The organism is Bradyrhizobium manausense (assembly GCF_018131105.1).
GTDB lineage: Bacteria > Pseudomonadota > Alphaproteobacteria > Rhizobiales > Xanthobacteraceae > Bradyrhizobium > Bradyrhizobium manausense_B.
On the sequence record NZ_JAFCJI010000001.1, the window covers coordinates 2,034,778 to 2,263,593 of the forward strand.

Genomic DNA, 228,816 nt, shown 5'->3' on the forward strand with positions numbered 1-228,816 from the left:
AGGCCGCCGAGCACGGTGACATCGACATGGCCGCCGCGGATCAGCCCGAACGACATCGCGCTGTCGAAGGTCGCCGCCCCCGGAAGCGCGCTGATCGGCCGGCCGCCGGCATCGGTCAGCAGCGGATGCGCCATGCCTTGCTCGGGAATCGGCCCTGTGCCGATCAGCCCGTTCTCGGACTGGAAAAAGACCTTGAGGTCCGATGGCACGTAGTTCGCGACCAGCGTCGGGATGCCGATGCCGAGATTGACGAGGTTGCCGCTCTTCAGTTCCTTGGCGACGCGCCGGGCGATGATGATCTGGGGATCCATGGTTCACCCGTTCGTAATGAGGTAGTCGACGAGCGGCGCCGGCGTCACGACGTGGTCGGGCCCGATGACGCCGACCGGAACGATATTCTCCGCGGTGACGATGACCGTGTCGGCCGCCATCGCCATGATCGGATTGAAATTGCGGGAGGTCAGCGCGTAGGCGAGGTTGCCGAGGTAGTCGGCGAGGAAGGCATGGACAAGTGCGTACTGCGCTCGCAACGCGGTCTCCAGCAGGAATGGCTTGCCGTCCACCTCGATCTGGCGCTTGCCCTCGGCGACGAGCGTGCCGACACCGGTCGGCGTCAGCACGCCGCCGAGGCCGCAGCCGCCGGCCCGGATGCGCTCGACGAAAGTGCCCTGAGGCACCAGGTCGACCGCAAGCTGGTTGCCCAGCATCTGCTGCTGCGCCTTCGGATTGAGCCCGATATGGGTAGCGGTCAGCTTCGAGACCTGCCCGGCATCGAACAGCTTGCCGACACCCTTGCCCGGCGTGGCGGCGTCATTGCAGATCAGGGACAGGCCGGTCTTGTTCTGCCTGACGAGTTCGTCGAGCAGACGCTCGGGCGTGCCGACGCCCATGAATCCGCCGACCATGACGCTGGCGCCGGCCGGGATCATCGCAACGGCTTCTTCGACGGAAACGGCCTTCATGGACGGAACTCCGGTCGGCAGGCTTGAGAGACGGATGGATGTTGGAGGTGGGCGGTCTTGCAGCGTTGATCTGCGTCAAGGCCGCTGGTTCATTCGCGCACGACGACATCGATGCTTGCGAGAACTTCGCGCCAAAGCCGGCGGACCTCGCCATGCCGCCGTTCGAGCGCTGCGCTGACGGCGTCCCGGAAGGGAATCAGGTCGGGTCCTTTCAGAAACAGGATCTGCGCCTGGAGCAGCCGGCTGCTCTCGAACTCGATCCGGCGCAGCGCGAACACGAATGGATCATTCGCGCCGGCCTCCGTCGGCAGCAGCGCGGCCGGCCGGATGCCGGCGTGCACGGCATGGGCGAGCGTCGCAAGGTGGATCGCCTGCGCACGGGCGTGATCGGTGATACCTTCGATCGGAGCGGGCAGCCATGCCATCTCCCAGGACGCGGCCATGGGGCCGAGAGCGAGGTCCGGGGCCCACGCGGTTGCGCGCATGAGCAGCGAGACCATCTCGCTCTCGCGATAGAACTGTGCGTTCAACTCAGTCTGCCAGGCCGCATCGAATTTCGCAGGGAGGGCGAGCCCAAATTGCCGCGCCAGCGCGCCATGGGCCGAGACGAGGAACGCAGCGACCCGCGTCTGCTGGCGCGGCGGTACCCGACCATCGGCTTCCAGCGGTCCGAGAAAAGCACTCATGTCGTCGTCCTCTGCACCGGGATCGCGCGCAGATGGTCATAACCCTCGGGGAAGGGCGTAAAAGCTCCGCCGGGAGTTTCCGGCGCGATCAGCACCTGCTTGTTGCCCTGCCAGCGGCCGGCCATCACGTCCTCGGCGAAGCGGGCCAGGAGGTCGGCGGTCAGCGCGGCCTTCTCCAGCGTGAAGGCGTGATAGGCCCGGGGGACGATGACGAGCGCGCTATCGGGAATTTCGACGCGCAGGGTCTCGTGCAGGGCGCGCGGTGTGAGGAAGTCGAACTCACCGTTCAGGATCATGGTCGGCATGGCGATGGATGAAAGCTGCGACGTCAGCGGCTTGAAGTCGAGAAAGGACTCCATCAGGTTCTGCAGCGCGTAGACGTCGTTGACCAGCCAGCCCTGCCGCTTGACGCTGTCGAGCTTGTCCAGCAGCGGCTGCAGCCACTGATCGGACAGGTTCATCGGCAGCAAAAGGTCCTGGAGATATCCGGTGCCTCCGAGGATAAGCCCGGTGCGCAGGGCGTTGCCGATCAGCAGCAGTTGCGGCGACAGCTCCGCAAAGCAGCTCATGGGCACGAGCCCGGACAGCCGGCCACCGTGTTCGATCGCATAGCGCAGTGCGATCAGGCCGCCAAAGCTGATGCCGCTGAGGAAGATTGGTCCATCACCGAGCTCGCCGATCAGGCGATGCAGCACGGCGATGTGGTCATCCTGGTTGATGAACAGCGCAGGTTTGTCGGAAATGCCCTGGCCGAGCAGGTCGAATGTCGCCACCCGGAAGTGCCGCGCCATCAGCGCATCGCGATAGGCCCCCCATAGCTCCGAATATTGCGTGAGACCGTTGACGAGCACATAGGCGGGCGCGCCCGCAGGGCCGTCGAGCTCATAGCGGATTCGGTACGAGCCATGACTGAGGAAAGGCATTGCGAGGGACCGGCGTGATGATGGCAGGGATCCTCAACACCGACGTGAACGATCCATTGAGCTAAATCAAACCTCGGTTTGAAGCCCCGCCTAGCCTTCGCGCAAAACATCGCCAGGAGGGTTTCGTCATGACCGGGAGAAGCGCACTCAAGCGTTGCTTCGTCAGCCTGATCTTGTTGCTGGTCGGCACCGCACTCGCGGTGGCGCAGCCGTTCACGCGCCGCTCGTCGCAGGTGCAGCATGACGGGCTCAAGAAATCCTACGAGATCGCGAACTTCCGCCTCGGCGGCAAGTACGACCTTTCCGATCCGTCGAAATGGGAGAACGGCGGCGAGGGCGGTGTGACGCTGGAATCGCTCGGCGCCGGCAAGCTGCGGACCGCCTACATCGCGATCGGCAACGCCCGGCGCAATGCGGCTGGGGAGATCACCAATGCGGTCGTGATCAACTCCTATTATTCCGGCGACTCCACCGACATGTATGAGCAGTGGGTCAAAGGCGCAGCCCTGTCGGGCGGCGTTCCCATCATCGGACCCGGCCGGCCGATCGACACCGACCGCTACTATGTCATCATGGTCGATCCGCTCGGCACCTGGGGCGCCAGCAAGCCGTCGGACGGTCTCGGCATCAAGTTTCCGCAGTACAGCTACTACGACATGGTGCAGGCAAATTATCGCCTGCTGCGTGACGAGCTGAAGGTTGCGCGCGTCGCGCTGGTCACCGGCGTCTCCATGGGCGGTACCCAGACCTATGTCTGGGGCGTGATGCATCCGGAATATATCAACGCGCTGATGCCGATCGGCGGTACGACGCAGTCGGATGGCGACGATCCTGTCGGCAATTGGACCTTCCAGATGATGACGGCCGCGATCCAGGGCGATCCGGTCTGGCAAGCGACCAAGGGCGACTATTACAAGCTGCCAAAGGAGCAGCATCCGGTGCCTGGCGTAGCCTTCGGCTGGTCGATCCTGGGTATGACCGGCTACGACTTCACTTTCCGCACCAGCCAGAATTGGGGCGCAGTGCAGCCCGAAATCTTCTATTGGGATCCGCCGAACGAGAAGGCGGGCCTGAACGTCATCAACCGCGCCAAGCTCTATGACGCGGTCGACCTCGTCTGGCGCAACCGTGTCGGCGAAACCCACAACATCAATCCTTATCTCGGCCGCATCCAGGCGCGCACGCTGGTGATGCACATCACCAACGACCTCTGGCTCAACTTCAAGCTGGCACAGCAGGCGGTCGAACGCGTGCCGGGCGCGGACCTGATCGCACAGGAAAGCCCGGTCGCCCATTACGGCGTGTTTCCGATCATCAACCAGCGCAAGAACGATCCGAAGTTCGTCGCGTTCATGGACGACGTGGCCAGCCTCGATCGCGCGCAGAAATTCGTCGACAAGAACTATCGCGTGCCTGGTGTCGCCGACGACATCGATCCCAAGAAGTCATTCTGGAAAGACTCTGTGACCTACCCGTATCCGGTCAAGTACGCCAACGCCAAAGAGAAGGACGGCAACTCGTGGCAGATCGGCTACATGGATGAGTACAACGGCACCGACAAGGATCCGAAGGTGCTCGTCATCATCCACGGCAAGGGCGCGTTCGGCGGGCATTACGGCAACATCATGCAGTATGCCTTGCGCAGCGGCTTGCGCGTGATCGTACCCGACCTGCCGCATTACGGCATGTCCGGGCCCGGCAATCTCGACAAGAGCCCCGCGCGCACCATGCAGGACATGCGCGAGGTGATCTACGATCTCGTCGTCAACCAGCTCGGTGTGAAGAAAGCCTATTATCTCGGCCATTCGCTCGGCGGCCAGTTCGTGATGGGTTATGCGCTGACCTGGCCGGATGCGGTGCAGGGGCTCGCACTCGAGGCGCCGTCGGGTCTCGAGGAGTATCCGCGCGAGATCACCATCGCCAAGGACAAGAAGGCAAAACTGTTCGACCCGACCTTCGACCACGACTTCGACAAGTGGAAGGCGACCTGGGACCAGACTGGCATTCTGGCCGCGGAGAAGGCGCGGGATGAGCAGAGCGTCCGGGACTTCTTCTACTTCAAGAAGCGCGATCCGAACACGGGGGCGGTGGCAGCATCGAAGAGCGGCTACTTCTTCAGTGATAGCGAATATGCCCGCTTCCATACGGACCAACGCGTTGGGCTCATCAAGGGTAACCCCAGGGAGCTCGATCAATGGTGCAACGTCTTCATCTACGACATCTACACCATCGGAGCAGAGCTTCAGCAGGACGATCCGAAGAACCTCTATGAGCGGCTCACGCAGATCAAGGCGCCGATCTTCCTGGCGTTCGGCGACAAGGAGCCGTTCATCCCGACGCCGGCGTTCAATGGGCTGACGGATCTCGGTCGAGACGTGATCTCGCCGTTCATGACGCGGATGACGAATGCCGGCAACCGGCCGATGCTCAAGATCTATCCCGAGACTGGCCACTTCATCCACACCGACAATCCGGTCGAGTATTCGACCGATGTCGTGGATTTCGTGACGAGAGGGACCGTCGACACGTCATCGCCGCAAGGCATCGACCGCATGATCAAGGGGGCCGTGGTTTCCGCCCTGCCGGTGGCGCCGACACCGCCGGGAGCCGCACCCACGGCTGGCCTCAACAAATAGGACCGCGCATGGCGAGGGTGCAGGCGGGTGAGGTCCAGCTGGGCTGGCGCAGTTGGGGAGAGGGCGACGTCACCATCGTCTTCATCCACGGCAATCTCGCCAGCAAGGACTGGATCGAACTCGCGGCACCCTTGTTTCCGTCGGGCCTCCGCGTCATCGGCATCGATTGGCGCGGCTGCGGCGACAGCGATCGGCCGAAGCCGACTGCCGACTATTCGAACTACTCCATGCAGCAGCACGCCGACGATATGCTGGCGGCGCTCGATACTCTGGGTATCGGTTACTGCCACCTCGCCACGCATTCGACCGGTGGCATCATCGCTGCTCGCATGCTGCTTGCGCAGCCGCAGCGGTTCGGCCGTGTATTCGCGCTCGATCCGGTGACGCCACTTGGCATGGCTTTCAATGCCGACCAGATCGGCCTGTTCCGCGCGATGATGGCGAGCAAGGAGCTGACGCGAACAATCATGGCGACGGCGGCTTCGTCGCTGTTCGTGCCCGACAGCATGGCGCCGAACGCGGTTCCTCGCTTCCGCGAAGGCTTGGGAGAAATCCAGTCCTTGTTCGAACGCATCATCGATCAGACGTTTGGCGTCTCCGAGGGGATCTGGATCGGCACGCCCGTCAACTTGACGCGAGAAAGAGAAAGCCGCGTGCTTGAGCACCGCATGAAGGAGCTGCGGCATCCGCATCTGGTGCTGTGGGGCGAATGGGATGGCTGGATTCCGCCAGCCGATCTGCGCGCCATGGCGGAAGCGATGCCGGACTGCCGGCTCGTGATCGTGCCCCGCATCGGACACTCGATGAATCTCGAAATGCCGGCGCTCTATGCAGGCTATTTCGGTGCCTGGTTTGGAGGACTCCCCGCGTAACCGCCAACTTCGCAAGGAAAAACGCAATGGCAGATATCAATCCGTCGACCGAGAACGTTCGCGCGATGCTGACCGAGGCGCTGGCCCGCCTGCGCAAGGCCAATGCCGGCTATTTCGAGTTGCTGGAAAAGAGCCTGGGCTCGTCGCCATTGCCGATTGCGAGTCAGGCCAAGGAGTTTTGCGGCTTCATGGAGCGCAACGTCACGGCGACCTTCGATCTCGGCGACAGGCTGATCAACGCCAAGGATATGCAGGATGCGCTGAAGCTTCAGGCCGAATTTTTCCAGGACCAGATGCGAACGTTGACCGATCAGGCCAGAACAGCCGGCGAGGCCGCAATGAAATCGGCGGGCGGCATGTTCATTCCGAAGTCCTGACTGCCGTCGTACAGTGGGCGGGACACCACGTTCTTAGAAGGAGGACGCGTCATGTTCAGATATTTGCTGGCGGCTTTCGCCATCCTCGTTCTGCTCGGCGCAACGCTAATGCCTGACGATGCTTTCGCCCGCAGGGGCGGTGGCGGAGGTGGCCGCGGTGGCGGCGGCTTCCATGGCGGCGGCGGGCGCGCGCATGTTTCGGGCGGCGTTGGGCGCTATCATGGAGGCGGCGGACGTCACTATGCAGGACGGCCGCGGCCCAGCCATCCCATCGCCGGTCGTCCGGGACGTCCAAGCCATCCGATCGCAGGTCGCCCAGGACGGCCGGGGTATCCGATCGCGGGCCGGCCGGGTTATCCCGGCTATGGCGGTCGCTATCCCTATTATCCACGTCGTGGCCTCGCCTACGGTGCCGCGGCCGGAGCTGCTGCCGCTGGCGCCTATTACGGCAGCGGTTACTACAACCAGGGTTGCTACTACGACACCTACGGCAATTGGATCTGTCCACAACAAGATCCCTATTACTCCGGCTATTGACGAGCGTGAGGGCGCGCTCCGTACCTTGCTCCGCCATGTGCCACTGAGGTCTGGTTGATCCTATGCTGCTGCAATTGACGGTCGGCGCGCTGGTCAGCGCGATCAATATCGGAATCCACGCGCTGGTCACCGTCGTTGCGATTGCGATCGCCCGAAGCATAGGCCTTCGCAAAACCGAGCGACCCAGATTGCAACTGATGGGTGTGATGATTGCGGCGGCCGCAGCCCTGAAGGTCGCGCACATGCTCGAAATCGTGGTGTGGGCCTGGACGTATCATATCGTCCAGGCCGCCGATCCCGGTAGCGATCTGCTCTATTTTGCCTTCGTCAATTACACCACGCTCGGCTATGGCGATATCGTGCCTGTGCAGGCATGGCGCCTCATCGGTCCGCTGACGGCCATGAACGGTGTCCTGCTGTTCGGCTGGTCGGCCGCCGTCCTGTTCGAGGTTTTGCGCAAGACGCTCGACCATCTCGCCGATGTCAAGGCGCCCGGATTCTCGTGGTCGTAGTCCGAACAGCAGGGTGCGCGTGGCATGGGTGATATCGCAACATCGGGGCTATTCGCCGATTTTCTGTTTGGCTTCGGCGCGCTGTTCGCGATCATCAATCCTTACGGGCTTGCTTTCATTTTCCTGGACAAGACGAGGGGCCTGTCCGAGGAGGAGCGCGCGAGCCTTGCGCTGCGCGTTGCCGGATATGCCTTCGTGGTCCTGCTGGTGTCGCAGTTTCTCGGCAGCCAGATCCTCAACTTTTTCGGCGTCACCATGCCGGCGCTCCGGATCGCCGGCGGCCTCGTGGTCGCCGCGACCGGCTGGTCCATGCTGCACGCCCCGTTGGGGCCGGCTGGACCTCACGAGGCTTCAACTTCCGATCTTGCGACCATGAAGCGAATGGCTTTCTTTCCGCTTACGATCCCGTTGACGACCGGGCCGGGCACGATCGCGACAGCCATCGCAATCGGGATCAGCCGAAGGGACAGCCTCGACGCGATGTTCGGATCGTCGGTTGTGTCCCTTGTCGTCGCGATCGCTGTGACTGCGGCGATTTACCACGCTTACCGGAAATCGAGCGCGATGGCGCGCATGTTCGGCGAGGAAGGCACCAGCGTCGTCACAAAACTGTCAGCATTCCTGCTGCTCTGCATCGGGGTGCAGATTATCATCACAGGGGTATCGGACGTCGCGCGGTCGATTCTTGAAGGCCTATCGCGCACCGTGCAGTAGATGTTTCCGGCCGGATCAGGACTGGAGGTCCAGACTTGCGAGCTGGTCCCGGTCCAGCAGCACGATCTGGCGCTGGGTGTTGCCGATGAAGCCGAGAATGCCGAGCTCGTGCAGCCGCGACAACGCGCGTGAGACAGTTTCCAGCGTCAGGCCGAGATAATCGGCGATGTCGCGCCGGGACATCGGTAGCGCCATGACGCCGGCGGCCGTCAGGCGCTTGTCCATCTCGAGCAAGAAGGCTGCGACCCGCTCCAGTGAGGTCTTGCGGCCGAGCAGCAGCATATGGTCTTCGGCGTGCTGGAGATTGTTGGTGGTCATGCTGAGCAGATTCTTGGCGACCATGGCGTCGCTTTCGGCCACGATTTCGAGGCTCTGCCGCTTGACGAGGCGTACATGGGTATCGACGATCGCTTCCGCCGTGAAGCGGTGCTCGCCACCGTTCTCCAGGCCGAAGATGTCGCCGGCCAGATGAAACGCGCCGATCTGCCGGCGGCCGTCCGAGAGCAGCTTGTAGCTTCGTACCGCTCCCGACTTGACTTGATAGACGTAGTCGGCGGGTTCTTTCTCGCCGTAGATTTCGGTGCCCTTCTTGTAGGAAAATTCGCTTAAACTGACGAGCGGATTTGAATCGCTGGTCATTCCGAGGTCACGGAGGGAATTGGGGCGCAGTGCGGAATCTGTCGATGTGCGAACAAACATGGCCAACTCCTCAGCTCATCGCCGAATTGGTCTGTCAGACTGGACTTTTGCAGGGAATGCGCCGCGCTGATCCCACTCCCGCTGAGGTTGATTTACGACCAAGGCTGTATTTCAATCCATTGTCCTAAGGTGCATGGTACCAAGGGACATCGGTTGTGTTTGTTGCGCGGGATGAGAAGACGGTTGCAGTCGCCGTGAGCGCATCCCGTTTCGAAGCACATGCGACCATTGTCGAGCTGTTTGACAAGACGTTCAAAACGTAGAGGACTTCATTGCATCTTGATGGATCTGGCGAGAGGTAAAGGTGCCCGGTCTGGTACATGTGGTCGACGACGACGCTTCATTCCGGACGGCGATCGAGCGCCGGCTGAAGCTTGCGGGCTATGAGGTCGTGACCTACGCGACGGCTGAGGATTTGCTCAGTGCCGATCCCGACGACACGCAACCGGGATGCATCCTTCTCGACGTGCGGATTCCCGGGCTGAGCGGGCCGGACCTGCAGGGGCGACTGATCGCCCAGGGGTCGACGCTGCCGATCATCTTTCTAACCGGGCATGCCGACACGCCGACCACGGTGCGGGCCATCAAGGCCGGAGCAGAGGATTTTCTGACCAAGCCGGTGTCCTCGGAGCAGTTGCTTGACGCGATCGAGCGCGCGCTGGCGCGGCAGAACGCCGCGCATGCGCAGCGCGGCAGGCTCGAGACGTTCCGTACACGCCTCGCGACGTTGACCCAACGCGAACGGCAGGTGTTCGATCTCATCGTGCGCGGCCGGATCAACAAGCAGGTCGCGCATGCACTTGGAACGACCGAGCGCACCGTGAAGGCGCACCGTCACCAGGTGATGGAAAAGATGCAGGTGCAATCGCTCGCCGAACTCGTGTCGCTCGCGGAGCGACTCGGAATGATCGATGCGAACAGCCAGTAGCTGATCGGGCAAAACGCGACGCGATTCCAGGTCACGGTCGAGGGTTGTTCATTCGTCGACATACTGCTCCAGCGTCTTTGCCGGCGCGCCCTCGTAGACGGACGCGAACTGCGCAAGCGGTATCGATGTCGTCAACGCAAGCAGATTGGCATCGACAACTTCTAACGCCAGTACTTTGCCGGACTCCATCTCCTTGATCATGGCTGGGTCGGCCACGTCAGCTGCGATGCACGTATTGGTGGCGCACCAATTATAGGGGACCCGACGAGCCGAGCCCTGATCGACCGTCACCTTTGCCGGCTGTTGTAGATACATGCCGACAGGCATGAACAGTTGCAGGCGCACCGTCGGCGAGTCTTCGCGCTCGATTAGGTCTACGCGAAGTGCCGTTTGCCCTGTCGGAAATTTTCCGGTGATCGATGTTCGACAGAGCTTGGGCGCGCCGCCCGCCTTGAAGCAGATCTTCTGCCAGTCACCAAATGTGACGTCCTTGGCTTGGCGCTGGCCTCGCGTTGCAACCTCGGCAGGCTTGTCGGCCTGCGCCATCACCTTCTGCGCGGCGAGGCTGACGACAGCGAGGACCAGGAAACCGGAAAGATAATGAAGAGGGTGAGGCATCGTCGCGACTCCTGAGTTCAGGCTCATTTTTGCGCGTCGAGAAATTTGCTCACGATTGGCGACCAGATCGGGATCGCGTCCGGTGAGCCGATAAAATAGTGACCCTCGTTGCCGAACGGCGGCATCAAATGGTACTCCGCCTTGCCGCCGGCGGCCGTGAAGGCCGCGTGCATGCGCTTCGACAACTCGGGGCCGAAGAACGTGTCGTTCTCGATGTAGATCCACAGCATCGGTATCCGCGAGGTACGGCCGAAAATCCCCGTCGCCTCGACGAGCTTGTCGGGCGCGCAATTGTTGTTCGGCTTGCCATCAACACGGCCGCCACGTCCGGCGGCGAAAGTGATGATGGCTTTCACTTCCGGCGGGTTCACGCTTGATAATGCTATGGACGCCCAGCCACCGGCGGATTGACCGACGACGATGATGTCCTTTGGAATGATGCGTTTCTCGGCGGTCAGATAGTCGATGATCCAGCGATCGACCTGCGCGACCGCGAGGCCGGCATCGGGGAAATTGGGGTGATCACACTTGCCAATCTTGGAGAAGAACGGACCGTACAGCCCGCGTTCCGGAATATCGATCGCAGCCGCGCCATAACCGGTGCCAACGGGCGCGACCACGAGATAGCCGCGCTTTGCAAACCACTTGGCGGCGTCGCGAAACTCCACCATCGGGAAGAAGCTGCGGTCAGCCATGTTGAGAGAAACGCCGTGGTTCATGATGACGAGCGGGAAGGGGCCGTCGCCGACTGGACGCACGAGATAAGCGAACATCGGCAAGGGCAAGGTCAGCGCCCAGAGTTCTTCCTGGATGCGGATCTCGTCCTCGGCGCGCGCGGGAGCGGCGATGGCGAGGAAGACAAGGATCGCTCCCACGAGCGCGCGGAGGACTACGGACAGGGGACGCATTACGATCTCCGTCATCCCGAATAGGTAGCCGCGACCACGATCGGGCCGAGCACGGTCAGCACGACGTTTCCGACCGCATAAGGCACGGCGACGCCGAGCACCGGCGTCTGGCTCTCGGCAATGTCGCAGGCGCCGGTCACGGCGGCGTCGACTGTCATGGCGCCCGCCAGCGCGCCGCAGGTCACCACGGGGTTCATCCGCAGGACGTAGTATGCGACCAGCGTTCCGACTGTGAGCGGGACCAGTGTGACAACGATGCCCATGCCGACGAGCAGCAGGCCATGGGCCTGGATCGCGGACCATGCTGCAAGGCCATTGCCGAGCCCGATCGCGGCGATGAAGCCGCCGAGGCCTAGATCGCTCAGGGTCTGCTGCGCTGCCGGCGGCATTGCGCCGAAGGTGGGATTGCGCGAGCGAATCCAGCCGCAGACGAGGCCGGCAACGAGCGCGCCGCCTCCGCCGCCGAGCGTCAGCGCAACGCCGCCGACCTTGAAGCTGGCGAGACCGGCCAGAAGGCCGACAGCGATGCCGGCGGCGACGAACGCGATATCGGTACGATCGCTGGTGTTCAGGGCGTGACCGACTTGCGCTGTCGCGCGCGCGATATTGCTGCTGCTGCCGACCAGCGTCATGACGTCGCCGACATAGACGCGCGTGTCGGGGCTGAGTGGCACTTCGCGGCCCATCCGGGTCAGCGCGCGCAGGAAGACGCCACGCGCATCGGCGCCGACGATGTCGGCAACCTCGCGGATCGACCGGCCATGCAGCTTGCGATTTTCCACGAGCACGTCGATGACGTTGCCAGGGAGGCCGCGCAGCAGCTGGTCGGCGTCGATTTCGGCACCGATGATCGGCTTTGCCGCGACGATCGACGCGGTTGGGCCGGTGAGGACGATGTCGTCACCATTTTCAAGAATGGCGTCGGGCTGGGGAGTGATGTCGGCGCCACCACGGACGATCCGCTCGACGACCGTGCGGCTGCCAACCTCGGCCTCGATGGCCAGGACGGTGCGACCGGCGGCAGTCGAGACCCGATAGGCCCGCGCCTGGAATTTGCGATAGGACAGGTTCTCCGCCTTCGCGGGTGAGCCGCCGGCAAGCTCCGCTTCCAGTTTCGCCGCCTCTGACTTGAGGTTAATTCCCATCAGCCGCGGCGCGACGAAGGGCACGAACAGCAGCGTGAGGATGTAGCCAAGCACGTAAGTCACGGCATAGCCGGCGGCGATATTGGCTTCCTGTTGCTTCAGGACGTCGGCGGCGAGGCCGAGCTGCGCCATCGCGCCCGATGCGGTGCCGATGACGGAGGATTGGGTCAGCGCACCGGCGGTGAGGCCTGCGGCCGTGCCGGTATCAAGCTTGAACAGATGGGCGAAGATCAGCACGAGCACGAGGCCCGTGCCGCCGATCACCAGCGCCAGCACAACTTGCGCCAGTGTTCGGATGCTCAGGGAGGCGAAGAACTCTGGCCCCGACCGGTAGCCGATCGTGAAGACGAACAGGCTGAACAGGATCGCGCGGAGGATCGGCGGGAAGGAAAAGCTGCCGAGCTGCCCGATCAGGACGGCCACGATCAGGATGCAGGCGGTGGTGCCGATCGAGAAGCCGCTGATCTTGATGCGGCCGAGAGTGGTGCCGATCGCAATTGCCAGCAACAGGAAAATTTCCGGAGCGGTGGAGATCATCCACCTGACGGTTTCCATGGTCGAACTCCCCTGGGGGCGCTTTCGCGCGATTTGATTTGTGGCGTGGGAAGTTTGCTTGATCCAGATCAAGCTCTGGCGGTGACGCGACGACGCCTATGGCGGCATGAAGAGCGTGTGTCCGGTATTGCCGACATGAGTACCCTCGACGTCGCTGCCGGCGCGATCCGCCGCCATGAGACCGTCGAGGTTGTTTTGCTGCTGGCATTCGCCGGCGGTTTTATCGATGCGTATACCTGGATCATCCACGGGGTGCTGGCCAACGCTCAGACCGCCAATGTGGTCTTTCTCTGGGTTTATGCGATGTCCGGAGACTGGGCGCAGGCATTTCATTTCGTGCCGCCGATTCTGGCCTTCACAGTCGGCATCGTGATTGCGGCCTGGCTGCGCCACATCGCCGGCGATCGCGCCAGCACGCTCAGCGTTCTGCTCGAGATTGTTTTTCTGATCGTGATCGGAATCCTCCACAACCGGCTGCCGGAGCTTGCCGGAACCTTTGGCATTTCGATGGTTGCAGCGATACAGGCGGCAATTTTTGTCAAGGTTGAGGGTACGGTTTGCAGCACGGTGATGATCACGGGTAACATGCGTCAGATTGTCGAAAGCATCTTCGCTGTCGTCTATGGAAGTGCGCGATCCGGCACGCTGCGGAAAGCGGCCGTCTATTTTGGGCTATGCGCGGTGTTTGGTTGCGGTGCCGCCGTCGGCGCGTTTGCTACCAAGACCATTCCCGATCTCGCGCTCGGTATTCCCGTGATAGCGCTGCTCTTCGTCCTGTTGCGCTGCGAAACGGCACCACGCGAGGCGCCCAAATGAACTCGCCTTCTGAACCGAACTGGACGCGTTTCTTTCCACCGGCCGGCTGGCTCGCGACCTATCGGCGCGAATGGTTGCCATCCGACGCCGTCGCCGGCGTCACGCTTGCGGCCTATGCCATTCCAGTCTCGCTGGCCTATGCGGCGCTTGCCGGCTTGCAGCCGCAGATCGGTGTCTACGGCTACATGCTCGGCGGCATTGGCTATGCCCTGCTTGGTGCGTCACGGCAGCTGGCGATCGGTCCGACCTCGGCGATCTCGCTGATGATCGCCGCGACCGTCGGCGCGCTGGCCGGCGGCGATGCCGTGAAGTATGCACAGATCGCCAGTCTCGCGGCCTTCAGCGTTGCCGTGCTGTGCTTCATCGCCTGGCTGTTCAGGCTCAGCGTGCTCGTCCGCCTCGTCAGCGACAGCATTCTGGTTGGCTTCAAGGCCGGCGCGGGACTCACCATCATCATGAGCCAGTTGCCGAGCCTGTTCGGCGTCGCCGGCGGCGGTCACAATTTTTTTGACCGCGCCTTCAGGCTGATCGGACAACTCGGCCATCTCGATCCGCTCGTTCTGGCGATCGGCGCGGTCGCGCTGTTGCTGCTCCTGCTCGGCGAACGGCGGCTGCCCGGCAAACCGGTCGGCATCAGCATCGTGGCACTGGCGATCGTGGTGGCGACGGTCTTCGGCTTCCCCGGTCTCGGTGTGCCCGTTACCGGGAAGATACCAGAGGGGTTGCCGGCGCTTGGGATGCCGACCTTCGGGCTGCTGGAGTTCGACGACCTGTTTCCGCTCGCCGCCGGCTGCGTGCTGCTGGCTTATATCGAAGGCGTCTCGGCGGCCCGGAGCTTTGCCGCCAAGCACGGCTATCCTCTCGACGTCCGGCAGGAGTTTTTGGGGTTGGGTGCCGCGAATCTCGCCGCAGCCTTCGGCCACGGCTATCCCGTCGCCGGCGGCCTGTCGCAATCCGCCGTCAATGACAGCGCTGGTGCGCGAACACCTCTGGCGCTGGTGATCTGTTCGGTGACGCTCGGGCTTTGTCTTCTGTTCTTCACGGGGCTACTCACCAATCTGCCCAAGGCCGTGCTGGCGGCGATCGTCTTTGCCGCCGTCTACAAGCTGGTCGATATCCGCGCGCTGGTGCGGATGTGGCAGGTCAGCCGGATCGATTTCTACGCAGCCTCGATCGCCCTGATCTCCGTGTTGCTGCTCGGCATCCTCCAGGGCGTCCTGCTGGCATCGATCGCATCGATCTTCCTGCTGCTGGCGCGGGCGTCGCGGCCGAACGTCGCGTTCCTCGGCCGCTTGCCCGGCAGCGGCCGCTATTCCGACAGCGCGCGGCACGCGGACGTCGAGCCGCTGGTCGGAATCATCGCGTTCCGCCCCGAAGCCTCGCTGCTCTACATCAATGCCGAGACGATTCTGGATGCGGTCCTGACCGTGCTCAGGAACTCGCCGGGTATCCATCTGGTCGCCTGCGACCTCTCGGCGTCGCCTTATATCGATCTCGCGGGCGCGCGCATGCTGCACGACCTCCATGACGAACTGGCGTCGCGCCGGGTCACCCTCTGCATCGTTGGCGCACATGCACAACTCCGTGACCTCCTGCGCGCCGAGGGGCTCGGGGAGAAGACCGACAGCGGCCAATGGCTGCGCTCGCTCGACAGCGTTCTCGGTGACGACAAGGCCGATCCGGCTCAGCGAACGGCCTGACCTGATGTGTTGCGATGCGAATAGCGACGCTCGGCGCTCCAGAATGCGCGCGACCGTTGACTTGGATCAATGGAGCGATCGGCGCTGAAAGCACCATCCCGCATCACTTTTCGCCCCAAGGATCGGGAGAGACGCATGGCCAAGGATACCAAGACCGCACAGAAGCGCATCGACCAGTTCTTTTCCGGGCCAGGCGCGCGCGCCGACGACTGGCGTGATCTGGTCGAGGCCGGAAAGGTGTGGGCCCGCGGCGGCAATCGGGCGGCCTATGACGCGGCGCTGGCCAGCCTATCGGTCACTGAAGAATTCCACGGTTATCCCGGTCTGCAGTTGATGGCGGCGCTGCGTGAAGCAGCCTCAAGCGGCGATGCGGCCGCCTCGCTGTCGCTTGCGACTCGCATCACCCAGGCGCTGGCGACGCGATCCTTCCGTCAGCATGCCGGCGACTGGAGTGCAAAGGACGATGGCAATGGCGACACGCCCGAACTGGTGTCGCCCACCTTTACCGGGCAAAAGGGACGTCGGCCCTATTTCGAGACCCTGATCGTCACTGGCGTGTCATCCAGCCAGTGGCCGGCGCTGGCGGCCGAATGGCGCAAGCTGCGACGCCCCGAAGATGGCTTCATCTATGAGCCCGTTATCGTCGGCAGTCTCGAGGACGCGTTCTGCGCGACCATGCTCAATCCCAACCTCGGGGCCGTCGTGATCAACGAGGGCTTTGGCCTCCGTTCGCGGCACGATGCGCCGGTTCTTCGTTCGATGACGGCAGCAGCCGGCCTCAAGGACGAATCCGACGCTTCCGCGCTGCGGCTTGCTCAGATCATCAAGCGCGTCAGGCCTGAGCTCGATCTCTACATGATCTCGAACCGCGACGTCGAGGACCTGGCCGGCAATCCCGAGGCCAACGTCGTTCGCCGCATCTTCTACTCGGTGGAAGAGCTGCTGGAGCTGCATCTGTCGATCCTCGAAGGCATTCAGGATCGCTACGATACGCCGTTCTTCGACAATCTGAAGAAATACGCGCAGCGTCCGATCGGGACGTTCCACGCGCTGCCGATCGCCCGCGGCAAGTCGATCTTCAAGTCCGACTGGATCCGCGACATGGGCGAGTTCTACGGCCCGAACCTGTTCTTGGCCGAGAGCAGCGCCACCACCGGCGGTCTCGACAGCATGCTGGAGCCGACCGGAAACATCAAGAAGGCGCAGGAGAAGGCGGCGAGGGCGCTCGGTGCGGATCGCGTGTTCTTCGTCACGAACGGCACCTCGACCTCGAACAAGATGGCGGTGCAGGCGCTGCTTGCGCCTGGCGATATCGCGATCGTCGATCGCAACTGCCACAAGTCGCACCATTACGGCATGGTGCTCGCCGGCGCGCAGCCGCTCTACGTCGAAGCCTTCCCGATGACGGAATATTCGATGTACGGCGCGGTGCCGCTGAAGACGATCAAGCAGGCGCTGCTCAATGCCAAGGCCGAGGGCCGGCTCGATCGCGTCAAGATGCTGGACCTGACCAACTGCACCTTCGACGGCCACATCTACAACACCCGCCGGGTGATGGAGGAATGCCTGGCCATCAAGCCGGACCTGATCTTCCTGTGGGATGAGGCCTGGTTCGGCTTCGCGCGCTTCTCGCCGTTCCTGCGTCGCCGTACGGGCCTCGGTGCTGCCAACGAGATCGAAGCGTGGATGCATGACCCGAAGTCGGTCGAGGCCTATGAGAAGCAACAGGCTCAGCTCGGCAAGGAGCCATCGAACGAGACATTGCTCAACACGAGGCTGATCCCCGATCCCCGCAAGATTCGTCTGCGCGTCTACCAGACGAACTCGACCCACAAGTCGATGTCGGCGATCCGGCAGGGCTCGATGCTGTCGGTCAAGGATGTCGAATTCCACACGGTTGAGCAGCAGTTCAAGGAGGCCGTGTTCACCCACGCCTCCACCAGCCCGAACCAGCAGCTCATCGCCAGCCTCGATATTTCGCGGCGGCAGATGGAGCTGGAGGGCTATGGCCTCGTCGCCAACGCGATCGAGATCGCCTTCGCGATACGTCAGGCGATCAACAATAATCCGCTGCTGTCGAAATATTTCCGTGTCCTGGGTGCCGACGTGATGGTGCCCGCCCAATATCGCCAGAGCGGATTCACCGACTATCTGGCCGATGGGGTGAACTGGGCGACTACGCTGAAGAGCCTCGACGATGACGAGTTCTGCCTCGATCCGACCCGCATGACGCTGGTGTGCGGCATGGCCGGCTTCGACGGTACGCAGTTCAAGGGCATTCTGGCCAACGAGTACAATATCCAGGTCAACAAGACTTCGCGTAACTCGGTCCTGGTCCAGTCCAACATCAACAACACCCGCAGCGACGTCGCGCACCTTCTCCGCGTCCTGGCCGAGATCGCGGGCGAAATCGATCGCGGGCTGACCCAGGGCGGCGAAAATGCGCGCAAGACGTTCGCGGCACGGGTCAAGAGCCTGATGACGGACGTGCCTGATCTGCCGAACTTCTCGCATTTCCATCCGGCGTTCCGCAGCGATTCCGGTGACAAGACCAACGAGGGCGACATCCGCACCGGCTTCTATGCCGCCTATGACGTGGCGGGCTGCGAGCACCTCCGGCTCAACGATCCCGAGATCGACCGACGGCTGAAGGCTGGGCCCGAGCTGGTCTCGGCGAACTTCGTGATCCCGTATCCGCCTGGCTTCCCGATCATGGTGCCGGGCCAGGTCATTACCCAGGAAACCATCGACTTCATGCGCAAGCTCGATGTGAAGGAAATCCATGGCTACGACGCGAAGGAAGGGCTGAAGCTCGTGCGCACCGAAGCCCTGGCGAAGCTCGGCCGGCCGAAGCCCGGTGCGTCGCCGAAGCTCAAGGCCGCGTCATAGGTTGAAGGGGGACCAACATGCAGGCGTTTTTCACATTTCTGCAGCAAAATCCGTATCTGCTGCTGTTCTTCGTCGTCGGTCTCGCCGTCTATATCGGCCGGGCCAGCATCAAGGGCTATGGCCTCGGCATGGTTGCCGGCGCCATCGTGGTCGGCGCAGGCCTGTCGGTCTGGTCATCGACCTACGGCGTGAAGCTTGAGCTGAACAATTTTGCCAAGAGCCTGTTCTACTATCTCTTCATGTACGGTGTCGGACTGCGCGTCGGGCCGTCCTTCATCAACAGCCTGAAGGGGGACGGCCTCAAGTTCTGCGTGCTTGCGTTGGTGTCGAGCATCATCGGCCTTGCTCTCGTTGTCCTTGGCGCCAAGATCTTCGATCTGCCCGTCGGCGCTGCCGGCGGCATGCTCGCGGGTTCGCAGACCATGTCGGCGGCGATCGGTTCGGCCGAGCAGGCGATCACCTCCGGTGTCGTCAAGCTCCCGGAGGGGATGAAGCCCGAGCAGGCTTCCGGCATGATCGCGCTGTCCTACGGCATCACCTACATCTGGGGTACCGTCGGCATCATCCTGATCTGCAAATATCTGCCGCGCTGGTGGGGTGTCGACGCCAAGGCGGCCGCGAAGCAGTATGAGCAGGAATTCGGCGTCAAGGATCTCGAGGGCGGTGGCCTGACCGGCTATCGTCAGTTTGGACTTCGCGCCTACCGGCTGGAAAACCCGGCAATGGCCGGTGTCAGCATTGCGAAATTCCGCGCAATGAATCCGGAATACCGGATCGTCAATGTTGGGCGCAATGGTGAGCCGCAAGGAGCCGATCCGGATTTCGTGCTGCAAAAGGGCGATGTCGTCGCGCTGGGCGGCTCGACGGAGAGCCTGACCGACAAGATGGGCCTGATCGGCCCGGAGGTCGCGGATGCCAAGACGCTGGGCATTCCCATGGACCAGGCGGACATCCTCATCACCAACAAGGAAATGGTGGGGAGGACGTTCGAGTCCTTCCGCGACACCGCGATCGCCGGCCAGTTGCAGGTCACCAAGGTCGAGCGCGGCGGCGTGCAGATTCCGGCCGGCCTCAAGACCAAGCTGGAACGGATGGACATCGTGTCCGTGGTCGGCCTCAAGGGCGCGGTCAACGAACTCGGCGAGATGTGGGGCCGCATTGCGCGGACCAATACCTCGACCGATCTTCTGACGCTCGCGGTCGGCATGATACTCGGCTTCCTGATCGGCATGATCGACTTCCCGGCCTTCGGCGCCAGGGTTGGCCTCGGCAATGCCGGCGGTCTGCTGTTATCGGGCGTGATCGTCTCGTCGATCGTGTCGCGGCTCCGCTTTTTCGGCAATACGCCGAACGCGGCCCGCAACGTGCTCGAGGATCTCGGTCTTGTCGTGTTCGTTGCCATCGTCGGCGTCAATGCGGGTGCGGGCCTGCTGTCGCAGCTCACGGGTGCGATTGCGCTGAAGATCTTCATCGTCGGCTTCATCGCCTGCACGATCCCGCCGTTCATCGTCTGGGCGATCGGCTTCCACGTCTTCAAGATCAACCCGGCCGTGCTGATGGGTGGCGTCGCCGGTGCGCGGTCGCACTCCGGCCCGTGCCGTGAGGCCGCGGTCGAGATCCAGAGCTCGGTGCCCTGGATCGGATTCCCGGTCGGCTACGCCGTCTCGGGCATCCTGTTGACGATCTTCGGCTACTTCGCAATGCTGCTGGCGCAGTAAACAAAGGGGAAGAACGCTATGAGGAAATTGACTATCGCCGCCGCAACTGTCGCCTTGCTTGCTACTGTCGCCGGTTTCAGTGCGCCGTCGCGTGCTGACACCGGCCAGGTCGCCATCGTCTTCACCAAGGGCGGCTTCATCGTCGGCGTCGGCGGTGGGGAGGGCGTTCTGCTCTACCGGGGCCACAAATATCCCTTCACCGTTTCCGGGATGAGCGTCGGCTTCACGATCGGTGCCTCGACCACCAAGCTGACAGGCCGCGCACTCAATCTCAACGGACCGCAATCGCTTGAAGGGTCTTACGCTGCAGGTGGCGCAGGTGCGGCGGTTGCCGCGGGCGCCGGCGCCGTTCAATTGCAGAACGGCAATGGCGTGATCCTTCAACTCAGCGGAGCGAAGGTCGGAGCGGAAGTGTCTGCTGCTGTTGGTGGCGTCACAATCCGGCTGAAATAGAACAGGGAACGAGACTCACAAAAACGGGCTGCGTCACCGCAGCCCGTTTTTCATTTGAAAATTCCGAGATTCAGTATCGCTCTTCGACAAACTTCAGTCCGCGCAGGCTTGCCTGGTCGTTGTAGCGTCCCTTGTGCGTCCGCTTCGGCAGCAGGACCTTCTCCCGCTTGACCTTCTTGTAGGGGATTCTCTGCAGGATGTGCGAGATGATGTTCAGCCGTGCACGCCGCTTGTCGTCGGAACGGATCAGCCGCCACGGCGCATGCTTTGTGTCCGTCGCTTCGAACATCATGTCGCGCGCACGGGAGTAATCGTACCAGCGTCCAAAGGACTCGGTATCCATCGGGCTCAGCTTCCACTGGCGCAGCGGATCCTCGATGCGTGCCTTGAAGCGGAGCTCCTGCTCTTCCATCCCGACCTCGAGCCACAGCTTGATCAGGATGATACCGGCGTCGACGGCGAATTTCTCGACCAACGGACAGAGCTCGAGGAAGCGCTTGTGTTCGTTCGGCGAGCAGAAGCCCATGACATATTCCACGCCGGCACGGTTGTACCAGCTGCGATCGAAGATCACGATCTCACCGCCGGCCGGGTATTGCTCGATATAGCGCTGCAGGAATAGCTGGGACTTTTGCCGGTCGGAGGGGGCGGGCAGGGCGCAGACACGGAAGACGCGCGGGCTGACCTTCTCGGTCAATGCCTTGATCGTCCCACCCTTGCCGGCGGCGTCGCGCCCCTCGAAGATGATGATCACCTTCAATTTCTGCGCCTTGACCCACTCCTGGAGGTGGCACAGCTCGACCTGGAGCTTTCTAAGCTCCTTCTCGTAGTCCTTGCGCTTCATCTTCTCCGCGGGCTCGTCCTTGGCCATGCCGGTCCTTTCACCGTTGCGCTCGTCACTCGTGTTAAATTCACTCGTCCCAGGAAATGGTCACACCGATGTCGCCGGGCATGCCACCGGGGAAATCGATGATCTGGTAGGCGATGCGATATCCTCGCGGCTGGAGGTAGTCCGCCCAGAGCTGGAAGATCTCCTTGGGGATTCCGGTCAGTGTGGTCTCCCAGCCCTTTTCCATCTGGTTGATGGCGCGCCCCTTGTCGGTGCAGAGCGAATTGGGGAAACGATAGACCATCACTTCGGTCAGTCCGTTTCGCACGGCGCGCTGGATGATGGTCGCTGCAAGCTTGATCTTCTCGTCCTCGCTCTTGCCGGAAGGCTTGCTCAGCCGCTCGATCAGCGCGCGTTTTTCGGCCTCGGCTGCCGCGGCGAGACGAACATATTCCTCGGCCTTCTCCGCCTCCTTGAGCGCAGCTTCCTTCCGGATCTGGGTGGCGTTGGGAATGAGATTATCGAGGCCGGACATGGCAGCGGCTCCCTGTGAATATTTCATGCAGCGTTCATAAAACGCTAGGTCTGTCTGGGCCCATTCCCTTGATTCAAATCAAGCAAATTGGGATGGTGGCTGAACACAGTGCGTGCGAGCCCTTTGCCTGGGAGAGACCTTTGAGCGATCAACTAAATCCGATGGCGCCTCACCATCTGCCGTTCTATCTCGCGCCAGGAAACGGTACCGATACGCTGATGGTGGTGATGGGGATCTTCCTGATCGGGACCATCCTCTGGGTTGGCACGCTCTATTGGCGGCTGCACAGCCTCCCGGAGCGGATGGCGCATAAATCACAGAAGCTGCAATTCGAGATCGTGGCGGTGCTCGGTCTGATCTCGTTGTTCACGCATCTGCACATCTTCTGGGTCGCCGGCCTTCTGCTTGCGCTGATCGACATCCCCGATTTTGGAACGCCGCTGCGCAGCATCGCCGATTCCGTCGAGAAGATTGCGGACTCAACGCCCGGACAGGATGACGGGTCGATAGAGACCGGTCCTGCGCCGGCTCCTGCGGACGCTCCGGATGCCGCCAAGAAGGAGCGCACTCATGCTTGAGCTCATGATCTGCTCCCTGGTGACGATCCTGCCGGACTATCTCTACCGGCGTTATGCCCAGGGTAAGCGCTTCGGCAAGGAGATCACCTTCTTCTCGGTCTGGTATGAACTGCGCTGGGGCATCACCGGCTGCCTCATGCTGACGATTTCGCTGATCACCATGATCTTCTATTTCCATCCGGCGACGAACGCAGCGACGCTCTATTATCGAACGGTACCAATCGCGCCCGTCGGCGTGGCTGGCCGCGTAGCCGAGGTGAATGTCGGCTTCAGCGCGGCAGTGAAGAAGGGAGACGTGCTGTTCAAGCTTGACAGCGCGAAGCAGGAATCAGCGCTCGAAACCGCCAAGCGCAAGGTCGCCGAAATCGACGCCAGCTTGCAGACCGCGCAGGCCGACGTAGCCAAGGCGGAAGCGCAAATTGGCGAGGCGAAAGCCAATCTTCAGCAGGCCAAGGATGAACTCGACGTCAAGAGCGAGCTACAGCGCCGCAATCCGGGCATCGTTCCGCAACGCGACATCGAGAAGCTGCAGGTGTTGGTCGATCAGCGTCAATCTGGCGTCGATGCCGCGACCGCCGCGAAACAGTCCGCGAGCCTGCAGGTCTCAACTCTGCTGCCGGCGCAGAAAGCCAGCGCCGAGGCCGCCGTGGCGGAGGCGCAGGTGCTGCTGGACCAGACGATCATCCGGGCCGGCGTCGATGGCAGGGTCGAACAGTTCCTGCTTCGTCCCGGTGACGTGGTCAATCAATTGTTGCGGCCCGCTGGTGTGCTCATTCCGGAGGGCGCCGGCCGCAATGTGCTGCAAGCCGGCTATGGGCAGATTGAGGCAGGCGTCTTGAAGCCTGGAATGGTGGCGGAGGCCGCCTGCATCTCCAAACCCTGGGTGATCATCCCGATGGTGATCACGACCGTGCAGGACTACATCGCGGCCGGACAGTTTCAGGGTGGCCAGCAACTGATTGAGGCGGAGAATGCGCCCAAACCCGGCTCCATTCTGGTGTTCCTCGAGCCACTCTACAAGAACGGTCTCGAGGGCGTGACGCCAGGAAGCAGCTGCATCGTCAACGCCTACACCAGCAATCACGAGGAAATTTCCGCGGAACATACCAGCACCGGCCGGGCGATTGCGCTCCACGTCGTTGACGGCGTCGGCCTCGTGCACGCTCTGCTGCTGCGCATCCAGGCCTTGCTGTTGCCCATCAAGACTCTTGTGCTGAGCGGTCATTGACCGCGCGAAGGGATACGAAATGAATTTGAGACGAACGATTGCGGTGGGCGGGTTGATGTTCGCTTCACTTCTTGTCACCGGTAATCGGGCCGATGCCCTCGATCTCAACGGCCCGTGGGCGACCGACGCAAACAACTGTCCGAAAGTCTTCGAGCGCAAGGGCAGCCAGCTCGGATTCACCGACATGTCGGATGTATTTGGCGGCGGTTTCATCGTTGACGGCGACCAGATCATCGGCAAATTCGCACGCTGCCGGATCAAGGCGCGGAAGGACAACGGGCCTGACGTCAATCTGATCGCATCCTGTGCCACCGACATGATGCTCTCCAGCGTCCAGTTCAGCCTGAGGGAGTTGGATTCCGACAGTCTCGTCCGCTTGTTCCCGGGCATGGAAGACATGGAGATCCGCTATCACCGCTGCCCGGCAAACCCGGGATAATAGTGCCTTCGCTGCAGACTATTGGACCCTCGCAATTCCCGCTAGAATTGCCCCGGAGAGCGGCCGTTTGAAGCCGCCCAGGAGGTGAATGAGTGGGCGCCTGACCATTGGATCGGTGAAACCGTGGCTGGTCTCGGCTGCGCCGCGTCGTTACGCCCTGCTGCTTGCCCTGCTGCTTGCCCTGCTGCTCGCCGCGTGCGTCTTTTCCGCGTCTGTCCGGGCCGACGAGCCGGATTTCACCCCGCGCCGGGAAGCCAAGCGCGTGCTGATACTGCATTCCTTCGGGCGGGAATTCCGACCCTGGAGTGAATATGCGCGCAGCATCAAGGCCGAGCTCGAGCGGCAATCGCCTTGGCCCCTCGACATCCAGGAGCATACGCTGCTGACGGCGCGCTTCAACAACCCTGGCCCGGAAGCCCCCTTCATCGAATATCTCGCTTCACTCTATCAGGGCACGCTGCCCGATATCGTCATCAGCATCGGTGCTCCGGCGGCGCGGTTCGTGCAACGATACCGGAGCAAGCTGTTTCCCGGCACGCCGACGGTGCTGACGGTGGTCGAGCAGCGGCTGGTGAACCGTTTCGACCTCACCGAGGACGACGTCGTTGTGTCGGTTCGCAACGATTTCATGGCGGCCTTCAAAAACATCGTTCAAGTGATGCCGGATACCAGGACGGTCGCCGTGGTGATCGGCGCGTCGCCATTGGAGAAGTACTGGATCGATGAAGTGGCACACGAGCTGAAGCCGCTCGGCGATCGGCTCGCCATCGTCTGGTATTCGGACCTGTCGTTCGAGGAGATCCTGAAGCGGGCGGCGAAGCTTCCGCCGCATACCGTATTGTTCTGGGGCCTGATGTCGGTTGATGCCGCGGGGATCGTCCATGAGGGCGACATCGCACTGCGCAGCCTGCATGCGGTGGCGAACGCGCCGATCTTTTCCTATCAGGAGGCGTTCTTCGGCGGCAGCACGGTCGGCGGCCCGATGCATGCGACCGAGGAGACGACCCGCAAGACCGTCGATGCTGCGATCCGCCTCCTCGGCGGTGAGAAGCCATCCAGTATCAAATACGAGCCGATCGGGTTCGCCGCGCCGAAATACGATTGGCGGGAGCTGCAGCGCTGGGGCATCAGCGAAAGCAATCTGCCCGCCGGAAGCGAGATTGTGTTTCGCGAGCCGACCGTGTGGGAGAGTTATCGCTGGCAGATGCTGCTGATCGCCGCGATCATCCTGGTGCAGGCCGGCCTGATCAGCGGCTTGCTCAGCGAGCGTCATCGACGTCAGGTTGCCGAGGTCGAGTCACGCCAGCGCCTGGCCGAGCTCGCGCACGCCAATCGCTATTCTGCCGTGGGCGAACTGACGACGTCGATCGCCCACGAACTAAACCAGCCGCTCGGCTCCATCCTGACCAATACCGAAACGGCGGAGCTCATGCTCAATGCTGCCACGCCCGATCTCGCCGAAGTCAGGCACATCCTCGCCGACATCAGGCGCGACGACCAGCGCGCAAGCGAGGTGATCCGCCGCCTGCGCAGCGTCCTGAGGAAGAGCCCGTTCGAAATCAGGAATCTCGAGCTCAACGGCACGGTGTTGGAAGCGATCGGGCTGGCGGCTGCAGTTGCCGAGGGACGCGGCATCGCGCTGAGCTATGTGCCTGCCATCTCCGACCTGCCCGTCAAGGGCGATCCGGTTCAGCTCCAGCAGGTCATTCTCAACCTCATCATCAACGCGATGGACGCAATCGCCGATGCGGAGATGAAGAAACGTGAGGTGAGTGTGACGACGTTCCGCGTCGGCAACCAGGCCGAGATCAGGATTTCGGATACCGGCCCCGGCATCGCCGCCGGGGATATCGCAAACGTCTTCAATCCCTTCTTTACGACCAAGCCCGAGGGCATGGGGATGGGGCTCGCAATCGCCAAGACGATTGTCGAGGCCCATCACGGCACGATGGCGGCCGAGAACCTGACGGCGGGCGGGGCGCTGTTCACGGTGAGGCTGCCGATCGTCCGCTAGCAGCCGGAAGCTTGATCTCGAAGCTTGGAATCGGCGTCGCCATTTCTCTTCGCAGTTGCGTCGTGACCGGGACGGACGCGCGGACAGTCGGGTGTGGTGAGTGCGATGAGACGCCGCGAGTTCATATCGCTGATCGCGCAGCGCCAGTGCGCTCGGGCTCACGGTGCCCGGCCGGCTTCTGATGGAGGCCGAACGGATCGAACAGGTCGTCGCGTCGCAACAGCGCGGCGGTGCGATTTCGTTGATCTCGATCAAACAAATCCCTGTTGCCCAGCCCGATGGTCGCGGACGGAAAGCTTTGTGGAGGTCATGATGTTTCGCTGCGGCAAGATCCTGATGGCGCTTGCGCTGGTGGTGACGGTCCCCGCCACTGCGATGGCTCAGGCCACCACACCGGCGGCTCCGGCGACGCCGGCCGCCCCAACGACGCAGGCGCAGCCCGCAGCGCCACCGGCCCCTGCCGCAGAACTCTTGAAGCCGGAGCAGCTCGAGGCTCTGGTCGCGCCGATCGCGCTCTATCCCGACGAACTCCTTGCGAACGTGCTGGCGGCTTCGACCTATCCGCTCGAAGTGGTGCAGGCCGACCGTTGGCTGAAGGAGCGCAAGAGCCTCAAGGGCGATGCGCTGAAGACCGAAGTCGACAAGCAGGCCTGGGACGACAGCATCAAGGCGCTGGCCAGCACGGCCTCCGTTTTGACCATGATGAGCGACCAGCTCGAATGGACCCAAAAGCTCGGTGATGCCTTTCTCGCGCAGCAGCCCGACGTGATGGACGCGATCCAGCGCCTGCGCAACAAGGCCTATGACAACAAGAAGCTGGCCACCACCAAGCAGCAAAAGGTCAGCGTGCAGTCGCAGGAAGGCAAGCAGGTCGTCGTGATCCAGCAGGCCGATCCCGCTGAGATGTATGTGCCGTATTACGATCCGGCGACGGTCTATGGCAGCTGGCCCTATGCGGAGTATCCGCCGTATTATTGGGGGTATCCGTCCTACATCGGCGCGGGCATGGTCGCGGCCGGCATCGCCTTCGGCACGGCTTGGGCGATCGGGCGCTGGGGCAACTACTGGGGCGGCGGCTGCAACTGGGGCAATCGCAACGTCTACGTCAATCACCGCACCACCAACATCAGTGGCGGCTGGCAGCACAATCCGGCGCATCGTGGCGGCGTGCGCTACAACAATGTCAACGTGAACAACCGCTTCGGCAACAACAACGTCAGGGCCGGCGCGTCCGACCGGATGGATTTCCGCGGCCGTGACGGCAACCAGGTGCTGCGCCCGAGCCAGGGTGGCCCAGGAGATCGAGCGGGAGATCGAGCAGGGGATCGCGCCGGCGATCGTGGCGGCCCCGGTGATCGCGGCGGTGCGGGTGATCGTCCAAGTGCAGGGACGCGCGACCGGCCCGGCGGCGGTGATCGTGCTGGAGCCGGCGACCGTGCCAAGGGCGGTGGTGACCGGGCCAAGGGCGGCGGAGATCGTGCCAAGGCCGCAAACCGAGCCGGCGGCGGCGCTGCCGCCAACCGTGGGGGAGGCGGCAATCGCGGCGGCGCCATGAACGTCTCCTCCGGAAGGTCAGCGGCCGCGGCGTCGGCGCGCGGACGGTCGAGCATGGCGAGCATGCCGCGCGGCGGCGGCGGCGGACCGAGCATGGCCGGGCGCGGCGGCGGTGGCGGCATGGCAGCACGCGGCGGCGGCGGTGGCTTCGGGGGCGGTGGAGGTCGCGGTGGTGGTGGCGGCGGTGGCCGGCGCTCCGATATCACGCTGAAGCACGACATCGTCCTGCTCGGCCATCTCTCCAACGGTCTCGGCTACTATCGCTTCGCCTACATTGGCAGCAGCAAGGCCTATGTCGGCGTGATGGCGCAGGAGGTCGAGCAGGTGATGCCCGACGCAGTGACCCGCGACAGCGATGGTTACCTGCGCGTCTACTATGAAAAGCTCGGGCTGACATTCCGCACCTACCGCGACTGGCTCGCCGGCGGCGCGAAGATTCCTGCGGAGGTGATGCCATGATCGGCCTGAAATCGTTCCATCGGGCGATCCTGCCCGGCATCATGACGCTCGCGCTGTCCGGCTTGCCGTCGCTCGCGCAGGAGTCCTACAAATCGCCGGAGGACGCGGCCGCCGCGCTCGCTGCCGCGGTCAAGAGCGGCCCGAAAGACATCCTGAAAGTGCTCGGCAGGGCCGCCGAGGACATCGTCTCCTCGGGCGACGAGGTCGCCGACAACGACATCCGCGCACGCTTCACGTCGATGTACGAAGCCAAGCACGGCATCAAGGCAGAGGGCAACAAGACCGCGATCTTGATGCTGGGACCGGAGGATTTCCCGTTCCCGATTCCGCTGCTCAACACCAAGACTGGCTGGGAGTTCGACACCGCTGAGGGACGGATCGAGGTGCTTCGCCGCCGCATCGGCCGCAACGAGCTCGATGCGATCCAGACCGCGCTCGCTTATGTCGATGCCCAGAACGAATATGCCGACAAGGACCGCGGCGAGGGCGCCGGCGTCTATGCCCAGCGCATCGTCTCGTCAGCCGGCAAGAAGGATGGCCTGTTCTGGCGCGACGACAAGGATCCGAGCCCGCTCGGCGAACTCGCGGCCGAGGCGTCGAGGGAAGGCTACCGCGCCGGCGATGTCGGGCCCGCGCCCTATCACGGCTACTACTTCCACATCCTCAAGGGGCAGGGCCGCGACGCGCCGGGTGGCGCGCTCAACTATATCGTGAAAGGCAAGATGATCGGCGGCTTCGCCATGATCGCCTGGCCGGCGGAGTACGGCAATTCCGGCATCATGACCTTCATGGTCAATCATGCCGGCACCGTCTACCAGAAGGACCTCGGCAAGCGCACCGAGTTCATCGCCGAGCGCACCACGCTGTTCGACCCTGATGAGACCTGGAAGAAGGTCGATGCCGCAAAACCCTGATAGGCGGGTGCGCCTGCTCCGTCTGATCGCAACGCTGCTGCTGGCGCTTGGGCTTGCGGCACCTGCGACACCATCCTTCGCGCAGGCGGCAGGTCATGTCAGGATCAAGATCATCAAGGCCGGCCTTCTGGTCGGCGGCGGCGCTGGCAGCGGAACGCTGGTCTATCGCGGCAAGACCTATCCGATCAAGGTCACCGGTCTGAGCTTCGGCATTACGGCCGGCGCCACGATCGGCCGTCTCGACGGCTGGGCCTCTGATATCCGCGACGTCGGTGACTTCGCCGGCACCTACAGCTCCGTCGGCGGCGGTTTTGCGCTGGTCGGCGGCGTCAACGGCGTCCACCTCCGCAACGAGAAGGGCGTCACGATCGTGCTCCAGGGCCCGAAGGCGGGACTGGAATTGGCAGCCAATCTCAGCACCATCGTGATCTCGTTGAAGTAGCGGGATGCCCCGTAATCGGCCGGGGCCTCTAATCATGGCCGAGGCCCACGTCGCTAACGTGGAATTAATCCGAAAAGCCCACAATTTTAGGCAGTTGTGTAAGTGAGTGCTGCGTAAGGGAGGCGTCGCGAGGACGTTCCGGCGACGGCCTCCTTTTGCTCGCTCATGAGGTCCGCATGACCACGACATCCGAAACGCTGGGCTTCGCCGAGCACCTCGACGCTGCCGCACTTGCAGCCGCAGCATCCGAACCCCATGACGAGCTCGAAGCCTTGGAAACGCCGGCGCCCGGCAAGCGCTCCAGCCGGAAGTCGGTTGTGGCGTTTGCAGTGTGTGCCTTGGCGATCAATGGCGCAGCGGCCATCTATACTTTGCCGTTCGATCTTCCGTCGCCTGATATCAGCAGCCTGGCCGCACTGCTTCCGAGCCGGGAAGCCGTCGCGCCAAAGCCGGATCCGGTTGTCGCTGCGTTGAAGGAAATCCAGTCGGCCCAGCAGCAGCAGGCTGCCGCGCTGCAGGAGATCAATTCCTCCTTGCAGCAAAACACCGCTCTGCGGCAGCAGGACTCGACGGTCCTCGTGTCTCTCCGACAGAGCATCACGGACGAGAGGGGCGACGTGAAGAAGATATCGCCACAGCTTTCAACGCTGATCGCGAAGATCGACTCGCTGCAAAACACGATGACCTCTGAGGTCACTTCGTCCATTCGAAGGGCGCATGCTCGCTACGGATTGCCCGCAGCGGTGCGCAAGCGGATGCTGCGCGAGTCGAAATCTATCGTGCCCGTATCGATCGGACCCGTGTCTGTTGGGGGCGCTCCGCTGACTGCGCCGGCTACGGTCGCGGCGCCGGAAAGCTGAAAGCATGCGCAGTTAAGGGAGATTTGGTGAGCGCGCTGGGGCTCGAACCCAGGACCCCGTGATTAAAAGTCACGTGCTCTACCGGCTGAGCTACGCGCTCCCATGGCCGCTGATGGCTTGAACTCGCTCGCCATCGTCTTCGGACATTCGAGAAGCATGTCTTGCCGCGACGCTTAGGCCTGCGTCGTGGGGAAAACCGGCTGCTTCCGGATCATGCTTTCGGCCCGCGCTGTGTAGGTGGATGGGGCGCGGAGGTCAATAGCGGGAATAGCTGCCAAATCAAGCGGCGGCAGCGAGGATTTTCTTGCCGATTCCAGCGCTTAGGCCAAGGTTTTCATCCTGATTGGCGAAGTGTCATCCACCTCCAAGACCCCACGACCTTTTAATCACGGGGTCCGAGTGTCCAAATCAGCCCCGTCAGTTCGCCTCCCGCCGCACCTCACTCGGCACCGGCTGGGCATTGCCTGGTGTCGGCAGGGAGACGGGGCGCAAGCCGATCAGCTCGGCAGTGCGGATCGCGCTGTCGCGCCAGAACTGGAACGAGTTGATGCGGCTGAGCTCGAGGATCGCAATCGCAACCGCCGCCAGGAACGGCAAGCTTTGCAGCACCAGGACGCCGGCGAAGATGTAGATCTCGGTGATCTGTCGAAAGCTGTTGGAGGCCACCAGCACGCCGGCACCAACCAGGAGCAGCGTGCCGATCACGGCCTCCCAGAACGCCTGGAACTCGATCGACATCCTGGACAGGCCACCCTTCGAGGTGCGCGCGAACGCGATGTGCTCGGTGATCAGGCCTTGGGCGACCGCGCGCGACACCGTCCATTGCACGCTCATCGCCGCGATCATGGCACCCAGCATCTGGCCGGGTTTGATCGCCACGCGCGCGCGGTACATCGACAGGAAGTGGGCGAGCGAGACGATGAAGGCGCCGATGATCGGCAGCGTCAAAATCTTGTCCGGGATGGCAATGTCGGCGAACGCAACGATCGGCACCCAGACGAGGTTGAGCAGGGCCACGACGACGCCGAGGCTTTCGGCCCCGAGCCAGTTCAGCCAGCCGAGGCCATATTCGCGCTTCTGGTCGGGTGTCAGCCGGCTCCGCCCCGGGAGGAAATGCCGCCAGTGCTTCTTGACGATCTGAAGGCCGCCATAGGCCCAACGGTGACGCTGCTTCTTGAAGGCCTCGTAGGTGTCGGGAAGCAGTCCCTTGCCGTAGCGGTAGCGCGTGTAGTGGGTGGTCCAGCCGAGCTCCTGGATCGCAAGGCCGAGATCCGAGTCCTCGCAGATCGTGTCGGATGACCAGCCGCCGGCCATGTCCATCGCGGCGCGGCGGATCAGGCACATCGTGCCGTGCACGATGACTGCATTGAGCTCGTTGCGCTGAACCATGCCGATGTCGAAGAAGCCGGCATATTCGCCGTTCATGATGTAGTGCATGATCGAGAGGTCGCCGTCGCGGTGCTCCTGCGGCGCCTGGACGAGACCGACGCCGGGATCAGCGAAAGCCGGCACGAGGTCCTTCAGCCAGTCGGGTTCGACGACATAGTCGGCATCGAGGATGCCGATGATCTCAGCATCGGCGGCGGTGCGGTCCATCGCGATGCGCAGCGCGCCTGCCTTGAAACCCTGCACCTTCTCGGCGTTGATGAACTTGAAGCGTTCACCGAGCGCACGGCAGTGATCCTGGATCGGCTGCCAGAACGCGGGGTCGGGCGTGTTGTTGATGATGACGACGCATTCGTAGTTCGGATAATCGAGCCGCGACAGCGCATCGAGCGTCTGCTTCAGCATGTCGACCGGCTCGAAATACGCGGGGATGTGGATCGAGACCTTCGGGTAGTAGTTCTCGGCCGCGTTCTCGATCGGCTTGCCCTTGGCGAGCAATCGCTGCGGCGGCCGGCCGAAGGCCACGGCCGCGATCTCGTCGATGCGCGCCATCGCGATGAGGACAAGAGGCACAAGCAGAATCATGCCGAGCGTCAGCGCGAAGGCCGAGCCGAAGATGAAATAGTGTCCGTTCCAGAACGCGAACACGGTCGCGGCCCAGGCGCCGACACCGTTAGCGGCAGCCGACAGCAAGAACACCTGTTTTGCAGTCGGTTGCTCCAGTCGGAGGATCGGCAGTGACAAGAGGATGCCGACCAGCAGCGCGATCGTCATCAGCTTCCAATAATCGGGATTTTCGACCGGGCCGGTCCAGGCGAATTTCGGCTCGCGGTTGGCGTTGAGGATGCCCCAGTAGGGACCGACGCCGCCCTCAAAATACTTCCAGGGCTGATCGATCGCTTCGACGATGTTGTAGTCCATGCCAAGCGCTTCGGCGCGCGTGACGAAGTTGCGTAAGGTGAGGGCCTGCTGGAACGGGCCGGGGTCTGCGTTGCGCAGATTATATCCGGCGCTCGGCCAGCCGAACTCGGCGATGACGATCCGCTTGCCCGGGAACTGATTGCGCAAAAGGTTGTAGCGGTCGACGGCCTGGTCGACCGCCTGGTCCGAGCGGAAATTTTCCCAGTAGGGCAGGACGTGCGCGGCGATGAAATCGACGTTGGAGCCGAGGTCGGGATTGTCGCGCCAGATGTTCCAGATCTCGCCGGTGGTGACGGGCACGCGCACCGCGCTCTTCACCCGCTTGATCATCTCGATAAGGTCTTCGACCTTCTGCTCGCCGCGGTAGATCACCTCGTTGCCGACGACGACACCGTTGACGTTGCTGTTCTTGCGGGCGAGCTCGATCGCGGCCTTGATCTCGCGCTCGTTACGGTCGGGGTCCTTGTCGATCCAGGCGCCGACCGTGACCTTCAGGCCGAACTCGGCTGCGATCGGGGGCACCAGTTCCACGCCACCGGTCGACGAATAGAGGCGGATCGCGCGCGTCATGGTCGACAGCGTCTTCAGGTCGGCGCGGATTTTCTCGACGGTCGGGATGTTGTCGATGTCAGGGTGGGCCGAGCCTTCGAAAGGCGCGTAGGAAACACTCGGCAACAGGCCCTTGAAATCGGGCGCCGGTTCCTTGTCGCGCAGGACTCCCCAAAGGCCGGCGTGGAGCACGGACACAAGCAACAGAACGGCGGCGACAACGCGCATCGCGGCTAAACCAAAAGGGGCTGAGGGAGCAGGGAAGCGGACCCGACCCCGAGATCCGACCAAGTCCGCGGCAACTGGAGCATACCTCTGCCGCGCGGTTTCACAACTGTCATGACCTCATGTCCTTATGAGGGCATGGCAATTTTTGGAAGCGTGGCAGTGCCAACCGCCTCTATCGCCGACCGTTCCTGAACGGAGGCTGAAGCCGGCCTGCGGCTATTTGGACGGGGCCGGCGTCGGACTGGCTGCGGGCGAGGGGCTCGCCGCCGGCTGCGGCTGTGCGGCGCCGGCGGCCGGTGCGGGCGACGGGGCAGCGGCGGTTGTCTGCTGCGGCTGCGCAGCAGGGTTGATCCAGCAGGCCTGGGTCAGATTATTCAGGCTGTTCGGAACCTTGTCGTCGATCTGGGTGAGGAAGCGGGTCAGGCATCGGAACGCGGCCTGGATGTGACCGCCGGGGCAGCCGAAGCGGTCGTAAAGATCGATGTGGCGGAAGGCGGTATCGAGGTCGTCCCTATACATCAGCTGAACCGCGCGACGGCCGAGCCAGACGCATTCAGGGTTGCCGGCCGGACCATTAACGGCGCGGGCAGCTTCGGCGAACTCGTCGATCCGCTTTTGGTTCTGGTTCTGATTGGCTTCCTTGGCGGCATCGGCGGGCTGGGCGGCGGCCTTGCCCTGTTCAGGTGCTGGTGAGCCGCTCTGGGCGGAGGCGCCCCCAAGGCTGACCAGGAGGACAAGGGAGGAGACGGCCAAACTGGCGGCGAACTGCCGCAGGACCGCATTTCTTAACTCGAACACCCGTCGCCGCATGAATTCCCCAATATCTCAGCCGTCCGTCCGCGGGGGAGGACCTCGCGAACGCCGCCGTGATGGCGTCCAAATGGGTCTCCAATGCGGCGGAAAAGTCCCGCAAAATCCATTGACCTGTATTTGGATTTTTGTCCAGCAAAGTCACGATCCTAGGGCCCGGTCGAACGGCCGCAGCCCAATTCGTCGGGGAGAGGTGCGGCCAAGGCGCGTCACCCCCTTGGCAGATGGCGTGCTAGCAGGTAATCGACGGACCCTTCGCGGAGGACGGAACCAATTTCTCTTCGTACGCCACTGGCGCTCCTGCTCGTTTCCCTGGGTGCGATTGCTGCCGTGTGGTGGTGGCTTGCCACGCCGATCGTGCTCGCGCGCGCTCCCATCGATCCCAATGACAAGGTCCAATGCGTCTCCTACGCCCCGTTCCGCGGTGAGCAGACGCCGTTGAACGCCTGGACCCATATCGAAGCGGACCAGATCGAGCAGGACCTGCGCCAGCTCAAGCAGATCACCGACTGTGTCCGCACTTATTCGATCGAGAACGGGCTCGATCAGGTGCCTTCGGTCGCGGCCAAGGTCGGCGGGCTGAAGGTGATCCAGGGTATCTGGCTCGGCAGCAATCGCGCCAAGAACTTTGAGCAAGTGTCGACCGCTGTCCGCCTGACCAAGGAATTTCCCGACACCATCTCCGCTCTCGTCGTCGGCAACGAGGTGCTTCTGCGCGGAGAGATGACGACGCAGGATCTCACCGCGATCATCCGTTCGGTGAAGGCGCAGGTCAGCGTGCCCGTGACCTATGCCGACGTCTGGGAATACTGGCTGAAGAACCGCGAGGTCTATGACGCCGTCGACTTTGTCACGATTCACATCTTGCCGTATTGGGAGGATATGCCGGTGAAGGCGAAATTCGCCTCTGCCCATGTCGAGGCGATCCGCGAGCGGATGGCGGTGGCATTCCCCGGCAAGGAGATACTGATCGGCGAGACCGGCTGGCCGAGCGAGGGTCGTATGCGCGAAGGCGCGCTGCCGTCACGGGCCAACCAGGCCCGCGTCGTCTCGGAAATCCTGGCACTGGCGAAGTCGCAGAAGTTTCGCGTCAATCTGATCGAGGCCTATGACCAACCGTGGAAGCGGCGGCTCGAAGGCACCGTCGGTGGCTATTGGGGCCTGATCGATTCCGTGCGGCGTCAGCTGAAATATCCGCCGGGCGAGCCGATCAGCAATTTCCCGTTCTGGAAATGGTACATGGGCGCCGGCATGGTCCTCAGCGTGCTGGTGTTCGCGGTCGCCGGCATCACCCTGCGCCGCCGGCCCTGGACGCCGCGCGTCTCGGCCTGGCTCGGCGTCGGCATCTCCGCGACATCGGCGGGCATCCTGCTCGGGATCGCCGCCGACAAGATGTATTACGAAAGCTATGGCTGGGGTGGTTGGCTGCAATGGGGCCTGCTGCTGCTCGCCGGCATCTTGTCGCCGATCTTCTGCGCGCAGGCGCTCGTCATCGGCCGCAGTCTGCCGACCTTCCTCGACCTGCTCGGTCCGCGCGAAGGCCGGAAATGGTCAAAGCTCTCCGCCGTGCTTTGCCTGACCCTCGCCGTGACGGCGGTGATCGCCGCCGAGACCGCGCTCGGCTTCGTGTTCGATCCGCGCTATCGCGACTTTCCCTATGCCTCGCTGACGATGGCGGTGGTGCCGTTCGCGCTGTTGATGCTGAACCGGCCGCAGATCGGCGTGCGTCCGATCGCGGAGGCCGTGTTCGGAGGATTGTTGGCGCTGTCGGCGGCCTACATCCTTCTGAACGAAGGCCGCGTCAACTGGCAGGCGATGTGGACTTGCGCAATCTATCTGTTGTTTGCGCTCACGCTGTGGCGGGCGCGGGCCGAGCAAAGCCAAGGATGAGCAGGCCGATCGCAAGGCCCGCCAGCGCGATGTTGTAGAGGACGATGCCGAGGCCGGCTGCGACCACGCCGAGCGTGAGCAGGACGATCGAAGGCCGCATCAGGTTCAGCGCTGCGATCACCAGTGCGACGATGCCGAACACCGAGTTCTTGAACAGCGACGTCGACACCGAGCGCGCTTTGCAGATCATGGTCTGCAAGCCGGCATCGCATGCGAGCGCCACCTGCGAGAACTCGACCGCGAAATAGCGCACATAAAGCGCCCAGCCGACGGTCACAAAACCAACGACGATGAGGAACTGAACCTGATAGGGCGTGAGACGAAACGGCTTCTTTGTCATGCCGGCAATATGGTCGGGATGGCGGAAGGGAGCAACAGGGGCGGAGCATTTTTACACGGGAGCCCCCGCGTGACTCGTTGCACTCCTTGACCGCAGGCCGTGTGCTCCGGAACCGTCTGCACTGCCATCCAGCTCAGCCAGTTGCCTACAGCTTCTTGAGGAGCGCGCTTCAGGCGAGACGCCCGACTTTTCCAGCAAACCCTCTGATTGCCCTATCGTCTGAAGAACGACGATATCGTCGAACTTGCCGACGCCGTCTCAGGCTTGGCCTGAGCAGCCGGTTGAGGCGGGGGTGCAGGTGCCGGCTCCTCGCGCCTTGACGAGCGCCTGGAGTAGCTGCGGCGATGCTTCTCGGGCTTGGCGACGGGCGCGGGCGCAGGGGTGGCTTCAGCTTGCGGTACCGCGTCCTGGGTCTTTTCCGGGTTCGTGTCCTGGTGCTTGTCCTGGTTCTTGTCCGAATGCTTGTCCTGGGCCTTCTCCGAGCCGCCACGCATCGACAGGCGCTGGCCGTCGAACACCGTTGTCTCGCAATGGCGGTCGTTCTCGGCAAGGCCTGCGCAGAGCTTTGCAGCGGCCGCGGCATTGATCAGGGGGCCGGCCCCCAGGCGGAGCTGCATGCCGAGGCCGTTATTGCCTTCCTTGATCATGATGATCGGCCGTAGCGCGCCGACCTCCGGATGGGACTTGCTCAGGCCGCGCCAGAGCGCACGCAGGCCGTCGACCGAGTTCGCACTGCCGAGATCGATGGCAAAGCGCGTCTGCTGGACTGCGATTGCGGGAGACTCGGGTTCGGTCGCCTCGGGCGGCTTGGCTGGTGCTGCGGCGACTTCGGTGAGCGCAGGCGTCGCGTCGGGCTTCGTCTCGGCAGCCTTCTCAGTCGATTCCGGCTGGATCAGTTTCGACGCGGCCGGATCCGGCGGCGCCATGATGGATTTCGGTGGCACCAGCGGAAGGATCGGGATCGCCGAGGTCGTCGCTGGCGACTGTGGAACGAGCGAGGCGGCAGAGGCCATTTGCGGCGCGCTCGATTGATCTTTCGCGGACTCTTTCGAGCTGTCCTTGGTGTCCTTGCCGGCATTTCCGCGCGGCTTGTCGACCAGCGAAGCGGCAGTCGATGCGACCGGTGCGACCTCCGGTGCCGGCGTCGAGGGCTGTGCGGCAGCGACGGGCACGTCCTGCGGCTTCGAGGCCGGCGTTTGCTGCGATGTCGCGTTCTGCTTGGCGATGGCGCCGGTGACGGAATCGAGCCCCTGTTCGAGCACCGTGACGCGCGAATAGAGCCTGTCGCGATCGGTGTTCAGCGTGTCGATGGCGGAGGCGAGGCGACGGGATTCGAGCTGGCTTTCCTTGGTCAGTACCTGGAGCTGGTCGGATTGGCGGGCGAGATCGGCGGAGGCGACCTGGTCGCGCCGCCAGCCGAGCTGGGCCTGGTTGGCCATCACGGCAACCACGACGGCGCCGACGGCGGTCACGCCCCAGGTGCCCAGGCGCCAAAGCATGCGGCGATCGAACGCGCTTTCCTCGGCCAAAAGTCCGGAGAACAGCCCCCCGGTCTCCTTGTCGCCGAACGCATCCGCCAGTGGGTCGGAATCCTTTGCCATGAACGTCGACTGCCCAGCCCTGTCTGGCTTCCCCGAATCAATCAAGGAACATTAACAGGAAAACCCACGCGCACTTGAATTCCGGGCGTTTGCGGGGGTAGCAAGGCGACACCCGCTCGCCGAGCGTTGGTGCAACGAACGATTCGGCCGTATTTGACAGGATTGCGATGACCGCCCGCTCAAGCCTCACGATCGTGCTCGCCGCAGGCGAAGGCACGCGCATGCGATCGAGCCTGCCGAAGGTGCTGCATCCCGTGGCTTCCCAGACGTTGCTGGCCCATGTGCTCGGCGCCGCACCGCAGGGAACCGGCACCGCGCTCGCGGTGGTGATCGGTCCCGATCACCAGGCCGTCGCCGACGAGGCGAAGCGTATCCGCTCCGATGCGCTCATCTTCGTGCAGGCCGAGCGGCTCGGCACGGCACATGCGGTGCTGGCGGCGCGGGAGGCGATCGCGCGCGGCGTCGACGATGTCCTGATCGCGTTCGGCGATACGCCGCTGATCTCGGCTGAGACTTTATCGCGGCTCCGTACGCCGCTTGCGAACGGCGCCGCGATTGCCGCGCTCGGCTTCCGTGCGGCGGACCCGACCGGCTATGGCCGCTTCATCGTCGAGGGCGACCGCCTCGTCGCGATCCGCGAGCACGCCGATGCCAGCGCAGACGAACGCAAGATCGATTTGTGCAATGCCGGCGTGATGGCGCTCGACGGGCGCCGCGCGCTCGCAATCCTGGACAAGATCGGCAACGCGAATTCCAAGGGCGAGTACTATCTGACCGATGCGGTCGGCATTGCCGGCGACAATGGATGGGAGTCCGTCGTGATCGAGACCAGCGAGGACGAAGTGCGCGGCATCAACACCAAGGCGCAGCTTGCGGAAGCAGAAGCCGTGATGCAAACGCGGCTGCGCAAGGCCGCAATGGAGGCTGGCGTCACGCTGATCGCCCCTGAGACGGTCTTTCTCGCCGCCGACACTATCTTTGGCAAGGACGTCACCATCGAGCCGTTCGTGGTGATCGGCCCCGGCGTGTCGATTGCCGATGGCGCGGTGATCCATTCCTTCTCGCACATCGTCGAGACCACACTCGGCAAGAAGGTGTCGATCGGCCCCTATGCGCGCCTCCGTCCCGGCACTTCGCTCGGCGACGGCGCGCGGATCGGCAATTTCGTGGAGACCAAGGCCGCGACGCTGGAGGCCGGCGTCAAGGTCAACCATCTCTCCTACATTGGCGATGCCACCGTTGGCGCCAATTCCAACATCGGCGCCGGCACCATCACCTGCAACTACGACGGCTTCAAGAAGCACAAGACGTTGATCGGGCAGGGCGCGTTCGTCGGCACCAACTCCTCGCTGGTCGCACCCGTCAAGATCGGCAACGGCGCCTACATCGGTTCCGGCTCGGTGATCACGCGCGATGTGCCTGACGATGCGATGGCGCTGGAGCGCAATCAGCAGACCATCCGCGAGGGCGGAGCAGCGCGCTATCGCGAGATGAAGACAAGCGGCAAGAAAACGGAAAAGCAGACTGAAAAATAAGCGCCGCTATTCGTCGTCGGCGAATTCGGAGAAGATCGCCCGCGTCAGGCGCCAGCCCCGCGGCTTGGCGCGCTTCGCGGGCTCACCTTGCGGATGCTTGATGAAGACGGGCTTGCTTTCCCTGCCGCGCTGGGGCGGCGGCCAATGCGCAAGGTGCGTGCCGGAGGTTTCGCTGGCGCGCAGATACATCGAAGACAGACCTTTGCGGTCGGACGTGGCTTTCATGGCCTTGATCTCCCGGGCTCGAATCGTTGGCCAAATTTGTTGACAACGAGTTAATGCGCGCGGTTAAAGGCCGGCCACATCGACGCAGCATCTGGGATCGCCGTCGGCGGTCGCTGTCGCAATCGGTCATAATTATTGAGTATCTGGTTCCTTAGGAACTTCGCTAAAAACCGGGCGCGTCGTTTAGGCGATTTTTCGACGATTTGGGGGATATTGATCCGCATGTGCGGGATTGTCGGCATTCTCGGGCGCGAGCCGGTTGCAGAGCAATTGGTGGATTCGCTCAAACGTCTCGAATATCGCGGCTACGATTCCGCGGGCGTCGCCACGCTCGAAGGCAAGCATCTCGAGCGCCGTCGCGCCGAGGGCAAGCTGAAGAATCTGGAGAAGCGGCTTGAGGCCGAGCCGCTGAAAGGCACCACCGGCATCGGTCACACCCGCTGGGCCACCCATGGCAAGCCGACCGTCAATAACGCGCATCCGCATGCGACCGAGCGCGTTGCTGTGGTCCACAACGGCATCATCGAGAATTTCCGCGAGCTGCGCGAGGAGCTCGAAAAGAAGGGCACGGTGTTTCACACCGAGACCGACACCGAGGTCGTGCTGCATCTCGTCGACGATCTCCTGACGCGCGGCAACAAGCCGGTGGAAGCAGTCAAGCTGACGCTGGCGCGCCTGCGCGGCGCCTTCGCGCTCGGCTTCATCTTCGCCGGCGATGACGATCTCTTGATCGGCGCGCGCAACGGCCCGCCGCTGGCGATCGGCTACGGCGACGGCGAGATGTATCTCGGCTCGGACGCGATCGCGCTCGGCCCGTTCACCGACACGATCAGCTATCTCGAAGACGGCGATTGGGTCGTGCTGACCCGCAAGAGCGCAACGATCTTCGACAAGGACGGCCACGCCGTCACGCGCGATAAGGTCAAGCACGCCGCCTCGACCTCGCTGGTCGACAAGGCCAATTACCGCCACTTCATGGCGAAGGAAATCCACGAGCAGCCGGAAGTGGTCGGCCATACGCTCGCGCGCTATGTCGACATGGCGACCGAGCGCGTCTCGCTGCCGGTCAAGCTGCCCTTCGACTTCAACGACATCCAGCGCATCAACATCACGGCGTGCGGCACCGCGAGCTATGCCGGCATCGTCGCGAAATACTGGTTCGAGCGCTTTGCGCGCTTGCCGGTCGAGGTCGATGTCGCCTCCGAATTCCGCTATCGCGAAGCGCCGCTGCGCAAGGGCGACCTCGCCATCTTCATCTCGCAGTCCGGCGAGACAGCCGATACGCTGGCCGCATTGCGCTATGCCAAGGCCGAGGGCGCGCATACCATTGCCGTCGTCAATGTGCCGACCTCGACCATCGCGCGCGAGAGCGAGACCGTGCTGCAGACGCTGGCTGGCCCCGAGATCGGCGTCGCCTCGACCAAGGCCTTCACCTGCCAGCTCATGGTGCTGGCGAACCTCGCGATTGCGGCCGGCAAGGCCAGAGGCGAATTGTCCGGGGAGGATGAGACCAAACTCGTCCACGGCCTCGTCGAAATCCCGCGTCTGATGTCGGCTGCGCTCACCAACGAACTTCAGATCGAGAAGCTCGCGCACCGGATCGCAAAATCCCGCGACGTGCTCTATCTCGGCCGCGGCACCAGCTTCCCGCTGGCGCTCGAAGGCGCACTGAAGCTGAAGGAAATCTCCTATATCCATGCCGAGGGCTATGCCGCCGGAGAACTCAAGCACGGCCCGATCGCGCTGATCGACGAGACCATGCCTGTTGTCGTCATCGCGCCCCACGACCGCGTGTTCGAGAAGACCGTCTCCAACATGCAGGAGGTCGCCGCGCGCGGCGGCAACATCATCCTGATGACAGACGCCAGGGGTGCGGCAGAGGCGACGGTGGATTCGCTCGTCACCATCGTCATGCCTGACATGGCCGCGGCCTTCACGCCGATGGTCTATGCCGTCCCCGTGCAGCTGCTCGCCTATCATACGGCTGTCGTGATGGGCACGGACGTTGACCAGCCGCGCAATCTCGCAAAATCGGTGACGGTGGAATAGGCAAAGGGAATCCGGTCGGACCGCTTCGTGGTCTTCCAAAACCTGCTAGAAGACCCTAGCTTGACCGAAGCGACCGACCTGGAACCCGAATGACCGCCCGCGACGACGCGCCTGCGCCTCTTGATCCTGCCCCGGAACCTCATACCGGCCTGATGGGCCGTTTCCGCAATTATTTCCTGACCGGACTGATCGTCACCGGTCCGATCGCGATCACGTTGTATCTGGTCTGGTGGTTCGTCACCTGGGTCGACGGCGTGGTGCGGCCATTTGTGCCGCTGGCCTACCGGCCGGAAACCTATTTGCCTTACGGTGTTCCCGGCTGGGGACTGATTGTCGCATTCTTCACGCTGACGCTGGTCGGCTTCCTCGCGGCGAACCTGATCGGCCGCACCCTGGTGGATGTCGGCGAGACTTTCCTCGGCCGGATCCCGGCCGTGCGCGCAATCTATCGCGGCCTGAAGCAGGTGTTCGAGACGCTGTTCTCGGGCAAGGGCTCGAGCTTCCGCAAGGTCGGCCTCGTCGAGTTTCCATCGCCGGGCATGTGGTCGATCGTGCTTATCTCGCAATCGCCGAGCGAGGACGTCGCGCGAAGCCTGCCGGGTCAGGAGGAACATGTCTCGGTGTTCCTGCCGTGCTCGCCGAACCCGACCACCGGGTTCTTCTTCTATGTCCCGAAGAGCAAGATCATCGAGGTCGACCTCAGCGCGGAGGATGCCGCAACGCTGATCATGTCGGCCGGTGTGGTGCAGCCCGGCTCGGCACCCGACCCGAAGAAAGCGGCCGCGCTCGCCGGCATGGCCAATGCCGCGCGCATTGCCAACGCCTCCGCGCTCCAGCCCGAACCTGCGAAGGTGGAGTAGGGCTATTCCCCTGCGGGATAGCCTGAGGTCACGCGGACGTTCGCGTCCTCTGCTAGAGTTCCGGTCGAACCGAGCGTAGCGCTCGTCGAACTGGAGTGCCCTGATGTCCAAAACCATCGCGATCCTCGCACCCGGCGCCATGGGCAGCGCGGTGGCCCGTCGTCTGAGCGAGAACGGCGCGCGCGTGCTGACGTCGTTGAAGGGACGCAGCGAGGCGACGCTGAAGCGGGCGGCGGATGCCGGCATGATCGGCGCTGAGGACGATGCGATCGCGGACAGCGACATCATCCTTTCGATCGTGCCGCCGGGCGAGGCGGTGGCGCTGGCCGAGCGACTTGCCGCCTTGATCGTCAAGCGTAACAAGAAGCCGGTCGTGGTCGACTGCAACGCCGTCAATGTCGATACGGTGAAGCGGATCGAGGAGATCATCGGGTCGGCGCAAGCGCCCTTCGTCGACGGCGGGATCATCGGATTTCCACCGCAGCCCGGCGGCAAGAGTCCGGCCTTCTACATGTCCGGCGAGCACGCGAGGGACGTCGCGGTGCTGAAGGAGCTCGGGCTCGACATGCGTATCGTCGAAGGCCCGGTCGGCGCGGCCTCCGCGCTCAAGATGTCCTATGCTGGCATCGTCAAGGGTCTCGCCGGGATCGGTTCGGCCATGGTGGTGGCCGCGACAAAGGCGGGGGCTGCGGATGCGCTTCGCGACGAACTCGCGCTCAGCCAGCCCGCGACGCTGGCACGGCTCGAGGTCGCGCTGCCGGACATGCTCCCGAAGGCCTATCGCTGGGTCGCGGAGATGCGGGAGATTTCCGGCTTCCTCGGACCAGACCATCCGGCAAGCCAGATCTACGAAGGTTTTGCCAAATGGTTCGAGCATCTGGCCACAGACGCCAAGGGCGAGGCGGTCGATGCGTCGCTGCTGAAGGCGTTCGCTGCCAGCGTGAAGAAAGAGGCCTGATGTCAGGCATTTCGGGATCAGCGGCGATGGCTTGATATCGCCAACATGACGCAGGAGTTGGAATGAGAGTGCTGGTGATCGGCGCAGGCGCGCTCGGAGGCTACTACGGAGCTCGCCTGGTCCGGGCCGGTGTCGATGTGACCTTTCTGGTGCGGGCCGGGCGCGCGGAGCAATTGCGTCGGAATGGATTGCAGGTCGTAAGCCCGAACGGCGACTTCGCCGTGCAGCCGAAGGTGCTCCTGGCCAACGAGCTCAGGGAGTCCTTTGACGTCGTGCTCGTTGGTGTGAAGGCCTATTCGCTTGACGACGCGATGGCCCAGTTTGCCCCAGCCGTTGGTGCGAGCACGATGGTTCTGCCGGTACTCAACGGGTTGAAGCATATCGACGCCCTGACGGCGCGGTTCGGCGCCGGTTGCATCCTCGGTGGGTTGGCGAACGTCAGTGCCGGGCTCGATGCGGATGGCCGTGTCGTTCAGTTCATGGCCAATCAGACCATCGTCTTCGGCGAGATCACGGGCTTGCTCAGCGAACGTGCGCTTGCCCTGGAGACACTGCTCCATGTCCCCGGTATCGACGTGCGAGCCAGCGAAGCGATCATGCAGGACATGTGGGAGAAGTTCGTCCAGCTCAGCACGCTGGCCGGCATCACCTGCCTGATGCGCGCAAGTGTCGGAGACATCCTGGCAGTGCCGAACGGCGAGGCATCGATCTTCCGTCTGTTCGCGGAATGCTGTGCCATTGCAACGGCCTCGGGATTCGCGCCGCGCGCGGCGTTCATCGAGTTCGACCGGAAGCTGTTCACGACAGCTGGCTCGCCGCTCAAGGCCTCGATGCTGCGCGACGTCGAGCGCGGCTCGATCACCGAGGCCGAGCACATCCTTGGCGACATGGCCAATCGGGCCCGCAGGCTGAATATCGACACACCGCTGCTGGATCTTGCCCGGGCGCACCTGGCCGTATACGAGGTCGGGCGGCGACGAGGTTCGTCTGCGCAATAAGGTGGACGCAACCTGGCTTGATCAGTGAGACGCGCCGGGGTCAGCCTTGTCAGGCGAGAGCTAGCTCGCTTCCATCAACGTCGCATCTTCGCTGGTCTGATCGCGGGACCAGAACTGCATGAGGCAGCGAAGTCCGCCCGGATTGAAGTCCAGGCTCACCGACCAGCCGGCCTCGCCGGCGAACATGCCGGTGATCATCTTCGTTCCAAAGCCGCGACGCGTGGGCCTGTGAACCAGCGGGCCATCTCGCTCGGCCCAGGACAAGCGCACCAAGCCGGTCTCGTCGATGCTCCAGGATACTTGTAACTTGCCGGATGCCACCGAGAACGCGCCGTATTTGGCCGCGTTCGTGCTGAGCTCCTGGAGCGCAGCCGAAATCGCCAGGGTGAGTTTGGGCGGCAACAGGATATCGCGGCCGTCAATTTCAAGACGTTCAGGACCGGCGTAGGGGGCCAAGGTCTGTTTGACGATGGATACCAGGCTGACGCCGACCCAGTTGTTTTCGGTGAGGAGATTGTAGGCCTGCGAGAGAGCCAGGAGGCGGCCCTCGAAGGCGGCAGCGAATTCGTTGAGGTCGTTTGAACTGGCGCGCGACAGGCGCGCGATCGACTGCACGGTGCCGAGCGTATTCTTCACCCGGTGATTGATCTCATCCAGGAGTGCCTTCTGCTGCTTCAGGGCGTCGGCGAGTTCGCTTCCGACCTGATGCAGCACCTTCTTCATCCGGTTGACTTCGCTGATCGTTCCCCGCTTCGGCTCGATCGCGACGGAGCGCAATCCGGCGACGTATTGTTCGAGATCGGAGAATTCGGCGAGGAACCGCTGGGAGATCATGCGGGCGAGCGCCAATCCCAGAACAAGCGTGAAAGCCGTCAGCGCAACGATCCATTCGGCCGTCCGGTGCAGCGGACCGTCAATGACGTCGCGGGGAACAGCAAGGTTGATCGACCAGGTGCTCTGATTGGATCGCAACAGCGACGCGTAGGTGGGAACGCCTTTCCGCGAGATTGCTTCGATCCACCAGGCGAATGGCTGCCCGAGATGGGCCATGATCTCAGGAATGGTCGGGTGGCCTACCAGATCGTCGCCATCGAGCAATGGCCGCCTTGCCAGAAGCAGTCCGTTCGCATCGACGATGCTGCCCACCATTCCGGCCGAGACATATTCGTCCATCATCGACGAAAGATAGCTCGTCGACAGTCCGATGTTGAGCGCGTAGCGGATTTGACCGTGGATCGAGACGGGAACGGCAATCGTGACGATCGGTTGACCGTCGACGACGGCGCGTTGAAGCCCGGAGACCTGAGGCCGGCCGGTTTCGATCGCGCGCCGCTCGACGTCGAACGCAGTGCGTTTGGGCAAGGGACGATCGAGATCGAGGCGTGTGTTCACGATCTGCTGGCCGTCTGGGGCGTAGAGGACGATCGCGACGCCGCCGATCAGCTTCACCGCCTGCACGGCATGATCTCTGAATTCCGCAAATCGTTCCTGCGACAGCGATGGCGAGAGTGCAAGGACGCGCAGATCGTCGATGATGTTTGCGACCCGCAGGTCGGCAGCGTTGCGCATGAGACGCAACCTGTCTTCATACTCAGCCTTGGTCAATTGGGAGGATTCAGCCACGAAATGGTAGGCGAGAAATGCCGCACATGCCGTGACCGGGACCGCGGTCGTGAGGGCGAGCAGCAATAGATAGGCTGAGACCGGCCAGGTGCGAAGCGACCGCCGGAACCAAACCCCCCATCGACGCGGCAAAGCACCCACCTGTCACTCACCCCTCGACGAGGTCTTTCTCGCAAGCTGATTCCCCAAGGGTAGCGGCTCGGCCGGCGCTAGCAACATGGGACTTGGTCGAAGGAGTTGATGGAACCATTGTTCCAACGGCGTGAGATCAGCCGGCGCCGATCAGCGGGATCGCCTCGTCGCGTTCGTAGAGATACAGCAGGCAGCGCAGCGCCTCGCCGCGCTCGCCCTTCAGCTTCGGATCGTCCTTCATGATTCGCAGCGCCTCGTCACGGGCCTGCGTGATGAGCTGGCCATGAACCTCCGAGCGCGCGATGCGGTAGCCGGGCAGGCCGCTCTGGCGCACACCGAGCACGTCGCCTTCGCCGCGCAACTTCAGGTCCTCCTCTGCGATGCGAAAACCGTCGGTGGTTTCGCGGATCACCTTGAGCCGCGCCTTCGACATTTCGCCGAGCGGCTCGCTGTAGAGCAGAATGCAGGTCGACGCCTCCGAGCCGCGGCCGATGCGGCCGCGCAGCTGGTGCAACTGGGCGAGGCCGAAGCGCTCGGCATTCTCGATCACCATGATGGTGGCGGCCGGCACGTCGACGCCGACCTCGACTACAGTGGTCGCGACCAGAAGGCCGATCTCGTGGGCTGCGAACTGGCCCATGACGCTGTCCTTCTCCGTGCCCTTCATCTGCCCGTGGACGAGGCCAACGCGGTCGCCGAAGCGCTTTTGCAGACTCTCGAAACGTTTGGTCGCGTTGGTGAGATGCTCGGTGCCCTCAGCCTCAGACTCCTCGACCAGCGGACAGATCCAGTAGACCAGCTTGCCGGACTCCAGCGCACGGCCGACACCGTCCATGACCTCACCGAGCCGGCTCATGGCGACGGCACGGGTATCGATCGGCTGGCGGCCGGCCGGCTTTTCGCGCAGCTCCGAGATGTCCATATCGCCGAAATAAGTCAGCACCAGTGTGCGCGGGATCGGTGTGGCGCTGAGCACGAGAACGTCGACGGCTTCACCCTTCGAGGTCAGCGCGAGGCGCTCGCGCACGCCAAAGCGGTGCTGCTCGTCGACAACAGCGAGCGCGAGATCCCTGAAGACGACGTCGTCCTGGATCAGCGCGTGGGTGCCGACTAGCAAATCAATCTCGCCCTCGGCAAGCCGAGCGATAATCTCGCGCCGCTCCTTGCCTTTTTCGCGGCCGGTCAGGATCGCAACCCGCATGCCGGCGTGCTCGGCGAGGGGGGCGATGGTCTTGATGTGCTGGCGTGCCAGGATTTCGGTCGGGGCCATCAGTGCCGCTTGCTTGCCGACCTCGGCAACCGCGGCCGCGGCCATCAGCGCCACCACGGTCTTGCCAGAGCCGACGTCGCCCTGGAGCAGGCGAAGCATCCGCACCGGCTGCAACAGGTCGTTGGCGATCGCCGCCGTCGCCTCGCGCTGGGAGGTGGTCAATGCATAGGGCAGGGCGTCGATCACCTTGTTGCGCAGATGACCGTCGCCGGCATTGCGTACGCCGGCCGGGCGGCGCAGCTGTGCGCGGATCAGCGCGAGCGCGAGCTGGCCAGCGAGCAACTCGTCGAAGGCAAGGCGCGACCAGTAGCGCTGCTCGGGCAGGATGTCCGTCAGCTCGACCGGCTGATGCACGCGATTGAACGCTTCCGTAACCGGCGGGAAATTGCAGCGGCGCAGCACGTCCGGGCTGATCCATTCCGGCAGCGCGGGCAGTTTCTGCAGCGCCTGAGCGACCGCGCGGCGGAGCGAGCCGATCGCCAGGCCCGTGGTGAGCGGGTAGACCGGGTCGATGCCCGTAAGCTTTGAGATCGCCTCTTCGTCCAGCACGCGGTCGGGGTGCACGATCTGCGGGATGCCGTCATACATCTGCAGCGTGCCTGAGACGTAGCGCTTCTCGCCCATCGGCAGCAGCTTCTCGACATAGCCCGGCTTGGCGCGGAAGAAGGTCAGCACGACGTCGCCGGTGTCGTCGTTGGCATAGACGAGATATGGCGCGCGCGTGTTACGCGGCGGAGGCGGGCGGTGGCGATCGACGGTGACCTCCAAGGTCACCATGGTTCCCTGGACCGCGTCGCGGATTTTCGGCCGCGCCCGGCGGTCGATCACCTGGCTCGGCAGATGCAGCAGCAGATCCACCAGCCGCGGCGTCTCGTTGCGGCTGAGCAGATATTGCAGCAGCTTGTCCTGCTTCGGACCGACACCGGGCAGGCTGGTCACGGGAGCAAACAGCGGGTTGAGCAGGCTGGGGCGCATGGATGCGAATCTAGGATCGTTTCAGCCCGTCATGCCCGGCTTTATGCCGGGCATCCACGGCTTTTTTCGTCTCCGAGAGCCGGCATCGGGCCATGCCAAATCGAGGGCTGACACGGCAGGTTCGAATAGCTATATCACCCCGGCCCGGCACGTCCGGGCTTTCGGCGTTTGACTGGATTTGAGACATGACGGGAACGACACGATCGAGCGACGGGCTGGACGATCGCCGCAAGCGGCTGCTGTTCCGCTGCTGGCACCGCGGCACGCGCGAGATGGACCTGATCCTCGGCCGCTTCGCGGATGCCGAGATCGGCAACCTGTCGGACGCGGAGCTGACCGAACTCGAGACCCTGCTCGAAGAGTCCGATCCCGATCTCTATGCCGCCATCACTGGTGACAAGGTGCTGCCAGCCGATGTCACCGGCGCGCTGTTCGCCCGCATCAAGGCCTATCCGATCGCGGACGGCAACGTATGAAGCAGGGGATGAAATCTCCGGCCGAGCTGCTGACGCCCGGCCGCGCGGTGACGCTTGCCAACGTTGCCGAGGGCGCCGAGGGCCTCGTCGTCTCCGATCTCGCGCGGGCCATTGCGGCGCGGCCGAAGAAGCCCGCGGTCAGCCTTGCCGTGGTCTGCCGCGACGGTGCGCGGATGCAGCAGCTTGAGCGGGCGCTGCAATTCTTTGCGCCCGATCTGCCGGTGCTGACCTTTCCTGCCTGGGACTGCCAGCCCTATGATCGCGTCTCGCCACATGGCGGCATTCTGGCACAACGCCTGACGACGCTGGCCCGGCTCGCCGCGCTCACCGGCAGCGACAAGCCGCTGATCGTGCTGACCACGGTGAATGCCGTCGTGCAGCGCGTGCCCGCGCGCGAGCTGGTCGCGGCGCAGGCGCTGTCGGTCGCGCCCGGCAATGTCGTGCCGATGGACACGATCATCGCCTGGCTGGAGCATAACGGCTACAATCGTTCCTCGACCGTGCGCGAGCCCGGCGAATATGCCGTCCGCGGCGGTATCCTCGATCTGTTTCCGGCGGGCCTTGAACAGCCTGTTCGTTTCGACTTCTTCGGCGATAGCCTGGAATCGATCCGCACCTTCGACGCCGAGACCCAGCGCACGCTGCTTGATATGCGCGCACTCAATCTCGTCCCCATCTCGGAATTCCAGCTCGTCACCGACACGATCCGCCGCTTTCGTATGGGCTATGTCGCCGAGTTCGGCGCGCCGGAGCGCGACGATGCACTGTACGAGGCCGTCAGCGAAGGTCGTCGCCATCCCGGCATGGAGCACTGGCTGCCGCTGTTCCAGGACCGGATGGACACGCTGTTCGACTATCTGCAGGGCGCAACGATCGCGATCGAGCCGCAGGCCGAGGACGCTGTCCGCGAGCGCTTCAAGCAGATCCAGGACTATTACGAGGCCCGCCGCGATGCCATGGAGCATCCGGGCGGCGGCGCCATCTACAAGCCATTGCCGCCGGACCGGCTGTACCTGACCGATGAGGAATGGACCGGGCGCGAACGCGACACCGCGTTGATCCGGTTGACCGCGTTCTCGGTGCCGACCGACGGCACCAGCGTGCTCGACGCCGGCGCCCGCAAGGGCCGCGACTTCGCGCCTGAACGTAACGACACCACCGTCAACGTGTTCGAATCCGTCGTCGCGCATGTGATGGGCTTGCAGGCCCAGCGCAAGAAAGTCGTGATCGCGCTCTGGAGCGAAGGCTCGCGTGACCGCATGACCTCGATGCTGCGCGACCACAAGCTGACCCACACCACCAGCGTGAATACCTGGCGGACAGTGCAGGCGACCCCGCGCAACGAGACCATGCTCGCCGTGCTCGGCCTGGAGAGCGGTTTCGAGACCGACGAGATCGCTGTCATCAGCGAACAGGATATTCTCGGTGACCGGCTGGTGCGGCCGCGCAAGGCGAGCCGCAAGCTCGACAATTTCATTTCGGAGGTGACGAGCCTCACCGCGGGCGACATCGTCGTCCACGTCGACCACGGCATCGGCCGTTTCATCGGTCTCCAAACGCTGGACGTCGCCGGCGCGCCGCATGATTGTCTCGAGCTGCATTATGCCGCCGAGACGAAGCTGTTTCTGCCGGTCGAGAACATCGAGCTGTTGTCGCGCTACGGCTCCGACCAGACCACAGTGGAGCTGGATCGTCTCGGCGGCTCCGGCTGGCAGACCCGCAAGGCGAAGCTCAAGAACCGTATCCGCGAGATCGCGGGCGAACTGATCAAAATCGCGGCCGCGCGGCATCTGCACGAAGCGCCCAAGCTGCCGGTGCAGCAGGGCCTCTACGACGAGTTCTGTGCACGCTTCCCCTATGACGAGACCGAGGACCAGTTAGGGGCCATCGAATCCACGCTGAAGGATCTCGAGCTCGGCCGTCCCATGGACCGGCTGATCTGCGGCGACGTTGGCTTCGGCAAGACCGAGGTTGCGCTCCGCGCGGCGTTCGCCGTTGCGCTCGAAGGCAAGCAGGTCGCCGTCGTGGTACCGACCACGCTGTTGGCGCGCCAGCACTACAGGACCTTCACCGAGCGCTTCAAAGGCTTTCCAGTGAACGTGGCGCAGGCCTCGCGCCTGGTGCCGACCAAGGAACTGAACCTGGTCAAGAAGGGCATTGCCGACGGCTCGGTCGACATCGTCGTCGGGACTCACGCGCTGCTCGGCAAGGCGATCAAGTTCCGCGATCTCGGCCTCGTCATTGTCGACGAGGAGCAGCACTTTGGCGTCACCCACAAGGAGCGGCTCAAGGCGTTGCGTTCCGAGGTGCATGTCCTGACCCTGTCGGCAACACCGATCCCGCGCACGCTGCAACTGGCGCTGACCGGCGTTCGCGAGCTCTCGATCATTGCCTCGCCCCCGGTCGACCGCCTGGCGGTGCGTACCTTCGTGGCCCCGCACGACCCGCTGATGATCCGCGAAGCGCTGCTGCGCGAGCGCTATCGCGGCGGCCAGGCGTTCTACGTGGTACCGCGCATCGATGACCTCGCCGAGGTCAAGGACTTCCTCGACAAGAACGTGCCGGAGATGAAGGTCGCGGTCGCGCACGGCCAGATGCCGCCCGCGGTGATCGAGGACATCATGACGGCGTTCTACGACGGCAAATTCGACATCCTGCTGTCGACCACAATCGTGGAGTCCGGCCTCGACATTCCCAACGCCAACACGCTGATCGTGCACCGCGCCGACATGTTCGGCCTGGCCCAGCTCTATCAGCTCCGCGGCCGCGTCGGCCGGTCCAAGCTGCGGGCCTATGCGCTGTTCACGCTGCCGTCGCAGCAGAAGATCACGGCCCAGGCCGAGCGCCGGCTCACCGTGCTGCAATCGCTGGAGACGCTGGGGGCAGGCTTCCAGCTCGCCTCGCACGATCTCGACATCCGCGGCGCCGGCAATCTGCTCGGCGAGGAACAGTCCGGCCACATCAAGGAGGTCGGCTTCGAGCTCTACCAATCGATGCTGGAGGAGGCGATCGTCAACCTCAAGGCCGGCGTCTCCGAGCCCGCCGCCGACCGCTGGTCGCCGACGATCACCATCGGCATGCCCGTGCTGATTCCGGAGGATTATGTCGACGACCTTTCGGTGCGGCTGTCACTGTACCGGCGCCTCGCCGACCTCGACAGCGAGGAGGAGATCGAGAACTTCGGCGCCGAGATGCGCGACCGCTTCGGCGTGCTGCCCGATGAGGTGCGCTATCTCTTCAAGGTCGCCGCGATCAAGGCGTTCTGCCGCCAGGCCAATGTCGGCAAGATTGATGCCGGCCCGAAGGGCGCGGTCATCACCTTCCGCGACAATTCCTTCGCCTATCCCGATCGGCTGGTGTCGTTCATCAAGAGCCACGGCCAGGCCGCCAAGGTGCGTCCCGACATGAAGGTGGTGTTCCTTCAGGACTGGGAAACGCCGGAAGACCGTCTCGCCGGTACCACCGAGATCATGCGCCAGCTGGCGCAACTCGCGCAGAAAAAGAAGGCGGCTTAGAAGGTGTCGTAGGGTGGGCAAAGGCGCGGTTGCGCCGTACCCACCATCCTTCAATGATAATGCAGGTCGTGGGCACGCTTCGCTTTGCCCACCCTATGAGAGCCTTTACGACGCCGCCCTTGACGCGTCCGCCGACAATCGCCCGAGCAACGACCGCGCCGTATCCGACGGCGACAGCGAGTCCACGCTGACCACGGGATCGCTACGCATCTCGTGCTTGCCGTTCGATGTGTGCTTCATCACCGCCGAGAGCCGGCGGGCGATCATGTGGGCCGTGCGGAAGTCCGTCTCGGCGAACACCACGATTACCGAGCCGTCCTTCTGCGCGGCGCCAAAGTCCATCTGCCGCATCAGGCGGCTGAGGATGCGGGCGGCATCGAGCTGTGCGCGGGGATTACCAGGGTCGAAGGCGAAGCGCGCCACCGAGAGACCGCCGCCGCGGGCGAGTGTCTGCTCGACCGCCTTGGAAAAATCGCGCGCGAAGGCGTCGACCGTCAGGAGACCGCTACGCGGATCGAGCCAGCCACCGGCATCGATCGAGCGCAGCGTGCGGCTCAGTTGCGCTTCCATCGCGTGCTGACGAATGAGCGGCAGCGCATTGGCTGCGACCTTGGCGGGCTCGCCCGCGATCAGTTCGAGATTGGGCAGATCATAGCTCTGGGTGAGCTGATGCGCGGTGACGACCACTGGCAAATTGCGGAAGCGCGTATCCTCCGCGAGTACCGTGAGAAAGGCATCGGTAACGCGCGGGGTGAAACCGTCGGAGAGCACGACGCCGTCGATGTCGCGGGTGTTGAGATGTTTTGCCGCGGCCTCGATCGAGAGCGCGCCGACGACGCCGGCGCGCTCGCCGAGCGCGACGGAGAGGGCAGGATAAGCCGCGCCGCGGCCAATCAGGAGCACGATGGCATCGCGTACCGGATCGGTCTCCGGGAGGGCGACCTTCGTCTCCGGCAGCCGGCGCAACACGGTGGCATGCAGGGTACGGACACGGATAGCGGCGCGCAGGCGCGCGATCAGGCGTTCGGCGGGGTTGCCGCGCGTGGCGAAGGGTAGGGCATTATGAGGCAGCGAACCCTGCGCATCGAGCGCGACCAGCGGCAGGTAGAGCGGTTGATCGGCGACTCTCTTTGCCAGCAGAGGGATATACGGCTCATGACCGCCGGACATCGCGGCGAGCACGGCCGCCGGCTGCACCTGCTCGACGGCGCGCGCAGCACTCGCCCAATCGCTGTCGACGACTGGAAACAGACGGGCCTCGTCCAGCGCCGCGATGAAGGCGGGGCGCTCGGTGTTGGACACAAACAGAATCGGGCCCGCCTGGGACATCAGGAAACTCTGATCACGCAATCGATGCTGCGCAATCTAGTCCGGTTGCCTTAATGCAGCGTCAATGCTTCAGGTGAAACTGCGCCTAGACCGGGCCCGAGCGGTCGCGAAAAGCCTCGACCATCAAGGGGTTAAGGCCTAGTTCGCTCAGCGCCTCACGGGCGCGGGCATTGTCCTGGGCCCGCCCCGCCAGGCGGTGGCCGGAGAGCCGGTCGGGTAGTGCCGTGAGCAGCGCGCCCTGGCCGAGCCGGCGCGCCCATTCCTGTAGGTCGTTGGAGAGGAAGCGATAGCCGCCGACGGCCATGATGCCGGAGGGCGGCGCGGTGATGCAGATCGCGCCGTTGGCCCGGTCGATCCGCGCGGCGTAGCCGGTATCGACATAGTCACGTGGAGGCTGCGCCATCAGCGTCTCGCCGACCGGCTGCGGCGGCGCATAGGCTGCGATCGGCACCATCGGGCCGCGCAGGCCGAGCGTACCCTTCTGCGTCAGCATGATCTCGCCGGCGATCGAAGAGCCGGACTGCTCGCGCGGGGCGCCGTGCGGTCCCGGCATCACCGCCACAGGCGCGCCGTCCTCGCCGCGCCTGGCGCCGAACAGGCCAGCCTCGCCGAACAGGTAGACGTCGGTGAGCGGCGCATGCGGTGCGATCCAGGCTTCGCTCGCGGCGACCTGCTCCGGCGCGCGCCAGAGCCCGACGACGTTGCGCAACGTCGGCATCCGTGCCGCCAGACCTGTATCGCCGAGCCGTAGCGCGAGCTGGGCCGGCGCAATCAGGACGTCGCATTCGTGCTCGTTGATCTGCTGCTCCAGCACCTCGCTCTCGAACGGGTGATGCAGCGCCAGCGTGCCGCCGCAGAGCAGCCACACCGCAAGCGAGGAGGCGAGCCCCGCGAACGACATCGGCGCGAACGCCGCCATCACGGTCGAGCCCTGCTGGATGTCAGCCTCCAGCGACATCGCAAGCCCGCCCGCGATCAGGCTGAAATGCGGCCTCGGCACCGGACGAAAGCCTTCCGCGGTGACATCGAAGGAGATCATCGCCGCCTTGCGGCCGTCCTGGATCACGGCGCGCGTGGCGCCGGGCGGGCGCGCCAGCACATCGTCGAGCGAGGCCATGCCTTCGGGCAAATCAGCACCGAAGCCGAAGACGTGGCGAATCGAAAAGGCCTCGGCGGCAGCGTGCATCGTGAGGTCGGCATAGCTGACGCCATCGACCTTGCTCATGGAAACGATGGCGCGCGCCGCGGTGCGGTTGAGCGCAGCCGCGAGTTCCGCCTGCCGCCACAACAGCGGCAGCACCGCGACCACGAGGCCGGCGCGATGGGCGGCCAGCACCGTCAGCACGAACTCGACTGTTGCGGGCAACTGGATCGCGATCACCGAATTGGCCGGCAGGCCCGATTCGACGAAATGCGCGGAGAGCGCCTCGATGGCGGTGTCGGCTTCGGCATAGGTCAGCCGCCGCGGCTGGTGCCCGGTGATGCGGGATTTGTTGAGGGGATCGAGCAGAGCGCGCGCGTGCGGCTGCCGCATCAGCGTCCGCTGGAACAGCGTGTCGAGCGTCGGCGATACGGCTGGCTGGTTCACGGCGTCACTTCGCTGGACTGGCTTGAGGCACACCCTTCGCCCACCACGTCTCCGGCAGGTAGCCCGAGAGTGCGGTGGTCGATGGTCGTTCTATCCGATTCCAGCGCGCGATCCATTGCTCGGATACGTTAAACAGTGGGATTGTGTAGAAGCCCGCGATCAAGGCGCGGTCGAGCGCCCGCACGGCGTCGACAAAATCCGTATGATCACGGGCCTCCAGCAGGGCCTTGATCATGGCATCGATCGCGGGATCCCTGGCGCCCATGTAGTTGCGCGTGCCCGGATTGTCCGCCGCCGCGCTGCCCCAATAGAAATACTGCTCGTTGCCGGGCGAAAGCGACTGATCCCAGCGGTTCTGAATCATGTCGAACTCGTAGGCAAGCCGGCGTTGGTCGAACTGCACGGGATCGACCGCGCGCACGCTCGCATCGATGCCGGCGCGCTTGACGTCGCGCTGGAACGCGAGCGCGACGCGTTCCTGGTCGCGGGTGGTCACGAGCATCTCGAAGGCGAAGGGCGCTTTCGTCGCGCGGTTGCGCAGCACAGTGCCGTCAAGACTGTAGCCGGCATCCGACAGCAGCTTGAGCGCCGCGCGCAACGTGGTCCGGTCGCGGCCCGAGCCGTCGGTCACGGGCAGACGATAGCTGCCATCCATGATGTCTTCCGGGATCTGCGCGGCAAAGGGTTTCAACAGCTCGCGCTCGCGCGCATCCGCAGGGCGCGCATAGGCCGACAGGTCTGAACCCGCGAAATAGCCGGCCACCCGCGAATAGAGCGAGAAGAAATAGTTGCGGTTGACCAGCTCGAAATCGAACAGCAGCGTCAGCGCCCGGCGCACGCGGATGTCGGCGAATACAGGACGCCTTGTGTTGAACACCAGGAATTCCGAGGGCTGCGGCGTGCCGGGCTTGAACGTGTCGCGGATCACCTCGCCGCTCTTGGCGGCGGGAAAATCGTAACCCTCGTGCCAGCGCAGCGGCTCGTTCTCAACGCGGAAATCATAGAGGCCGCGCTTGAAGGCTTCGAACTGGCCGTTGGCCTCGCGATAATAGTCGAGCCGGATCTCGTCGAAATTGAACAGCCCGCGATTGACCGGCAGGTCGCGGCCCCAATAATCGGGATTGCGCGTCAGCGTCACGCTGGCGCCGGGCTTCACGGCCGTGACGCGGTAGGGGCCCGAGGCGATCGGTCCCGATAGCGTTGTCTCCTCGAAGGTTGCGACATCGACGGCGTGCTTCGGCAGGATCGGCATCAGGCCGAGGATCAGCGGCAACTCGCGGTCGTCGGCGCCTGCGAGATCGAAGCGGACAGTGAGGGGATCGGGTGCCTCGGCCTTGGCGACCTTGGCGTAATATTGCCGGAGGTTGGGACGGCCATGGTCGCGCAGCAACTGCCAGGAGAACAGCACGTCCTCGGCAGCGACCGGCTTGCCGTCGGAGAAGCGCGCGCGGGGGTCGAGATGGAAGGTGACGTAGCTCCGTTCATCATTCGTCTCGACGGTCTTGGCGAGCAGGCCGTAGAGCGTGAACGGCTCGTTCTGGCCGCGCGCCAGCAGACTCTCGACCACGTAGGCGCGGATCGGCTGCACGGCCAATCCCTTCACGATGAACGGATTGAGGCTGTCGAACGTGCCGAGAATCCCCCAGGTCAGCCGGCCGCCCTTGGGGGCATCCGGGTTGGCATAGGGCATGTGGGTGAAATCGGCCGGCAGCGCCGGCTTGCCATGCATGGCGATCGCATGGGCTTCCTCGGCGTGCGAACCGCAGACCGACATTCCCGCGCCGAGGGCCGAGAGTGCAAGGGTTAAGGCGAGACTGCAAAGGCGGGTAAAGCTGCGGACGCGTGGGCCCTCGAGCAGGCGCTGGAACATGAACATTCGGACACGTTGATTCGAGGGCGGCGGCAGACCCGAATCTTATCACAGGGATTTCACTGGGTGCCCGTCCGGTGGCGGCCAAAGACGCTTGTCGGCATTGATCTTTCCGTCGACCACGTTAAGAAGGCACGCAATCGCAAGAGCGCCGAGCCCGTCACTGATCTGCCTCAATTGACGGGGAGAGAGCCGCGCCCAAGGCGGCTTGGTTCGGTGCTTCGGAGCGGTTCGGGCACTTCCCGTTCAGAAAGGGTTTTCTGCAATGAATTTCCGTTATTTGGCCGCGTCCGTGCGGCCGCGCGGGCGACTTCTCGCCCTGTTGACGGCGACGGCATTGGTTATCCCGTTTGCCGCCGAGGCCCAGGCGCCGGCCCCGGGCGCGCCGAAGGTTGCCCCCAAAGCCGCTCCGAAGGCCGCCCCCAAGGCTCCGGCCCCCGCGCCGGCTCCCCAGGCCCAGCAGGCTCCGGCCCAGCCGGGTGCTCCGGCGGCGGGCGCCCAGCCCGCGGATCAGCAGATCCAGCTGATCTACGCGCCCTGGACCAAGTTCTGCCTCAAGGGCCAGGACGCCAACGCCAAGCAGGTCTGCTTCACCGGCAAGGACGGGCGTATCGAATCGGGCCAGCCGGTCATCGCGGCCGTGATCATCGAGCCGGAAGGCGAGCCCAAGAAGATCCTGCGCGTGACGCTGCCGCTCGGCATGCAGCTCGTGCACGGGACCCGCATCATCGTCGACAACAACCCGCCGCTGCAGAGCCCGTACGTGATCTGCTTCCAGAACGGCTGCATGTCGGACTACGAGGCAACGCCCGAGCTCATCGCAAACTTGAAGAAGGGCCAGAATCTCGTTGTCCAGGCGATCAACGCCAATGGTCAGCCGCTGACCCTGCCGCTGCCGCTCACTGGCGAATTCCAGAAGGCCTATGACGGTCCGCCGACCGATCCCAAGGTGTTCGAGGAAACCCAGAAGAAGCTCCAGGAAGAGCTTCAGAAGAAGGCCGAAGAGCAGCGCAAGAAGCTCGAGCAGAGCGGCGCTGCGCCTGGCGCGCCTCCGGCCGCTCAGAAGTAATCGGGTTCAAATCCCTGATATGAAAAAGGCGCCCCGATCGGGCGCCTTTTTTGCTGGCCGGTTGATGGTGGTGAACTCAGGTCAACGGAAGCATGACCTAGTTCAGCGACGGATTGCGCGGACGGTAGCCGCCATCCTTGTTCTTGATGAAGATCTCAGTGACCTGCGAATGGCGGATCGGCTCGCCGGACTCGTCGGGCAGCAGGTTCTGCTCGGACACATAGGCGACGTACTCGGATTCCGCATTCTCCGCGAGCAGGTGGTAGAACGGCTGGTCCTTGTGGGGCCGCACCTCCTCGGGGATCGACAGCCACCACTCCTCGGTGTTGTTGAATTCCGGATCGATGTCGAAGATCACCCCCCGGAACGAGAAAATCCGGTGGCGCACGACCTGTCCGATCTGGAATTTGGCTGTCCGCGCTTTAATCATCCTCCGTCGATAGACCAGGATTGTGGCCGATGCTAGTGCCCTGATCCGGAATTAACCCGCCGCTGCGGGACAGATAGCTCCCAGATCCTCAGAAAACACTTCATCAATGATCGATATCCTCAATCTGGCGCTACCTTATTTCGGCTTGATCTTCGTCGGTTTCGCCTGCGGCAAGGCCAGGTCGCTGCCGGAATCAGGCCTCGCCTGGATGAACTTCTTCCTCCTCTACGTGTCGCTCCCGGCGCTGCTGTTCGCGATCATGTCGAAGACGCCGTTTTCGGAATTGAACAACCCGCCGTTCCTGATCGCGACGACGCTGTCGACGGTAGCGGCGTTCACCATCGCGCTGGTGGTTGGCAAGGTGCTGGGCGGACTGACGCTGCGTGAAGCGACGCTCGCGGGCCTGTCCGGCGGCTACGGCAATATCGGGTACATGGGGCCGGGGCTGGCGCTCGCGGTGCTCGGGGCGAAGGCGGCGGCGCCGACCGCGCTGATCTTCTGCTGCGACAGTATTTTCCTGTTCACCATCGTGCCGCTGCTGATCGAACTGTCGGATCGCGATCATCCCTCGATCGTGCATGCCTTCGGCGTCGTGCTGAAACAGATCGTGCTCAACCCGCTGATCATGTCGGCCTGCTTTGGCGCAGCCGTGGCCGCGCTCCATATCGAGCTGCCGGTCGCGCTCGACCGCACCATCACCTTCCTCCAGAACGCGGCCGCGCCGACCGCGCTGTTCGTGCTCGGCGTGACCGTGGCGTTACGGCCGTTCGATCGTGTGCCCTGGGAGGTGCCTGGTGTGATCGCGGTCAAGCTTCTGGTCCACCCGCTCGCAGCGTTCGGCCTGATGCTTGCGTTCGGGCCGTTCGCTCAGCCCTGGGCCGCCACGGCGATCCTGATGGCCTCGCTGCCGCCGGCACTCAATGTGTTCGTGATCGCGCGTCAGAACGATGCCTGGATCGAATCCGCCTCTGTCGCCGTGCTGCTCGGCACGTTTGCGTCCGTGGTCACGCTGACCACCGTGATGTGGTTGCTCCAGACTGGTCGGCTCGTGTTTCCGTAGACGCTTATCGCCGCCACGTCGGCGTCAGCCCCTCGCGCATGGCAAGGCGCCGAAGTGGGCCGATGGCGCCGAGCAGATGCATGCCGACGGCGCGGACCGGCTGGAGCGGCAGGAAGTCGTTGAGCAGCGAGCGATTGGCCACGTCGATCACAAAGGTTCGGCTCAAAATGTCCGGGCGCCGCGCACGGTCGTAGCGCTTGAGTACGTCGTCGGCGCCGGGATCCTGCCCCGATGCGATGGCGTCGCCGGCGAGCCTGCCGATGTCGGCGGCATCGCGCAGACCGAGGTTGAGGCCTTGGGCGCCGATCGGCGGAACCACATGGGCGGCTTCACCGACCAGCGCGATCCGGTCACGCGCAAAGGACTGCGGCCGTTCGATCGCCAGCGGGAATAAATTGCGGCCTGGTTCGACCGTCATCCGGCCGAGGATGGAATGCGACTGCTTCTCGATCGCGACGGAGAGCTCTTCGTCGCTCAAGCCACGAAGCCGTTCGGCCTCGGCCGGCGCCGAGACCCAGACGACACTGGAGCGTTCGCCGGGCAGGGGCACGAACACGCAGGGACCGTGCGGCGTGTGGAACTCGGTCGAGATATTCCGGTGCGGTCTGATATGCCTGACATTGAAGGTCAGCGCCGTCTGCGTCAGGTCACGCCGTGTCACCGCGATGCCGGCGGCCTCCCGGCACAGCGAGTGCCGGCCGTCGGCGCCGACCACGAGCCGGGCCGAGAGGAATTGCGCGGAGGTCGTACGGATCGCGACATCGTCGGTCTCGGTGACGACGCTGTCGGCCTCGTCGTCGAAGCGGACGAGATCGGGGAGCTCGGCCGCGCGCGCTTCCAGCGCCAGCATCAGCGAGCGGTTGTCGATGTTGTAGCCAAAGGCCTCGCGCCCGATCTCGTGGCAGGAGAACCTGACCTCCGGCGCCCGGAACAGCCGGCCGGTATCGTCGACGAGGCGCATCACCTCGAGGGCCGCCGCCTTGTCCTTGCAGCGCGACCAGACGTCGAGGCTTTCCAGAAGATCGACGGAGGCGCCCAGCAGCGCGGTGGTCCTGTTGTCGGCATAGGGCAGGTGCCGCGCCACCAGCGCCGTCCGCGCGCCAGCCTGCGCCAAGGCAATTCCGGCCGCAAGGCCTGCCGGTCCGCCGCCGATAACGCTTACGTCAAAGTGTGTCGAAGCATCTGTCATGCAGCGACATTTGACACGCCCTGCGGCAAATTCAAGCCCACCTGTTTTGCCTGATTTTATGACGAATTGCGCGGCGCAATGCCGCGCCGGCGGATGTGCAAACCCGTCCCGTTCTGGTAGCAGAAGCCATGGAAACTCAAATGGACAGCCAAGGGGATTCCCTCAAGCCGACGCCCGTGATCCGTGCCGCGGCGTTTTCGGTGCACGTCTTCACCGCTTTCGGCGCGGCGATTGCACTGCTGGCGATGCTGGAGGCCGTGCGCGAGCACTGGGCGGCGATGTTCGGATGGCTGGGTGTTGCACTCGTCATCGATGCGGTCGACGGGCCGATCGCGCGCCGGCTCGACGTCAAGAACGTGCAGCCGAACTGGTCGGGCGACGTGCTTGATCTCGTGGTCGACTTCGTCACCTATGTCTTTGTGCCGGCCTATGCGATCGTGGCGAGCGGCATGCTGCTGCCGGTGGCGGCGCCTTTGCTCGGCATCGCCATCATCGTCACCAGCGCGCTCTACTTCGCCGATCTGCGCATGAAGGCGGACGACAATCATTTCCGTGGATTTCCGGCGCTATGGAATGCGGCCGCGTTCTATCTGTTCCTGCTGCACTGGCCGCCGCTGTCGTCGACCCTGCTGGTCACGGCCCTGGTGGTGCTGACCTTCGTGCCGTTCCACGTGCTGCATCCGGTCCGCGTCGTGCGGCTGCGATGGCTGACGATGTCGCTGATCGCGCTGTGGGCCGTGCTCGGGCTGTATGCGCTGGAGATGGATTTTCACGTCGGCACCGGCGTGACGATTGCGCTCTGTGCGATCGCGCTCTGGATCGCGTTCAGCGACGCATTGATCCGCTTTGCAAGGTCCTTCGCATGATGCATTTGTTGACCAGCCCTGAGGCCTGGGCCGCACTGTTGACCCTGACTTCGCTCGAGATCGTGCTGGGCATCGACAACGTCATCTTCCTGTCGGTGATCGTCTCGCGCATCCCCGAGCCGCAGGCCAGTCGCGCCCGTCAGATCGGGCTCGCGTTGGCGTTGATCTTCCGCATCATCCTGCTCAGCGTGCTGGTCTGGCTGATCGGGCTGACCGCGCCGGTATTCTCGCTCGCGGGCTACGACTTCTCGTGGCGCGACCTTATCCTGATCGGCGGTGGCCTGTTCCTGATCGCGAAGGCGACGCACGAGATCCATGCCGAGGTCGAGTCCGGTGAAGGTGAGGGGAAACAGCAATCCGGCGGCCGCGCCTTCTTCTGGGTGATAGCTCAGATCATCGTCATCGACATCGTGTTCTCGCTGGACTCGATCATCACCGCGATCGGCATGGCACAGGACATCGAGATCATGGTCGCCGCTGTCGTGATCGCCTGCGTGATCATGTACATTTCGTCGGGACCTGTGGCGCGATTCGTCGCGGAACATCCGACCACCAAGATGCTGGCGCTGGCATTCCTGGTGCTGATCGGAGTCGCTCTGGTCGCTGATGGATTCAAGTTTCACATTCCGCGCGGCTACATCTATTTCGCAATTGCGTTCTCGGCGGCGGTGGAGTTCTTCAACGTGCTGGCCAAGCGCAATCGCAGGAAGAAGCCCGGCTAGCCGCTTCGGCTGGCGTCGAGTTGACAAGGCAGGCGTGATGTCTTTCGCTTGAAGGGCGAGAAGAGGAGGTCAGGTGATGACCAAAGCCGTCCGGGTGCACAAGGTCGGGGGCCCTGAGGCCCTGGTCTATGAGAGCGTCGATATCCCGGCGCCCGGACCTGGCGAGGTGCGCATCCGCCAGCACGCAGTCGGCCTGAACTTCATCGACGTCTATTACCGCACCGGCCTCTACAAGGCGCCGGGGCTGCCCTTCATCGCGGGCAACGAGGCCTCCGGCGAGGTGGTCGCGGTCGGGCCGGGCGTGACCAATTTCCACCCCGGCGATCGCGTTGCCTACTACCACAATCTCGGCGCGTATGCGAGCGAGCGCAACATCCCCTGGGAGAAGCTGGTCAAGCTGCCCGACCACATCACCCACGAGCAGGGTGCGGTGCTAATGCTCAAGGGGCTGACCGTCTGGTATCTGCTGCACAAGACCTTCAAGGTCGAACCGCATCATCGCGTGCTGATCCACGCCGCAGCCGGGGGCATTGGCCTGCTCGCCTGCCAATGGGCGAGGGCGCTCGGTGCGCATGTCATCGGCACAGTCGGTTCGCGCGAGAAGGCCGAACTCGCGGAAGCCAATGGCTGCGACCACGTGATCCTCTACAACGAGGAAGACTTCGTCGCCCGCGTGAAGCAGATCAGCCGCAACGAAGGCTGCGACGTCGTCTATGACGGCGTCGGCAAGTCGACCTTTCCAGGCTCGCTGTCCTGCCTGAAACCGCGCGGCATGTTCGTCTCGTTCGGCAATGCCTCAGGTCCCGTGCCGCCGTTCTCGATCGCTGAACTCAATAATCACGGCTCGCTGTTCGCGACCCGGCCGAAGCTCAACGACTATATCGGCACCCGCAAGGAACTGCTGGAAGGCGCCGACACGCTGTTTTCCGCCGTCATCAACGGCAAGCTGCATGTGCCGATCAATCACGCCTATGCGCTGAAGGACGCCGCGAAGGCCCATATTGATCTCGAAAGCCGCAAGACGACCGGCGCGTCGATCCTGAAGCCGTAGGTCACCGTCATTGCGAGCGAAGCGAAGCAATCCAGAACTGCTTCCGCGGAAATCGTCCGGATTGCTTCGTCGCTTCGCTCCTCGCAATGACGAGCCTTACGCCACGCGTCTTGCCGCCCCCGCCTTGGTCAAAATCCCGTCGAGACAACAGGTCATCTCGGCGATCTCTGCCTTGGTGACATTCAGCGCAGGCATGAAGCGCAGCGTGTCGAGCTGCGGCGCATTCAGCAGCACGCCGGCTTCGAACGCCTGCGCGACGATGCCGGGCGCGATCGGCAGCTTGAGATCGAGCGCGAGCAACAGGCCGCGGCCGCGCACGGCGCCGAGGCCGTGCCGCGCCGAGACTTTCTGCAGTTCGCTTTCAAGCAGCAGGCCCGTCTCGGTGACCTGCTTCAGGAACTCCGGCTTGCCGACGTCTTCGAGCACAGCCAGCCCGGCCGCGCACATCAACGGGTTGCCGTTGAACGTGCCGCCCTGGTCGCCGTGCTCGAAGCAGGAGGCGCGTTCGGTCGCAAGCAGCGCTGCGAGCGGCACGCCGCCGCCGATGCCCTTGCCGAGCGTCATGATGTCGGGCGCGATTCCTGTGTGCTCATAGTGGAAGAGTTTTCCGGTCCGGCCCATGCCGGTCTGGATCTCGTCGAAAATCAGCAACAGGCCGTGCGCCTCGGTGAGCGCGCGCAGCTCCTGCAGGAACGGATCGGTCGCCGGCCACACGCCTGACTCGCCCTGGATCGGCTCGAGCATGACAGCGACGGTGTTGTCGTTGATCAGCGCCGCGACCGAGGCGATGTCGTTCAGCTTCGCCTTCTTGAAGCCGGCAACCTTCGGCTCGAACAGCGGCTCGAAGGCCTTCTTGCCCGAGGCCGACATCGTCGCCAGCGTTCTGCCGTGGAAGCCGCCTTCGAAGGTGATGATTTCGAACGCGCCGCCCTTGTGCAGGCTGCCATATTTGCGCGCGAGCTTGATCGCGCCCTCGTTGGCCTCTGCGCCCGAATTGGCGAAGAACACCTGGTCGAAGGCGCTGTTCTCGACCAGCGTCTGCGCGAGCTTGAGGCTCGGCTCGTTGTAGAAGGCCGGGCTCGGCGTCAGCAGTCGTTTGGCCTGCGAAGCGAGCGCGTCCGCGACCGCCGGCGGGGAGTGACCGAGGCAGTTCACGGCCCAGCCCTGCACGAAATCGAGATAGCGCTTGCGGCTGTCGTCCCAGAGGTATGAGCCGGCGCCGCGGACGAACACGGCCTTGGGCCGCGCCGTGATGTCCATGAGCGCGTCATACGGATGGGTGGCGGTGGTCATGTCGAACTCCTCTCAAGGCAGCGAAGATCTGGGGGCGGGTGAAAAAGGGACGCGAAAAGCAAGAAGGCCGCACTTTGCGGGTGCGGCCTTCTCGAAAACTGTGCTGAATTTACTGGTTCAGCGGCGTCGTCGGACATGGCGCAACCCATCATCGTCGCGGGAGCGACGACGCATGGCCTGGCGCAGATGGGTCCGAGTCTTGATCATGGGGCGGGTCCGTACAGCCGAAGGGCAGGAGTTGTCAAGCGGGTTACTGAACGTTGTAATGCGAAAACACGTCGGCGACCCCGGCGTCGATCGCTTTCGCGGCGGCGATGTCGCGCTCGGCACCTGCAGTGTCGCCCTTCTTCCGCTTCGCAAGCCCACGTCCATAGAGCGAGCTGCCGAGCTCCGGCTTCGCTCGCAGCGCGGCGTCGTAGTCGGTGATCGCCGCGTCGAGATTGCCGAGCTTGAGATAGGCGAGGGCGCGGCTGTCCAGCGTATCAGGATCGTTCGGGGCCATCCGCAGCGACTGCTCGCAATCGGCCAGGGCCTCCTGCAGACGCCCGAGGATTGCACGCGTCATGCAGCGCGAATTGAACACGCCGGAATAGCTCGCATTGGCCTTGAGCGCACGATCGTAATCCGCAAGCGCCAGCGCATAATCGTGCGTCTCAAAATACATGTTGGCGCGCGCATAGAAATCGCGGTCGTTGTCCGGCGAGAGCTCAACCGACTTGCCGAAATCGGCGAGCGCCCGGGCGCGGTCGCCGCGATCGCGAAAGATGCGTGCGCGATTGCCATAGGCGGGGCCATAGGCCGGATTGAGCCTGATCGAGGTGTCGAGATCGGCCAGCGCACGATCGGCCTCGCCATGTTCGCGATAGGCGCTGCCGCGGTTGTAGAAGGCGAGCGCGAACTTCGGATCGAGTTTGATCGCGCGATCGTAGTCGGCGAGCGCCCGCCCATACTCGTTCTTGCCGATGTAGGAATTGCCGCGGTTGTTGTAGTACTGCGCCTCATCCGGAACGAGCCGGATGGCCCGCGTATAGTCCAGGATGGCGTGGTCGCGGTCGCCGAGATCGTCATGGACGATGCCGCGATTGTACCACGCGACGGCATCGCTGGCGTCGAGGTCGATCGCACGGTTGAGATCGGCCAAGGCGCGCTCGGTCTCGCCCTTGCGCCGATAGATCTCGCCGCGGTTGGCGAGTGCGACCGCGTTCGACGGATTGGCCTTCAGCAGGGCCGAGCAGCCTGCGAGCCGCTGCTCGTCGCTGACCTCGTCGGAACCGAAGCACCATTGTCGCGCCTGCGCCGCCGACGGGGATTGCGCGGCGGCTGGAAACGTGAGCAGGGTCAACGCAGTGGCCAGCGCGCGCAGCCCTGGCCGGATATCGATCCTGTGATTGCATGTCATGTGTTTGCTGCGCAGAAACCAACAAGCCTCTAGCGCGTTTGTGATCTCGGGACGCGAATTGGTTCGAACCGGACCTCGTTCGGGACAGACCAAGAGGGACGGGACCAACCAGACAGTTTTCAGCCTTGTCCGACACGCCTTATCCGATCGACCTCGACAGCATTCGCGGCGCGTTTCCGCCGGGCATCGAGGCGCCGCCTTTGCTGCTCGATTTTGCCGGCTGGCTGAACGGGCGCCCCTGGGGCAGCGTCGGCTGCTTCTCGCTGCAGGGCCAGTTCTCCGACCAGGCCCCGATCTTCGACGGCAGCCCCTTGCGCGACCGCTTCGCACTGTTCATGCGCCTGCCTGACGGTTCAGCCGTCGGCGGCTGGTACGGTGCCGGTCTCGACCGGGACGATCCCCCGATGGTGGGGTTAGGCTCTGAGGGCGACTATGAGCTGCTCGCGCCGTCTCTCGACGCGCTGCTGTCGAAGCTGACCTCGCAGCAATTCGACAACGCCTGGCACGACCTGCGCCCGCACGACGAAGTCGAGCCCCAGACGGTCGAGCTTGCGCAGTGGCTCGCCCGAAGGCCGACCGGCGAACCCGTTGCCTGCGAGGACGGCGAACTGCCCGATTTCCGCGGCTTCGTCGAGAAGTGGAGCCGGGACCGTGAGGATTATTGGGCCAATCATCGTCTGATGGCCGAACTCGGCTGGCGGCTCGCCGCGCATCTGCCGAAGGGCAAGAAGTCCTGGGACAAGACGCTTTTCGAGGTCGCGATATCAGGCAAGCAATACGAGGCGCGCGTCCTGTCGCGCGGACCGCAACCGTTCGAGGAAGCCGGCTCGATCGAATCCCTCTTGCGCGATCTGCGCGAGGAGATGCGCCGCGCCCAGCCCGAGCTCGGGCTGTGGTACGCGATGAAATTCGGCCTTTATGCCGACGGCCGCGTCATGCCGAATTTTGAGTACGACGTGCGCCCGATCATCGATGGCGAGCCGGCATTGCTCGCCGAAGCCAAGGCCGATCTCGCTCGCGCCCCGCGCCCGGAGCGCTGGGTCCCGAAATGGCTGGCCTGATTGCATCCACGGCGTCATTGCGAGCGTAGCGAAGCAATCCAGAATCCCTCGGCGGCGACACTATGGGTTGCTTCGCTACGCCCGCAATGACGGAGCAGCCTCAAAATCCCGCGACGCTGCCGTGCAGATCGTATTGATCGGCCCGTTCGATCTTCGCGGTGACGATCTCGCCGACGCGCAGGGGGCGGCGGCTCGACAGATACACCGCGCCGTCGATCTCCGGCGCATCGGCCTTTGAGCGGCCCTTTGCAACGGTAGGTCCGACTTCATCGATGATGATCTGCTGGCGCGTGCCGACCTTGCGCTTCAGCCGGCGCGCCGAAATCTTCTGCTGGCGCGCCATCAGTGCGTTGTAGCGCTCCTGCTTGATTTCTTCGGGCACGGGATTGGCGATCGCATTCGACGTCGCGCCCGCGACGGGCTCGTATTTGAAGCAGCCGAGGCGATCGATTTCGGCTTCATCGAGCCAGTCCAGCAGATAGGCGAAGTCGGCATCCGTCTCGCCGGGGAAGCCGACGATGAAGGTCGAGCGCAAGGCGAGGTCAGGACATTCCTCGCGCCAGCGCTTGATGCGCGCCAGCGTCTTGTCCTGCGCGGCCGGGCGCTTCATCGCCTTCAGCACCTCGGGGCTCGCATGCTGGAACGGGATGTCGAGATAGGGCAGCACCTTGCCCTCGTTCATCAGCGCGATGACCTCGTCGACATGCGGGTAGGGGTAGACATATTGCAGCCGCACCCAGGCGCCGAGTTCGCCAAGCTCGCGCGCGAGGTCGAGGAATTTGGCGCGGACCTGACGATCCTTCCACGGGCTCTCGGCATATTTGAGATCGACACCATAGGCCGAGGTGTCCTGCGAGATGACGAGCAATTCCTTGACGCCGGCGCCGACCAGGCGCTCGGCCTCGCGCAGCACGTCATCGGCCGGACGCGAGACCAGGTCGCCGCGCAGTTTCGGGATGATGCAGAAGGTGCAGCGGTTGTTGCAGCCTTCGGAAATCTTGAGATACGCGTAGTGACGCGGCGTCAGCTTGATGCCCTGCGGCGGCACCAGGTCGAGATGCGGGTTGTGCGCGGGCGGCAAAGCGCGATGCACGGCATCGAGCACACTCTCATATTGCTGCGGACCGGTGATCGAGAGGACACCGGGATAGGCCTCCTCGATCTGCTCGGGCTCGGCGCCCATGCAGCCGGTCACGATCACCTTGCCGTTCTCGGCCATGGCCTCGCCGATCGCCGAGAGCGATTCCTGCTTGGCGCTGTCGAGGAAGCCACAGGTGTTGACGATGACGATGTCGGCACCGTCATGCCTGCGGGCGAGCTCATAGCCCTCGGCGCGCAGGCGCGTGATGATGCGCTCGGAATCCACCAATGCCTTGGGGCAGCCGAGTGACGTGAATGAAATACGCGGCGCTCTTTCCATGTATCGCCTGGAACCTGCTGCTGAATTGTTCGGAATTGCGTTCGAAGTAATTGATCCGATGACAAAATTCAACCGCTACGGCCGGCCTGGCGCCGGTAAAATGAGACATGGCTGGCGGCAGCCGCGTCAGGCTTTGTGCCCGGCGCGCGGCTGCTGTTGACGATCAAGGCTGGTTGGCGGCGCCCTCGACGGCAAATGTATGATACGTGGCATATTTCTCGCCGACGGCTCGAACTTTTACGTAGGCCGGGTCGTTTCGCCAGGCCCGAAGCGCCTCCATGCTCGGATACATGTAGATCACCACGCGTTTGGGCGGGTTTCCATCAACGGCAATGACCTGTGCACCGGTTGCCGCCGCGCCTGCTGCAGCAACCAGTTTCCCGCCATGGGCCTTGATGATCTCCCTCGCCTTGGGGAGATATTCCCTGGCATAGCCATCGGGATCGGAGACGTCGATTTGACCGATCAGATAAGCGGGCCGGGACGTTTCACCATGCAGCGCCCGGCTGCCGAGGGCGCCCAATGCGGTACACGCCAACACCACGAGACCGATTCTGCATCGCGAATTCATGTGAGCCTCCCACTCATGCTTTGCCGCTGCCGCAAGCCGTAAGCTGCGCCGGACTCTCCGCGGGAATTCAAGGTGCGTCCAATACATATATTCTCTCACGACTTATGCCTGAGTGGTATAAGCGGGCATGAACCTTCGACAGGCCCTCACGTTTCTGACCGTGGCCGAGCTCGGCACCGTCTCGAAGGCTGCTCTGCGGCTGCGTGTCGCCCAGCCGGCCTTGTCCAGGCAAATCATCGCGCTCGAGCAGGAGCTCGGCTTGCGGCTGTTCGATCGGGTCGGGCGCCGTCTTCTGCTGACCGGCGAGGGCGAGCAGTTGATTGCAGGGTGCCGCCTGCTGCTCAACAGTGTCAGTTCGCTGCAGGAGCAGGCTCAGTCGCTCCGTCAAGGCGACACGGGGGTTCTCAAGATCGCCGGGTCGCCGCAGCACATCGAGAGCGTGCTATCGCAATTTCTTCACCTGTACGCGAAGCAATATCCCAAGGTCGAGATCAGGATCAGGGAGGGTACGGGCAGCGAAATATTGACCATGCTCGAACGTGGCGAAATCCATCTCGGCCAGAACCTGCTGCACGCGGTCAGGCTGGACGAACGGCACTTCGGCAGTCTGCCGCTTGGATCCGTGCAGTTGCTGGCTGTGTGTCACCCTTCGACGCCCCTCGGCCCGAACCGTACCATCGAAATCGCCGATCTCGCTGGGCTTCCGTTGCTGCTGATGGACGGCGGGTTCGGGTTTCGCCGTGCCTTCGACGCGGCAAGCCGGGTGGCGGGGCTCAAACCGACGATCGCGTTCGAGAGTCGTAATCCGCATACCTTGCTGGCGCTCGCCGAGGCAGGCCACGGCGTAGCGATCGTTCCTTCCCAACTGCAGTGCTGGCGTTACCGATTGAGGATCGTCGGTCTCACGCATCGACGACGCGTCTTGCAGGAGGCCCTGACCATCTCATGGGACAAGCGGCGCCCGTTGCCGCGCTTCGCGACTGATTATTGTGCAATGCTCGCCGCGCATATGCGCGAGACGTTTCCGATCACGCGCCCGACGGAGCCGGCCACGGCGAAACGCGGCGTTCGCTCCCGTGCAAAGCGCGTCCCGGCGGTCAGGAGCGCCGCGGCTGGTCGCAGCCGAGCTTGAGCGCAGCCGTCTGGCCCGGATCTCATCTGCCTGATGGATGATCCTCGGCTAGTCCCAATTGCTCACAATTACCACCCTTTGCATCGCCTTCCGGCATGCTATGGATGAATCGCCGCGATGAGTGAGCTATGAGCGCCGAACAGTCACCCAAAATCGTGATCGTCGACGAAAGCCCCGTCCGGGCCGCGATCCTCGAGGAGGGGTTGCGCGAGGCCGGATTCACGCAAGTCGTCCATATCCGCGAGATGCAGAGCCTGCTGGCCCGTATTTATGCGGTAGATCCCGACATCATCCTGATCGATCTGGAAAACCCCAGCCGCGACGTGCTGGAGGCGATGTTCCAGGTGAGCCGCGCCGTGAAACGACCGATCGCGATGTTCGTCGACCAGAGCGACTCCGCCTCGATCCAGGCCTCGGTCGAGGCCGGCGTGTCGGCCTACATCGTCGACGGCTTGAAGAAGGAGCGCATCAAGCCGATCCTCGATCTCTGCGTGTCACGCTTCAACGCCTTCGCAAAGCTCCAGGAGGAGCTGGAGCGCACCAAGTCGCAACTCGAGGACCGTAAGATCATCGAGAAGGCCAAGGGCATCCTGATGAAGGTCAAGAGCCTCACCGAGGACGAGGCCTACGTGCTGCTGCGTTCGACCGCCATGCGCGAGAAGAAGAAAATCGGCGAGATCGCGCAGTCGATCATCACCGCGTCGGAGATGCTCAAATGACCGCTCCGCTTCGCATCGGATTCATTCCGCTGGTCGATGCTGCCGCGCTCATCATCGCCGTCGACAAGGGATTTACCGCGGCCGAAGGGCTCGAGGTCGAGCTGGTGCGCGAAGTGTCCTGGTCCAACGTCCGCGACAAGCTCAATATCGGCCTGTTCGACGCCGCGCATCTGCTGGCACCGGTCGCGATCGCATCCTCGCTCGGGCTCGGCCACGTCAAGGTGCCCATCGTGGCGCCCCTCAATCTCGGCATCAACGGCAATGCGATCACGGTCTCGCCGACGCTCCATGCCGCGCTGATGGAGGTGATCGACGGCGACCGTTTCGATCCGCTCGCGACGGCCAGGGCGCTGGCGAAGGTCGTGGCCATCAGGCGCAAGGCGGGCGCCGATCCGCTGACCTTCGGCATGACGTTTCCGTTCTCGACCCACAATTATCAGCTCCGGTTCTGGATGGCGGCCGCCGGCGTCGACCCCGACGAGGACGTACGTCTCGTGGTGTTGCCGCCGCCCTACATGGTGGACAGCCTCAAGAACGGCCATGTCGATGCCTTCTGCGTCGGCGCGCCCTGGAATTCGGTCGCGGTCGATCTCGGCATCGGCCACATCCTGCATTTCGTCTCCGACATCCTGGTGCGGGCGGCGGAGAAGGTGCTGGCCGTGCGTCAGGTTTGGGCCGACAAGCATCCGGATGTCGTCGCGGCGCTGGTACGCGCGGCGGTGAAGGCGGCCCAATTCATCGAGAACCGGGAGAACCTGGCCGAGGCGACCCGAATCCTGGCGCAGCCCGAGCGCGTCGGCGTCGATGCCGAGGTGATCCAGCGCTCGCTCGCCGGACGCCTGAAAATCTCGCCCGAGGGCGCGCTGCGCGAGAGCGGGCGCTATCTCCTGGTCGGACGCGAAGGGGCAGGGCGCCCGGACCCGGTCCAGGCCGCCTGGCTCTACGCCCAGATGCTGCGCTGGGGGCAAACGGCGCTGAGCAATGAAGCACTCAGGACCGCTATGGCCGTGTTCCGGCCGGACCTCTACGACGCCGCGCTCGGCCGCAGCGGAGATGGCCAGCCCGACACCTCCTTTACCGCCTTTGCCGGGCCGGCGTTCGACCCTCGGGATTTGGGCGGCTATCTCGCCTCGTTTGAGATCGGGCGGCGGGCTTCGTAGGGTCTGCTCAAAACTTAATCATTCCGATTCGAAGCTTAATCTTTGGGCTGTTGCTGCCCGAAGTGGCATGAACCATGATCCATTTCATGCGCTGCATATAAGCCTAAAGCGCTGATTTTCAACTGATTTTGTAGCTTGTGCTGCACTGGCACACTCCTTGAATAGGTACGCCCGAGCTGCCCGGCAAGGTCGCCGGCGGCTCCGAGTCCATGGTGGATTTCCGCAGCAACGAGGCTGTCCGGATCGCCAGGGTTCCGAGAGGCGCGTGCCCGACCGGCTCCCAGCGATCATCGTCCGTTCAACCCCGTTGAGGCCGCCTATCGCGCGGCGAGCTGGAGCTTCGATATGGATTACGCGAAACCTTCTGATGTCGTGGCCTCGATGGTCGATGCCAGCGTGAAGAAGCTGGCGCTCGCCCCGCGCGACATTCTGATCCGCGGCGCGATCTCGGGAGCCCTACTCGGGGCCGCCACCACGCTCGCCTTCGGCGCCGCTCTCACGACCGGCCAGCCCATCGTCGGCGCGCTGATCTTCCCGGTCAGCCTCGTGATGATCGTGCTGCTCGGCCTCGAACTCGTTACCGGCAGCTTCGCCATCGTCCCGCTCGCCCGCCTCGAGGGTAAAGCCACCTGGAATGCGGTGATCGCCAACTGGTCCTGGGTCTTCGTTGCCAATTTGCTGGGCAGCCTCGCCTTTGGCGTGCTGATCGCGATCTCGCTGACCAACATGGGCAAGGTCGAGGTCAGCGGCGTCGCCGCGCGCATCGTCGCGGTCGCCGAAGCCAAGACCATCGCCAATGCCGCGATCGGCACCGCCGGCATGGTCTCGGTCTTCGTCAAGGCGATCCTCTGCAACTGGCTGGTCTGCCTTGGCGTCGTCATGGCGATGACCTCGACCTCGACCGTCGGCAAGATCGCTGCGACCTGGCTGCCGATCTTCCTGTTCTTCGCGCTCGGCTTCGAGCACGCCGTCGTCAACATGTTCGTCATCCCGACCGGCATGCTTCTTGGCGCCAAGGTCAGCCTTTCGGATTGGTGGCTGTGGAATCAGATCCCCGTGACCTTAGGCAACATCGTCGGTGGCTTCGTCTTCACCGGCCTTGCGCTCTACGCGACATACAAGCCCGCAAAGCCGGCGACCGAGATGGCGCAGGTCGTGGCCCAGCCAGCAGAGTAGGTCCATTCAGCTCATGAAACTCGAAGCAGCACCCACGACCGATTTCTCCGACGAGCAGAAGCGCTACCTCGAAGGTTTCATGTCCGGCATGCAGGTCGGACGTGTCGGGCGCGCTTTTGCAGCCGGCGGCGCGCCTGCGGCTGGTGCTCCCGCCGAGCCAACCGGCCCGGACGCTGCGGCGATCAAGGCGCAGGACAAGCTCACGGCGGCGGGCAAGAAGCTCGTCGACCAGGAGAAGTTCAAGCGTGAGATGCATCCCTTCGATGCCTATGAGCGCCTGAAGGACCAGGCGCGCAACAACGCCAACCCGACGCCGGCGGATAATTTCCGCTGGCGCTATTACGGCATCTTCTGGGTGGCACCGGCACAGACCTCCTACATGGCGCGCCTGCGTATTCCCAACGGCATCCTCAAGCACTGGCAGATGGCGGGTCTCGCCGACATCGCAGAAAGCTGTGGCGGCGGCTACACTCATGTCACCACGCGCGCCAACTTCCAGATCCGCGAAATCGAGCCGAAGAACGCGGTGACGCTGATCGAGGGCATCCAGGACATCGGACTGTGCTCGCGCGGCGCCGGCGCCGACAACATCCGCAACGTCACGGGCACGCCGACGGCCGGCATCGATCCGCAGGAGCTGCTCGACACGCGCCCGTATGCGCGCGAATGGCACTACCACATCCTCAACGACCGCTCGTTGTTCGGCCTGCCGCGCAAGTTCAACGTCGCCTTCGACGGCGCCGGCAAGATAGCCGCGCTGGAGGAGACCAACGACATCGCTTTCACCGCGGTCGAGGTGAAGGACGGCTTTGGTGTCGAAGGCGGGATTTGGTTCAGGCTCGGCCTCGGCGGCATCACCGGCCACAAGGATTTTGCGAAATATTCCGGCATCGTCGTTCGTCCTGAAGACGCGACTGCTGTTGCCGATGCCATCGTGCGCGTCTTCGTGGAACACGGCGACCGCACCAACCGCAACAAGGCGCGGCTGAAATACGTGCTCGACATCATGGGGCACGACGGCTTCCTCAAGCTGGTCGAGGAGCGGCTGAAGAAGCCGTTCGCGCGCGTGCCGGCCGAGGCTTTGGCGTCGCGTCCGCTGTCCGACCGCATGGCCCATGTCGGCGTGCACAAGCAGAAGCAGGCCGGGCTCAATTGGGTCGGCGTGGCGCTGCCGGTCGGCAAGCTGACCTGCGAACAGATGCGTGGGCTGGCGAAAATCGCGCAGGATCTCGGTGACGGCGATATCCGCCTGACGGTCTGGCAGAACCTGCTGATCTCGGGCGTACGCGATGAGAGCATCGCGCTCGTCTCCGCGGCTGTCGAGAAGATCGGCCTGGCCACGCAAGTCTCGAACGTGCGCGCCGGCCTGATTGCCTGCACCGGCAATGCCGGCTGCAAGTTCGCGGCCTCCGACACCAAGCGCCATGCCGCCGCGATCGGCGACTGGTGCGATGAGCGTATCAATCTCGACACGCCGCTCAACATCCATCTGACCGGGTGCCATCACTCCTGTGCGCAGCACTACATCTCGGACATCGGTCTGATCGCGGCCAAGGTGCCGGGCGCGAGCGAGGATGACCAGGTCGAGGGCTATCACCTCTTCACCGGCGGTGGCTTCGGTCCCGATGCCGATATCGGGCAGGAGGTTTTTCACGACGTGAAGTCCGAGGACGTGCCGAAGACTGTCGAGGCTCTCCTGAAAGCCTATCTGGCCAATCGCACCTCGCCCGAAGAGACGTTCCTGACCTTCTCCCGTCGCCATGACGGGGAAGCCCTGCGCAAACTCGCCGAAGCGGAAGTAGCAGCATGACCCAGATGTCCGTGCCTCCCAAGATCGAGATCATTCCGGCCAGTGCACCGTTCAGTGAAGGCCAGCGGCTGTGGCTGAACGGATTCCTGGTCGGCATGTTCGGTCTCGACGGTTCGACACCGCTGTCGCCGGCGGAGAACGGGGCGGTCCTGGCGCCGCAAGGCGACGGCGATGACGGTGAGGCGCCATGGCATGATCCGGCGATGGCGATCGCCGATCGGATGAAGCTTGCGGAGGGACGTCCGCTCCGCCGCCGCATGATGGCGGCGATGGCGCAGCAGGATTGCGGCCAGTGCGGCTACAATTGCGCCGATTATTCGGACTCGATTGCCAACAAGAGCGAAGCCCGCCTCAACCTCTGCGCCCCCGGCGGCAAGGAAACGGCGCGGATGCTCAAGCAGCTCGCCGAGGAGATCGACAGGGCGCCGGCCGCAAAGCCTGCGGCAGGAGCGGCCCCGGCCGCGAGCACGCCGGCCGCACCGGACCTGAAAGCCGAGCTCGGCCGTGCCCGCGAGAATCCGGCTGACGCGACCTTCCTGTCGAAGCGCCTGCTCAACAAGAGCGGTTCGGAGAAGGAAACCTATCACGTCGAGTTCGATCTCTCCGAGAGCAAGCTTGACTACGTCGTCGGCGACAGCTTTGGGGTGTTCGCGCGCAACGATCTCGGCCTCGTCGATCAGATCATCGCGCTGCTCGGGGCATCCCACACCACCAAGATCAACAACAAGACGCTGCGCGAGGCGCTGGTCGAGGACGTTTCTCTTTCACCCGCGCCCGACAAGCTGTTCGAGCTGCTCTCCTTCATTACAGGCGGCGCGCAGCGCGAGAAGGCGAGGGCGCTGGCGCAGGGCGAAGATCCCGATGGCGATGCCGCAACGCTCGACGTGATGGCCGCGCTGCAAAAATTCTCGGGCACGCGGCCGCATCCGGAAGCGTTCGTCGAGGCGCTCGAGCCGCTCCAGCCGCGGCTCTATTCGATCTCCTCGTCCCACAATGCGACGCCCGGCAAGCTGTCGCTGACGGTCGATTCCGTGCGCTACGTCATCGGCAAGCGCAAGCGTCTCGGCGTCGCCTCGACCTTCCTCGGCGAGCGCATCAACGAGGGCGACAAGCTCAAGGTCTATGTGCAGAAGGCGCACGGTTTCGCCCTGCCGCAGGATCCGAAGATTCCAGTCATCATGATCGGTCCCGGCACCGGCGTCGCGCCGTTCCGCGCTTTCCTGCTCGACCGCAAGGCGACCGGCGCGCAGGGCAAGAACTGGCTTTTCTTCGGCCATCAGCGCAGCGATTGCGACTTCTTCTATCGCGACGAGCTCAACGCGATGAAGACGTCGGGCCTGCTGACGCGCCTGTCGCTGGCCTGGTCGCGCGACGGCGAGAAGAAGTTCTACGTGCAGGACCGCATGCGCGAGCTCGGCCGCGAGGTCTGGACGTGGCTGGCCGAGGGCGCGCACCTCTACATCTGCGGCGATGCCAAGCGCATGGCCAAGGACGTCGAGCGTGCGTTGGTCGACATCGTTGCCCAGTTCGGCGCGCGATCGACCGACGAGGCCGTCAGTTTTGTCGCCGATCTCAAGAAGAAGGGCCGCTTCCAGGCTGACGTGTACTAAGTCGCGGCGGCCCGTCGCCACTCGGTTCAATGTCGTGGGGCGGGCAGAGCAAAGCGGGCCCGCCTCGTCGATGGGCATGGCGCGCGAGGGCGTGCCTTTGCCTACCCCACGGGAGCCAGTCATCTCAGCGTTATCGACCGGGTTCCATCTGGCTTGAAGTTTAACGAATAGGATTCCCGGAACCGGCCGGTCCAGAGAATTTTTGCCTGCAAAGCGGCTCCGAAAGGCGCTTCCATCGCTATTTGCGCGATGGTCTTACAGCCGTCGCGCTGGATCATTCATACTCGCCGGATGGTGCGTTGGAAATCGACCATCCGGGAATTGTCGGCGGAAGCCAGGCTTCACCTTTATGCGCGGTCGCTCTCGCGCAGGACCGCGGCGAGTGCGCGTCATGTCGGGATCTACGGCACCTGTGCGCTTATCGCCGCGCTCCTCTTCGGCACGTTATCAGTGCACCCGTTCTGATCACGCCCCGCGCTTGAACGGCGCGACGTCGATCCCCGCGTCTTTCAACGCCTGACGCAGGCCGCGCGCGATGTCGACCGCGCCATGTGTATCGCCGTGGATGCACACCGTGTCCGTGCGCATCTTGATGACCTTGCCTGTGACCGAGACCACCGCACCGTCCTGCACCATCCGCACCACGCGCTCGGCAATCGCCTTGGCGTCATGCAGCACCGCGCCGGGCTTCTTGCGCGAAACGAGGTTGCCGTCGTCCTCGTAAGCGCGGTCGGCGAACACTTCGTGCACCATCGGCAGGTTTGCGTCCTCGCCTGCTTTCACCAGCTTTGAATTGGCGAGCACGACGAAGATCAGGCTGGGATCGACCGCCCGGATGCCGGCGGCGATTGCCTTCGCGGTCATGTCGTCCTCGCAGGCGACGTTGGAGAGCGCGCCATGCGCCTTCACATGCGTGACCTTGTGGCCGGCTGCCGTCGTGATCGCCTGTAGCGCGCCGATCTGGTAGGCGACGAGGTTCTCGATCTCGGACGACTTCAGCCCGGCGATCGGATGCCGGCCAAAGCCGTGCAGGTCGCGATATCCAGGATGCGCGCCGACCGAGACGCCGCGTGCTTTCGCCAGCTCCACCGTGCGGCGCATGATGTCGGGGTCGCCGGCATGGAAGCCGCAGGCGACGTTGACCGAGCTCGCGAGCTCGATCATCGCGGCGTCGTTGCCCATCTCCCACGCGCCAAAACCTTCGCCGAGGTCGCAATTGAGATCGATCGTCTTCATGGTTGCTCTCCGCCTTTTGGTCTTGTTGTTTACGGCTCCGCCGTGACCTGCCAGGTCCCGGCATCCATGGCGCTCACGGCATAGCCCGCAACGTTGGCATCGGCCAGTGCCTCGACGTTGAGTTCGACCGTGTCGGACGAGCGCAGGCGATCGGGCAGGTTGCGGATCAGCTGTTGGAACTTGCGCGCCTCGTCCTGCGCCTCGGCCATGGTGACAGCCTTGAAGCGGAACGCCGTTCCTGCCGAGGTCTGCGCGAGGCGGCCGACGTCGGCCGTGATCACGGTTGCGATCTTGGGGTAACCGCCTGAGGTGCCGCGGTCCATCATCAGCGCGATCGGCGAACCGTTGCCGGGCACCTGGATGCTGCCGTTGACGGTACCGTCGGAGACGATGTTGTGACCGTGCAGATGCTTGATGGCGGGCCCTTCGAGCCGGTAGCCCATGCGGTCGGACGTCGCCGAAATTTTCCACTCGCTGTCCAGGAACAGCGCCTTGTTGGCGTCATCGAACTCGTCGTCCTGCGGACCCAAGACGACTCGGATCGGGCCGCTCACAGGCTTCGGCAATTCGATCTGCAACTCCGGCGCGCCGCTCGCGGCATCGACCGTGAATTCGTCGCCGGCCTGAAGCGGGCGCGGGTAGGGGCTGCCGAGCCCGGCGCGGGCATTCACCGCGAGGCTGCCGAACACCAGCTCGCCTTTGATGGCGCCTTCGATCGCGAGGTAAGTGAATGCGCCGCCGCGGGCAAAACCCAGCGTCAGCGTCTCGCCATCCTTCAGCGTGACAGAGGTGTCCATAGCCACCGGTTTGCCGGCGACGTCGGCATTGCGCGGCGCGCCTGATATCGCCACGCGCACGGCGCCGTCCTTGGCCGCGAACGTGGCGCCGAACGGGCCGATCTCGACGGCGGCTGCGAGCGGCTCGTTGCCGACAAGCGTGTTTGCCGCAGCCAGCGCCAGCCGGTCCATCGCACCGCTGACCGTCAGGCCATAGCGCTGCGCGCCGTGGCGTCCGCCGTCCTGGACGGAGCTTGCGGGACCGATGGTGGCGACGATGAGCCGGCTCATGCGGTCACCTGCTCGGCGATGATCTCGCCGGCCTCGGCGGCGCGGTCCTGCTCTTCGAACGTCTTGTGGTCGATGGCGAAAAACGTCACGCGATCACCGGGTTCGGTGAGGAAGGTGGGATTCCGGTGGAGCTGATAGGTTCTGACCGGCGTGCGGCCGAGCAGGTGCCAGCCGCTGGGCGCCGCCAGACACTGGATCCCGGCCTGGATGCCGCCGATCGAGATCGTGCCAGCCGGCGTGAACAGCCGCGGGCTCTGCCGCCGTGACATGTGCAGCGATTTGTCGAGACCGCTGAGATAGGACCAGCCCGGCGTGAAGCCGATCATGGCGACGCGATAGTCACCGCCGACGTGCCGGGCGACGATGTCGTCTGGCGTGGTGTTCAACGCCTTCGCGACATCCTCGAGGTCGATGCCGTGCTCGCCGCCATAGGCGACGGGAATGCGCCAGCGCCGCGCCTTGGTCGACGGCGGCAATGGCTGGCAGGCGATCGGCAGCAGCTTTTCGCAGAGCGCATCGAACCCGATCTTGCCGGGATCGTAATGCACCAGCAGCGAGCGATAGGTTGGAATGGATTCGGTGATGCCGTCGATCGGCGTTGTGGCCAGCGCCTTGTCGAGCGCGAGCACGCGCTCATTGGCGGCGTCGTCGATGGTTCGGCTGAACTCGACCGTGACGGCACTGTCGCCGCTGGGCAGGAGGCGGGGCGGGGGAAGTGTCGCGGCCATGACCTCTCGAAATCGGTCTTGAGAAAAGCGCGGGCTCAGCCTTGAGTTCCGCAATGCCTTTGCTTCGCGTAAATGCGCCCGCAAGTCCAATAAATTAATGCCGGGGGTGGCGATAAAGCCTTGTTATCGCGGCGCATAACAGACCGGCAGGGCCGCATTATTGACGGGGCTTTGGGCCTTGACGGCAAGCGCCCGGCTCGCAAGATGCGCGCGTTCTTTCCCGCCCATCCGGAGCTCGTTCTCGTCCATGTCGCTGTCCCCCGAAGCCCGCAAGACCCTCGCCGGCATTACCACTGCCACCATCACCACGGTCCTGCTGAAGAAGGGCCTGCGCAATGTGTGGATGCGCGGCGCGCGTCCGCTGCGCCCGGGCCTGCCGCGCCTGGTGGGACCGGCCTTCACGCTGCGCTTCGTGCCGGCGCGCGAGGATCTGGCCACTCCGGAATCCTGGTCGTCGCCGATTTCGACCCGCACCGCGATCGAGGCGATGCCGGAGGGCTGTATCGCCGTGGTCGACGCCATGGGCATCACCGACGCCGGTATTTTCGGCGACATCCTTTGTGCGCGCATGATGAAGCGCGGCGTCACTGCGCTCGTCACCGACGGCGTCGTGCGCGACGTCGAGGGCGTGCTCGGCACCAATCTCCCGGTGTGGTGCGATGGCTACGCCGCGCCGCCCTCCGTGGCCGGCCTGACCTTCGTTGGCTGGGGCGAGCCGATCGGCTGCGGCGGCGTCGCTGTGTTCCCGAACGACATCGTCGTCGCCGACCAGGACGGCTGCGTGCTGATCCCGCAGGCCATGCTCGAGCATGTGCTCAACGAAGGCGTCGAGCAGGAGCGGATGGAAGCCTGGATCGTCAATGAGGTGAACAATGGCGCCGCGCTGCCGGGCCTCTATCCCATGAACGCAGAAACCAAGGCGCGCTACGCCGCCAGCAAGAAGTAACAGGAAACGAGGTACCCCCATGGACATCACGCTCGCAGGCACGCGGCCGACCCGCCGCGCGCCCAAGGAAAACTTCACCGGCACTGTGCTGCAGGACCCCATCAACATGGCGCCTGCGCCGGCGCGGTTGAACGTCTCGCGCGTCGCGTTCGAGCCCGGCGCCCGCACCAACTGGCACCACCATCCGCTCGGGCAGACGCTCTACGTGATTTCGGGTGTCGGCCGCGTCCAGACCAAGGGCGGACCGGTCAAGGAAATCCGTCCCGGCGACACCGTCTGGATTCCGCCGGGTGAAGTGCATTGGCACGGCGCCTCGCCTGATAACAGCATGTGCCACATCGCCATGCAGGAAGCGCTCGACGGTGTCTATTCGACCTGGCTCGGGCCGGTCACCGACGCAGAGTACGGCGCGGCCCTCGGCTGAGGTCAGGCGCTCACATCCGCTCAGCGGTCCACGTGCCCGAGCACATGGCGCCTCGCCATGTGCCGGAGCCGGAGGCGCCGCTGAGCCGGCCGGAGCCGACCGCGCTTTTGATGCCAGTGCTCAGGGTCACGTTGATGTTGCCGGCATCGGCGACGCGGCCTGACGCCATCATCGCGGCGCTGCCCGAGGCAATCTGACCGTTGTTGATTCCGATCGCGACCGTCGTGCCGTTGCCGCAGGTCTGGCTCGACGACGATATGCGGACATTCCAGGTGCCGTCGAACGTCGAGCCCGCAGCATCCGCATGCGCGAGCGGGAGAGCGATAGCGATCATCGTAGCGAAAAGACCCTTGCGAAAGCCGTTCATGACACGCCCCTGTGTTGACCTCGCGGGGAACATGTCACGGGCGCGGAACCGCCGATGTGAGGACTGTCACGCGCGGTGGTCTCTCTGTGAGGTGACGCACCAAGGCGAAGGGGCCCGGATGACGGGCCCCTTGTCTCTCTCGCAAGCGTCGCGCTGATCTAGTTCACGCGCGTCCAGGTCTGGCCGCCGCAGAACATGCCGCCGAAAGCGCAGCCCTGCACGTGCAAGCGGTCGGTGCCCTTCAGCGAGATCGTGGAGTCGTAAGTCGAGCCGGTGTTGGGATCGAGGATGCGGCCGGACCATTTCTGATCCTTGCCGGGCCTCATGTTGATCAGGACCTGCTCGCCATTCTGGTTCGATTTGCCGTCGACCGAATAGCCGCAGAGGTTATTGCCGCACTGCTCGATCCGGACTTTGCCTTCCTTCTCCTCGGTCAGCCAGATGCCGAGCGGCGAATTGGGATCGCGTGCGGGCGAGACGACGGGAGCCGCCGGGGCGACGGCCGCGGATTGAACGGGAGCGGGGGCAGGCGCCGCAGCCGGAGCGGGTGGTGGAGGCGGAGCCGGCGGCGCGGCGGCCACGGTCGGAGCCGGCGGCGGAAGTGGCGCCGATGGCGGAGGTGGAGCCGGCGGTGCCGTCGCCACCGTCGGGGCAGGGCTTGCAGCCGGTTGAGGCGGCGGCACCATCAGATCTTCAGTCGGAGCGGTGCTGGCCGTCGCTGCTGGAGGTGGTGCGGACGGGGGCGGCGGGGCCGCTGGCGGTGCTGCAGCGGCAGGCGCTTGTCCTGAAGCGGGCGGCACCGCTGGCGCCGGTGCGGTCGGTGGTTGCGGATCGACCTTGGCTTGCTGCGGGGTCTGCTGGGCCGGAGGCGTCTCGTTCTTCTTGGCCCTCTTGGCTTTACCGGTGTTGTCGTACACGCCGGGAATCTGCACCGTGCCGCGATCGGGATCGATCCGGATGGTACGGCCGCCGTACTCGAAAGTGTACTGCGCCTGCGCCGCGGTGCTCGCCAAAAGGAACGCAGCCGTCGCCAACAACAGCTTCCTCATTTCCATCTCCCGAACAGGTGGTCCCCGTACCGACGCTTACGCCCCGGTCCGATCGCGAAAAGTGATCTAGATCACTGTCACCGTATGAGTCGCCCTCCAGCGGTCCCGGGTTCAATGCACGGGGAGCCGGTCCAAAGTTTGGCGAAGGGCAAGCGACAGGAGGACGCGGGGGCGAGTCCCGTTGCCATGAAACCGGAACGGGACTCAATGTCGAAGCGCTTGACGCGGAACCGGTCACCACGTCGTTGGAAAGCGCTCTAGTCGAACCAGGCAGCGTAGATCTTCTTGTAGCTGCCGTCCTCCATGGAGATGTGCAGCCACTGGTCGACGAAAGCTTTCAGCGCCATGTCGCGCTGGAGCCAGTAGGCCTTCTCCGAGAAGTCGAACGGCTTTTCGGGATGCACCGCGCAGAGCACGCCTGAGTGCTGCTTCTGCTGGTAGCGGGTCTCGGAGGCATCCGTCATCATCAGGTCGGCGTTGCCCTTGGCGATCTCGTCGAAGATCTTGGTGTTGTCGGGGAAGACGGTGATGTCGGCATCCTTGACGTTGGCGCGCGCGAAGCGCTCGTTGGTGCCGCCGGGATTGACGATGACGCGAGTGCCCTTCTTGTCGATGTCGGCGAGGCTCTGGTACTTGGCCGTGTCGGCGCAGCGCGCGATCGGCGTCTTGCCTTCGCGCATGATCGGCATCGTGAAATAGCCCTTCTTCTGGCGATCGAGCGTCACCGAGATGCCGCCCATGGCGATGTCGAACTGGTCGGCCTCGAAGTCCTTCATCAGCTTCGGCCAGGCCGTGGGCACGAATTCGACCTTGACGCCGAGGGCCTTGCCGAGCGCCTCGGCCATGTCGACGTCGAATCCGGAGAATTGCTGCGTGGCCTTGTCCAGATAGGTGAAGGGCTTGTAGTCGCCGGTCATGCCGACGCGCAAGGTGCCGCGCTTGATGATCTCGTCGAGGCGCGATGGTACCGGCTGCTGCGCGTAAGCCGAAAGGTTTGCCAGCAACATCACGGCCAAAGCCGCCAGGACTCGAACAGACATTCGAACGATCATCTCTTTTCCACCCATGTCCGAGCTGTCATTGTGCAGCTCTTGAGACGTGGATTTAGACCAGATGCCAGTTTCTGGCGAGACGGAATTGAAGGGAATCTTGACGTGACGATCTCGATGTACGAGGCCTCGGTGGGCCTCTTCGTGCCTTACCTGCGCAACCTGTCCGTCCTGCTCGACAAGGGTGTTGCCTATGCCGAGACCCGCAAGTTCAATCCGGCGGTCCTGCTCGGCATGCGCATGGCGCCCAACATGTACGATCTGGCGCAGCAGATCGGCGAAGCCTGTCGTCATGCCACCGTCGCGCCGGCGTTGCTGGCGCAGTGCGAACCGGTCGCGCTGCCGCCACTGGAGCACGACATGGCCGGGCTTCAGGCGCGGATCGCAACCTCAATCGAGTTCATTGAAAGCCTGCCGCGTGCCGAAATCGATGCGGCGGCGGAGCTGAAGGTGTTCTTCAAGCTCAAGAATGGCACCGAGCTGCCCTTCACCGGGCGGACGCTGCTGCTGACCAACAGCGTCCCGCAATTCTTCTTTCACGTCACGACCGCCTACGACCTGTTGCGGCACGCGGGCGTCGAACTCGTGAAGAAGGACTTCCTTGGGAGGAAGTAAGCTTACGCTTCGCCCTTGCGCTCGTAATCGGCGAGCGAGCTGCGGCCGGCGATTTCGCTGCGCAGCAGCTCGAAGCGCCTGTGCGCCTCGCCCTCGTGCTCGTCGACGAAATGCACGGCGGCCTCGCTCGTCATGGGGCCGCTGACCACGGGGGCGGACTGCTCACCGATGGTCTCGTGCACGTAGTACTGGCCGTCATCGCCGCGGTGGACTGTCCATTTCAGGCGGATCGCCACCATGGGGCCTGGGCCGACCTTGCTGTAGCCGTCGGCGTCGGTGTGTTCAGGCACCAGCGGCTGCTCCTCGACCACAGGATGCTCGTCGACCACATGCTCATCGGAGGCCTGATGCTCGTCTGCGACCACATCATCATCGGCAGCCGCCGTTTCCATCTCGGTGTCGCGGACGACGTGAGCGGGCTCGGGGTGCTCCAGGATGCTGGCGATGGTCGCCAGCGCGTGGTCGGTCGGGTCGATGTCTGACAAGGGTCCATCCTCCAGCTCGACGCGGCCGGCAAAGTCTGTCCCACTGCCGCCGCGGCCGGATACATTACGCGGGTTTGATTAAGGCTGAGTTGGGGCCCGATCTGCACCAAAATGGGACGCATTCTGGCCATCCGAAGGCGGTCAGAACGACCGCCTTCGGATTTACATCAGCCCAGCACATCCTGATTGATGATGTTCTGACGGATAGGATCGCCGTCCAGCACACTCAGGATGTTGCGCGCAGTCTGCTCGCTCATGCGGCTCACGGCCTCGACCGTCACGCCGGCGACATGCGGGGCCATGATGACGTTGGGCAGCGCGAACAGCGCATTGCTGACTGGCGGGGGCTCGACCTCGAACACGTCGATGCCGGCACCGGCGATCCTGCCGGAGGTCAGTGCCTCGTACAGCGCCGCTTCCTTCACGATGCCGCCGCGCGCGGTGTTGATGAGATAGGATCTCGGCTTCATGCGACCGATCCTGTCAGCGTCGAACAGGCCGACGGTCTCGGGCGTCTTCGGGCAGTGGATGGTGACGAAGTCGGCGTTGGGTAGCGCAGCGTCGAGATCGGCGACGGGCTCGCAGCCGGCGGCCTTGATGTCGGCTGCAGGCTTGTAGGGGTCGTAGACCTGAACGTTCATTTCCATCGCCAGGCAGCGCTTGGCGGTACGGCTGCCGATGCGGCCGAAGCCGATGATCAGCACGGTCTTGCCGTAGAGGTCGAACGGCAGCATGCCGAGCCGCTCGGCCCATTTGCCGTCCTTGACGCAGGCGTGCATCTCATTGGCGCGCTTGGCCAGCGTCAGCATCATGAACAGCGCCTGCTCGGCGACCGAGGGCGAGTTCGCGCTGCCTGCGACCATCAGCGGCACCTTGCGGCGGGAGAGGGCGGGCACGTCGACGGCGTCGTAGCCGACGCCGATGCGGGTCACCACCTTCATGTCCTGGGACGCTTCGAGCTCGGTCTCGCCGAAAGCGGTGGCGCCGAGCGCCACACCGTGGACCGGAGCATGGCTCTTGAGCAGGGCCTCGAAGTCCCTGGCGGAGATCAGGTTCGGAAACTCGACGAGCTCGATATCGTCCCGCTGGGTGAGGAGGGCGCGTGCCCCTTGCGACAAAGTTTGTGTAACGAAAATCTTCTTCTTGTTGGTCGCCATCGCTCCCTGCCTGCTAGCGTTTCCCGAGCCGGCGTCACAGCACGGCGCCGGACTCCTCGTTTAGCAGGTGCATATTGTTGAGGTCCATCGCCAAACGCATGGGAGCCCCGTCCGTAGCGCCGGCATTGGGATCGACGCGGCCGCAGACGGGCGTGCCCTCAAGTCCGAAATAGACCAGGGTCTCCATCCCCATCGGTTCGGTGACATCGAGCACGGTGTCGAAGGTCTCGACCCCCGGTCCGAGATGCGCGTGCGCCTCGGTGAGATGCTCGGGGCGAATGCCGAGCAGCAACTTGTCGGTGCGCGGCAGCGCGTTGTAGCGGGCGGCGCGGGCCGGCGGCAGCGCGAACGCGATGCGGTCGGTGAGGCGGATCTGGAGCGTGCCGCCGGCATCCTCGAGCCGGCACGGCATGAAGTTCATCGCCGGCGAGCCGATGAAGCCCGCGACAAAGCGCGTCGCCGGCTTGTGGTAGAGTTCGTTCGGCGTGCCGATCTGTTCGATGCGGCCCTTGTTCATCACCACCACGCGATCGGCCAGCGTCATCGCCTCGACCTGGTCGTGGGTGACGTAGACGGTGGTGGTGCGCACCTTCTGGTGCACCTTCTTGATCTCGATCCGCATCTGCACGCGCAGCTTGGCGTCGAGATTGGATAGCGGCTCGTCGAACAGGAAGACCTTCGGATTGCGCACGATGGCGCGCCCCATCGCGACGCGCTGGCGCTGGCCGCCGGAGAGCTGCTTCGGCTTGCGATTGATCAAATCGGTGATGTCGAGCAGGCGGGCGGCCTCCGTCACCCGCGCGTTGATCTCGGCTTTGGGATAGTGCTTCAGCCGCAGTCCGAACGACATGTTCTCGGCGACCGTCATGTGCGGGTAGAGCGCGTAGTTCTGGAACACCATGGCGATGTCACGATCCTTCGGCGGCACGTCGTTGACGACGTCACCCCCGATCATGATGTCTCCGTCGCTGATATCCTCGAGCCCTGCAATCATGCGCAGCGTCGTCGACTTTCCGCAGCCGGAGGGGCCGACCAGCACGATGAATTCATGGTCGGCGATATCCAGGTCGATGCCGCGCACGGCTTCGACATCGTCATAACGCTTGATCACCTTACGCAGGGAAACGTCGGCCATTGCACTTCAACCTCTCGCTCTCAACCCTTCGTCGCGCCGGCGGTCAGACCGGCAATGTAGTAGTCCATCAGGAAGGCATAGATGATCAGCGGAGGTGCGGCCCCGAGCAGCGCCCCGGTCATGATCTGCCCCCAGTTGAAGACGTCGCCCTTGATCAGCGTGGTGGTGATGCCGACGGGCAGCACCAGCTGGTCCACCGACGTGGTGAACACCAGCGGATAAAGGAACTGGGCCCAGGACACCGTGAACGCGAAGATCGTCGCTGCGATCAACCCGGGCAGCGCCACCGGGATGAAGATGCGCGTCAGCGTCTGGAGCCAGGAGGCACCGTCGATCAGCGCAGCCTCATCCAGCTCCTTCGGGATCGAGGCGAAATAGCCGATCATGATCCAGGTGCAGAACGGCACCGTCAGCGTCGGATAGACGAACAGCAGCACGTACCATCGGTTGAGCAGCGTGATGCCGGTGAGGTCCTGGATGACCCCGAGCGTCTTGAACAGCGGAATGAACAGCAGGCTGTCCGGGATCAAATAGGTGAGGAAGACGCCGGTGGCGAGCGTCGCCGAGCCCCAGAACTTCATCCGGGCCAGCGCGAAGGCGGCGGGAATGCTGATCAACATGGTGATGATGACCACCACGATCGCCACGATCGACGAATTCCAGAAGAAGCGCAGGAACTGGTTCGAGGTCAGAAGCTCGACATAGTTCGAGAGCGTCGGGTGGAACACCCACCAGGGATTGGTCGCCGCCGATATCTCCGCGCTGCTCTTGAGCGAGGTGATCAGCATGTAGACCGGCGGCACCAGGAAGAAGATCGCAAACAGCACCAGGAAGAAGTAGGACCAGCGCAGCGCCCAGGCGCGATCCCGGCTCATGCTGCCGAGTTTGCGGGTTGGTCCGGCCTTGTCGATTGTCATCGTGCTCATCAGGCTTCGTTCCCACGTTTGGTGACGTCGCGCAGGATGAAGATCGCCGCGACGGCGAGGATCGGGACCATGAACAACGAGACACAGGCGCCGAGCGGGATGTCGCTGCTCTGGATACCGACCTGGAACGCCCAGGTGGCAAACAGATGCGTCGTATCCAGCGGGCCGCCCGAGGTCAGGATGCGCACGATGTCGAAATTGGCGAAGGTCACGATCAGGGAGAACAGCGTCGTGATGGCGATGATGTTGCGCATCATCGGCAGTGTGACGAACCAGATCTTCTGCCACCAATTGGCCCCGTCGATCGCGGCCGCCTCATAGAGCTGGTCGGGAACCGATTTGAGCGCGGCCAGGTACATGATCAGGAAGAACGGTGCGCCGTACCAGACGTTGACGAGGATGACGGAAAATCGCGCCCAAAAGGTCTCACCGAGCCAGGGGATCGGACCGACACCGAAGAAGGAGAGCGTGTAGTTGAAGGCGCTGTAAGAGGGATCGAACAGCCAGAGCCAGGCCAGCGTGCTCATCGCAGGCGGGATCACCCAGGGCACCAGCAGCATGCCGCGCCATTTGCGTTGCTTCTTGCCGGGAATGTTGTGGACGAAATGCGCGACGATGAAGCCGATCAGCGCCTTGAAGATCACGGCGGTGATCGCGAAGATGCAGGACTGCTTCACCACCATCCAGAACGTCTCGCGCTTGAACAGGAAGGTGAAATTGCCCAGCCCGACGAATTTCGTCATCGCCTTGTTCAGGGTCGCCAGGTAGAGCGAATAGAAGGCGGGATAGAGCACGAGCAACGCGATCAGGAGGATCAGCGGCAGCGTCAGCAGGAACGCCACGGTCGATTTCCGACCCATGACGTTGCGCAGGCTCGTCCCCTTTCGCTTGCGTGCGGAACTGATGTGGCGACCTTGCTCAACGACGACATCGGCCATGGGGCAAACTTTCTAGGACAAGCCTTCAGACGGAAGGTTCAACGGCGAAGCCGGCGACCGGTCGGCTTCGTTGTCACGCGGGCGGACTGAAAGCGCATCATGGCGGCCCATGCTCGAAAGCATGAGCCGCCATGGCATTCAGGCCGCTCAGGTCCGCATGAAGCCCTCGCACTCGTCCTCGGCCCAGGCGAGTGCCGTTTCGAGCTTCTCGCCGCGCGCGAAGCGCAGCGCCATCTTGGTCAGCGTCGCCTGGAAGTAGATCTGCTGGGCGATCTTCGGCGGTGCCGGCGACGCGGCGATCGACAGCGTCTGCTGCTTGTAGGGATCCGGATAGTGGAAGAGCGTGCCCTTCGGCGGCCCTTCCTCGGCCCACGTCTTGAACTTCGTCATGTTGGCGTAGGCCGGGAGATCGTAGCCACCGCTCGCCACGACGAATTTTTCGATCGCCGCGGGCGAGGACAGATGGGTGAGCAGGCTCTTGGCCGCCTCCTTGTTCTTCCCGAAGCTCCAGACGCCCCAGAAATAGGGGAGGAACGGCGCGAAGCGGCCCTTCGGGCCCGAGGGCATGCCGTGCGTCCAGCACTGCTCGGCAACCTGCGGCGCGTCGCGCTTGGCGACTGCCCAGGCGCTCGGCGGATTCAGGATCAGCGCGCCGCGGCCCGAGATCAGCCATTTGTTGTTGGAGGCGTCGTCCCAGGACGGAGCATCCGCGGGCAGTACGGCGATCAGCTTCTTGTAGAATTCGAGTGCCTGCCGAACCTGGTCGGTCTTGACCGTGACGTCGCCCTTGGCATTGACGAGCTCGGCGCCGAACGACTGGAAGATCGCACCCGCCGTGTCGACGCTGTCGGTGGTCTCGCCGAGACCGATGCCGAACGGGAAGCCGGCCTTCTGGCAAGCTTCGGCCGCCTTCAGGAAGGTTTCCATGTTCCAGTTGTCGGCTTTTGGCGGGCCGCCGGCCGGATACATTTCCTGAACGTCGATGCCTGCATGCTTCTTCATGAGATCGATGCGGGAGCAGGGGCCCTTGATCTGGCTTCCCGGCGTCGCAGGCACGGCGAGCCATTTGCCGCCCGACTGTCCCAGATATTTGACGGTGCCGTTCACCTCGCCGTTCTGCTTGATGAGCGGCTCCATCACGTCGTTGAGCGGCTCGAGATTCTCCGAATAAGCGTGCGGCCACCAGCTCGGCATCTGGAGGATGTCGTGGCCCGACTTGGCCTGCGCTTCGGCCGCCGCGGTCAGCTCGATCTTCTTGTTGTTGCTGGTGATGTAGTCGATCGAAACTTCGACCTTCTCCTTGTCCGCCCATTCCTTGACGAGCGCGGTGGAGGCGTCGTTGGCGCCCGGCACCCAATGGTCCCAGAAGCCGATCGAGAGTTTGCCGGCGGCGTAAGCGCCTCGGACATAAGGCGCTGCGATCAGCGCCGTGGAGGACAATGCAGTAGCAGCCACAAATTGACGTCGCGTCAGTGTCTTGCGTGACATCTCGTTTCCTCGCCTTGGTGTTGTTTTATTGTTCTGTCGTTTCCTCTGAATTCCCAAGTTTGTTTTTGATTTTTTTGTTGGACGTTTCTTGTTGGCGCCGTCGTCCCCAGCAAGGGACAGGACAAATTGGTAGCGCGATCAGATCATGATTGATTGCGTCTGTCGAGAAAGCCGAATGCCTCGTCCTCTAGAACTAACGTTGTGTAGGGAATGACCGCTGCCTCTGTCGGTGATGCTGTTCTTATTGCGACGCACACAGCGCAGCACTGCGGCTGGGCAAGGGCGTGCGCAATTACGCCGCAGTTCCGAATGAGCCTGCGTCACCGCTTCGCGCCCAAGACCTTTCAAACGGGGACAGTGATGGTCCGCGTCTGGACCTTGGCGCGGCGAAAACGATAGAGTTGCAACCGGCAGGAGGCCTGCCGCTTCCGCAAGAGGGCAAGCAGATCAAGATGAAGAGCCAGATGATCACCCCGGCACCGCGGCTTGGCCTGCGGCGCTGCCTCGCGCTCGGCTCCGTGCTGACAGTGCTGATTGGCGCGGCCGCGGTTGCGAATGCACAAGGTTTGGTCAAGGGCGTCCAGGACGGGGCCGCAGCCGGTAACAAGGCCGCCGGTCCGGTCGGAGGCGTCCTCGGTGGCGCCATCGGCGGCGTGGTCGGCGTCTTCACCGGTGTGCTCGGTGTCGGCAATAACAACAATGGCCAGCAACCTGCCGCCAAGGACGCGAGCAAGGACGCGAAGGATGCCAAGCAGTCCGGGGCGGCCAAGGACAAGGACGGCAAGACGGCGAAAGGCGCCAAGGGGGCCAAGGCGAGCAAGGAGGCCAAGAACGCACCTCCGACGGAGACCAAGGACAAGGATGTCACGGTCCTGACCCAGCCCAGCGCGCCGCAACTGACCGCCGACCAGATCGTCTCCAACAGCGATTCCTATATCGAGCGGATCAAGACCGAACTGAACCTCACCCCCGATCAGGAGAAGCACTGGTTTGGCTTCTCAAGCGCCATGCACTATCTCGGGCACAATGGGGCCGAGCGGCTGAACCTGCGCGTCGCACGGGCCAAGCGGGATCCGCCTGATGACATCATCGAGCAGATGCGCAACGAGGCGCAATTCCTGATCGACCGCGCCGCCGACCAGCGCAGCGTTGCCGATGCCGCCGAACCCCTGTATTCGAGCCTCGACGACAAGCAGAAGGAGGTGTTCATCCAGGAGATGGTGCGCCTCAGCCACGAGCGCGGACTGGATTGATCGGGCTTGAATCGGATTGCATGCATTCGCGGAATTTGATGGCCACGAATTCGTGAATCCTTCTCGCAAATGGGATATGGTTAGCTTCGCAATGAGGCTTGCGGGGTTGATATGGCGGACGGACTCTCCGTTTTCCTGGTCGAAGACGAGGCGTTGATCCGGATGATGATCGCCGACATGGTGGAAGAGCTTGGCCACCACGTCGTTGCGGAAGCGGACAACGTGCGCGATGCGAGCGCCTTTGCGATGACGGCGCAGTACGACTTCGCGATCCTCGACATCAATTTGATGGGCGTCTACGTCGATCCCGTCGCCGATCTGATCGAGCGCCGCGGCAAGCCGTTCCTGTTCGCGACGGGCTATGGCCCGGAATTGCTGCCATCCTTGCTCCGGCGCCGGCCGATCCTGCGCAAGCCGATTGCGATGGAGCAGCTCAAGACCATGATCGACTCGCTGTTTCCGGATGTGCGGGCCAAGGCGCCGCACTGATCCACGGCGCCGCACTGACATTCTCAGCGATCGGGACGTCGCCAACGAAAATGGCCGCCCGAGAGGGGCGGCCATTTGGCGACGGAAGATCCGTCAGTATTTCACATCAGGCCGGCACTGAGGTCGATGCCGTGCGCCATCAGGCTGAACGAGGCAATGAGGCCCAGGCAGCAGAAGATGACAATGGCTTTAAAAGAATAATCGTTGGACCGGGTCTGGACGACAGCCGGCATTTCGGCGAGCGAAATCATGCTCATGTTCATTCCCCCTGTTGATCCTGAATTGCATCAGGTGAGGGAACCCTAGAGCAAAAGGTTTTATACGGGGTTGCCAGAGATCCTAAACGGAATCGCAATCGATCCCGGACTCGTCACCGCGAGGCAGCAGTCCTTGCAAGTGCTAGTTGCGGCCGCCCCTCAGCACTGTCGCGATGGTGTGGGCCGTCATGGCGGCGCGGTCAGAGGCGCGCTGTGCTGCCAACCGGTCCCGGGCCTTCTCCTCGATCAACAGCTCGATCAGCGCCATGCGCTTGCCGTCGTCGTCTGCCTCGGTCAGCAGCTGGTGGTAACGGTGATAGTCGAAGCCCACATCCTGCTTACGCATGTCACGCCCCCGTACTTACGCCACACACGCCCGAATTCTTTCCCATCGGAATTGAGGGCGCAAGCACGATCCCGCGTGGAACCGCGCGTGCACTGCAATCAGTTGTGCATAGTTAATGATCTGGCAGCGCGTCGGCGGAGCCGGCTTAGTCCAGATTATGGTCTGCGAACATCTTCAGGCCGATAAAGCTCGCATCGGTCTTCATGACGAGGCGCGTCGGGATATTGCGCAAGTAGTCCTGGAAACGTCCCTTGGCCTCGAACCGGGCGCGGAAGGCGGAGGCGGCGAGGAATTCCGGAAAGCGCGGCACGATTCCGCCGGCAACGTAGACGCCGCCTCTGGCGCCGAAGGTCACCGCGAGATTGCCGGCGACGGAGCCGAGGATGGCGCAAAACATCTCCAGCGTCGCGCGGCTGAGCTCGCAAGTCCCGTCCAGTGCCGCCCTGGTGATCCCTGCTGCATCGCGTTGCGGCACCTGGGCTTCATCGACTTCGGCCATCGCCTCATAGAGGGATTGCAGGCCGGAGCCGGAGAGGGCGCCGCGCTCGATCGAGACATGCCCGAAGCGCCGGCGCATCGAGGCGATCACCCGTTCCTCGCGCTCATTCTCCGCCGGCAGCGTGGCGTGACCGGCCTCCGTGACGACGGCGAGCCGGGAGCTGTGGCGCTCGACCAGGCAGGAGACGCCAAAACCGGTCCCTGGCCCGACCACCAGCAGCGGCTCCCCGGACATGCCGTCCTGACCGCCAAGTGGAATGAGGTCGGCCGGCTGGAGGGCCGGCAGGGACCAGGCCACCACCTCGAAATCGTTGAGCACATGGACGCTGTTGAAGCCGAGTGACGGCTGGAGCTCGTTGCCATCGATCACCCACGGACTGTTGGTCATGACGCAGCGGTTGTTGGTGACGGGGCCGGCGACGGCGAGGACCGCCCGGAGCGGCTTCTCGCCGTCCGCCCGCCGCAGCACATCGGCGATGGCCTCGCGGACCGTGGGATGGTCGGCGACCTTCACATAGTCGATCGGTCCGACCTGCTCGCCGTTGGTCAGCGCGAAGCGCGCGTTGGTGCCGCCGATATCGGCGAGAAGAATGTTTCCTGTCTTGCCGATACTCATGACCATGTGGCTCCCATGGCCTTGCAAGCCGCGGGAACCCATCCTCCAGTCCTTCGACCCATCCGCACGTCGCGGATATCAGAAAATCCGCGCTCGGGTACAGCTAGTAACACGGACGGCGCCAAAGCGTTGCATCCAGGGGAAGAGCGGCCGGCTGCGCACGGCATCGTTGCAGGTAGCAGCGGTTGCGAAGCAGCCCGGGAAGATCGACATTGACGAGAGCGCCCGGCGCGCCCGCTGCGCCGGGCGGATCAATTTGGGACCCGAGATGAAAATATCCGACCGCGACGTGCTGCTGGTGATCGACGTGCAGAACGATTTTTGCACGGGCGGGGCGCTCGCCGTTCCCGGCGGCGAGAAGGTCGTTCCCGCCGTCAACCGGATCGCCCGGAAATTCACCAATGTGGTGCTGACGCAGGACTGGCATCCCGCCGACCACGTCTCGTTCGCACCGAACCATCAGGGCAAGCAGCCGTTCCAGACCATCGAGCTCGACTACGGCACCCAGGTGCTGTGGCCGACCCATTGCGTTCAGGGCACGAGCGGCGCCGAATTCCACCGGGATCTGGACGTCACGCGAGCAAGCCTGGTGGTGCGCAAGGGCTTTCGCCGCGGCATCGATTCCTATTCGGCGCTGTTCGAAAACGACAAGAAGACGCCGACCGGCCTGCTCGGCTATTTGCGCGAGCGCGAGTTGAAGAATGTCTTCCTTGCCGGTCTCGCGCTCGATTTTTGTGTCCGCTTTTCTGCGGAAGATGCGCGCAAGGCAGGCTTCGAGGTTGCCGTGATCGAAGACGCCTGCCGTGGCATCGACCTCGACGGCTCGGTCGTGGCGACCCATTGCAGCTTCAGGGAGCTCGGGATTTCCGTCGTCAGCCTAGAGGCGTTCCTGTGAGGATGACGCAGCCATGATGGCGGAGAAGAATGGCCCGCAGCCCGGCGAAGCGGGGCGCGGTCCCGATGCCCCAATGCTGTGGCCGTTCGCGGCCGCGCGGCTCGCGATGGATGCCTGCTTCTGGTGGCTGGAGCGCAGCCCTGTGGCGGAGCGGGGTGAGGGCGAACTCCCCTGGACCACGCCGGGCACCGTCGCGTTGGAGCTCGCCACCATGCGGCTGCGCGATGGCTCGCGGACGCAATCCGGCCAGCCGGTACTGGTCTGCGCGCCCTATGCGCTGCATCGGGCGCTGATCGCCGATTTCGCCCCCGGCCATAGCGTGGTGCAATCGCTGCAACGGGGCGGTATCGATCGGGTTTATCTCACAGATTGGCGCTCAGCCGCGCCCGACATGCGCTATCTCTCGATCGACAGTTATCTGTCCGATCTCAACGTTGCCGTCGACGAGATCGGCGCGCCGGTCGATCTGGTCGGCCTGTGCCAGGGCGGCTGGCTGTCGCTGCTCTATGCGGCGCGATTTCCAGCCAAGGTCCGGCGATTGGTGCTGGCAGGTGCGCCGGTCGATCTTTCAATCGAGTCCAGGCTGGCGCAGCTTGCCCGCAATGCGCCCGAGATCGTTTACGATCAGCTCGTCGCGCGCGGCGGCGGCAATGTCAGCGGCGAGGAGATGCTGCATGTCTGGTCGAAGGCGCCCGACCGCGACGACATCGCGGCGGCGTTGCAGAGGGACCTTTCGGACGAGGAGGGGATGGCCCTGCTCGCGCGCTTCGACCGCTGGAACAGCGAGACGCTCAATCTGCCGGGTACCTATTATCTGGAGATCGTGAACTGGATCTTTCGCGAGAACCGTATCGCCTCAGGCCATTTCACGGCGCTTGGCCGCACGATTGATCTGAAGGACGTCAAATCGCCGGTCTTCCTGCTGGCCGGGCTCGATGATGACGTCGTGCCGGCCACGCAGGCCCTCGCGACCGCCAGCCTCATCGGCACGCCACCGGCATTCGTTGCAGCGGCCTCCGAACCGAGCAACCATCTCGGCCTGTTCATGGGTGCGAAGACCCACGCCCATGCCTGGCCCAGGATCGCCGAGTGGCTGCGCGACGACCTCTCCAGCGTACTGGCGCGCAGCGCCTGACATCAGGCGCGGCTTGCACATCCGTTATGCATGATGGCGGATGGCCTGCACGGGCCCCGGTCGATGGGCTACATAGAGTCTGGAGCCGGCCGCGGCCGGTCCGACAAGATTTAAGGGTCTTTTGCGCGATGAGCTTCCACTCGATCTACGCCCATGGGTTTGCGCGGGTTGCCGCCTGCGTCACCACATCCCATGTGGCCGATCCCGCGGCCAATGCGAAGGCGGTGATCGCGGCGGCAAAAACCTGCGACGCGCAGTCGGTCGCGGTATCAGTGTTTCCCGAGCTGTGCCTCTCAGGCTATGCGATCGAGGACCTCGTCAAGCAGGATCCGCTGCTCGATGCGGTCGAGCGCGGGCTTGGCTCGATCGTCGAGGTCTCATCGGCGTTGATGACCGTTCTGATCGTCGGCGCGCCGCTGCGGTTCGGCCATCGCATCTACAATTGCGCCGTCGTCATTCATCGCGGCAGCATTCTGGGCGTAGTGCCCAAGAGCTATCTGCCGACCTATCGCGAATTCTACGAGGGTCGCCATTTCGCCTCCGGCGCCGGCATCGCCGGCGAGTCGATCACCCTCGGCAAGCTCCACGCACCCTTCGGCACCGACTTGCTGTTCGCAGCCGAGGATGTCCCCGGCCTGACCATCGGCGTCGAGATCTGCGAGGACATGTGGATCCCGGTGACGCCGGCCTCCGAGCTCGCACTGGCCGGCGCGAGCGTGCTGATCAACCTCTCGGGCAGCCCGATCACGATCGGCCGGGCGCGCTCGCGCGCGCTGCTGTGCCAGTCGACCTCGGCGCGCTGCCTCGCAGCCTATGTCTATTCCGCCGCAGGCGCTGGGGAATCCACCACTGACCTCGCTTGGGATGGCCAGACCTCGATCTACGAGAACGGCGTGCTGCTCGCCGAGGGCGAGCGCTTCCGGCAGGACGGCCAGATCACGCTCGCTGACGTCGATCTCGACCTGCTCCGGCAGGAACGCGCTTTGATGGGCACGTTCGACGACAACCGCAGGCAGCGCGAGGGTCGCTTTCGCAAGATCAGCTTCGCCGCGAAGCCATCGGTCGCCGACATCGGCTTCCTGCGCAAGGTCGAACGCTTTCCGTTCGTGCCGAGCGACGAGAACCTGCTCGAGCAGGATTGCTACGAGGCCTACAACATCCAGGTCGCCGGCCTCGTGCAGCGCATGCGCGCCACCGGCACCAGGCGAGTCGTGATCGGCGTGTCAGGCGGCCTCGATTCCACCCATGCGCTGATCGTCGCGGCCAAGGCCGTCGACCTGCTCGGCCTGCCGCGCGAGAACATTTTGGCCTACACCATGCCGGGCTTTGCCACCGGCAGCGAGAGCAAGACCAACGCGCTGGCGCTGATGAAAGCGCTCAAGACGACCTGGCAGGAGCTCGACATCCGCACCACCGCCACGCAGATGCTGAAGGATATCGGCCATCCCTTCGGCCAGGGCGAGAAGGTCTATGACGTCACCTTCGAGAATGTTCAGGCGGGCCTGCGCACCGACTATCTGTTCCGCCTCGCCAATCACCATGGCGGCATCGTCATCGGCACCGGAGACCTCTCCGAGCTCGCGCTCGGCTGGTGCACCTACGGCGTCGGCGACCAGATGGCGCACTACAATGTCAACGCCGGCGTGCCGAAGACGCTGATCCAGCATCTGATCCGCTGGGTGATCGCCTCGAAGCAGTTCAGCGGCGATGTGAACGGGACGCTCGCTTCGATCCTGTCGGCCGAGATCTCGCCGGAGCTGGTTCCGGTCAAGCCGGGCGAGAAGCCGCAAAGTACCGAAGCCTCGGTCGGGCCGTACGAGCTGCAGGATTTCAACCTGTTCTACACGCTGCGCTTCGGGATGCGGCCGTCGAAGATCGCCTTCATGGCTTGGCAGGCCTGGAAGAATGTCGCCGAGGGTGAATGGCCACCGGCATTCCCGGCAGATAAGCGCCGCGCCTATGATCTCCCGGAGATCCGCCGCTGGCTCGAAGTCTTCCTGCGCCGCTTCTTCGCGTTCAGCCAGTTTAAGCGCTCGGCAATGCCCAACGGACCGAAGGTCTCGGCCGGCGGCTCGCTGTCGCCGCGCGGCGACTGGCGCGCGCCCTCGGATTCGAGCGCTGCGGCCTGGCTTGAGGATCTCGAGCGCAACGTGCCGAAGTGAACGGGCAGGGCGAGCCACGCTGGCCCCGAAACGACTTCGCGCCGCGCGGCTGATCAAGCCGGCGGCGCGAAATCACGTTCAATCTGGAAAGCACGAGGTCCGGAGTGCCTAGGAGTCCGGACCTCGTAACCTTGCCCCAGCCTTTAGATCCCCCCGCCCCAAGTGGTCCCCCAACCCCGTGGTGCGCGATCAGAAGGTGATGCCCTTGGAAGGCCGCCGATCGATGAACGCGATGTACGCGAGATCAGCTTAGGACTCCATTCCGGATCACTACGGACGCAATCGTGCTTGATTTTGTGCGAGGACGCATGCGCCTGCGCACGCTGCGCTTGCCGAGGCAATCGCGGTTCGCATGTCGCTCACTTGCTCGGCGCGGACGAGCTTGCGAGAGCGACTAGGATTCCCTGTAGCCCGGATGGAGCACAGCGAAATGCGGGGCAGGTCTCGTCCGGCACGCACCGAGCCGGATTGCGCTTCGCTCCATCAGGGCTCCGAAAAGCCCGCGCCGGGAGCAGGGGAGGCCTGCGATCGGCCGATCTGGGCCCTTTCGCGGCAAGTTCCCGTTGCGCGCGCCCAGTCCGTGCGCTATCCGGCCGGAAAGGCCTGAGGCGGCTTCCATTTTTCCCGCCCGGCCGGTCAAACCCGAGGACGGAAACGCCATGCCAGCCTATCGCTCCCGCACCACCACTCACGGCCGCAACATGGCGGGTGCCCGCGGCCTCTGGCGCGCGACGGGCATGAAGGACGGCGATTTCGGCAAGCCGATCATCGCGGTCGTCAACTCCTTCACGCAGTTCGTGCCCGGCCACGTTCATCTCAAGGACCTCGGCCAGCTCGTCGCCCGCGAGATCGAGCAGGCCGGCGGCGTGGCAAAAGAATTCAACACCATCGCGGTCGACGACGGCATCGCCATGGGCCATGACGGCATGCTCTACAGCCTGCCGTCGCGCGAGCTGATCGCCGACAGCGTCGAATACATGGCCAACGCGCACTGCGCCGACGGCCTCGTCTGCATCTCCAACTGCGACAAGATCACGCCCGGCATGCTGATGGCCGCGCTGCGGCTCAACATCCCCGCCGTGTTCGTCTCGGGCGGGCCGATGGAGGCCGGCAAGGTCAAGCTGGCCGGCAAGACCAAGGCCGTCGACCTCATCGACGCCATGGTGGCCGCCGCCGACTCCAAGGTCAGCGACGAGGACGTCAAGGTGATCGAGCGCTCGGCGTGCCCGACCTGCGGCTCGTGCTCGGGCATGTTCACCGCCAACTCCATGAACTGCCTGACCGAGGCGCTCGGCCTCGCGCTGCCCGGCAACGGCACCGTGGTCGCCACCCATGCCGACCGCAAGCGCCTGTTCGTCGAGGCCGGCCACACCATCGTCGATCTGGTTCGCCGCTATTACGAGCAGGACGATGCTTCGGTGCTGCCGCGCAACGTCGCGAACTTCAAGGCGTTCGAGAACGCGATGACGCTCGACATCGCGATGGGCGGCTCGACCAACACCGTGCTGCATCTGCTGGCGGCCGCCCATGAGGGGCAGGTCGCATTCACCATGCAGGACATCGACCGGCTGTCGCGCCGCGTGCCCGTGCTGTGCAAGGTCGCGCCGTCGGTCGCCGACGTGCATGTCGAGGACGTGCATCGTGCCGGCGGCATCATGGGCATTCTCGGCGAGCTCGATCGCGCCGGCCTGATCGACACCTCTGTTACGACCGTGCACGCGCCGACCATGAATGATGCGCTGGAGCGCTGGGACATCAAGCGCTCCAGGAGCGAGTCGGTCCGCACGTTCTATCGTGCCTCGCCCGGCGGTATCCCGACGCAGGTCGCCTTCAGCCAGGAACGCCGCTACGACGAGCTCGATGCCGACCGCGAGAAGGGCGTCGTCCGCAACCTCGAGCACGCCTTCAGCAAGGACGGCGGTCTTGCGGTGCTCTACGGCAACCTCGCGCAGGACGGCTGCATCGTGAAGACCGCGGGCGTCGATTCCTCAATCCTGAAATTCTCCGGCCCCGCGCGCGTGTTCGAGAGCCAGGACGCGGCGGTCGAAGGCATTCTCGGCGGCAAGGTCGTTGCCGGCGAGATCGTGGTCATCATCTATGAAGGCCCGCGCGGCGGCCCCGGCATGCAGGAGATGCTGTATCCGACCAGCTATCTGAAATCGATGGGCCTCGGCAAAGCCTGCGCGCTCGTCACCGACGGCCGTTTCTCGGGTGGCTCCTCGGGCCTGTCGATCGGCCATCTCTCGCCGGAAGCGGCGGAAGGCGGCAACATCGGTCTCGTGCGCACCGGTGATCGCATCGCGATCGACATTCCGAACCGCAGCATCAACCTCGAGATCTCCGACGAGGAGCTCGCGAGCCGCCGTGCGGCGGAGGAGGCGAAGGGCGATGCCGCCTGGCAGCCGGCTGCGCGCACGCGCAATGTCTCGACTGCGCTGCAGGCCTACGCTGCGCTCACCACCAGCGCCGCGCGTGGTGCGGTGCGCGAGGTGAAGCGTCGCACGAAGTAGAAATGACTTGGCGCAGGCGTGGTCGCGAAGCCCGCGGTCACGCCGGGCGTGCATGGTCAACAAGTCCTGAACGGCCGGCGAAAGCCGGCCGTTCGCATTAAGGATGCCCGGACGAACTTCGGCAGATCAGGATTTTGCGGCGTATACTGCCTGCGACCTTCGCAAATCCATTTCGGGCAACTGGGGCACCACCATAATGTCTCGTACTCTTGCTATCGTTTTCTCGACTGCCATCGCCGCGATTTCGATGACGGGCGCGGCCTCCGCCGGCTGCTACAATTGCTACGCGCCGCCGCAGCCGTGCACGACCTGCTATCAGCAGCAATACGTCGCGCCGCAATACCGCACCGTCGACGAGACCGTGATGGTCTCGCCGGGATCAACCGTCGCGCATCGCACGCCGGCGCAGTACCGCACGGTAATGGTTCCGCAGACCGTGATGGTGGCGCCGCCGAGCGTTCAGTACGAGCGCATTCCGCCGCAATACGCCACGCGCCAGCGCGTCGAGATGGTGTCGCCGGGCTATTCCTATTACGCCCCGGTGCAGCCTGCTTGCAGCCATTGCGGCTACTGAGCGCACCCAACAGCAGACGAACCCAACATCAGGACTTCGCGCGGCGTCATCGGGGCGCCGCGTTTTCGTTTGCGGCAACGTAAGCGAGGCCCGGAAATGGAGGCGAATCCAGCCGGGCCTCGCGACCAGCGACGCCCTGGGTGGCATCGCGAGTCCCGACCGAGGCTAGAGGACCAAACTGACGCTCGCCTGACAGACCCGTTCCCGCGAAAAGGCAGGGTGGGGCGCAGGAAGCAGGCCAACTTCGCGTTGCCTTGCGCAGCCGACTGGGTTAAGCGACAGCCGTTCCGGACTTGGAAGGGTGGCCGAGTGGTTTAAGGCACCGGTCTTGAAAACCGGCGTGCCCGCAAGGGTACCGTGGGTTCGAATCCCACCCCTTCCGCCATCTGCGCATCCGGCAACGCGATGATCCCGTTTGTGATATGCGGGTCCGGCCTTGTCGGCTCGACTGGCGTCGCCGGTAATATGCTCACTGCAAACTTGGCGCATCCGCGTTCACTCAGGCAGTGCCCTCGGGCGACACCTCGGGTTGGCCGACTTGATGCGCGGGGATGATCCACTGATCCGGACGAACTGAAATCCCGCCCCCTGCATGGTCAACAGGGGACGGGCCATCAGAGATTTTCCCATGCGTGGGCCCCCCGAAAGACGCCCAAACGGAACTTAGATATACCGGGAAAAAGCGGCAATATGCCGTTAGTGATATGCGGTGCGCTATTGCTAGCGAGCAGCCGCTGCGTCTTGCAGGAGAAACAGGCCCCTAATTTAGGTTGTTCACGCAAAGGTGGAAAAGCCGCATCATCCCTATTGATCGCTTGGGTTGGTTGGGGAGGGGACGCGAGCTGTCTTGGTGTATTGCGGCTCGCGCCCCGCTGGCGACGGGCGCCGCCTGTCGTGTCAGCCGTCGGTCTAAATCTGGATGAAGTCTGCGCGACGTCGCCCAGGGGCGGCGAACGGCAACAGGTTTGAACCCGCCCTCCGTTGGTTCGTACGCGCTGCGGAGAGCGGGAGCAGTGCCCGTCTATGTGAAGAGCGCCCGAAGCCGAGCGCTCCCTGGTGAGCATATCAATCAGGGAAAAAGTGGCAACAGGCCGTCAGGAATCAGGTATGCTTTTCCATGCGGTCGATGTTCATTCCACACCCCTATTGGCCGCAGTCTTGGAATGCACGGCCTCGCTTTCTCTGCCCGGAGGGAGCGGGGCCGTTTCAACCTCGATTTGTGGTTCGTCGATCTATTCAATTGGAGAGTTCTAAGGTGGCTTTGGGTACGGTTAAGTGGTTCAACGCGACCAAGGGATACGGATTTATCCAGCCTGAGAGCGGCGGGCCCGATGTGTTCGTCCACATCTCGGCGGTCGAAAAGGCGGGTTATACCGGGCTCGTTGAAGGAGCCAAGATCAGTTACGAACTGGTCACGGGTCGGAATGGCAAAACGTCTGCCGACAATTTGCGGATCGGCTGAAGTCCGCGAGCTCATTTGGTGGGAGCTCGCTATCTCTTGAGGATCAGGCCATTTGGCGCGCCATGCGCCTTGGGGATCGACATGCCGGTCCTGCGGCACGGCAATTTCCTGCGCAGTGAACCGACGGCGAAGCAGGAAATGCGGCCCCGGCTGTTGCAGGGGTGGGGGTGTAGGCCGGGGCCGCTTGCCGGCCCGGCGGCGGGTCGGCGCGGGATAATTCGGCAATATATCCAAGGTTCCTGCTTGGCCGCTTCCTGGGCTCCTGACTGCCGATTAACGATAGCGTTCAGGAATTGAGGTGTCCCAAACTGCATAGTCTGGCCGTCGTCCCGGGGGCTAAGTTTCGATGCAATGGGCAAGGAATTACTGGTAATTTTGGCTGCTGTTTCGGCGGGCGTTTTCATCATCGCCGCCGTCGCCGTGCTCGTGTTCAGCCATTAACTCAAGTGGCGCATCGCGCTGCGGCGATTCCGCAGGCCCCCGATATCAGGTGAGGCAAGACACGATCGCAAGGATCAAGTCGCCTCCCAGGTCACCGGAATAGATCCAAAACACGGCTCCTGCGCCGATGGCAATCGCGATTACTTTGAACGTAATCATTAGAATTCCTCCTAAACTATTGAGGGTACGCTGAACCGCGATCATTTCCGGAGTGCTTCGTGAGCCTGGCAAACGATTTCGTGCACGTGGTCGTGATGCTTCCGAAGGCGAAAGGCCGCAACAGGGGGGCTGCGGCTCGCGCATTGACCTCGAAGCGGCAGCGCGAGTTGCGCGCGAGTGGCTGAGGTCGCAAGCCTTCAATCGCCGAAGTAAGTTGCATGTAAGCCTCAAGGCATAGGCTTCCTTCATGAAGCGCAATAACCTGCTTGAAGCTGTGCCTTACGAGCGAGTCAGAGAAGTCTACCGGCCTGATCGCGAAGATCACACCCGGTTCACGTTGCTTCACGCCCGCTATTTAGCCGCTTATCGGGAGAGCCTGAAGGTTCTGAGTCAGCCCGTCCCGGACACTTTCCTGGGCCGCAAAACGCACGAGCCGTTTCCGATCTGCGATCCCGACGCATAAGAGGCTTCAACTGGGTATCGGCTCCGAGTTGAGGCCGTCTTGATGACGAGGCGAGATATATTTTTCTTGGTCGGTGTCACTTTGGTCTGCGCGGCGATGGTGCTGTTTGTGCCGCGTCGTGCGCCACCGAGGTGCGTGGGCCCGGTCGAGAGTCTTTTCGGACATTGCACACGTTAGGCCAGGTGTCGTCCGCGACGGCTTTGCGAAGCAAAATAAGACGGCCCGACAATTCAACATTGGGGGTGTCATCGCAGATGGTGGACGTCATACCCCGGCCCAAAATCGTTGTGCACGGATGGCTACGCCAGGCCTTCCCGCAGCGCTTTGTGGTCGCCGGCCAATGCTCGCCAACGCGCGAGGAACCATTATGGATCCTGGCCCTTGGTCCCGGGCGGAGACAACACATGGACCACGAAGCAATCGCCAGGCGCTGCCGGCACCAGGCAGAAGAGTTCCGGGCTAAGTCAGATCTGATGCAAGACGAGATCACCCGTGATCAGTACAAGAAAATTGCAGACTCGTACGACGGCCTGGCCGATCGCGAAGAGAAGCTGGCCCGTCCTTGAACTGGCGCCCGATCTTAAGCCCCAGACATTGGTTGGTCAGCCCGTCAAGAACCGAACATGGCGTGCATTTCGAGCCATCCTTGCTCGATCGCGTGCTTGATGCCGGCGCCGAACCTGTTGCCTTGAGCTGATGGTGAGCAGCACCCACGGGCCAAACTACGGCGGAGACGGTGTTGAGGCGATCGTTGCAAACACCGCGGCAATTTGTCCGAAGGGCACGAAAAACCGAGTTGGTTCGGACAGGTCGACAAGACGCCCCTTCCGTCAGCCCCGCCAGTGGCATCCGATCGTCGAGACGGTGACGGCCGCATAGAAAATGCGCGCGCCTTAAAAAGGGGGGGAGGGTCGTCGGCGGCCTTCGGGCTGCGCCGTCACTTGTTACGCTTATCCGAATGGCTGGAAAGAAGGCTGTTTGCCAAAATCCGGCAGGCTTCTTGAGAAAGGGTTAAGTGATTCCCGTAATACTGCCGCGCATAATATAAGCATTATCGAGGGACAACGATGTCTCGCATTATCAATTTCCCGCAGCGCCCGAAGCATCTGCATCCTGCCGTTACCAGGCTCCATGGATTGGCGGCGGTATTATCTGACCTTGATACGATAGACCTGCAAAGCAAAGACGACTTGCGCCGGGCTCTTTGGCTTCTCGATCTGACCAACAGGTGCATCCAGATCATTCTCTCTGACTTCAGCAAGGACCCCTGCATCAGCGAATTGGCCAATCGCGCGGAGGACCTGACCGCTGCGATTGAGAGGGCGCGCCAAATGGTCCGCGAACTGGACCAGGTGGGCCTGAAGAGCCCATTGCCGGACTGCCGTCTCGGTCATTCCAACGAACCTCGTTGCAACTCGTTTGAGTTTCATTGAATTTTTCGTGCCTGTCTAAAGACGCTGAGGACACCTGCATGAGGCTCGTCGCAACGCACGAATACTCATTTCTCGACGTGCAGACGTTCACCGAACGTCGTGCGTGCGACAGGCTTTTCCGATACGGCGAGAATTCCTTTTTGCTGCACATGACTCCCGGCGAGTCAGAGAACGACCAGCTTTTCTGGTTGAACAGCCGCGAAGCATTGCTCTGGATCAATCAGGGCCCTGATGAATACGGATCGATTTAGCACTTGCTCCATGGTGGACACTCGTCGTGCACCGCGCTTTCGCGTTGGCTTGGCCAACGCCCTTCAGGATAGGGGCGATGTTTGATTGGGGATGGAAAATGATGGTCGGTGATAGACGTTCAGGAATCGACACGCGATCTGAAGAAGAGAAGCGGCTTACCGGAGAGCGGCGATCAAGCACCGAGTCGAGGGCAAACGCGCCGTCAAACGAACAACTCGCATTGTTTGCGCGTCGGCTGAAGAGAACAATTCGAGATGACCGAGGCCGTCTGTTCTTTGGAGTGGCGAATGGCGATCAAGACTTCGCTCTCTACCCGGACGTCATTCGCGTCGTCGAGTGGCTCGAGCGCGTAAGCCAAGTCGATGTCGTTTCAGATGATGCGCCTTTGCGTAAAAGCGTTTTGCGCAAGCAGGATGACGGTCCGTAGCGCCGTGTCATCCACCGCGGGTTTGGGGACGCCGTGTCCCCCAAACGCACGGTTCCATTTCGCGGGTGGTGCAGCGGCCCGCAGAATCTCCCAGGATCCTCGTCCATGAACGCGAACGGCCCCGGCCCCCTTCCGGGGCTGGACCGTGAGGAAGAGGAGGCAGGGGGGCCGCGAGCGCATCGACGCGAATCGTGCACTGGTTGTATTCTATGCTTCGCGATGCGGTCGCGGCGCTAACTTATGTTACGTGGCCGCCTGCGCGCACACGGGATCACCCGTAGCCGCGATACCGTCCACGCTTGCTTGGACGCTCGTCGCTGTCAACAATCCCTCAGCGCCGAACATAGCGATACGGGCGTTCGAAAACGTATGTCGAGCCGTAACGGTATGGAAGCGGATCATAGCCGATCAAATAAGCCGTTCTGACCCTGTAGTGCCTGTATCGCACGATTGCGGTGTGTCGATGCCAAGAGGCGCTACACACGCAGCGAGGGCGCGACGAGATATCGGAAGCAGTTGCGTTCCGCGGTAGAACGCACAGGGCGAAAGCTAACATCATCAAAGGTCGAAACATGAGACGAACGTCCAATATGCTGGCATTCGTCAGATAAGCCGGCAGGCCGATGCGAGTTCCCGCCCGGTCCGCTGCCTACGAGGGGCACCTCACGCATCAATCCATCAACGCTCGAACTTCGTTGGTGTCTCTCCGCCGCCCGCCCGGGTTCGCAGGGCTTCGATGGCCTTTCGATAGTCCTCTGCCACCTTGAGAAGGCCTTCGCGTTCGAGTTCCAGCGACGTGGCCGCCGCGGACTCGCGGCAGGCGCGCTCCAATCTGCGGAATTCCCGTAGTTCGCGGTTCAAGGTATGCCCCCTGATTTCCGATGCAGCGACCGCCCGGTCGGTTGCGAGATTCAAATATCCACGATTGCCGAAAGTTCCCGCATTATCAAATGTTATCGCCTTCCAAATTCGTCTCCTCCTTGCCTCCGGTTGAGGACGGTATTGCCTGATTCACCTGCGCTAATGCAGGCATCCAAATATGTTCGCACGATGAAATCGTTGCCGAGGCCCGATCTGATACTCGGCAGACTTATCGGCCCCAGCGCGTATTGGACCTTCCTGGACCAAGACCGGCTGGGGCCTTGAAGCCTGACTCAAATGGCGTTGACGCGTTCGAGGTCTAACCGAGCGGCTTGGTGAGAAATCCCCTCTGCCAAGCTTCCGTGTCGAAATGCCGCTTTGGAACGCGAATGATCGCCTGCCGTTCCTCTTCCCGGGCCGTTGAAGCTGACGCAAGGATGAGGATCGACATGGCCGACGAACGCTTTGCCTGCTTGCTGGGGAAGGCCGCCATCGACGTTTGGGCCGATATGCCGCGAGACGTTCAGGAGGCCCTGTTCGAAACCGCCATGAAAGACCGCGCCGCTGACCGGGAAGCGCTTGCGCGCCTGCTGCACGATCGACATCCGCGGACAGCGCATCCAGCCGTCAATACCGAGGAATAATCGGCGAAAACACGGAAGGAGACGATCATGCTTCAGAAGTCAATTTTGGCGGGTACATTGTTCCTGCTCACGTCGACCTTCGCGGTCGCAGGCCCTTGCAATACGGCCAACCGAGACGCCGGCTCCGGCCCGGCGACGACAGGGAAGGCAAGTGAGACGACGGGATCGGCTTCGTCGAATGCCAAGGAGCATCCGCCGACCTCGGCGATGAACAAGGCGACCGACAACACCGCCACGTCATCGCAGGATGCACAGCGCCAGATGCAGGGTAAGCCCACGGTTGCGGAACAGTCCGGCAAGTCGGATCGAACCGGCAACGACGGTTGCTGACCGAGTCGCGCGCCTGTCAGCGTGGTTGCTGCAACCTCTTTGTCCCTGGCTGCGTCTGCAGCTTGAACCTGACTCGCGGATTGATGTCGCAGGTGGTGTTCCAGCGACCGTAAGCCGAGGCCATGCATTGCGCCCGGGTCTCGTACATGCACTCGCCGGGCCAGCCGAGATCGTCGCCGACGACGCACCAGGGATAGTCGCGATCCGCGTGCGCAGCGGGAAGGGATCCCAGAAGGATCAGCAAGGCCAGGACGGTGGTGCGCATGGCGAGTCTCCAGGTATGACGCCCCCAATAAGAGAAGGGCCGGAGCCAATGGCAGGTTCGGGGCCCTGGTTCCTGCGGAGGCCATAGCTCACCCGAGCGGCCGCGGCACGTCAAATCACAGCCACGCTGTCGCGGGCTGATCCCGGGTCGCGCCAGCGCTGAGAGGCCCACTGATCAATTTCGGAATAGTCGCATTATGCCGGTGTTTTGCCCGACGCGTCAACCGGCTTTGCGAGGCCCAGGGAGCGTGGACACGTAAAGTATTGATCTGGCACGCATGGGTACTGTGCATGGGGTTGTTTTGATGGTTTTGGCGGGACCAGCCGATAGGAGCGGGCACGGTCTCCAAAACCGATGGTGCTGTTCCGCCAAGCACCTGAATCGACGTGCACTTCCGTTTGCTTCGATGGGCCCGGTCTGGCCGCCTGTGGAACCTTTGCCTCACCGCCGCGTTACTTCGTCATGACTGATGACCTTTCCTTCCGACGCAAACCCCTGACCCCTGAACAACGCCAGGCGCGCGATGCGACACGCCGCGTCGAGGCCGAGAAGGCCATGCGCGACCATGAGGAAGCGCAGAAGGCGTTCTATGCCAATCGCGAACGGCTGAAGGCCGAGCGGCTGGCGCGCGAGGCGGCCGCAGCAAAAGCCTGACGAGAGCCGAGCGGTCAGGCGTTCCCCGCCTGTGTGCCAGGATGCTGCCTGTCAGTGCCGGCTGGGCGTGCGTCCTGACGTCAGCGCGAGCCTGAGGGCTTGGACGGCGACTGCGATCGCGCCGCGAGGCACCGGCTGCGCCTCGATGGCTTCGGCTGCGAGACGGCAATCATCGGCGACCTTGAGCAGGCCTGATCGCGCGAGGTCCATGGTCGATTGCGCGGCCTGCTCCAGGCACACGCGCTCAAGCCGTCGAAATTCCCGAAGCTCTCTGTTCATGCATCGGCTCTCGATTTCCCCCAAAGTCATGCGGCCGTGAGTCTGCTTAACAAATCGTAAATGATCGCTTGGCCGGTCGGGCTGGTCCGGGCCTGACGCCGTCGCGCCCGGCCGGAGCGGCGGCTTGACGGCGCCGGCCTTCGGTCGGAAGATTCAAATGATCCTCAATTGACGAGAACCACGGAGATTTTCGCGTCCCCTCCAGATTCCCATCAGCGCAATGCAAATGGAGCCGACCATGACCACGTTCGACAAGCGCGAGCAGGGCTTTGAAGCCAAATTCGCCCACGACGAGGAGCTCATGTTCAAGGCCGCGGCCCGGTCGAACAAGCTGATCGGGCTCTGGGCGGCAGGCCAGCTCGGACTGAGCGGCGATGCCGCAGCCGCTTATGCGACGGCGCTGGTCACGGACAACGTGGCGAACCAGACGATGGACGAGACCCTGAACAAGGTGTCGGGCGATCTCGCCGCCCAGGGGATTTCGCGGGAGCAGGTCGCGCAAAAACTTCAGGAGTGCCTGCACCAGGCACTGGCGCAACTCGAGGCCGCATCGCGCAAAGCTGCCGACTGATCACTTCACTCCGTCTGCTTGCGCGTGGTCGCGTCGCTGAACCTGTCGACGAAGGCGATGCCGATCGCCGAGACCACGAAGGTGATGTGGATCAGCACCTGCCACATCACGCCGTTCTCGGTGAAGCTGGCGCGGCTCGAGCCGAGATTGCCGGCCTCGATGAAGGTGCGCAGCAGTGCGATCGAGGAGATGCCGATGATGGCCATCGCGAGCTTGATCTTCAGCACGCTGGCGTTGACGTGGCCGAGCCATTCGGGCTCGTCGGGATGGCCCTGGAGGTCGAGCCGGGACACGAATGTCTCGTAGCCGCCGACGATCACCATCACCAGCAGGTTGGAGATCATCACGACGTCGATCAGCGCCAGCACGCTCATCATGATCTCCTGCTCGGTGAGATCGAGCGCGTGGGTGGAGACGTGCCAGAGCTCCTTCATGAAGAGCACGATGTAGACGCACTGAGCGATGATGAGTCCGAGATAGAGCGGCAGCTGCAGCCAGCGCGAACCGAAGATGATCATCGGCAACAGGCCGAGCCGCGGCGAGGGCGGGCGAGGTCTCGTGGTGGTTTCTGGCTCTACCGACATTCAACGTCCACGCATCTGGATGAATCCCGTCCTCATGTACCCCGCCACGATGGCAGGTGGAAGACGGCAACGCCGGTTCGCGGCCTGTCGATCGCGTCGTCTCATGCTATCGTGGCGTACAGGTGGGGAGCGGGGAGATGCGGACAGTGCTGCACAAGGGCGTCGACCGGATCGCGCTTTTGAGTGTGATCATTCTCGGCGTGGGCGTCACGGAGGCCTTGGCGACACCCCTGACGCCATTCCGCTATGAGGCGCAGGCCCAGCGCCATTGCCCCGGCGACAAGGTGGTGTGGCTGGATTTCAGGAAGGGCGTCTACTACCGCAAAGGCCAGAAGCTCTATGGGCAGGGATTCGATGGCAGCTTCGTCTGCCTGAGCGAAGCGCGTGACAGTCTCTATCGCAGCTCGCCATTGGGTTTGCGCTGAGCGGCGCGCAGGCCCCGTCTATTTCTGGTTCGGCAGCGTCACCGGGACATGCGGGGAGGTGCTGATGACCCGGGGACTTCCGTCGGCATGGGTGCGGCCGCCGCGGATCAGGGACTCCAGAACCAGGAAGAACTTCTCGGCTAGCATGTGCGTCACCTTGATTGGTGTGGCCTCTTGAAATTTAGGTCGAGGCGCCGAACGCGGAAATTCAATCAACTAAACGGGAGCGGGATCATCCCGCATGCTGCGCCGCTGTGGTGCAGCGATCTGAAAATACGAAAAAAAGCGCCGGCGATTAGCCGAAGACAAGGGCGGCGAGGCTCGAGCAGAGCAGGACCAGACCGCCTGCGGTCAAAGCCAGAAAGCCGTCGGATACGAGGTCATGTTTGCGCATGGGACACCTGCTGCTCTCGTCCTCGATGCTCGATCGGATTCATTAAAATTGTCCGAACGTGCCGTCTTGAAGAGGTGATGCAATGTCGCCCGCGCGAGCGCCCTCAGGCCCTCGTGCGGTAGCCTTCAAACGCATGGGCCAGAAAGATCCCCGCGCTTACCAGACCCATCAGTGCCGAAACCGTCTCGATCATCGTTAAATTCCAATCCCGCCCCTGCACGCGAGAAAACGCGGGCGGCCTTGCACAGTCAAAAGAATTCCAGTGAAGCCGGCGATATCGGGGGTGGAGTGAGCTTTTGGCGCAACAGCTTGTGCGGGTCTGGTACATCGGAAGCGGTGCCGGCGCCCTCGCGCTCCGTAGATCAACGGAGAATTGCGAACGTCCTGTTTACCATCCCGGTGCGAACGCTGTGGGCTCCCCATTTCCGCCGTGTTCGGGTTGCGTTATCGTTACCGCCTCTGAGACGGTGGTGGGCGCCTCGGAGCTTTGAGGTCCGGAAGGCACCCCGTAGGCAAGCGGGTTGGGTCAGTCTCCGGCGAAATGGTATTTGGGGCGAATGGGGATCCGACGGTCAGATTCGGTGGTGCGGGCCGCGCGATGTGTTGCGGTGGTGAGCACCTGCCTGGCGCTCGCCAATTGCGCCTCGTCCAACAAGTTCGCCAGCCGGGTCGATCCCAAATACGGCGTGTCCTCGAGCCCGCGAGTCGTGGCCTGGGGCGAACCCGTCCCCAAGGGCGGCGGCACCTATCGCGTCGGCAAGCCCTATGTGGTTGGGGGGCGGACCTACGTGCCGGAGGAGGACGTCAATTATCGCGCTGAGGGCATGGCGTCCTGGTATGGCGATGATTTCCACGGCCGCCTGACCGCCAATGGCGAAGTGTTCGACATGGGCTCGCTGACGGCGGCCCATCCGACCCTGCCGATGCCGTCCTATGCGCGCGTGACCAACCTGTCGAACGGCAAGTCGCTGATCGTCCGCGTCAATGACCGCGGACCCTATCACGGCAACCGCCTCATCGACGTCTCGAACAAGGCCGCCGAACTGCTTGAATTCAAAGGCAATGGCGTCGCCAAGGTTCGGGTCGAATATGTCGGCCGGGCGCCGCTCGAAGGCTCTGACGACCGCCAGTTGATCGCTACCTTGCGTACCGGCGTTCCCGCGCCGTCGCCCTCGATGGTCCGCGTCGCCTCGGCGCGACCGTTTGTGCCAGAGCTGCCGTCGTCAACCCGTGGCGCCATCCGCGGCGAAGTCCCGATGCCGGAGGGGCGTCCCTACAGCCTCGGCAACACCTCCGCCGATGTCGCCTCGATCAACGCGACTTCGGAGATGTCGGCCTCGAGCCGCAGCCGGGGCCGGGCGCTCCAGAATGCCAGGCAGGTTTCCTATGATCCGGATGGTCGCTATGCGACCGAGAGCACTCCCGGCGCGTCCGACGGCGCAGCCGAAGCCCGCAGCATCCTCACCGGCCGCGGCCTGTACTGATCCCGAATTGCGTGCCGCGACCTAGCGTGACGCCGCTTCGCGCAGGAACCTGACAAGCGCGGCATTCACCTCATCCGGCCGTTCCTGCTGCACCCAATGGCCGGCGCCATCGATGATCAGTTTTCGTGTGAGATTGGGCAGCACGCGCTCCAGTTCGTTGACGCGCTTGGCGCCGATCAGGCCGGTAATGACGGCGTCCCGCGAGCCGGCAATGAAGAGTGAAGGCTGCTGAATCTGCGCATCCTGCCAGGGCGCGGTCAGCTCCCAATTGCGGTCGAGGTTGCGATACCAGTTCAGTCCGCCGCGGAAGCCGGACTTGCGGAAGCTCTCGGTGAAATGAGCGAGATCGTCCGCGCTTAGCCACGCCGGCAGCGGCTCCTCAGCTGTCGCATGGCCTAGAAATCCCTTGCCTTCCCGCACGAACATTGCAGCGTTCGGATCGGCCAATCCGCGCCCGCCGAGCACGATGCGCATGGTGCGGGCGACGTCATGCTCGAACTCGGCCTCGGCGACCCCGGGCGCCTGGAAGTACTGCCAGTAGAAATTGCTAATGCCGCCCTGGCGCAGCAATTCGAGCGGTCTGCCGCGTCCGCGGAACGGCGGCGGCACGCTGAGGCCCGCGACGGCGCTGAAGATATCGGGGCGAAACAGCGCCGCATGCCAGGCAACCGGCGCGCCCCAGTCGTGGCCGACCACGATGGCCTTGGTCTCGCCGAGCGCCTGCACCAGGCCGACCACGTCGCCGACGAGGTCGAGGATCGAATAGGCTGATACCTCCGGGGGAGCCGCGCTCTGGCCGTAGCCGCGCATGTCAGGGGCGACGACATGAAATCCGGCGGCCGCCAGCGCCGGGATCTGATGGCGCCAGGAGTACGACAGTTCTGGCCAGCCGTGGCACAGCACCACCAGCGGGCCCTGGCCGGCCTCACGGACGAAGAGGTCGATCCCATTGGCCTTGATCACGCGGGTCGTGGACATCGCTTTTCAGCCTTGTTTCAGGGGTTTGGTCGAAAAACATCAGGTGCCACGATAGGGATGCGACGAGAATCGTGCAATCTCTGGGGCGGGCGCCGATCCGCGTGTTGTTCGCCCCTGTTCCATTTGTTAGAACGCCGCTCTCAGGGCTTCGCCATGGCATTTCGTCTCATCTCGTTGCGTCACACCGGGGTTACAGCCGGGGCGCTGGGGCGCGGGCTGATCGCAGCGGCGCTCGCGATGAGCGTCGGCTGGGGCGGCGTGCTCTACGCCGCAAACCAGAGCGTCCAGGGCGCCAAGAAAACCGAAGATGCCGGCTTCGACGGTGATGCCCCCACGGCGATCCTGATCGAGGCCTCCAGCGGCAGCGTGCTGTTCGAGAAGAACGCCGACGAGCTGCGCGCGCCCTCCAGCATGATGAAGCTCGTGACTGCGGAGGTCGTGTTCAACGCGATCAAGAAGGGCGATGTCAAGCTGACCGACGAATACCGGATCAGCGAGAATGCCTGGCGCAAGGGTGGCGCCCCCTCCGGCACATCGACCATGTTCGCGGCAATCAACAGCAAGGTTTCGGTCGACGATCTCCTGCATGGCGCGATCATCCAGAGCGGCAACGACGCCTGCATCGCGCTCGCCGAAGGCATCGCCGGCAACGAGCGGATATTCGCATCCGACTTCATGACCAAGCGCGCTCGTGAGCTCGGCCTGACCAAATCGACCTTCGCCAATTCCAATGGCTTGCCCGACCCCGGCAACAAGATGACGGTTCGCGAGCTCGGCATGCTCGCCCGGCACATCATTCTGGACTTCCCCGAATTCTACAAACTGTTCGGCGAGAAGGAGTTCACCTGGAACAAGATTCGCCAGCCCAATCGCAATCCGCTCCTGAATTCGATGGAAGGCGCCGACGGCCTGAAGACCGGCTACACCAAGGAAGGCGGCTACGGGATGGTCGGCTCGACCGTGCAGAACGGCACGCGGTTGATCGTCGTCGTCAATGGCCTGGAAGATTCCGAGGACCGCGCCACCGAAGCCAAGAAGATGCTGGAATGGGGGTTTCGCAATTTCGAGACCCGCACGCTGATCGCGGCCGGCCAGCCGGTCGGCTACGCTAAGGTGTTTGGCGGCGAAAGCCGCTCGGTGAAGCTCGTCGCGAAAGAGCCAGTGAAGGTGATGGTCCACAAGAGCGGCGGCGACAAGCTGATCGCGCGTGTGGTCTACAGCGGTCCCGTGCGCGCGCCGGTTCGGGAGGGGCAGCAGGTCGGCGTGGTCAAGGTCTGGCGTAGCGGCAACATCGCGGTCGAGACGCCGGTCTATGCGGCCGAAGCGATCGGCACCGGCTCGACCGTGCGGCGCGCGCTCGACGGCGCCAGCGAGCTCGTGATCGGTATGTTCCGCGCAGGCGCCGAGAAACTCTGACCATGAGCGAGAGCGCGGTAAAATGGCCGTCCGGACGCGGACGCTTCATCACTTTTGAAGGCGGCGAGGGGACGGGCAAGTCGACTCAGATCAAGAAGCTCGCCGACCGCCTCAAGGCGGCAAGGATGCGCATTCTCGTGACGCGCGAGCCGGGCGGCTCACCAGGCGCCGAGATCATGCGGCATTTGGTGCTGTCAGGTATGGGCAAGCTGCTCGGTGCGGATGCGGAGACGCTGCTGTTTGCGGCCGCCCGCGATGACCATGTCCGTACGGTGATACAGCCTGCGCTCAACCAGGGCATCTGGGTCCTATGCGACCGCTTCGCCGACTCGACGCGGGCCTATCAGGGCAGCCTCGGCAGCGTACCCACCGCGCTGATCAACGCGATGCAGCGGGTCACGATCGGCGATCTCAAGCCTGACCTCACCATCATCCTCGACCTTCCGGTCGAGATCGGCCTGGCGCGCGCGGCGGCGCGGCGTGGCAATGGCACGCCTGACAGGTTTGAGGGCGAGAAGCTCGCCTTCCACCAGGGCCTGCGCGAGGCCTATCGCAAGATCGCAGCGGACGAGCCTTCGCGTTGCGTGCTGGTCGACGCCAATTCCGATCCTGACACGATTGCAGGGCGTGTCTGGACCGCGCTGCGTGACCGACTCCTGCCGACGCCAGCCTCGGTGGTCTCCGCATGAGCCCGCGTCAGGTCGAGCGCGAGAGCGCCATTCCGCATCCGCGCGAGACGAGCTTTCTATTTGGCCATCGCGAGGCCGAGACCGCGCTGCTGACGGCCTATCGCAGTGGGCGCATCCCGCATGCGTGGCTGATCGGCGGGCCGCAGGGCATCGGCAAGGCGACGCTGGCCTACCGCATGGCGCGCTTCGTGCTCGCTCACGGCCAGCCGCTGGCGCCGTCAGTGCAGGCGGCCGAAGATCTCGCGCTTGATCCTGACGACGCCGTGGCGCGGCAGGTCGCGGCGAGTTCGCATGGCGGCTTGCTGACGCTGGAACGCACTGCCAACGACCGCGGTGTGATGCGGACCGTCATCACCGTGGACGAGACGCGCGAGACGATTTCGTTCTTCGGCTCGACGGCGGCCGCCGAAGGCTGGCGCGTCTGCATCGTCGACACCGTCGACGAGCTCAATCCCAATGCGGCGAACGCGCTGCTGAAGATCCTCGAGGAACCGCCGCAGCGATCGCTGTTCCTGCTGGTGAGCCACGCGCCGGCGCGCGTACTCGCCACGATCCAGTCGCGTTGTCGCAAGCTGCGCCTGCGTGCGCTCGCGACCGACGAGGTGATCGGCGCGGCCGCCGCGGCCGCCGACCTCGCTCCGACCGATCTGGCGCTACGCGAGGCCGCGGAGGCCTCCGAAGGCAGCGTCGCACGGGCACTGACGCTGCTTGGCGGCGATGCGCTCAAACTCCAGCAGCGCACGGCGGCGATGCTCGCACGCCTGCCGCAGGTCGATCCGCGCGAATTGCACACGCTCGGCGAATCCCTTGGCATTAGCGACCGCGTCGCGCTTGCGGCCTTCATCGACGGCATCGATCGCTGGATCGCGGACAGCCTGCACGCGGACGAGGCCAATGCCAACCAGAACCTGCCGCGCCTTGCGCGACTAGCTGAGGTATGGGAAAAGATCGTCCGCGCCGCGCGCGACACTGAAACCTACAATCTGGAGCGAAAGCCCTTGGTTTTCTCGGTGTTCGGCTGGCTGGCGGACGCAACGCGCTAGGCGCAGATTCGTTTCCAATTTTTGAGAAGCCGGCAAAGGAATTCGTCGTGGCACCGCGAGCTAAGAAAACCGCCAAGGGCAAGAAGCCTGCGAAGAAGGCCGCCAAGAAAGCTGCGAAAAAATCGGCAAAGGCGCTCGCACGCAAAGCTGGCAAGAAGGTCACGAAGACCAAGAAGGCTGCCGCCAAGAAGGGCGCTGCGAAGGCTGCAAAGAAAGCCGGCAAGAAGGTCGCGAAGAAGCAGGTCGTCGCCAGGAAGGCCTCCAAGAACGCTTCCAAAAAAGTGATTGCCAAAAAGCCCGCCAAGGCTTCGGCGAAAAAGGTGGCCAGGAAGGCGAAGGTGACCGCGCCGGCCGTGGTCGCCACGCCGGCTCCCGTCGCTACGTCGCCAAAGGCTGTGAAGTCCAAAGCGTCAAAGCCCACGGCGTCGCTTGCGCCCAAGCCCGCGGCTGCACCGAAGGCCACCGCGCCCGTAGCAGCCCCCGCGCGCGACAACGTGTTCTACATCACCACAGCCATCGCCTATCCCAACGGTGTTCCGCATATCGGCCATGCCTATGAGGCGATCGCGACCGACGTGTTGGCGCGCTTTGCGCGGCTTGACGGCAAGGACGTCTTCTTTCTGACCGGTACCGACGAGCACGGTCTGAAGATGGTCCAGACCGCGCAGAACGAGGGCCTGACGCCGGCCGCGCTCGCAACCCGCAATGCCGGCCGCTTCAAGGAGATGGACGAGCGGTTGAATGTGTCGTTCGATCGCTTCATTCGCACCACCGAAGAGCAGCACCATCGATCAAGCCAGGAGATCTGGCGGCGCATGGAAGCGAACGGCGACATTTACGCCGACACCTATTCCGGCTGGTACTCGGTGCGTGATGAGGCCTATTACGCCGAGGACGAGACGCGCCTGAACGACGATGGCGTGCGGTTGGGCCCGCAGGGGACGCCGGTCGAGTGGGTCGAGGAGAAGAGCTATTTCTTCCGCCTCTCGGCCTATCAGGATAAGCTGCTCGGGCTCTATTCGGATCACCCTGATTTCATCGGACCTGACTCGCGCAAGAACGAGGTGGTGAGCTTCGTCAAGGGCGGCCTGCGCGATCTCTCGATCTCGCGCACGACCTTCGACTGGGGCGTCAAGGTGCCCGGCGACGAAGAGCACGTGATGTATGTCTGGGTCGACGCGCTGACCAACTATATCACCGGCGTCGGCTTTCCCGACGAGAGCGACGAGAACTGGCGCTACTGGCCGGCCGATGTGCACATCATCGGCAAGGACATCATCCGTTTCCATGCTGTGTACTGGCCGGCGTTCCTGATGTCGGCAGGCATTCCCGTGCAGAAGCGGGTCTATGCTCACGGTTTCCTGTTCAACAGGGGTGAGAAGATGTCGAAGTCGGTCGGCAACGTCGTCGATCCCTTCAATCTCGCCGACCAGTACGGCGTCGACCAGATGCGCTATTTCTTCCTGCGCGAGGTGCCGTTCGGCCAGGACGGCAATTACAACCACGAGGCCATCGTCGCCCGCATCAATGCCGATCTTGCCAACGATCTCGGCAATCTCGCGCAGCGCTCGCTGTCGATGATCGCCAAGCAACTCGGCGGCGTGCTGCCCGAGCCCGGCGAGTTCAGCGACAACGACAAGGCGATCCTGGCGATGGCCGATGGCATGGTCGCCGCGTCGCGCGAGGCGATGTCGACGCAGCAGATCCATCACTGGCTCAATGCCGTGTGGGCCGTAGTTGCGGAGGCCAACCGCTATTTCGCGGGCGAGGCGCCGTGGGCGCTGGCCAAGACCGATCCTGCCAGGCAGAAGACGGTGCTCTACGTCACCGCCGAGGTCGTGCGCCAGATTGCGATCCTGGCCCAGCCGGCAATGCCGACTGCATCCAGCTTGCTGCTCGACAGCCTCGGGGTCCCTGCAAACGAGCGCAATTTCGCGATGCTCGGCGGCGGCAGGCGGATCGCACCCGGCTCGACGCTACCCGCGCCGACGCCGGCGTTCCCACGCTACGTCGAGCCGGCGGCCTAAGGCGGACAGACGATGCTGGTCGACAGTCACTGCCATCTGGATTTTCCCGACTTTGCGGAAGATCTCGACGGGATCGTGTCACGTGCGCGCGCGGCCGGGATTGGCCGCATGGTCACGATCTCGACGCGGGTGCGAAAGCTCGATCACCTGCTCGCCATCGCCGGCCGCTATGACGACGTCTATTGCACGGTCGGCACCCATCCGCACAACGCGGATGAGGAAGACGGCATTTCGCCGGACGAACTGATCGCGCTGACGCAGCATCCGAAGGTGGTCGCGCTCGGCGAAGCCGGGCTCGACTATTTCTACGACGACGGCTCGCCCGAGGCGCAGGCGAGGGGCTTTCGTGCTCACATCGCGGCCGCCCGCGCCACCGGCCTTCCGCTGGTGATCCACACCCGCGAGGCGGACGAAGACTGCGCCCGCATACTGGAAGAGGAGGCGGCGAAAGGATCGTTTCACGCCGTGCTGCATTGTTACACCGGCGGGCGCGAACTGGCGCTGAAGGCGGTGTCGCTCGGACTCTATATTGGTTTCACGGGCATCCTGACCTTCAAGAAGTCGGATGCCTTGCGTGCGCTCGCGGCCGAACTGCCTGCTGACCGCATTCTGGTTGAAACAGACTCGCCCTATCTTGCGCCGGGCAAATTCCGGGGCAAGCGCAACGAGCCGGCCTATGTGGTTGAGGTTGCCAAGGTACTCGCCGAGACGCGCGGCGTGTCGCTTGAAGATATCTCACGGCAGACTAGCGAAAACTTCTTCCGCCTGTTCTCCAAGGTGAAAGCTTGAGGTCCTGAGCCGCATGACGCTGACGCTGACGATCCTGGGCTGCGGCTCCTCCGCCGGCGTGCCGCGCCCGGCACTTGGCTGGGGTGCCTGCGACCCCAACAATCCCAAGAACCGCCGCCGCCGCTGCTCGCTGCTGGTCGAGCAAACGTCACACCACGGCACCACGCGCATCGTGATCGACACGTCGCCTGACCTGCGCGAGCAATTGATCTCGACCGATGTCGATCACATCGATGCGGTGTTCCTGACGCATGAGCATGCCGACCAGACCCACGGCATGGACGACTTACGCTCCGTCGTGATCCACATGCGCAAGCGCATTCCGGTCTACTTCAATCAGTCGACCGCCAAGGACATCATGGCGCGGTTTTCCTATTGCTACATCTCGCCCGAGGGAAGCGACTATCCGCCGATCCTCGACCGGCATTCGATCGAGGCCGGTGGGAGCCAGATCATCAGCGGCAAGGGCGGGGACGTGACCATGACCGCGTTCCTGGTCCAGCACGGCAACATTCCCGCGCTCGGCTATCGCATCGGCAACGCCGCCTACACGCCTGATCTCAACGACATCCCGCGTGAGAGCTGGGGCGCGCTGGAAAACCTCGATCTCTGGATCGTCGATGGCCTGCGCTACACCCCGCATGTCAGCCACTTCAGCATCAACGACGCGCTGTCCTGGATCGAACGCTTCAAGCCGAAGCGCGCCGTCATTACCAACATGACGGCCGACGTCGATTACGAGGTTATCAGGCAGACGCTGCCTGCGGGGGTGGTGCCGGCCTATGACGGCCTGCGGCTGGAGACGCACTAACCTACCAGGCGTAGCGGACGATCGTGTTTCCAAATGTGTCTGAAGCCTGAACGTGCATCACGCCGTGATGGCCTTGGCCGAGCCAACCTCATTGCGCAGCAGGAATTTCTGGATCTTGCCCGTCGACGTCTTCGGGATTGGTCCGAACAGAACAGCCTTCGGCGTCTTGAAGCCGCTCATATGCGTGCGGCAGAAGGCGATGATGTCAGCCTCGGTCGCGCTCGCGCCGTCCTTGAGTTCGACGAAGGCGCAGGGCACTTCGCCCCATTTCGGATCGGGTTTTGCGACCACGGCGGCGAACAGCACGGCCGGGTGCTTGTAGAGGATGTCCTCGACCTCCACCGATGAAATGTTCTCGCCGCCGGAGATGATGATGTCCTTGGAGCGGTCCTTGATCGTGACGTAACCGTGCGCGTCGAGCACACCGAGATCGCCGGTGTGAAACCAGCCACCTTCGAACGCCTCCCTGGTCGCTTTCTCGTTCTTGAGATAGCCCTTCATCACGATGTTGCCGCGGAACATGACCTCGCCGATGGTCTCGCCGTCGCGCGGCACCTCCTGCATGGTCTGGGGATCGATGACGGTGACGCCTTCCTCGAGCGGGTAGGGCACGCCCTGCCGGCGTTTCATCGTCGCGCGCTCGGCAGCGGGAAGCTCGTCCCAGCCGGGCTGCTCGGCGCAGACGGAGGCGGGGCCGTAGACCTCGGTCAGGCCGTAGACATGCGTGAGCTTGATGCCGATGCTTTCGGCGCCTTCGAGCACCGCAACGGGCGGCGCGGCGCCCGCGATCAGGCCGACGACGCGGCGGGCCGCCTTGCCCTTGGGCGCATCGGGCGCATTGATCAGCGTGTTGTAGACGATCGGCGCGCCGCACATGTGGGTGACGCCGTGCTGCTTGATGAGCTCGAAGATCCTGGTCGGCTCGACCTTGCGCAAGCAGACATTGATGCCGGCGGCGGCTGCGAGCGTCCAGGGAAAGCACCAGCCGTTGCAGTGAAACATCGGCAGCGTCCAGAGATAAACCGGATGCTGACCGAGATTGCCGGCGAGGATGTTGCTGACGGCGTTGAGATAGGCGCCGCGATGATGGGTGACGACGCCCTTGGGATTGCCTGTGGTGCCCGAGGTGTAGCTGAGCGCGATCGCGTTCCATTCGTCCTGCGGTGGGATCGCCGCGAAGTTCGGATCGCCTTGGACGACTGCCGCTTCGTACTCGATCTCGCCGATGCGCTTGCCGCCCTTGAAGGCGGCATCGTCGACGTCGATCACGAGCGGCCTTGGCCCGCTCATCTGCGCCAGCGCATCGGTGATCACGCCGGAAAATTCGGGATCGACCAGAATGATTTTTGCGCCGCCATGATCGAGCTGAAACGCGATCGAGGGCGCATCGAGGCGGATGTTGAGCGCGTTGAGCACGGCACCGGTCATGGGGACCGCGAAATGCGCCTCGTTCATCGCCGGAATGTTCGGCAGCATCGCCGCGACGGTATCGCCGATGCCGATGCCCTTGCCGGCAAGATAGGAGGCGAAGCGCCTGCAGCGCTCGTGCGTTTCGGCCCAGCTGAAGCTGCGGCCCTCATAGACCGTGCTGATGTGATCCGGATACACCGCGGCGCTGCGCGCGAGAAAGCTCAGGGGTGACAGCGGCACGTAATTGGCGGGGGTCTTGTCGAGGCCGATATTGTACTGGTTCTGCTGATCGCTCATCGACACCCTCCTTGACGCAACGCGGTTTACAGGAATCCGATCGAGATCCAGGGGAAGACCGCAACGACGATCAATCCGACCAGCAGCGCCAGCAGGTAACCCCAGATCGGCCTGATGCCCTCGGCCGGCTCGACGCGTCCAATGGCACAGGCGGCATAATAGCCGACGCCGAACGGCGGCGCGAATAACCCGATACCCATCGCCAGAATGATGATCATGGCGTAGTGCACTTCATGCACGCCGACGGCGCGGGCGATCGGAAACAGCAGCGGCCCGAACAGCACGATCGCAGGAATGCCTTCCAGCACGCTGCCGAGGATGGTGAAGGCCAGGATGGACACGGCGATAAAGGTCGCAGCGCCGCCCGGCAGGCCGGTCATGGCGGAGGCCAGCGAGTGTGAGAAGCCCGATTGCGTCAGGCCCCAGGCCATGCCGGTGGCCGTGCCGATGATCAGCAGGATCGCACCCGACAGCGCGGCCGTCTCGACCAGCATCGGAAACAGCCGCCGCCAGTCAAAGCGGCGGTAGATGATCAGGCCGACGAGGGCGCCGTAGACGATGCCGATGGTGGAGACTTCGGTGGCGGTCGCAATGCCCTCGACGACGGCGTAGCGGATCACGAAGGGCAGCGCGAGCGCGGGCAGGGCGATGACGAAGGTCTTGCCGATCTCGGACGCGGTGGCGCGTCGAACATGGCTCATGTCCTCGTGGCGATAGCGCCACCACACCAGCGTGCAGAGCGTGAGCGCAAGCACGACGCCAGGCAGCAGGCCGCCGGTGAACAGGGCGGCAATCGAGACGCCAGTGACCGAACCGATCGTGATCAGCACCAGGCTCGGCGGGATGGTTTCAGTCTGGGCGCCGGTCGCCGCAAGCAGCGCGACGAGATCGCCGGGCTTGGCGCCACGCTGTTTCATCTCCGGGAACAGCACGGGCGCGACCGCAGCCATGTCGGCAGCCTTGGCGCCGGAAATGCCGGAGACCAGATACATGGCGCCGACCAGCACGTAATGCAGACCGCCGCGGACATGGCCGAGCAGGCTAGCCAGGAACGCCACCATGGCCCGCGCCATGCCGGTCATCTCGATCAGCAGGCCCAGGAACACGAAGAGCGGCACCGACAGCAGGATGAGGTGGCTCATGCCCTCGTCCATCCGTCCGACCAGGACCATGACCGGCGTATGCGTGGTCAGCGCCAGATAGCCGAAGATCGCAAGGCCAAAGCCGAACGCAATGGGAACCCCGGCGAAGACGCAAAAGCCGGCGACGCCGACGAAGAAGATGAGGAGGTTGAGATTGCCGAGCGGCCGCAGGTAGGGCTGTGCCAGCCAGAACAGCCCGGCGACGACAGCGACCGTCAGCGCGGCCGTCAGCACCATCCGGTAGTCGGCCGCGCGCATGAGACGCAGCAAGGCAAAGGCCGCCATCAGGCAGATGCCGACCGGCAGCGCGACGGCGCGCCACATGTTCGAGATCTGGAGCGCCGGCGTGGTGATGAAGCTCTCTTCGTAGGCGTAGTCGTAGGCCGGCCAGACGATCAGCGCGAGGAAAACCAGCGCGGCAGAGACCGACACGAGATCGAGCCAGGCTCGCGTCGCGGGTCCTGTGCTCGCAACGATCGCGGTCATGCGCATGTGCTCGGAGCGGCGGAACGCCACCGCGGCGCCGAGCATTGCCAGCCACAGGAACAGGATCGAGGCGAGCTCGTCGGACCAGATCAACGGCCGGTGCAGGCCGTAGCGCGCGACCACACCGGCAAACAGGATCGCGATCTCGGCGACGACCAGGATCGCCGCAGGAATTTCGACGGCGAGCCCTAGAATGCGCTCCAGCGAGGCCAGCCATGAAGGTCGGCGAGGGGACTGAACAGCCACCTCGCCCACCATTTCGGTCACCTGAACCTCGACATGAGCCATGACGGCTCCAACGCGTTACGACAGCTTGCCGACGGCCTTTTCCAGGAGGTCCCAGGCCTGCTCGCCATATTTGCCCTTCCATTCGGCATAGAAGCCGGCAGCCCGCAGCTTGTCGCGGAATGGCGCGACCGTGGGCTGGTTGAAGGTCAGGCCCTTGCCAGCGAGCTCCTGCTGGAGGTTGGCGTTCAGCTTGGCGGTATCCTCACGTTCCTTGATGGCGGCGGCGTTGATGTTCTTGGCGACGACGGCGCGCACGTCTTGCGGAAGCTTTTCCCAGGCTCTCCGGTTGGCCAGGAACCAGAAGCCGTCCCACATGTGGTTGGTCAGCGAGCAGTATTTTTGTACCTCGTAGAGCTTTGCCGTCGAGATGATCGCCAGCGGGTTCTCCTGGCCTTCGACGATCTTGGTCTGGAGCGCGGAATAAACCTCGGCGAAATTGATCGAGGCGGGGGCTGCGTCGAACGCCTTGAACATCGAGGTCCACAGCGGCGACACCGGCACTCGGATCTTGAAGCCCTTGAGGTCGTCGGGACCGGTGATGGGCTTGGTTGACGACGTGGTCTGGCGGAAGCCGTTGTCCCAGATCTTGTCCATGACCTCGAGACCGGACTTCTTGATCTCGCCACGGACGTAGGCTCCGAGGTCGCCATCCATGGCCTTCCAGACCGTGTCATAGTCCGGGAATGCGAAGCCGATGCCGTTGATGGACGCCGCCGGCACCAGGGTCGACAGGATCAGGCCGGACAGCGTGAAGAACTCGACGCCGCCGGACCGGATCTGGCTGAGCATGTCGGTGTCGGAACCGAGCTGGTTGTTCGGGAAGATCTGAAGGTCGAACTTGCCGTTGGTCTCGCTCTTGATCGCCGCGGCCATCTCCTTGGCGCGGGCATTCATCGGGTGCGAGTCAGGCAGGTTGTTGGCGTATTTGTAGGAGAACTCGGCGGCCTGGGCCCGGGCCACATAGGGCGCGCTGACGCCGCCAAAGACGGCGGTCGCGGCGGAGGCCTTGAGAAGCGTGCGGCGGGAAAAACTCATGGGGTCTGCTTCCTCGGAAGTTTGTTCTTGTTGTGAGATGCAAACCTATACGGACGTCTGGTCAGCAGTCATCTGCGATCTCGCGAAGCTCGCTTATTGCAGCCGAACAAGGTCGCGGCAATATCGGCTTTCAGACGAGGCCGCCGGTGCGTGGGTCGGTGGATCGATGCTCAGGTCAGGACGGCGAGAAAGCCGCATCAGTGAAGCTGTGATGGCAAGAGCTTGGCCTAAATAACTGATCTAATTGGGTATAAATATATTCCATAATATACCTTATGCGAATTACGGATATGGGCGTGCGGACAAGCCAGGCTGGACCGAGTCCTACATACAACCCCGCTCCCGGCTCATATCCGCTTGCTGCCCCTCATCGGATCAGTGCGGCCTGGAGCACTCCACGCCGTACCGGAATCACTCGAGAACAAAACAGTCGCCGGGACGGTTTCGGCCAAGCCGATTGAGGCAAAGGCGTCAGCCGAAATCCGCGATGCGGGCGTCGAGTGCGAACATGCTTTGATAGATTTCAGGCGCGCTCGCACGGCCGAGGACGTCAGGCGCGATCGTGCGGGCTTGCTCCAAGGCGGTCCGCAATGCGGCTCGGTCCAGCGCCTCGATCAGCAGAAGGCCCGAGAAGAAACCCTCATCCTTGCGCATGCCTTTTTCCGTCGTCGGCACCGATGTCCGGGCCTCGTCGGTTGCTCCGATCTGCACGGCGGCGATGCCGTCGCGGGCCACGAGCGCCTCGGCCAGTTCTTCGGGACGCTCGGGCAGGGTCTCCACCCGCAGGGCCATGATCGTGGCCCCCTCGCCGCGCCCTGCCCGCGTGACCATGGTGCCGCCGCCCCGGATGAAATTGCCGAGCCTTGGCATGATGCGCTGTGACCATGGCGTCGGCGCGTTGAGGCGCGCCAGATAGGCTTGGCCATCGAGGACCGCGGGTGCTTCCAGCTCGTACAGGATGAAGAAGCGATTGACGTCGTCACGCGTCGCGCAGAACACGCGCGATGCCAAAAACCCGGGGGTCGTGACGCGTTCGGTGGTGTGCTCGCGCGTCAGCCAGTGCCGGTAATCGGTCAGATCCTGCGCCGCCACGTCGCTCCAGATGGCGAGAAATCCCGATCCGCGCATCCCGCTCTCCCTGATTAGGCCTTGCCTGCCGCCGCAAGCCCGTGAAGAGCCGGCGGGACCGTCTCGGGCAATTGTCCAAGCCGCTGAACGGCCGCCAGCATCGCGGCGAGATACCCGTACGGGCCGAGGCCGCAAATGACGGCCGTGCAGGCGCTCGATGTGATCGAGTGGCGATGCAGCTCGTCGCGCGCGTGAATGTTCGAGATATGCAACTCGATCTTCACGCCGTCGAAGATCTTCAGCGCATCGATCAGCGCGATCGACGTGAAGGAATAGGCGGCCGGGTTGATGATGATCGCATCCGCCTTGCCATGGGCGGACTGGATCAGGCTGACGAGTTCGCCCTCCATGTTGGACTGATGGAACGAAATCGAGACGCCGAGCTGGGCGGCCAGCGCCTGACAGCTCGCCTCGATCTCCGTCAGCGTCGTCCGGCCGTAAATGTGCGGCTCCCTTATGCCCAGAAAATTGAGGTTTGGCCCGTTGAGGATCATGATTTTCGCGGCCATTGCCCTGCTCCGTTGCGTTGTGTCCGGCGCCACTTAGCCGCCGAACCATTTTGCCGGGATCGTCACCAGTCCCGGAAACAATACCATCGCGAACAGGACGATGAGTTGCGCAATCATGAAGGGCCAGACGCCCTTGATGATGTCCTCCATGCTGATCCTGGAGACGCCACAGACGACATTGAGCACGATGCCGACCGGCGGCGTGATCAGGCCGATGGAGTTGTTGATGATGAAGAGTACGCCGAAATAAACGGGGTCGATATGGGCCGCCTTGACGATTGGCATCAGGATCGGCGTCAGGATCAGGATGGTCGGCGTCATGTCGAGCGCGGTGCCCACGATCACCACCACGACCATGATCGCGAGCATCAGGATGGTATTGTTCCCCATGAACGGCTTCAGGAGATCCACGACCTGGGCGGAGATTTCGGACACCGTGATCAGCCAGGACGACACCAGCGCGGCGGCGACGAGGAACATGACGACGCTCGTCGTCACAGCCGACGACACCATTACCGCGTAAACCTCCGACCATTTCAGCTCGCGATAGATGCAGGTCGCGACGAACAGCGAATAGACGGCGACAACGACGCCCGCCTCGGTCGGCGTGAAGATGCCGAAGCGCAAGCCCACGATGATGATGCCGGGCAGCATCAGCGCCCAGAACCCGTCGATGACGGCGTGCGCGATCTCACGTAGCGAGGCCCGCGGCGGCGGCGACAAATTCTCCTTGCGCACGACCCAGTACCAGGCGCCGCAGAGGCCCAATCCAAGCAGCAGGCCGGGCACGATTCCGGCCAGAAACAGCTTTGAGATCGACACGTTGGCGGCCACGCCGAAGATGACGAAGCCGATGCTGGGCGGAATGACGGGGCCGATGACGCCGCCCGCGGCGACGAGACCGGCCGCGTAGGTCTTCTTGTGGCCGGCGGCCACCATCATCGGCACCAGCAGCGCGGCGAGCGCGGCCGCGTCCGCGGCTGCGGATCCTGACAGGGATGACAGGATGCAGGCCGCCATGATGGTGACGTAGCCCAGGCCCCCGCGGAAATGGCCGACCGCAACGAGCGCGACATTGACGATCCGCTTGGCCAAGCCCCCCTTGTTCATGACCTCGCCGGCGAGCATGAAGAACGGAATGGCCATGAGCGGAAAGCTGTCGGCGCCGTTAATGACGTTCTGCGCCACGATCTGGGCGTCGAACATGTCGATCGTGCTCATCAGGGCGACGCCGCAGATGAGAAGCGCAAACGCAATCGGCATGCCCAGCGCCATGGCGCCGAGCAGCGAGAACGTGAAGACGGCGATCGTCATGTCATTGCTCCTCCGATTCCCTGACGGCCACCATGTCCTCCTCGCTCGCCTGCCCGCTGATCACGCGGTAAAGGTCGTAGAGAAGGATAATCGCGGCCGAAACGCCGAAGATCACGCCGACCGCGTAGAAGATGCCCATCGAAAGGCCCGTCGCTGGAGCGCGATCATCGATGTTGATGATGGTCTGACGCCAGCTGCCGGAGAGCAGCAGCCAGTCGCCGAACAGCATCAGGCAATAGTTGATGACGAAGCAGATGCGCTTGCCGGAGGCCGGCAACATCCGGACCAGACTATCGACGCCAAGATGCGCATGCTCGCGCAACGCGACGATGGCGCCGAGGAAGGTCAGCCACACCAGAAGCCAGCGCGACAGTTCCTCGGAAATCGTGATTCCGGAGTTGAAGCCGTATCGCAGCACGACGTTGCCGAAGACCAGCACCACCATGACCGCGAGACAGGCGGCAATGATGGCCTTCAGAAAGGTGCAATAGAGGTCGAGAGCTCGCGCCATGCGTGACGTCCGGGCAATGAGGAGCGTGAGCCGGCCATGGGCCGACTCACGCCGCCTGCGTGATGGAGAGGTCGCCTACTTCACGTCCTTGCGGATGCGCTCGACTTCGTCGTTGAAGAGCTTCACCGTCTCGGGGCGAAGGTTGGCTGCAATCTTGTCCGCGACCGGCTGCGACGTCTTGCGCATGCGCTCGGTCTCCTCAGGCGGGATCGCGTTGTACTGCATGCCCTTGGCCTGCAATTCCGCGAGCGCCTTTTCGGTCTGAAGGCGCGTCTGCTCCTTCTGATAGCCGCGGCTTTCCTCATAGGCTTCGTGCATCAGGCGCTGCTCGGTCGGCGACAGCTTGTCCCAGAAAGCCTTGCTCACCAGGATGATGTTCAGCGTGAAGGTGTGATTGGTGGCCGAGACGTATTTCTGCACTTCGTAGAACTTGTTCGAGAGAATGACCGTGTAGGGATTCTCCTCGCCGTCGACGGTGCGGGTTTCCAGCGCCGAATAGAGCTCGCCGAACGCCATCGGGACCGGATTGGCTTTGAATGCCCCGAAAGTCTCGAGATAGACCGGGTTCGGAATCACGCGGAGCTTGAGCCCGCTGAAATCCTCGAGCCTGGTGATCGGCCGGGTGCTGTTGGTGACGTTGCGGAAGCCCAATCCCCAGTAGCCAAGACCGATCAGCCCCTTCGACGGCAACGTATCGAGCATCGCCTTGCCGAATTTGCCGGTCGCGAGCGCGTCGGCCTGCTCGGTCGTGTTGAACAGGAACGGGAAGTCGACAAGGCCGAACTCCGGAATGACTGTTGCGAGCGAAGTCGTCGAGGCCGACAGCATCTCCTGGGTACCGCCGCGCAGCGCCGATTGCTGTTGCAACTCGTTGCCGAGTTGTGAGGCCGCGAATTCGCGGACCTTCATCTTGCCCCCGCTCTTTGCCAGCAGGATCTCGGCAAACTTCTGCACGCCAAGGCTGACGGGATGATCGGTGTTGTTCAGGTGCCCCCACCTGATCGTCCGCTCCTGAATGTCATCGGCGGCGGACGCGCTGACCGTCAGCGCCATGCAGATCGCCGTCGCAGACAGCGCCCGTACCCACAAGCTCATCGTTTCCTCCCTGTTCCTGAGGGCGCGAACGGCGGCTTAAGCGCTCATTTCCCATACCCTCTGTTTATTTACACATCATACCCCTATTTGAGAGTCAAACGAGATTATTAGTTTCATATGAGATTTATATAGATGTCAGATTTCTTGAATTTTCTATCGTGCCGGGCAATATTGATGGTTCGGCCGCCCGTGCGGCGGCTTGCGCCAAGGACAAGCGGGATCAAAGGGCATGACGGTACTTGAGGAACGGCCGATGTCGGCGGGCGACAGCGGCTATCAGCGCATCCGCTCCGACATCATTTTCGGTGTGCTGACGCCCTCGGGACGTCTCAGGCTCGATGCCATGAAGGAGGACTATGGCGTCAGCATCTCGACGCTGCGTGAGATCCTCAATCGTTTGACGTCAGAGGGCTTTGTCGTTGCCGAGGGCCAGCGCGGCTTCGAGGTGGCGCCGATCTCGATCCAGAACCTGCGCGAGCTCGCCGATCTGCGCATTCTGCTGGAGCATCACGCGATGGCCGAGTCGTTCCGCGCCGGCGATGTCGAATGGGAAGGCCGCGTGGTCTCTGCCCACCACAAGCTGGCGGCGACCGAACGCACCGTCCTCAAGGAAGGCGATGATCCCGAGCTGCGCAAGCGCTATGACGGCGAATTCCACCAGGCGCTGATTTCAAGCTGCGGCTCACGCGAGCTGATGCACACGCACGCGATCGTGTTCGATAAATATTTCCGCTATGCGCTGCGCTATCGCGGCACGGAGACCATCAACCAGCACAAGGCGCTGCTGGATTGCGCGCTGAAGCGGGACATCAAGAACGCCCGGGCCGTCCTGAGCGACCACATCAATGGCTGCGTCGCGCATGCGCTGTCCTCCTGGAAAGACGCCTGACCACTTTCTCGTGTCAGCAAGTTCAAATCGTCGACGCAAAAGAACGATCAATGCAGATCCCATTCTCTACGGCCAGGCTTGACGGCCTGCTCGATGCTTCAGGCATCGACATCCTGCTCGTGACCTCGAAGCACAACATCCAGCATCTTCTCGGCGGGTACTATCATTTCCAGTTCGATTACATGGAAGCGATCGGCATCAGCCGGTATCTGCCCATTTTCGTCTATGTGAAGGGCGATCTCGCCAAGTCCGCCTATATCGCCAACCGCAACGAGCGCGACAGCGTCCAGAACAGAACCAGCGCCGGACATTGGATGCCGCCGGTCGTGTTCGGGTCATCAACCTCGGTCGAGGCGATGACACTCGCGCTCGAGCACGTCAAGTCCGTCGCGACGCCTGCGCTACGTATCGGCGCCGAGTTGTCGTTCCTGCCGGTGGACGCAGCGGACGTGCTGCGCAGGGAGCTTCCCGGTTGCCGGCTCATCGAGGCGATGCGGCCGCTGGAGAAACTGCGGTCAATCAAGACCGCGGCCGAACTGGACATCCTCCGCGAGGCGTCCGAGCGCGTGGTCGCGTCGATGAAGGACGCGATGGGCCGCAGTCGCCCCGGACAAACCAAACGCGAGATCATCGAGCATCTGCGCCAGGCCGAACTGTCGCGCGGCATGATCTTCGAATATGCGCTGGTGACGATGGGAACGAGTCTCAACCGGGCGCCTTCCGACCAGTGCCTGGAACAAGGCGATATCGTCTCGGTGGATTCAGGGGGAAACTACAAGGGCTATATCGGCGATCTCTGCCGGATGGCCGTGCAGGGGATGCCGGACGGCGAGCTTGTTGATCTGCTCGATGAGATCGACCTGATCCAGCAGGCAGCCCGGGCGCCGATCCGCGCAGGTCTCACCGGCAGCGCGATCTACGCTGCGGCAAATGAAGCGTTGGCCCGCTCCCCTCATGGCAAGCAGATGCATTTCGTCGCCCACGGCATGGGCATCGTCAGCCACGAGGCACCGCGCCTGACGGCGAACGGCCCCATTCCCTACCCTGCGGACGACGCCAACGTGCCGCTGGAAGCAGGCATGGTCATCTCGATTGAAACCACGTTGCCGCACCCGCTTCGCGGCTTCATCAAGCTCGAAGATACCATCGCGGTGACCCCGGACGGTTATCAGGCCTTTGGCGACGGCGCGCGCGGTTGGAACAGGATTCCGGAATGACCGTGAACCCGATCTCCGCACACAAGGTCGAGACCGCCGTCGCCAGCAAGGATATTCTGGGCGAGACGCCGCTGTGGTGCGATAACTCCCGCAAGCTCTGGTGGGTCGACATCGACGGCAGGCTGCATCAATCCTTCGACCCTGCGACCGGCACCCATCGGGTCACCTCCTGCGATTGCCAATTCCTCGGCAGCCAGGCCCTGACGGCGGACGGCTCCCATCTGCTCGCGCACGACCTGACGCTCCACCGTCGCCAGGCCGTCATCGAAGTCGAGAGCGGGTTCGACAATCGCCTCAACGACGGCCGGGTGGATGCCCGTGGCCGGCTATGGATCGGCACCATGGACAACCAGCTGCATCGTCCGAACGGCTCGCTCTATCGCGTGACTGGGGACGGTCAGGTGGTGCGCATCTTCGACGACGTCATCGTGACCAACGGGATTGCGTTCTCGCCGGACAATCGCACGCTCTATTTCACGGACACGCGGCGTCACCGCACCTGGGCGTTCGACTTCGACCTCGATGACGGCGTGATCCGCAACAGGCGGCTGTTTGCAGATTACAGCTCCTCGGGAGAACGACCCGACGGCGCCTGCGTCGACGTCGACGGCGGATTATGGACGGCGTTCTTCTCGGGCGCTCGGGTGGCGCGCTACCGGCCGGACGGGACGATCGACACGGTCATTCCGTTGCCGGTGACCAATCCGACCTGCCTCTGCTTCGGCGGCAGCGATCTCAAGACGCTGTTTGTGACGACGGCGAGGAAATTTCTGGATCAACAGCAGCTCGATCAAGAGCCTCAGGCCGGTCATCTCCTGGCTATCAACGGCGTTGCGCAGGGCCTTCAGGAACACCGCTTCGGCTAGCGCAGTGGCAGTTGCTCCAGCTGGCTCTGCGCCTTCTTCACAGCCCCCGCGAACCAGCTCTGGTTCGGCGCCTCCCTGGCGAAGCATTTTGTATAGGCGTCCATCGCCAGGTCCTCCTTGGCCATGGAATCCTCCGGGACCTTTTTGGCCATCATCTGCTTCCAGACTTTTTCACAGGCCGGGATCTCGGCCGTCTTCACGGCCTCGCTTGCGGCAAGGAAATAGACCTTGTCGCCCTGGATCGCGGCCACGTCGATCTCGTGCGGCGGCCCCTTCAAGTCGCCATTGCCACGGACACCAAGCACGGCAACGGCGGCACTCATTGATGCGGGCTTGGTGATCGGCAATTCGGCATATTTGGCAAAGGCTGAGTCCTGGATCGCCTGATAGTAGAAGCGATCCGATCGGAACGCCGCATCGATCGCTTGCGGCATGCCGTCCTTGACGTGTTCGCGCAGCCAATGCTTCAGCAGCGCGGTCGTGGTCACCACGGCCTGCTGCTTGTCGCCTTCCGTGGCAAAGCCGAGCCCGTCGAGATGGCCGAAGCCGCTGTCTCCCCTAAACAGCGTGTCGACGTTCGATTGGCCCTCGCCCGGCAGCCCTTTGATTGCGATCGGCCCGACCAAACCGCGCAGCACCCCGGTCAGCTCGCTGAGCGCCGCATCGTGCTGCTTGTACGTCTCGTCGTTCTCCTTGGCCTTCGAGAACTTGGCGATGTAGCGGTCACGCAGGTCGAGATAGTGCTGCTCTGGCGCGGCTGCGTGGGCGGCCGTGGCGAAGGCGAGCAGGCAGAGCAAGGCGAGCGATCTCATTGCGATTAACCGGAAGGCTGGGGTCGATCTCCAGTCTTGGTGGCGCTGCCAGGCTGGAAGGTTCATTCCCGACGGGGTGTTTGCTCCGCGCCTTGCCGCCGGCCGAGCCGCCCGCGCACGAGTCCGCAGAGGCCCTGCTCCGCTAGACCTTGTGGCAGCACTCCCCTCCAGCGTCCTTCGCGTTGCCTGCGAGCACGCTGCGGCTGTTGCGGTCCGGCGGGATGTCGCCGGCGGCATTGGCCGCGAAGAAGCCGGTCGGCTTCAGCGTGAAGCCGGCATATTCAACCGGCATGATCGGAAAATCCTCGGGCTTGCAGATATGGGTGTGGCCGAACGAGTGCCACAGCACGATGTCGGTATTCTCGATGTTACGGTTCTGCGCGGCATAGCGTGGCAGGCCATCGCCGCCGGCGTGGTTATTGGGATAATCGCCGCTGGCGTACTTTTCCGCCGCGTCGAAGGCCGTGACCCAGACATGCCTGGTCGCAAAGCCGCCGCGCTTGCGCACATAGCTGCCCTCCTGCGCCAGCATCAGCGGGCTCGGATTGACCACGAGCTTGTAGGCAGGCGCGTTGCCGACCGAATTGGTCTCGTTCGGGTTGCTGATCTTCCAGAACCGGCCGGTCTCGCCATTGGCAACAGCCGCGGCATCGCGCTCGCGTGAGAGCACACGCGTGGTGGTGTCGAACACGTTGCCGTGCGGATTGTCGCGTCCCCAGGGCCGCGGCACGAAATCGTGTTCGCTGACAGTGTTGCCGCCGCCGTCGAGATCCATGTGCATGCGCACGTTGAAGAAGTGCTGGTGCGTCGGGCCGCCGAGGCCGTCGTCGACCATGCCACCCCATTTGTACTTTTCGCCAGGCTGTACGGCAGCGGTCTGGATGATGCCGGTCAATTTTGTTTCGAGCTGGATCGTGCCGTCCTGGTAGAGGTACCAGTAGAAGCCGTAATCGTAATTGCCGACAGTGGCGAAGAAGGAGATCACGAGCCGCCGCGAGCGCCGCACCTCGAACAGGCCGTTGCGGAATTCGTAATGCTTCCAGGCAATTCCGTAATCTTCCTCATGCATGCAGATGGCGTTCTGCATGACGAACGGCTCGCCCTTGTTGTCGGCGGCCGGGACGTCGAAATATCTGATGTTGCCGAGGCAGTCGCAGCCGAGTTCGAGCGCGTTGGCCAGCATCCCGAGCCCGTATTCGCCGGCGTCGAACGCCGACTTCCAGAAATGGTTCGCAGTCGGGTCGGCGTAAGGAACGACCATCTCGGTGACGCTGGCGCGGTGGATCAGCGAACGCTTGCGCGTCCCGTCCTGGTAGGCGAGCTGATGCAACACCAGCCCTTCGCGCGGCGTGAAGCCGACGCGAAAACTCCATTTCTGCCAGTCGACCTTCCAGCCATCGACCTTGAAGCTTGCGCCCTCCGGCTGTTCGATATGCAGCGGCTTGATGTCGGTGCGCGGATTGGTGACTTCGTGGGCGCCGTAATTCCGCTTCTTGCGCGGGATCGGCACGATGGGATCCTCGTCGGTGAGGTCGATGACCTTGCCGCCAATGAGGTCGACGACCGCGACCACGCCCTCGATCGGATGGGCATAACCGTTGTCCTGGAGATGCTCGCGGAAGAAACTGACGGCGCGGACGATGCGTGCGCCGCGCTCATACTCGAAATCGAGGAAGCCCGACGAGAACGGGTCGACCTGGACCAGCTCGATGTCCTTGTCCGTCAGGCCGCGCCGGACCATCGCCGCGCGCCAGCCGGGATCGGCCTTCACCACGGCCTCGCACTTGAAGAACTCCTCCAGCATCACCGAAGGCTGTCCATAGGGCGCCTCGCGGTTCGGAATGATTTTTCGGGCGACGATCTCATTGCGGGCGAGATCGACGATGTGCTCGATCGCCTCGCCCGTCACCACGTCGAGCGTCAGCGCGAAGGCGCGGCGTTGTGTTCCGCCGGCCGCCAATTCCTGCTTGGTCGGCTCTTCCAGCCGCACTGTCGGGAAGCGGCAATTTTCGGGCGAGGCCGCGGCTGCGCGCACCAGCGTGCAGGCGGCGGTGATCTCCTCGGCAGTCAGCGGATCAAGCGGATGAGGCGCCGCGGTCCGCGCCTCCGATTTGGCTTTGACGGTATCGAGCATGGGATATCCAGACGTCAGCGCGGAGCGAGATGAGTCGTGATGGCGCGGAAGGCCGCGAACCAGCGTTGGTCGATCGGGATGTCCATCGCCTTGGGCTGGGTCGCGAGCTTGACGATGACGGTGTCCGAATCGAGATCGACATAAAGGTGCTGGCCGTGGATGCCGATCCCGGTCAGCGCGTCGCGCGACGGATCGATCGTGAACCATTTGCTGCGATAGCGCGCCCCCGGGAAGAATTCGGCGAGGTCGCCGTCGGCCCAGGCCTTGGGATCGCCGTTCTCTCTGATATCGTCGATCCACCAGCCCGGTACGACCTGCCGCCCCTCCACCACGCCGCGATTGCGCATCATCTCGCCGAAACGCAGCAAATCCCGCGCGGTGACGGAGATACCGCCGGCGAGGCGGCCCATGCCGTGGCTGTCCAGCGTCAGCGAGCCGTCCTCCTCGGCGCCCAAGGGCTGCCAGAGATATTCCGAGAGGACACGGTGGTAGGGCATGCCGCAGGCGCGCTCATAGACCCAGCCGAGCACCTCGGTGTTGGTCGAGACGTAGTGAAACACCTTGCCGTGCGGCTTGCCCGTGCCGCGCAGCGTGGCGAGATAGGCCCGCTGATGGCCGGGCTCGACGCCATCAGGCGGCACGTCCCAGCCTGAGGAGTAGCGGTAACGCGCGACGTCGCCGGCGGGGTCCTCATAGTCCTCCTCGAATTGAATGGCGACGGCCATGTCGAGGAGGTTGCGGACCGTGCAGCCGCCGTAGACCGAGGTCTCGAGCTCGGGCACATAGCGCACCACCCTCGCCTCGGGATCGACCAGCCCGCGCGCGACCAGCACGCCGCCGAGCGTGCCGGCGATCGCCTTGCTGATCGAGCAGATCAGGTGCGGCCTGGTCACGTTCATGCCGTCGCCATACCATTCGTGGACCAGCGTGCCCCGATGCATCACCAAAAGCGCATCGGCAAAGGTCTCGCGCAGCGTTGCCTCGATCGTGGTAGCCTTGCCGTCGGGCGCGGTAAAACCGAGCTTTGCCAGCTCGCGCGGGGCGCTTGGCATCGGTGTCGGTCGTGCCGAGCGGCGGATCTCCGCGGTCGGCAGCACTTCACGCGCGTGGGTGAAACCCCAGCGTATGGCTGGAAAACTGCGCCAGTTGGCGCGGGTCACCTGGGCCTCGGGTGCGGGCGGGCTGCCGCGCATGATCTCGGTCGGTCTCATCTCGATCCCTCCGCAAGCCCGGCTCCTATGCCGGGAATGGCATTGAGGAAGACTGCACGCTGGCAGCACGGAGCGTTATCGAAATCCCGCAATATTTTGCTGGACAGCGCCCGTAGCCGTGCCAGTCTGGCGTGGTTCCTGCTGGCTTCTCGGCTTTCGAATTTCAACGTGCTGTCATGGCCTTAAGCGCAACTCTTCCGATTCAAGACTCGCCTGCAAACCTGTTTCAGGCGAGCAGCACGGATGTGGATGAACATTGCGCCGCGCTCGGCCGCTGGCGGCTGAGCTACGACCAGATCAGCGCGGGCGCATTCACCGGCAGTTTTACCCAGCTGTCCCTGCCCCGCGTCGACGTGTTCCGCGAGATCACCGGCCAGCAGGTCCGCCAATACGGCCAACTCGGCATCGACAGCTTTGGCATCGGCCTGCCCTGGCATGGCGATGGCGAGGTCAGTTGCAACGGTGCCAGCGTCGCGGGCACGCAGGTCATCGCCTGCATCGATGCCGAGGTCGACATGTGCACGCCGAAGGCGTTCGAACTGCGTGGCGTCGTCGCCAGTGCGGCGTTGATCGCGGAATTGGCCACTCGGCTTGAAATCGACCTGCCGCGCACCGCTTGGCATCAGCTGCGGGTGATCGAGATGGCCGAAGCGCCGGTCGCTCGGCTGCGCGCGCATCTCGCGGCGATCCATGACGCTATCGCAACCGCGCCCGAACAGTTTGACGATCCGACGGCGCGGCAGGCGCTGGAAGACGCCCTCCTCGTCGAGATCATGGACATGCTTCCAACCGCGCGCTCTGCCGATCTCGGTCGCAGCGCCGTGACACGCAAGCGCACCGTCGACCGCGCTCGCGCGCTGATGCATGGCAGCGGCGACCGCTCACTTTCGTTGCTGGAGGTCTGCAAGGCGGTCGGCGCCAGTCCGCGCAAGCTCGGCTATTGCTTCCAGGAGGTGTTGGGCACGAGCCCGATGCATTATTGGCGCGCAATGCGGCTCAACCGCGTGCGGCGGGATCTCAAACGCAGCGTCGAGACGTCAGTCTACGACATCGCCGTGCAACATGGCTTCTGGCACTTCAGCCAGTTCTCGCTCGATTACAAGCGCCACTTCTCCGAGCTGCCCTCGGAGACGCTGCGGCGCGCCAGACTGGCGGCCTGACCGGGTCAGCGGTGTCGCAGCCGGCGGTTCACCCTGCGCGCCAGATAATCGCCCGCACTCTGCACGAGTTGCACCAGCGCGATCAGCACGACGACGACCGCCAGCATCATCTCCGGCATGAAGCGCTGGTAGCCGTAGCGGATGCCGAGATCGCCGAGCCCGCCGCCGCCAACCGCGCCGACCATGGCGGAGTAGCCGAGCAGGCTGACGACTGCGAGCGTGAGCGCCAGCAGCAGGCCGGGCAGCGCCTCGGGGATCAGCACCTTGAACACGATCTGGAGCGGCGATGCACCGAACGAGGACGCGGTCTCGATCAGGCCGCCATCGACCTCGCGGATCGCGGCCTCGACCAGGCGTGCGATGAATGGCGCCGATGCAATGGTCAACGGCACGATCGCCGCCGTCGATCCGATCGAGGTCCCGGCGATGAGCCGCGTGAACGGGATGATGGCGACGACGAGAATGATGAAAGGCGTGGAGCGCGTCGCATTGACGACCATGCCGAGCACGGCATTGACGGCCGGCGCCGCGAACAGCTCGCCCTTGCGACTCGTTGCCAGGAACACGCCGAGCGGCAGGCCGAAGACGGTGCCGAGCAATGCCGCGACCCCAACCATGAACAGGGTTTCGCCGGTGGCCTGGATGATCAAATTGATGAGTTCAGGCGACATAGCCAAGACGCTCCGCCGGGAATTGAGATTGAGAGAGCCAGGCCAACGTGCGCGTTGCCGCGCTCTCGCCGCCGGGAATGCCGAGCACGAGCGAGCCGACATGCTGGCCGCCGATCTCGTCGATACGCGCCGAGAGCAGCGAGATGTCGAGGCCGAGCTCGCGGGCGAGCCGCGCGATCAGCGTATCGCCGGCCCCTGCCCCGCGCACCTGGACGCGGATCACGGCGTGGCTGCCCGGCTCCTGTACGATCCGGCTTGCCAGCGACACCGGCAGGCTGTCGCCGGTCACTTCGGCCAGGAAGGACTGCGTGATCGGATGTTTGGGATGGGTGAAGATATCGGCGACATGGCCGCTCTCGACGACGTGTCCGGCATCGAGCACGACGACCTGCTTGGCGAGCTGACGCACCACCGACATTTCATGCGTGATCAGCACGATGGTCACCCCCAGCTCGCGGTTGATGTTCGCAAGCAGATCGAGGATCGCGCGGGTCGTCTGCGGATCGAGCGCGGAGGTCGCCTCGTCAGACAGCAGCACGCTTGGCCGCGTCGCCAGCGCGCGGGCAATGCCGATGCGCTGCTTCTGGCCGCCGGAGAGTTCAGAGGGATAACGGTCGTGCTTGTCGGCGATACCGACCAACGCAAGCAGTTCGGTCACGCGCGCGCGAATGTCGGCCTTCGACCAGCCGGCGATCTCCAGCGGCAGCGCGACGTTGTCGGCGGCCGTGCGCGAGGACAGCAGGTTGAAATGCTGGAAGATCATGCCGATCGAGCGCTGCGCCAGTCGCAGGTCTCGGCCTGTGAGCGCGGAGATGTCCCTGTTGTCCACCACGACGCGGCCCGTGCTCGGCTTCTCCAGCCCGTTGATCAGCCGCACCAGGCTCGACTTGCCGGCACCGGAGCGGCCGATCACACCGGTGATGGAGCCACGCGCGATCGCGAAGTCGATACCTTCCAGCGCGTTGATGCCGGGCTTGCCGCGATAGGCCGGATAGGTCTTCGACAGGCTTTCGAACCGGACCATGGCGTCCGGCCCAGCCGGAGCGTCCTGGATCTCGATCGGCTCTCCGATCACACGTGACGGGTGCGCATTCATCGAAACGGCTTTCATGCACGATACTTAGCCCGCCCGCCCGGAAGGCGCACGAGACCAGGCCGCTATTCAGGCGACGAAGGATGGAACACAGACAGGAGGCCCAATGGCGACACTGCACTGCAGCGCACCATCGGCTTTTCCGGTCTTTCTTGCAATTTCAGATATTTGCAGAGGATTGGGTGAAGTTTTCCCAATCCCTTGCCGCGAAAGAAAAATCGTCTGCAGAGGTATCAGCCTGCGGCCGGGCTCACCGGGCCATTGAAAGCCAGGGCAGCACGATCAGCAGGAGGCCGGCGAAATAAAGCACCCCGAAGATCAGGCCCAAGCCCCAGAACTGGCCCTTCCCGATATAGCCGCTGCCGTAATACATCGGCGCCGGCCCCGTTGCGTAAGGCGAGATCACGCCCATCAGGCCGAGCGAATACATGCAGAGCATCGCCAGCGTTGCCACGGGCAGATCGGGAATGCCGGAGCCGACCGCGAGCACCACCGGCAGCACGGCTGCCGCGTGCGAGGTGATGCTCGAAAAGAAATAGTGAATCCAGAAGAACAGCGCGACCAGCAGGATCATTGCAGTCGATGGCGTGAGCCCAGCCAGCGGCTTGGCAAACTCATTGGCAAACCATTTGATGAAGCCGATCTCGTTCAGGCCGGAGGCCAGGGTCAGCAGCGAGGTAAAGTAGAAAAACACCTCCCAGGCGCTCTTCTCGCTGACGATGTCCGCAAACTCGATCACGCCGGTGACCAGCATCAAGGAGATCACGATAAAGACCACGGTCGTGGCGTTGACGAAATTCGTACCCAGGACCGGCACATGGATGTCCGGGCTCGAGCCCGCGATCCACAGGAACATCGCGAGCACGATCAGCGCCAGCATGATCCACTCGTTGCGCGACATCGGTCCCATCTCGGCAAGTTCTTTCGCGGCCCATTCGGAAATCTCGGGGCTGCGCTTCACCTCCGGCCGGCAGATGACGTAGCCGAGCAGCGGCACGAGGATCATCAGGAGAAGGCCGAGCGGCGCAAAGCCGATGAACCACTGGCCCCAGCTCACATCGACGCCCACAGTCTTCTTGGCGATCGCGAGCGCGGCCGCGTTCGGCGCCAGTGCGGTAAAGAACAGCGAGCTCGTGATCGCGGTCGCCGCGAACGCCGTCCACATCACATAGGTGCCGATCTTGCCGGCGGTCGGTCCGGGCTCGGAGCCGTAGATGCGCGGGATGTTGCTGATGATGGGATAGACGATACCGCCGCTCCGCGCGGTGTTGGACGGCGTCGCCGGCGCGAGCAGGAAGTCCGACATCGCGACCGCATAGCCAAGGCCGAGCGTATTGGTGCCGAGGCGCTGCACCAGCACCAGTGCGATGCGCCGGCCGAGCTGGCTCTTGCGATAGCCGATCGAGAACACGAAGGCACCGACGATCAGCCAGACCGTGCTCTCGGCAAAGCCCGCCAGCATCCAGCGCAGCGATTTGCCGGGATCGGGATCGATGTAACCGCCGACGCCGGCAACCGTGAGTCCGATCAGGCCGACCGCACCGACCGGCATCGATTCCAGGATCAGCCCGGTGATGACGGCCGCGAACACGGCAAAATAGTGCCACTGATTGACGTTGAGCCCCGCCGGCACCGGCCACAGATAGATCGCCAGCCACACCACGAGCGGCGCGATCAGTTTCCAGCGAAAGCCTTTCGCCCCAGATGCCTGCGTACTGGCGGACATGCGCCCTCCCTCAATCGACTGCGAATAGCCCGTTTGCCGGGCCGTTTTGTCCCGCGCGGCGTATACGGATTGTCCGTACCGCGATCAATGGGCAGGACTCTACAGCCCCCTGAAGCGCGGCTTGCGCCGGCCCAGGAACGCCTCGACACCCTCCTTGTGGTCCTCGCTCAGGCTTGCGAGCGCGAACTGGTCGACGTCCATGTGGCTGGCGAGATCATCCAGCGCATGGGCGAGCCGGTTGACGGTCAGCTTGGTCATCGCGACCGAGAGCGGCGGTTGCGCAGCCACCTTGCGGGCCAGCTCCATCGCTGCATCAAGGGCATGGCCGGGGTCGACCACCTGCTCGACCAGGCCCCATTCATAGGCCTCGTCGGCGGAGATGCGCTGGTCGGCCAGGATCACCGCCTGCTTGGTGCGGGCCGGTCCCATCAGATGCAGCATGCGCGGGATGCTCTGCCAGCTCATGTTCATGCCGAGCCCGATCTCGGGCACACGGAGATGGGCATCGCTCCCCATGATGCGAAAGTCGAGCGCGACCGCGAGCGCCACGCCGCCGCCGACGCAAAAGCCTTCGATCGCCGCGATCGTGATCTGCTCCATCTCCTGCCAGGCATGGGTCAGGCGCGGTCCGAGCTTGAGATGCCGCCTGAGCGCGCCGAGGTCCATCTCTTTGCGCGAGCGCCCTTCGGCGTCCTTCAGATCGAACCCTGCGCTGAACGCGCCCGAACTGCCCGTCAGCACCACGACGGACGTCGCCGCGTCATCCTCGAAGCTGCGTGCCGCCGCCGTGAGCTGGCGCAGCGCCTCCGGCGACAATGCGTTGATTCCGTCATGACGATCGAACCGCACCACCGCGATCCGTCCCTCGGGCCCGAGGCCTTTCTCGATCTTGACGAATTCCTTCATGGGCGCCTCCCAAGCTGATTTTCACCTGATCGTAGCGCACATCAGGCGTCACGAATATGGACCGATTGCGTTGCAACGAATGCTCGACAGGACAGCACCATGCGCTTAATCTTTCGCACCATGAGCCACGATCACGACCATCATCACCACGATCACGATCATTCGGAATTGTCCGAGACCGAGCTGCGCGTGCGCGCGCTCGAGACGATTCTGACGGAAAAGGGCTATGTCGAGCCGGCGGCGCTCGACGCCATCATCCAGGCCTATGAAACCAGGATCGGTCCGCATAACGGCGCGCGCGTCGTCGCGAAGGCCTGGACCGATCCGGCGTTCAAGAAAGCGTTGCTGGAAGACGGCAGCAAGGCGATCGGCACGCTCGGCCATGTCAGCCGTGTCGGCGACCATCTCGTCGTTGTCGAGAACACGCCTGAGCGCCACAACATGGTCGTGTGTACGCTGTGTTCCTGCTACCCCTGGGAAATGCTGGGGCTGCCGCCGGTCTGGTACAAGGCCGCGCCCTACCGCTCGCGCGCGGTGAAGGACCCGCGCGGCGTGCTCGCCGATTTCGACGTAAGCGTGCCGAAAGACATCGAGATCAGGGTGTGGGATTCCACCGCCGAAACGCGCTTCCTGGTGCTGCCGATGCGACCCACAGGCACGGAAGGCTGGAGCGAGGAGCAGCTGGCGGAGCTCGTCACCCGCGATTCCATGATCGGCACGGGGTTTCCCAAAACACCCGGAGCGCCGTCGTGAACGGTGTCCACGACATGGGCGGCATGGACGGGTTCGGCAAGGTCGATCCCGAACCGAACGAGCCGATGTTTCATGAGGAGTGGGAATCTCGTGTGCTCGCCATGGTGCGCGCGATGGGTGCAGCCGGCGCCTTCAATATCGACACCTCGCGCTTCTATCGCGAGACGCTGCCGCCGCATGTCTACCTCTCCAGCTCCTACTACAAGAAGTGGTTCCTCGGTCTCGAGGAAATGCTGATCGAGAAGGGCTACCTCACCCGCGAGGAAGTCGCGGACGGCCATGCGATGAAGCCCGGCAAGGCGCTCAAGCATGGCAAGTTCGACCTCGCCAATGTCGAGCGCGTGATGGTGCGCGGCAAGTTTGCTCGCCCTGCCCCGGCGTCCGCCAAATTCAACATCGGTGACCGCGTTCGCGCCAGGAACATTCATCCCACGACGCACACGCGACTGCCGCGCTATGTGCGCGGCCATGTCGGCGTGGTCGAGCTCAACCACGGCTGCCACGTGTTTCCGGATTCGGCCGCGATGGAGCTCGGCGAGAATCCGCAATGGCTCTACACGGTGGTGTTCGAAGGCCGCGATCTCTGGGGCGCGGACGGCGATCCGACCCTAAAGGTGTCGATCGACGCGTTCGAGCCCTATCTGGACCCGGCGTGATGAGCAGCGCTGCGGCGGCCGCCGCGACGGCGGCCATTCCGAGCATTCCCCGCGACGACGACGGCCCGGTGTTCCGCGCGCCCTGGGAAGCACATGCCTTCGCCATGGCGCTGACGCTGCATGACCGCGGCGTATTCTCGTGGCTCGAATGGGCTGCGGCCCTGGCCGACGAAATCAAGCGCGCGCAGGCGGCCGGCGATCCCGACACGGGCGAGACCTATTATTTGCACTGGCTCGCCACGCTCGAAGGACTCGTGGCGCGCAAGGGCGTCGCCTCGATAGACACCCTGCATCGCTATCGCAACGCTTGGGACCATGCCGCCGATCGCACGCCCCACGGCAAGCCGATCGAGCTGCGGCCTGAGGATTTCAGGTAGGCCGGCGCTCTCGCCTCACCCGTCATTGCGAGCGCAGTGAACCAATCCAGAATCCCTCCGCCGCGACAGTCCAGATTGCTTCGTCGCTTCGCTCCTCGCAATGACGGCGGTGGTGGAGGCCCTACTGCCTCGCCACAAACGCCCGCCACCCCTTCGCCCGCAGGCTGCACGCCGGACACTCGCCGCACCCGTAACCCCAGTCATGCTGCGCGCCGCGCTCGCCGAGATAGCAGGTGTGCGACTGCTCGCGGATGAGGTCGACCAGCGCATCGCCGCCGAGGTCGTGCGCGAGCTTCCAGGTCGCGGCCTTGTCGATCCACATCAGCGGCGTATGCAGTTCGAATTTGCGAGCCATGCCGAGTGAAAGCGCGGCCTGCATCGCGCGGATTGTGTCGTTGCGGCAGTCAGGATAGCCGGAATAGTCGGTCTCGCACATCCCACCGACGATGTGGGTGATGCCGCGCCGGTAGGCCAGCGCTGCGGCAAACGTCAAAAACACCAGGTTTCGACCGGGCACGAACGTATTCGGCAGGCCATCGGCTCCCATCTCGATGGCGACGTCGCGCGTCAGCGCGGTCTCGGATACCGCAGCGAGCGTCGGGATCGACAGTGTATGGCTCTCGCCAAGCTTTTCAGCCCAGCCTTCGCGAAGCCCCTTGATGCCGTCGAACAGCCGGTCGCGACAATCGAGCTCGACGGCATGTCGCTGGCCGTATTCGAAGCCTAGCGTTTCCACGCGGGCAAACCGGCTTAGCGCCCAGGCGAGACAGGTGGTGGAATCCTGGCCGCCGGAGAACAGCACCAGCGCGGTTTGTGATGGAAATGCGTCACCCATGGCCAGCGCTTTAGCACCGGGGAACGTATCAGCCAATCGGTGGAAATCGGCCTGTTCCGCCGTGCACCGCTGGGAACGGCGGTCCGCTTTTGGCATAAGGCTTTGGACCCAGGAGACTGCCCCGCAATGACCCCTTCCCGCGACATTTCCCGCCTGATCGAGATCATGGCGGCGCTGCGCACGCCGGTGACTGGCTGCCCCTGGGATCTCGAGCAAAATTTTGCGACGATCGCGCCCTACACGATCGAGGAAGCCTATGAGGTGGTCGACGCCATCGACCGCGGCGATCTCGACGATCTGCGCGAAGAACTCGGGGACCTCCTGCTGCAGGTGGTATTCCACGCCCAGATGGCCTCGGAGCAGAACGCCTTTGCCTTCGGCGACGTCGTCGAGGCCGTCACGCGAAAAATGATCCGGCGCCACCCGCATGTCTTTGCCGACAAGGACGGCAACCTCGCCTCCTCCCACGTCAAGGAAGTCTGGGACCGCATCAAGGCCGAGGAGAAGGCCGAGCGCGCCGCGCGCCGGCCGCCGGAGGCGACGCCGCCGCACAAATCGCTGCTGTCGGGCGTCAAGGCAGGCCAGCCCGCGCTGACGCGCGCGATGGAGCTGCAGCGCAAGGCCTCGACCGTCGGCTTCGACTGGAACGACCCGCGCGCGGTCCTGCAAAAAATTCGCGAGGAGGCCGACGAGATCGAGGCCGCCCTCGACCGCAACGACAAGCGGGAGATTGCGGAGGAGACGGGCGACCTCATGTTCGCGCTCGTCAACCTCGCCCGCCATGTCGATGCCGATCCGGAAGCCGCCCTGCGGGCAACCAATGCAAAATTCGAGCGGCGCTTTGCCTATATCGAGCGGGCGCTGGAGGCGCAGGGACGCACGCTGGAGCAGGCGTCGCTGGCCGAAATGGATGCACTGTGGAACGCGGCGAAGACGGCTACCTGACACGAGGACCCGCAGTGGACATCAGGCAGGACGACCCGAAGGCGCCCCATGTCGCCGATTTGTTGGTGCATCACCTCGAAGAGCTTCGCAGCGTCATGGGGGAGCACGCGCAAGCACTCGATGCGAGTGGTTTGTCCGCCCCGTCGGTGACGTTCTGGACCGCCTGGCACGACGACATGCTGACTGGCTTCGGCGCACTGAAGCAGCTGGATGCAACGCATGGCGAAGTGAAGTCGATGCGTGCCGCGCCCGCTGCGCGACGGACCGGCGCCGGGCGCGCCATTCTCAATCACATCGTTGCGGAAGGCCGTAAGCGCGGATATGCGCGTCTCAGCCTGGAGACCGGGACGGCGCCGCTGCATGTTCCGGCCGTTGCGCTCTATCGCAGCGTCGGCTTCGTATCTTGCGAGCCGTTTGCCGACTATGAGGCGAGCCCACACAACCAGTTCTTGAGCCTCGACTTGTCCTGATAATTTGCTTCAAGCGCGCTGCATCGTCCGCGGTTGTCCCGGCTTTCGCCAGGACGACTACGGGACCGTCATGCGCGGGACGGCGTCGAACCTGTTCACCACGATATCCCGCTTGGTCTCGTCCACTCGCACGGTCATGTCGAAGCGGCCGTCGTGCAGCTCCTTCGCCAGCACCTCCGAATTGCGGTGCAGCCAGGAAATGCCAGCGCCATCGGCGGCGTCGATCGAAAGGTCGAGCGTGGTGCGCTTGGCGGCGAGCCGTTCCTCGATTGCAGCAAGCAGTGCGTCGATCCCCTCGCCTGACACGGCCGAGACCAGCATCGCCGGGTGATCTTCCGGCCGGCGCGCTGCGATATTCAAAAGCTCTTCGCGCTTGTCAGGCTCGTAACGATCGATCTTGTTCCAGACCTCGATGATGCGGCCGGAGTCATCGGGGTTGATGCCGAGCTGGCGCAGCACGGCGTCGACGTCGCTCTGCTGGGCTTCGGCATCCTCGTGCGAGATGTCGCGCACATGCAGGATGACGTCGGCCTCCAGCACCTCCTCCAGCGTGGCGCGGAAGGCAGCGACGAGCTGCGTCGGCAGATTGGAGATGAAGCCGACGGTATCAGACAGCATCGCCTTGCCGCCATGCGGCAAGGTCAGCGCGCGCAGGGTCGGGTCGAGCGTCGCGAACAGCATGTCGGCGGCCTGCACGTCGGCCCGCGTCAGGCGGTTGAACAGCGTCGACTTGCCGGCGTTGGTGTAGCCGACCAGCGCGACCACGCGATACGGCACGCGCTGCCGGCCGGCGCGATGCAGGCGTCGCGTCGCCTGTACCTTCTTCAACTCGCCTTCCAGCTTGGAGATGCGCTCCTGGATCAGGCGGCGGTCGGCCTCGATCTGCGTCTCGCCGGGACCTCCCATGAATCCGAAGCCGCCGCGCTGGCGCTCGAGATGGGTCCACGATCGCACCAGGCGCGAGCGCTGGTAGTTGAGATGCGCAAGCTCGACCTGGAGCGAGCCTTCCTTGGTCTTGGCGCGGCGGCCGAAGATTTCGAGAATGAGCCCGGTACGATCGAGCACCTTGGCATGCAATTCCTTCTCGAGATTGCGCTGCTGGATCGGTGCCAGCGCGCAATCCATCACCACGAGCTCGACGTCGAGACTCTTGGCGAGCGCGGCAATCTCCTCGACCTTGCCCTTGCCGATATAGGTCGCGGGCCGGATCTGGCTGATGGGTGCGATGATCGCATCGGCAATGACGAGATCGATGGCGCGCGCAAGTCCCGCGGCTTCATCGATCCGGGCCTCGGCGTCGCGCAACACTGCCGAGGCATGACCTTCCGATTGCGCGTCGGCACTCCCCGCGCGCGCTCGCAAATAGGGACCGATGACAAGCACCCGCCCCGTCTGCTTAGCCCCTGCCGGCCGCGGACGGTCGGCATCCCCGTCGAAATTCCGGGGTTCCAATCAGATCACTCTCAAGCCGGCTGATCCTCGCCGCCTTCGAACAGCTGGATCGGAGCGCCCGGCATGATGGTCGAGATCGCGTGCTTGTAGACAAGCTGCGAGTGACCGTCGCGCCGAAGCAGCAAACAGAAATTATCGAACCAGGTCACGATGCCCTGGAGCTTCACTCCGTTGACCAGAAAGATCGTCAGTGGCGTCTTGGTTTTGCGAACGTGATTAAGGAAGGTGTCCTGTAGGTTTTGTGCGCGGTCTGCCGCCATTGTTTTTTTCTCGCTTTGAGTTTCTTTTTATAGCGCCGGTTGCGGCCCTGTTTTTTGGGCCTTCGTCCGGTTGCCGTCCCTCATGAGATCCCCCTCTAGGGAACAGCCTGATGATTAGAAGGCAGGTGGACATTTTAGGCAAGCTGCTTCAGGCGGCAGGACGCGCCCTATTTCTCCGAAAATTTACGGAAATAGATGATTTTTCTCAGATATCCCTGAGGTCGCGCCGCGACGTCGCGCCTCAGCCGACCCCGAGCGCCTTCAACTTCCGGTGCAGCGCCGAACGTTCCATGCCAACAAACTCGGCCGTTCGAGAAATATTTCCTGAAAAACGGCTGATCTGGGCAATCAAATAGTCGCGTTCGAACACTTCACGTGCCTCGCGCAGCGGCAGGCCCATGATGTGCTCGCCATTGTTGCTGGTCGGCATCGCCGGCACCATCGAGCCGACGTCCTGCGGCAGCATGTCGGCGGTGATGATCACCTCCGGCCCACCGGCGGCCAGAATCATGACTCTTTCAACGTTGTTGCGGAGCTGGCGTACGTTGCCCGGCCAGACATGCGATTGCAGAACCGCCATCGCGTCCTGGCCGATCTGCCGCTTCGGCAGGCCACTGCCGGCCGAGATCTGCTCCATGAAATAGTCGATCAATTCCGGAATGTCCTCGCGCCGCTCCGAGAGCGCGGGCACGCGGATCGGCACCACCGAGAGGCGGTGATAGAGATCCTCGCGGAAATGGCCGGCCGCGATCTCCTCTTCGAGATTACGCGCGGTGGACGAGATGATGCGGACGTCGACCTGCACCTTGGCGGTGCCTCCGACGCGCTGGAACGACTGCTCGACCAGCACGCGCAAAATCTTGTTCTGGGTCTCGCGCGGCATGTCCGCGATTTCGTCGATAAACAGCGTGCCGCCATGGGCTTCCTCGAGCGCGCCGGGCTTGCGCGGCTGCTCGCCGTTCAACTGCTCGATGCCGAATAGCTCGTGCTCCATCCGTTCCGGCGTGATCGCGGCCGCGTTGATGACGACGAAGGGACCATCGGCGCGGCCCGAGGCCGTGTGCAGCGTGCGCGCGGTCAATTCCTTGCCGGCTCCGGCGGGGCCGACGATCAGGATGCGGCTGTTGGCCTTGGCCGCACGCTCGATGGTCTGGCGCAGCTGGTTCATGCTCGGCGAGCGGCCGACGAGCTGGCTGGCGCTCGGCGCAAGCTGCTTCAGCTCCTTGACCTCGCGTTTCAGCCGCGAGTTTTCCAGAGCGCGGTTGGCGACCAGGATGAGACGATCGGCCTTGAACGGCTTCTCGATGAAGTCGTAGGCGCCGCGCTTGATCGCGGCGACCGCGGTCTCGATGTTGCCGTGGCCGGAGATCATCACGACCGGCAGATCGGCATTGTCCTTCTTGACCTGCTCCAGCAGCTGCAAGCCGTCAAGCTTGGAGCCCTGCAGCCAAATGTCGAGGAATACGAGGTGCGGCCTGCGATTGCCGATTTCGGCCAAAGCCGAGTCGCTGTCGCGCGCCGTCCGCGTGACAAAACCCTCGTCTTCGAGGATGCCCGCCACGAGATCCCGAATATCGGCCTCATCATCGACAATCAGAATTTCACTTGCCATGGGTCGCGCCTGTCTTGTCAGCTGCCTGTTGAGGCTTCGATTTTCGTTGAATCATTGGTCTTTTCAGCCGGCTCTTTGGTTTCAGCCGCCGGCTCTTTTGTTTCCTGCGTCGTGATGGACTCCGCAGCCGCTTCCTTGATCTCGGGAGAAGCTGTGTCCTTCACCGGTTCTTTGACTGCGACCGCCTGCTCGCCCTCGGCCTTCTTGGCCTCGCCGGAGACCGCAAAGCGCATCCGCATCCAGGCGCCACGCTGGCCTGGGCGGAAATCGGAGGCGTCCTTCAATTCGATGCGGCCGCCATGGTCTTCCAGCACACGGCCGACGATGGCAAGGCCAAGCCCGGTGCCCTTGGCGCGTGTCGTCACATAGGGTTCGAGCAGCCGCGAGCGCGCGACCTTGGGCAGGCCGATGCCGTTGTCGATGACGTCGATCAGCACGTCCTCGCCGTCGCGCGACACCACGACGTCGATGCGGCCCTTGCCGCCGTCCTTGCCGAGCTCCTCCGGCGGTACCTGCTCGATCGCCTCGGTGGCGTTCTTGACGATGTTGGTGACGGCCTGAGAGATCAGCCGTCGGTCGAACTGGGCGCGCAGCGGATCGTCCTTGAACTCGGCTTCGATATCGAGCTCGGGATGGGCGACCTTCATCAGGAACACCGCCTGCCGCACGGTATCGGCGACGTCCTCGCCTTCCATCACGGGCTTGGGCATCCGCGCAAAGCGCGAGAACTCGTCGACCATTCGCCTGATGTCGTCGACCTGGCGCACGATGGTGTCGGTGCACTGCTCGAAGATCTGCTTATCCTTGGTCTCGGTGATGTCCTTGCCGAACTTGCGGCGGATGCGCTCGGCGGAAAGCTGGATCGGCGTCAGCGGGTTCTTGATCTCGTGGGCGATCCGGCGCGCGACATCGCCCCAGGCAGACGTGCGCTGCGCCGAGACAAGCTCGGTGATGTCGTCGAGCGTGATGATGTAGCTGTCGTGCGGCTGGTTCTTCTCGGCGCTGACCCGGACCGACAGATTGCGCTCGGAGCCGTCGCGCGTGATCGTGATCTGGCCCTGGACCAGGCGTTGGGTCCCTTCCCGTGCCGTCTGCATCATCTCGTCGAGTTCGGGCAGCACATCGGACAACGGATGGCCGAGCGTCTCGGCCTCGGAATGCCCGATCAGCTTCTCGGCCGAGCGGTTGAGAATGCCGACGCTGCCCGAGCTGTCCACGCCGATGATGCCTGCGCTCGCGGAGGACAACACGGCCTCAATGAAGCGGCGACGGCTGTCGATGAGATCGCTGGCGTTGACGAGTTCGTCGCGCTGGCTGCGCAATTCCTGCGTCATCTTGTTGAAGGTCTCGCCAAGCTGGGCGAGATCGCCTTCGGACTGATGCACGGGCACCTTCACATGGAGATCGCCGGTCGAGACGGTGTGGGCCGCGTTCATCAGTCGCCGGATCGGCGCCACCAGCGAATTGGCGAAGTTCAGCCCGATCAGCACCGAGGCCATCAGGATGGTCAGCGCGATCACCGCGAACATCAGCGCGAACGCGACCTGGATGCCGAGCCGGCGCGACTCGATCTGGGCGTATTCGGCGACGCTGACCTCGGTCTGCTTGAGCTGATTGACCACGTTCGGATCGAGCGGCCGCGCGACATAGAGGAAGGTGTCGTTGAAGGCGCGCAGGCGGATCACCGCGGCGACGTAGCTCGCGTCCGGCAGCACCGCGATCTCGGGCTCATTCTCGTTGACGTTGCTGAGAAAGTCCGGCGCCGGCGGCGAATAGGCGAGCCGCATGCCGGTGTCCGCGGATTCCAGGATGTTGGTGTTCTTGTCGATGATCATCGCGCCCGGCAGATTGCGCGAGCCGGCGCTCGAGGTCAGCAATTCGCGGAACGAGCGGCGATCCTGGTCGTAGAGCGGTCGGGCATGGGCGATGTCGTTGGCCATGCCGAGGATGTCGCCGCGGATCAGCTGGGCGTGATCCTGCATATAGGCCCGGGCGATCGTCAGCGAATTCTGGATCACTTCCTTGGTGGGCCCCGAGAACAGCCGGTCGAGGCCGCGCTCGATGGTGACGTTGGCGACGACGGCGACCAGCACCGCCGGCAGCACGGCAACGATCGAGAACAGGCTGACGATCTGGACATGGAGGCGCGCGGCCGCCCGCCCCCGCCGCCGGGCCAGGATCAGTTGCCAGAGTTCCCGGACGATGATGCCGACCAGCAGCAGGATCGTGCCGGCATTGATCAAATAGAACGAGCGCACGACTTCCGGCGTCGGCTCGATCTTGGTCAGCCCGGTCAGGACCAAGAAGGTCAGGAACGCCGAGAGCAGCGCCAGCGCCACGGCAAACGGTGCCAGCCAGCGTCGCACCGACCAGCGCCGGGGCTCTTCCGCTGGGGCCGTGTCAAAGGATGCGGCCGAGGTATCTGCGCTGGTCATTCCGGCAATGGGGTGCTGAAAACGGGTCCGCGACGCGCGGATACTGATGTATTCGTACCACATTGTTGCCGAATTGCGACAATTCCGCGGCGTCTCCTCCGCGACGGACGGGCGCATCCACAGGGGATGCCGCCGACTTCAGCGTTTCGCCGGAACGGAATCGGCCTGTACCGGCTTGACCCCGCATGGACAGGATCTTTCTCGCAATCATGGTGTCGGCTGTACTGCTCCTGATCGTGGCCTCCGACCTCTTGGTCAACGGCCCTGGCAGGCAGGAGCAGACGGCCGAAATGGCCAACATGCAACCGGTCATGGCGCGCCTGATCCGGTAGACGCGACGCAATGCCCTGCGAAAATAGCACCTGCCCCAGGAACTATTCAGCTCTATCCGGACTTCTGCTCTCCGCGCGGACCACAACGGCCAGCGCGATTCGGACAGGCTCAGCTCCGCTTTAATAGGGGAGCTGAGCCACTCCCGTGCAATCGCGTTCCGCGTCTGTCACGCGAGAGACTAGCCCCCGCTCCTGTACACCTGGATATCGAGATCCCGGATCTTCTTCCGCAACGTGTTGCGGTTGAGGCCGAGCAGATCAGCGGCGCGGATCTGGTTTCCGCGGGTTGCGGCGAGCGCCGCCGTCAGCAGCGGCACCTCGATCTCCTTGAGGATGCGGTGATAGAGGCCCGGCGGCGGCACGCCGTTCGGGAAGCCCTGGAAGTGCGATGACAGATAAGCCTCTACCGCACCGCCGAGATTATCGACGCCCTGCTGGACCGCGGCACCCGGACTGACCGAGGGCGGCGCGAGTTCGCCGTCGATGACGGTGGCCGTAATCACGTCCTGCGGGTACAGCGCCGCAAGGCGGCGAGCGAGGTTTTCCAGCTCGCGCACGTTGCCGGGCCAGCGATGCTGCTTCATCCGCTCCAGCGCCAGCGTGTCGAGCTTCTTCGGCGGCAAGCCGTCCTTCTCGGCGAGCGAGAAGAAGTGCCGCACCAGATCCGGCAGATCCTCGATGCGCTCGCGCAAGGGCGGCAGCCGCAGCGGCACGACGTTGAGACGGAAGAACAGGTCTTCGCGGAACAGCCCCTGCTGGATCAGCACGCGCAGATCCTTGTTGGAGGCCGCGACGATGCGCACGTCGGTCTTGATCGGGGTGCGGCCACCGACGGTGGTGTATTCGCCCTGTTGCAGCACGCGCAGCAGGCGGGTCTGCGCCTCCATCGGCATGTCGCCGATTTCGTCGAGGAACAGCGTGCCGCCCTCGGCCTGCTCGAACCGGCCGGACGCACGCGTATTGGCACCGGTGAACGCGCCCCGCTCATGGCCGAACAGCTCGGACTCGATCAGGTCACGCGGGATCGCCGCCATGTTGACCGCGACGAACGGGCCGTTGCGGCGTTTGCCGTAATCGTGCAGCGCGCGGGCGACCAGCTCCTTGCCGGTGCCGGACTCGCCCGTGATCATCACGGTGAGGTCGGTCTGCATCAGGCGTGCGAGCACGCGGTAGATTTCCTGCATCGCCGGCGAACGGCCGACCAGCGGGATCGCCTCCATCTCGCCGTCGTCGTCCGGCGCCGCAACGCGCTCCTTCGGCTCGGCCAGCGCGCGGCCGACGATGGCGATCAGCTCCTTCAGGTCGAAGGGCTTCGGCAGATATTCATAGGCGCCGCGCTCGGAGGCGCGGATCGCCGTCATGAAGGTGTTTTGCGCGCTCATGACGATGACGGGCAAATTCGGCCGCATCTTCTTGATCCGCGGCAACAGGTCGAAGGCGTTTTCGTCCGGCATCACCACGTCGGTGATGACGAGATCGCCCTCCCCCTGACTGACCCAGCGCCATAACGTCGCGGCGTTGCCGGTCAGCCTGACTTCATAACCAGCCCGGGAAAGTGCCTGGTTGAGAACCGTGCGGATGGCGGTGTCGTCATCAGCTACGAGAATGCTACCTGCGGGCATCGCTAATCCTCATTTTGCCCCCTGTGATGCAGACGACGACTTCCCGGCAGAGCCGTCGTGACTGCTGTGATCGGTGATCTTGACCGATGTCGAGTACATCGGCATCAGCACGCGGAAGGTGGTCTTGCGCGGCTGAGACTCGCATTCGATGATGCCCCCGTGATCGCCGACGATCTTGGCGACCAGCGCCAGACCAAGGCCCGAGCCGGTCTGCTTGGTGGTCACGAAGGGATCGAACAGGTTGGGCAGAAGATCGTCCGGCACGCCCGGTCCATTGTCCCTCACGCAGAATTCAAGCGGCAGGGATACCCGGGTTTTTTGACCGGGGACTGACAGGCGCACGCCGGGGCGGAACGCGGTGGTGAGCTGGATCTCGGCGTCAGGCACGTCGATCAGCGCTTCGGCGGCATTCTTCACCAGATTGAGGAACACCTGGATCAGCTGGTCCTGGTTCGCCAGCACCGGCGGCAGCGAGGGATCGTAGTCCTCGACGAAGCGGATGTTTCGGGCGAAGCCCGACTGCGCCAGCCGCTTCACGTGATCGAGCACCGAATGGATGTTGACTGGGCCGCGCACCACGGGCCGTTCGTCGCCGAACACCTCCATGCGGTCGACCAGCGTGACGATACGGTCGGCCTCGTCGCAGATCAGCCGCGTCAGCATGCGGTCCTCGGTCGAGGCCTGCTGCTCGAGCAATTGCGCGGCGCCACGGATGCCGGAGAGCGGATTCTTGATCTCGTGCGCGAGCATGGCCGCCAGCGCGATCACCGAACGCGCGGCGCTGCGATGGGTGAGCTGGCGGTCCATCTTGTCGGCGATGGAGCGCTCCTGGAGCATCACCACGATATGGCCGGGCCGCTCCGTGAGCGGGGCAACGTGGAGATCGACCTGCCGGTCGCCGCCCATGCGTGGCGTGCCGAGATCGACCTTGTATTCGTTGACCGGCGCGTTCGACGAGCGCACCTGGTCGATCAGCGCCAGCAAGGGACTGCCGAACGGCACCAGCTCTTTCAGCGACTGCCGCTTCAGGAACTGAGTCGAGATATCGAAGAAGGCTTCGGTCGCGATATTGGCGGCCACGATCTTGCCGTCCGGCCCGATCATGAGCACCGGATTGGGCAAGGCATCCAGGATCGCGTCGCTGTCGTCCGGCTTGCGATGGTCGGCGGCTGAGGTCATGCAGCGGCGCTCCATGCGAAGTCGTCGAACGCATCTTGCAGCAACTGATGGACGAGTCCGGGCTCTTCGGAGGTCAGGATCTTCTGGCGCCAGGCCTTCAGCGTCGCGACCGGCGCGCCGCTCGCTTCGGCCGCGACATCGAGCGCCCAGCCGAGATGCTTGCGTGCGTGCTTGAGGCCCACGCGCATCCCATAGAGTGCGCAAACGCCTTCATAGAGCGTGCGAACGTAATGGAGCTGGGTCGCGAGCGACGGCGCGGTTTCAGCCGCCCCGCCGTTCAGGCGGCGGCCGATTTCGCCGGGCAGCCATGGCTGGCCGTTCGCGCCGCGGCCGATCATGACGGCATCGGCGCCGGAGGCGTCGAGCGCTGAGAGCGCCTTCTCGTAGGTGGTGATGTCGCCATTGACGACGAGCGGAATCGAGATGGCCTCGCGCACCGCGCGGATCGCATCCCAATCGGCCTCGCCCTTGTAGAACTGGCAGCGGGTGCGACCATGAACGGTCACGAGCTTGATGCCGGCAGCCTCCGCGCGGCGCGCCAATTCCGGTGCGTTGCGCGTGCGGTCGTCCCAGCCGAGCCGCATCTTCAGTGTCACCGGAACTTTCACGGCGGCAATCGTCGCCTCGATCAGGCTGGCGGCGTGATCGAGATCGCGCATCAGGGCCGAGCCCGACTGGCCGCCGGTGACGTGACGGGCGGGACAGCCCATATTGATATCGATGATGTCGGCGCCTTCGGCCTCGGCGATCCGGGCGCCCTCCGCCATCCAATGCGCCTCGCAGCCGGCAAGCTGGACCACATGGGGCCCGACCCCGGTCGCTTCGCAGCGCAACCGCGACATGCGGTGGCCGTTGGCGAGCTCATCACTGGCGGTCATTTCGGAGACGACAAGGCCCGCCCCGAGCTCGGCGGCGAGCTTCCGGACGGGCGAGTCGGTCACTCCCGACATCGGAGCCAGGAAGACCGGGGTAGCGATTTCAATATCGCCTATCTTCAACGGCTTAGAGCCTGATCCTGCCGAGCCGGTCACAGTGGTTCCGTTGAGTGGGCAGGGCCTCATCGCGTCTGCCAGGGATTATCTTGCGCACAATTCTTGTGCAGTCAAGCGCCTTGCCTACAGTTTAGACAGTTCTGCAGATCTTTCAAGTGCAGTGCAGCAAATTGTTGAATCCGACAATCCAGGGAAACCCCCTTTTTTTGCGGGCCTGCCGTGCTAGAGGCATGCCGGCAATCACCCCACCCGACGCATCCCTTAACAGTCGAATATTTGAGTCCTATGGCGAAATCACAGCGCACCGCAGTCGTTCTTGTTGCGGCCGGACGTGGCCTGCGCGCCGGCGCCGGTGGCCCCAAGCAATATCGCGAGATCGGCGGCGTGCCCGTGATCTACCGCGCCATGGAAGCCTTCAGCACCCACCCCGAAATCTTCGCCGTGCAGCCGGTGGTGAACCCCGACGACAGCGCGATGTTCACGGCCGCGGTTCAAGGGCTCAAGCACGAGGCGCCGGCCAATGGCGGCGCGACGCGTCAGGCCTCGGTGCTGTCAGGCCTCGAAGCGCTGGCCCGGCACGAGCCCGACATTGTCCTGATCCACGATGCCGCTCGCCCCTTCGTCTCTTCGGGCGTGATCTCGCGCGCGATCGAGGCGGCCGGCCGCACGGGCGCGGCGATCCCCGTCGTCCCCGTCACCGACACCATCAAGGTCACCAGTGCGGGCGGCGATGTCGAGGACACGCCGGATCGAGCTTCCTTGCGAATTGCGCAGACGCCGCAATCCTTTCGTTTCGATGTCATCCTCGAAGCACATCGTCGCGCGGCCAAGGACGGACGCTCTGATTTCACCGATGATGCCGCGATCGCCGAATGGGCGGGATTGACGGTTGCGACCTTTGAAGGCGATGTTGCCAATATGAAGCTCACCACCCCCGAGGATTTCGTGCGCGAGGAAGCGCGCCTGGCCAACCTGCTCGGCGACATCAGGACCGGCACGGGCTATGACGTGCACGCCTTCGGTGAAGGCGACCACCTCATGCTCTGCGGCGTGCGCGTGCCCCACACCAGGGGCTTCCTGGCTCACTCCGACGGCGATGTCGGGCTGCATGCACTGGTCGATGCCATTCTCGGCGCGCTCGCCGACGGCGACATCGGCTCGCACTTCCCGCCGAGTGATGCGAAATGGAAGGGCGCCTCCTCCGATCAGTTCCTGAAATACGCCATCGAGCGCGTCACGGCCCGCGGCGGCCGCGTCGCCAATCTCGAGGTCACCATGATCTGCGAGCGGCCGAAGATCGGCCCGCTGCGCGACGTCATGCGCGCCCGCATCGCCGAGATCTCCGGCGTCGACATTTCCCGCGTCGCGGTGAAGGCGACGACCAGCGAGCGGCTCGGCTTCACGGGGCGCGAGGAAGGCATCGCGGCCACCGCGAGCGCCACCATCCGTCTTCCCTGGAGCGCGTAAGACCATGGGCGGCAGCGACGCACGCGCCCTCTCCCGCTCGCTGCTCGATCTGTGCCGGATGCGCAAGCTGACGATCGCGACCGCCGAGTCCTGTACCGGCGGTCTCGTGGCCGGCGCACTGACCGACATTCCCGGCTCCTCTGACGTGATCGACCGCGGCTTCGTCACCTATTCCAATGACGCCAAACGCGCGATGCTCGGCGTCGAGGCCGGCACGCTCACGAATTTCGGCGCCGTCAGCAAGGAGACCGCGACCGCGATGGCGGTTGGCGCGCTCGAGCGGGCCGATGTCGATCTCGCGGTCGCCATCACCGGCATCGCCGGCCCCGGGGGCGCCACCCCCGGCAAGCCGGTCGGCCTCGTGCATTTCGCCGCCGCCGCCCGCGACGGCCGCATCATCCATCGCGAGCAGCGTTTCGGCGCGATCGGCCGCACGGCCGTGCGTCAGCGCTCCGTGGTCGAGGCATTGCGCATGCTGATGGAGCTTGCCCGCGGCCCGCAAGCCGCAGCCAAGCCGCGCCGCGCGGCGGCTGCAACGCGACTTCGACCGCGCGTGACCCGCTCGCCGCGCCGTCACGCCGCGAAGCGCAGGACTCCGCGGTCGCCGCGCGGCTGAGACACGCTACGCCGCCGCCAGCAACGCGCTCGCATGATCGAGCACGCGCTGCTTGACCGCATCGGCATCAGCCGGCTTCACCTTCGCGCTTACGGTCAATTCCACGAGAGGTGCCGCCGGATCGGCGGCGATCACTTTCGACACGTTGACTGACGGCGCGGCGTGATCGTCGACGCGCGGGTCATCGCGCAACTCCTTCAGGATCCGGTCGGCGAGCGCATTGGCCGCGCCGGCCCTGACCGGAAACGTCACCTTGACCTCGCCCGTGCCCGGATAGGCGCTGTGATTGATGATCGCCGCGCCCCAGACCTGCCCGTTCGGCAACAGGATCTGCGTGTTGTCGCCCGCGACCAACTCGGTCATGAACAGCGACAGCGATTGCACCTTGCCGGCCTTGCCGCCGACCTCGACATCATCGCCGATGTGGAACGGTCGAAACAGCAGCAGCATCACGCCGGCGGCGAGATTGGACAGCGTGCCTTGCAGGGCGAGGCCAATGGCGAGTGACGTTGCGCCCAGCACCGCGACGAGGCTCGCGGTCTGGATGCCGAAGAGCTGCAGCACGGCGATGCCGACGATAGCCAGCACGCCGTAGCGCGTGACACTGGAGACGAAGAACGTGACGAGCGGATCGACCCGGTGCCCGACGTTGAGCACACGCGTGACGACGCGCTGCATGGCGCCGGACAGATACCAACCAACCGCCAGCAGCAGGATCGCGTAGATGGCGTTCAGCCCATACAGGACGAGCGAGGCTTTCAGCGTGTCGAAATTGATGGTCATGAGGTCTCCCACCCGCACAATCCGGAGGAAACGCGGACCGGCGTGAAATGATCCCGAAGGGAACACGCAATCCCTTGCGTTGTCCGACGGGCAAAACACCCAATCAGCGGGTCAATCCGGCCAGGCAAAAACATTCCGCTTTACCGAAATTCTGATTTGCCGTAGACGTCAGCCGCCTCATCCCGGTCAGAGGGACGTATCGCGATCGTCACGAACGTGGGGTGAGCCGTGGTGGACGCCGACTGCATCGGCGCGACTGACATCGCAGGGCGGGCAACCGTGAGCGAGCGCGTCGCGCAAACGACCGGTGCGGTCAGCGTACGGTAAAACCGTGTCGTCCTGGCGCCCGGAGTCTGTGCGTCAAGTCTTGCGGTGATGGATGCGGCTCAACCGGGCCCGTGCATCAGCCATCTGCAAGGCGACGGGGGCAATAGTGCATCGCTCCCCGGGGAGAGCTCGGCATAAGCCGTCAACCCACTGCGCAGGGAAGGCCGGATGTTTGGCTTCACCTGTATGCCGCTGTGCAGCCTCTTGTAGCGCAACCTTCGCACAGTGGACCGCGGGTGCCAGCCGGCACCCGGTCTTCCCTGCGCCCTCTGACATCGGAGGGTGGCAACACCAAGCAGAGCTCGGGCGCAGTGCGTCGCGGGGCTGCAGCGACATGTTTGCTTTTCAAATTGCACGCAAATTTTGCCCAAATCGATCGCGATGTGCGACGCAGCGGCGCGACCGAACGTCTTGTCACTAAGTGATCTTGCGTTGAAAAATATTGGCGCAATAATGCCGCTCTACGTTGTGAGCCGGAATCAACCGGTCCAGCACTCTGGAGGGCGACATCGTGTTCGCTCGCGAAGCGGTTTTGGCCGCTGCACTGATGACCTTCGCCGCCTTTGATGGTGCGGCTGCACAAGCGGCCAACCAGCCCCCCGACACGATGGCGGCGCGGGTGGAAGCGTGCACGCCCTGTCACGGCAACAAGGGCGAAGGCACCAGCGACGTCTATTTCCCGCGGCTTGCCGGCAAGCCGTCAGGTTATCTCTACAATCAATTGCTCGCCTTCCGCAGTGGCAGGCGCAAATATCCGCCGATGAACTATCTGCTGGAGTTTCTGCCCGATCCATATCTGGAAGCGATGGCGGAGTATTTTGCGGGCGAGCACCCGGCATTGCCGCAGCCCGTGCCGAGCGAGGTCAGCAAGGAGGTCCTTGCTCATGGTGAGTTGCTCGCGACCAGCGGCGATGCCGGTCGCAACATACCGGCGTGCGTGAGCTGCCATGGCCCGGGACTTACGGGCATGCAGCCCGGCATTCCCGGCCTGCTCGGCCTGCGTGCGCCCTACATCAGTGCCCAACTCGGCGCCTGGCGCTACGGCACGCGCACGGCGAAATCACCCGACTGCATGCAGATCGTCGCCGGCCATCTGACCGAGGCCGACGTCACTGCTGTCGCGGCCTGGCTTGCGACGCGCCCTGCCCCTGCCAATCCTGCTCCCGTGGCGAAAGGCACCTACGCGCTGCCCTTCGGCTGCGGCAGCCAGCCCAACTGACGAGGCGGATGATGGGCTCGAAACTGTCGATCGCACTGCTTGCATTCGCCGCGCTCACCACGAGCGCGCATGCGCAGGATAAGAACAGCGACATCATTGCGCGCGGCGAATATCTCGCCCGTGCCGGCGACTGCACAGCCTGCCACACCGCGCCGGAGGGCCATCTGTTTGCCGGCGGCCGCGCCATGCCGACACCCTTCGGGACGCTCTACACCTCCAATATCACACCCGACCCTGATACCGGGATCGGCAAGTGGAGCGCGAACGATTTCTACAAGACCATGCACAGCGGCCGCTACCCGGATGGCGGGCTGATCTATCCGGCGATGCCGTTCGCCTCCTACACCAAGGTGACGCGCGCCGACAGCGATGCGATTTTCGCCTACTTGCGATCGATTCCGCCTGTGAACCAGAAGAACCGGCAGCACGAGCTGCGTTTCCCCTATGACAACAGGCAGCTCATCCTCGGCTGGCGCACGCTGTTCTTCAGCGAGGGCGAGTTCAAGCCCGATCCGAGCAAATCGGCCGAATGGAATCGCGGCGCCTATCTGGTCGAAGGCCTCGGCCATTGCGGCATGTGCCATTCGCCGATCAACGCACTCGGCGGCACCTCGCAGTCCGACGCCTTCAAGGGTGGCCTGATCCCGATGCAGAACTGGTACGCGCCCTCGCTCACTTCCAACCGCGAGGCGGGCCTCGGCGACTGGAGTATCAAGGACATCACCGATCTGCTCCAGACCGGTGTCTCCGCGCGCGGCGTGGTCTACGGGCCGATGGCGGAGGTCGTGCACAACAGCCTGCAATACCTCGACGATGCCGACACCAAGGCGATGGCGGTGTACCTCAAGGGTATCGCGGAAGGCTCGTCGCCGCCCCCGTCCAGCTCGGTGCTGCCGAACACCGAGAGCAGCCTGCTGATCAGCCTCGGCAAGACCGTCTACGACAAGAACTGCGCCAGCTGCCATGGCACGCAGGGCGAAGGCAAGCCGCCGCACTGGCCGCCGCTCGCCAACAACCAGTCGATCGAGATGCAGTCGGCGGTCAACCCGATCCGCATGGTGCTCAATGGGGGCTATCCGCCGGGCACCAAGGGCAACCCGATGCCCTATGGCATGCCGCCGTTCGCGGGCCTGCTCTCCGACAACGAGGTCGCCGCCGTCGTCTCCTACATCCGCACCGCCTGGGGCAATCGCGGCACGCCGGTCTCGGCACGCGAGGCCAACGAGCTGCGCTCCGCACCGCTGAACTGAGAAGCGCCAGAGATCTGTCATGTTCAATTCCGATCCGCCGACCAGCCCAGCCGCCGCCGACCAGGCCGTCGAGGAAGTCGTTGCCCGGGGACCATCAGGCGCCATCGTTCTGGCCGGCATCGCGACGGCCTGCGTCGTCGCGATGTGGCTCGCGTTCTATCTGTTCGTCTTCCTGCCGCGCGGGTCGCTGCAATGAGTGCAGAGGGCACCCATGGCAGCAGCGCCGAGGTCGCGGCCCGCGTCGAGCGGCGCTGGGCCACCATTGCCGTCGTCATCATCGTCGGCATGGCACTGCTCGCGGCCTTCGCCGGCATCCACCAGGCGACCATGCCGCAGCCACGTGTCGAGACCACCGATCCGTCACGCATCCATCTCGCTGGTGAGTTCGTCGAAAGCAATCTCGGCAGCGCGCTGGAAGCCAACGGCAATGTGACCGTGCGTGCGATCGGCCAGCAATATTCCTTCACGCCGGCCTGCATCGTGGTCCCCGTGGACACGCCGATCACGCTTCGTGCGACCAGCGCCGACGTCGTGCACGGCATCCTGATCCAGGGCACCAATGTCAACACGATGCTGGTGCCGGGCTACATCTCCGAGCAGCTGATGCGCTTTACGAAGACCGGCGACTATCTGATGCCCTGCCAGGAGTTCTGCTCCTTCGGCCATGAGGGCATGTGGGGCAAGGTCAAGGTGATCGACAAGACCGACTTCGCAACCCGCGCGAAGGCCGGGGGGAGGCTGAGCTGTGTTGGTCAATAGGAAGCTCATTCTCGCCCATTTCTGGCTGGCCTTCGTGGTGTTCGGGGTCGCACTGACGCTTGGCGCCTGGCAGATGTTCATCCGCAGTCCGATCGGTACCTGGCTCTCCAACCCCGAGCTCTACTATCGCTCGCTGACCGCGCACGGCACGGTGATGGGCTATGTGTTTCCGACACTGGTCGCGATGGGCTTTGGCTATGCCATCAGCGAGTCCGCGCTGCAGCAGCGCCTGGTCGGCGTGCGCTGGGCCTGGACTGGCTTCTGGCTGATCGTGGTCGGAAGCGTCATGGCGGTGATCCCGATCGCATTGGGGCGCGCGTCGGTGCTCTACACGTTCTATCCGCCGCTGATCGGCAGTCTTTTCTACTATCTCGGCGTCGTGCTGGTCGTAGTCGGCTCATGGATCTGGGTCGCCCTGATGTCGATCAATCTGCGCGTCTGGCGCAAGGCGCATCCAGGCGCGCCGGTGCCGCTGGCGATGTTCGCCAATGTCGCGGGCTCCTATCTGTGGGCCTGGACCGCGGTCGGTGCGGCGCTCGAGCTGCTGCTCCAGATCATTCCCGTCGCAGCCGGCCTGAAGAACACGATCGATGCCGGCCTCGCCCGCATCTTCTTCTCCTGGACGCTGCACGCCATCGTCTATTTCTGGCTGATGCCGACCTACATCGCTTATTACACCATCGTGCCGCGCGCGATCGGCGGCCGGGTCTATTCCGACACCATGGCCCGGATTTCCTTCATCCTGTTCCTGGTGGTGGCGATGCCGATCGGCATGCACCACACGTTTGCCGACCCGCAGGTCGGTGCCGGCTTCAAGTTCATCCATTCGGCCTTCACCGCGCTGGTCGCGCTGCCGACGCTGCTGACCGTGTTCACGATCTGCGCCTCGATCGAGATCGCGGCGCGCCTGCGCGGCGGCCGCGGCATGTTCGGCTGGATCAGGGCGTTGCCCTGGGACAATCCGATGCTGCTGGCGCTCGCCTTCTCGTTCGTCATGCTCGGCTTCGGCGGCGCCGGCGGCCTCATCAACATGAGCTACCAGCTCGATGCCTCGATCCACAACACGCAATGGATCACCGGCCATTTCCACCTGATCTTCGGCGGCGCCATCGTGATCATGTATTTTGCGATCGCCTATGACCTTTGGCCGCATCTGACCGGACGCGAGCTGATCGATGTCCGCCTCATCCGCACCCAGCTCTGGCTGTGGTTCATCGGCATGATCGTCACGACCTTCCCGTGGCACTGGGTCGGCATTTTGGGGATGCCGCGCCGCATGGCCTATTTCGACTTCGGCGATCCCGCGATCGCGCCGCAGGCGCTGTCGGTAACCTTCTCCGCCATCGGCGGCTTCATCCTGCTGACCTCGGGCATCATGTTCATCGTCATCCTGGCGCGGGGCATGCGGGCGCCTCAGCTTGACGCCGGCCCCTATCGCTTTGCGCTCGCCGTACACCAGCCCAAGACCGTGCCGGTCGCGCTCAACACACATGCATTGTGGGTGGCGTTGATGATCGCGCTCACCATCACCAATTACGGGTATCCGGTCCTGAATCTGGCACTGGGCGGAGGCACCTCGGTGCCCGCCGTTTATGTGGGAGCGCAGTGATGAGCACGCGCGACCTCTTCACGTTCAGCAATCGCCACTTCTCGATCGGTGTCGGCATCACCGCCGCGATCCTGGTCGTGACAGCGATCGCGGGCTTTATCCTGCTCCCCTTCGCGCAGCCCTGGGTTCAATTCGCTAACGTCTGGGATGCGATCTGCAGCGCCGCCGGCGTGCCGCAGCGGGCAGCAAGCGTGACGGCGCCCGAACAGACCAAGCGCCTGTCGGAGGTTGTGCTGACGTCGCACACGTTGTCGCGTCCGAGCCAGGAGGCGATCGGCCGCGGCGCCACGCTGGCACAGCGCTGTGCGATCTGCCACGGCCCGACCGGCATCAGCCGCGCGGATTCGCCCAACCTCGCCGGCCAGTACGCAGCCGTGATCTACAAGGAGTTGCACGATTTCCGCACCAGCGCGCGCACCAACGCCGTGATGTCGCCCTTCGCCGTCAACCTGACGGACGAAGAAATCGCTGATCTCTCAAACTATTATGCCTATTTGCCGAGGCTTCCGGCCTATCACCCGACGCCGCAACTGCCGAAGCCGAACATCGTCATCTACGGCGCGCCGATGCGCGGCATTGCGCCTTGCGGCGCCTGCCATGGCAGTCTCGACAACAAAACCGGCAGCCCATGGCTGGAGGGACAATCCGAGGCCTATTTGAAGGCACAGCTTCAGGCGTTTGCCTCAGGCGAACGCCGCAACGACATCAGCCAGCAGATGCGCAACATCGCCCGCGCCATGACCCCGCAGGAGATCGAGGCCGCCGCGGCGTATTACGCCTCGCAGCCGCCGGATGTGGTGAAGGCGGTGGACTGAGCCCGGCAGCGAAGCGAAGCAAATCCAGAGTCTTGCCACGACGGGATTCTGGATTGCTTCGTCGTAAGCGCTCCTCGCAATGACGAGGAGAGAGTGTGCGAACGTAAAGACTACGACGACGCCAGCTTAGGTCGGCCATAAATCGCATCGGCGCGCTTTTCGAACGCGGTTGAAAACCGCGCGAACGCTGCGTCGAACATCGAGCCCATCAGCATCGCCAGGATGCGGCTCTTGAATTCATAGGCGAGGAAGAAACCGACATCGCAGACGTCGTCACCTCTAGGTTCGAACGTCCAGCGGTTTTCCAGATTACTGAACGGCCCTTGCAGATATTCGACCAGGATTTTCAGATTGGCGCGATCGAGAGTCACGCGGCTGGTGAAGGATTCCTTGACCAGCTTGAACGACACCGTCATGTCGGCGACCAGCACCTCTGTGCCATCAGGCTTGGCCACGCGCTGGCGGATCTTCAGCGCGCTGCACAGCGGCACGAATTCCGGATAGCGCTCGACATCGGCGACCAGATCAAACATCTCGGTTGCGCTGTGATTGACCCGGCGCTTGCTCGAAAATTTGGGCATATCGGTTCAGCGGGCGTTAGCTGCCCGCGCGGCCTTCAGTCTCGCGAAATCCTCGCCGGCGTGATGGGACGACCGGGTGAGCGGGCTCGCCGACACCATCAGGAAGCCCTTGGTGTAGGCGACCTTTTCGAACGACGAAAATTCGTCCGGCGGAACGTAGCGCATGACCGCGTGATGCTTGCGGGTCGGCTGGAGATACTGGCCGATGGTCAGGAAGTCGACGTCGGCCGAGCGCAGATCGTCCATCACCTGCTGCACCTCGTGGCGCTGCTCGCCGAGGCCGACCATGATGCCGGACTTGGTGAAGATGGAGGGATCGAGCTCCTTGACCCGCTGGAGCAGCCGGATCGAGTGGAAGTAGCGTGCACCCGGCCGCACGGTGAGATAGCGCGACGGCACGGTCTCGAGATTGTGGTTGAAGACGTCGGGACGCGCGGCCACGACGAGCTCGAGCGCGCCGTCCTTGCGCAAAAAGTCCGGCGTCAGGATCTCGATCGTGGTCGACGGGCATGCGGCCCGGATTGCGCGGATGGTCTGGGCAAAATGCTCGGCGCCGCCGTCCGCGAGATCGTCGCGGTCGACCGAGGTGATGACCACGTGCGCGAGGCCCAGCTTGGCGACAGCCTCAGCGACATTTTGCGGCTCGGCTGCATCGAGTGCATTGGGCATGCCGGTCTTGACGTTGCAGAAGGCGCAGGCCCGGGTGCAGGTGTCACCCATGATCATGAAGGTCGCGTGCTTCTTGTCCCAGCACTCGCCGATGTTCGGGCAGCCCGCCTCCTCGCACACCGTGTGCAGGCCGTTGGCACGGACGATGTTGCGGGTGTCGGCGTAGCCGCGGGTGTTGGGCGCGCGCACGCGAATCCAGTCCGGCTTCGGCGGCGAAGCGGAATCCGGGCGGTTCACCTTTTCGGGGTGACGCGGCCGCAACGGGTTCGTGATGGTATCGACAATAACGACCATGCTCTGTCCGGTCTGTTCAGGTCCTACCTAGTCGGTCTGGTTGCCTGCCGCAACCCGGCTCGCGCCGGTTCAGGGAACATGGCAGATATGGGGAATATCCTGCTCTGTTCTCAAGCGATTCTCACCTCGAATGGCTCCAGTCTCGAAGACTTCAACGCCGCGGCTGGGCAAAGCCCTGAAGCGCAGCTTTTTCAAGCGCGACGTCCGCGAGGTCGCGCGCGACTTGATCGGAGCGACCATGCTGGTCGACGGCGTCGGCGGGATCATCGTCGAGGTCGAGGCCTATCATCATACCGAGCCGGCGGCGCACTCCTACAATGGCCCTACGCCTCGGAACCAGATCATGTTCGGCCCGCCCGGCTTTGCCTATGTCTACCGCTCCTACGGCATCCATTGGTGCGTCAATTTCGTCTGCGAGGAGGAAGGCTCGGCCAGCGCCGTGCTGATCCGCGCGCTGGAGCCGACCCATGGCTTGGCTGCGATGCGTCGCCGGCGTCATCTCCAGGAGGTGCACGCGCTGTGCTCTGGCCCGGGCAAGCTGACCGAGGCGCTTGGCATCACCATCGCGCACAATACCTTGCCGCTGGACGGGCGTCCGTTCGCGCTGCATGCGCGGACGGAGGATGTGGATGTCGTGGCAGGCATCCGGATCGGCATCACCAAGGCCGTCGAGCTGCCCTGGCGCTATGGCGTCAGGGGCTCGAAATTCCTCAGCAAGCCGTTTCCGAAATAACCCTACGACGCCTGCTTCAACCGCTCCAGCGCCTCGAGCAGCTTGGCCTTGCGAGCCAGCGCCGCTTCGCGCTTTTCGCGCTCCTCCTCGACGACCTCTTCGGCCGCGTTGGCGACGAACTTTTCGTTCGCGAGCTTCGACTCGGCGCGCTTGATGTCGGCGTCGGCCTTGCCGATCTCCTTGTCGAGGCGCGTGCGTTCGGCGGCAACGTCGATCACGCCCTTGAGCGGCAGCGCAGCCACCTCGCCGCGGACGAGCAATTGGACGGCCCCGTCGGGAGCACGGTCCGCGAAGGAGATGTCCGAGAGCCGCGCCATGCGCTTGATGACGTCGGTCCAGCGCGGCGCGCGCTCTTTCGTTTCAGCCGAGGCCCCGGCGAGCACCAGTGCCGTCAGTGTCGCGGGCGGGATGTTCATTTCCGCGCGCACCGAGCGGATCTGCGTGACCAGGTCGATGACCCAGCCGATCTCGGCTTCCGCCTTGGGATCGGTGAAGTCAGCATGGTCGAAGATCGGCATCACAAATGCCGGCGAGACCAGCGGATCGGTTGGTCCGGCCGCGGCAGCGAGCATCGCAAGCTGCTCCGGCGTCGGCCCGGCCGGCTTCAGCGGCCATTGCGCCAATGCGAGCAGGCCGTCGCGCTTGGCCGTCACCTCCCACAGCTCCTCGGTGATGAAGGGCATGAAGGGATGCAGCAGCTTCAGGATCTCGTCGCGCGCCCAGGCGACCATGGCACGGGTCTCGTCCTTGGCGGGACTGTCGGGGCCGAGCAGCACGGGCTTGGCAAGCTCAACATACCAATCGCAATAGACGTTCCAGACGAAACGATAGATCGCCCCGGCGGCGTCGTTGAAGCGATAGGCTTCGATGGCCTCGGTCACTTCGCGCGTGGTGTGCGCGCTCTCATGCGCGATCCAGCGGTTCAGCGTTTCCTTCGCCTTGGCCGGCTCGAAACCTTCGGGCACCGCGCAATGGTTCATCTCCGCGAAGCGCGACGCATTCCACAACTTGGTCGCGAAATTGCGGTAGCCCTCGACGCGGCTGGTGGCGAGCTTGATGTCGCGTCCCTGTGCCGCCATCGCGGCCAGCGTGAAGCGCAGCGCGTCCGCACCGAATTCGTCGATCAGATTGAGCGGATCGATGACGTTGCCCTTCGACTTCGACATCTTGGCGCCCTTCTCGTCGCGGACGAGGGCGTGGATGTAGATCGTCGAGAACGGCACCTCCTTCATGAAGTGCAGGCCCATCATCATCATCCGGGCGACCCAGAAGAAAATGATGTCGAAGCCGGTGACGAGCGCGTTGGTCGGATAGTAGCGCTTCACTTCGGGCGCGTCTTCGGGCCAGCCGAGCGTCGAGAACGGCCACAGCGCCGAGGAGAACCAGGTGTCGAGCACGTCCTCGTCACGGGTGATGAAGCCTTCGCGCTTGTTGCGGTCGAGCGCCATCTCGCGGCCCTGCTCGGCCGTGATCACTTCCTGCTCGACGTAATAGCCGAGCGCGTGGCTGACGGCCTCCTCCTCGGTCTCGGCGACGAACACCTTGCCGTCGGGACCGTACCAGGCCGGGATCTGATGGCCCCACCACAGCTGGCGCGAGATGCACCAGGGCTGGATGTTCTCCATCCACTCGAAATAGGTCTTTTCCCAGTTTTTCGGAACGAACGACGTCTCACCCGAACGCACCGCCGCGATCGCCGGCTTCGCCAGCGTCTTCGCGTCGACGTACCATTGGTCGGTCAGATATGGCTCGATCACGCTGTTGGAGCGGTCACCGTGCGGCACCATGTGGGTGTGCGGCTCGATCCGCTCGACGAAGCCGAACGATTCCAGCCGCTCGACGATGCGCTTGCGCGCCGCGAAGCGGTCGACCTTGTGAAACTCCTCGGCGAATTGCGAGGCGCCTTCCGGCAGGTTGCGCAGATAATCCTCGTTGTCGACGAGATCGAGGCAACCCTCCCTGTCGATGACGCTGATCCGAGCCAGTCCGTGGCGATTGCCGACCTCGAAATCGTTGAAGTCGTGCGCCGGCGTCACCTTGACCGCGCCCGAGCCCTTTTCCGGATCGGAGTAGTCGTCGGTGACGATCTTAATCTTGCGCCCGACCAGCGGCAGGATGACGTTCTTGCCGACCAGCTTCTGATAGCGCTCGTCCTCGGGATGCACGGCAACGCCGGTGTCACCGAGCATGGTCTCGGGGCGAGTCGTGGCGACGACGATGAAGGTCGAGGCATCCTCGGGGTTGAAATTCTTGCCCTCGATCGGATAGCGCAGATACCAGAGGTGGCCTTTCACCTCGGTCTGTTGCACCTCGAGATCGGAAATCGCCGTCAAGAGCTTGGTGTCCCAGTTCACCAGGCGCTTGTCCTTGTAGATCAGGCCGTCGCGGTGCAGTTCGACGAACACCTTGACCACGGCCTTCGACAGGCCCTCATCCATGGTGAAGCGCTCGCGCGACCAGTCACAGGACGCACCGAGCCGCTTGAGCTGGTTGATGATGGTGTCGCCGCTCTCGGCCTTCCACTGCCAGACCCGCTCGAGAAACTTCTCGCGGCCCATCTCGCGACGGCTGGGCTGCTGACGCTCCATCAACTGGCGCTCGACCACCATCTGGGTGGCGATGCCGGCATGGTCGGTGCCGGGCTGCCACAGCACGTCGCGGCCGCGCATGCGCTCGAACCGGCACAGGATGTCCTGGAGCGTGTTGTTGAGGGCGTGCCCCATGTGCAGCGAGCCCGTCACGTTCGGCGGCGGGATCACGATGGTGAAGGGTACGGCGTCGCGGCGGTCGGGGCGGCCGGCCTTGAACGCAAGGCTGTCCTCCCACACCACGGACATGCGGGCTTCGATATCGGCGGGCTGGTAGTTTTTCTCGATCATGGGGCTGCTAGAAAGCCGCGTGCGGGGTTCAAGTCAACGGAAAGCTCAGCGGCAAAAGGGCTTTCCGGCCCGACCGGCAGGTCAAGTATGTCACAGGAGCAGGGCTTTATCGGGGCCGGGCGGCCTGCTTCAGCGGCCGCCGCGCGAGACTCGCTCGATTTCGGCCTTCACGATGCGTTCGACCAGACCCGGCAGATTATCGTCGAGCCAGGATTTCAGCATCGGACGCAGCATCTCCTTGACCAGATCCTCCAGTGTCCGCGCATTGCTGCTGAGCACCGTATGGGCCAGGGAATTGAAGGCGGATTCGACCGCCGAGACGGTCGATTGGGCGAGCATCGGCTGCTGCGGCGGCAACGGCGGAGCGTCGAAGTCCACCGGCGCATAGGACGGCGCCGGCGTCGGGCGCGGTTGCGGCGCTTCGGCGAATTCGAGATCGTCGCGCGGCTCGACCCTGCGAAAGCTCGGCGGCGGTGGTGCCGGTGTCGGCTCCGGGTCCATCGCCATATCGTCAGTCAATTCGAGCACGTCCGGCTCAGGCTCGGGCTCCGGCTCAGGTTCCGGAGCACGGATCTCGGGCGCGGGAGTGGCCTCGTCCAGCCCGGCCAACAACGCATCGATATCGTCCTGGTTGTTCGAGCCGGCATCCGCTGCGGGTGCAGGTGGCGGCGGCGGTGGCGCGGCCTTCGCAGCCGGCGGCGGTGCTGGTTTCTCAACCACAGGCTTTGCAGCGGCGACCTTGGACGGTGGAATGTCGGCCATCGCCTGCGGCTTGGGTGCGGGCGCCGCAGGCGCTGGCGCGGCCTTGGCAGTCTCAGCCGGGGGCGGCTTGGCCTCATCATCGGCAATGATGCGCCGGATCGAGGCCAGAATCTCCTCCATGGAGGGTTCTGTGACCTTTGCAGGCTGCGTCATCTCCGACTCCACATCATCAACGCCCTCGCATGCGTTGTTTTACACCAAGCACGACAAGATTGGCCGGTTCCGGATGTGCGCCCCGACATTTTCGTCGCGACAGCCAGACTTGTCCCCAGATCACCGCTCAACGTGAGGCGGCGCGCCCCTGCCCCGTCACTCAAGCATCACGCATGCAACATTGGATGCGGAGCGAATCGACCCGCAGATTCTTCGCAAGGCTATGTCAGGGATTTTGATGATTGCAAGCAAAGCACCGGTCGGCGTCGTCTGTTTGCGAGGCCGACCGGAGAACTACGGCAATCAGCGTCCGTCGGGTATGCGCACGCCGGCCCAGCTGTCGCGGACCTGATGGTAGTGCACGCTGGGATCGTAGATCGTGGTGTTGAGACCGAGCACAGCCGGTGCGAGGCGGCCCACCGCGTTGAGCACGGAGTAGGACGCGACCACGCGGTCATGCTGCGCGGTGACGAGCGCCACGCGCGCGTTGACCAGCGCCTGCTGCGCGTTGAGCACGTCGAGCGTCGTGCGCTGGCCGGCCTTGGCCTCTTCGCGCACGCCGTTCAATGCGATCTCGGAGGCCGTCACCTGCGCCTGGGCGGACTGCACCTGCGCCTTGCCCGCTTCCAGCTGGCCCCAGGCCTGCACGACGTTGGCGCGAGTCTGATCACGGGTGGTTTCGAGGTTCAGCCGCTGCTGCGCCAGGTTCTCTTTCGATTGCCGGATCAGTGCGTATTCAGCGCCGCCCTGAAAGATCGGCACCGAAGCTGTCGCGATGGCGGAGGCGGACGTCGTTCGGAAGACGGTCAAGGTCTGCTGGTACGACTGGGTGATGCCGGCTTGGACCGTCACCGTCGGCAGCAACGCGCCTTCGTTGATCTTGACCTGGAGATAGTTGACGTCGATGCCATACATCGAGGCCGTGACGTTGGGGTTCTCCACCAGGCTGAGACTGACGGCGGAAGCGATCGAAGGGGGCAGGAAGCGATCGACCGGCGAGCCCGGGGCGAGGTTCGACGGCTCGTTCCCGATGATGCGGCGGAAGTTCGAACGCGTCGTCGTGAGATTCGATTCGGCGGTCAGGGCTTGAGTCTTGCCCGCAGCCAGCTGCGCTTCGGACTGCGCGACGTCCGTGCGCGTGACTTCGCCGACGTTGAAGCGATCACGCGTCTGCTTGAGCGTCTGCTCGAGCACGCGCACGTTGCTGCGTTGAACCTCGAGCGTTGCCGAATCACGCAGGTAGTCCATGTAGGTCGTTGCAGCTTGCAGAAGGACCGTCTGCTCAAGCACGCGCAACGCCTCGCGCGATCCCGAGACCTGGCTTTCTGCCGCGCGTGTCCTGTTGGCGGTCTGGTTGCCGTTATAGAGCGTCTGGTTGACGGTCAGGCTGGCGGCGTTGGGCTGAAGGGGCGGATCGCTATGGATCGGCAGGCCCTTCTGCACCGCCTGGATATCCTGATATTGATAGCCGGTGCTCAGGCTCAAATTGACCTTGGGACGATAGCCCGAGAGGGCCTGCGGCACGTTTTCGTCGGTCGAGCGCACTTGGGCGCGCTGCGCGTTGAGCTGCGGATTGTTCTGATAGGCGCGCACCAGCGCAGCCTCGATCGTATCCGCCAAGGCAGGCGCCGGTCCGGCAAGCGCCGTCAGGAGGACCGAAACCGCTGCTCCGGTGAAGAGCTTCACCCCATGCATCCCTGAAAATCCGTTCATTCTCACGTCAGGCTCGTGCCCGCGAACCTGGTTACCGTATCCGAGTGGAGTCGTTGCCCCGCAGCAACATAGGACGCGGTTGAGCGCGACGGAACTACCCCCGGGTAGTTCTCAGCGGAAACTCTTTACGTGCAGCATCCCGGCCACACTTCTGATTCAGAACGGGATTTTAACGGGGATTCAGCTGTCAAAAGACGAAGGCGGCCGCTTGTTCCAAGCCGGGCAGCACCGGAGCTGCCGCGTCGAACAACGGCCGATAGCCGAATTCGCCGTGGGAATGGGTCACGATCATGGCCCGCGACGGCCGCGATTCGGCGGAAACGCCCACCAGGCGGCCGCCTTCCCTGAGCTGGCCAAACAACCCGTCCGGCGTCACTTCGGTGGCGCCGTTGAGGACGATCACGTCATAGGGTCCGGCGGACGCGTCGCCCTCGGCGCAGGCGGCGGCCTTGCAGGTGACGTTGGTGAGCCCGAGCGCGGCGAAGGCATGCCCGGCTTTCGCAGCCAGAGCCGAATCGGTTTCGGTTGCCGTAACCTGGCGGGCAAGCTTCGCGGTCAGCGCGGCGAGGTAGCCGGTGGCGCAGCCGACGACCAGCACGTTGTCGCCCTCGCCGATCTCGGCGGCCTGGAGCAGCTTGCCGGTGAGCTGCGGCTTGATCAGGTAGCGCTTGGCGCCGCCTTCGCTCACGTCGAGATCGAGATCGAGATAGGCCAGCGCCTGCCGGCTCGCCGGCGCGAACAGCTCGCGCGGAACCGAGAGCATGGCATCGATAACGCGGCGATCGGTGACGTCACTGGTGCGCACCTGGCCATCGACCATTTTTAGGCGCGCGGTCGAAAAACCGGACATTTGCGGACCCTGCAAGGCGGACGATGCCGCTGGAATGAGTTGGCGGCATCTTTGGAGCAGGCTCTGCGAAAACGCAACACGTCCGTCGGCCGGTCAGCCACGGCGACGCAAGCATGGGACGTAAGATGGCCTATTCGATCGCGACTGCGAGGCGACCGATCAGGGCCGCGACTTCGTCCAGCCGTACCGAATCGGGGGTCTCAACCGCGCGGGCGAGACGGGCGAGGCCCTCATCGTCGCTCAACTCAGGAATGTCCGCGGGCAGAATCGAAGGGGCCTGATGGGCGCGGTCGATCTGGAGGTCGGGCATGGGAATCAGCTCCGTAAGAGTCCGGCGCCGCAAAGCTCGATTTGAATTGAGTCGATTTGGTGCCGCGCGGGACACATCCGCTTGAACGCGATTCTGCTCTGAATTCGACAGCGGCCGAATTGAGAGATCAAACAAGCAGCATCGTGCGCCACATCAATATGCGCTTACAAGCCGTTGAATATGAAGCGGAATTTGGCTCCCCGGGCTGGATTCGAACCAGCGACCATCCGATTAACAGTCGGATGCTCTACCGCTGAGCTACCGAGGAAAAGGGCGAACTGTTCGTCCGCGCGCGGCTGCGTATAACAAAGCCGGTTGCGCTTGCAAAGGACGAATTCGCCATCATTCGCACAGCATCGAGGAAGGGCTGATCGGGCCCCTCCCCGGGCTCGGGTCAAGCCGCGTTACTCGGCGACGAACGAGGTGGTCTTGGTACCGGAATCGTAGCGCAGCCGAAGCGCGGTGAACTTGCAGAGGTTGACGTTCTTCCAGAGCACGGACTCGTTGTAGTTCTCCCAGTCGACGCGGATGTTCCAGACGCAACCCTCGTCGTCATCGTCGAACTCGACATAAGTGCTGGCCTGGTTCTGCAAGACCTTGTCGAGCTCGTTGTCCCATTCGTCCAGGCCATCGTCGGGGGCGTTGAAGCCCAGGAATTTGATGGCGTAGCCGGTCTCGTTGACGACGGTGACGTTGCGGGCGTCGGCCGCGAATGATGGCGCTGCGGCAATCGCAAGACCGATCGCGATCAGTCCAGACAGAAAAAACTTCATGGGAAATTCTCCGGATCGAAACAGACTCCGGCGCCTGACGTCGATCGGCGCAGGCGCCGCGGCAACCAATGGCGTTGCCTTGAAGTGTTCGTCCGGAGCGTGGTCGAGAGTTTCGACGGCCTCTCGACACGCGCTCCGGCTGTTGCGCGACGCGAGACGCGCAACAGCCAGTTACTATCGTTTCGAATTCTCCGTAGCAATGAACCCGCATTCATAGATCCGCGGAGTTTGTTTTCTCCGGCGCGGACACTGCCACCGGCGCCACCGCGGCACCGTTGGGCTTGCCGGTCACGGCACCGACCAGCGCCTTCACGGGATCGTCGCCCGGAGCAAAACCGCTCTGGCGCAGGATCTCGTCGATCATCGGACGCAGGGCGTGGACCTTGAGCAGCTCGCCGGCGAGCCCCTCGCCGAAGCCGACGCCGCCACCTGCGGGTCCGCTCCCGTTGCCGCCAAACGCGCCCCCGGTGTGCAAGATGCGAACGTCCTTGAGGTTGGCGATCGGCTTGACCATCTCGGCGAGCGCCGACGGCATCGTCTCGATCCGCTTCTTGGCGATCTCGAAATCGATGACGTTGGCGCCGAGCTTGTTCTGCGCCTCGTTCTTCAAGGTGATGACGGCAGCTTCGGCCTCACCGATGTTGCGCACGCCGACCGCCTTGATCTTGTTGGACTCGGCTTCCGCCGTGGCCAAGGTCTTGACGGCCTCGGCGCGGTCGAGCGATGCCTTCTTCTCGGCTTCGGCCGCGACGATCAGCTCGGTCGATTTGCGCTCGGCCTCGGTACGCGCGGCGAGCACCTGGGTGAGACGGGCACGGTCCGCGACCTCGACGGCGCGCGCGGTCACGACCTTTTCTTCCGCGGAGACGGCCAGTGCTTCCGCCGTCTTCGCCTCGGCGACGGCTTCTGACGTCGTCTTGCTCTTGGCTGCGATCTGGATCTCGTTCTCCTGCGTCGCAATCTGGATTTCGCGCTGCGCGTCGGTCTTGCGCTTGTTGATCGCCAGATCCGACTCGATCACCGCGGTTTCCTTGACCTGCTTGGCGCCGGCCTCCTTCTCGGCGACCGCCCGGTCGGTGTCGATGCGGGCGTTCTCCTCGGTCAGGCGCGCGGTCTGCGTCGCGGTTGCGACTTCGGCGCGGGTGCTTGCCGTCTTGTTGGCGATGTCGCGCTCCTGCGACAGCTCGGCCTCCTTCTTGGTCCGCTCGATCGTCAGGGTCTGCTGCCGCGCCTCGAGATCCTTCTGCGCAATCGCCACCTCGTTGTCGCGGACGATCGAGTTACGATCGCGCCGGCGCGTCTCAGTGACGGTCTTCAGCTGGGTCAGACCTTCGGCGTCGAAGAAGTTCTCGGGATTGAAGAATTTGACATCGGTCTGGTCGAGCTTTGTGAGCGACACGGATTCGAGCTCGAGCCCGTTGGATTTCACGTCGGACTCGACGGTCGCTTGCACGTGCTTGACGAAATCGCTGCGTTTTTCCTGCAGCTCCAGAATCGACATGGTGGCCGCGACCGAGCGCAGGCCGTCGACGAATTTGGCCTCGACCTGGTTACGCAGGGCTTCGGCATCATTGGTCAGTGCACCCAGCGTCTGGCTCGCAAGCGCAATGCTCTCATCGTCGGGGCGGACACGCACGTAGAATTCGGCGACGATATCGACGCGCAGGCGATCCTTGGTGATCAGGGATTCCCGCTCCTTGCGCTCGACGGTGAGCCGCAGCGTCTTCAAATTGACGCTGGCATAGGAGTGGAAGATCGGCAGGATCATGGCGCCGCCGTCGAGCACGACCTTCTTGCCGCCGAGGCCGGTGCGCACGAAGGCCTCGTCGCGCGTGGCGCGTTTATAGAGGATGGTGAAGATGATCCCCAGGACAACGATCAGCGCGACGCCGATCATGGCCGGGACTGCGATATCGAACATGATTTTCTCCGCTAAATGATGTGCTGGCTTAGAGTGGCTTTGGACGGTCTGAGTTCATCGTCGGCCTTCACCGCAACGAAACGGGTGTCGACGCGATCGACCAGGAGGACGAGAGTCCCCTGGGGCAATGGCGCGGAGTCGGGCGCTGCGACGGCCGAGACGAAGTGCCTGTTACCGTGGACGTCCGCGACGCTGACGCGGCCGGGCGGCCCCTGGTCGAGCGGACCGATGACGACCTCACCGATGCGACCGACGAGATCGCCGAGGCCAACAACGTAGCTCTCGTCCTTGGGGATGGCGCGTGCGATGCCACGGCTCGCGGCACGGACCAGCGGCACCGAGACGACGACCGCCGCAAGCGAGGCGATGCCGGCCGGCAAGGGCCCGACCACCATCCGCGCCACGTCCTGGATCAGGAAGCCGGTGATGGAAAAGGCACCCAGCACCAGCAGCAGGAAGATCAGCAGCGGCACGCCGCCGACGTTGATCCAGGAGATCGCGTTGATGACGCCATTGTCGCTAGGATGGCTGAAATCGATGCTGGTGCCGAGCATCTCGCTGAGCGAGGCTCCGACCAGCATCGTGACCACTTCGAGCGTGCCGACGATGAGGATCATGGCGGCCGCGATCGCGAACGGCCGGACCTCCGGCGACATGACGTGTTCGAGCAATGTGCTCATGACACGATACTCTCAGGAGCGCGACTTCAGCCGCGCCAGCCTCGCCGCAATTTCCTTGTCGCGATGCAACGCGCTGAGTTCATCGATATCGCTCGAATACGGAATGCCCGGCGGCACGCCGGTGACGCGCGCCACCGCCCTGCCCGCACGCAACGCCTTCGCCGCAGCGGCGCCGCCGCCCCGCTTGCGCGGTGAAGTCGAAGCCTGGTGGCTCGCGGCCGCCTCGCTCTTTTCGAGATCGATGCGGCGCTGTTCCGCGTCCTGGAGCGCTGACAGCACCGCGCGCAGCGACGTGACGCATTGCTCGATCTTCTCGTTGTTCTCGTCGATGGCGCGGGAGAGCACCTCGAACTGTGCCTCCAGATCCATTTGCCGCGCGATACCGGCGCGGGCGAGATCGTCGCGGCTGTCGGCGATCGCGCCCTCGATCTTGGCGGCGAGATCTGTCATTTCGCGTTCGATCTCGGTCCGGCGCGCGTTGAGCCGGTATTCCTCGGCACGCGCGGCCGCAAGCGCTTCGCGCGCCTCGCTCTCTGCGCGCTCGATCTCGCGGATCGCCTGGCCAACCACTTTCAGCTTGTTGTTGCCTTCCGCCTGCTCGATCGCGTCATAGGCGATGCCGGCGATCAGACGTCCGACCCGGGACAGGAAATTCTCGGGAGCGGCTGCGATGGTATCCATAGCGTTCTCCTCCTCTGGCAGACTGTTCGGCGTGACGCCGTAGTGAACCTCGAAACCGTCGTCGGTGCGGATCAGGTGCGCGGGCACGCTCTGCCCCCAGCCCTCCGCATAGCCGGCATAGTCGAAGGGCACGCTGAAGCGCCCTTGCACGGTGGAAATTGAAATCGTGGCCGGCCCCTTGATCTTGGCGAGCTTGTCGTCGAGCGGCAGGCGGCGGCCTTGCGCGGCGCGATAGTCGGCGCGGTCGCGCAGACCCAGCGTCACCAGCCGCGACGGGAGCGCGGTCTCTTTGCGGATCGGCTCATAGGCATGGGCATGCAGCAGGACGACATTGGAGCCCACATTATGGGTCCGCGCGACATCATCCAGGATCTCCATCATGCGGTCATAGGCCTGGAACGTCGCCTCCATGGCGGCCTTGGCGGCCGGGTCAGGGGCTAGCCTGTAACGCAGCGCCGATGGCGCATGTCGGGGCGACGGGCTCATGGAAAGCACTAAAGCACCATTTTGGTGCTTTACAAGAGGGAAGCTCGATCACGTTCCACTGATCCTGATGCATTCTATGGGTTAGTCGCTGTCGCCTGGAGCCGCGTTCAAGGCGGGGCATCACTTCCCTAGAGCCCCGCAGATCAAGACTTCTTGCACGCGCGGGTTGCAATTTTACGGAAGGTCCTTTGCGACCTGGAACGCGGGATCGACGTTTGCCGCCCGGCCCTCTCCAAACGTCGTTGCGAGAGCCCTCGCGACGAAACACTCAGGAATCCGTCCGTCGCGACCGTCTGGATTGCTTCGCTGCGCTCGCAATGACGGATCAAGTAGACGCATCTTCGCATTCTCGCGACGTGTTTCGCCCGAGCCTTACACCTTCACGCCACCCTCCGATGTCAGAGGGCGCAGGGAAGACCGGGTGCCGGCTGGCACCCGCGATCCACTGTGCGAAGGTTGCGCTACAAGAGGCTGCACAGCGGCATACAGGTGAAGCCAAACATCCGGCCTTCCCTGCGCAGTGGGTTTACGGCTTATGCCGAGCTCTCCCCGGGGAGCGATGCACTATTGCCCCCGTCGCCTTGCAGATGGCTGATGCGCGAACCCGGTTGGGTCGCACGCATCACCGCAGGACTTGACGCACAGACTCCGGGCGTCAGGACGACACGGTTTTACCGTACGCTGACCGCACCGGTCGTTTGCGCGACGCTCTCGCTCACGGTTGCCCGCCCTGCGATATCAGTCGCGCCGATGCCGTCGGCGTCCACCACGGCTCACCCCACGTTCGTGACGATCGCGATACGTCCCTCTGACCGGGATGAGGTGGCGGATGTCTACGGCAAATCAGAATTTCGGTAAAGCGGAATGTTTCTGTCTGGCCGGATTGACCCGCTGATTGGGTGTTTTGCCCGTCGGGCAACGCAAGCGATTGTGGGTGACGCTACGCCGATCCGTCTACGAAGTCCGGAATCTGATCAGAACATTCTGGAAGCAGATCAGTTGGTCATGAATCCATCAGGTATGATCCGACGGCTTTCAGGATCTATGCCGGATTTCGTTCCCTCAACAGCTTGTCCGCAGCATATCCCCACCCGCGTCAGACGGATTTGCGCCTGCAGGGCAAAGCACTTGCTGCGCAGAAATCCACAAGACGCCGGTTCAGCCGCCGGCCTGGTCGAACACGGTGCGGCAAGCCTCGCTCAGGCTTGAGCGGTTACGCCGCAGGCAGGCCGTGATGGCCTTGACGTTCGGGATCTCGCCGGCACAGAGCCGATAGACGTCGGGGCTGCAGGCCTTCCGCTGCTCCGGTGTTCCCGGCTGGGCCTGGGCGGCGGTGGCAAACAGCGTCAGGAACAGCCCGACCGTCGAGGCGGCGCGACGCGCCCGGCTCCTCACACCCGCAAACCGCAAGAACCTCGCCTTCATGACCGGTCTCCTGTCTGTCCTGCTTGCCCGGCCGCCGTCGGCCGGTGTGGGCAAAGAGGTAGAAGGAATAAATCACGGGGGATGTGATCTCTTTCACACTGGCACCCTCGCATAGGAACCTAGGCTCCGATGGGGACTTAAGACATCGCTAACCAAATCGCTTGCGATCGCCCGATCGTTAAAATGCGAACAATCGGATCAATCGGGAAACAAACCGGCTTTGCGACAGTGCGCCATCCGCGTTCCGGAGGGTGCGATGAGCGAAGCCGAATTCAACTTGATGCTGGATGCCGTCCACGACGCCATGATTCATGACAATTTCGCGCCCGCTCCGGAGGAGGATTTCGTGCCCCGCTCGTGGAGCTTCGATGCGTCTCCCAAAGCCGCAAACGACAATGAGGGCGCGTGGCCCTTGGTGCCCTTTCCGGAGGGCTGGTACGCCGCCTGCTGAGATCTCTTGGCTCAGGCTGACGTAACGCGGCGGCTCGCGGGGTTGCCTAATCCGCTGATCCCCTATATTGCTCCGCCCTCGTTGAGGCCACGTGGCGGAGTGGTTACGCAACGGTCTGCAAAACCGTGTACACCAGTTCAATTCTGGTCGTGGCCTCCATCACAACTCCCTGATATTCCAACATAAAATGAACCGGCGCCGGTTCCACCTCACCTGTGGGCGTTGCTCGTGCGAGTCGCCCTCACCGGGGTTGCCCGGGAGTGCCTGGAAACTCCCGATTCAGATCGTCCGGCATAACCTTCGCATCAACTGAGTGATGCAAACGAGCGCTGGAGTGCACGTGGGCGATATCGTCCGATTTGTTTCGAAGTCCGAGCAGGAGCGGGCTCGCCTCATACGTGAGGCGCGCGCGATCTATGACAGCATCTTCCCGCCTTCTGCCCCCGACCAGGGGACGCAGGACGACGAGGAGAGCGTCAAGAATTAACGGCAGACCGAGCCGAGTCTCTTTCGCGCTCTGGATTCGGCTGCCCGTTCTTTGTTCCGCAGCTGTCAGTTCTGCATCTGCGCCCTTGGCAGGGCCATCAGCCGGAGTGAGGAACTAGGCAGACCGCTTACCGCGGCGAAAATCGCGACGGCGACCTTTTGGGGCCGGCTTCGGCGCCAGCTCCGGCATCTCGGCCTGAACCTCGCGATAGCGTGTCAACAGCCGTTCAAAACTGGCGTTCAGCGTCTCGGCGATGTCGGGACGCCGCTCGAGGCCAGCCAGCAGCGTCGCGGCCGCTTCGATGGTGGAGAGCCCGTCTTTCCGCGGCTCCTTGCGCAGGTGGCCATAGCGCGACGGACGCGCCGGATTGAGGATCACGCGCTGGCATTTGAGCATCCAAGGATTGCGCCACCATAGCGCCTTGGCCTGGCTCCAGGTGCCATCGAGCAGCACCACGCCTTCGAGCTTGTTGAAAATGGCGCGCTGGTTCTCGGCGACCTCGCCCTTGCGATTGAGCGCGACGATCTCGCCGTCCACGTCGAGGTCGGCCGCACGCGCGGAGCCAAGATAGAGCACGGCCCAATGCGAGGCGTTCTCGATTGGATGGCCGAGCGCCTTGGACAGGCTCGGCCAGGACAGGCCGACTTTCACGGTCGCATCGGCGAAATGCCTGGCCAGCAGCCGTGCGGTGCCGAGCGTCCTGTCCTGCTCCTGCGGATGCTGGAGGATCAGGAGCGACAGCTTGTTCTCGATCGGCGTGACACTGTCGCAGATGCAGAGCGGCATCGGCTTCTGGCAGTGCGGACATTCGGGAATCGGCTCGGGCGCTGCGGCCGCGGTTTCGGCTGGGGTCGACATGATCGCCGCTATACGCTTCGCGCGGCGGTTCAACAACCTATTCCGCCGGTGCGGCCAGCGCGCGCGGCTCCGACCGCCGGCGCAGGCGGTCGATCAAGAGGTAGATCACGGGCGTCGTATAGAGCGTCAACACCTGCGAAACGAAAAGGCCGCCGATGATGGTGATGCCGAGCGGGCGGCGCAACTCCGTGCCCGGACCGGTCGCCACGACCAGCGGAATGCCGGCGAACAGCGCCGCCATGGTGGTCATCAGGATCGGGCGGAAGCGTGCCTGGCAGGCCTCGAAGATCGCCTCGGCCGACGACAGGCCGCGCTGGCGCTCGGCATCGAGCGCGAAGTCGACCATCATGATGCCGTTCTTCTTGACGATACCGATCAGGAGGATGATGCCGACGAAGGCGATCACCGTCAGCGGCGTGTTGGTGATCTGAAGCGCCAGCAGCGCGCCGAGACCGGCCGAGGGCAGCGTCGAGATGATCGTGAGCGGATGGGCAAGGCTCTCATAGAGCACGCCGAGCACGATATACATTGCCACCAGCGCGCCGAGGATCAGCAGTGGCTGCCGGCCGCTGGTCCTGGCGAAATCGCCGGCATTGCCGTCAAAACTGCCGCGGATGCCTTCGGGCATGTGCAACTCGTCGACCGCGCGCTGGATGTTCTGCGTGGCGGCCTGGAGCTCGACGCCGGGCAAGGTGTTGAACGACACCGTGGTCGAAGGCACCGACTGCGAATGATAGACAGCGAGCGCGGCGAGCCCGCGCGTCGCGTGCACCACGGCGGAGAGCGGCACCTGCACGTCGCCGGAGCCTGCGACGTAGATGCGCTCGAGATTGGACGGGTCGACCTGGAATTTCGGATCGATCTCCAGCACGGTCATGTACTGGTTGCGCTGAGTGTAGATGATCGAGATCTGGCGCTGCGAGAAGGCGTTGTTCAGGGCATTGTCGATGTCCTGAACCCTGACGCCGAGTGCCGCCGCCTTCTGGCGATCGATGTTCAATGTCAGCTGAAGTCCACCGGGATCGCGGTCGCTGGAAATGTCGGTGATGCCCTCGACCGTCTCCATGCGCTTGGCCACGATCGGCGCCCATTTCTGGAGCAGGCCGAGGTCGGTGCTCGAGAGCGTGTACTGGTAGTTGGAATCGCTCTGGCGGCCGCCGGCGCGCACGTCCTGGGCGGCAAACATGAAGAGGCGGATGCCGGGCACAGGGAAAAGTGCCTTCCGCAACCGGTCGATCACGACCTGGGTCGAGATGTGGTCGCGCTCCTCAGGCGGCTTCAGACTGATATACATGACGCCGCGGTTCGAGGTCGCGCCCCCCGGCCCGCCTCCACCGCCGACGGTCGACCCGATGCCGGCCACAGCCGGATCCTGCATCACGATGTCGGCGAGGCGCTGCTGGAGCGTCAGCATCGACTGGAACGAGATGTCGGCCGAGGCCCGCGTCGCGCCGATCACGAAGCCGGAATCGTCCGTCGGGAAATAGCCCTTGGGCACCTTGATGTAGAGCATCACGGTCAGGCCGATGGTGGCGAAGAACACCAGCAGCGTCAGCAGCGGAAACTCGAGCACAGCGCGCAAGGTCCGGGTGTAGAACGCGACGATGCGCGACAGCGAACCTTCGATCAGGCGGTCGAACAACGTGGCGGAATCCGACGTGGTCTGCTTGACGTAATGGGCGCAGATCATCGGCGTGACGGTCAGTGACACCAGCGTCGAGACCACGATCGCGAAGGTCAGGGTCAGCGAGAATTCGCGCAACAGGCGCCCGACGATGCCGTCCATGAAGATCAGCGGCGTGAACGCCGCGATCAGCGACAGGCTGATCGAGACCACCGTGAAGCCGATCTGCTTGGCGCCCTCCAGCGCCGCCTGCATCGGCCGCATGCCGTGCTCGAGATTGCGGAACATGTTCTCGATCATGACAATGGCGTCATCGACCACGAAGCCGACCGAGATCGCCAGCGCCATCAGCGACAGATTGTCGATCGAGAAGCCGGCGACCCACATCCCCGCGCAGGTTCCGGCCAGCGCCAGCGGCACCGAGATGCCGGCGGCGATGGTCGGCGTCATGCGGCGCAGGAACACGAACACCACGACCATGACGAGAATAGCGGTCGCCAGCAGCGTCCACTGCATGTCCATCACGCTCGCGCGGATCGTCGAGGTGCGGTCGACCAGGGTGGAGACCTCGACGCCGGCCGGAATCCACTGCTTCAGCGCGGGGATCAGCGCCTTCACCCGGTCGACGGTGTCGATGACGTTGGCGTCGCCCTGCTTGGTGATCTGGATCAGCACTGCCGGCTGCTTGTTGAACCAGGCGATCGAGCGCGCGTTGCGGACGGAATCCTCGATGTCGGCGACGTCGCCGAGCCGAACGAAATTGCCGTTCGAGCTCTTGATGACGATGTCGCGGAATTCCTTCGCGGTACGCATCTGCTTGTTGAGCGCCAACGTCTCGCTCTGGCGCTCGCCGTTGAAGATGCCGACGGGACCCAGCGGGTTGGCATTGATGATGGCGGTGCGCACGTCGTCGGTCGCGATCCCCGCATTCGACAGCGCCACAGGATTGAGCTGGATCCGCACCGCCGGCTGATCGGCGCCGGACACGGTGACATCGCCCACGCCCGGAACCTGCGAGATGCGCTGGGCCAGCACGGTATCGGCGACGTCGTAGATGGCGCTGGCGGATAGCGTCTTCGAGGTCAGCGCCAGCACGAACACCGGCGCGCCGGCCGTGTTGGCCTTGCGAAAGCGCGGCAGCGCCGGCAGGTCGCTCGGCAGATCGACCAGCGCGGCATTGATGGCGGCCTGCACGTCGCGCGCCGCCTTGTCGATGTTGCGGCCGATGTCGAACTGGAGCTGGATGTTTGCGGTGCCGAGCGACGACGTCGAGGTGATCTGGTTGATGCCTGCGATTTCGCCGAGCCGCCGCTCCAGCGGTGCGGCCACGGTTGCGGCCATGACCGAGGGATCGGCGCCGGGACGACTGGCCGAGACGAAAATGGCGGGGAAGTCGACATTCGGGACGGACGCGACCGGCAAGAACTCGTAAGCAACGCCTCCCAGCAGGAACAGTCCGATCGACAGCAGCGTGGTCGCGACCGGGCGGCGGATGAAGGGCTCCGAGATCGATGCCATCACTGCATCCCCTCGGTCGCGCCAGCCGTGGGCGGCGCGTCGGGTTCCGGCGGCGGCAGCGCCTGCTCCAGGCGGCGGTTGATGCGGTCGAGCGCGAGGTAGATCACGGGCGTGGTGTAGAGCGTCAGCAACTGGCTCAGCAGCAGGCCGCCGATGATGGAAATGCCGAGCGGGAAGCGCAGCTCGGCGCCGGTGCCGCTCTCGATCGCCAGCGGCAGCGCGCCGAACAGCGCGGCCAGCGTCGTCATCATGATCGGGCGGAAGCGCAACAGGCAGGCCTGCACGATGGCCTCGTCCGGCGGCATGCCCTGCCCGCGCTCGGCCTCCAGCGCGAAGTCGATCATCATGATCGCGTTCTTCTTGACGATGCCCATCAGCAGGATGATGCCGATCAGGCCGATGACCGAGAGGTCCTGCCCGCACAGGATCAGCGCCAGGATGGCGCCGACGCCGGCCGAGGGCAGCGTCGAGAGAATGGTGATCGGATGGATGTAGCTCTCATAGAGCACACCCAGCACGATGTAGATGGTGATGACGGCGGCGAGCAGCAGCCAGGGCTGACCGGCCAGCGCCTTGGCGAATTCTGCGGCGTCGCCGGCATAGACGCCGACGATGCTGTTGGGCATCTCGATCCGGGTCTCGATCGCCTTGACCGCCTCGACGGCATCGCCGAGCGCTGCACCCGGCGCGAGGTTGAAGGAGAGCGAGATCGCCGGGAATTGCGCCTGATGCGAGATCGCGAGCGGTGCCGTGGTTCGCTTCAGCGTCGCCACCGCGTCGAGCGGCACCTGGGCGTTGGGTGCGCCGGCGGTCGCGCTGGCACCGCCCGGCAGATAGAGCTTTGACAGGATCGAGGGATCGCGCTGGTACATCGGCAGCGCCTCCAGCACTACGCGGTACTGGTTGGCCTGGCCGTAGATGGTCGAGATCTGGCGCTGCGCGAACGCATCGTTCAGCGTGTCGGTGATCGCCTGGAGGCTGACGCCGAGCTGGCCGGCGCGGGTGCGGTCGACGTCGAGCTGCGCGCGCAGGCCGCCTTCCTGCGCCTCCGAGGAGACGTCGCGGAACAACGGATCGCGCCGCATCTCGTCGACGAGCTTTCGCGCCCATTCCGACACCAGCGCCGCATCGGTGCCGGTCAGCGTGTACTGGTATTGCGAGCGGCTCGACTGGGTCGAGATCTGCACGTCCTGCACCGGCTGGAAGTAGACGGTCATGCCGGGGATGCCGGAGACCTTGTCCTTGAGGCGGGCAATGACCACGCTGACATCGTCGCGCCGCTCGCCGCGCGGCTTCAGGGTCATGACGAGGCGTCCGACATTCGTGGTCGGGTTGACCGAGCCGGCGCCGATCACCGAGACCACACCAGTCACGTCAGGATCGGCCTTGATGGCGTCGGCGGCATCGGCCTGCCGCTTCTGCATCTCCGCGAACGACACGTCGGGCCCGGCTTCGGTGACCGCCGTGATCGATGCCGTGTCCTGAAGCGGCAGGAAACCCTTCGGCGCGACGACGTAGAGGACCAGGGTTGCGACCAGCGTCGCGAAGGTGACGACCAGCGTGGTGCGCTGGTGCCGCAACACCACGAGAAGCGTGCGGTGGTAGAATTCGACAGTGCGGTCGATGAAGCGGCTGACGGCGGCGAGCCCCGGCACCGTCATCTCCTCATGGGCGTGCTTGAGCAGCCGCGAGCACATCATCGGCGTCAGCGTCAGCGACACCACCGCGGAGGTCACGACGGCGATGGTTAGCGTCAGCGCGAATTCGCGGAACATGCGTCCCACGAGGCCCGACATGAACAAAAGCGGGATGAACACCGCAATCAGCGAGACGGTCAGCGAGATCACGGTGAAGCCGATCTCGCTCGCGCCCTTGAGCGAGGCGGTCATCGCGTTGTCGCCGTTCTCCATGTGGCGGACGATGTTCTCGATCATGACGATGGCGTCGTCGACGACGAAGCCGGTGCCGATCGTGAGCGCCATCAGTGACAGATTGTCGAGGCTGAAGCCGGCAAAATACATGATGCCGAAGCTCGTGATCAGCGACAGCGGCAGCGCCACGCCGGCGATGATCGTTGCGCGCAGCGAGCGCAGGAACAGCAGCACGACCAGCGTCACCAGCACGACGGCGAGGACCAGCGTGAACTGCACGTCGTGGACGGAGGCCCTGATGGTGACGGTGCGGTCGGAGACGATGGTGAGTTTCACGCCCGCCGGAATTGCGCGCTGGACCTTGGGGATCTCGGCGCGGATCTGCTTGACGACGTCGATGACGTTGGCGCCGGGCTGGCGCTGGATGTCGATGATGACGGCCGGCGTGCCCTGGTACCAGCCGCCGGTGCGGTCGTTCTCGAGCCCGTCGACGATCTGCGCGACGTCGCCGATCGTCACGGGCGAGCCGTTGCGGTAGGCGATGATGATCGGCCGATAGGCGTCGGCAGCCGCGATCTGGTCGTTGGCGGCGATGATGTAGGCTTGCTGGGCGCCGTCGAGCGAGCCCTTCGGACCGGAGACGTTGGCGTTGGCGATTGCGGCGCGCAAATCCTCCATCGCGATACCGTAGGCGGCGAGCCGCGCCAGATCGGCCTGGATGCGCACGGCCGGCTTCAGCCCGCCGAGCACGGAGACGCGGCCGACGCCGGAAATCTGGCTGAGCCGCTGCGCCAGCAGCGTGTCGGCGATGTCGCTCATCGCGCGCAACGAGATCGTGTCCGAGCGAAGCGCCAGCGTCATGACCGGCGCATCGGCCGGGTTCACCTTGGCGTAGGTCGGCGGATAAGGCAGCGTCTTGGGCAGCACGCCGGCGGCGGCGTTGATCGCGGCCTGCACGTCCTGCGTCGCGCCATCGATGTCGCGGTTGAGGTCGAACTGGAGCGATATCTGGCTGACGCCGAACGAGCTCGTCGAGTTCATGGACGTCAGCGACGGGATCTGGCCCAGCTGCCGCTCCAGGGGCGCGGTGATCAGCGAGGCGATCACGTCGGGGCTCGCGCCCGGCAGCTGCGTCGACACCTGCACGGTCGGGAAGTCGACCTGCGGCAGCGCGGACACCGGCAGCGCGAAATAGCCGAGCGCGCCGCCAATCAGCAGCGCAATGCCGAGCAGCGAAGTCGCGATCGGCCGGCGGATGAAGGGTTCTGAGACACCCATGAGATGCGCCTGCCGCTCAGGCGGCCGTTGCCGGGATCATGGCTGTTTGGCTCCAGGTCCCGATTGTTGAGCCCCCGGCCCCGGCGCCGGTCCGGTCTGCCCCTTCTGGTCACCTTCGCTGGTCTTCCGCTTGGCGCGGAACTCGCCATCCTTGCCTTGGCCATCCTTCTGGCCGTCCTTGGCCTGACCACCCTTCCCGTCGCCCTGCGGCGTGCGCGTGCGCTTGCGCGGGGCGAGGTCGGCCGACGGCGTCTGCTCATCGCGACCGATGATGACCTTGGATCCGTCGGACAGGTTCGCAAAGCCCGTGGTGACCACCTTGTCGTCTGCCGTCAGGCCGCTCGCAATGACCGCATCATGCTCGTTCTGCTGCGTCACCGTCACGGGCTTGGCCGTCACGACGTTGTCCGCGCCGATGACGTAGCTGAACGTGCCGATCGGGCCGCGCTGCACGGCCGATGTCGGCACCACCAGCGCCTGCGGCAGGGTCTCGACCTTGAGGCGGACATTGACGAACTGGCCGGGCCAGAGCTGGTAATTGGCGTTGGGGAATTCCGCCTTGAGCTTGAGCGTCCCGGTGGTCTGGTCGACCTGGTTGTCGATGCCGGTGAGCTTGCCGGTGTCGATCACGGTGACGCCGTCGTTGCCGAACACGTCGACCGACAGCGCGCCCTTCGCCGCGGCGGCATTGACGCGCATGATCTGCTGCTGCGGCAGGCTGAACCACACCGCGATCGGCTGCAATTGCGTGATGACGACGAGACCGGTGGTGTCGGAGGCGTGGATGATGTTGCCCTGGTCGACCTGGCGGAGGCCGACGCGGCCCGAGAGCGGCGCCACGATCTTGGTGTAGCTCAGCGTCGCCGCCGCATTGTCGATGGAGGCCTGGTCAGCCTTGACCAGCGCCTCGGTCTGGGCGACCGCCGCGCGCTGGGTGTCGGCCTGCTGCTTGGAGCCGGCATTGGAGGCTGCGAGCTGCTCGTAGCGCGTCAGGTCGATGCGCTGGTTGGCGAGTTGGGCTTCGTCCTGGGCCTTCTTGGCGACGGCCTGGTCATAGGTTGCCTGATAGAGCGCCGGGTCAATTTCGCCGAGCACGTCGCCCTTCTTGACGTCCTGGCCCTCCGTGAACTTCACGGCGATCAGCTTCCCGTCGACCTGGGAGCGCACGGTGACGGTGTTGAGCGCGCGGACCGCGCCGACGCCGTCGAGATAGACAGGTACGTCCTGAACCTTCGGCGTCGCCGCCAGCACCGGGACCGGCAGATCCGGGCGCTGCTGGCCGCGGCCGTTCGTCTGCTGTTGCGGCTGCTGATGCCACAGGGTCCAGCCGAGATAGCCAAGGCCGCCGAGGATCGCGAGCGTGATCAGGGTCATGACGAAGCCGCGGCCGCGCGACTTTCTCGCCGTCCCTTCTCTGGCGCCGTCCTTCGTATCCGGCTTAAAGAGCATTGACCGGTTTCTCCATGCGCGGCTCCCAGCCGCCGCCGAGCGCCTGATAGAGGCTGACGATGGCAAGAAGGCGCGCGAGCTGCGCCTGTGACAGCGCATCTTCAGCCTGGAACAGCGTCAGCTGCGTGTTGAGCACGGTCACGATATCGGCCGTGCCGGCGCGCAACTGCTGCTCGGCAAGATCGAAGGCGCGCCGCGAAGCAGTGACCACATCGCGCTGCAACTGCAGCTTGATCGTGGTCTGCTTGATTGAAAATAGTGCGTTGTCGACGTCAGTGAAGGCCTGAACGATGGTCTTGCGGTAGGTCTGCAGCAACTCATCCTGCCGCGCCTTGGCGTACTCGAAATTGCCGAGGATCTTGCCACCGTCGAAGATCGGCTGGGTCGCGCTGCCGACCAGCTGGAAGAACGCCGCGTGCGGCTGGAACAGCGAGACCAGCGCCGAGCTCTGATAGCCGCCATTGCCGGTGAGCTGGATAGTCGGGAAGAACTGCGCGCGGGCGTTGCCGATGTTGGCGGTGGCGGAGGCGAGCTGTGCCTCCTGCCGGCGAATGTCAGGCCGCTGCGTCAGCAGCTCCGACGGCAGGCCGGGCGTGACGCGCGGGATCGCAATCCGGTCGAGTGAGCCGCCTGCAAGCCGCACGCTCTCCGGCGGGCGCGAGACCAGCACCGCGAGCGCATTGGTGTTCTGGTCGAGCGTCTGCCGCAGCGGCGGCACCAGCGCCTTCTGGTTGGCGAGCACGCTCTCCTGCTGGGCGACGTCGAGATCGGTGCCCGTGCCGGCCTTGCGGCGCTCACTGACGGCATCGAGGATGCGCTGGGCGCTGGCGATATTGCGCTGGGCGGTGCGCAGGCGGTCTTGCGAGGACAACACCTGGAAATAGGCGTTGGCGACGGCTGCGAGCGTCGTCAGGGCGACGGTGTCGCGGTCGAAGCGGTTGGCCTTGGCAGTCTCCTCCGCCGTTTGCAGCGCGTCGCGGTTCTGGCCCCAGAAATCGAGCTGGTAGCTGGCGCTCAGCGATGCCTGGTAGTTGACGACCTCACGGCCACCATTGGTGAGCCCCGAAGCCGAAGAGCCGGACGTGCGCGAATAAGCCTCTTGTCCGGTTCCCGACAGGCTCGGCAGCAGCGCCGCACCGGCCTGGCGGGCCTGTGCGTCGGCTTCGACGATGCGCGCAACCGCCGCCGCGATGTCGAGATTGACCGTCTGCGCCTCTTCCATCAATTGCGTCAGCTCTCTCGAGCGGAAGCCACGCCACCAATCCAGCGTCGGCGGCGCATCGGCCTTCCCGGCGTATTTGTATTGCGCGGGAACGTCGAGCGCAGGATCGGGAAGATCCTGCGTCAGTACGCAGGCGCCCGAACTCGAGGCCAGGCACAGCACGGCGACCGCACGCAGCGTGCGGGACGCAGAACCCAGAAGTGGCCTCCTGGCGACGGCCGAAACCCGCTGTGTCACATCCACCCCCTGCCGGGCAGATCATGCCGCCACCGCGCGGTCGGCTTAGCCGATTCGCGGGCGGACGACCGGACGTATTGATCTAACTCGTTCACAGCGTGATGCTTTCTGCGGAACCTGAAATCGATACTAGCCGGACGCGGAACTGCGGGACAGTCCCGCACCTGCGAAGCGCACATCCGAACGCGACGGCACCGAGATCATCGAAATGCAAGATGTGCCTGTCTTGCAGAGGTTTTTTCACTTCCGAAACGTTCGGAAACTGAACCAAGCTTACCAAGATTTCATGTGATATTGCAGCCACAGTTGCACTGAAGCCGCAGACTTGGGCCCGCACTCCACTGAAACCCGCGCCGCAACGCACCGTAGCTTGTCCACACGAGGCAGGGACATTGACGCATGCGCATCGCGGTTATCGGAACGGGCATCGCCGGCAACGCGGCGGCCTGGACGCTCTCACAGCGCTATCCGGTAACGGTCTATGAGCGTGAGCTGCGCCCCGGTGGCCACAGCCACACCGTCACCATCGATTATCAGGGCACGCCTGTTGCCGTCGATATCGGCTTCATCGTCTACAACGAGCTCAACTATCCCGACCTGACGGCAATGTTCGCCCATCTCGGCATCGAGACCGTGGCGAGTTGCATGAGCTTTGCCGTGTCCGCCGATACCGGCCGTTTCGAATGGCGCGGCGGCGGCAATGATTGGTGGGCGACCGGGACCGGCTTATTCGCCCAGCCGAGCAACCTGCTCTCGCCATCCTATCTGCGGATGCTCACTGACATCCCGAAATTCGGCCGCCAATGCGTCGACGACCTCCGCAACGGCCGCCTGAGCGGATTGACGCTCGGCGACTATTTCCGCCTGCGGCAGTTCTCCAAGCGCCTGCTGACGGATTATCTCGCGCCGATGGGGGCCGCGATCTGGTCGGCGCCGGCGAGCGAGATGCTCGATTTTCCGGCCGAGAATTTCGTCGCCTTCTTCGACAACCACCGCCTGCTGCATTACGACCGGCCGGTCTGGCGCACCGTCAAGGGCGGCAGCCGGCGCTATGTCGAGAAGCTCCAGGCTGCGTTGAGGGATCGTATCAGGCTCGGCTGCGCCGTCACGTCGGTCGAGCGCACGACGCACGGCGTCGTCGTCCATGATAGCCACGGTCAGCACGAGATGTTCGACCATGTGGTGATCGCAGCGCATAGCAACCAGGCGCTCGCGATGCTGTCCGACGTAGACCAGCGCGAGCGCGACATCCTCGGCGCCATCGGATATTCCAAAAACAAGGTCTATCTGCATCGCGACGTCAGGCTGATGCCAAAGCGGCGGCAAGCCTGGGCCTCGTGGAATTTCCTGCGCTGGCAGCGCCAGGGAGATGCGGTGAACGATGTCGCCGTGACCTATTGGATGAACCGGCTCCAGGGCATCGATGCCGGCAAGCCGCTGTTCGTCAGCCTCAACCCGCCGTTCGAGCCTGCGCCGGAGCTCACATTCGGCCAATATCTTTGCGAGCATCCGCAGTACGATGCGGCGGCCTTTGCCGCGCAGAAGCGGCTGGGTGAGATCCAGGGGCAGCGGCACACCTGGTTCTGCGGCGCCTGGACCGGCTACGGCTTTCACGAGGATGGCTTGCGCTCGGGTCTTGGCGTGGCCGAGGCGCTCGGGGCAACCGCGCCGTGGCGTGAAGCACCGATCGAAATGGCGGTAGCCGCGGAGTAGCGCGATGGTGACGACAGCCCTTCCCGCGACAGATGCCGCCTCGCTCTATTTCGGCGACGTCATGCATGCGCGGCTGAAGCCGATGGGCCATCGCTTCAGCTACCGGGTGATGAGTCTCCTGATCGATCTCGACAGGCTGGATGAGGCTGACCGTCAATCAGCATTGTTCGGGGTCAACCGCGCCGCGCTCTACAGTTTCCACGAAAGGGATCACGGCCCGCGCGACGGCTCCTCGCTGCGCGCATATGCGGAGTGCTGCGCCGCCGCACAGGGCATCGACCTTGGCGGCGGCCGGGTCGATCTGCTCTGCTATCCCCGCCTGCTCGGCTACGGATTCAATCCGCTCTCGGTCTATTTCTGCTATCGTGCCAACGGCGAGCTGGCGCTGGTGATCTACGAGGTGCGCAACACCTTTGGTGACATTCACCCGTACATCCTGCCGGTGCACGCAGACGAGTGGAGCGACGCGGGGCTGCGGCAACAGCAGGAAAAACTGTTCTACGTCTCGCCGTTCATACCGATGGCAATGCGTTACCATTTTCGGGTGCTGCCACCCTCCGACATGGTCAGGCTGCGCATCCTGGAGACTGACTGCGACGGTCCGCTGCTTGCCGCGACCTTCTGCGGCCGCCGCCGTGCCCTGACCTCGCCTGCGCTGTTGCGATCCCTCTTCGCCCTGCCGTTGATGAGCTTCAAGGTGGTGGCCGCGATCCATTGGGAAGCACTGCGGCTTTGGCTGAAGGGTGCGCGGCTGGTGCCACGACATGATGCCGCAGAGCAGCGCAGCGGTGAAAACACCTTGGCGCGCGGCAAATCGCGCCCTTATATTATCGGTCGCTGACCGTTTGCGGGGCGCGCTCGGTCTGGCAATCGACGCGGGATGGGCGCGCGCGGCTGGCGGTCGGACAGCATCCGTTGAGGTCATGGATCTGACGATGTCGAATACCATTTCGGTTGCGCCTGACGATGTCGAAACAGTGCTCGCCGACCTGCCGCGGATCGCTCGTCTTGCGCTGACCTTCGGGGCGCGGCTGCGGCGCGGGACGCTCGATGTCACGCTTCCTGATGGCCGCGTGATCCGGCTCGGCGGACACGAGCCGGGTCCGAATGCCACCATGCGTCTGCACAATTACGGCGTCGCCTCGCGTCTCATCAACGGCGGCGACATCGGCATTGCCGAAGCCTATCTCGCCGGCGAATGGGACACGCCTGATCTGACGCAGTTTCTCTACCTGTTCTGCGTCAACCACGATCTGATCCAGGCCATGCTGCGCGACAAGCCGTTGATGCGGTTCGTGCAGATGGTGCAGCATTGGTTCAACCGCAACACGCGCCGCCAGGCGAGGCGCAACATCCACGCCCATTACGATATCGGCAACGCGTTCTATTCGGCCTGGCTCGATCCGAGCATGACCTATTCATCGGCGCTGTTCGAAGGTTCGACCACGGACCTCACGGCGGCGCAGACCAACAAATACCGCCGCCTCGCCGAGGCGCTCGACCTGAAGCCGGGCCAGAAGCTTCTCGAGATCGGTTGCGGCTGGGGCGGCTTTGCCGAATTCGCTGCCAAGACGTTTGGCGCGCGCGTCGTGGGTCTCACGATCTCGACCCAGCAGCGCGACTTTGCACAGCGGCGCATCCACGAGGCGGGCCTCGCCGAGAAGGTCGAAATCCGGCTTCAGGACTATCGCGACGAGCGCGACCGCTACGATCGGATTGCCTCCATCGAGATGATCGAGGCGGTCGGCGAGCAGTTCTGGCCGCGCTATTTCGCCCAGTTGCGCGACCGGCTGCTGCCGGGGGGCCTTGCCGGCATCCAGGCGATCACTATTCAGGACAAGCTTTTCCAGAGCTACCGGCGCGAGGTCGACTTCATCCAGCGCTACGTCTTTCCCGGCGGCATGCTGCCCTCACCGGCCGTCCTGAAGTCGCTCGGAGATCGCTTCAACGTCCCCGTCATCCGCGAGCACATTTTCGGGCAAGATTATGCCAAGACGCTCGCCACCTGGCGAAATAACTTTCGCGCGGCCTGGCCGGGCCTGGTACCGCTCGGCTTCGACGACCGGTTCCGGCGGCTGTGGGAGTACTATCTCGCCTATTGCGAGGCCGGATTCCTGTCCGGCAATATCGATGTCCGGCAGGTCATCTTCGCAAAGCAGCAATAAGAGTTTGCCCCCTCGCCTTGTGTGGCCGGCGACCCTACTTTAGGGTCGCCCTCCAATCGCGAAACCAGCCGGTAATTGCCTGACATGACCATCAAAAACGACGTTGTCGACGCCATCGGCAACACCCCGCTCATCAAACTCAAGCGCGCGTCTGAACTGACCGGCTGCACCATTCTCGGCAAGGCCGAGTTCATGAATCCCGGCCAGTCGGTCAAGGACCGCGCCGGCAAGTGGATGATCCAGGAAGCCGAGAAGCGCGGCGAGCTCAAGCCGGGCGGCCTCGTGGTCGAAGCGACCGCCGGCAACACCGGCATCGGCCTTGCGGTGGTCGCAAGCGCACGCGGCTATCGCACGCTGATCGTGATCCCGGAGACGCAAAGCCAGGAGAAGAAGGATTTTCTGAAGCTGTGCGGCGCGCAGCTGCTGGAATCGCCGGCACTGCCCTACTCCAATCCAAACAACTACCAGCATGTCGGCCGTCGCCTTGCCGATGAGCTGCGCAAGACCGAGCCGAACGGCGTGCTGTTCGCCGACCAGTGGAATAACCTCGACAACGCCAAGGCGCATTACGACTCGACCGGCCCCGAGATCTGGGCGCAGACCGGCGGCAAGGTCGACGGCTTCGTCTGCTCGGTCGGCAGCGGCGGCACGCTCGCCGGCACCAGCCGTTTTCTGAAAGAGAAGAACAAGGACATCCGGATCGCCTGCGCCGATCCGCATGGCGCCGGCATGTTTGAGTATTTCCGGACCGGCACCGCCAAGGCGACATCAGGCGACTCCATCACGGAAGGCATCGGGCTCGGCCGTGCGACCGCGATCGTCGAGAGCGCGAAGGTCGATGACGCCTATCTCATTCCCGATGCCGAAGCTGTGACTGTCATCTACGAGCTGCTCCAGCACGAAGGCCTGTGCCTCGGCGGATCCACCGGCATCAACATTGTCGGCGCGATGCGTCTCGCCAAGCAGCTTGGGCCCGGCAAGACCATCGTCACCATTCTCTGCGATTCCGGCAGCCGCTATCAGTCAAAGCTGTTCAACGCCGACTTCATGCGCGCCAAGAACCTGCCTGTGCCGGAGTGGCTGGAGAAGCGCAGCAACATCAAGCTGCCGTTCGTCTAGCTCCAGGCAGTCAGCCGCGGGCCCCTGGCCCCAAGCCCTTAGCCCCAGGTCGGACGCGCTCCGCCTTGCGACACGCGCGCAAGGCGCTGGTCCGACGTCGACGGCTTGGTGACAGCACGCGCAGGCGGCTCGAAGGGATTGCTGTAAGCGCCCTCGCTCTCGGCTCCCGGCCAGAACGTAAGCGCAAGCATCAGCGCAAGATTGACCAGCGCGCCGACCGTCGTGCCCTGGTGTTCCCCGCCGATCGCCCAGGCCGGAAACCGGCCCGCCACGACATGATCGACGACCATCAGGGCGATCCAGGCCGGGATGACGCAGACCGGATCCCAACCGATGTCGCGGATGCGCATCGATTGCAGCATGAAGGTCGCAAGCCCGAAGAAGACCATCGCACCGACGATGGCCCAGTGATGAGTAAGGTCCTCGGCGCGAACCATGCTCGGCGAGGTCGTGCGCAGCGCGGCCATCGCGATCGCAAAACAGATCGCGGTCATCACGATCGCCAGCGCGACCGTGGCGAAGAAGAAATGCAGCCGCCCAAGGCGGGCATTGAGGCCGAACACGAAACCGAGCATCTGACACACCCCTTTTGCGCCTTATGCGCAGAAGGAACTTTCGGACGCGTGAAACGGCGAGATATCGCTGGCGGCATGGTTTTTGGCCCGCGATCGAATTGCGTAGAATTTTACGGTTCAGGGGATGCTGCCGCACAATAATCCCGCCAGAACTGGCGATAGGCCGCGTCGACCCTGCCCGCGTAAATCTCGACATTGCCCGCGGGCGAAGCCGCGATCTGTGCCGGCAAGCCCGCGCGCAGCTTCGCCAGGTGATCCGGCTGTCTCGCGAACTTGCAAGCAATCGCGGCATAGCCATCATCGTCCTCGGCGACCCAGTCGTTAAGTCCGACGGCCGCGACGATCGAGGCGCCGGCACGCGACGAGGACGCATTGCCGAGCCTGGCAATGACGGGCACGCCGGCATAGAGCGATTCCCACGTGCTGATGCCGCCATTCTGCGGGAATGGATCGAGCGAAATATCGACCTCGGCAAAAGCCCGCAGATGTTCGTGGCGCGGGGTCATGCCCAGACAGGTGATGTCAGCCTCGGCAATACCGTGCGCCACAAATCGGGCGAGCAGGCGCTCGCGCACCAGGGGATCGTCGAGCAGCGTGTGCTTCAGGATGATCCTCGATCCCGTCACCTCGCGCATCAACTTCGACCACACGCGGATGGCGTCGTCCGAGATCTTGTTGATGCGGTTGAACACGCCGAAGGTCACGTAACCATTGCGGAGCATCGGAAGCTCCGAAGGCGGCACATCCAAGATGGGATCCAGCGTGTTCAGGCACGGCAGGTCATAGACCTTCTCGGCCAGCAGATGCCGCGCCGATTGCGGAATGAAAACGGAGTCTGCAAGCACGTAGTCCATGGTCTTAAGGCCAGTGCCGGACGCATGTCCGAAGGCCGTGACCTGGATAGGGGCCGGCTTGCGCGCAAACACAGGAAGCCTGTTGCCGGTGGTATGCCCCGATACGTCGATCAGGATATCGACGTTGTCGGCCTGAATGCGATCGGCCAGTTCGTCATCCGACAGCTGCCAGGCGTCGACCCAGACATCGGCCAATTGCTTGAACCTGGCGGTCACCTCGTCCTGCGTCGAGGAGCACGCGTAGCAGACGATCTCGAACTTGGCGCGATCGTGATGGCGCAGCACCGGCAACAGCGCGAACGCCGCCGAGTGGTACCAGAATTCGGCCGAGACATAACCGATGACGATCCGTCTGTTGGGATCCAGCGACCTCGGCGAAAGCGTCCTCTGCGGCAACCTCGTGCCGATCGCGTCCCACCAATGCTTTCGCGCGGCCTGCTGGACCGCGAAATCGGCGTCGGCGAGAAAGTCGAGAAAGAAGATCTTTCGCCCGATCAAGCCCGGATCAGGCGCAATGGCCACCGCCGCGTCGAGAAGCTCGATCGCGGATGCGATCTCGCCCTGGTTTGCAAAGCAGGCGCTGAGCAGCGCCATCGCGACCGCGGAGCGCGGATTTTCCTCGAGCAACGTCGTACAGGCCAACATGGCCTGCGCCGTATTCCCCATGTTGAGCGAGACCTGTGCCTTGCCCTGCAAGGCCACTTCGAGCTTGGGGGAAATCGCAAGTGCGGCGTCAAAATCGGCCGCCGCCTGTTCCATCAGCGACAGCTCGAGATTGACCCGTCCACGGTTCGCCAGGATCTTCGCCGAACCCGGCCTGAGCGCGAGCGCCGCTTCAAGCGCGCTCTTCGCCTCGTCGTAGTTCTTGAGCTCGATATTGACCAAACCCTTGCCGACGAGTGCCTCCACGTGTCGCGGCTGAAACAGCAAGGTCCGCTCGAAGCTTTGCCGGGCGCGGTCAAACTGTTGCACGGCCAGCGCGGCCAGGCCGCGATTGCACAGCGCGTCGACATAGTCGGGCTTCAGCTTGATGGCCCGATCGTAGAGCTCAATGGCCTGCTCGACCTGGTTCAAGTGCAGCAGGGCGTTGCCGAGATTGGCCAGGGCCATCGGGAAGCCCGGCTTCAACGCGATCGCCTTTTCCAGGTACGTGCGCGCTTCCTCAAATTGCCCCAGCGCGAAGTGCGTCGCTCCCAAATCGGAAAAGGCCTGGGCCGAGCGCGGGTCGACGGTTACGGCCTGCTTGAGAGCCTGTTTGGCCGCTTCGAAATGCTGAGCTGCAAACGCGCACAATCCCAGCAGATGCAGGGCGCCGAAATGCTCCGGGAGCTCACTCAGGATCTGGCGACAGAGCGCTTCGGTCTCAGCGTACCGGCCCTGGCCATAGGCCGCATTCGCCGTGGAGAGGATGGCCTCTGCCTGCTTCCTGGATTTCTTCTGCAATCGCGCGTTCTGGAACGCGCGCGCACCGGCGCTGCTCTGCAAGGTCGCTCTCCGAGGGATGGCCCACGACGAGTCTAGCTGATTCGCCTGCCGCGCCGGCCGCTCAGCGGCGCCCCCGGGATATCCCCGACATCAGCGCAGGATCTGGCTCAGGAACAGTTTCGTACGGGCGTGCTGGGGCGTGGCGAAGAATTCGTTCGGCGTGTTGGCTTCGATGATCTGGCCCGCGTCCATGAACACGACGCGGTTGGCGACTTCCTTGGCAAAGCCCATCTCGTGGGTGACGACCAGCATGGTCATGCCCTCCCCGGCCAGATCGACCATGGTGTCGAGGACCTCCTTGACCATTTCGGGGTCGAGCGCCGAGGTCGGCTCGTCGAACAGCATCACCTTCGGGTTCATGGTGAGGGCACGGGCGATGGCGACACGCTGCTGCTGACCGCCGGACATCTGGCCCGGGAATTTGTTGGCCTGGTGCGGGATCTTGACCCGCTCCAGGAATTTCATGGCGGCCGCCTCGGCGTCCTTCTTGGGCATGTTGCGCACCCAGATCGGCGCCAGCGTGCAATTGTCCAGCACCGTCAGATGGGGGAACAGATTGAAGCTCTGGAACACCATGCCGACCTCGCGGCGCACTGCATCGACATGCTTGAGGTTCGGTCCGAGTTCGATGCCGTCGACGACGATCTCGCCCTCCTGGAACTCCTCGAGCGCGTTGATGCAGCGGATCAAGGTCGACTTGCCCGAGCCCGAGGGACCGCAGATCACGATGCGCTCGCCCTTATTGACCTCGAGGTCGATGTCGCGGAGCACGTGAAATTCGCCGTACCATTTGTTGAGGCCGGAAATACTGACGATGGGTTCTGACATGGTGAGCTCGATCAGTTGCGACGGTGGGCGTTGAGGCGGCGCTCGACGAAGAGCGAGTAGCGCGACATTCCAAAGCAGAAGATGAAGTAGATGATGCCGGCGAAGGCAAAGCCGGTAAACAGCGTCGACGGCGCCGACCATTTGGGATCCGCGAACGAGGCGCGCAGCGAGCCCAGCAGATCGAACAGCGCGACGATCGACACCAGCGAGGTGTCCTTGAACAGCGAGATGAAGCTGTTGACGAGATTCGGGATCACATGACGAAGCGCCTGCGGCAGCACGATCAGCGACGTCGTCTTCCACCAGGACAAGCCGAGGGCCGCCGCGGCCTCGCTCTGCCCGCGCGGGATCGCTGCGAGCCCGCCGCGGACGTTCTCGGCCTGGTAGGCGCCCGTGAACAGCGCGATGCCGATCAGCGCGCGGACGAGGCCGTCGACCGTGAAATTGCCGGGCAGGAACAGAGGCAGCATGTAGGTGGCGAAGAACAGCACTGTGATCAGCGGCACGCCGCGCCAGAACTCGATGAAGGTGATCGCGAAGATCCGTATCAACGGAATGGTGGACCGACGGGCAAGTGCCAGCGCAATGCCGATCGGTAGCGAGGTGACAATGCCGGCGACCGAAACCACGAGGGTCACCAGGAGACCGCCCCACAGTCTCGTCTGCACGACGGGAAGTCCGCCGTGATCGAGCCCCATCAGCTTGATGACGGCAGCGATCCCAATGAACGCCGCGATGCTGGCCGCCAAGGGCCGCCATCCCGCGCGCGCGCCGCCGCCAATGACGAAGGCAATCAAGGACACGACGGCGGTCGTGATCACAAAGTCGGTCCAGAGCGACTGACCCGAACTCTCAAGCTGATCCCGCAGCCAGGTCAGCGGGAAGATCAGCCAATGGATGGCGTTGCCGACCAGAACGATCAGAGTGCCGACCCCCCATAGCAGCGGCGCGATCACCGACGTCTCGCTCAGGCTGAGCAACACCTGCCCCGCGCTGATGATGCTGTCGTCGAACAATTCCAGCAGGCCGGCGGTCCAGCTGACGCCGAAACCGGTGATGCCGCCGCCATGCAGCAGGAAAAACGCAACGACTGGAAAGGCGAAGAAGAACAGGCTGGCGTTCAGCCCCTTGGCCGGCAGGCGCGGAATCAGCAACGGCACCAGCAGGACTGCCGCCAGGATCAGCGCGAAATTGACCCGCCAGCGCTCGGCCTCGGGATAAAAGCCGTAGATCAGCTGGGGCAGCTTGGCATGAATGTAGGGCCAGCAGGCACCGTACTCGGCCAGACAGGCGCTGCGGTCGTGACCGCTCCAGACCGCATTGACGATCAGGAACTTGACCGACGGAATGATGGTGAACCAGAGCAGCAGCGCGCCGATGATCGTGAGCAGGATATTGGACGGCGAGTTGAACAGGCGCGTGCGCAGAGTCCCGACAAAACCTGACGTCTTGACCGGTGCCGGACGCTCGACGACCAGATCCTGGCGGACAAAGGATGACGCCGTGATATCCGTCATGCGCCAAGACTCCGATTGAGGCGCCAGCCATAGATGCTCATCACGAAGCTGGTGAACAGCGAGATCAGCAGGTAGACGCCCATCGTCATGGCGATGATCTCGATCGCCTGGCCTGTCTGGCTCAGCGACGTGCCGGCCCAGACCGACACGAGATCGGGATAGCCGATCGCGACCGCCAGCGAGGAGTTTTTGGTGAGGTTGAGATACTGGTTGGTCAGCGGCGGCACGATCACGCGCATCGCCTGCGGCACCACGATCAGCCGCAGCGTGGTACCTCGGCTCAGGCCCAGCGAGGACCCCGCCTCCATCTGGCCCTTGTGGACCGACAGGATGCCGGCGCGCACGATCTCGGCGATGAAGGCCGCCGTGTAGGTCGACAGCGCCAAGGTCAGCGCGACGAATTCCGGAATGATGCGGGCACCGCCGGCGAAGTTGAAACCCTTGAGCTGCGGCAGCTCGACGGTGAAGGGCTGACCGAACACCAGCATGGTGATGAGCGGCAACCCGATCACGAGGCCCAGCACATAGGGCCAGATGCGGATCATCTGCCCGCGCAAAAACAAGGCCCGCCGCGCATGGATGCGCAACGCCAGCGCCACGACGATGCCCACTCCCAACACTGCCAGGAACGGCCCTAATCCGGCCTGGCCGATCGGCTCTGGAATGACGAGGCCGCGATTGCTGATGAAGGCGACGCCGAACAGCGAGATGCTTTGCCTGGGATTGGGCAGCGCCGCGAGGACCGCCAAGTACCAGAAGAGGATCTGGAACAGCAGCGGCAGGTTGCGGATGAGCTCGACATAGATCTCGCCGATCCGCGAGACCAGCCAGTTCGGCGACAGCCGGCACAGCGCGACGATGAAGCCGATCACCGTGGCGAACACGATGCCCACCGCAGAGACCGCGAGCGTATTCAACAACCCGACCACGAACACCCGCAGGAACGTGTCCGAGCCGGTGTAGGAGATCAGGGTCTGGTTGACGTCGAAGCCGGCGTTGTTGCTGAGGAAGCCGAAGCCCGCGGCAATGTGCTGGTTTTCGAGATTGGCGCGGGCGTTGGAGATGATCTCGTAGGCGATCCAGCCGAGAACCGCCGCGAAGGCAAACTGGACGGCGACGCCGTTCCAGCCTGCCTTGCCGCCCAGAATGCGCCTGATCTTCAGGGCGATCTGGAGCGGCGGTTTACGAGCCTCGGTGCTCATTGCCGTGCGCCCGCTGATCGAGCGCGATCAGCGGATCGGCGGCGCGTACTGGAGACCACCCTTGTTCCAGAGATTGTTCAGACCACGGCTGATGGCGAGCGGCGAGCCCGCACCGACATTGCGATCGAACACCTCGCCGTAATTGCCGACGGACTTCACGATCCGGACGACCCAGTCCTTGGTCACACCGAGCTGTTCGCCGAAATTGCCGTCGGTGCCGAGAACGCGTTTCAGCTCCGGATTCTCCATCTTGGCTTTCTCGTCGACGTTCTTCGAGGTGATCCCGAGCTCTTCGGCGGTCACCATGGCGAACAGCGTCCATTTCACGAGGTCGAACCACTGGTCATCGCCATGGCGCACCATCGGTCCGAGCGGCTCCTTCGAGATGATCTCCGGCAGAACCATGTGGTCGTTGGGATTGGCGAACTTCAGACGACTGGCGTAAAGTCCCGACTGGTCGGTGGTGTAGACGTCGCAGCGGCCGGCTTCATAGGCCTTGATCGTTTCATCGAGGCCGCCGAACGCGATCACTTCGTACTTCATATTGTTGGCCTTGAAGTAGTCCGCGAGATTCTGCTCGGTGGTGGTGCCGGTCTGGACGCAGACAGAGGCGCTGTTGAGCTCAAGGGCCGAATTCACCTTGAGGGACTTTTTCACCATGAAGCCCTGTCCGTCATAATAGGTCACGCCGGTGAAGTTGGCGCCGAGCGAGGTATCGCGCGAGAGGGTCCAGGTGCTGTTGCGCGACAGCACGTCGATCTCGCCGGACTGCAGCGCGGTGAAGCGGTTCTTGGCCGAGGTCGGCACGAACTTGACCTTGGTCGGATCGTTGAAGATGGCGGCCGCAATGGCGCGGCAGACGTCGACGTCGATCCCGCTCCAGTTCCCCTTGTCGTCGGGGTTCGAGAAGCCCGGCAGACCCTCGCTGACGCCGCAGGACAATGTGCCCCGGTCCTTGACGGTCTTGAGCGTTTGCGCATCGGCGGCTTGAGCAGTCAGGCCGGCGGCGAGAGCGAAAGTAAGAGCCAGAGTTACGCGTTTCATGGGCAAAAGGCCTTTCAAGGTCGTCTCAAGATCAGGAATGTTGTCTCAGGATCGTCTCTGCCAGGGCAATCCTACTTAGGGCCTGCCCTGCAAGAGTCATGCTGGAAAACCTTGCCGAACACTCGCCCATCCCGAGAGGCCATACGCCATACCCTAATCCCTGCCGCAGGCGCCCGCCGTTGTGGCTGTGGCGCAAAGTCCGGTCAGACGATGGATCGAAGGTCGCGGCTGCCCCTCAACATGCGGCGACTGAATAGCACCTGCGCATCACAGAACGACTGGCGAGCCGGGTCAAGGGGTTGACGGGACTCTTCTGTGTTCTGTTATTAACGTTCGCGGCCTGATGGCCGCCCCGGCCGTGCGATCCGCGCCCGGCGGAGACGCTTTTTGAAAGCAGACGCATGGATTCCTCGCACCCCGCACAGCAGCATGCCGAAACCCGGCTGGTCACCTCCGGCCGCGACACCAAGGCGCAGAAGGGGTTCGTCAATCCACCGGTGTTCCATGGCTCGACCGTGCTCTATCCGACCGCCGAGGATCTGCACGCCCATCGCGGCGAGTTCACCTATGGCCGTCACGGCACTCCGACGACCAGGGCGTTCCAGGACACGCTGATGGCGCTGGAGGGACCGCAATGCGCCGGCGTCGGCATCGTGCCGTCGGGCCTGTCGGCGATCTCGACCACCCTGCTCTCGGTGTTGAAGACCGGCGACCATCTGCTGGTCGCCGACAACATCTACCGGCCCTCGCGCAATTTCTGCAACGGCATGCTCGCCCGTTACGGCGTCGAGACCACCTATTTCGACCCGCTGATCGGCGCCGGCGTCGAAAAACTGTTCAAGCCGAATACCCGCGCGGTGCTGGTCGAGGCGCCCGGCTCGCAATCCTTCGAGATGCCCGACATCCGTGCCATCGCCGAGGTCGCGCATGCGCGTGACGCGCTCGTCATCGACGACAACACCTGGGCGACGCCGCTCTATCACCGCTCGCTCGAACAGGGCGTCGACATCAGCATGCAGGCCGCCACCAAATATATCGGCGGCCATTCGGATATCATGTTCGGCACGATCTCGGCCAACGCCAAGTCCTGGCCGCAAGTCTCGGAAGGCATCCGCCTGCTCGGCGTCTGCGCCGGTCCCGACGACGTCTTCCTCGCACTGCGCGGCCTGCGCACGCTGTCGGTGCGGCTCGCGCAGCATCATCGCTCCGGCCTCGACATGGCGCGTTGGCTGGCTGGCCGCCCCGAGGTCGCGCGCGTGCTGCATCCGGGGCTCGAGACCGATCCGGGCCATGCGATCTGGAAGCGCGACTTCACCGGCGCCTCGGGCCTGTTCAGCATCGTGCTGAAGCCGGCACCGCAGAGCGCCGTCGACACCATGCTCAACACGCTCAAGCTGTTTGGCATGGGCTTCTCCTGGGGCGGCTTCGAGAGCCTTGCGATTCCCTTCGACTGCGACGGCTATCGGACCGCGACCAAATGGGCGCCGGGTGGCCCGACGCTGCGACTCCACATCGGGCTCGAGAGCGTCGACGACCTCAAGGCCGATCTCGATCGCGGCTTCGCTGCCCTCAAAGCGGCCATGTGAGCCTGCTCACAAAAGACAACGGGCCCGCGGCCGCGCCAAGGCGGGCCGCGGGAACGGGCATGGCGCGCAGACGTTAACGCCGACGCGCCAACAAATGGTTTGAACCTCAAGCATTTGGCGCTAGCCTCACCAATCGACTCTCAATCTGGACACGGAGCATGGGAACGTTGGTTCTGCTCGACCTGATGGGCGGCGTTGCGCTGCTGCTGTGGGGCCTGCACATGGTCCAGAGCGGCATCCTGCGCGCCTTTGGCCCGGATCTGCGACGCCTGCTCGGCAAGGCTCTCGGCAACCGCTTCAGCGCGTTCGCCGCGGGCCTCGGCCTCACCGCACTGCTTCAGAGCAGCACGGCGACAGCGCTCCTCACCAGCTCCTTCGCCGCCGAGGGCCTGCTCAGCCTCGTCGCCGCGCTCGCCATCATGCTGGGGGCCAATGTCGGCACGACCCTGATCGTGCAGGCGCTCTCGTTCAACATCGCAGCCGTCGCGCCCGTGCTGTTCGTGCTCGGCCTCGTCGCCTTCCGCTCCGGCCCGCGCTCGCGGATCAAGGATATCGGCCGCATCTTGATCGGCCTCGGCTTGATGCTGCTGTCGCTGCATATCCTGCTCGATACGCTGGCGCCGGCGGAGAACGCACCTGGTGTGCGCATCGTGATGTCGGCCATCACCGGCGACCCCATCCTGTGCATCATCATCGCCGCGCTCCTGACCTGGGCCGTGCATTCGAGCGTCGCCAGCGTGCTGCTGATCATGTCGCTCGCCTATTCGCAGTTCATCACATCAGATGCGGCGCTGGCTCTGGTGCTCGGGGCCAATCTCGGCAGCGCCGTCAATCCCGTGTTTGAAGGCGCCAGGCGCGACGATCCCGCGAGCTATCGCTTGCCGGTCGGCAATCTGGTGAACCGTATCATCGGCATTGCGCTCGTCTCGCCATTCCTGGGTACGATCGCAACTCATATGCATGCCTGGCAGCCTGACCTTGCCAAGATGATCGCGGCGTTCCACATCGCTTTCAATGTCGGCACAGCCGTCCTCTTCATCGGCCTGCTCGACACCATGTCGCGCCTGCTGACCCGCGTCCTGCCGGATCGCGTGCAGGAAACCGACCCGGCCCGGCCGCGCTACCTCGACGAGACCGCGCTGGAGACGCCCTCGCTCGCGCTCGCCGATGCCGCCCGCGAGACGCTCCGCATGGGCGATCTGGTCGAAACCATGCTGCGCAAGGTCATGGCCGCGATGATGACCGGCGACCGGTCGCTGGTCGATCAGGTCTCGAAGACCGACAATGTCGTCGACAGTCTCGACGAGGCCATCAAGCTCTACGTCACGAAGCTGACCCGCGGCAGTCTTGACGAGAGCGAGGGCCGGCGCGCGATGGAGATCATTTCCTTCGCCATCAATCTCGAGCATATCGGCGACATCATCGACAAGAATCTGAGCGAGCTCGCCACCAAGAAGATCAAGCGGCGCTTCCAGTTCTCGCCCGAGGGCGCCGACGAGCTCGCGGCCTTTCACAAGCGCACGATGGACTCGCTCCGGATCGCCTTCGGTGTGTTCATGTCGGGCGATGCCAACGAGGCCCGCAAGCTGCTGGTGGAAAAGACCGCGCTGAAGAACACCGAGCTTGCCGCCGTCGAGCGCCATCTCGACCGCCTGCGCGAGGGCCGCCCCGAAACCATCGAGACCACGTCGCTGCATCTGGACGTGCTGCGCGATCTGCGCCGTATCCACTCGCATATCTGCTCGGTCGCTTATCCCGTGCTGGATGCGGCAGGCGAGCCTTATCGCAGGACCGAGGCGGAGGCAGCCGCCCTGCCCGCCTCAGGCGCCACAGCGCTACCGCGCTAGCGGCAGGAATCAGCGGTCCAGCGTCTTCGAGGCGCGGCCGCGGTTCTTGATGATCAGCATGATGTTGCGGATGTAGATGATCGTCGCCAGCGCCTGTCCGAGGATGATGATGGGCTCGCGCTTCACGACACCGTAGACCAGCGTCATCAGGCCCCCGCCCATCGAGCAGAACCAGAACGCCATCGGCACCACGCTGTTGCCGGCCCGCTCGCTCGCGATCCACTGCACCAGGAAGCGCGCGGTGAAGAACAGCTGCGCGACCAGGCCGAAGGCGAGCCAGAAATCGAACTTGGCGACGAAGACGTCATAGAAGTAATTGTGCAATGCCTGACCGAACTGGATGATCATGCCTTTACCTCGGTCACGTCTGGAGTGGGCTTCTTGCGGCGGATCAGCCACCACACGCCGGCGAGATCCATGATCCCGATCCACAGCCGGTCGAAGAAGCCGTAATTGGACACACCGGAATGGCGCGGCCGGTCGATCACGTCGACATAGGCGATGTCGTAACCTTCGCGACGGACGAGCGCCGGCAGGAAGCGGTGCAGCCCGTCGAAATAAGGCATCGTCAGGAACACTTCGCGCCGGAACGCCTTCAGCCCGCAGCCGGTATCGCGTGTGCCATCCTGGAGGATCGCATTGCGGACCTTGTTGGCGACCCGCGACTGGAATTTCTTGAAGCCGGTGTCCTTGCGCCCGACGCGCTGTCCCGCGGCGAGCCCGACATTGGCGCCCTTCTCGACCGCCGCGATCAGGTCCGGCAGGAAGGCCGGATTGTTCTGGCCGTCGCCGTCGAGCGTTGCCACGATCGTACCGCGGGCGGCGCGCACGCCGCTGCGCACCGCCGCCGACTGGCCTCCGGATTTGGCATGACGCAACTGCCGCAGATTGTCCCGCTGCGCCATGAGGCCTGCGAGCCGCTCGCCGGTCGCATCGGTCGAGCCGTCGTTGACGTAGATGATCTCATAGGCCCAGCGGCCGTCGAGCGCGGCCGTGATCTCCGCGATCAGCGGTGCGATGTTGTCGGCTTCGTTGCGCACGGGAACGACGATGGAAACCGAAGGCTGGGACGACGACAAATCGAAAGCTCGTGGTTGGAATTGGCCCGCGACCCTGGGGAACCGCTCCCCCGGGAAGCAGCCGCTTTTATGGGGCAGATGCCCCGCGGGCAACCCTTTTGAGGCGTCCGGGAAGCGGCACGATGGTGCCGTCGGCCTGGATGGCAAAGCCGAGCCGGCGCGCCGCAAACCAGTAGCGGACCGCCATGGCGCCGACCATGCCGACCAGGGCGCCCGCCGTGACGTCACTCGGGTGGTGCGCGAGCAGCACCAGGCGCGTCAGCAGGATCACGATTGCGTAAGTGAACATGAATACGCGCAAGCGTGGCCAGAGCGCCGAGACCGCAAAGGCCAGAGCGAACGCCGTCACCGCATGCCCGGACGGCAGGCTGGAATAGGCCCCCGTGCCTTCGAGCGGTATGAAGTTGAACGGATCGGCCTTGCCGCCGACGAACGGACGCCCGCGGCCGATGAGATATTTCAGGATCTCGGTGACGAACACCGACAACGCAACAGACAGAAACAGATATTGCAGTCTCGTCCCGAAGCCGAGCAGCAGCGCACGGCGGGTGCCGTGCATTCCGGCAGCAACGATTGCCACGATCAGCAGCGCCAAGCCCAGTACCGAGAGCACATTCTCGTCCTTGCCGAAATCGGTGAAGATGCGGATCGGCCAGAGCGCCGGCGTGCCGCGCGCCGGCATCAGCTGGATCTCGGTTCGATCAAACGCGAGCATCAGCACGATAATCAAGGCCGCGCCGACTGCACTCAGCCAGAGCGAATGCCGCGCCAGTTTTCGCGCGGCCGCGGCGCGACGCGAATGCGAGGGCGCGCGCACGAGCTGCGCCAGTGCATGACCCGCGACCGCAACCAGCTGCGCGGGGTAGCTCGCACGCCGCGCGATGCTGGTCGAGCCAGCCATCCTACTCGGTGCCCTCGGAGCGGAAAATCGAGATCGAGATCGCGCGTCCTTGCGAGAAATTATAGCCGTCGATGCGCGCGCCGACCTTGTAGCGCAGCCCGATCGCCTCGGCGCGCTGCACGAAGCTTCGTTCCGAGCGCTGCTCGATCAGCGCGAACCGGCAGCTGCCCTGCCTGAGGAAATCGGCGGCGCCGGACCCGTCAGTCAGCAACGTCTGGGTGCCCGTCAGGAACACGAGGCTCGGCTCGGCATAGCCGGCCGAGGCCGCTTTGGGCCCGACGCAGGTCACGTTGCGCAGCGCGCGCGCCACCTCGATGCTCGGAAACAACGGCGTCAGCGACGGCAGCACGATGCCGTAGACCACCACTGCCAGCATCAACGCCGCAACCAGCGCGTTGAGCACCGAACGCTCGGCGCGGTTGGTGTCGAACAGCCACCAGGCGAACAGGCCGAAGATCAGCGAGGCCGCGATGAAGGGCCAGGCGACGAACGCCGGTTGCCGCGTCAGTATCACGGCGCCGACCACGGCGATGATCGAGGCCGCCGCTGGGATTGCGAACCACCAGGCCGAGCCGCGTGCCAGCCAGGAGCGCGACAGCACGTTCCGCTCCAGCGCGCCGGCGGTGAGGATCGCGATCGCCGGATAGAGCGGCAGCACGTAATGCGGCAGTTTTGTCAGCACCGCCTCGAACACGATCCAGGACGGGATCAGCCAGGCCAGCAGAAATTGCGCGCCGGGTTCGCGCCGCGCCCGCCACACCGCAGGCGCCGCCATCGCTGCCAGCGGCGCGCCCGGCCAGAAGGTGATCCAGAACAGCGCCAGGTACAGTCCGGGCGGTGCACCATGGGATTCCTGTGCGCTGAGTTTGCTCAGCATGTCGCCACCGACGGAGTCGGCGAAGAAGGCATCGCCCGCGCGCCAGAAGATCGCGACGAACCATGGCAGCACCAGCACCAGCATCCACATCAGGCCCCAGACGGGACGCAAGCGCCACAGCCATGAGGAATCGCGGTCCTGGATCGCGAGCGCGATGATGGTCAGTCCTGCAAACATCAGGATCAGCGGGCCCTTGATCAGGATGCCCACCGCGAGCGCGGTCCAGAAGATTGCGGGCCAGCTCCACGGCGGACGCGTCTCGTGCTCGGCGCGCTGCCACGACAAATAGGCCCGCGCCATCGCTCCCATTGCGGCGACCACGCAGAACAACAGCACGGCGTCGGTCTTGGCCAGACGCGCCTCGACACCGAGCAGCACCGAGGCGGACATCAGCAGCGCGGCAAGGGCCGCCGCGCGCCGGGTGACGAAGCCGAGCGCCGCCCAATAGGTCATCAGCACTGCGCCGATCGCGCCGAACAGGGAGGGAAGCCGATAGACCCAGATCCGCAACTCGGCCTTCGGCAGTTTCAGCGCCGTCGCGACTTCAACAGCCGCGGATTGCAACCAGTAGATGCCGACCGGCTTCTTGTAGCGCACGTCCTCCTGGAAGCGAATGTCGACATAGTCGCCGCTCTCGACCATCTGCTTGGTGGCCTGCGCAAAGCGCGCTTCGTCACGGTCGACCGGCGGGATGGTGAAGAAGCCGGGCAGGAACAGCAGCAGCGCGCACAGCACCAGGAAGCTCACGGCACGCGCGTGGCTGGCAGTGACGAAGTCGAGCATCAGCACGAGCCGGCTACCCGGATTCACGGGCGTTTTCGGCTCTCGGGGCGCTCCAAAACGGGGAGTTGGGTAGGTCTCGGCCATTGGTTCCGCTTACGCTGAAACCGCCATCGCCACAACCGCTTAAGGCACGCTCATTGAATTCGAATGACAACTGTGTCCGCGGCGCCCGTAGCGTCGACCACGGTCAGCCGTGCAAAGCCCGGCCCGGGTGGATCGATCAGGCGCTGGCGCCGTCCGTCGATCTCGCCGAGTGCCGTCCCGTTGACCATGACGGTCATCGGCAACACCCCACCGGCGACCTTGACGGGCATCGCGGCCACCTCGGCTCCGCCCGAACGATCGACATCGATCCGGGAGCCGTTAAGCGGGAACTGTATGTGGAGCGCCTGCTCGCCGCCAGTCCGGACGAGTTCCCCGAGGGGACGGAACCGCCTCAGCGGCAACGGCAACTTCGCGTTGTTGGCCACCAGGGTTCCCTTGGGCGGCTTCGGCAACGGGACCAGCGTCTTCCCGGTCCGTGCAAACGCGTCGAACAGGATGGGCGCCGCGGCGATGCGACCGATCAGACCGGGAACCGGCGCGCCATCGGGCCGGCCGACCCAGACGCCGATCGTCATCCGGCCGTCGAACCCGACCGACCAGGCGTCGCGATAGCCGTAGGAGGTACCGGTCTTGAAGGCGATGCGGTTACGGGCCGCGTTCTCCGGCGGCGGAGTTCCCAGGAGCACGTTGCCGACCTGCCAGGCTGCGACAGGATCCAGCAGCCGGAGCGGCTCGCGATCATCCTTGTCGGCCATGACCTCGCGTAACGGCCTGGTGGTGCCGAGCCGGGCGAAGCCCGTATAGAGCTGCGCAAGGTCCTGCAGTGTCACCCCGACGCCGCCAAGGCCCATCGCAAGCCCCGGTGCCTCATCCTTGGGCAGCACGAGATTGCCGCCGGCCTGCCGCAGCCGCGAGGCCAGCCGGCTCGAGCCGACGCGGTCGAGCAGCACGATGGCCGGCACGTTCAGCGAGAGTTGCAGCGCCTTCTTCACCGGCACCGTGCCCTGGAACGTCATGTCAAAATTTTCCGGCGCGTAGGAGCCGAAGCGGACCGGGCGGTCGTCGATCAGACTGTCAGGGTGAACAAAGCCGTCCTCGAAGGCGAGGCCATAGATGAACGGTTTCAGCGTCGAGCCCGGCGAGCGGAGGGCGCGGGTCATGTCGACCTGACCTGCCCGGCTGTCGTCGAAATAATCGGCCGAGCCGACGCGGGCGAGTACGTCGCCGCTCTCATTGTCGATCACGATGATGCCGACCGAGATGTTCGGCCCCAGCGCTGTGGCGCGGTCGCGCGCCAAGGGCTCCAGCACCTTCTGGAGATTGGAATCCAGCGTCAGCTTGATGACAGGCGCGTCCTTGACCGTGGCCAGCGCGCTGTCGGAGGCGTGCGGCGCCAGGATAGGCATCGGCTTGCGCAGCTTGGGCACCGGCACGGCTTTCGCCTGCGCTGCATCGTCGACGCCGACCACATGCTCCTCGACCATCCGGTCGAGCACGCGATCGCGCGCCTTGCGGGCGGCATCAGGATAGCGGTCGAGCCTGCGTGTCTCCGGCGATTGCGGCAGCGCGACCAGCAGCGCTGCTTCCGCAAGCGACAGCCGCTTCGGCTCCTTGCCGAGATAGGCGATGGAGGCGGCGCGGATGCCTTCGAGATTGCCGCCGTAGGGCGCGAGCGCAAGATAGAGGTTGAGGATCTCGTCCTTGCTCAGCGCCCGCTCGAGCTCGATCGCGCGGACGATTTGATGCAGTTTGGCGTAGAGCGAGCGCTGCCGCCGCGGCTCCATCAGCCGTGCGAGCTGCATGGAGATGGTCGAACCGCCCGACACGATGTGGCCGCGTGTCGAGAGCTGCAGCGCTGCGCGGCCCAGCGCCAGCGGATCGATGCCGTCATGGGCGTAGAAGCGCTGGTCCTCGTAGGCGAACAGCAGCTTCAGGTAGGTTGGATCGACATTTGCCTTGGCGTCGACCGGCAGCCGCCAGCGCCCGTCCGCCATGGCGTAGGCGCGCAGCAGTTTTCCATTGCGGTCGACCACCGAGGTCGAGACCCGGCGCGCCTGGTCGAGCGGCAGCGGGCCGAGTGAATAGACCCATCCGACGAAGCCGATGACGACGAGGATGACCGCGAGCGCGAAGATTGAGAGAAGGCGATGCCCCCCGCCCCTCGCTCCGTCATGGCCGGGCCTGTCCCGGCCATCCACGTTCTTGCCCCCAGCACCAAAGTCCGTGGATGCCCGGGACATCTGCGCGAAGACGCGCTTCGCGCTTTTGCCCGGGCATGGCGACGGAGATTGCGGCTCGTTCGGGACGCCAGTCATCCAATCACTCACTTCGCTGCCCGCACCTCGACATTGCCCGTGCCAGTGCGACCATAGCGCGAGGGATTGTACATGTCCTCGACATAGGCCTGCGGCAGCACGTATTTGCCGGGCGAGACGACGCGCACGACATAGGCGACGGTGAAGATCGCCTTGGAGTCCGAGGCCCGGTCCACGGCCGCCGTGAAGCGGTCATCGCGGAACTCGGTATCCTTGGGCTCCGCGCCGTCCTCGATCCAGTCCAGCGTGCCGCTGTCGCCCGACGACACCAGCTTCGGGTTGTCGATCTCCAGACCCGCCGGCAGATAATCGGACACCATGATGTGGCCGAATTCCGGCTTCGCCTCGGTGATCTTCAACACCACGGCGTAGCGATCGTTCTGCTTGACCTTGCTGATATCGGCCGGCTTGCCGTCGAGCGTGAAATAATTCCGCTCGATCTTGAAGCCGTTCGACGCAGCCGGCTCCGGCGTGACCGGCGAGCCGGACACCGAGACCACCGCCTGCACCGGCGCATCGCCGGTGTTGGTGATCTTCAGCGGCTTGCCGCTGAGCGTATCCGCCTTGTAGCTGCGATAGACCGCAGTCTTGATCGCCTGGCCGTCGACCTCGATCGAGAGGTTCTCCTTGGCGAGCGCCCGCGCCGCCAGCACCAACCACGCATTCTCCTGCGTGGAGGTGTGCGGCGTGAGCCCGCGCGCGGTCTCGACCCGTGCCACGGCTTGCGTCAGCGTCGCCTTGGGCGCGTTGCCTTCGCTCGCGAGCGAGACGAGTGCTGCGGCGTCGCGAAGCTGCGAGCCGTAGTCAGTGCGGCCGAACTCCAGCACCGGCTTTGGCGCGAGGCTGTCGAGCGCTGCGCCATAGACCCGTTCCGCGCGGTTGCGGTCCCCCACCAGAGCGAGCGCCGCCGCGAGCTGAGACTTGGCGATCGGCGTCGCCAGGTTGTTCAGTTTGGTATCGGCGAGATAGCGGAGATCACCGATCGGCGCGGCGCCGTTGCGGGCGAGGACGTAGAGGCCGTAGGCGAGATCGCGACCGCCGTCCTTCTCCGGCTCATTGCCGTTGACGACGGAGTTTCTGATACGGTCGAGCGCGTTCTTGAACAGAATGTCCGGCACCACAAAGCCCTTTTCGCGGGCACGGGTGAGGAAGTCCGTCACGTAAGCATCGAGCCAGGCATCGTCGCCGCCGGCCGACCACAGGCCGAACGAGCCGTTGGAGCCCTGACGGGCCAGAAGTCGCTCGATGGCATCGCGGATGCGCTGGTCAACCCCGGTGTCCATGGCGAGATGCGCCCCGGCCGCGAGATCGTTGACATAGAGCAGCGGCATGGCGCGGCTCGTGATCTGTTCCGAGCAGCCATAGGGATAGCGGTCGAGCGCCTTCAGGATGGTCGCCGCATCGAGCGCGGTGGACAGGCTGGCCGAAACCGAGACGCTGCCGGTACCGGGCACGAGATCGGAGAACATGTCCGAGGTCAGCGTCAGGCTTTCGCCCTTTGCCAGCGTCCGGATCGAGCGGCGCGCCAGCACCTGCGTCGCCGCCTTGACGTCGAGCGCGTAATGGCGCGCGAGTGTCAGACCATTCGGTCCCTTGATATCGACGTCGAGCGTGGCTTGTCCTGCCGCGGTCGCGTCGATCGCGAGCGCGAACGAATTGCGTTGCTTAGCGGCGAGCTTCACCGTGATGGCGGGATTGCCTGACATCTTCACCGGCCCGCTTGTCTTCACGTTGATGACGTAGTCGCCGGCCTGGCCCTCGACATTGTCGAGTTCGAGATTGACCGTGCCATGGTCGCCATTGAGCAGGAAGCGCGGCAGGGTCGTGGTCAGCACAACGGGATCGCGGATCACGACGTCGGTATTGGCACGGCCGAGTTTGGTGGCCGTCCACGCCACTGCCATCACGCGGGCCGTTCCAGCGAACTCCGGAATGTCGAAGCTGACTTCCGCCGTGCCGTCAGCCCCTACCGTGACGATGCCGGAATAAAGCGCGAGCGGCTTCTGCGCGGGCGGCGAGCCCTGTAACTCGGCCGCGCCGGCGTCGCCGCCGGATTTGATCTGGCCGCGCGTGCCCGACATGCCGTCAATCAGTTGCCCATAGAGATCGCGGATCTCTGCGCTCAACTGGCGCTGGCCGAGATAATAATCATCCGGCGCCGGCGGCTTGTAATTGGTGAGATTGAGAATGCCGACATCGACCGCGGCGACGACGATTTTGGCGTCCTCGCCGGGATTGAGCCCGTCCAGCTTGACCGGGATCTTCAGCATCGAGTTCGGCCGGATCAGATCAGGCGGCGTCAGCTTGACCTGGAGTGTGCGGGCCTGCTTGTCGATCCCGAACCACTTCAGGCCGATGGCGCGGCCCGGCATGCGCTGCGCGGCCGCATCGAGCGGGCGACGGAGCGTCGCCACCACATACGCGCCGGTGCCCCAGTCCTTGCCGACTGGGAGCTTCACCTGCGCGGTCCCTTCCTTGACGTCGATGGTCTGCGTCGTCAGCAGGCGGTCGCCGACCACGTTGACGGTCAGCTTGCCGGCGGTGCGGACATTGACCGACACAGTCATGGTGTCGCTGGAGGAGTATTGCGGCTTGTCGATCGAGGTTTCCAGGAGATCCGGGGTGTCGGCGCTGCCATCGGAATACCAACCGACGTCGAACTGCACCGAGGTCACCGGGCCGTCTGCGTCGTTCGACTTCACATCCAGCCGGTAACGGCCGGGGCGCGGCGCCAGCGAGATGCGGGACGGCTTGTCGGCGGCGATGGTGACATCACCGTCGGCGACACGCGAGGTCGACTTGACCGGCTCGTACTCCCAGTAATTGTTCTGGCGATACCATTGGTAGCGCGACTCCATCTTCAGGAGTTCGTAGCGCAGGCCGTCCCGGGCCAGGGTCTTGCCCTCGGGCGACACGAACACGATTTCGAACTCGGCCTTGTCGCCTTCCGCGACGTTCTTGTCGCCGAACAGCGGCTTGATGCCAATCAACGCGGTCGCAGGCGCGACCGGCAGGACCAGCTTACGCTCGACGGCACGTCCGCCGGTCTCGACCATGCGGACGAAGATCTGCGCTTCCTGCGGACGCGTCGAGGCCGGCTGCTTGTCGAGCGTCACCGGGAAGGTCGCCACGCCGTTCGCGTCGGCTTCAGGCAGGTTCTCGAGCGGCGTGCGTTCGTTCGAGGTGGTCTGCTCGTCGTCGACGCCGAACTGGTAGCCTGCAAAGCCCGGACGTTCGCTCGCCGGCGCAATCAGCATGTCGCCTTCGAGGCTGAGGCCCGAGGCCGGCGCGCCGTAGAGGAAATGACCGTCCGCCTTAAGCTCCACAGGAGCGTTAGCTTTGATCACCTTGTCCTTGGCGGACAAATCGAATTCGATCCTGTCAGGGACGTAATCCTCGACCATGAACGTGGTTTCACCGACGGAAGTCCCCTTCGGATCGGTGAAGGCGCGTACCCGCCACGTCCCTGTCGGAACGGCCGAGTTGAGCGGCACGGCGAGCGTGCGGCCGCCGGCGCCCTGGTCGGACAATACGGCGCGGCGGAATTCCACGCCGTCCGGGCGCTCGATCACCAGCGTCAGCGGCCCGCCGTTGACGGCGTTGCCCTGCCCGTCGCGGAGCAGCGCGGTGAGGTAGACAGTCTCGCTGGAGCGATAGACGCCGCGCTCGGCGTAGACGAAGGCATCGGCGCCAGCAGGCACTGCACGGCCCGCGACGCCACGGTCGCTGAGGTCGAAGGCCGACGTCTTCAGGCTGAGGAAGGCGTAGTCGGCCTTCTCGCCGTTGACCGTCAGCATGGCCGGCGACAGGCCGCCCTCACCGCGCGCGAGCCCCGCCTCGAACAGCACATGGCCGGCGTCGTCGGTCTTGCGCGTCGCCAAAATCTCGTTGTTGCGGGCGACCAGCCGCACCTCGGCTTTGCCGACCGGATCGGTGGAGGCCAGCGAATTGACGAAGACATGAATGCCGTCATTGCCGGAATAGGCGGCGACGCCGAGATCGGAGACGATGAACCATTGGGTGGCGAGCTGGTAATCATCGTCGCTGCCGGGGCCTTTGGCCGCCGCCGTCATCACGTAGACGCCGGGCTGGAGCTCGCCCAGCGCCTGGTCGACCGGAAAAGCGGTGATGACGTCCTGGTTCAGGTTCATTGCGGTCGCGAGCTCGCCGGACCAGACCTTCACGCCGCGCTCGTCGCCGAGATCAGAGAGTTGATACTTCGACAGCGTCTTCTGGAAGTCGCTGTCGACCACCGTATTGATCAGGTTGCGATCGCCGATCCTGTAAACGTTGATGTTCACCGCCGGCGTATTGACGCTGACCACGGGAATGCCACGCTGCCCGGTACGCGGCAGCACATAGGCGCGGCTGGTGAAGCGCACGAACGGCTTGCGATCGCGCACATAGATGTTGAACTCGGCCGATTTGGGCAGGCCTTCCTTCACGGTCGACGGCAGGCCGGCGCGCAGATTGACGTTGTAGCGTTCGCCGTGCTTCAGCCCGTCGACGCAGAGCTGCTTGCCCTCGGCCGACAGCGCCGGCTTGTCCTGGCCCGCCAGCGCCAGGTAGGGCGCGAAATCGGTCCGCTTGGCGAGTTCCTCGGAGAACTGGAAGCAGGCGCGCGGGCTCGCCGAATCCGAGTCCACGGTATAATCGAGCAGCCGGAAACCATGCTCGTCACGCAGCTTCTCGTAGGCGCCGCGGACGTCGGCGACCTCGCGCATGTCGAGCGACAGCCGCAGCGAATCCAGTGCCGGCCGCCACAGCTTGCGCTCCGATAGCGACTTGCCGAGCACGGCAAGCGCATCCGCCTCTTCGCCCGCATTGCCGGCGCGCATGTAGGCGATGTAGGCGGCGGTCGAGGCGCGTTCCAGCAGGAAGGTCTGCTCGCTCGAGCTCTTCGGCGTAATCTGGAAGACGACCTTGGCGAGACGCAGCCAGTTGCCGGCATCCTCCGGCGTGGTGGCGGCGATCTGGCCGAGGATCGAGAGCCCGGTGCGGTAGTCGTTGCGCCTGAAGGCGGCGTCGGCGTCCGTCTTCAGCGTCGCATTGGTCTTGGCGACGGGCCCCGCCTCGCTCTTGATCTGCGCCTCCAGCTTGATCGCGGAATCGGCAAGATCGTCGCGCTTGAACGCCTTGTCGGCGGCGTGCGCCGCACTCAAGCCAAACGCCAGCATGGCGCAGAACGTGACGGCGCGGACCAACCCGATCATGAAGGGACTCCCGGAAATCGCGGACGAACGCCGCGGCGGCGCTAAACTGCGCGGAAAGGGTGACAGACTCAAGGCGATGGAACCAAAGGTGCAAAACGTCGCATTCGCCATGGCAAGGCACGCCCAGAGGAGACCGATCGCGCTATCGCCGCGCACGCCGTCCTGTGGCGCAGCCAATACCGGACCAGTCGACCGGCGACCGTGTCCCGGAAGCTAGCCAGCGTTGCCGGCGACGTGATCCGTCGTCCAGTCCGCTGCCGCTCAACCCGGCACCCTGACACTCCACCGTTCCGCTTTGTCGCGGCACGGAGGAAAACGGTTCGGTTCAGACTTGGCGAAAGACCAGATTTTTCATATTGGCATGCTATACGAACGGCCCGCCCCCAGCCCGGGGCGGCCCAGACGGTCCCGTAGCTCAACTGGATAGAGCATCAGATTTCTACTCTGAGGGTTGCAGGTTCGATTCCTGCCGGGATCGCCAAGCCGCGGTCTTATCGAGCGAACGCCAGCGTTCATCTTGGCACGCCAACCGTCGCCCCCGCAAATCCATGGTGTTTCACGAACGCGTGGGTCGGCTTGCTCCGGTCTTTGAACAGAGGGGATGCGTCCTATTTATGCGCGGCGGGTGAGGTTTGCCCCAGAAGGAATCTGAATGCCGCGTGCCGAATTGATGAGAATGGGAATCGCCTTTGTGGTGGCGATCGTTGCGATGTCGTTTCTGGCGCTCGATGCTGTGGTCGACGTCAACGCAACCGCGATCATGAAGCGCATCGAGACGGCGCGCGCGTCCATCGTGGATGTCGTAATGGCTCAGCCCCAACCCGCCTTCGCCGTTCAGGCCTGGACGCGTCACAACCAAGAGGGACCGGTCTTGGAGCATTGCTTGGCGATTGAGTGATTCAAGTATGTCAGCAAGTCATCCTGCTATCCTTACAACTCGGCCGGATTTTCGCTTGTTCACGATCTGACTCTACTTCGTTCGCGGCGTGCGAATCGCAGTCGGGAAAATCCACGCGGCCCACGTCTCAACGCGGCGTTTCATCCAGCGAGTCCGTCCACACATTCGGCAATGCAAGCCTGGTCCAATCCGGCGCACATTGTTCGCGGCCGCACGACAGGATGCGCCTCGACATGGGAAGGACGTCACGACCGGCACGTTAGATGCGGCGAAACAGAGTGGTGCCGACCAGCCAGCCCGGTCGGCTTTAAAGGGCCCCCTGCTTGTTCCCCCAAGCACGGGGCTTTCTCATGACTGGCGACAAGCCCGAATTGCGCGGGCCTTGCTCACAGGAGGAGATCAGTCTCTCCGCTCGTCGTCGCGACGATCGCGGGCGAGTTGATGCCAGGCCAGCGCCAGCTCGATGAGGCGTTGCCGGTCCGGGCCATCGGACGCCGCTGCGCGCTTCATCGCTGCCTCAGCCTCATGCTGTGGGTCGTACGTCGTACACATGAGGCCAATTCTAGCCGGCTGATATGAACAAATGCGTGGCAAATTCGCCCGTATGATTGCGGTGGACAAAGTTGCACAGGCGCGCACGTTTCCCTCACGATATTACCGCAACGGATTAGCGCGCGACCGGCATACCAATGGCATCCCGCCGGTTTTTCGTATTTTCCTCAATCGGCAAGAGCCGAGCCCAAAGGGGGCAGCGCTTCAATCCGGCGGATCTGTGAATTGCATCACAGCCGAGTTCCCACGCATTCGCTAAAGATCACTCCACGCGCAACAAGAACGCGGCCCGGGACGGATGGCTGGTCTCCTCATGACACGCAAGGCAGAAGCCACGGCACAGGCCGACACACCATCGCGCAAGAGCGACCTGTTCGGTCTCGCCCTTCTCGCTGCCATCGTCCTGGTGATGACAGCCTGGATCGGCGGCCTGGTCTGGGCCGCGATGGCGTTCCTGACCTGGCTTGTCAGCTAGCGCGCAGAACAAGCGTGGACACAAATGAGACGGGCACCGGGCCCGCCTTATTCGCGTCGGTTCTCGCTCGAGAGCTTCAGTAGCAGGCGCGCGGATCGGCCTGCACGTACTGGCCGTTCGGATAGCGGTAGTAGCAATTGCCCTGGGCAAAATAGTAGCCGGGGCGCGACGCAGCCGTGGCGCCGGCAATGGCGCCGGTCGCGCCCCCGATCACGGCACCTGCGGCCGCACCGGAGGCGTTGCCGGAAAGCAGACCGCCGAGCACGCCGCCAACGATAGCCCCGCCGAGCGCGCTGGCGCCGGGATCCGCGGGCGGCGGTGGGGGCGGCGGCGGTTCATAAGCGACCGGCGGACCGGGCGGAGCATAGGCCACCGGCACATCGTCGATATAGTCCTCGGAGATGTAGGCGGGCGGACCATCCATCCGCTGCGGATAATAATACCAGACGCCGCCAACATCCCACCACCAGCCGGGGCGGCCGTTGTGAACCTCGTGGCGCCAGCGTCCGCCGTTCCAGGCGAGATTGCCGCGGTAGGCGTGTCCGCCCCAGTCGCGCGTCGGCACCGGGCCGCGTGCGAAATTGCGTCCGGGCGGCGGACCTCCCGCACCGTGCGGACCGGGAGCCATATGGGCCTGGCTACCGGGCGGTGGCGCGGGGTGCCCTGCCTGCTGCGGCGGCGGGCCCTTGCGCATGTTCTGGGGCGGCGCACCGGCGCCCTGCCCCGGCGGATGACCGTCGTGCCTTGGGGGACCCGCGTCCTGCGCTTGCGCTGATAACGCCAGCAAGGACATGGCCGAAACCATGGGAATGATGATCTTCATGCGGCTGGACGCACTCATTCGTGCCTACCCCTCAACTTCCAGAAAATTGCCGTGGCTCATGCGCGATAGACGATTCGGGCGCGCTTGGCTGATGCCGGCTGTCATAACTGACCTGCCAAAGCCGGCCATGTCCCGTTACAAATGTTTAAGATCACGGCAATTTTTCGGCTCTGCGGTCCGCCAGATGGAGTCTAGCGCGCCGGCTCGATCACATTGCAATTGCTTCGCCCCGACATCACGCAGTCCTGCATCTTGCTGGCCGCGGTAAGATCGCGGGCGAGCCACAAGCCAATTCCGAGGATGACGGCGGCAATGATGAGCCCGGCTATTGCGCCGCGACGGCTATCGCCGGATTGGGGCTTTGGCGGCGCGCTCGCCTTCTCGGCGGGGTCAGGCTTGTTGGAAGCAGGCTCGTTCATGGGGACCTTGTCGCTCGGCGAGGCCCTTTATCACCTCTGCGACGTCGCGTCACATCTCAGTCGCTGCTCAGCACCCTTGTCGGCCTCACGGCGACCTTGCGCGAGTTCTCGATCACGGAGACCGCCTGCTGTGTGCGTGGAGAGCAGCTCGTCAGGATGAACGCAATCTGGGTGCACTCCCAGGCGGCCCCCAGAACGGTGCTCTCGATGGGTTGCGGACGCGCGGCCAACACCACCGCGCCTGCGACCGCCACTGCGGCAACCGTGATTGCAAGGGCTTTCAGGCTCAGCCGGAAAGAGATCATGCCCGTGCTCCGTCTCGTTGGGGCGGACGCTAGGCGCCGCCGCTGGGTGTCCTTATGAGGGACATCACAATTCGGCAGTTTTTCCGGGCTACGAAGGATCGGCTGGGTAAGCGATTTCGTTGACCTGATCGGCTGCGATTATGGGTGGCTTCGCGGCGCATAGCGATGTACACGCTTCTGCGTCGCGCGGCGCCTGCTTGTGCCCAGCCGACGTACCAACAGACGCTGATGTAGGATTGAAAGCGAGGAAGACAAGGCTCGTCGATGAGTGGATTTAGGGAACCCGGGTTCGCGGACCGGCAGAAGGCGGCACAGGATGCCCGCAAAAATCTTTTGAACAAATTCAAGTCGCAGCCGGGACAGGATGATCCGGCTGTCGCGGCGCGTCGCGCCGAACGTGAAGCGCTCGCCGCCAAGCGGATCGAGGTCAAGGCCGCGCGCGAAGCCGAAAAGGCCGAGCAGAAGCGTGTCGCGGAAGAAGCTGCTGCCACGGAAGCGGCGCGGATCGCCCGCGAAGCGGAGGAAGCGGTTGCCAGGCAGGCTGAACTCGAAGCCGAGCAGAAGGCCAGGCGCGACGCGCGCTATGCCGCCCGCAAGGCCAAGCGCAAGTAGCGTTCGCCAGTCACGTTCAGTTGAATTTGGATTGAGACGTCACGTTCGGGGCGGTCGATGGACCGCCTCGAATTTTGTGTGCGTATCGGCTTTTTGCGGACGCTGCGACGACGACGGAAGATCAGTTCTTCTTCATCATCCCGTCGTCTTTCTTCATGCCGTCCTTCGACATCGTGTCCTTCTTCATGCCGTCGTCCTTGGACATGGTGTCCTTCTTCATGCTGTCCTTGGACATCGTGTCCTTCTTCATCATGCCGTCGTCCTTGCCCATCTTGTCCTGGGCGAAAGCGGCCGGCGACAGCGCGAGGCCAAGCGAGAGAGCGGCAGCCGAGACGCCGAGCACGATGCGGGTGCGAATGGTCATGAGAAATAATCCCTTCGAGATGGTGTTTGTCAGCGACATGTGCCGCTACACAGTCTCGACGGATCGATGCCCGATCTTGTTACGCGATGTCGCAGATTTTTTCGGATGTCGTCGGGTGCGGGCTGCGCGATCATCGCCTGGCGCGCGACGTTAACGATGAGACAGCGACGTCGGGCGTGTGCAGCGCAGCAAGACCAACACTTGCCGCGGCATTCCGTCTCGAACTATCAGATGAGAGAACTCGGGGTCGAAGACCGGCTAGGATGGGCCTCCGGGCCGGTCTGATGACCCGACCAGATCACGTCAAACAAGAACCATCGAAAGAAACCGACCAAGGGGATACTCCATGTTCACGCGTCGTCACCTGCTCGCGACCGCCGTCGCCGCACCCGCCATTCTCCGCTTCGGCATTGGCACCGCGCACGCCGCGACCACGCTGAAGATCTCGCATCAATTCCCCGGCGGCACCATCGACAAGGGCGATTTCCGCGACCGCCTCTGCCGCATGTTCGCAGCCGAAGTTGCCAAGCGCAGCAACGGCGACATCGCCGCCGAGATCTATCCGAACTCCTCGCTGATCAAGACCAACGCGCAATTCTCCGCGATGCGGAAGGGCGCGCTCGACATCTCGCTGTATCCGATGCCCTATGCTGGCGGCGAATTGCCCGAGACCAATATCGGCCTGATGCCGGGCCTCGTCACCACCTACGACCAGGGCATGCGCTGGAAGAAGGAGCCGGTCGGCAAGGCGCTGACCGACTTCCTCGCCGACAAGGGCATCATCCTGTTGAGCTGGGTGTGGCAGGCCGGCGGCGTCGCCAGCCGCTCCAAGCCGATCGTGTCGCCGGAGGATGCCAAGGGCCTGAAGGTGCGCGGCGGCTCGCGCGAGATGGACATGGTGCTCCAGACCGCCGGCGCCTCGGTGCTGTCGGTCCCCTCGAACGAAATCTACGCGGCGATGCAGACCGGCGCATGCGATGCCGGCATCACCTCCTCCACCAGCCTGATCTCGTTCCGTCTGGAAGAAGTGGCGAAGTCGCTGACCTCGGGTGCGGGCGCCTCCTACTGGTTCATGCTCGAGCCGCTGATGATGTCGAAGGCGATCTTCGACAAGCTGCCGAAGAACCAGCAGGACATCCTGGTCGCTGTCGGCCAGGAGCTCGAAGCCTTCGGCCGCAAGGGCGCGCAGGATGACGATGTCGAGGTCGCCAAGGTCTACGAGAAGGCCGGCGCAAAGGTTTCGGCGCTCGATGCCGCAACCGTCGGCAAGTGGCGCGACATCGCCCGCGACACCGCGTGGAAGGATTACGGCGCCAAGACCGCAACCGCCGCGAACCTGCTCAAGCTCGCCTCCGACGTCGCTGCATGAGCCACGGTCCGCTTCCGGATCGTGACGACACGGCGAACGCTGCCGCAAGGACCGGCCTTGCGGCAGTGCTCGATCGCGGCCTCGCCATCCTCAACCGCATCATCGTCGTGTTCGCGGCAGTGGCACTGGTCGCAGCCTGCGCCATCCTGAGCTACAGCGTGCTGAGCCGCGCGCTATTCAAGGCGGCCAATTACTGGCAGGACGAGGCGGCCGTGTTCCTGCTGGTCGGCGCCACCTTCATGACGGCCGCCTACGTGCAGCAGAACCGCGGCCATATCGGCATCGAGGCTTTCGTCGGCCTCTTGTCGCCGCTGGCCAACAAGGTCCGTCTCTGGATCGTCGACGTCGTGACGTTCCTGTTCTGCGTATTCTTCGCCTGGAAATCGTGGACGCTCGCGCACGAAGCCTATGTCGACGGCCAGGTCTCGAACTCGATGTGGTCGCCGCCGCTCGCCATTCCCTATTCCCTGATGGCGCTCGGGATGAGCCTGCTCTGCGTCCAGATCCTGGTGCAGCTGGCGATGCCATTCGCAGGAGCCAAGCGTCCATGAGCGTGTTCGGTATCGGTATCGCTTATGGAGTCGCGACGCTGGTCGTGATGTTTTCGGGCATGCCGATTGCGTTCGCGCTCGGTGCGGTCGCGGTCGCATTCATGGGCATCTACATGCCCTCGGCCTCGCTCGATACGGTGACGCAGAACGTCTACGAGGAGATGGCCTCGATCACGCTGCTGTCGATTCCGCTCTTCATCCTGAAGGGTGCGGCGATCGGCAAGTCGCGCGCCGGCCAGGATCTCTATTCGGCGCTGCATGCCTGGCTGCACCGCGTGCCCGGCGGCCTCGGCGTTGCCAACGTTTTCGCCTGCGCACTGTTCGCGGCGATGGCGGGCTCGAGCCCCGCGACCTGTTCGGCGATCGGCTCGGCCGGCATCCCCGAAATGCGCAAGCGCGGCTATTCCGGCGGCTTCGCGGCCGGCATCATTGCTGCCGGCGGCACGCTCGGCATCCTGTTGCCGCCCTCGATCACCATGATCCTGTTTGCTGTCGCTGCGGAAAAGTCGCTGGGACGGCTGTTCCTCGCCGGCATTGGTCCCGGTCTGCTCCTGGTCTCGTTGTTCGGCGGCTATGCCGTGATCCGTTTCCGCCAGGAATATGCCGCGGCCGAAGCAGCCTACAAGAACGGCGGACCGGAAGCCGCGATCCTGGCGCGCGACGAATATACGCTGGCCGAACGTTTCAGCGTCTTGCCGCGCGTGATCCCCTTCGTGCTGCTGCTCACCGGCGTGATGGCGGCGCTCTATGGCGGCTATGCCACGCCGTCGGAGACGGCAGGGCTCGGCGGCCTGCTGGCTCTGGCGCTGATCGCGGCGATCTACGGGGTGTGGCGGCCGAGCGACCTTGCGCCCATCATGAAATCGACCGTCCGGGAATCGACCATGCTGATGATGATCATCGGCATGTCGCTGCTCTATTCCTACGTCATGAGCTATCTGCATATCTCGCAATCGGCGGCTGAATCCATCGTCGCGATGCATCTGCCGCGCTGGGGGCTGCTGTTTGCGGTCCTCGTCATGGTCGTCGTGCTCGGCTTCTTCCTGCCGCCGGTCTCGATCATTCTGATGACCGCGCCGATCATCCTGCCGCCGCTCCGCGCCGCCAATTTCGACATCATCTGGTTCGGCGTGGTCATGACCATCGTGATGGAGATGGGCCTGATCCATCCACCCGTCGGCCTCAACATCTTCGTCATCCGCAACGTCGCGCCAGACATTTCGCTGAGCGAGGTCATCTGGGGCACGCTGCCCTTCGTGCTCTTGATGATGGGTGCGGTGCTGCTGCTGTGTTTGGTGCCTGATATCTCGACCTGGCTGCCGGATATGATCATGGGGCCGGACGGGAGCAGGTAGAGGCGTAAACAGGCGCCGTAGGGTGGGCTGAGGCGCATAGCGCCGTGCCCACCATCTGTCGATGATCGGATAGATTTTGTGGGCACGCTGCGCTTTGCCCACCCTACGAGAGCTGAGCGCTACGACTTAGCCCGCTTCTTCTTCGCGTTCAGCGCGGACGCCACGCGGCTCACCGGCGGCTTGCCCAGCACGCCGCTCATCGCGTTCGTCGCCGCCAGCAGCTTCTCCATGTCGACGCCTGTCCTCTCGCCCATGCCCTCCAGCATGTAGACGACATCCTCTGTCGCGACGTTCCCTGTCGCGCCGGGTGCATACGGGCAGCCGCCCAACCCACCAGCGGCCGCGTCGATGACGCGGACGCCCTCCTCCAGCCCGGCATAGAGATTGGCCAGCGCCTGGCCATAGGTGTCGTGGAAATGCATCGCCAACCCTGCAGTGGGAATATTCGCCGCCACCGCGCGCAGCATCTCCTTGGCCTTGGCAGGCGTGCCGACACCGATGGTGTCGCCAAGCGAGATCTCGTAGCAGCCGAGCTGCCACAGCGTGCTGGCGAGATCGGCAACCGCCTTCGGCTTGATCTCGCCATCGAAGGGACAGCCGAGCACGCAGGAGATATAGCCGCGCACCTTCACGCCATCGGCCTTGGCGCGTGCCAGCACCGGCTCGAAACGCGCGATCGACTCCGCAACCGTGCAGTTGATGTTGGCGCGCGAGAAGCCCTCGGAAGCGGCTGCAAACACGGAGACGACTTTCGCGCCGGCGGCACGGGCGGCGTCATAGCCTTTCTCGTTCGGCACGAGAACGTGGAATTCGGCACCTTTGACGTGGCTCACGCCGCGCAGCACGGCGTCTGAACTCGCCATCTGCGGGATCGCCTTGGGCGAGACGAAGGCGCCGACCTCGACCGTCTCGAGCCCCGCCGCCACCAGCGCCTCGATGAAGGCGATACGGGCCTCGACACTGACCGGAGTCTTCTCGTTCTGGAGGCCGTCGCGCGGCCCCATTTCGATGATGCGGACGGGATCGCTCATGTCACTCCCCCGAAGGCTCGACCACAGCGAGCTCGATGCCTTCCTGGACGATGTCACCGACCTTGCACTTGATGGACTTCAGCACGCCGGCATAGGGCGCGCGCAGCGTCTGCTCCATCTTCATCACTTCGAGCGTGAGGATCGGCGCGCCCTTCTCGAGCTGGGCGCCCTCCTCGGCCAGCACGGCGACGACCGTGCCCGGCAAGGGGGCTGCGATCTTGTCCGCACCGGTCTGCTCCTCGGTCTCGCCCCCGAACGGATCGACCCAGTGCAGGTCAAAGCGGCCGTTGCGCGTGCGCAGGTACAGCTCGTGGCCGTCGATCACGGCGGCCACCGACGATTTGACGCCGTCCAGCGTCAGATCGAAGCCACCCTCCTTTGGCACAAATGTGAACGCCAGTTCGCGCTCGCCGATGACCAGCGTCGACGGTCCACTGCCGTAATTCAGCACGATCTTGTGCTCAGGACCATGGCCGACGCGGAAGGCAAAGTTGCGCTGACGGCGGCCGACCGGCTGCCAGCCGAAGGTCTGCCAGGGTGAACTCACCCCGCCCTGCGCGGCTCGCCGCTCGTCGCTGACGATCGCGGCGACTGCGGCGCAGAGTTCGAGCTCGCCGGGTGCTGCCGCGGTCGACGTCAGCGCCGTCAGTTCGCGTTCGATGAATCCCGTGTCGATTGCATTCGCTCGTACCTTCGGATGCGTGATCAGCGCCGACAGGAACGGAATATTGGTGACGATGCCGCGGACGTCGGACTCTTCCAGCCCGCGATTCAATCGGTCAATCGCAACGTCGCGCGTCGGCGCCCAGGCGATCATCTTGGCGAGCATCGCATCGTAATACGGCGAGACCGTATCGCCCTCGCGGTAGCCGGCGTCGATGCGCAGGCCGCCGGCCTCGGCCGGCAGCCGCCAGGTCGAAATCTTGCCGACCGACGGCATGAAATTCTTGGTTGGATTTTCTGCATAGACGCGCGCCTCGACGGCGTGGCCGTTGAGCTTGATCTCGTCCTGCTGCATCGGCAGCGCCTCGCCGAAGGCAACTCGCAATTGCCACTCGACGAGATCGATTCCTGTGATCAATTCGGTCACGGGATGCTCGACCTGGAGGCGTGTGTTCATCTCGATGAAGAACACGTCCTTGCCGTCGGAAACGAACTCGATGGTGCCGGCACCGACATAGTTGACCGCGCCCGCCGCCTTTCGCGCGGCGGCACAGACCGTGTCGCGCTGAGCAGCGTTGAGCGTCGGCGACGGCGCCTCCTCAATCACCTTCTGGTGCCGGCGCTGCAGGGTGCATTCGCGCTCGAACAGCGACAGCAGATTGCCGTGGCTGTCGCCGATGATCTGCACCTCGATATGCCGGGGATTGTCGACATATTTCTCGATCAGCATGCGGTCGTCGCCGAACGCGGCTTTTGCCTCGCGTTTGGCGCTGACGATCGCGGGCGCAAGCTCGGCCGCCGAACGTACGATGCGCATGCCGCGGCCGCCGCCACCGGCCGAGGCCTTCACCAGGATCGGAAAGCCGATCTTGTCCGCGGCCTTCGCCAGCGTCGCATCGTCCTGGGCCTCGCCGTGATAGCCGGGCACCAGCGGCACGCCGGCCTTCTCCATCAACGCCTTGGAGCCGGACTTCGAGCCCATCGCCGTCATCATCCCGGCGGTCGGGCCGACGAAGACGAGACCGGCGTCGTAGCAGGCTTGCGCGAATTCGGCATTCTCCGACAGGAAGCCGTAGCCGGGATGCACGG

The 228,816-nt window shown here is 64.0% G+C and carries 209 protein-coding genes and 5 tRNA genes (2 of these 214 cut by a window edge); 105 read left to right on the plus strand and 109 right to left on the minus strand.

The features are described 5' to 3' along the window. From JQ631_RS09555 to JQ631_RS09570, 4 genes are all read right to left on the minus strand, one after another. On the minus strand, positions 1-311 hold the 5' portion of the coding sequence (locus JQ631_RS09555) for a 3-oxoacid CoA-transferase subunit B (protein ID WP_212325731.1). Its footprint begins 340 nt before the window's first position; the window shows 311 of its 651 coding nt (coding positions 1-311); its start codon is at positions 309-311; the stop codon falls past the left edge of the window. A gap of 3 nt (positions 312-314) precedes the next feature. Next, a complete protein-coding gene (locus tag JQ631_RS09560) occupies positions 315-962 on the minus strand; it encodes a CoA transferase subunit A (protein WP_212325733.1) in 648 nt (215 codons plus the stop codon). 89 nt (positions 963-1,051) lie between these two features. Continuing rightward, positions 1,052-1,648, minus strand: a complete 597-nt coding sequence (locus JQ631_RS09565) for a hypothetical protein (protein ID WP_212325735.1) — start codon at positions 1,646-1,648, stop codon at positions 1,052-1,054. Continuing rightward, complete coding sequence (locus JQ631_RS09570; protein ID WP_212325737.1) at positions 1,645-2,571, minus strand: alpha/beta fold hydrolase; 927 nt, start codon at positions 2,569-2,571, stop codon at positions 1,645-1,647. Before JQ631_RS09570 ends, JQ631_RS09565 begins: the two co-directional genes overlap by 4 nt. Positions 2,572-2,699: 128 nt before the next feature. On the opposite strand from JQ631_RS09570, the gene JQ631_RS09575 reads away from it, so the two are divergent. From JQ631_RS09575 to JQ631_RS09600, 6 genes are all read left to right on the plus strand, one after another. Further along, positions 2,700-5,207: an alpha/beta hydrolase gene (locus JQ631_RS09575; protein WP_212325739.1), complete on the plus strand. Its 2,508-nt coding sequence runs from the start codon at positions 2,700-2,702 to the stop codon at positions 5,205-5,207. A gap of 8 nt (positions 5,208-5,215) precedes the next feature. Next, a complete protein-coding gene (locus tag JQ631_RS09580; RefSeq protein WP_212325741.1) occupies positions 5,216-6,079 on the plus strand; it encodes an alpha/beta fold hydrolase in 864 nt (287 codons plus the stop codon). Positions 6,080-6,105: 26 nt separating this feature from the next. Next, on the plus strand, positions 6,106-6,456 hold the full coding sequence (locus JQ631_RS09585) for a phasin family protein (RefSeq protein WP_212325743.1): 351 nt from the start codon (positions 6,106-6,108) through the stop codon (positions 6,454-6,456). Positions 6,457-6,507: 51 nt separating this feature from the next. After that, positions 6,508-6,993 (plus strand): hypothetical protein, encoded by a 486-nt coding sequence (locus tag JQ631_RS09590; RefSeq protein WP_212325745.1) that lies wholly within the window; start codon positions 6,508-6,510, stop codon positions 6,991-6,993. Between the two features lie 62 nt (positions 6,994-7,055). Beyond that, positions 7,056-7,505, plus strand: coding sequence for a potassium channel family protein (locus tag JQ631_RS09595; RefSeq protein ID WP_212325747.1), 450 nt, complete (start codon positions 7,056-7,058; stop codon positions 7,503-7,505). A 24-nt stretch (positions 7,506-7,529) separates the two neighbouring features. Then, a complete protein-coding gene (locus tag JQ631_RS09600; protein WP_212325750.1) occupies positions 7,530-8,219 on the plus strand; it encodes a MarC family protein in 690 nt (229 codons plus the stop codon). 15 nt (positions 8,220-8,234) lie between these two features. Here the strand turns inward: JQ631_RS09600 and JQ631_RS09605 are convergent, their stop codons facing one another. Beyond that, complete coding sequence (locus JQ631_RS09605; RefSeq protein WP_212325752.1) at positions 8,235-8,918, minus strand: helix-turn-helix domain-containing protein; 684 nt, start codon at positions 8,916-8,918, stop codon at positions 8,235-8,237. Between the two features lie 304 nt (positions 8,919-9,222). Here JQ631_RS09605 and JQ631_RS09610 point away from each other — a divergent pair, with 304 nt between their 5' ends. Then, positions 9,223-9,846 (plus strand): response regulator transcription factor, encoded by a 624-nt coding sequence (locus JQ631_RS09610; protein ID WP_212325753.1) that lies wholly within the window; start codon positions 9,223-9,225, stop codon positions 9,844-9,846. Positions 9,847-9,894: 48 nt separating this feature from the next. On the opposite strand, the gene JQ631_RS09615 is transcribed toward JQ631_RS09610, so the two are convergent. The 3 genes from JQ631_RS09615 to JQ631_RS09625 are packed head-to-tail and all read right to left on the minus strand — an operon-like array spanning position 9,895 to position 13,072. After that, positions 9,895-10,491, minus strand: coding sequence for an invasion associated locus B family protein (locus JQ631_RS09615; protein WP_249160228.1), 597 nt, complete (start codon positions 10,489-10,491; stop codon positions 9,895-9,897). Continuing rightward, the gene (locus JQ631_RS09620; protein WP_212325754.1) at positions 10,488-11,372 is read right to left on the minus strand and encodes an alpha/beta hydrolase family protein; all 885 of its coding nucleotides are present in this window, start codon (positions 11,370-11,372) and stop codon (positions 10,488-10,490) included. Before JQ631_RS09620 ends, JQ631_RS09615 begins: the two co-directional genes overlap by 4 nt. An 11-nt stretch (positions 11,373-11,383) precedes the next feature. Continuing rightward, positions 11,384-13,072 (minus strand): aspartate:alanine exchanger family transporter, encoded by a 1,689-nt coding sequence (locus tag JQ631_RS09625; RefSeq protein ID WP_212325755.1) that lies wholly within the window; start codon positions 13,070-13,072, stop codon positions 11,384-11,386. 135 nt (positions 13,073-13,207) lie between these two features. On the opposite strand from JQ631_RS09625, the gene JQ631_RS09630 reads away from it, so the two are divergent. The 5 genes from JQ631_RS09630 to JQ631_RS09650 all read left to right on the plus strand — a co-directional run bounded on the left by JQ631_RS09630 (position 13,208) and on the right by JQ631_RS09650 (position 20,648). Next, positions 13,208-13,888 (plus strand): YoaK family protein, encoded by a 681-nt coding sequence (locus JQ631_RS09630; RefSeq protein WP_212325756.1) that lies wholly within the window; start codon positions 13,208-13,210, stop codon positions 13,886-13,888. Further along, complete coding sequence (locus JQ631_RS09635; protein ID WP_212325757.1) at positions 13,885-15,588, plus strand: SulP family inorganic anion transporter; 1,704 nt, start codon at positions 13,885-13,887, stop codon at positions 15,586-15,588. The genes JQ631_RS09630 and JQ631_RS09635 overlap by 4 nt, the downstream gene beginning before the upstream one ends. 135 nt (positions 15,589-15,723) lie before the next feature. After that, on the plus strand, positions 15,724-18,477 hold the full coding sequence (locus JQ631_RS09640) for a decarboxylase (protein ID WP_212325758.1): 2,754 nt from the start codon (positions 15,724-15,726) through the stop codon (positions 18,475-18,477). A 17-nt stretch (positions 18,478-18,494) separates the two neighbouring features. Next, positions 18,495-20,195: an aspartate:alanine exchanger family transporter gene (locus JQ631_RS09645; protein ID WP_212325759.1), complete on the plus strand. Its 1,701-nt coding sequence runs from the start codon at positions 18,495-18,497 to the stop codon at positions 20,193-20,195. A gap of 18 nt (positions 20,196-20,213) precedes the next feature. Further along, positions 20,214-20,648 carry a hypothetical protein gene (locus JQ631_RS09650; RefSeq protein WP_212325761.1) on the plus strand — a complete coding sequence of 145 codons (435 nt, stop codon included), beginning with the start codon at positions 20,214-20,216 and terminating at the stop codon, positions 20,646-20,648. A gap of 70 nt (positions 20,649-20,718) precedes the next feature. Here the strand turns inward: JQ631_RS09650 and ppk2 are convergent, their stop codons facing one another. Further along, positions 20,719-21,519 (minus strand): polyphosphate kinase 2, encoded by an 801-nt coding sequence (gene ppk2, locus JQ631_RS09655; protein WP_212325763.1) that lies wholly within the window; start codon positions 21,517-21,519, stop codon positions 20,719-20,721. 40 nt (positions 21,520-21,559) lie between these two features. Then, a complete protein-coding gene (locus JQ631_RS09660) occupies positions 21,560-22,012 on the minus strand; it encodes a hypothetical protein (RefSeq protein ID WP_212325765.1) in 453 nt (150 codons plus the stop codon). A gap of 161 nt (positions 22,013-22,173) precedes the next feature. Here JQ631_RS09660 and JQ631_RS09665 point away from each other — a divergent pair, with 161 nt between their 5' ends. The 8 genes from JQ631_RS09665 to JQ631_RS09700 all read left to right on the plus strand — a co-directional run bounded on the left by JQ631_RS09665 (position 22,174) and on the right by JQ631_RS09700 (position 30,500). Further along, a complete protein-coding gene (locus JQ631_RS09665; protein ID WP_212328552.1) occupies positions 22,174-22,590 on the plus strand; it encodes a hypothetical protein in 417 nt (138 codons plus the stop codon). Next, positions 22,583-23,818, plus strand: coding sequence for an HlyD family secretion protein (locus JQ631_RS09670; protein ID WP_212325767.1), 1,236 nt, complete (start codon positions 22,583-22,585; stop codon positions 23,816-23,818). The genes JQ631_RS09665 and JQ631_RS09670 overlap by 8 nt, the downstream gene beginning before the upstream one ends. Positions 23,819-23,837: 19 nt before the next feature. After that, a complete protein-coding gene (locus tag JQ631_RS09675; protein ID WP_212325769.1) occupies positions 23,838-24,257 on the plus strand; it encodes a hypothetical protein in 420 nt (139 codons plus the stop codon). Positions 24,258-24,345: 88 nt separating this feature from the next. Beyond that, positions 24,346-26,271, plus strand: coding sequence for a sensor histidine kinase (locus JQ631_RS09680; protein ID WP_212325770.1), 1,926 nt, complete (start codon positions 24,346-24,348; stop codon positions 26,269-26,271). A 312-nt stretch (positions 26,272-26,583) separates the two neighbouring features. Then, positions 26,584-28,284: a DUF3300 domain-containing protein gene (locus JQ631_RS09685; protein ID WP_212328553.1), complete on the plus strand. Its 1,701-nt coding sequence runs from the start codon at positions 26,584-26,586 to the stop codon at positions 28,282-28,284. Further along, positions 28,281-29,198 carry a DUF2950 domain-containing protein gene (locus JQ631_RS09690; protein WP_212325772.1) on the plus strand — a complete coding sequence of 306 codons (918 nt, stop codon included), beginning with the start codon at positions 28,281-28,283 and terminating at the stop codon, positions 29,196-29,198. Before JQ631_RS09685 ends, JQ631_RS09690 begins: the two co-directional genes overlap by 4 nt. 7 nt (positions 29,199-29,205) lie before the next feature. After that, on the plus strand, positions 29,206-29,640 hold the full coding sequence (locus tag JQ631_RS09695) for a hypothetical protein (RefSeq protein WP_349644970.1): 435 nt from the start codon (positions 29,206-29,208) through the stop codon (positions 29,638-29,640). A gap of 176 nt (positions 29,641-29,816) precedes the next feature. Next, entirely contained in the window at positions 29,817-30,500 is a 684-nt protein-coding gene (locus tag JQ631_RS09700; protein WP_212325775.1) for a hypothetical protein, read from the plus strand. A gap of 24 nt (positions 30,501-30,524) precedes the next feature. Here JQ631_RS09700 and JQ631_RS09705 read toward each other — a convergent pair. The 3 genes from JQ631_RS09705 to JQ631_RS09715 all read right to left on the minus strand — a co-directional run bounded on the left by JQ631_RS09705 (position 30,525) and on the right by JQ631_RS09715 (position 34,394). Further along, positions 30,525-30,600, minus strand: a tRNA-Lys gene (locus JQ631_RS09705). 317 nt (positions 30,601-30,917) lie between these two features. Further along, complete coding sequence (locus JQ631_RS09710) at positions 30,918-33,584, minus strand: glycosyltransferase (protein WP_212325776.1); 2,667 nt, start codon at positions 33,582-33,584, stop codon at positions 30,918-30,920. Positions 33,585-33,800: 216 nt separating this feature from the next. Then, complete coding sequence (locus JQ631_RS09715) at positions 33,801-34,394, minus strand: beta-1-3, beta-1-6-glucan biosynthesis protein (protein ID WP_212325777.1); 594 nt, start codon at positions 34,392-34,394, stop codon at positions 33,801-33,803. 330 nt (positions 34,395-34,724) lie between these two features. Between JQ631_RS09715 and JQ631_RS09720 the strand changes: the two genes are divergently transcribed. Continuing rightward, on the plus strand, positions 34,725-36,284 hold the full coding sequence (locus tag JQ631_RS09720) for a glycoside hydrolase family 17 protein (RefSeq protein ID WP_212325778.1): 1,560 nt from the start codon (positions 34,725-34,727) through the stop codon (positions 36,282-36,284). On the opposite strand, the gene JQ631_RS09725 is transcribed toward JQ631_RS09720, so the two are convergent. Next, complete coding sequence (locus tag JQ631_RS09725) at positions 36,244-36,624, minus strand: hypothetical protein (protein WP_212325779.1); 381 nt, start codon at positions 36,622-36,624, stop codon at positions 36,244-36,246. The two genes, JQ631_RS09720 and JQ631_RS09725, sit on opposite strands and share 41 nt — an antisense overlap. Positions 36,625-36,836: 212 nt before the next feature. Next, positions 36,837-38,225, minus strand: a complete 1,389-nt coding sequence (locus JQ631_RS09730) for a flagellar biosynthesis protein FlhF (RefSeq protein WP_212325782.1) — start codon at positions 38,223-38,225, stop codon at positions 36,837-36,839. Between the two features lie 167 nt (positions 38,226-38,392). Between JQ631_RS09730 and glmU the strand changes: the two genes are divergently transcribed. Next, positions 38,393-39,760, plus strand: coding sequence for a bifunctional UDP-N-acetylglucosamine diphosphorylase/glucosamine-1-phosphate N-acetyltransferase GlmU (gene glmU / locus JQ631_RS09735; protein ID WP_212325784.1), 1,368 nt, complete (start codon positions 38,393-38,395; stop codon positions 39,758-39,760). Positions 39,761-39,766: 6 nt separating this feature from the next. Here the strand turns inward: glmU and JQ631_RS09740 are convergent, their stop codons facing one another. Next, positions 39,767-39,985 (minus strand): hypothetical protein, encoded by a 219-nt coding sequence (locus JQ631_RS09740; RefSeq protein ID WP_212325786.1) that lies wholly within the window; start codon positions 39,983-39,985, stop codon positions 39,767-39,769. 222 nt (positions 39,986-40,207) lie between these two features. Here JQ631_RS09740 and glmS point away from each other — a divergent pair, with 222 nt between their 5' ends. From glmS to panE, 4 genes are all read left to right on the plus strand, one after another. After that, a complete protein-coding gene (gene glmS, locus JQ631_RS09745) occupies positions 40,208-42,034 on the plus strand; it encodes a glutamine--fructose-6-phosphate transaminase (isomerizing) (protein WP_212325788.1) in 1,827 nt (608 codons plus the stop codon). Positions 42,035-42,123: 89 nt separating this feature from the next. Further along, positions 42,124-42,894, plus strand: coding sequence for a DUF502 domain-containing protein (locus JQ631_RS09750; RefSeq protein ID WP_212325790.1), 771 nt, complete (start codon positions 42,124-42,126; stop codon positions 42,892-42,894). A gap of 103 nt (positions 42,895-42,997) precedes the next feature. Further along, a complete protein-coding gene (locus tag JQ631_RS09755) occupies positions 42,998-43,852 on the plus strand; it encodes an NAD(P)-dependent oxidoreductase (protein ID WP_212325792.1) in 855 nt (284 codons plus the stop codon). Between the two features lie 62 nt (positions 43,853-43,914). After that, positions 43,915-44,850, plus strand: a complete 936-nt coding sequence (gene panE, locus JQ631_RS09760) for a 2-dehydropantoate 2-reductase (RefSeq protein ID WP_212325793.1) — start codon at positions 43,915-43,917, stop codon at positions 44,848-44,850. A gap of 60 nt (positions 44,851-44,910) precedes the next feature. Here the strand turns inward: panE and JQ631_RS09765 are convergent, their stop codons facing one another. Beyond that, a complete protein-coding gene (locus JQ631_RS09765; RefSeq protein ID WP_249160229.1) occupies positions 44,911-46,419 on the minus strand; it encodes a sensor histidine kinase in 1,509 nt (502 codons plus the stop codon). Between the two features lie 322 nt (positions 46,420-46,741). Further along, positions 46,742-48,850 (minus strand): ATP-dependent DNA helicase RecG, encoded by a 2,109-nt coding sequence (gene recG / locus JQ631_RS09770; protein ID WP_212325795.1) that lies wholly within the window; start codon positions 48,848-48,850, stop codon positions 46,742-46,744. Positions 48,851-49,035: 185 nt separating this feature from the next. Between recG and JQ631_RS09775 the strand changes: the two genes are divergently transcribed. Beyond that, complete coding sequence (locus tag JQ631_RS09775; RefSeq protein ID WP_212325796.1) at positions 49,036-49,326, plus strand: FAD assembly factor SdhE; 291 nt, start codon at positions 49,036-49,038, stop codon at positions 49,324-49,326. Further along, on the plus strand, positions 49,323-52,841 hold the full coding sequence (mfd, locus tag JQ631_RS09780) for a transcription-repair coupling factor (RefSeq protein ID WP_212325797.1): 3,519 nt from the start codon (positions 49,323-49,325) through the stop codon (positions 52,839-52,841). The genes JQ631_RS09775 and mfd overlap by 4 nt, the downstream gene beginning before the upstream one ends. A gap of 105 nt (positions 52,842-52,946) precedes the next feature. On the opposite strand, the gene JQ631_RS09785 is transcribed toward mfd, so the two are convergent. The 3 genes from JQ631_RS09785 to JQ631_RS09795 all read right to left on the minus strand — a co-directional run bounded on the left by JQ631_RS09785 (position 52,947) and on the right by JQ631_RS09795 (position 57,634). Continuing rightward, positions 52,947-54,170: a GGDEF domain-containing protein gene (locus JQ631_RS09785; RefSeq protein ID WP_212325798.1), complete on the minus strand. Its 1,224-nt coding sequence runs from the start codon at positions 54,168-54,170 to the stop codon at positions 52,947-52,949. A gap of 85 nt (positions 54,171-54,255) precedes the next feature. Further along, a complete protein-coding gene (locus JQ631_RS09790; RefSeq protein WP_212325800.1) occupies positions 54,256-55,758 on the minus strand; it encodes an AMP-binding protein in 1,503 nt (500 codons plus the stop codon). A gap of 4 nt (positions 55,759-55,762) precedes the next feature. Next, the gene (locus tag JQ631_RS09795) at positions 55,763-57,634 is read right to left on the minus strand and encodes an extracellular solute-binding protein (RefSeq protein WP_212325802.1); all 1,872 of its coding nucleotides are present in this window, start codon (positions 57,632-57,634) and stop codon (positions 55,763-55,765) included. A 259-nt stretch (positions 57,635-57,893) separates the two neighbouring features. Here JQ631_RS09795 and JQ631_RS09800 point away from each other — a divergent pair, with 259 nt between their 5' ends. Beyond that, on the plus strand, positions 57,894-58,697 hold the full coding sequence (locus tag JQ631_RS09800) for an invasion associated locus B family protein (RefSeq protein WP_212325804.1): 804 nt from the start codon (positions 57,894-57,896) through the stop codon (positions 58,695-58,697). Positions 58,698-58,794: 97 nt separating this feature from the next. Here the strand turns inward: JQ631_RS09800 and hspQ are convergent, their stop codons facing one another. Then, complete coding sequence (gene hspQ, locus JQ631_RS09805) at positions 58,795-59,127, minus strand: heat shock protein HspQ (RefSeq protein WP_027536166.1); 333 nt, start codon at positions 59,125-59,127, stop codon at positions 58,795-58,797. Between the two features lie 106 nt (positions 59,128-59,233). Between hspQ and JQ631_RS09810 the strand changes: the two genes are divergently transcribed. Continuing rightward, positions 59,234-60,187, plus strand: coding sequence for an AEC family transporter (locus JQ631_RS09810; RefSeq protein WP_212325806.1), 954 nt, complete (start codon positions 59,234-59,236; stop codon positions 60,185-60,187). Positions 60,188-60,191: 4 nt separating this feature from the next. On the opposite strand, the gene JQ631_RS09815 is transcribed toward JQ631_RS09810, so the two are convergent. After that, positions 60,192-61,376: a UbiH/UbiF family hydroxylase gene (locus tag JQ631_RS09815; RefSeq protein WP_212325808.1), complete on the minus strand. Its 1,185-nt coding sequence runs from the start codon at positions 61,374-61,376 to the stop codon at positions 60,192-60,194. A 140-nt stretch (positions 61,377-61,516) separates the two neighbouring features. Between JQ631_RS09815 and pcsA the strand changes: the two genes are divergently transcribed. The 3 genes from pcsA to JQ631_RS09830 all read left to right on the plus strand — a co-directional run bounded on the left by pcsA (position 61,517) and on the right by JQ631_RS09830 (position 64,015). Then, positions 61,517-62,242, plus strand: a complete 726-nt coding sequence (gene pcsA / locus JQ631_RS09820; protein WP_249160232.1) for a phosphatidylcholine synthase — start codon at positions 61,517-61,519, stop codon at positions 62,240-62,242. Further along, the gene (locus JQ631_RS09825; protein WP_212325812.1) at positions 62,239-62,964 is read left to right on the plus strand and encodes a TerC family protein; all 726 of its coding nucleotides are present in this window, start codon (positions 62,239-62,241) and stop codon (positions 62,962-62,964) included. Before pcsA ends, JQ631_RS09825 begins: the two co-directional genes overlap by 4 nt. Positions 62,965-63,040: 76 nt before the next feature. Beyond that, complete coding sequence (locus JQ631_RS09830) at positions 63,041-64,015, plus strand: quinone oxidoreductase family protein (RefSeq protein ID WP_212325814.1); 975 nt, start codon at positions 63,041-63,043, stop codon at positions 64,013-64,015. Positions 64,016-64,111: 96 nt separating this feature from the next. Here the strand turns inward: JQ631_RS09830 and JQ631_RS09835 are convergent, their stop codons facing one another. Together JQ631_RS09835 and JQ631_RS09840 are read right to left on the minus strand one after the other, a co-directional pair. After that, positions 64,112-65,308 (minus strand): acetylornithine transaminase, encoded by a 1,197-nt coding sequence (locus JQ631_RS09835; protein ID WP_212325816.1) that lies wholly within the window; start codon positions 65,306-65,308, stop codon positions 64,112-64,114. A 250-nt stretch (positions 65,309-65,558) separates the two neighbouring features. Next, positions 65,559-66,707 (minus strand): tetratricopeptide repeat protein, encoded by a 1,149-nt coding sequence (locus tag JQ631_RS09840; RefSeq protein WP_212325818.1) that lies wholly within the window; start codon positions 66,705-66,707, stop codon positions 65,559-65,561. 125 nt (positions 66,708-66,832) lie between these two features. Here JQ631_RS09840 and JQ631_RS09845 point away from each other — a divergent pair, with 125 nt between their 5' ends. Beyond that, on the plus strand, positions 66,833-67,768 hold the full coding sequence (locus JQ631_RS09845) for a hypothetical protein (RefSeq protein WP_212325820.1): 936 nt from the start codon (positions 66,833-66,835) through the stop codon (positions 67,766-67,768). A 100-nt stretch (positions 67,769-67,868) separates the two neighbouring features. On the opposite strand, the gene rimO is transcribed toward JQ631_RS09845, so the two are convergent. Next, complete coding sequence (gene rimO / locus JQ631_RS09850; protein ID WP_212325821.1) at positions 67,869-69,188, minus strand: 30S ribosomal protein S12 methylthiotransferase RimO; 1,320 nt, start codon at positions 69,186-69,188, stop codon at positions 67,869-67,871. Positions 69,189-69,351: 163 nt separating this feature from the next. Next, on the minus strand, positions 69,352-69,759 hold the full coding sequence (locus JQ631_RS09855) for a DUF1330 domain-containing protein (protein WP_249160234.1): 408 nt from the start codon (positions 69,757-69,759) through the stop codon (positions 69,352-69,354). A gap of 127 nt (positions 69,760-69,886) precedes the next feature. Here JQ631_RS09855 and JQ631_RS09860 point away from each other — a divergent pair, with 127 nt between their 5' ends. From JQ631_RS09860 to JQ631_RS09885, 6 genes are all read left to right on the plus strand, one after another. Next, positions 69,887-70,891, plus strand: coding sequence for a LysR family transcriptional regulator (locus tag JQ631_RS09860; protein WP_212325822.1), 1,005 nt, complete (start codon positions 69,887-69,889; stop codon positions 70,889-70,891). A gap of 128 nt (positions 70,892-71,019) precedes the next feature. Beyond that, entirely contained in the window at positions 71,020-71,610 is a 591-nt protein-coding gene (locus tag JQ631_RS09865; RefSeq protein ID WP_212325823.1) for an ANTAR domain-containing response regulator, read from the plus strand. Next, positions 71,607-72,770: a CmpA/NrtA family ABC transporter substrate-binding protein gene (locus tag JQ631_RS09870; RefSeq protein WP_212325824.1), complete on the plus strand. Its 1,164-nt coding sequence runs from the start codon at positions 71,607-71,609 to the stop codon at positions 72,768-72,770. The genes JQ631_RS09865 and JQ631_RS09870 overlap by 4 nt, the downstream gene beginning before the upstream one ends. 345 nt (positions 72,771-73,115) lie before the next feature. Further along, on the plus strand, positions 73,116-73,946 hold the full coding sequence (locus JQ631_RS09875; RefSeq protein WP_212325825.1) for a formate/nitrite transporter family protein: 831 nt from the start codon (positions 73,116-73,118) through the stop codon (positions 73,944-73,946). Positions 73,947-73,959: 13 nt separating this feature from the next. Next, a complete protein-coding gene (locus JQ631_RS09880) occupies positions 73,960-75,756 on the plus strand; it encodes a NirA family protein (protein WP_212325827.1) in 1,797 nt (598 codons plus the stop codon). After that, on the plus strand, positions 75,753-77,366 hold the full coding sequence (locus tag JQ631_RS09885; RefSeq protein ID WP_212325828.1) for a sulfite reductase subunit alpha: 1,614 nt from the start codon (positions 75,753-75,755) through the stop codon (positions 77,364-77,366). The genes JQ631_RS09880 and JQ631_RS09885 overlap by 4 nt, the downstream gene beginning before the upstream one ends. 465 nt (positions 77,367-77,831) lie before the next feature. Here the strand turns inward: JQ631_RS09885 and JQ631_RS09890 are convergent, their stop codons facing one another. The 4 genes from JQ631_RS09890 to JQ631_RS32465 all read right to left on the minus strand — a co-directional run bounded on the left by JQ631_RS09890 (position 77,832) and on the right by JQ631_RS32465 (position 80,646). Then, positions 77,832-78,602, minus strand: a complete 771-nt coding sequence (locus JQ631_RS09890; protein WP_212325829.1) for a LamB/YcsF family protein — start codon at positions 78,600-78,602, stop codon at positions 77,832-77,834. Between the two features lie 29 nt (positions 78,603-78,631). Then, a complete protein-coding gene (locus tag JQ631_RS09895; RefSeq protein WP_212325830.1) occupies positions 78,632-79,669 on the minus strand; it encodes a 5-oxoprolinase subunit C family protein in 1,038 nt (345 codons plus the stop codon). Further along, on the minus strand, positions 79,666-80,397 hold the full coding sequence (pxpB, locus tag JQ631_RS09900) for a 5-oxoprolinase subunit PxpB (protein ID WP_212325831.1): 732 nt from the start codon (positions 80,395-80,397) through the stop codon (positions 79,666-79,668). The genes JQ631_RS09895 and pxpB overlap by 4 nt, the downstream gene beginning before the upstream one ends. 123 nt (positions 80,398-80,520) lie before the next feature. After that, positions 80,521-80,646 carry a hypothetical protein gene (locus tag JQ631_RS32465; RefSeq protein ID WP_283841756.1) on the minus strand — a complete coding sequence of 42 codons (126 nt, stop codon included), beginning with the start codon at positions 80,644-80,646 and terminating at the stop codon, positions 80,521-80,523. Here JQ631_RS32465 and JQ631_RS09905 point away from each other — a divergent pair. Together JQ631_RS09905 and JQ631_RS09910 are read left to right on the plus strand one after the other, a co-directional pair. Then, the gene (locus JQ631_RS09905; RefSeq protein WP_148772666.1) at positions 80,645-81,343 is read left to right on the plus strand and encodes a ribonuclease activity regulator RraA; all 699 of its coding nucleotides are present in this window, start codon (positions 80,645-80,647) and stop codon (positions 81,341-81,343) included. The genes JQ631_RS32465 and JQ631_RS09905 overlap by 2 nt on opposite strands. Positions 81,344-81,362: 19 nt before the next feature. Continuing rightward, positions 81,363-81,767, plus strand: a complete 405-nt coding sequence (locus JQ631_RS09910) for a (R)-mandelonitrile lyase (RefSeq protein WP_212325832.1) — start codon at positions 81,363-81,365, stop codon at positions 81,765-81,767. Positions 81,768-81,777: 10 nt separating this feature from the next. Here the strand turns inward: JQ631_RS09910 and JQ631_RS09915 are convergent, their stop codons facing one another. The 3 genes from JQ631_RS09915 to JQ631_RS09925 all read right to left on the minus strand — a co-directional run bounded on the left by JQ631_RS09915 (position 81,778) and on the right by JQ631_RS09925 (position 84,223). Then, the gene (locus tag JQ631_RS09915; RefSeq protein ID WP_212325834.1) at positions 81,778-82,134 is read right to left on the minus strand and encodes a hypothetical protein; all 357 of its coding nucleotides are present in this window, start codon (positions 82,132-82,134) and stop codon (positions 81,778-81,780) included. A gap of 158 nt (positions 82,135-82,292) precedes the next feature. After that, positions 82,293-83,183, minus strand: coding sequence for a DUF2147 domain-containing protein (locus JQ631_RS09920; RefSeq protein WP_212325836.1), 891 nt, complete (start codon positions 83,181-83,183; stop codon positions 82,293-82,295). A 257-nt stretch (positions 83,184-83,440) separates the two neighbouring features. Then, positions 83,441-84,223: a transporter substrate-binding domain-containing protein gene (locus tag JQ631_RS09925; RefSeq protein WP_212325837.1), complete on the minus strand. Its 783-nt coding sequence runs from the start codon at positions 84,221-84,223 to the stop codon at positions 83,441-83,443. 126 nt (positions 84,224-84,349) lie between these two features. Here JQ631_RS09925 and JQ631_RS09930 point away from each other — a divergent pair, with 126 nt between their 5' ends. Continuing rightward, the gene (locus JQ631_RS09930; protein ID WP_128954887.1) at positions 84,350-84,847 is read left to right on the plus strand and encodes a DUF1993 domain-containing protein; all 498 of its coding nucleotides are present in this window, start codon (positions 84,350-84,352) and stop codon (positions 84,845-84,847) included. Between the two features lie 2 nt (positions 84,848-84,849). On the opposite strand, the gene JQ631_RS09935 is transcribed toward JQ631_RS09930, so the two are convergent. From JQ631_RS09935 to JQ631_RS09960, 6 genes are all read right to left on the minus strand, one after another. Next, positions 84,850-85,332 (minus strand): hypothetical protein, encoded by a 483-nt coding sequence (locus JQ631_RS09935; protein WP_212325838.1) that lies wholly within the window; start codon positions 85,330-85,332, stop codon positions 84,850-84,852. 167 nt (positions 85,333-85,499) lie between these two features. Then, the gene (locus tag JQ631_RS09940; protein ID WP_212325839.1) at positions 85,500-86,489 is read right to left on the minus strand and encodes a hydroxyacid dehydrogenase; all 990 of its coding nucleotides are present in this window, start codon (positions 86,487-86,489) and stop codon (positions 85,500-85,502) included. Between the two features lie 34 nt (positions 86,490-86,523). Further along, positions 86,524-87,624 (minus strand): ABC transporter ATP-binding protein, encoded by a 1,101-nt coding sequence (locus JQ631_RS09945; RefSeq protein WP_212325840.1) that lies wholly within the window; start codon positions 87,622-87,624, stop codon positions 86,524-86,526. A 20-nt stretch (positions 87,625-87,644) separates the two neighbouring features. After that, positions 87,645-88,550, minus strand: a complete 906-nt coding sequence (locus tag JQ631_RS09950; protein WP_212325841.1) for a carbohydrate ABC transporter permease — start codon at positions 88,548-88,550, stop codon at positions 87,645-87,647. Then, a complete protein-coding gene (locus tag JQ631_RS09955; RefSeq protein ID WP_212325842.1) occupies positions 88,550-89,488 on the minus strand; it encodes a carbohydrate ABC transporter permease in 939 nt (312 codons plus the stop codon). Before JQ631_RS09955 ends, JQ631_RS09950 begins: the two co-directional genes overlap by 1 nt. A gap of 147 nt (positions 89,489-89,635) precedes the next feature. After that, on the minus strand, positions 89,636-90,976 hold the full coding sequence (locus tag JQ631_RS09960; RefSeq protein ID WP_212325844.1) for an ABC transporter substrate-binding protein: 1,341 nt from the start codon (positions 90,974-90,976) through the stop codon (positions 89,636-89,638). Positions 90,977-91,440: 464 nt separating this feature from the next. Between JQ631_RS09960 and JQ631_RS09965 the strand changes: the two genes are divergently transcribed. Both JQ631_RS09965 and JQ631_RS09970 read left to right on the plus strand, forming a co-directional pair. Continuing rightward, on the plus strand, positions 91,441-92,229 hold the full coding sequence (locus JQ631_RS09965; RefSeq protein WP_212328555.1) for a Spy/CpxP family protein refolding chaperone: 789 nt from the start codon (positions 91,441-91,443) through the stop codon (positions 92,227-92,229). 111 nt (positions 92,230-92,340) lie between these two features. Then, positions 92,341-92,718 (plus strand): response regulator, encoded by a 378-nt coding sequence (locus JQ631_RS09970; RefSeq protein ID WP_212325846.1) that lies wholly within the window; start codon positions 92,341-92,343, stop codon positions 92,716-92,718. A 101-nt stretch (positions 92,719-92,819) separates the two neighbouring features. Here JQ631_RS09970 and JQ631_RS09975 read toward each other — a convergent pair whose 3' ends face one another. The 3 genes from JQ631_RS09975 to glk form a co-directional block, all read right to left on the minus strand. Then, positions 92,820-92,975 carry a hypothetical protein gene (locus JQ631_RS09975; RefSeq protein WP_212325848.1) on the minus strand — a complete coding sequence of 52 codons (156 nt, stop codon included), beginning with the start codon at positions 92,973-92,975 and terminating at the stop codon, positions 92,820-92,822. Between the two features lie 142 nt (positions 92,976-93,117). Further along, positions 93,118-93,321: a hypothetical protein gene (locus JQ631_RS09980; protein ID WP_212325850.1), complete on the minus strand. Its 204-nt coding sequence runs from the start codon at positions 93,319-93,321 to the stop codon at positions 93,118-93,120. A gap of 145 nt (positions 93,322-93,466) precedes the next feature. Continuing rightward, positions 93,467-94,435, minus strand: a complete 969-nt coding sequence (glk, locus tag JQ631_RS09985) for a glucokinase (protein WP_212325852.1) — start codon at positions 94,433-94,435, stop codon at positions 93,467-93,469. A 268-nt stretch (positions 94,436-94,703) separates the two neighbouring features. Here glk and pncA point away from each other — a divergent pair, with 268 nt between their 5' ends. From pncA to JQ631_RS10045, 13 genes are all read left to right on the plus strand, one after another. Continuing rightward, the gene (pncA, locus tag JQ631_RS09990) at positions 94,704-95,330 is read left to right on the plus strand and encodes a bifunctional nicotinamidase/pyrazinamidase (RefSeq protein ID WP_249160236.1); all 627 of its coding nucleotides are present in this window, start codon (positions 94,704-94,706) and stop codon (positions 95,328-95,330) included. 16 nt (positions 95,331-95,346) lie between these two features. After that, entirely contained in the window at positions 95,347-96,465 is a 1,119-nt protein-coding gene (locus tag JQ631_RS09995) for an alpha/beta fold hydrolase (RefSeq protein WP_212328556.1), read from the plus strand. Positions 96,466-96,593: 128 nt separating this feature from the next. Further along, positions 96,594-98,627 carry an NAD(+) synthase gene (locus JQ631_RS10000; RefSeq protein WP_212325856.1) on the plus strand — a complete coding sequence of 678 codons (2,034 nt, stop codon included), beginning with the start codon at positions 96,594-96,596 and terminating at the stop codon, positions 98,625-98,627. Between the two features lie 659 nt (positions 98,628-99,286). After that, a complete protein-coding gene (gene ilvD / locus JQ631_RS10005; RefSeq protein ID WP_212325858.1) occupies positions 99,287-101,137 on the plus strand; it encodes a dihydroxy-acid dehydratase in 1,851 nt (616 codons plus the stop codon). Between the two features lie 247 nt (positions 101,138-101,384). Further along, entirely contained in the window at positions 101,385-101,711 is a 327-nt protein-coding gene (locus JQ631_RS10010) for a hypothetical protein (protein WP_212328557.1), read from the plus strand. A 295-nt stretch (positions 101,712-102,006) separates the two neighbouring features. After that, a tRNA-Ser gene (locus tag JQ631_RS10015) sits at positions 102,007-102,096 on the plus strand. 870 nt (positions 102,097-102,966) lie between these two features. Further along, positions 102,967-103,173 (plus strand): cold-shock protein, encoded by a 207-nt coding sequence (locus JQ631_RS10020; RefSeq protein ID WP_212325860.1) that lies wholly within the window; start codon positions 102,967-102,969, stop codon positions 103,171-103,173. A 659-nt stretch (positions 103,174-103,832) separates the two neighbouring features. Further along, positions 103,833-103,958 carry a hypothetical protein gene (locus JQ631_RS32470; protein ID WP_283841757.1) on the plus strand — a complete coding sequence of 42 codons (126 nt, stop codon included), beginning with the start codon at positions 103,833-103,835 and terminating at the stop codon, positions 103,956-103,958. Between the two features lie 62 nt (positions 103,959-104,020). Continuing rightward, on the plus strand, positions 104,021-104,236 hold the full coding sequence (locus JQ631_RS10025; protein WP_212325862.1) for a hypothetical protein: 216 nt from the start codon (positions 104,021-104,023) through the stop codon (positions 104,234-104,236). 404 nt (positions 104,237-104,640) lie between these two features. Then, positions 104,641-104,802 carry a hypothetical protein gene (locus tag JQ631_RS10030; protein WP_212325864.1) on the plus strand — a complete coding sequence of 54 codons (162 nt, stop codon included), beginning with the start codon at positions 104,641-104,643 and terminating at the stop codon, positions 104,800-104,802. Between the two features lie 501 nt (positions 104,803-105,303). Then, entirely contained in the window at positions 105,304-105,669 is a 366-nt protein-coding gene (locus tag JQ631_RS10035; protein ID WP_212325865.1) for a hypothetical protein, read from the plus strand. Between the two features lie 38 nt (positions 105,670-105,707). Next, positions 105,708-105,920, plus strand: coding sequence for a hypothetical protein (locus tag JQ631_RS10040; protein ID WP_212325867.1), 213 nt, complete (start codon positions 105,708-105,710; stop codon positions 105,918-105,920). Between the two features lie 77 nt (positions 105,921-105,997). Further along, positions 105,998-106,348: a hypothetical protein gene (locus tag JQ631_RS10045; RefSeq protein WP_212325868.1), complete on the plus strand. Its 351-nt coding sequence runs from the start codon at positions 105,998-106,000 to the stop codon at positions 106,346-106,348. Between the two features lie 678 nt (positions 106,349-107,026). On the opposite strand, the gene JQ631_RS10050 is transcribed toward JQ631_RS10045, so the two are convergent. Then, positions 107,027-107,209 carry a hypothetical protein gene (locus tag JQ631_RS10050; protein WP_212325869.1) on the minus strand — a complete coding sequence of 61 codons (183 nt, stop codon included), beginning with the start codon at positions 107,207-107,209 and terminating at the stop codon, positions 107,027-107,029. Positions 107,210-107,658: 449 nt separating this feature from the next. Here JQ631_RS10050 and JQ631_RS10055 point away from each other — a divergent pair, with 449 nt between their 5' ends. Continuing rightward, positions 107,659-107,853 carry a hypothetical protein gene (locus JQ631_RS10055; protein WP_212325870.1) on the plus strand — a complete coding sequence of 65 codons (195 nt, stop codon included), beginning with the start codon at positions 107,659-107,661 and terminating at the stop codon, positions 107,851-107,853. Between the two features lie 27 nt (positions 107,854-107,880). Beyond that, entirely contained in the window at positions 107,881-108,183 is a 303-nt protein-coding gene (locus JQ631_RS10060; RefSeq protein ID WP_212325871.1) for a hypothetical protein, read from the plus strand. A 16-nt stretch (positions 108,184-108,199) separates the two neighbouring features. Here the strand turns inward: JQ631_RS10060 and JQ631_RS10065 are convergent, their stop codons facing one another. After that, a complete protein-coding gene (locus tag JQ631_RS10065; RefSeq protein ID WP_212325872.1) occupies positions 108,200-108,448 on the minus strand; it encodes a DUF3551 domain-containing protein in 249 nt (82 codons plus the stop codon). A 462-nt stretch (positions 108,449-108,910) separates the two neighbouring features. On the opposite strand from JQ631_RS10065, the gene JQ631_RS10070 reads away from it, so the two are divergent. Further along, positions 108,911-109,102 carry a hypothetical protein gene (locus JQ631_RS10070; protein WP_212328558.1) on the plus strand — a complete coding sequence of 64 codons (192 nt, stop codon included), beginning with the start codon at positions 108,911-108,913 and terminating at the stop codon, positions 109,100-109,102. A 51-nt stretch (positions 109,103-109,153) separates the two neighbouring features. On the opposite strand, the gene JQ631_RS10075 is transcribed toward JQ631_RS10070, so the two are convergent. Beyond that, complete coding sequence (locus tag JQ631_RS10075; RefSeq protein ID WP_212325874.1) at positions 109,154-109,381, minus strand: hypothetical protein; 228 nt, start codon at positions 109,379-109,381, stop codon at positions 109,154-109,156. A gap of 238 nt (positions 109,382-109,619) precedes the next feature. Here JQ631_RS10075 and JQ631_RS10080 point away from each other — a divergent pair, with 238 nt between their 5' ends. Next, complete coding sequence (locus JQ631_RS10080) at positions 109,620-109,952, plus strand: DUF1476 domain-containing protein (RefSeq protein ID WP_212325875.1); 333 nt, start codon at positions 109,620-109,622, stop codon at positions 109,950-109,952. 5 nt (positions 109,953-109,957) lie between these two features. On the opposite strand, the gene JQ631_RS10085 is transcribed toward JQ631_RS10080, so the two are convergent. Then, positions 109,958-110,536 carry a TIGR00645 family protein gene (locus JQ631_RS10085; protein WP_212325876.1) on the minus strand — a complete coding sequence of 193 codons (579 nt, stop codon included), beginning with the start codon at positions 110,534-110,536 and terminating at the stop codon, positions 109,958-109,960. A gap of 137 nt (positions 110,537-110,673) precedes the next feature. On the opposite strand from JQ631_RS10085, the gene JQ631_RS10090 reads away from it, so the two are divergent. Continuing rightward, a complete protein-coding gene (locus JQ631_RS10090) occupies positions 110,674-110,961 on the plus strand; it encodes a hypothetical protein (protein WP_212325877.1) in 288 nt (95 codons plus the stop codon). Between the two features lie 18 nt (positions 110,962-110,979). Here the strand turns inward: JQ631_RS10090 and JQ631_RS32475 are convergent, their stop codons facing one another. Further along, positions 110,980-111,108 (minus strand): hypothetical protein, encoded by a 129-nt coding sequence (locus JQ631_RS32475; RefSeq protein ID WP_283841758.1) that lies wholly within the window; start codon positions 111,106-111,108, stop codon positions 110,980-110,982. 804 nt (positions 111,109-111,912) lie between these two features. On the opposite strand from JQ631_RS32475, the gene JQ631_RS10095 reads away from it, so the two are divergent. Further along, positions 111,913-112,839: a septal ring lytic transglycosylase RlpA family protein gene (locus JQ631_RS10095; protein ID WP_212325879.1), complete on the plus strand. Its 927-nt coding sequence runs from the start codon at positions 111,913-111,915 to the stop codon at positions 112,837-112,839. A gap of 21 nt (positions 112,840-112,860) precedes the next feature. On the opposite strand, the gene JQ631_RS10100 is transcribed toward JQ631_RS10095, so the two are convergent. Continuing rightward, positions 112,861-113,817: an alpha/beta fold hydrolase gene (locus JQ631_RS10100; protein WP_212325881.1), complete on the minus strand. Its 957-nt coding sequence runs from the start codon at positions 113,815-113,817 to the stop codon at positions 112,861-112,863. 153 nt (positions 113,818-113,970) lie between these two features. On the opposite strand from JQ631_RS10100, the gene JQ631_RS10105 reads away from it, so the two are divergent. From JQ631_RS10105 to JQ631_RS10130, 6 genes are read left to right on the plus strand one after another with little or no spacing between them, the layout of a single operon-like run. Beyond that, entirely contained in the window at positions 113,971-115,233 is a 1,263-nt protein-coding gene (locus tag JQ631_RS10105) for a D-alanyl-D-alanine carboxypeptidase family protein (protein ID WP_212325882.1), read from the plus strand. 2 nt (positions 115,234-115,235) lie between these two features. Continuing rightward, on the plus strand, positions 115,236-115,922 hold the full coding sequence (gene tmk / locus JQ631_RS10110) for a dTMP kinase (RefSeq protein ID WP_212325883.1): 687 nt from the start codon (positions 115,236-115,238) through the stop codon (positions 115,920-115,922). Further along, positions 115,919-116,965 carry a DNA polymerase III subunit delta' gene (locus JQ631_RS10115; RefSeq protein ID WP_212325884.1) on the plus strand — a complete coding sequence of 349 codons (1,047 nt, stop codon included), beginning with the start codon at positions 115,919-115,921 and terminating at the stop codon, positions 116,963-116,965. Before tmk ends, JQ631_RS10115 begins: the two co-directional genes overlap by 4 nt. Before the next feature lie 47 nt (positions 116,966-117,012). Next, entirely contained in the window at positions 117,013-118,992 is a 1,980-nt protein-coding gene (gene metG, locus JQ631_RS10120) for a methionine--tRNA ligase (protein WP_212325885.1), read from the plus strand. A gap of 12 nt (positions 118,993-119,004) precedes the next feature. Further along, positions 119,005-119,781, plus strand: coding sequence for a TatD family hydrolase (locus JQ631_RS10125; protein WP_212325886.1), 777 nt, complete (start codon positions 119,005-119,007; stop codon positions 119,779-119,781). 13 nt (positions 119,782-119,794) lie between these two features. Beyond that, the gene (locus tag JQ631_RS10130; protein ID WP_212325888.1) at positions 119,795-120,592 is read left to right on the plus strand and encodes an MBL fold metallo-hydrolase; all 798 of its coding nucleotides are present in this window, start codon (positions 119,795-119,797) and stop codon (positions 120,590-120,592) included. A gap of 57 nt (positions 120,593-120,649) precedes the next feature. On the opposite strand, the gene JQ631_RS10135 is transcribed toward JQ631_RS10130, so the two are convergent. From JQ631_RS10135 to JQ631_RS10170, 8 genes are all read right to left on the minus strand, one after another. Then, positions 120,650-122,299: an acyl-CoA synthetase gene (locus JQ631_RS10135; RefSeq protein ID WP_212325890.1), complete on the minus strand. Its 1,650-nt coding sequence runs from the start codon at positions 122,297-122,299 to the stop codon at positions 120,650-120,652. 26 nt (positions 122,300-122,325) lie between these two features. Continuing rightward, positions 122,326-124,215, minus strand: a complete 1,890-nt coding sequence (locus JQ631_RS10140; protein ID WP_212325892.1) for a TRAP transporter large permease — start codon at positions 124,213-124,215, stop codon at positions 122,326-122,328. 15 nt (positions 124,216-124,230) lie between these two features. Then, the gene (locus JQ631_RS10145) at positions 124,231-125,250 is read right to left on the minus strand and encodes a TRAP transporter substrate-binding protein (protein WP_212325894.1); all 1,020 of its coding nucleotides are present in this window, start codon (positions 125,248-125,250) and stop codon (positions 124,231-124,233) included. Between the two features lie 471 nt (positions 125,251-125,721). Then, positions 125,722-126,378, minus strand: a complete 657-nt coding sequence (locus JQ631_RS10150) for a hypothetical protein (RefSeq protein WP_212325895.1) — start codon at positions 126,376-126,378, stop codon at positions 125,722-125,724. Between the two features lie 14 nt (positions 126,379-126,392). After that, on the minus strand, positions 126,393-126,887 hold the full coding sequence (locus tag JQ631_RS10155) for a type II 3-dehydroquinate dehydratase (RefSeq protein WP_212325897.1): 495 nt from the start codon (positions 126,885-126,887) through the stop codon (positions 126,393-126,395). Between the two features lie 33 nt (positions 126,888-126,920). Beyond that, a complete protein-coding gene (locus JQ631_RS10160; protein ID WP_212325899.1) occupies positions 126,921-128,201 on the minus strand; it encodes a TRAP transporter large permease in 1,281 nt (426 codons plus the stop codon). Position 128,202: 1 nt separating this feature from the next. Continuing rightward, complete coding sequence (locus JQ631_RS10165) at positions 128,203-128,712, minus strand: TRAP transporter small permease (RefSeq protein ID WP_212325900.1); 510 nt, start codon at positions 128,710-128,712, stop codon at positions 128,203-128,205. A 75-nt stretch (positions 128,713-128,787) separates the two neighbouring features. Further along, positions 128,788-129,807, minus strand: coding sequence for a TRAP transporter substrate-binding protein (locus tag JQ631_RS10170; RefSeq protein ID WP_212325901.1), 1,020 nt, complete (start codon positions 129,805-129,807; stop codon positions 128,788-128,790). A 229-nt stretch (positions 129,808-130,036) separates the two neighbouring features. Between JQ631_RS10170 and JQ631_RS10175 the strand changes: the two genes are divergently transcribed. Genes JQ631_RS10175 through JQ631_RS10185 form a run of 3 tightly spaced genes read left to right on the plus strand, consistent with a single transcriptional unit; the run spans position 130,037 to position 132,779 of the window. Next, complete coding sequence (locus JQ631_RS10175) at positions 130,037-130,696, plus strand: GntR family transcriptional regulator (protein ID WP_212325902.1); 660 nt, start codon at positions 130,037-130,039, stop codon at positions 130,694-130,696. Between the two features lie 50 nt (positions 130,697-130,746). Continuing rightward, complete coding sequence (locus tag JQ631_RS10180) at positions 130,747-131,913, plus strand: M24 family metallopeptidase (RefSeq protein WP_212328559.1); 1,167 nt, start codon at positions 130,747-130,749, stop codon at positions 131,911-131,913. After that, positions 131,910-132,779, plus strand: coding sequence for an SMP-30/gluconolactonase/LRE family protein (locus JQ631_RS10185; RefSeq protein WP_212325903.1), 870 nt, complete (start codon positions 131,910-131,912; stop codon positions 132,777-132,779). The genes JQ631_RS10180 and JQ631_RS10185 overlap by 4 nt, the downstream gene beginning before the upstream one ends. Here JQ631_RS10185 and JQ631_RS10190 read toward each other — a convergent pair. The 3 genes from JQ631_RS10190 to JQ631_RS10200 form a co-directional block, all read right to left on the minus strand. Next, positions 132,776-133,591 carry a hypothetical protein gene (locus tag JQ631_RS10190; protein ID WP_212325904.1) on the minus strand — a complete coding sequence of 272 codons (816 nt, stop codon included), beginning with the start codon at positions 133,589-133,591 and terminating at the stop codon, positions 132,776-132,778. The genes JQ631_RS10185 and JQ631_RS10190 overlap by 4 nt on opposite strands. 142 nt (positions 133,592-133,733) lie before the next feature. Beyond that, complete coding sequence (locus tag JQ631_RS10195; protein ID WP_212325906.1) at positions 133,734-135,725, minus strand: primary-amine oxidase; 1,992 nt, start codon at positions 135,723-135,725, stop codon at positions 133,734-133,736. Between the two features lie 14 nt (positions 135,726-135,739). Beyond that, the gene (locus JQ631_RS10200; RefSeq protein WP_212325908.1) at positions 135,740-136,936 is read right to left on the minus strand and encodes a serine hydrolase domain-containing protein; all 1,197 of its coding nucleotides are present in this window, start codon (positions 136,934-136,936) and stop codon (positions 135,740-135,742) included. A 176-nt stretch (positions 136,937-137,112) separates the two neighbouring features. On the opposite strand from JQ631_RS10200, the gene JQ631_RS10205 reads away from it, so the two are divergent. Next, positions 137,113-138,096: a helix-turn-helix domain-containing protein gene (locus tag JQ631_RS10205; protein ID WP_212325910.1), complete on the plus strand. Its 984-nt coding sequence runs from the start codon at positions 137,113-137,115 to the stop codon at positions 138,094-138,096. Positions 138,097-138,101: 5 nt separating this feature from the next. Here the strand turns inward: JQ631_RS10205 and JQ631_RS10210 are convergent, their stop codons facing one another. The 4 genes from JQ631_RS10210 to JQ631_RS10225 all read right to left on the minus strand — a co-directional run bounded on the left by JQ631_RS10210 (position 138,102) and on the right by JQ631_RS10225 (position 142,492). Beyond that, a complete protein-coding gene (locus JQ631_RS10210; RefSeq protein WP_212325911.1) occupies positions 138,102-138,767 on the minus strand; it encodes a methionine ABC transporter permease in 666 nt (221 codons plus the stop codon). After that, positions 138,757-139,878: a methionine ABC transporter ATP-binding protein gene (locus JQ631_RS10215; protein WP_212325912.1), complete on the minus strand. Its 1,122-nt coding sequence runs from the start codon at positions 139,876-139,878 to the stop codon at positions 138,757-138,759. The genes JQ631_RS10210 and JQ631_RS10215 overlap by 11 nt, the downstream gene beginning before the upstream one ends. A gap of 232 nt (positions 139,879-140,110) precedes the next feature. Next, positions 140,111-141,586 carry a DASS family sodium-coupled anion symporter gene (locus tag JQ631_RS10220; RefSeq protein ID WP_212325913.1) on the minus strand — a complete coding sequence of 492 codons (1,476 nt, stop codon included), beginning with the start codon at positions 141,584-141,586 and terminating at the stop codon, positions 140,111-140,113. Between the two features lie 99 nt (positions 141,587-141,685). After that, entirely contained in the window at positions 141,686-142,492 is an 807-nt protein-coding gene (locus tag JQ631_RS10225) for an enoyl-CoA hydratase/isomerase family protein (protein WP_212325914.1), read from the minus strand. Between the two features lie 120 nt (positions 142,493-142,612). On the opposite strand from JQ631_RS10225, the gene nthA reads away from it, so the two are divergent. The 3 genes from nthA to JQ631_RS10240 are packed head-to-tail and all read left to right on the plus strand — an operon-like array spanning position 142,613 to position 144,278. Continuing rightward, positions 142,613-143,245, plus strand: coding sequence for a nitrile hydratase subunit alpha (gene nthA, locus JQ631_RS10230; protein ID WP_212328560.1), 633 nt, complete (start codon positions 142,613-142,615; stop codon positions 143,243-143,245). After that, positions 143,242-143,901 carry a nitrile hydratase subunit beta gene (gene nthB / locus JQ631_RS10235; RefSeq protein WP_212325915.1) on the plus strand — a complete coding sequence of 220 codons (660 nt, stop codon included), beginning with the start codon at positions 143,242-143,244 and terminating at the stop codon, positions 143,899-143,901. The genes nthA and nthB overlap by 4 nt, the downstream gene beginning before the upstream one ends. Next, complete coding sequence (locus tag JQ631_RS10240) at positions 143,901-144,278, plus strand: nitrile hydratase accessory protein (protein ID WP_212325916.1); 378 nt, start codon at positions 143,901-143,903, stop codon at positions 144,276-144,278. The genes nthB and JQ631_RS10240 overlap by 1 nt, the downstream gene beginning before the upstream one ends. 121 nt (positions 144,279-144,399) lie before the next feature. Here JQ631_RS10240 and queC read toward each other — a convergent pair whose 3' ends face one another. Further along, positions 144,400-145,113: a 7-cyano-7-deazaguanine synthase QueC gene (gene queC / locus JQ631_RS10245; RefSeq protein ID WP_212325917.1), complete on the minus strand. Its 714-nt coding sequence runs from the start codon at positions 145,111-145,113 to the stop codon at positions 144,400-144,402. Positions 145,114-145,239: 126 nt separating this feature from the next. On the opposite strand from queC, the gene mazG reads away from it, so the two are divergent. Continuing rightward, a complete protein-coding gene (gene mazG / locus JQ631_RS10250; protein ID WP_212325919.1) occupies positions 145,240-146,058 on the plus strand; it encodes a nucleoside triphosphate pyrophosphohydrolase in 819 nt (272 codons plus the stop codon). Positions 146,059-146,072: 14 nt separating this feature from the next. Then, a complete protein-coding gene (locus tag JQ631_RS10255) occupies positions 146,073-146,528 on the plus strand; it encodes a GNAT family N-acetyltransferase (RefSeq protein ID WP_212325920.1) in 456 nt (151 codons plus the stop codon). 57 nt (positions 146,529-146,585) lie between these two features. Here the strand turns inward: JQ631_RS10255 and hflX are convergent, their stop codons facing one another. From hflX to JQ631_RS10275, 4 genes are all read right to left on the minus strand, one after another. Next, positions 146,586-147,980, minus strand: a complete 1,395-nt coding sequence (hflX, locus tag JQ631_RS10260; RefSeq protein WP_212325921.1) for a GTPase HflX — start codon at positions 147,978-147,980, stop codon at positions 146,586-146,588. An 11-nt stretch (positions 147,981-147,991) separates the two neighbouring features. After that, entirely contained in the window at positions 147,992-148,240 is a 249-nt protein-coding gene (gene hfq / locus JQ631_RS10265) for an RNA chaperone Hfq (RefSeq protein WP_007591126.1), read from the minus strand. A gap of 241 nt (positions 148,241-148,481) precedes the next feature. After that, on the minus strand, positions 148,482-149,852 hold the full coding sequence (gene ntrX / locus JQ631_RS10270) for a nitrogen assimilation response regulator NtrX (RefSeq protein ID WP_212325922.1): 1,371 nt from the start codon (positions 149,850-149,852) through the stop codon (positions 148,482-148,484). A 17-nt stretch (positions 149,853-149,869) separates the two neighbouring features. Then, on the minus strand, positions 149,870-152,287 hold the full coding sequence (locus tag JQ631_RS10275) for a sensor histidine kinase (RefSeq protein WP_212325923.1): 2,418 nt from the start codon (positions 152,285-152,287) through the stop codon (positions 149,870-149,872). Positions 152,288-152,472: 185 nt separating this feature from the next. Here JQ631_RS10275 and JQ631_RS10280 point away from each other — a divergent pair, with 185 nt between their 5' ends. Beyond that, entirely contained in the window at positions 152,473-152,619 is a 147-nt protein-coding gene (locus JQ631_RS10280) for a hypothetical protein (RefSeq protein WP_212325924.1), read from the plus strand. A gap of 179 nt (positions 152,620-152,798) precedes the next feature. Here the strand turns inward: JQ631_RS10280 and ntrC are convergent, their stop codons facing one another. From ntrC to dusB, 3 genes are read right to left on the minus strand one after another with little or no spacing between them, the layout of a single operon-like run. Next, entirely contained in the window at positions 152,799-154,241 is a 1,443-nt protein-coding gene (gene ntrC, locus JQ631_RS10285; protein WP_212325926.1) for a nitrogen regulation protein NR(I), read from the minus strand. Between the two features lie 9 nt (positions 154,242-154,250). Next, positions 154,251-155,420, minus strand: a complete 1,170-nt coding sequence (locus JQ631_RS10290; RefSeq protein WP_212325928.1) for a two-component system sensor histidine kinase NtrB — start codon at positions 155,418-155,420, stop codon at positions 154,251-154,253. After that, positions 155,417-156,418 carry a tRNA dihydrouridine synthase DusB gene (dusB, locus tag JQ631_RS10295; protein WP_212325930.1) on the minus strand — a complete coding sequence of 334 codons (1,002 nt, stop codon included), beginning with the start codon at positions 156,416-156,418 and terminating at the stop codon, positions 155,417-155,419. Before dusB ends, JQ631_RS10290 begins: the two co-directional genes overlap by 4 nt. Before the next feature lie 279 nt (positions 156,419-156,697). On the opposite strand from dusB, the gene JQ631_RS10300 reads away from it, so the two are divergent. Together JQ631_RS10300 and JQ631_RS10305 are read left to right on the plus strand one after the other, a co-directional pair. After that, on the plus strand, positions 156,698-157,879 hold the full coding sequence (locus tag JQ631_RS10300; protein WP_212325932.1) for a bifunctional 2-C-methyl-D-erythritol 4-phosphate cytidylyltransferase/2-C-methyl-D-erythritol 2,4-cyclodiphosphate synthase: 1,182 nt from the start codon (positions 156,698-156,700) through the stop codon (positions 157,877-157,879). 4 nt (positions 157,880-157,883) lie between these two features. Further along, positions 157,884-158,495, plus strand: a complete 612-nt coding sequence (locus tag JQ631_RS10305; RefSeq protein WP_212325934.1) for a CinA family protein — start codon at positions 157,884-157,886, stop codon at positions 158,493-158,495. 6 nt (positions 158,496-158,501) lie between these two features. On the opposite strand, the gene JQ631_RS10310 is transcribed toward JQ631_RS10305, so the two are convergent. Then, on the minus strand, positions 158,502-159,278 hold the full coding sequence (locus JQ631_RS10310) for a mechanosensitive ion channel family protein (RefSeq protein WP_212325936.1): 777 nt from the start codon (positions 159,276-159,278) through the stop codon (positions 158,502-158,504). An 874-nt stretch (positions 159,279-160,152) separates the two neighbouring features. On the opposite strand from JQ631_RS10310, the gene JQ631_RS10315 reads away from it, so the two are divergent. From JQ631_RS10315 to JQ631_RS10340, 6 genes are read left to right on the plus strand one after another with little or no spacing between them, the layout of a single operon-like run. After that, on the plus strand, positions 160,153-160,824 hold the full coding sequence (locus JQ631_RS10315) for a c-type cytochrome (protein WP_212328562.1): 672 nt from the start codon (positions 160,153-160,155) through the stop codon (positions 160,822-160,824). Between the two features lie 11 nt (positions 160,825-160,835). After that, a complete protein-coding gene (locus tag JQ631_RS10320) occupies positions 160,836-162,074 on the plus strand; it encodes a cytochrome c (RefSeq protein WP_212328561.1) in 1,239 nt (412 codons plus the stop codon). Between the two features lie 19 nt (positions 162,075-162,093). Beyond that, entirely contained in the window at positions 162,094-162,270 is a 177-nt protein-coding gene (locus JQ631_RS10325; protein WP_212325938.1) for a hypothetical protein, read from the plus strand. Continuing rightward, complete coding sequence (locus JQ631_RS10330; protein ID WP_212325940.1) at positions 162,267-162,833, plus strand: cupredoxin domain-containing protein; 567 nt, start codon at positions 162,267-162,269, stop codon at positions 162,831-162,833. Before JQ631_RS10325 ends, JQ631_RS10330 begins: the two co-directional genes overlap by 4 nt. After that, positions 162,820-164,442, plus strand: coding sequence for a b(o/a)3-type cytochrome-c oxidase subunit 1 (locus tag JQ631_RS10335; protein ID WP_212325942.1), 1,623 nt, complete (start codon positions 162,820-162,822; stop codon positions 164,440-164,442). The genes JQ631_RS10330 and JQ631_RS10335 overlap by 14 nt, the downstream gene beginning before the upstream one ends. After that, positions 164,442-165,257, plus strand: a complete 816-nt coding sequence (locus tag JQ631_RS10340) for a c-type cytochrome (RefSeq protein WP_212325945.1) — start codon at positions 164,442-164,444, stop codon at positions 165,255-165,257. The genes JQ631_RS10335 and JQ631_RS10340 overlap by 1 nt, the downstream gene beginning before the upstream one ends. Before the next feature lie 110 nt (positions 165,258-165,367). Here the strand turns inward: JQ631_RS10340 and JQ631_RS10345 are convergent, their stop codons facing one another. Continuing rightward, complete coding sequence (locus tag JQ631_RS10345; protein WP_212325947.1) at positions 165,368-165,838, minus strand: type II toxin-antitoxin system RatA family toxin; 471 nt, start codon at positions 165,836-165,838, stop codon at positions 165,368-165,370. A 6-nt stretch (positions 165,839-165,844) separates the two neighbouring features. Further along, positions 165,845-166,801, minus strand: coding sequence for a lipoyl synthase (gene lipA, locus JQ631_RS10350; protein ID WP_212325949.1), 957 nt, complete (start codon positions 166,799-166,801; stop codon positions 165,845-165,847). 130 nt (positions 166,802-166,931) lie between these two features. On the opposite strand from lipA, the gene JQ631_RS10355 reads away from it, so the two are divergent. Next, complete coding sequence (locus JQ631_RS10355) at positions 166,932-167,534, plus strand: DNA-3-methyladenine glycosylase (RefSeq protein WP_212325951.1); 603 nt, start codon at positions 166,932-166,934, stop codon at positions 167,532-167,534. Between the two features lie 2 nt (positions 167,535-167,536). On the opposite strand, the gene JQ631_RS10360 is transcribed toward JQ631_RS10355, so the two are convergent. The 11 genes from JQ631_RS10360 to JQ631_RS10410 all read right to left on the minus strand — a co-directional run bounded on the left by JQ631_RS10360 (position 167,537) and on the right by JQ631_RS10410 (position 180,167). Next, the gene (locus tag JQ631_RS10360; protein WP_212325953.1) at positions 167,537-170,413 is read right to left on the minus strand and encodes a valine--tRNA ligase; all 2,877 of its coding nucleotides are present in this window, start codon (positions 170,411-170,413) and stop codon (positions 167,537-167,539) included. 129 nt (positions 170,414-170,542) lie between these two features. Beyond that, positions 170,543-171,328 (minus strand): PopZ family protein, encoded by a 786-nt coding sequence (locus JQ631_RS10365; protein ID WP_212325955.1) that lies wholly within the window; start codon positions 171,326-171,328, stop codon positions 170,543-170,545. Between the two features lie 303 nt (positions 171,329-171,631). Beyond that, positions 171,632-173,023 carry a TolC family outer membrane protein gene (locus tag JQ631_RS10370; RefSeq protein WP_212328563.1) on the minus strand — a complete coding sequence of 464 codons (1,392 nt, stop codon included), beginning with the start codon at positions 173,021-173,023 and terminating at the stop codon, positions 171,632-171,634. A gap of 205 nt (positions 173,024-173,228) precedes the next feature. Further along, on the minus strand, positions 173,229-173,891 hold the full coding sequence (locus tag JQ631_RS10375; RefSeq protein WP_212325957.1) for a protein-L-isoaspartate O-methyltransferase family protein: 663 nt from the start codon (positions 173,889-173,891) through the stop codon (positions 173,229-173,231). A 130-nt stretch (positions 173,892-174,021) separates the two neighbouring features. Beyond that, positions 174,022-174,201 carry a hypothetical protein gene (locus tag JQ631_RS10380; protein WP_212325959.1) on the minus strand — a complete coding sequence of 60 codons (180 nt, stop codon included), beginning with the start codon at positions 174,199-174,201 and terminating at the stop codon, positions 174,022-174,024. Between the two features lie 193 nt (positions 174,202-174,394). Next, positions 174,395-174,469: transfer RNA gene (locus JQ631_RS10385), tRNA-Asn, on the minus strand. A gap of 136 nt (positions 174,470-174,605) precedes the next feature. Next, a complete protein-coding gene (locus tag JQ631_RS10390; RefSeq protein ID WP_212325961.1) occupies positions 174,606-174,974 on the minus strand; it encodes a hypothetical protein in 369 nt (122 codons plus the stop codon). Positions 174,975-175,185: 211 nt separating this feature from the next. After that, positions 175,186-176,895, minus strand: a complete 1,710-nt coding sequence (locus tag JQ631_RS10395) for a flotillin family protein (protein WP_212325963.1) — start codon at positions 176,893-176,895, stop codon at positions 175,186-175,188. An 11-nt stretch (positions 176,896-176,906) separates the two neighbouring features. Next, positions 176,907-177,575, minus strand: coding sequence for an OB-fold-containig protein (locus JQ631_RS10400; RefSeq protein WP_212325965.1), 669 nt, complete (start codon positions 177,573-177,575; stop codon positions 176,907-176,909). Between the two features lie 12 nt (positions 177,576-177,587). Continuing rightward, positions 177,588-178,751, minus strand: coding sequence for a PspA/IM30 family protein (locus tag JQ631_RS10405; RefSeq protein ID WP_212325967.1), 1,164 nt, complete (start codon positions 178,749-178,751; stop codon positions 177,588-177,590). A 1,149-nt stretch (positions 178,752-179,900) separates the two neighbouring features. Continuing rightward, on the minus strand, positions 179,901-180,167 hold the full coding sequence (locus JQ631_RS10410; RefSeq protein WP_212325969.1) for a hypothetical protein: 267 nt from the start codon (positions 180,165-180,167) through the stop codon (positions 179,901-179,903). Between the two features lie 256 nt (positions 180,168-180,423). On the opposite strand from JQ631_RS10410, the gene JQ631_RS10415 reads away from it, so the two are divergent. The 3 genes from JQ631_RS10415 to JQ631_RS10425 all read left to right on the plus strand — a co-directional run bounded on the left by JQ631_RS10415 (position 180,424) and on the right by JQ631_RS10425 (position 181,105). Next, positions 180,424-180,618, plus strand: a complete 195-nt coding sequence (locus JQ631_RS10415) for a hypothetical protein (protein WP_212325971.1) — start codon at positions 180,424-180,426, stop codon at positions 180,616-180,618. Between the two features lie 85 nt (positions 180,619-180,703). Further along, positions 180,704-180,777, plus strand: a tRNA-Cys gene (locus JQ631_RS10420). A gap of 181 nt (positions 180,778-180,958) precedes the next feature. Beyond that, complete coding sequence (locus JQ631_RS10425; RefSeq protein WP_212325973.1) at positions 180,959-181,105, plus strand: hypothetical protein; 147 nt, start codon at positions 180,959-180,961, stop codon at positions 181,103-181,105. A 114-nt stretch (positions 181,106-181,219) separates the two neighbouring features. Here JQ631_RS10425 and JQ631_RS10430 read toward each other — a convergent pair whose 3' ends face one another. The 5 genes from JQ631_RS10430 to JQ631_RS10450 are packed head-to-tail and all read right to left on the minus strand — an operon-like array spanning position 181,220 to position 191,168. Next, positions 181,220-181,963, minus strand: a complete 744-nt coding sequence (locus JQ631_RS10430) for a tRNA-uridine aminocarboxypropyltransferase (protein ID WP_212325975.1) — start codon at positions 181,961-181,963, stop codon at positions 181,220-181,222. 37 nt (positions 181,964-182,000) lie between these two features. After that, the gene (locus tag JQ631_RS10435; RefSeq protein WP_212325977.1) at positions 182,001-185,105 is read right to left on the minus strand and encodes an efflux RND transporter permease subunit; all 3,105 of its coding nucleotides are present in this window, start codon (positions 185,103-185,105) and stop codon (positions 182,001-182,003) included. Continuing rightward, on the minus strand, positions 185,105-188,254 hold the full coding sequence (locus tag JQ631_RS10440) for an efflux RND transporter permease subunit (RefSeq protein WP_212325979.1): 3,150 nt from the start codon (positions 188,252-188,254) through the stop codon (positions 185,105-185,107). The genes JQ631_RS10435 and JQ631_RS10440 overlap by 1 nt, the downstream gene beginning before the upstream one ends. A gap of 36 nt (positions 188,255-188,290) precedes the next feature. Continuing rightward, the gene (locus JQ631_RS10445; RefSeq protein ID WP_212325981.1) at positions 188,291-189,703 is read right to left on the minus strand and encodes an efflux RND transporter periplasmic adaptor subunit; all 1,413 of its coding nucleotides are present in this window, start codon (positions 189,701-189,703) and stop codon (positions 188,291-188,293) included. After that, entirely contained in the window at positions 189,693-191,168 is a 1,476-nt protein-coding gene (locus JQ631_RS10450; protein ID WP_212325983.1) for an efflux transporter outer membrane subunit, read from the minus strand. The genes JQ631_RS10445 and JQ631_RS10450 overlap by 11 nt, the downstream gene beginning before the upstream one ends. Before the next feature lie 393 nt (positions 191,169-191,561). On the opposite strand from JQ631_RS10450, the gene JQ631_RS10455 reads away from it, so the two are divergent. From JQ631_RS10455 to JQ631_RS10470, 4 genes are all read left to right on the plus strand, one after another. Continuing rightward, complete coding sequence (locus JQ631_RS10455; protein WP_212325985.1) at positions 191,562-192,875, plus strand: NAD(P)/FAD-dependent oxidoreductase; 1,314 nt, start codon at positions 191,562-191,564, stop codon at positions 192,873-192,875. Positions 192,876-192,936: 61 nt separating this feature from the next. After that, a complete protein-coding gene (locus JQ631_RS10460) occupies positions 192,937-193,716 on the plus strand; it encodes a DUF1365 domain-containing protein (RefSeq protein ID WP_249160241.1) in 780 nt (259 codons plus the stop codon). A 94-nt stretch (positions 193,717-193,810) separates the two neighbouring features. Continuing rightward, entirely contained in the window at positions 193,811-195,040 is a 1,230-nt protein-coding gene (locus JQ631_RS10465) for an SAM-dependent methyltransferase (RefSeq protein WP_212325989.1), read from the plus strand. 84 nt (positions 195,041-195,124) lie between these two features. Further along, positions 195,125-196,159 carry a cysteine synthase A gene (locus JQ631_RS10470; protein WP_212325991.1) on the plus strand — a complete coding sequence of 345 codons (1,035 nt, stop codon included), beginning with the start codon at positions 195,125-195,127 and terminating at the stop codon, positions 196,157-196,159. 38 nt (positions 196,160-196,197) lie between these two features. Here JQ631_RS10470 and JQ631_RS10475 read toward each other — a convergent pair whose 3' ends face one another. The 6 genes from JQ631_RS10475 to JQ631_RS10500 all read right to left on the minus strand — a co-directional run bounded on the left by JQ631_RS10475 (position 196,198) and on the right by JQ631_RS10500 (position 203,664). Beyond that, on the minus strand, positions 196,198-196,734 hold the full coding sequence (locus tag JQ631_RS10475) for a DUF805 domain-containing protein (RefSeq protein ID WP_212325992.1): 537 nt from the start codon (positions 196,732-196,734) through the stop codon (positions 196,198-196,200). A 110-nt stretch (positions 196,735-196,844) separates the two neighbouring features. Further along, positions 196,845-199,073 (minus strand): O-linked N-acetylglucosamine transferase family protein, encoded by a 2,229-nt coding sequence (locus JQ631_RS10480; RefSeq protein WP_212325993.1) that lies wholly within the window; start codon positions 199,071-199,073, stop codon positions 196,845-196,847. 90 nt (positions 199,074-199,163) lie between these two features. Next, positions 199,164-199,901: an amino acid ABC transporter ATP-binding protein gene (locus JQ631_RS10485; RefSeq protein ID WP_249160243.1), complete on the minus strand. Its 738-nt coding sequence runs from the start codon at positions 199,899-199,901 to the stop codon at positions 199,164-199,166. Positions 199,902-199,912: 11 nt separating this feature from the next. Next, entirely contained in the window at positions 199,913-201,418 is a 1,506-nt protein-coding gene (locus tag JQ631_RS10490; protein WP_212325994.1) for an amino acid ABC transporter permease, read from the minus strand. Further along, positions 201,415-202,620 carry an amino acid ABC transporter permease gene (locus JQ631_RS10495; protein ID WP_212325995.1) on the minus strand — a complete coding sequence of 402 codons (1,206 nt, stop codon included), beginning with the start codon at positions 202,618-202,620 and terminating at the stop codon, positions 201,415-201,417. Before JQ631_RS10495 ends, JQ631_RS10490 begins: the two co-directional genes overlap by 4 nt. A gap of 27 nt (positions 202,621-202,647) precedes the next feature. Continuing rightward, positions 202,648-203,664, minus strand: coding sequence for an amino acid ABC transporter substrate-binding protein (locus JQ631_RS10500; RefSeq protein WP_212325996.1), 1,017 nt, complete (start codon positions 203,662-203,664; stop codon positions 202,648-202,650). Between the two features lie 401 nt (positions 203,665-204,065). Here JQ631_RS10500 and metC point away from each other — a divergent pair, with 401 nt between their 5' ends. Both metC and JQ631_RS10510 read left to right on the plus strand, forming a co-directional pair. Further along, positions 204,066-205,250: a cystathionine beta-lyase gene (gene metC / locus JQ631_RS10505; RefSeq protein ID WP_212325999.1), complete on the plus strand. Its 1,185-nt coding sequence runs from the start codon at positions 204,066-204,068 to the stop codon at positions 205,248-205,250. Positions 205,251-205,408: 158 nt separating this feature from the next. After that, a complete protein-coding gene (locus tag JQ631_RS10510; RefSeq protein WP_212326001.1) occupies positions 205,409-207,097 on the plus strand; it encodes a Na/Pi cotransporter family protein in 1,689 nt (562 codons plus the stop codon). 9 nt (positions 207,098-207,106) lie between these two features. Here the strand turns inward: JQ631_RS10510 and JQ631_RS10515 are convergent, their stop codons facing one another. From JQ631_RS10515 to JQ631_RS10540, 6 genes are all read right to left on the minus strand, one after another. Beyond that, a complete protein-coding gene (locus JQ631_RS10515; RefSeq protein WP_212326002.1) occupies positions 207,107-207,445 on the minus strand; it encodes a lipid-A-disaccharide synthase N-terminal domain-containing protein in 339 nt (112 codons plus the stop codon). Then, complete coding sequence (locus tag JQ631_RS10520) at positions 207,442-208,176, minus strand: glycosyltransferase family 2 protein (RefSeq protein ID WP_212326004.1); 735 nt, start codon at positions 208,174-208,176, stop codon at positions 207,442-207,444. The genes JQ631_RS10515 and JQ631_RS10520 overlap by 4 nt, the downstream gene beginning before the upstream one ends. Positions 208,177-208,243: 67 nt before the next feature. Then, positions 208,244-209,077 carry a phosphatase PAP2 family protein gene (locus JQ631_RS10525; protein WP_212326006.1) on the minus strand — a complete coding sequence of 278 codons (834 nt, stop codon included), beginning with the start codon at positions 209,075-209,077 and terminating at the stop codon, positions 208,244-208,246. A 1-nt stretch (position 209,078) separates the two neighbouring features. After that, the gene (locus JQ631_RS10530; protein WP_212326008.1) at positions 209,079-210,821 is read right to left on the minus strand and encodes an ArnT family glycosyltransferase; all 1,743 of its coding nucleotides are present in this window, start codon (positions 210,819-210,821) and stop codon (positions 209,079-209,081) included. Between the two features lie 50 nt (positions 210,822-210,871). Further along, positions 210,872-213,022, minus strand: a complete 2,151-nt coding sequence (gene pbpC, locus JQ631_RS10535; protein WP_249160245.1) for a penicillin-binding protein 1C — start codon at positions 213,020-213,022, stop codon at positions 210,872-210,874. Between the two features lie 83 nt (positions 213,023-213,105). After that, entirely contained in the window at positions 213,106-218,310 is a 5,205-nt protein-coding gene (locus JQ631_RS10540) for an alpha-2-macroglobulin family protein (RefSeq protein WP_212326011.1), read from the minus strand. A gap of 404 nt (positions 218,311-218,714) precedes the next feature. Here JQ631_RS10540 and JQ631_RS10545 point away from each other — a divergent pair. From JQ631_RS10545 to JQ631_RS10555, 3 genes are all read left to right on the plus strand, one after another. After that, a tRNA-Arg gene (locus tag JQ631_RS10545) sits at positions 218,715-218,791 on the plus strand. A 171-nt stretch (positions 218,792-218,962) separates the two neighbouring features. Beyond that, positions 218,963-219,208 (plus strand): hypothetical protein, encoded by a 246-nt coding sequence (locus JQ631_RS10550; protein WP_212326012.1) that lies wholly within the window; start codon positions 218,963-218,965, stop codon positions 219,206-219,208. Between the two features lie 865 nt (positions 219,209-220,073). After that, positions 220,074-220,235 (plus strand): hypothetical protein, encoded by a 162-nt coding sequence (locus JQ631_RS10555; RefSeq protein WP_212326013.1) that lies wholly within the window; start codon positions 220,074-220,076, stop codon positions 220,233-220,235. A 76-nt stretch (positions 220,236-220,311) separates the two neighbouring features. Here JQ631_RS10555 and JQ631_RS10560 read toward each other — a convergent pair whose 3' ends face one another. From JQ631_RS10560 to JQ631_RS10570, 3 genes are all read right to left on the minus strand, one after another. Then, the gene (locus JQ631_RS10560; RefSeq protein ID WP_212326014.1) at positions 220,312-221,076 is read right to left on the minus strand and encodes a hypothetical protein; all 765 of its coding nucleotides are present in this window, start codon (positions 221,074-221,076) and stop codon (positions 220,312-220,314) included. Between the two features lie 173 nt (positions 221,077-221,249). Then, positions 221,250-221,477, minus strand: coding sequence for a DUF2273 domain-containing protein (locus tag JQ631_RS10565; RefSeq protein WP_212326015.1), 228 nt, complete (start codon positions 221,475-221,477; stop codon positions 221,250-221,252). Between the two features lie 56 nt (positions 221,478-221,533). Next, complete coding sequence (locus JQ631_RS10570; protein ID WP_212326016.1) at positions 221,534-221,782, minus strand: hypothetical protein; 249 nt, start codon at positions 221,780-221,782, stop codon at positions 221,534-221,536. A gap of 264 nt (positions 221,783-222,046) precedes the next feature. On the opposite strand from JQ631_RS10570, the gene JQ631_RS10575 reads away from it, so the two are divergent. Further along, positions 222,047-222,394 (plus strand): DUF6481 family protein, encoded by a 348-nt coding sequence (locus tag JQ631_RS10575; protein WP_212326019.1) that lies wholly within the window; start codon positions 222,047-222,049, stop codon positions 222,392-222,394. Between the two features lie 121 nt (positions 222,395-222,515). Here JQ631_RS10575 and JQ631_RS10580 read toward each other — a convergent pair whose 3' ends face one another. After that, entirely contained in the window at positions 222,516-222,758 is a 243-nt protein-coding gene (locus JQ631_RS10580) for a pentapeptide MXKDX repeat protein (RefSeq protein ID WP_212326021.1), read from the minus strand. Positions 222,759-223,104: 346 nt separating this feature from the next. Between JQ631_RS10580 and JQ631_RS10585 the strand changes: the two genes are divergently transcribed. The 3 genes from JQ631_RS10585 to JQ631_RS10595 are packed head-to-tail and all read left to right on the plus strand — an operon-like array spanning position 223,105 to position 226,033. Then, positions 223,105-224,127, plus strand: a complete 1,023-nt coding sequence (locus tag JQ631_RS10585) for a TRAP transporter substrate-binding protein (RefSeq protein WP_212326023.1) — start codon at positions 223,105-223,107, stop codon at positions 224,125-224,127. Beyond that, complete coding sequence (locus JQ631_RS10590; protein WP_212326025.1) at positions 224,124-224,678, plus strand: TRAP transporter small permease; 555 nt, start codon at positions 224,124-224,126, stop codon at positions 224,676-224,678. The genes JQ631_RS10585 and JQ631_RS10590 overlap by 4 nt, the downstream gene beginning before the upstream one ends. Continuing rightward, entirely contained in the window at positions 224,675-226,033 is a 1,359-nt protein-coding gene (locus JQ631_RS10595) for a TRAP transporter large permease (protein ID WP_212326026.1), read from the plus strand. The genes JQ631_RS10590 and JQ631_RS10595 overlap by 4 nt, the downstream gene beginning before the upstream one ends. 119 nt (positions 226,034-226,152) lie before the next feature. Here the strand turns inward: JQ631_RS10595 and JQ631_RS10600 are convergent, their stop codons facing one another. Next, positions 226,153-227,064, minus strand: coding sequence for a hydroxymethylglutaryl-CoA lyase (locus JQ631_RS10600; RefSeq protein WP_212326027.1), 912 nt, complete (start codon positions 227,062-227,064; stop codon positions 226,153-226,155). A 1-nt stretch (position 227,065) separates the two neighbouring features. Further along, a protein-coding gene (locus JQ631_RS10605) for an acetyl-CoA carboxylase biotin carboxylase subunit (protein ID WP_212326028.1) crosses the window boundary here: on the minus strand, positions 227,066-228,816 show its 3' portion. The gene runs 253 nt beyond the window's last position; the window shows 1,751 of its 2,004 coding nt (coding positions 254-2,004); the start codon falls outside the window, past its right edge — the gene reads right to left on this strand; it ends in the stop codon at positions 227,066-227,068.

Coding starts and splice junctions, on each gene's coding strand:
- glmS (WP_212325788.1), top strand. CDS start 40,208: ATGTGCGGGATTGTCGGCATTCTCGGGCGCGAGCCGGTTGCAGAGCAA.
- JQ631_RS10160 (WP_212325899.1), bottom strand. CDS start 128,201: ATGACGATCGCCGTCTTCACGTTCTCGCTGCTCGGCGCCATGGCGCTG.
- JQ631_RS10325 (WP_212325938.1), top strand. CDS start 162,094: ATGTTCAATTCCGATCCGCCGACCAGCCCAGCCGCCGCCGACCAGGCC.
- JQ631_RS09970 (WP_212325846.1), top strand. CDS start 92,341: ATGGCGGACGGACTCTCCGTTTTCCTGGTCGAAGACGAGGCGTTGATC.
- JQ631_RS10240 (WP_212325916.1), top strand. CDS start 143,901: ATGAGCAGCGCTGCGGCGGCCGCCGCGACGGCGGCCATTCCGAGCATT.
- JQ631_RS09700 (WP_212325775.1), top strand. CDS start 29,817: ATGACCACGACATCCGAAACGCTGGGCTTCGCCGAGCACCTCGACGCT.
- JQ631_RS10360 (WP_212325953.1), bottom strand. CDS start 170,413: ATGATCGAGAAAAACTACCAGCCCGCCGATATCGAAGCCCGCATGTCC.
- JQ631_RS10415 (WP_212325971.1), top strand. CDS start 180,424: ATGAGCGAAGCCGAATTCAACTTGATGCTGGATGCCGTCCACGACGCC.
- JQ631_RS09750 (WP_212325790.1), top strand. CDS start 42,124: ATGACCGCCCGCGACGACGCGCCTGCGCCTCTTGATCCTGCCCCGGAA.
- JQ631_RS10215 (WP_212325912.1), bottom strand. CDS start 139,878: ATGAAAGCCGTTTCGATGAATGCGCACCCGTCACGTGTGATCGGAGAG.
- JQ631_RS10305 (WP_212325934.1), top strand. CDS start 157,884: ATGGGCGGCAGCGACGCACGCGCCCTCTCCCGCTCGCTGCTCGATCTG.
- JQ631_RS09755 (WP_212325792.1), top strand. CDS start 42,998: ATGTCCAAAACCATCGCGATCCTCGCACCCGGCGCCATGGGCAGCGCG.
- JQ631_RS09940 (WP_212325839.1), bottom strand. CDS start 86,489: ATGGCGACCAACAAGAAGAAGATTTTCGTTACACAAACTTTGTCGCAA.
- JQ631_RS10430 (WP_212325975.1), bottom strand. CDS start 181,963: ATGTCGACCCCAGCCGAAACCGCGGCCGCAGCGCCCGAGCCGATTCCC.
- ilvD (WP_212325858.1), top strand. CDS start 99,287: ATGCCAGCCTATCGCTCCCGCACCACCACTCACGGCCGCAACATGGCG.
- JQ631_RS10465 (WP_212325989.1), top strand. CDS start 193,811: ATGTCGAATACCATTTCGGTTGCGCCTGACGATGTCGAAACAGTGCTC.
- JQ631_RS10570 (WP_212326016.1), bottom strand. CDS start 221,782: ATGATCTCTTTCCGGCTGAGCCTGAAAGCCCTTGCAATCACGGTTGCC.
- JQ631_RS10575 (WP_212326019.1), top strand. CDS start 222,047: ATGAGTGGATTTAGGGAACCCGGGTTCGCGGACCGGCAGAAGGCGGCA.
- JQ631_RS10065 (WP_212325872.1), bottom strand. CDS start 108,448: ATGCGCACCACCGTCCTGGCCTTGCTGATCCTTCTGGGATCCCTTCCC.
- JQ631_RS10515 (WP_212326002.1), bottom strand. CDS start 207,445: ATGATCATCCAGTTCGGTCAGGCATTGCACAATTACTTCTATGACGTC.
- JQ631_RS10140 (WP_212325892.1), bottom strand. CDS start 124,215: ATGGCTCATGTCGAGGTTCAGGTGACCGAAATGGTGGGCGAGGTGGCT.
- JQ631_RS09605 (WP_212325752.1), bottom strand. CDS start 8,918: ATGTTTGTTCGCACATCGACAGATTCCGCACTGCGCCCCAATTCCCTC.
- JQ631_RS10410 (WP_212325969.1), bottom strand. CDS start 180,167: ATGAAGGCGAGGTTCTTGCGGTTTGCGGGTGTGAGGAGCCGGGCGCGT.
- mazG (WP_212325919.1), top strand. CDS start 145,240: ATGACCCCTTCCCGCGACATTTCCCGCCTGATCGAGATCATGGCGGCG.
- JQ631_RS09685 (WP_212328553.1), top strand. CDS start 26,584: ATGTTTCGCTGCGGCAAGATCCTGATGGCGCTTGCGCTGGTGGTGACG.
- JQ631_RS10590 (WP_212326025.1), top strand. CDS start 224,124: ATGAGCCACGGTCCGCTTCCGGATCGTGACGACACGGCGAACGCTGCC.
- JQ631_RS10475 (WP_212325992.1), bottom strand. CDS start 196,734: ATGCTCGGTTTCGTGTTCGGCCTCAATGCCCGCCTTGGGCGGCTGCAT.
- JQ631_RS09855 (WP_249160234.1), bottom strand. CDS start 69,759: ATGAATTCGCGATGCAGAATCGGTCTCGTGGTGTTGGCGTGTACCGCA.
- JQ631_RS09920 (WP_212325836.1), bottom strand. CDS start 83,183: ATGAGGAAGCTGTTGTTGGCGACGGCTGCGTTCCTTTTGGCGAGCACC.
- JQ631_RS10275 (WP_212325923.1), bottom strand. CDS start 152,287: ATGACCAGCGCAGATACCTCGGCCGCATCCTTTGACACGGCCCCAGCG.
- JQ631_RS10095 (WP_212325879.1), top strand. CDS start 111,913: ATGGGGATCCGACGGTCAGATTCGGTGGTGCGGGCCGCGCGATGTGTT.
- JQ631_RS09955 (WP_212325842.1), bottom strand. CDS start 89,488: ATGGCCGATGTCGTCGTTGAGCAAGGTCGCCACATCAGTTCCGCACGC.
- JQ631_RS10190 (WP_212325904.1), bottom strand. CDS start 133,591: ATGAGATCGCTCGCCTTGCTCTGCCTGCTCGCCTTCGCCACGGCCGCC.
- JQ631_RS09730 (WP_212325782.1), bottom strand. CDS start 38,225: ATGGCAAAGGATTCCGACCCACTGGCGGATGCGTTCGGCGACAAGGAG.
- JQ631_RS10390 (WP_212325961.1), bottom strand. CDS start 174,974: ATGAAGTTTTTTCTGTCTGGACTGATCGCGATCGGTCTTGCGATTGCC.
- JQ631_RS09930 (WP_128954887.1), top strand. CDS start 84,350: ATGTACGAGGCCTCGGTGGGCCTCTTCGTGCCTTACCTGCGCAACCTG.
- hfq (WP_007591126.1), bottom strand. CDS start 148,240: ATGGCGGCAGACCGCGCACAAAACCTACAGGACACCTTCCTTAATCAC.
- JQ631_RS10485 (WP_249160243.1), bottom strand. CDS start 199,901: ATGTCAGAACCCATCGTCAGTATTTCCGGCCTCAACAAATGGTACGGC.
- JQ631_RS09995 (WP_212328556.1), top strand. CDS start 95,347: ATGGCGGAGAAGAATGGCCCGCAGCCCGGCGAAGCGGGGCGCGGTCCC.
- ppk2 (WP_212325763.1), bottom strand. CDS start 21,519: ATGGCCAAGGACGAGCCCGCGGAGAAGATGAAGCGCAAGGACTACGAG.
- JQ631_RS09585 (WP_212325743.1), top strand. CDS start 6,106: ATGGCAGATATCAATCCGTCGACCGAGAACGTTCGCGCGATGCTGACC.
- JQ631_RS10330 (WP_212325940.1), top strand. CDS start 162,267: ATGAGTGCAGAGGGCACCCATGGCAGCAGCGCCGAGGTCGCGGCCCGC.
- JQ631_RS09690 (WP_212325772.1), top strand. CDS start 28,281: ATGATCGGCCTGAAATCGTTCCATCGGGCGATCCTGCCCGGCATCATG.
- panE (WP_212325793.1), top strand. CDS start 43,915: ATGAGAGTGCTGGTGATCGGCGCAGGCGCGCTCGGAGGCTACTACGGA.
- JQ631_RS09600 (WP_212325750.1), top strand. CDS start 7,530: ATGGGTGATATCGCAACATCGGGGCTATTCGCCGATTTTCTGTTTGGC.
- JQ631_RS09660 (WP_212325765.1), bottom strand. CDS start 22,012: ATGTCCGGCCTCGATAATCTCATTCCCAACGCCACCCAGATCCGGAAG.
- JQ631_RS09595 (WP_212325747.1), top strand. CDS start 7,056: ATGCTGCTGCAATTGACGGTCGGCGCGCTGGTCAGCGCGATCAATATC.
- JQ631_RS10510 (WP_212326001.1), top strand. CDS start 205,409: ATGGGAACGTTGGTTCTGCTCGACCTGATGGGCGGCGTTGCGCTGCTG.
- JQ631_RS09680 (WP_212325770.1), top strand. CDS start 24,346: ATGAGTGGGCGCCTGACCATTGGATCGGTGAAACCGTGGCTGGTCTCG.
- JQ631_RS10180 (WP_212328559.1), top strand. CDS start 130,747: ATGCAGATCCCATTCTCTACGGCCAGGCTTGACGGCCTGCTCGATGCT.
- hspQ (WP_027536166.1), bottom strand. CDS start 59,127: ATGATTAAAGCGCGGACAGCCAAATTCCAGATCGGACAGGTCGTGCGC.
- JQ631_RS10355 (WP_212325951.1), top strand. CDS start 166,932: ATGGCTCCAGTCTCGAAGACTTCAACGCCGCGGCTGGGCAAAGCCCTG.
- pbpC (WP_249160245.1), bottom strand. CDS start 213,022: ATGTCCCGGGCATCCACGGACTTTGGTGCTGGGGGCAAGAACGTGGAT.
- JQ631_RS10495 (WP_212325995.1), bottom strand. CDS start 202,620: ATGAGCACCGAGGCTCGTAAACCGCCGCTCCAGATCGCCCTGAAGATC.
- JQ631_RS09665 (WP_212328552.1), top strand. CDS start 22,174: ATGGCGCCTCACCATCTGCCGTTCTATCTCGCGCCAGGAAACGGTACC.
- JQ631_RS09715 (WP_212325777.1), bottom strand. CDS start 34,394: ATGCGGCGACGGGTGTTCGAGTTAAGAAATGCGGTCCTGCGGCAGTTC.
- JQ631_RS10105 (WP_212325882.1), top strand. CDS start 113,971: ATGGCATTTCGTCTCATCTCGTTGCGTCACACCGGGGTTACAGCCGGG.
- JQ631_RS10205 (WP_212325910.1), top strand. CDS start 137,113: ATGGCCTTAAGCGCAACTCTTCCGATTCAAGACTCGCCTGCAAACCTG.
- JQ631_RS09675 (WP_212325769.1), top strand. CDS start 23,838: ATGAATTTGAGACGAACGATTGCGGTGGGCGGGTTGATGTTCGCTTCA.
- JQ631_RS09950 (WP_212325841.1), bottom strand. CDS start 88,550: ATGAGCACGATGACAATCGACAAGGCCGGACCAACCCGCAAACTCGGC.
- JQ631_RS10300 (WP_212325932.1), top strand. CDS start 156,698: ATGGCGAAATCACAGCGCACCGCAGTCGTTCTTGTTGCGGCCGGACGT.
- JQ631_RS09575 (WP_212325739.1), top strand. CDS start 2,700: ATGACCGGGAGAAGCGCACTCAAGCGTTGCTTCGTCAGCCTGATCTTG.
- JQ631_RS09635 (WP_212325757.1), top strand. CDS start 13,885: ATGAACTCGCCTTCTGAACCGAACTGGACGCGTTTCTTTCCACCGGCC.
- JQ631_RS10125 (WP_212325886.1), top strand. CDS start 119,005: ATGCTGGTCGACAGTCACTGCCATCTGGATTTTCCCGACTTTGCGGAA.
- JQ631_RS09915 (WP_212325834.1), bottom strand. CDS start 82,134: ATGAACGGCTTTCGCAAGGGTCTTTTCGCTACGATGATCGCTATCGCT.
- JQ631_RS09880 (WP_212325827.1), top strand. CDS start 73,960: ATGAAACTCGAAGCAGCACCCACGACCGATTTCTCCGACGAGCAGAAG.
- JQ631_RS09890 (WP_212325829.1), bottom strand. CDS start 78,602: ATGAAGACGATCGATCTCAATTGCGACCTCGGCGAAGGTTTTGGCGCG.
- lipA (WP_212325949.1), bottom strand. CDS start 166,801: ATGGTCGTTATTGTCGATACCATCACGAACCCGTTGCGGCCGCGTCAC.
- JQ631_RS10130 (WP_212325888.1), top strand. CDS start 119,795: ATGACGCTGACGCTGACGATCCTGGGCTGCGGCTCCTCCGCCGGCGTG.
- JQ631_RS09740 (WP_212325786.1), bottom strand. CDS start 39,985: ATGAAAGCCACGTCCGACCGCAAAGGTCTGTCTTCGATGTATCTGCGC.
- JQ631_RS09905 (WP_148772666.1), top strand. CDS start 80,645: ATGTCGCTGTCCCCCGAAGCCCGCAAGACCCTCGCCGGCATTACCACT.
- JQ631_RS09775 (WP_212325796.1), top strand. CDS start 49,036: ATGACGGGAACGACACGATCGAGCGACGGGCTGGACGATCGCCGCAAG.
- JQ631_RS10165 (WP_212325900.1), bottom strand. CDS start 128,712: ATGGCGCGAGCTCTCGACCTCTATTGCACCTTTCTGAAGGCCATCATT.
- JQ631_RS10445 (WP_212325981.1), bottom strand. CDS start 189,703: ATGCTCTTTAAGCCGGATACGAAGGACGGCGCCAGAGAAGGGACGGCG.
- JQ631_RS32475 (WP_283841758.1), bottom strand. CDS start 111,108: ATGCTAGCCGAGAAGTTCTTCCTGGTTCTGGAGTCCCTGATCCGCGGC.
- JQ631_RS09895 (WP_212325830.1), bottom strand. CDS start 79,669: ATGAGCCGGCTCATCGTCGCCACCATCGGTCCCGCAAGCTCCGTCCAG.
- tmk (WP_212325883.1), top strand. CDS start 115,236: ATGAGCGAGAGCGCGGTAAAATGGCCGTCCGGACGCGGACGCTTCATC.
- JQ631_RS09590 (WP_212325745.1), top strand. CDS start 6,508: ATGTTCAGATATTTGCTGGCGGCTTTCGCCATCCTCGTTCTGCTCGGC.
- JQ631_RS09925 (WP_212325837.1), bottom strand. CDS start 84,223: ATGTCTGTTCGAGTCCTGGCGGCTTTGGCCGTGATGTTGCTGGCAAAC.
- JQ631_RS09620 (WP_212325754.1), bottom strand. CDS start 11,372: ATGCGTCCCCTGTCCGTAGTCCTCCGCGCGCTCGTGGGAGCGATCCTT.
- JQ631_RS09640 (WP_212325758.1), top strand. CDS start 15,724: ATGGCCAAGGATACCAAGACCGCACAGAAGCGCATCGACCAGTTCTTT.
- JQ631_RS10115 (WP_212325884.1), top strand. CDS start 115,919: ATGAGCCCGCGTCAGGTCGAGCGCGAGAGCGCCATTCCGCATCCGCGC.
- JQ631_RS09965 (WP_212328555.1), top strand. CDS start 91,441: ATGATCACCCCGGCACCGCGGCTTGGCCTGCGGCGCTGCCTCGCGCTC.
- JQ631_RS10225 (WP_212325914.1), bottom strand. CDS start 142,492: ATGAAGGAATTCGTCAAGATCGAGAAAGGCCTCGGGCCCGAGGGACGG.
- JQ631_RS10400 (WP_212325965.1), bottom strand. CDS start 177,575: ATGAGCACATTGCTCGAACACGTCATGTCGCCGGAGGTCCGGCCGTTC.
- JQ631_RS10000 (WP_212325856.1), top strand. CDS start 96,594: ATGAGCTTCCACTCGATCTACGCCCATGGGTTTGCGCGGGTTGCCGCC.
- nthA (WP_212328560.1), top strand. CDS start 142,613: ATGAGCCACGATCACGACCATCATCACCACGATCACGATCATTCGGAA.
- JQ631_RS10565 (WP_212326015.1), bottom strand. CDS start 221,477: ATGAACGAGCCTGCTTCCAACAAGCCTGACCCCGCCGAGAAGGCGAGC.
- JQ631_RS10055 (WP_212325870.1), top strand. CDS start 107,659: ATGGCCGACGAACGCTTTGCCTGCTTGCTGGGGAAGGCCGCCATCGAC.
- JQ631_RS10145 (WP_212325894.1), bottom strand. CDS start 125,250: ATGAGTTTTTCCCGCCGCACGCTTCTCAAGGCCTCCGCCGCGACCGCC.
- JQ631_RS10345 (WP_212325947.1), bottom strand. CDS start 165,838: ATGCCCAAATTTTCGAGCAAGCGCCGGGTCAATCACAGCGCAACCGAG.
- recG (WP_212325795.1), bottom strand. CDS start 48,850: ATGCGCCCCAGCCTGCTCAACCCGCTGTTTGCTCCCGTGACCAGCCTG.
- pncA (WP_249160236.1), top strand. CDS start 94,704: ATGAAAATATCCGACCGCGACGTGCTGCTGGTGATCGACGTGCAGAAC.
- JQ631_RS10060 (WP_212325871.1), top strand. CDS start 107,881: ATGCTTCAGAAGTCAATTTTGGCGGGTACATTGTTCCTGCTCACGTCG.
- JQ631_RS10580 (WP_212326021.1), bottom strand. CDS start 222,758: ATGACCATTCGCACCCGCATCGTGCTCGGCGTCTCGGCTGCCGCTCTC.
- JQ631_RS09870 (WP_212325824.1), top strand. CDS start 71,607: ATGACCGCTCCGCTTCGCATCGGATTCATTCCGCTGGTCGATGCTGCC.
- JQ631_RS10530 (WP_212326008.1), bottom strand. CDS start 210,821: ATGGCCGAGACCTACCCAACTCCCCGTTTTGGAGCGCCCCGAGAGCCG.
- queC (WP_212325917.1), bottom strand. CDS start 145,113: ATGGGTGACGCATTTCCATCACAAACCGCGCTGGTGCTGTTCTCCGGC.
- JQ631_RS10025 (WP_212325862.1), top strand. CDS start 104,021: ATGAAGCGCAATAACCTGCTTGAAGCTGTGCCTTACGAGCGAGTCAGA.
- JQ631_RS10470 (WP_212325991.1), top strand. CDS start 195,125: ATGACCATCAAAAACGACGTTGTCGACGCCATCGGCAACACCCCGCTC.
- JQ631_RS09865 (WP_212325823.1), top strand. CDS start 71,020: ATGAGCGCCGAACAGTCACCCAAAATCGTGATCGTCGACGAAAGCCCC.
- JQ631_RS09565 (WP_212325735.1), bottom strand. CDS start 1,648: ATGAGTGCTTTTCTCGGACCGCTGGAAGCCGATGGTCGGGTACCGCCG.
- JQ631_RS10460 (WP_249160241.1), top strand. CDS start 192,937: ATGCATGCGCGGCTGAAGCCGATGGGCCATCGCTTCAGCTACCGGGTG.
- JQ631_RS09875 (WP_212325825.1), top strand. CDS start 73,116: ATGGATTACGCGAAACCTTCTGATGTCGTGGCCTCGATGGTCGATGCC.
- JQ631_RS10220 (WP_212325913.1), bottom strand. CDS start 141,586: ATGTCCGCCAGTACGCAGGCATCTGGGGCGAAAGGCTTTCGCTGGAAA.
- ntrX (WP_212325922.1), bottom strand. CDS start 149,852: ATGGCAAGTGAAATTCTGATTGTCGATGATGAGGCCGATATTCGGGAT.
- JQ631_RS10195 (WP_212325906.1), bottom strand. CDS start 135,725: ATGCTCGATACCGTCAAAGCCAAATCGGAGGCGCGGACCGCGGCGCCT.
- JQ631_RS10175 (WP_212325902.1), top strand. CDS start 130,037: ATGACGGTACTTGAGGAACGGCCGATGTCGGCGGGCGACAGCGGCTAT.
- JQ631_RS10395 (WP_212325963.1), bottom strand. CDS start 176,895: ATGTTCGATATCGCAGTCCCGGCCATGATCGGCGTCGCGCTGATCGTT.
- JQ631_RS09570 (WP_212325737.1), bottom strand. CDS start 2,571: ATGCCTTTCCTCAGTCATGGCTCGTACCGAATCCGCTATGAGCTCGAC.
- JQ631_RS09815 (WP_212325808.1), bottom strand. CDS start 61,376: ATGACAGATGCTTCGACACACTTTGACGTAAGCGTTATCGGCGGCGGA.
- JQ631_RS10040 (WP_212325867.1), top strand. CDS start 105,708: ATGAGGCTCGTCGCAACGCACGAATACTCATTTCTCGACGTGCAGACG.
- rimO (WP_212325821.1), bottom strand. CDS start 69,188: ATGGAAAGAGCGCCGCGTATTTCATTCACGTCACTCGGCTGCCCCAAG.
- JQ631_RS10210 (WP_212325911.1), bottom strand. CDS start 138,767: ATGTCGCCTGAACTCATCAATTTGATCATCCAGGCCACCGGCGAAACC.
- JQ631_RS09725 (WP_212325779.1), bottom strand. CDS start 36,624: ATGACAAAGAAGCCGTTTCGTCTCACGCCCTATCAGGTTCAGTTCCTC.
- JQ631_RS09860 (WP_212325822.1), top strand. CDS start 69,887: ATGAACCTTCGACAGGCCCTCACGTTTCTGACCGTGGCCGAGCTCGGC.
- JQ631_RS10075 (WP_212325874.1), bottom strand. CDS start 109,381: ATGAACAGAGAGCTTCGGGAATTTCGACGGCTTGAGCGCGTGTGCCTG.
- JQ631_RS10550 (WP_212326012.1), top strand. CDS start 218,963: ATGCCGCGTGCCGAATTGATGAGAATGGGAATCGCCTTTGTGGTGGCG.
- JQ631_RS09560 (WP_212325733.1), bottom strand. CDS start 962: ATGAAGGCCGTTTCCGTCGAAGAAGCCGTTGCGATGATCCCGGCCGGC.
- JQ631_RS09785 (WP_212325798.1), bottom strand. CDS start 54,170: ATGTCCCAGGCGGGCCCGATTCTGTTTGTGTCCAACACCGAGCGCCCC.
- JQ631_RS10595 (WP_212326026.1), top strand. CDS start 224,675: ATGAGCGTGTTCGGTATCGGTATCGCTTATGGAGTCGCGACGCTGGTC.
- JQ631_RS09835 (WP_212325816.1), bottom strand. CDS start 65,308: ATGACCACCGCCACCCATCCGTATGACGCGCTCATGGACATCACGGCG.
- JQ631_RS10365 (WP_212325955.1), bottom strand. CDS start 171,328: ATGACGCAGCCTGCAAAGGTCACAGAACCCTCCATGGAGGAGATTCTG.
- JQ631_RS10100 (WP_212325881.1), bottom strand. CDS start 113,817: ATGTCCACGACCCGCGTGATCAAGGCCAATGGGATCGACCTCTTCGTC.
- JQ631_RS09980 (WP_212325850.1), bottom strand. CDS start 93,321: ATGCGTAAGCAGGATGTGGGCTTCGACTATCACCGTTACCACCAGCTG.
- JQ631_RS09960 (WP_212325844.1), bottom strand. CDS start 90,976: ATGTCACGCAAGACACTGACGCGACGTCAATTTGTGGCTGCTACTGCA.
- JQ631_RS09825 (WP_212325812.1), top strand. CDS start 62,239: ATGATGCATTTGTTGACCAGCCCTGAGGCCTGGGCCGCACTGTTGACC.
- JQ631_RS10080 (WP_212325875.1), top strand. CDS start 109,620: ATGACCACGTTCGACAAGCGCGAGCAGGGCTTTGAAGCCAAATTCGCC.
- JQ631_RS10370 (WP_212328563.1), bottom strand. CDS start 173,023: ATGCATGGGGTGAAGCTCTTCACCGGAGCAGCGGTTTCGGTCCTCCTG.
- JQ631_RS10320 (WP_212328561.1), top strand. CDS start 160,836: ATGGGCTCGAAACTGTCGATCGCACTGCTTGCATTCGCCGCGCTCACC.
- JQ631_RS09945 (WP_212325840.1), bottom strand. CDS start 87,624: ATGGCCGACGTTTCCCTGCGTAAGGTGATCAAGCGTTATGACGATGTC.
- JQ631_RS09630 (WP_212325756.1), top strand. CDS start 13,208: ATGAGTACCCTCGACGTCGCTGCCGGCGCGATCCGCCGCCATGAGACC.
- JQ631_RS09670 (WP_212325767.1), top strand. CDS start 22,583: ATGCTTGAGCTCATGATCTGCTCCCTGGTGACGATCCTGCCGGACTAT.
- JQ631_RS10280 (WP_212325924.1), top strand. CDS start 152,473: ATGGACAGGATCTTTCTCGCAATCATGGTGTCGGCTGTACTGCTCCTG.
- metC (WP_212325999.1), top strand. CDS start 204,066: ATGGATTCCTCGCACCCCGCACAGCAGCATGCCGAAACCCGGCTGGTC.
- JQ631_RS10200 (WP_212325908.1), bottom strand. CDS start 136,936: ATGAGACCGACCGAGATCATGCGCGGCAGCCCGCCCGCACCCGAGGCC.
- JQ631_RS10440 (WP_212325979.1), bottom strand. CDS start 188,254: ATGGGTGTCTCAGAACCCTTCATCCGCCGGCCGATCGCGACTTCGCTG.
- JQ631_RS10070 (WP_212328558.1), top strand. CDS start 108,911: ATGACTGATGACCTTTCCTTCCGACGCAAACCCCTGACCCCTGAACAA.
- JQ631_RS10185 (WP_212325903.1), top strand. CDS start 131,910: ATGACCGTGAACCCGATCTCCGCACACAAGGTCGAGACCGCCGTCGCC.
- JQ631_RS10555 (WP_212326013.1), top strand. CDS start 220,074: ATGACACGCAAGGCAGAAGCCACGGCACAGGCCGACACACCATCGCGC.
- JQ631_RS10600 (WP_212326027.1), bottom strand. CDS start 227,064: ATGAGCGATCCCGTCCGCATCATCGAAATGGGGCCGCGCGACGGCCTC.
- JQ631_RS09765 (WP_249160229.1), bottom strand. CDS start 46,419: ATGCGCAACGCTGCCGACCTGCGGGTCGCAAACATCATCGACGATCTG.
- JQ631_RS10585 (WP_212326023.1), top strand. CDS start 223,105: ATGTTCACGCGTCGTCACCTGCTCGCGACCGCCGTCGCCGCACCCGCC.
- JQ631_RS09840 (WP_212325818.1), bottom strand. CDS start 66,707: ATGACATGCAATCACAGGATCGATATCCGGCCAGGGCTGCGCGCGCTG.
- glk (WP_212325852.1), bottom strand. CDS start 94,435: ATGAGTATCGGCAAGACAGGAAACATTCTTCTCGCCGATATCGGCGGC.
- JQ631_RS10375 (WP_212325957.1), bottom strand. CDS start 173,891: ATGTCCGGTTTTTCGACCGCGCGCCTAAAAATGGTCGATGGCCAGGTG.
- JQ631_RS10380 (WP_212325959.1), bottom strand. CDS start 174,201: ATGCCCGACCTCCAGATCGACCGCGCCCATCAGGCCCCTTCGATTCTG.
- JQ631_RS09885 (WP_212325828.1), top strand. CDS start 75,753: ATGACCCAGATGTCCGTGCCTCCCAAGATCGAGATCATTCCGGCCAGT.
- JQ631_RS10315 (WP_212328562.1), top strand. CDS start 160,153: ATGACCTTCGCCGCCTTTGATGGTGCGGCTGCACAAGCGGCCAACCAG.
- glmU (WP_212325784.1), top strand. CDS start 38,393: ATGACCGCCCGCTCAAGCCTCACGATCGTGCTCGCCGCAGGCGAAGGC.
- JQ631_RS10340 (WP_212325945.1), top strand. CDS start 164,442: ATGAGCACGCGCGACCTCTTCACGTTCAGCAATCGCCACTTCTCGATC.
- JQ631_RS10090 (WP_212325877.1), top strand. CDS start 110,674: ATGCGGACAGTGCTGCACAAGGGCGTCGACCGGATCGCGCTTTTGAGT.
- JQ631_RS09795 (WP_212325802.1), bottom strand. CDS start 57,634: ATGTTCATGTTCCAGCGCCTGCTCGAGGGCCCACGCGTCCGCAGCTTT.
- JQ631_RS10030 (WP_212325864.1), top strand. CDS start 104,641: ATGGACCACGAAGCAATCGCCAGGCGCTGCCGGCACCAGGCAGAAGAG.
- JQ631_RS09625 (WP_212325755.1), bottom strand. CDS start 13,072: ATGGAAACCGTCAGGTGGATGATCTCCACCGCTCCGGAAATTTTCCTG.
- JQ631_RS10150 (WP_212325895.1), bottom strand. CDS start 126,378: ATGCGCGGATCGGGATTTCTCGCCATCTGGAGCGACGTGGCGGCGCAG.
- JQ631_RS09975 (WP_212325848.1), bottom strand. CDS start 92,975: ATGAGCATGATTTCGCTCGCCGAAATGCCGGCTGTCGTCCAGACCCGG.
- JQ631_RS09650 (WP_212325761.1), top strand. CDS start 20,214: ATGAGGAAATTGACTATCGCCGCCGCAACTGTCGCCTTGCTTGCTACT.
- JQ631_RS10290 (WP_212325928.1), bottom strand. CDS start 155,420: ATGACCTCAGCCGCCGACCATCGCAAGCCGGACGACAGCGACGCGATC.
- JQ631_RS09645 (WP_212325759.1), top strand. CDS start 18,495: ATGCAGGCGTTTTTCACATTTCTGCAGCAAAATCCGTATCTGCTGCTG.
- JQ631_RS10540 (WP_212326011.1), bottom strand. CDS start 218,310: ATGATCGGGTTGGTCCGCGCCGTCACGTTCTGCGCCATGCTGGCGTTT.
- JQ631_RS10010 (WP_212328557.1), top strand. CDS start 101,385: ATGACGGGCGCGGCCTCCGCCGGCTGCTACAATTGCTACGCGCCGCCG.
- JQ631_RS10560 (WP_212326014.1), bottom strand. CDS start 221,076: ATGAGTGCGTCCAGCCGCATGAAGATCATCATTCCCATGGTTTCGGCC.
- JQ631_RS10525 (WP_212326006.1), bottom strand. CDS start 209,077: ATGGCTGGCTCGACCAGCATCGCGCGGCGTGCGAGCTACCCCGCGCAG.
- JQ631_RS10490 (WP_212325994.1), bottom strand. CDS start 201,418: ATGACGGATATCACGGCGTCATCCTTTGTCCGCCAGGATCTGGTCGTC.
- JQ631_RS09830 (WP_212325814.1), top strand. CDS start 63,041: ATGACCAAAGCCGTCCGGGTGCACAAGGTCGGGGGCCCTGAGGCCCTG.
- JQ631_RS10310 (WP_212325936.1), bottom strand. CDS start 159,278: ATGACCATCAATTTCGACACGCTGAAAGCCTCGCTCGTCCTGTATGGG.
- JQ631_RS10435 (WP_212325977.1), bottom strand. CDS start 185,105: ATGGCATCGATCTCGGAGCCCTTCATCCGCCGCCCGGTCGCGACCACG.
- JQ631_RS09615 (WP_249160228.1), bottom strand. CDS start 10,491: ATGAGCCTGAACTCAGGAGTCGCGACGATGCCTCACCCTCTTCATTAT.
- JQ631_RS09800 (WP_212325804.1), top strand. CDS start 57,894: ATGAATTTCCGTTATTTGGCCGCGTCCGTGCGGCCGCGCGGGCGACTT.
- JQ631_RS32465 (WP_283841756.1), bottom strand. CDS start 80,646: ATGGACGAGAACGAGCTCCGGATGGGCGGGAAAGAACGCGCGCATCTT.
- JQ631_RS10045 (WP_212325868.1), top strand. CDS start 105,998: ATGTTTGATTGGGGATGGAAAATGATGGTCGGTGATAGACGTTCAGGA.
- JQ631_RS10135 (WP_212325890.1), bottom strand. CDS start 122,299: ATGAGCGATCAGCAGAACCAGTACAATATCGGCCTCGACAAGACCCCC.
- JQ631_RS09580 (WP_212325741.1), top strand. CDS start 5,216: ATGGCGAGGGTGCAGGCGGGTGAGGTCCAGCTGGGCTGGCGCAGTTGG.
- JQ631_RS10170 (WP_212325901.1), bottom strand. CDS start 129,807: ATGAGCTTGTGGGTACGGGCGCTGTCTGCGACGGCGATCTGCATGGCG.
- mfd (WP_212325797.1), top strand. CDS start 49,323: ATGAAGCAGGGGATGAAATCTCCGGCCGAGCTGCTGACGCCCGGCCGC.
- JQ631_RS10085 (WP_212325876.1), bottom strand. CDS start 110,536: ATGTCGGTAGAGCCAGAAACCACCACGAGACCTCGCCCGCCCTCGCCG.
- ntrC (WP_212325926.1), bottom strand. CDS start 154,241: ATGCCCGCAGGTAGCATTCTCGTAGCTGATGACGACACCGCCATCCGC.
- pxpB (WP_212325831.1), bottom strand. CDS start 80,397: ATGGCCGCGACACTTCCCCCGCCCCGCCTCCTGCCCAGCGGCGACAGT.
- JQ631_RS10500 (WP_212325996.1), bottom strand. CDS start 203,664: ATGAAACGCGTAACTCTGGCTCTTACTTTCGCTCTCGCCGCCGGCCTG.
- JQ631_RS10155 (WP_212325897.1), bottom strand. CDS start 126,887: ATGGCCGCGAAAATCATGATCCTCAACGGGCCAAACCTCAATTTTCTG.
- JQ631_RS09710 (WP_212325776.1), bottom strand. CDS start 33,584: ATGCGCGTTGTCGCCGCCGTTCTGTTGCTTGTGTCCGTGCTCCACGCC.
- pcsA (WP_249160232.1), top strand. CDS start 61,517: ATGGACAGCCAAGGGGATTCCCTCAAGCCGACGCCCGTGATCCGTGCC.
- JQ631_RS10035 (WP_212325865.1), top strand. CDS start 105,304: ATGTCTCGCATTATCAATTTCCCGCAGCGCCCGAAGCATCTGCATCCT.
- JQ631_RS09910 (WP_212325832.1), top strand. CDS start 81,363: ATGGACATCACGCTCGCAGGCACGCGGCCGACCCGCCGCGCGCCCAAG.
- JQ631_RS10455 (WP_212325985.1), top strand. CDS start 191,562: ATGCGCATCGCGGTTATCGGAACGGGCATCGCCGGCAACGCGGCGGCC.
- JQ631_RS09810 (WP_212325806.1), top strand. CDS start 59,234: ATGATCGATATCCTCAATCTGGCGCTACCTTATTTCGGCTTGATCTTC.